Origin of the sequence: Kitasatospora sp. NBC_01560, from assembly GCF_045208415.1 — a bacterium.
Taxonomy (GTDB): domain Bacteria; phylum Actinomycetota; class Actinomycetes; order Streptomycetales; family Streptomycetaceae; genus Kitasatospora.
The window spans coordinates 6,733,701-6,960,840 of record NZ_CP109364.1 but is presented as its reverse complement, the minus strand read 5'-3'; the positions used below and the strand labels follow the sequence as shown (position 1 = coordinate 6,960,840).

Annotated in this window: 202 protein-coding genes, 1 tRNA gene, 3 rRNA genes, 2 pseudogenes and 1 riboswitch (2 of these 209 only partly in view); of the genes and pseudogenes, 85 read left to right on the top strand and 123 right to left on the bottom strand. The window is 73.6% G+C overall.

From position 1 onward, the window contains the following. The 5 genes from OH807_RS30165 to OH807_RS30145 all read right to left on the bottom strand — a co-directional run. Positions 1 to 481 carry the 5' portion of a ferric reductase-like transmembrane domain-containing protein gene (locus tag OH807_RS30165; protein WP_406205089.1) on the bottom strand. Its footprint begins 212 nt before the window's first position, so 481 of the gene's 693 nt are visible here — the first part of the coding sequence; the start codon lies at positions 479 to 481; its stop codon lies beyond the left edge, outside the window. Next, entirely contained in the window at positions 478 to 1,422 is a 945-nt protein-coding gene (locus OH807_RS30160) for an FAD:protein FMN transferase (protein ID WP_406205087.1), read from the bottom strand. Before OH807_RS30160 ends, OH807_RS30165 begins: the two co-directional genes overlap by 4 nt. Then, positions 1,419 to 1,889 carry a hypothetical protein gene (locus OH807_RS30155; RefSeq protein WP_406205084.1) on the bottom strand — a complete coding sequence of 157 codons (471 nt, stop codon included), beginning with the start codon at positions 1,887 to 1,889 and terminating at the stop codon, positions 1,419 to 1,421. The genes OH807_RS30160 and OH807_RS30155 overlap by 4 nt, the downstream gene beginning before the upstream one ends. Positions 1,890 to 1,993: 104 nt before the next feature. Continuing rightward, positions 1,994 to 3,394, bottom strand: a complete 1,401-nt coding sequence (locus OH807_RS30150) for a sensor histidine kinase (RefSeq protein ID WP_406205081.1) — start codon at positions 3,392 to 3,394, stop codon at positions 1,994 to 1,996. Then, positions 3,391 to 4,071, bottom strand: coding sequence for a response regulator transcription factor (locus OH807_RS30145; protein WP_406205078.1), 681 nt, complete (start codon positions 4,069 to 4,071; stop codon positions 3,391 to 3,393). The genes OH807_RS30150 and OH807_RS30145 overlap by 4 nt, the downstream gene beginning before the upstream one ends. A gap of 318 nt (positions 4,072 to 4,389) precedes the next feature. Here OH807_RS30145 and OH807_RS30140 point away from each other — a divergent pair, with 318 nt between their 5' ends. From OH807_RS30140 to OH807_RS30125, 4 genes are all read left to right on the top strand, one after another. After that, positions 4,390 to 5,271: a potassium channel family protein gene (locus OH807_RS30140; protein ID WP_363364736.1), complete on the top strand. Its 882-nt coding sequence runs from the start codon at positions 4,390 to 4,392 to the stop codon at positions 5,269 to 5,271. A 121-nt stretch (positions 5,272 to 5,392) separates the two neighbouring features. Beyond that, the gene (locus OH807_RS30135) at positions 5,393 to 5,533 is read left to right on the top strand and encodes a hypothetical protein (protein ID WP_360209914.1); all 141 of its coding nucleotides are present in this window, start codon (positions 5,393 to 5,395) and stop codon (positions 5,531 to 5,533) included. 60 nt (positions 5,534 to 5,593) lie between these two features. Further along, positions 5,594 to 5,785, top strand: a complete 192-nt coding sequence (locus tag OH807_RS30130) for a hypothetical protein (protein WP_360209916.1) — start codon at positions 5,594 to 5,596, stop codon at positions 5,783 to 5,785. Positions 5,786 to 6,151: 366 nt separating this feature from the next. After that, positions 6,152 to 6,847 (top strand): hypothetical protein, encoded by a 696-nt coding sequence (locus OH807_RS30125; RefSeq protein WP_406205073.1) that lies wholly within the window; start codon positions 6,152 to 6,154, stop codon positions 6,845 to 6,847. A gap of 9 nt (positions 6,848 to 6,856) precedes the next feature. Here the strand turns inward: OH807_RS30125 and OH807_RS30120 are convergent. After that, a protein-coding gene (locus OH807_RS30120; RefSeq protein ID WP_406211282.1) for an IS5 family transposase occupies positions 6,857 to 7,653 on the bottom strand; the annotation gives its coding sequence in 2 pieces (ribosomal slippage) (positions 6,857 to 7,318 and positions 7,321 to 7,653; 795 coding nt in all). A gap of 272 nt (positions 7,654 to 7,925) precedes the next feature. Here OH807_RS30120 and OH807_RS30115 point away from each other — a divergent pair. Then, positions 7,926 to 9,281, top strand: a complete 1,356-nt coding sequence (locus OH807_RS30115) for a tyrosine-type recombinase/integrase (RefSeq protein ID WP_406205070.1) — start codon at positions 7,926 to 7,928, stop codon at positions 9,279 to 9,281. Between the two features lie 64 nt (positions 9,282 to 9,345). On the opposite strand, the gene OH807_RS30110 is transcribed toward OH807_RS30115, so the two are convergent. The 7 genes from OH807_RS30110 to OH807_RS30080 all read right to left on the bottom strand — a co-directional run bounded on the left by OH807_RS30110 (position 9,346) and on the right by OH807_RS30080 (position 15,393). Next, positions 9,346 to 9,419 (bottom strand) — tRNA-Pro (locus OH807_RS30110). 133 nt (positions 9,420 to 9,552) lie between these two features. After that, positions 9,553 to 10,953, bottom strand: coding sequence for an MFS transporter (locus OH807_RS30105; RefSeq protein WP_406205067.1), 1,401 nt, complete (start codon positions 10,951 to 10,953; stop codon positions 9,553 to 9,555). Between the two features lie 86 nt (positions 10,954 to 11,039). Beyond that, the gene (locus OH807_RS30100) at positions 11,040 to 11,831 is read right to left on the bottom strand and encodes a DUF1684 domain-containing protein (protein ID WP_406205064.1); all 792 of its coding nucleotides are present in this window, start codon (positions 11,829 to 11,831) and stop codon (positions 11,040 to 11,042) included. A 253-nt stretch (positions 11,832 to 12,084) separates the two neighbouring features. Further along, entirely contained in the window at positions 12,085 to 12,945 is an 861-nt protein-coding gene (locus OH807_RS30095; RefSeq protein ID WP_406205063.1) for an acyl-CoA thioesterase, read from the bottom strand. Between the two features lie 253 nt (positions 12,946 to 13,198). Further along, positions 13,199 to 13,897, bottom strand: coding sequence for an alpha-ketoglutarate-dependent dioxygenase AlkB family protein (locus OH807_RS30090; protein ID WP_406211280.1), 699 nt, complete (start codon positions 13,895 to 13,897; stop codon positions 13,199 to 13,201). Positions 13,898 to 14,021: 124 nt separating this feature from the next. After that, a complete protein-coding gene (locus OH807_RS30085; RefSeq protein WP_406211278.1) occupies positions 14,022 to 14,264 on the bottom strand; it encodes a transglycosylase family protein in 243 nt (80 codons plus the stop codon). Between the two features lie 319 nt (positions 14,265 to 14,583). After that, positions 14,584 to 15,393, bottom strand: a complete 810-nt coding sequence (locus tag OH807_RS30080) for a transglycosylase family protein (RefSeq protein ID WP_406205060.1) — start codon at positions 15,391 to 15,393, stop codon at positions 14,584 to 14,586. A 727-nt stretch (positions 15,394 to 16,120) separates the two neighbouring features. On the opposite strand from OH807_RS30080, the gene OH807_RS30075 reads away from it, so the two are divergent. Continuing rightward, positions 16,121 to 16,957, top strand: a complete 837-nt coding sequence (locus OH807_RS30075) for a hypothetical protein (protein WP_406205057.1) — start codon at positions 16,121 to 16,123, stop codon at positions 16,955 to 16,957. 355 nt (positions 16,958 to 17,312) lie between these two features. Beyond that, the gene (locus tag OH807_RS30070; RefSeq protein WP_406205054.1) at positions 17,313 to 18,119 is read left to right on the top strand and encodes a hypothetical protein; all 807 of its coding nucleotides are present in this window, start codon (positions 17,313 to 17,315) and stop codon (positions 18,117 to 18,119) included. 164 nt (positions 18,120 to 18,283) lie between these two features. Here OH807_RS30070 and der read toward each other — a convergent pair whose 3' ends face one another. The 3 genes from der to OH807_RS30055 all read right to left on the bottom strand — a co-directional run bounded on the left by der (position 18,284) and on the right by OH807_RS30055 (position 22,077). After that, positions 18,284 to 19,741, bottom strand: coding sequence for a ribosome biogenesis GTPase Der (der, locus tag OH807_RS30065; RefSeq protein ID WP_406205051.1), 1,458 nt, complete (start codon positions 19,739 to 19,741; stop codon positions 18,284 to 18,286). A 200-nt stretch (positions 19,742 to 19,941) separates the two neighbouring features. Next, a complete protein-coding gene (gene cmk, locus OH807_RS30060; protein WP_406205048.1) occupies positions 19,942 to 20,655 on the bottom strand; it encodes a (d)CMP kinase in 714 nt (237 codons plus the stop codon). 336 nt (positions 20,656 to 20,991) lie between these two features. Then, entirely contained in the window at positions 20,992 to 22,077 is a 1,086-nt protein-coding gene (locus OH807_RS30055; protein WP_406205045.1) for a prephenate dehydrogenase, read from the bottom strand. 378 nt (positions 22,078 to 22,455) lie between these two features. Between OH807_RS30055 and OH807_RS30050 the strand changes: the two genes are divergently transcribed. The 4 genes from OH807_RS30050 to OH807_RS30035 all read left to right on the top strand — a co-directional run bounded on the left by OH807_RS30050 (position 22,456) and on the right by OH807_RS30035 (position 26,766). Further along, a complete protein-coding gene (locus tag OH807_RS30050) occupies positions 22,456 to 24,036 on the top strand; it encodes a DUF4139 domain-containing protein (protein ID WP_406205043.1) in 1,581 nt (526 codons plus the stop codon). Beyond that, on the top strand, positions 23,922 to 24,719 hold the full coding sequence (locus OH807_RS30045) for a DUF4139 domain-containing protein (protein ID WP_406211277.1): 798 nt from the start codon (positions 23,922 to 23,924) through the stop codon (positions 24,717 to 24,719). Before OH807_RS30050 ends, OH807_RS30045 begins: the two co-directional genes overlap by 115 nt. 3 nt (positions 24,720 to 24,722) lie before the next feature. After that, the gene (locus OH807_RS30040) at positions 24,723 to 26,270 is read left to right on the top strand and encodes a mucoidy inhibitor MuiA family protein (protein WP_406205040.1); all 1,548 of its coding nucleotides are present in this window, start codon (positions 24,723 to 24,725) and stop codon (positions 26,268 to 26,270) included. A gap of 133 nt (positions 26,271 to 26,403) precedes the next feature. Continuing rightward, positions 26,404 to 26,766 carry a DUF952 domain-containing protein gene (locus tag OH807_RS30035; protein ID WP_406205037.1) on the top strand — a complete coding sequence of 121 codons (363 nt, stop codon included), beginning with the start codon at positions 26,404 to 26,406 and terminating at the stop codon, positions 26,764 to 26,766. 131 nt (positions 26,767 to 26,897) lie between these two features. Here OH807_RS30035 and OH807_RS30030 read toward each other — a convergent pair whose 3' ends face one another. From OH807_RS30030 to OH807_RS29985, 10 genes and pseudogenes are all read right to left on the bottom strand, one after another. Then, positions 26,898 to 27,881 carry a helix-turn-helix domain-containing protein gene (locus tag OH807_RS30030; RefSeq protein WP_406205035.1) on the bottom strand — a complete coding sequence of 328 codons (984 nt, stop codon included), beginning with the start codon at positions 27,879 to 27,881 and terminating at the stop codon, positions 26,898 to 26,900. A gap of 420 nt (positions 27,882 to 28,301) precedes the next feature. Further along, on the bottom strand, positions 28,302 to 29,810 hold the full coding sequence (locus tag OH807_RS30025) for a pseudouridine synthase (protein ID WP_406205033.1): 1,509 nt from the start codon (positions 29,808 to 29,810) through the stop codon (positions 28,302 to 28,304). 64 nt (positions 29,811 to 29,874) lie between these two features. Then, on the bottom strand, positions 29,875 to 30,468 hold the full coding sequence (gene scpB, locus OH807_RS30020; RefSeq protein WP_406211275.1) for an SMC-Scp complex subunit ScpB: 594 nt from the start codon (positions 30,466 to 30,468) through the stop codon (positions 29,875 to 29,877). 467 nt (positions 30,469 to 30,935) lie between these two features. Next, entirely contained in the window at positions 30,936 to 31,850 is a 915-nt protein-coding gene (locus OH807_RS30015; RefSeq protein ID WP_406205030.1) for a segregation and condensation protein A, read from the bottom strand. A gap of 510 nt (positions 31,851 to 32,360) precedes the next feature. Then, positions 32,361 to 32,935, bottom strand: a pseudogene (locus OH807_RS30010) (hypothetical protein). Beyond that, a complete protein-coding gene (locus tag OH807_RS30005) occupies positions 32,932 to 33,999 on the bottom strand; it encodes a ParA family protein (protein ID WP_406205028.1) in 1,068 nt (355 codons plus the stop codon). Before OH807_RS30005 ends, OH807_RS30010 begins: the two are co-directional and overlap by 4 nt. A gap of 518 nt (positions 34,000 to 34,517) precedes the next feature. Beyond that, a complete protein-coding gene (gene ald / locus OH807_RS30000) occupies positions 34,518 to 35,633 on the bottom strand; it encodes an alanine dehydrogenase (protein WP_406205025.1) in 1,116 nt (371 codons plus the stop codon). 261 nt (positions 35,634 to 35,894) lie between these two features. Then, positions 35,895 to 38,240 (bottom strand): tetratricopeptide repeat protein, encoded by a 2,346-nt coding sequence (locus OH807_RS29995; protein ID WP_406205022.1) that lies wholly within the window; start codon positions 38,238 to 38,240, stop codon positions 35,895 to 35,897. Positions 38,241 to 38,479: 239 nt separating this feature from the next. Further along, entirely contained in the window at positions 38,480 to 39,226 is a 747-nt protein-coding gene (locus tag OH807_RS29990; RefSeq protein WP_406205019.1) for an NUDIX domain-containing protein, read from the bottom strand. A gap of 93 nt (positions 39,227 to 39,319) precedes the next feature. After that, a complete protein-coding gene (locus OH807_RS29985) occupies positions 39,320 to 40,954 on the bottom strand; it encodes a CTP synthase (protein ID WP_406205017.1) in 1,635 nt (544 codons plus the stop codon). Between the two features lie 777 nt (positions 40,955 to 41,731). Here OH807_RS29985 and OH807_RS29980 point away from each other — a divergent pair. Next, positions 41,732 to 43,729: a glycoside hydrolase family 15 protein gene (locus tag OH807_RS29980; protein WP_406205014.1), complete on the top strand. Its 1,998-nt coding sequence runs from the start codon at positions 41,732 to 41,734 to the stop codon at positions 43,727 to 43,729. Positions 43,730 to 43,769: 40 nt separating this feature from the next. Here OH807_RS29980 and OH807_RS29975 read toward each other — a convergent pair whose 3' ends face one another. From OH807_RS29975 to OH807_RS29965, 3 genes are all read right to left on the bottom strand, one after another. Further along, the gene (locus tag OH807_RS29975; protein ID WP_406205011.1) at positions 43,770 to 44,951 is read right to left on the bottom strand and encodes a glycosyltransferase family 4 protein; all 1,182 of its coding nucleotides are present in this window, start codon (positions 44,949 to 44,951) and stop codon (positions 43,770 to 43,772) included. Between the two features lie 179 nt (positions 44,952 to 45,130). Beyond that, positions 45,131 to 46,864 carry a DNA repair protein RecN gene (gene recN, locus OH807_RS29970; RefSeq protein WP_406211273.1) on the bottom strand — a complete coding sequence of 578 codons (1,734 nt, stop codon included), beginning with the start codon at positions 46,862 to 46,864 and terminating at the stop codon, positions 45,131 to 45,133. A 75-nt stretch (positions 46,865 to 46,939) separates the two neighbouring features. Then, the gene (locus OH807_RS29965; RefSeq protein ID WP_406205008.1) at positions 46,940 to 47,680 is read right to left on the bottom strand and encodes a YitT family protein; all 741 of its coding nucleotides are present in this window, start codon (positions 47,678 to 47,680) and stop codon (positions 46,940 to 46,942) included. A gap of 135 nt (positions 47,681 to 47,815) precedes the next feature. Between OH807_RS29965 and OH807_RS29960 the strand changes: the two genes are divergently transcribed. Next, entirely contained in the window at positions 47,816 to 49,330 is a 1,515-nt protein-coding gene (locus OH807_RS29960) for a PLP-dependent aminotransferase family protein (protein WP_406205006.1), read from the top strand. A gap of 148 nt (positions 49,331 to 49,478) precedes the next feature. Here OH807_RS29960 and OH807_RS29955 read toward each other — a convergent pair whose 3' ends face one another. The 4 genes from OH807_RS29955 to OH807_RS29940 all read right to left on the bottom strand — a co-directional run bounded on the left by OH807_RS29955 (position 49,479) and on the right by OH807_RS29940 (position 52,499). After that, complete coding sequence (locus OH807_RS29955; RefSeq protein ID WP_406205003.1) at positions 49,479 to 50,381, bottom strand: NAD kinase; 903 nt, start codon at positions 50,379 to 50,381, stop codon at positions 49,479 to 49,481. Positions 50,382 to 50,473: 92 nt separating this feature from the next. After that, positions 50,474 to 51,280 (bottom strand): TlyA family RNA methyltransferase, encoded by an 807-nt coding sequence (locus tag OH807_RS29950; RefSeq protein WP_406205000.1) that lies wholly within the window; start codon positions 51,278 to 51,280, stop codon positions 50,474 to 50,476. 39 nt (positions 51,281 to 51,319) lie between these two features. Then, the gene (locus tag OH807_RS29945; RefSeq protein WP_406204998.1) at positions 51,320 to 51,604 is read right to left on the bottom strand and encodes a hypothetical protein; all 285 of its coding nucleotides are present in this window, start codon (positions 51,602 to 51,604) and stop codon (positions 51,320 to 51,322) included. Beyond that, the gene (locus OH807_RS29940; RefSeq protein ID WP_406204995.1) at positions 51,597 to 52,499 is read right to left on the bottom strand and encodes a hypothetical protein; all 903 of its coding nucleotides are present in this window, start codon (positions 52,497 to 52,499) and stop codon (positions 51,597 to 51,599) included. The genes OH807_RS29945 and OH807_RS29940 overlap by 8 nt, the downstream gene beginning before the upstream one ends. A 169-nt stretch (positions 52,500 to 52,668) precedes the next feature. Between OH807_RS29940 and OH807_RS29935 the strand changes: the two genes are divergently transcribed. Then, positions 52,669 to 53,016: an SCP2 sterol-binding domain-containing protein gene (locus OH807_RS29935; protein WP_406204992.1), complete on the top strand. Its 348-nt coding sequence runs from the start codon at positions 52,669 to 52,671 to the stop codon at positions 53,014 to 53,016. A 51-nt stretch (positions 53,017 to 53,067) separates the two neighbouring features. On the opposite strand, the gene OH807_RS29930 is transcribed toward OH807_RS29935, so the two are convergent. Both OH807_RS29930 and OH807_RS29925 read right to left on the bottom strand, forming a co-directional pair. Beyond that, positions 53,068 to 54,111 carry an HAD-IIA family hydrolase gene (locus OH807_RS29930; protein WP_406204989.1) on the bottom strand — a complete coding sequence of 348 codons (1,044 nt, stop codon included), beginning with the start codon at positions 54,109 to 54,111 and terminating at the stop codon, positions 53,068 to 53,070. A gap of 12 nt (positions 54,112 to 54,123) precedes the next feature. Continuing rightward, entirely contained in the window at positions 54,124 to 54,804 is a 681-nt protein-coding gene (locus OH807_RS29925; RefSeq protein WP_406204986.1) for a tetratricopeptide repeat protein, read from the bottom strand. A 94-nt stretch (positions 54,805 to 54,898) separates the two neighbouring features. Here OH807_RS29925 and OH807_RS29920 point away from each other — a divergent pair, with 94 nt between their 5' ends. After that, positions 54,899 to 56,269, top strand: a complete 1,371-nt coding sequence (locus OH807_RS29920) for a DUF1015 family protein (protein WP_406204984.1) — start codon at positions 54,899 to 54,901, stop codon at positions 56,267 to 56,269. A gap of 156 nt (positions 56,270 to 56,425) precedes the next feature. Here the strand turns inward: OH807_RS29920 and OH807_RS29915 are convergent, their stop codons facing one another. The 5 genes from OH807_RS29915 to tyrS all read right to left on the bottom strand — a co-directional run bounded on the left by OH807_RS29915 (position 56,426) and on the right by tyrS (position 66,134). Beyond that, positions 56,426 to 57,307 (bottom strand): hypothetical protein, encoded by an 882-nt coding sequence (locus tag OH807_RS29915; RefSeq protein WP_406211271.1) that lies wholly within the window; start codon positions 57,305 to 57,307, stop codon positions 56,426 to 56,428. Positions 57,308 to 59,071: 1,764 nt separating this feature from the next. Beyond that, positions 59,072 to 59,188, bottom strand: a 5S ribosomal RNA gene (rrf, locus tag OH807_RS29910). A gap of 108 nt (positions 59,189 to 59,296) precedes the next feature. Continuing rightward, positions 59,297 to 62,418, bottom strand: a 23S ribosomal RNA gene (locus tag OH807_RS29905). A 280-nt stretch (positions 62,419 to 62,698) separates the two neighbouring features. Beyond that, a 16S ribosomal RNA gene (locus OH807_RS29900) occupies positions 62,699 to 64,222 on the bottom strand. Together the 16S, 23S and 5S rRNA genes form the textbook arrangement of a ribosomal RNA operon. 643 nt (positions 64,223 to 64,865) lie before the next feature. Next, the gene (tyrS, locus tag OH807_RS29895; RefSeq protein WP_406211269.1) at positions 64,866 to 66,134 is read right to left on the bottom strand and encodes a tyrosine--tRNA ligase; all 1,269 of its coding nucleotides are present in this window, start codon (positions 66,132 to 66,134) and stop codon (positions 64,866 to 64,868) included. A 294-nt stretch (positions 66,135 to 66,428) separates the two neighbouring features. On the opposite strand from tyrS, the gene OH807_RS29890 reads away from it, so the two are divergent. Beyond that, positions 66,429 to 66,953, top strand: a complete 525-nt coding sequence (locus OH807_RS29890; protein ID WP_406204981.1) for an HNH endonuclease — start codon at positions 66,429 to 66,431, stop codon at positions 66,951 to 66,953. Between the two features lie 98 nt (positions 66,954 to 67,051). Here the strand turns inward: OH807_RS29890 and OH807_RS29885 are convergent, their stop codons facing one another. The 7 genes from OH807_RS29885 to OH807_RS29855 all read right to left on the bottom strand — a co-directional run bounded on the left by OH807_RS29885 (position 67,052) and on the right by OH807_RS29855 (position 73,390). Continuing rightward, on the bottom strand, positions 67,052 to 69,052 hold the full coding sequence (locus OH807_RS29885; protein ID WP_406204977.1) for a PQQ-binding-like beta-propeller repeat protein: 2,001 nt from the start codon (positions 69,050 to 69,052) through the stop codon (positions 67,052 to 67,054). A 245-nt stretch (positions 69,053 to 69,297) separates the two neighbouring features. Then, on the bottom strand, positions 69,298 to 69,603 hold the full coding sequence (locus OH807_RS29880; protein WP_406204974.1) for a 4a-hydroxytetrahydrobiopterin dehydratase: 306 nt from the start codon (positions 69,601 to 69,603) through the stop codon (positions 69,298 to 69,300). A gap of 31 nt (positions 69,604 to 69,634) precedes the next feature. Then, positions 69,635 to 69,811, bottom strand: coding sequence for a DUF1272 domain-containing protein (locus OH807_RS29875; RefSeq protein ID WP_360187317.1), 177 nt, complete (start codon positions 69,809 to 69,811; stop codon positions 69,635 to 69,637). A 67-nt stretch (positions 69,812 to 69,878) separates the two neighbouring features. Beyond that, positions 69,879 to 70,637 (bottom strand): sulfite exporter TauE/SafE family protein, encoded by a 759-nt coding sequence (locus OH807_RS29870; RefSeq protein ID WP_406204972.1) that lies wholly within the window; start codon positions 70,635 to 70,637, stop codon positions 69,879 to 69,881. 308 nt (positions 70,638 to 70,945) lie between these two features. Continuing rightward, positions 70,946 to 71,992 carry an SPFH domain-containing protein gene (locus OH807_RS29865; protein ID WP_406204969.1) on the bottom strand — a complete coding sequence of 349 codons (1,047 nt, stop codon included), beginning with the start codon at positions 71,990 to 71,992 and terminating at the stop codon, positions 70,946 to 70,948. 10 nt (positions 71,993 to 72,002) lie between these two features. Continuing rightward, complete coding sequence (locus tag OH807_RS29860; RefSeq protein ID WP_406204966.1) at positions 72,003 to 72,425, bottom strand: NfeD family protein; 423 nt, start codon at positions 72,423 to 72,425, stop codon at positions 72,003 to 72,005. 173 nt (positions 72,426 to 72,598) lie between these two features. Continuing rightward, positions 72,599 to 73,390 carry an ABC transporter ATP-binding protein gene (locus OH807_RS29855; protein WP_406204962.1) on the bottom strand — a complete coding sequence of 264 codons (792 nt, stop codon included), beginning with the start codon at positions 73,388 to 73,390 and terminating at the stop codon, positions 72,599 to 72,601. Between the two features lie 149 nt (positions 73,391 to 73,539). Here OH807_RS29855 and OH807_RS29850 point away from each other — a divergent pair, with 149 nt between their 5' ends. Next, positions 73,540 to 74,343, top strand: a complete 804-nt coding sequence (locus OH807_RS29850) for a hypothetical protein (protein WP_406204960.1) — start codon at positions 73,540 to 73,542, stop codon at positions 74,341 to 74,343. A 10-nt stretch (positions 74,344 to 74,353) separates the two neighbouring features. Here the strand turns inward: OH807_RS29850 and OH807_RS29845 are convergent, their stop codons facing one another. The 4 genes from OH807_RS29845 to OH807_RS29830 all read right to left on the bottom strand — a co-directional run bounded on the left by OH807_RS29845 (position 74,354) and on the right by OH807_RS29830 (position 79,557). Further along, positions 74,354 to 74,629: a hypothetical protein gene (locus OH807_RS29845; RefSeq protein WP_406204957.1), complete on the bottom strand. Its 276-nt coding sequence runs from the start codon at positions 74,627 to 74,629 to the stop codon at positions 74,354 to 74,356. Positions 74,630 to 74,825: 196 nt separating this feature from the next. Next, on the bottom strand, positions 74,826 to 75,482 hold the full coding sequence (locus OH807_RS29840) for a response regulator (protein WP_406204954.1): 657 nt from the start codon (positions 75,480 to 75,482) through the stop codon (positions 74,826 to 74,828). After that, positions 75,475 to 76,572, bottom strand: a complete 1,098-nt coding sequence (locus tag OH807_RS29835) for a GAF domain-containing sensor histidine kinase (protein WP_406211267.1) — start codon at positions 76,570 to 76,572, stop codon at positions 75,475 to 75,477. The genes OH807_RS29840 and OH807_RS29835 overlap by 8 nt, the downstream gene beginning before the upstream one ends. 351 nt (positions 76,573 to 76,923) lie before the next feature. Continuing rightward, positions 76,924 to 79,557: an FHA domain-containing protein gene (locus OH807_RS29830; RefSeq protein WP_406204951.1), complete on the bottom strand. Its 2,634-nt coding sequence runs from the start codon at positions 79,555 to 79,557 to the stop codon at positions 76,924 to 76,926. A gap of 300 nt (positions 79,558 to 79,857) precedes the next feature. Between OH807_RS29830 and serB the strand changes: the two genes are divergently transcribed. Continuing rightward, a complete protein-coding gene (serB, locus tag OH807_RS29825) occupies positions 79,858 to 81,120 on the top strand; it encodes a phosphoserine phosphatase SerB (protein WP_406204948.1) in 1,263 nt (420 codons plus the stop codon). A gap of 64 nt (positions 81,121 to 81,184) precedes the next feature. Here serB and OH807_RS29820 read toward each other — a convergent pair whose 3' ends face one another. From OH807_RS29820 to OH807_RS29810, 3 genes are all read right to left on the bottom strand, one after another. Then, complete coding sequence (locus OH807_RS29820) at positions 81,185 to 81,712, bottom strand: SixA phosphatase family protein (RefSeq protein ID WP_406204946.1); 528 nt, start codon at positions 81,710 to 81,712, stop codon at positions 81,185 to 81,187. Positions 81,713 to 81,904: 192 nt separating this feature from the next. Then, entirely contained in the window at positions 81,905 to 82,027 is a 123-nt protein-coding gene (locus OH807_RS29815; protein ID WP_406204943.1) for an SGM_5486 family transporter-associated protein, read from the bottom strand. A 137-nt stretch (positions 82,028 to 82,164) separates the two neighbouring features. Then, positions 82,165 to 83,523: a CynX/NimT family MFS transporter gene (locus tag OH807_RS29810; RefSeq protein ID WP_406204940.1), complete on the bottom strand. Its 1,359-nt coding sequence runs from the start codon at positions 83,521 to 83,523 to the stop codon at positions 82,165 to 82,167. A gap of 152 nt (positions 83,524 to 83,675) precedes the next feature. Here OH807_RS29810 and OH807_RS29805 point away from each other — a divergent pair, with 152 nt between their 5' ends. After that, positions 83,676 to 84,350 (top strand): FadR/GntR family transcriptional regulator, encoded by a 675-nt coding sequence (locus tag OH807_RS29805; protein ID WP_406204937.1) that lies wholly within the window; start codon positions 83,676 to 83,678, stop codon positions 84,348 to 84,350. 85 nt (positions 84,351 to 84,435) lie between these two features. Here the strand turns inward: OH807_RS29805 and fabI are convergent, their stop codons facing one another. Beyond that, positions 84,436 to 85,203, bottom strand: coding sequence for an enoyl-ACP reductase FabI (gene fabI / locus OH807_RS29800; RefSeq protein ID WP_406204934.1), 768 nt, complete (start codon positions 85,201 to 85,203; stop codon positions 84,436 to 84,438). Positions 85,204 to 85,205: 2 nt separating this feature from the next. Further along, complete coding sequence (gene fabG / locus OH807_RS29795; protein WP_406204931.1) at positions 85,206 to 85,925, bottom strand: 3-oxoacyl-[acyl-carrier-protein] reductase; 720 nt, start codon at positions 85,923 to 85,925, stop codon at positions 85,206 to 85,208. Positions 85,926 to 86,377: 452 nt separating this feature from the next. Between fabG and OH807_RS29790 the strand changes: the two genes are divergently transcribed. The 6 genes from OH807_RS29790 (at position 86,378) to OH807_RS29765 (ending at position 92,202) form a co-directional block, all read left to right on the top strand. Next, positions 86,378 to 87,523, top strand: a complete 1,146-nt coding sequence (locus OH807_RS29790; RefSeq protein ID WP_406204928.1) for an MBL fold metallo-hydrolase — start codon at positions 86,378 to 86,380, stop codon at positions 87,521 to 87,523. Positions 87,524 to 87,671: 148 nt separating this feature from the next. Then, positions 87,672 to 89,225, top strand: a complete 1,554-nt coding sequence (locus OH807_RS29785) for a TldD/PmbA family protein (RefSeq protein ID WP_406204925.1) — start codon at positions 87,672 to 87,674, stop codon at positions 89,223 to 89,225. Next, on the top strand, positions 89,225 to 90,622 hold the full coding sequence (locus OH807_RS29780) for a metallopeptidase TldD-related protein (RefSeq protein ID WP_406204923.1): 1,398 nt from the start codon (positions 89,225 to 89,227) through the stop codon (positions 90,620 to 90,622). The genes OH807_RS29785 and OH807_RS29780 overlap by 1 nt, the downstream gene beginning before the upstream one ends. 31 nt (positions 90,623 to 90,653) lie before the next feature. Beyond that, positions 90,654 to 91,202: an RNA 2'-phosphotransferase gene (locus OH807_RS29775; RefSeq protein ID WP_406204920.1), complete on the top strand. Its 549-nt coding sequence runs from the start codon at positions 90,654 to 90,656 to the stop codon at positions 91,200 to 91,202. 104 nt (positions 91,203 to 91,306) lie between these two features. Then, a complete protein-coding gene (locus OH807_RS29770) occupies positions 91,307 to 91,690 on the top strand; it encodes a DUF3099 domain-containing protein (protein WP_406204917.1) in 384 nt (127 codons plus the stop codon). A 278-nt stretch (positions 91,691 to 91,968) separates the two neighbouring features. Further along, positions 91,969 to 92,202 carry a hypothetical protein gene (locus OH807_RS29765; protein ID WP_406204914.1) on the top strand — a complete coding sequence of 78 codons (234 nt, stop codon included), beginning with the start codon at positions 91,969 to 91,971 and terminating at the stop codon, positions 92,200 to 92,202. Positions 92,203 to 92,266: 64 nt separating this feature from the next. Here OH807_RS29765 and moaA read toward each other — a convergent pair whose 3' ends face one another. From moaA to OH807_RS29750, 3 genes are all read right to left on the bottom strand, one after another. Continuing rightward, on the bottom strand, positions 92,267 to 93,256 hold the full coding sequence (gene moaA, locus OH807_RS29760; protein WP_406204911.1) for a GTP 3',8-cyclase MoaA: 990 nt from the start codon (positions 93,254 to 93,256) through the stop codon (positions 92,267 to 92,269). A 98-nt stretch (positions 93,257 to 93,354) separates the two neighbouring features. Then, positions 93,355 to 94,965: a cation acetate symporter gene (locus OH807_RS29755; RefSeq protein ID WP_406204909.1), complete on the bottom strand. Its 1,611-nt coding sequence runs from the start codon at positions 94,963 to 94,965 to the stop codon at positions 93,355 to 93,357. Further along, positions 94,962 to 95,318 carry a DUF485 domain-containing protein gene (locus OH807_RS29750; RefSeq protein WP_406204906.1) on the bottom strand — a complete coding sequence of 119 codons (357 nt, stop codon included), beginning with the start codon at positions 95,316 to 95,318 and terminating at the stop codon, positions 94,962 to 94,964. Before OH807_RS29750 ends, OH807_RS29755 begins: the two co-directional genes overlap by 4 nt. A 373-nt stretch (positions 95,319 to 95,691) precedes the next feature. Here OH807_RS29750 and OH807_RS29745 point away from each other — a divergent pair, with 373 nt between their 5' ends. After that, positions 95,692 to 98,943 carry a hypothetical protein gene (locus OH807_RS29745; RefSeq protein WP_406204903.1) on the top strand — a complete coding sequence of 1,084 codons (3,252 nt, stop codon included), beginning with the start codon at positions 95,692 to 95,694 and terminating at the stop codon, positions 98,941 to 98,943. Positions 98,944 to 99,022: 79 nt separating this feature from the next. On the opposite strand, the gene OH807_RS29740 is transcribed toward OH807_RS29745, so the two are convergent. After that, entirely contained in the window at positions 99,023 to 100,066 is a 1,044-nt protein-coding gene (locus tag OH807_RS29740; RefSeq protein ID WP_406204900.1) for a zinc-dependent alcohol dehydrogenase family protein, read from the bottom strand. Between the two features lie 158 nt (positions 100,067 to 100,224). Between OH807_RS29740 and OH807_RS29735 the strand changes: the two genes are divergently transcribed. Together OH807_RS29735 and OH807_RS29730 are read left to right on the top strand one after the other, a co-directional pair. After that, positions 100,225 to 101,220, top strand: coding sequence for a DEDDh family exonuclease (locus OH807_RS29735; protein ID WP_406204897.1), 996 nt, complete (start codon positions 100,225 to 100,227; stop codon positions 101,218 to 101,220). A 31-nt stretch (positions 101,221 to 101,251) separates the two neighbouring features. After that, on the top strand, positions 101,252 to 102,049 hold the full coding sequence (locus tag OH807_RS29730; protein WP_406204894.1) for an SURF1 family protein: 798 nt from the start codon (positions 101,252 to 101,254) through the stop codon (positions 102,047 to 102,049). 81 nt (positions 102,050 to 102,130) lie between these two features. Here the strand turns inward: OH807_RS29730 and OH807_RS29725 are convergent, their stop codons facing one another. Together OH807_RS29725 and OH807_RS29720 are read right to left on the bottom strand one after the other, a co-directional pair. Beyond that, a complete protein-coding gene (locus tag OH807_RS29725; protein WP_406204891.1) occupies positions 102,131 to 102,460 on the bottom strand; it encodes a thioredoxin family protein in 330 nt (109 codons plus the stop codon). Then, on the bottom strand, positions 102,461 to 102,883 hold the full coding sequence (locus OH807_RS29720) for a MerR family transcriptional regulator (protein WP_406204888.1): 423 nt from the start codon (positions 102,881 to 102,883) through the stop codon (positions 102,461 to 102,463). Between the two features lie 173 nt (positions 102,884 to 103,056). Between OH807_RS29720 and OH807_RS29715 the strand changes: the two genes are divergently transcribed. Beyond that, on the top strand, positions 103,057 to 103,827 hold the full coding sequence (locus OH807_RS29715) for an SDR family oxidoreductase (RefSeq protein ID WP_406204885.1): 771 nt from the start codon (positions 103,057 to 103,059) through the stop codon (positions 103,825 to 103,827). Positions 103,828 to 103,849: 22 nt separating this feature from the next. On the opposite strand, the gene OH807_RS29710 is transcribed toward OH807_RS29715, so the two are convergent. From OH807_RS29710 to OH807_RS29670, 9 genes are all read right to left on the bottom strand, one after another. Beyond that, positions 103,850 to 104,491, bottom strand: coding sequence for an alkaline shock response membrane anchor protein AmaP (locus OH807_RS29710; RefSeq protein ID WP_406204882.1), 642 nt, complete (start codon positions 104,489 to 104,491; stop codon positions 103,850 to 103,852). Further along, on the bottom strand, positions 104,491 to 105,174 hold the full coding sequence (locus OH807_RS29705; protein WP_406204880.1) for a DUF6286 domain-containing protein: 684 nt from the start codon (positions 105,172 to 105,174) through the stop codon (positions 104,491 to 104,493). The genes OH807_RS29710 and OH807_RS29705 overlap by 1 nt, the downstream gene beginning before the upstream one ends. Further along, positions 105,171 to 105,530 (bottom strand): hypothetical protein, encoded by a 360-nt coding sequence (locus OH807_RS29700; protein WP_406204877.1) that lies wholly within the window; start codon positions 105,528 to 105,530, stop codon positions 105,171 to 105,173. Before OH807_RS29700 ends, OH807_RS29705 begins: the two co-directional genes overlap by 4 nt. Continuing rightward, positions 105,530 to 105,721, bottom strand: coding sequence for a hypothetical protein (locus tag OH807_RS29695; protein ID WP_392936213.1), 192 nt, complete (start codon positions 105,719 to 105,721; stop codon positions 105,530 to 105,532). The genes OH807_RS29700 and OH807_RS29695 overlap by 1 nt, the downstream gene beginning before the upstream one ends. A gap of 60 nt (positions 105,722 to 105,781) precedes the next feature. Further along, complete coding sequence (locus tag OH807_RS29690) at positions 105,782 to 106,291, bottom strand: Asp23/Gls24 family envelope stress response protein (protein WP_406204873.1); 510 nt, start codon at positions 106,289 to 106,291, stop codon at positions 105,782 to 105,784. 241 nt (positions 106,292 to 106,532) lie between these two features. After that, complete coding sequence (locus OH807_RS29685) at positions 106,533 to 107,339, bottom strand: enoyl-CoA hydratase/isomerase family protein (protein WP_406204870.1); 807 nt, start codon at positions 107,337 to 107,339, stop codon at positions 106,533 to 106,535. A gap of 231 nt (positions 107,340 to 107,570) precedes the next feature. Next, positions 107,571 to 107,804 carry a helix-turn-helix domain-containing protein gene (locus OH807_RS29680; protein ID WP_049658450.1) on the bottom strand — a complete coding sequence of 78 codons (234 nt, stop codon included), beginning with the start codon at positions 107,802 to 107,804 and terminating at the stop codon, positions 107,571 to 107,573. A gap of 336 nt (positions 107,805 to 108,140) precedes the next feature. Further along, the gene (locus tag OH807_RS29675) at positions 108,141 to 109,739 is read right to left on the bottom strand and encodes an ABC-F family ATP-binding cassette domain-containing protein (protein WP_406204867.1); all 1,599 of its coding nucleotides are present in this window, start codon (positions 109,737 to 109,739) and stop codon (positions 108,141 to 108,143) included. Positions 109,740 to 110,006: 267 nt separating this feature from the next. After that, positions 110,007 to 110,951, bottom strand: a complete 945-nt coding sequence (locus OH807_RS29670) for a hypothetical protein (protein ID WP_406204864.1) — start codon at positions 110,949 to 110,951, stop codon at positions 110,007 to 110,009. Between the two features lie 344 nt (positions 110,952 to 111,295). Between OH807_RS29670 and OH807_RS29665 the strand changes: the two genes are divergently transcribed. Next, positions 111,296 to 112,531, top strand: coding sequence for a glycoside hydrolase family 26 protein (locus tag OH807_RS29665; protein WP_406204861.1), 1,236 nt, complete (start codon positions 111,296 to 111,298; stop codon positions 112,529 to 112,531). Positions 112,532 to 112,579: 48 nt separating this feature from the next. Here the strand turns inward: OH807_RS29665 and OH807_RS29660 are convergent, their stop codons facing one another. The 12 genes from OH807_RS29660 to OH807_RS29605 form a co-directional block, all read right to left on the bottom strand. Continuing rightward, on the bottom strand, positions 112,580 to 113,743 hold the full coding sequence (locus tag OH807_RS29660; protein WP_406204858.1) for a GNAT family N-acetyltransferase: 1,164 nt from the start codon (positions 113,741 to 113,743) through the stop codon (positions 112,580 to 112,582). Next, positions 113,740 to 114,543, bottom strand: coding sequence for a hypothetical protein (locus tag OH807_RS29655; protein ID WP_406204855.1), 804 nt, complete (start codon positions 114,541 to 114,543; stop codon positions 113,740 to 113,742). Before OH807_RS29655 ends, OH807_RS29660 begins: the two co-directional genes overlap by 4 nt. 53 nt (positions 114,544 to 114,596) lie before the next feature. Next, positions 114,597 to 115,712 carry a glycosyltransferase gene (locus OH807_RS29650; protein ID WP_406204852.1) on the bottom strand — a complete coding sequence of 372 codons (1,116 nt, stop codon included), beginning with the start codon at positions 115,710 to 115,712 and terminating at the stop codon, positions 114,597 to 114,599. Beyond that, positions 115,709 to 116,623 carry a polysaccharide deacetylase family protein gene (locus OH807_RS29645; RefSeq protein ID WP_406204850.1) on the bottom strand — a complete coding sequence of 305 codons (915 nt, stop codon included), beginning with the start codon at positions 116,621 to 116,623 and terminating at the stop codon, positions 115,709 to 115,711. Before OH807_RS29645 ends, OH807_RS29650 begins: the two co-directional genes overlap by 4 nt. Continuing rightward, a complete protein-coding gene (locus tag OH807_RS29640; RefSeq protein ID WP_406204847.1) occupies positions 116,613 to 118,355 on the bottom strand; it encodes a lipid II flippase MurJ in 1,743 nt (580 codons plus the stop codon). Before OH807_RS29640 ends, OH807_RS29645 begins: the two co-directional genes overlap by 11 nt. Then, positions 118,352 to 119,686, bottom strand: coding sequence for an O-antigen ligase family protein (locus OH807_RS29635; protein ID WP_406204845.1), 1,335 nt, complete (start codon positions 119,684 to 119,686; stop codon positions 118,352 to 118,354). The genes OH807_RS29640 and OH807_RS29635 overlap by 4 nt, the downstream gene beginning before the upstream one ends. Before the next feature lie 6 nt (positions 119,687 to 119,692). Then, positions 119,693 to 121,231: an exopolysaccharide biosynthesis polyprenyl glycosylphosphotransferase gene (locus OH807_RS29630; protein WP_406204842.1), complete on the bottom strand. Its 1,539-nt coding sequence runs from the start codon at positions 121,229 to 121,231 to the stop codon at positions 119,693 to 119,695. A 354-nt stretch (positions 121,232 to 121,585) separates the two neighbouring features. After that, positions 121,586 to 122,740, bottom strand: a complete 1,155-nt coding sequence (locus tag OH807_RS29625; protein ID WP_406204839.1) for a glycosyltransferase — start codon at positions 122,738 to 122,740, stop codon at positions 121,586 to 121,588. Positions 122,741 to 123,000: 260 nt separating this feature from the next. Beyond that, positions 123,001 to 123,441, bottom strand: a complete 441-nt coding sequence (locus tag OH807_RS29620) for an SRPBCC family protein (protein ID WP_406204836.1) — start codon at positions 123,439 to 123,441, stop codon at positions 123,001 to 123,003. Between the two features lie 142 nt (positions 123,442 to 123,583). Further along, positions 123,584 to 124,549: an ABC transporter permease gene (locus tag OH807_RS29615; RefSeq protein ID WP_406204833.1), complete on the bottom strand. Its 966-nt coding sequence runs from the start codon at positions 124,547 to 124,549 to the stop codon at positions 123,584 to 123,586. Continuing rightward, entirely contained in the window at positions 124,546 to 125,532 is a 987-nt protein-coding gene (locus OH807_RS29610) for an ABC transporter ATP-binding protein (protein WP_406204831.1), read from the bottom strand. Before OH807_RS29610 ends, OH807_RS29615 begins: the two co-directional genes overlap by 4 nt. Positions 125,533 to 125,570: 38 nt before the next feature. Next, positions 125,571 to 126,398: an ABC transporter permease gene (locus tag OH807_RS29605; protein ID WP_406204828.1), complete on the bottom strand. Its 828-nt coding sequence runs from the start codon at positions 126,396 to 126,398 to the stop codon at positions 125,571 to 125,573. A gap of 93 nt (positions 126,399 to 126,491) precedes the next feature. Here OH807_RS29605 and OH807_RS29600 point away from each other — a divergent pair, with 93 nt between their 5' ends. After that, a complete protein-coding gene (locus OH807_RS29600; RefSeq protein ID WP_406204826.1) occupies positions 126,492 to 127,376 on the top strand; it encodes a winged helix-turn-helix transcriptional regulator in 885 nt (294 codons plus the stop codon). A 65-nt stretch (positions 127,377 to 127,441) separates the two neighbouring features. Next, on the top strand, positions 127,442 to 128,335 hold the full coding sequence (locus OH807_RS29595; RefSeq protein ID WP_406204824.1) for a HipA family kinase: 894 nt from the start codon (positions 127,442 to 127,444) through the stop codon (positions 128,333 to 128,335). 66 nt (positions 128,336 to 128,401) lie between these two features. On the opposite strand, the gene OH807_RS29590 is transcribed toward OH807_RS29595, so the two are convergent. The 5 genes from OH807_RS29590 to OH807_RS29570 form a co-directional block, all read right to left on the bottom strand. Next, a complete protein-coding gene (locus tag OH807_RS29590) occupies positions 128,402 to 128,767 on the bottom strand; it encodes a hypothetical protein (protein ID WP_406204821.1) in 366 nt (121 codons plus the stop codon). Between the two features lie 324 nt (positions 128,768 to 129,091). Then, a complete protein-coding gene (locus OH807_RS29585; RefSeq protein WP_406204818.1) occupies positions 129,092 to 130,597 on the bottom strand; it encodes a S8 family peptidase in 1,506 nt (501 codons plus the stop codon). 315 nt (positions 130,598 to 130,912) lie between these two features. Further along, positions 130,913 to 132,031, bottom strand: coding sequence for an amidohydrolase family protein (locus OH807_RS29580; protein ID WP_406204816.1), 1,119 nt, complete (start codon positions 132,029 to 132,031; stop codon positions 130,913 to 130,915). A 3-nt stretch (positions 132,032 to 132,034) separates the two neighbouring features. Further along, on the bottom strand, positions 132,035 to 133,522 hold the full coding sequence (locus OH807_RS29575) for a glutamine synthetase (protein ID WP_406204813.1): 1,488 nt from the start codon (positions 133,520 to 133,522) through the stop codon (positions 132,035 to 132,037). A 76-nt stretch (positions 133,523 to 133,598) separates the two neighbouring features. Further along, the gene (locus OH807_RS29570; RefSeq protein ID WP_406204810.1) at positions 133,599 to 136,292 is read right to left on the bottom strand and encodes an MXAN_6230/SCO0854 family RING domain-containing protein; all 2,694 of its coding nucleotides are present in this window, start codon (positions 136,290 to 136,292) and stop codon (positions 133,599 to 133,601) included. A 527-nt stretch (positions 136,293 to 136,819) separates the two neighbouring features. On the opposite strand from OH807_RS29570, the gene OH807_RS29565 reads away from it, so the two are divergent. From OH807_RS29565 to OH807_RS29525, 9 genes are all read left to right on the top strand, one after another. Beyond that, on the top strand, positions 136,820 to 138,595 hold the full coding sequence (locus tag OH807_RS29565) for a 3-hydroxyacyl-CoA dehydrogenase family protein (RefSeq protein ID WP_406204807.1): 1,776 nt from the start codon (positions 136,820 to 136,822) through the stop codon (positions 138,593 to 138,595). 182 nt (positions 138,596 to 138,777) lie between these two features. Further along, positions 138,778 to 139,692 (top strand): TetR family transcriptional regulator, encoded by a 915-nt coding sequence (locus tag OH807_RS29560; protein ID WP_406204804.1) that lies wholly within the window; start codon positions 138,778 to 138,780, stop codon positions 139,690 to 139,692. A gap of 387 nt (positions 139,693 to 140,079) precedes the next feature. Further along, complete coding sequence (gene ccrA, locus OH807_RS29555) at positions 140,080 to 141,417, top strand: crotonyl-CoA carboxylase/reductase (RefSeq protein ID WP_406204801.1); 1,338 nt, start codon at positions 140,080 to 140,082, stop codon at positions 141,415 to 141,417. Beyond that, positions 141,417 to 143,453, top strand: a complete 2,037-nt coding sequence (locus OH807_RS29550; protein ID WP_406204798.1) for a protein meaA — start codon at positions 141,417 to 141,419, stop codon at positions 143,451 to 143,453. The genes ccrA and OH807_RS29550 overlap by 1 nt, the downstream gene beginning before the upstream one ends. Positions 143,454 to 143,478: 25 nt before the next feature. Further along, positions 143,479 to 144,441 (top strand): HpcH/HpaI aldolase/citrate lyase family protein, encoded by a 963-nt coding sequence (locus OH807_RS29545; RefSeq protein ID WP_406204795.1) that lies wholly within the window; start codon positions 143,479 to 143,481, stop codon positions 144,439 to 144,441. A gap of 19 nt (positions 144,442 to 144,460) precedes the next feature. Then, on the top strand, positions 144,461 to 144,964 hold the full coding sequence (locus OH807_RS29540; RefSeq protein ID WP_406204792.1) for a MaoC family dehydratase: 504 nt from the start codon (positions 144,461 to 144,463) through the stop codon (positions 144,962 to 144,964). A 249-nt stretch (positions 144,965 to 145,213) separates the two neighbouring features. After that, entirely contained in the window at positions 145,214 to 146,416 is a 1,203-nt protein-coding gene (locus OH807_RS29535; RefSeq protein ID WP_406204789.1) for an acyl-CoA dehydrogenase family protein, read from the top strand. Positions 146,417 to 146,926: 510 nt separating this feature from the next. Beyond that, positions 146,927 to 147,619 (top strand): phosphatidylserine decarboxylase, encoded by a 693-nt coding sequence (locus tag OH807_RS29530; protein ID WP_406204787.1) that lies wholly within the window; start codon positions 146,927 to 146,929, stop codon positions 147,617 to 147,619. Then, the gene (locus tag OH807_RS29525) at positions 147,606 to 148,484 is read left to right on the top strand and encodes a CDP-alcohol phosphatidyltransferase family protein (RefSeq protein WP_406204785.1); all 879 of its coding nucleotides are present in this window, start codon (positions 147,606 to 147,608) and stop codon (positions 148,482 to 148,484) included. The genes OH807_RS29530 and OH807_RS29525 overlap by 14 nt, the downstream gene beginning before the upstream one ends. Positions 148,485 to 148,637: 153 nt before the next feature. Here OH807_RS29525 and OH807_RS29520 read toward each other — a convergent pair whose 3' ends face one another. The 3 genes from OH807_RS29520 to OH807_RS29510 form a co-directional block, all read right to left on the bottom strand. Continuing rightward, positions 148,638 to 149,963 carry a hypothetical protein gene (locus OH807_RS29520; protein WP_406204782.1) on the bottom strand — a complete coding sequence of 442 codons (1,326 nt, stop codon included), beginning with the start codon at positions 149,961 to 149,963 and terminating at the stop codon, positions 148,638 to 148,640. A 582-nt stretch (positions 149,964 to 150,545) separates the two neighbouring features. Beyond that, positions 150,546 to 151,661 (bottom strand): alpha/beta hydrolase family protein, encoded by a 1,116-nt coding sequence (locus OH807_RS29515; RefSeq protein WP_406204779.1) that lies wholly within the window; start codon positions 151,659 to 151,661, stop codon positions 150,546 to 150,548. Between the two features lie 282 nt (positions 151,662 to 151,943). After that, positions 151,944 to 152,657, bottom strand: coding sequence for a helix-turn-helix domain-containing protein (locus OH807_RS29510; RefSeq protein ID WP_406204777.1), 714 nt, complete (start codon positions 152,655 to 152,657; stop codon positions 151,944 to 151,946). Positions 152,658 to 152,850: 193 nt separating this feature from the next. After that, a riboswitch (cobalamin riboswitch) is annotated at positions 152,851 to 153,081 on the top strand. A gap of 96 nt (positions 153,082 to 153,177) precedes the next feature. On the opposite strand from OH807_RS29510, the gene OH807_RS29505 reads away from it, so the two are divergent. From OH807_RS29505 to dacB, 8 genes are all read left to right on the top strand, one after another. Then, positions 153,178 to 154,146, top strand: a complete 969-nt coding sequence (locus OH807_RS29505; protein WP_406204774.1) for a cobalamin biosynthesis protein — start codon at positions 153,178 to 153,180, stop codon at positions 154,144 to 154,146. After that, positions 154,143 to 155,660 carry a cobyric acid synthase gene (locus OH807_RS29500; protein ID WP_406204771.1) on the top strand — a complete coding sequence of 506 codons (1,518 nt, stop codon included), beginning with the start codon at positions 154,143 to 154,145 and terminating at the stop codon, positions 155,658 to 155,660. Before OH807_RS29505 ends, OH807_RS29500 begins: the two co-directional genes overlap by 4 nt. Next, positions 155,653 to 157,770: a putative cobaltochelatase gene (locus OH807_RS29495; protein ID WP_406204768.1), complete on the top strand. Its 2,118-nt coding sequence runs from the start codon at positions 155,653 to 155,655 to the stop codon at positions 157,768 to 157,770. Before OH807_RS29500 ends, OH807_RS29495 begins: the two co-directional genes overlap by 8 nt. 5 nt (positions 157,771 to 157,775) lie before the next feature. Next, the gene (gene cobO / locus OH807_RS29490; protein WP_406204765.1) at positions 157,776 to 158,381 is read left to right on the top strand and encodes a cob(I)yrinic acid a,c-diamide adenosyltransferase; all 606 of its coding nucleotides are present in this window, start codon (positions 157,776 to 157,778) and stop codon (positions 158,379 to 158,381) included. 4 nt (positions 158,382 to 158,385) lie between these two features. Beyond that, positions 158,386 to 159,774 carry a cobyrinate a,c-diamide synthase gene (locus OH807_RS29485; RefSeq protein WP_406204762.1) on the top strand — a complete coding sequence of 463 codons (1,389 nt, stop codon included), beginning with the start codon at positions 158,386 to 158,388 and terminating at the stop codon, positions 159,772 to 159,774. Positions 159,775 to 159,886: 112 nt separating this feature from the next. Further along, a complete protein-coding gene (gene cpt, locus OH807_RS29480) occupies positions 159,887 to 160,435 on the top strand; it encodes a chloramphenicol phosphotransferase CPT (RefSeq protein WP_406204759.1) in 549 nt (182 codons plus the stop codon). 60 nt (positions 160,436 to 160,495) lie between these two features. Next, on the top strand, positions 160,496 to 160,969 hold the full coding sequence (locus OH807_RS29475; RefSeq protein WP_406204756.1) for an OsmC family protein: 474 nt from the start codon (positions 160,496 to 160,498) through the stop codon (positions 160,967 to 160,969). Positions 160,970 to 161,188: 219 nt separating this feature from the next. Next, on the top strand, positions 161,189 to 162,757 hold the full coding sequence (gene dacB / locus OH807_RS29470; RefSeq protein WP_406204753.1) for a D-alanyl-D-alanine carboxypeptidase/D-alanyl-D-alanine-endopeptidase: 1,569 nt from the start codon (positions 161,189 to 161,191) through the stop codon (positions 162,755 to 162,757). 102 nt (positions 162,758 to 162,859) lie between these two features. Here dacB and OH807_RS29465 read toward each other — a convergent pair whose 3' ends face one another. Together OH807_RS29465 and OH807_RS29460 are read right to left on the bottom strand one after the other, a co-directional pair. Further along, positions 162,860 to 163,591, bottom strand: a complete 732-nt coding sequence (locus OH807_RS29465; RefSeq protein WP_406204751.1) for a hypothetical protein — start codon at positions 163,589 to 163,591, stop codon at positions 162,860 to 162,862. Positions 163,592 to 164,064: 473 nt separating this feature from the next. Next, the gene (locus OH807_RS29460) at positions 164,065 to 166,398 is read right to left on the bottom strand and encodes a collagenase (RefSeq protein ID WP_406204748.1); all 2,334 of its coding nucleotides are present in this window, start codon (positions 166,396 to 166,398) and stop codon (positions 164,065 to 164,067) included. Between the two features lie 338 nt (positions 166,399 to 166,736). Between OH807_RS29460 and OH807_RS29455 the strand changes: the two genes are divergently transcribed. Continuing rightward, positions 166,737 to 167,543 (top strand): serine hydrolase, encoded by an 807-nt coding sequence (locus OH807_RS29455; protein ID WP_406204745.1) that lies wholly within the window; start codon positions 166,737 to 166,739, stop codon positions 167,541 to 167,543. Positions 167,544 to 167,563: 20 nt separating this feature from the next. Then, positions 167,564 to 168,523 (top strand): hypothetical protein, encoded by a 960-nt coding sequence (locus OH807_RS29450; RefSeq protein WP_406204742.1) that lies wholly within the window; start codon positions 167,564 to 167,566, stop codon positions 168,521 to 168,523. Between the two features lie 24 nt (positions 168,524 to 168,547). On the opposite strand, the gene OH807_RS29445 is transcribed toward OH807_RS29450, so the two are convergent. Continuing rightward, positions 168,548 to 169,036 carry an NUDIX domain-containing protein gene (locus tag OH807_RS29445; protein ID WP_406204739.1) on the bottom strand — a complete coding sequence of 163 codons (489 nt, stop codon included), beginning with the start codon at positions 169,034 to 169,036 and terminating at the stop codon, positions 168,548 to 168,550. A gap of 288 nt (positions 169,037 to 169,324) precedes the next feature. Beyond that, positions 169,325 to 169,582: a hypothetical protein gene (locus OH807_RS29440; protein WP_406204736.1), complete on the bottom strand. Its 258-nt coding sequence runs from the start codon at positions 169,580 to 169,582 to the stop codon at positions 169,325 to 169,327. On the opposite strand from OH807_RS29440, the gene OH807_RS29435 reads away from it, so the two are divergent. From OH807_RS29435 to OH807_RS29420, 4 genes are all read left to right on the top strand, one after another. Continuing rightward, positions 169,581 to 170,540, top strand: a complete 960-nt coding sequence (locus OH807_RS29435; protein WP_406204734.1) for a DUF5753 domain-containing protein — start codon at positions 169,581 to 169,583, stop codon at positions 170,538 to 170,540. The two genes, OH807_RS29440 and OH807_RS29435, sit on opposite strands and share 2 nt — an antisense overlap. Further along, on the top strand, positions 170,537 to 170,743 hold the full coding sequence (locus OH807_RS29430) for a DUF397 domain-containing protein (protein ID WP_406204731.1): 207 nt from the start codon (positions 170,537 to 170,539) through the stop codon (positions 170,741 to 170,743). Before OH807_RS29435 ends, OH807_RS29430 begins: the two co-directional genes overlap by 4 nt. Positions 170,744 to 170,847: 104 nt before the next feature. After that, complete coding sequence (locus tag OH807_RS29425; protein ID WP_406204728.1) at positions 170,848 to 171,054, top strand: DUF397 domain-containing protein; 207 nt, start codon at positions 170,848 to 170,850, stop codon at positions 171,052 to 171,054. A gap of 68 nt (positions 171,055 to 171,122) precedes the next feature. After that, positions 171,123 to 171,734 (top strand): DUF3995 domain-containing protein, encoded by a 612-nt coding sequence (locus tag OH807_RS29420; RefSeq protein WP_406204725.1) that lies wholly within the window; start codon positions 171,123 to 171,125, stop codon positions 171,732 to 171,734. Positions 171,735 to 171,740: 6 nt separating this feature from the next. Here the strand turns inward: OH807_RS29420 and OH807_RS29415 are convergent, their stop codons facing one another. After that, positions 171,741 to 172,403 (bottom strand): hypothetical protein, encoded by a 663-nt coding sequence (locus OH807_RS29415; protein ID WP_406204722.1) that lies wholly within the window; start codon positions 172,401 to 172,403, stop codon positions 171,741 to 171,743. Between the two features lie 381 nt (positions 172,404 to 172,784). Here OH807_RS29415 and OH807_RS29410 point away from each other — a divergent pair, with 381 nt between their 5' ends. Continuing rightward, on the top strand, positions 172,785 to 173,306 hold the full coding sequence (locus OH807_RS29410) for a hypothetical protein (protein ID WP_406204719.1): 522 nt from the start codon (positions 172,785 to 172,787) through the stop codon (positions 173,304 to 173,306). 35 nt (positions 173,307 to 173,341) lie between these two features. Here OH807_RS29410 and OH807_RS29405 read toward each other — a convergent pair whose 3' ends face one another. Continuing rightward, positions 173,342 to 174,244, bottom strand: coding sequence for an NADP-dependent oxidoreductase (locus tag OH807_RS29405; protein WP_406204716.1), 903 nt, complete (start codon positions 174,242 to 174,244; stop codon positions 173,342 to 173,344). A gap of 70 nt (positions 174,245 to 174,314) precedes the next feature. Here OH807_RS29405 and OH807_RS29400 point away from each other — a divergent pair, with 70 nt between their 5' ends. Beyond that, positions 174,315 to 174,890 (top strand): TetR/AcrR family transcriptional regulator, encoded by a 576-nt coding sequence (locus OH807_RS29400; protein ID WP_406204714.1) that lies wholly within the window; start codon positions 174,315 to 174,317, stop codon positions 174,888 to 174,890. A gap of 128 nt (positions 174,891 to 175,018) precedes the next feature. After that, a complete protein-coding gene (locus OH807_RS29395; protein ID WP_406204711.1) occupies positions 175,019 to 175,363 on the top strand; it encodes a hypothetical protein in 345 nt (114 codons plus the stop codon). A 73-nt stretch (positions 175,364 to 175,436) separates the two neighbouring features. Here OH807_RS29395 and OH807_RS29390 read toward each other — a convergent pair whose 3' ends face one another. Beyond that, positions 175,437 to 176,153, bottom strand: coding sequence for a TetR/AcrR family transcriptional regulator C-terminal domain-containing protein (locus OH807_RS29390; RefSeq protein WP_406204708.1), 717 nt, complete (start codon positions 176,151 to 176,153; stop codon positions 175,437 to 175,439). A 119-nt stretch (positions 176,154 to 176,272) separates the two neighbouring features. On the opposite strand from OH807_RS29390, the gene OH807_RS29385 reads away from it, so the two are divergent. Next, positions 176,273 to 177,055 (top strand): DUF4386 domain-containing protein, encoded by a 783-nt coding sequence (locus OH807_RS29385; RefSeq protein ID WP_406204705.1) that lies wholly within the window; start codon positions 176,273 to 176,275, stop codon positions 177,053 to 177,055. Here OH807_RS29385 and OH807_RS29380 read toward each other — a convergent pair. From OH807_RS29380 to OH807_RS29365, 4 genes are all read right to left on the bottom strand, one after another. Next, the gene (locus OH807_RS29380; protein WP_406204702.1) at positions 177,034 to 178,029 is read right to left on the bottom strand and encodes a hypothetical protein; all 996 of its coding nucleotides are present in this window, start codon (positions 178,027 to 178,029) and stop codon (positions 177,034 to 177,036) included. The two genes, OH807_RS29385 and OH807_RS29380, sit on opposite strands and share 22 nt — an antisense overlap. A gap of 118 nt (positions 178,030 to 178,147) precedes the next feature. Further along, the gene (locus tag OH807_RS29375; protein WP_406204700.1) at positions 178,148 to 179,191 is read right to left on the bottom strand and encodes a TolB family protein; all 1,044 of its coding nucleotides are present in this window, start codon (positions 179,189 to 179,191) and stop codon (positions 178,148 to 178,150) included. Next, positions 179,188 to 180,576: an MFS transporter gene (locus tag OH807_RS29370; protein ID WP_406204698.1), complete on the bottom strand. Its 1,389-nt coding sequence runs from the start codon at positions 180,574 to 180,576 to the stop codon at positions 179,188 to 179,190. Before OH807_RS29370 ends, OH807_RS29375 begins: the two co-directional genes overlap by 4 nt. Before the next feature lie 5 nt (positions 180,577 to 180,581). Then, a complete protein-coding gene (locus OH807_RS29365) occupies positions 180,582 to 181,481 on the bottom strand; it encodes an alkaline phosphatase family protein (protein WP_406204696.1) in 900 nt (299 codons plus the stop codon). Between the two features lie 288 nt (positions 181,482 to 181,769). Between OH807_RS29365 and OH807_RS29360 the strand changes: the two genes are divergently transcribed. Together OH807_RS29360 and cobC are read left to right on the top strand one after the other, a co-directional pair. After that, complete coding sequence (locus OH807_RS29360; RefSeq protein ID WP_406204693.1) at positions 181,770 to 182,489, top strand: cobalamin biosynthesis protein; 720 nt, start codon at positions 181,770 to 181,772, stop codon at positions 182,487 to 182,489. Beyond that, positions 182,486 to 183,628 carry an Rv2231c family pyridoxal phosphate-dependent protein CobC gene (cobC, locus tag OH807_RS29355; RefSeq protein ID WP_406204690.1) on the top strand — a complete coding sequence of 381 codons (1,143 nt, stop codon included), beginning with the start codon at positions 182,486 to 182,488 and terminating at the stop codon, positions 183,626 to 183,628. The genes OH807_RS29360 and cobC overlap by 4 nt, the downstream gene beginning before the upstream one ends. A gap of 51 nt (positions 183,629 to 183,679) precedes the next feature. Here the strand turns inward: cobC and OH807_RS29350 are convergent, their stop codons facing one another. After that, positions 183,680 to 184,168, bottom strand: a complete 489-nt coding sequence (locus tag OH807_RS29350; protein ID WP_406204688.1) for a MarR family winged helix-turn-helix transcriptional regulator — start codon at positions 184,166 to 184,168, stop codon at positions 183,680 to 183,682. Between the two features lie 189 nt (positions 184,169 to 184,357). On the opposite strand from OH807_RS29350, the gene OH807_RS29345 reads away from it, so the two are divergent. Next, positions 184,358 to 184,654, top strand: a complete 297-nt coding sequence (locus OH807_RS29345; protein ID WP_406204685.1) for a DUF1330 domain-containing protein — start codon at positions 184,358 to 184,360, stop codon at positions 184,652 to 184,654. Between the two features lie 102 nt (positions 184,655 to 184,756). Here OH807_RS29345 and OH807_RS29340 read toward each other — a convergent pair whose 3' ends face one another. From OH807_RS29340 to OH807_RS29310, 7 genes are all read right to left on the bottom strand, one after another. Next, complete coding sequence (locus OH807_RS29340) at positions 184,757 to 185,548, bottom strand: MOSC domain-containing protein (RefSeq protein ID WP_406204682.1); 792 nt, start codon at positions 185,546 to 185,548, stop codon at positions 184,757 to 184,759. Further along, positions 185,545 to 186,078, bottom strand: coding sequence for a hypothetical protein (locus tag OH807_RS29335; protein WP_406204679.1), 534 nt, complete (start codon positions 186,076 to 186,078; stop codon positions 185,545 to 185,547). The genes OH807_RS29340 and OH807_RS29335 overlap by 4 nt, the downstream gene beginning before the upstream one ends. A 156-nt stretch (positions 186,079 to 186,234) precedes the next feature. Continuing rightward, positions 186,235 to 187,335 (bottom strand): LLM class flavin-dependent oxidoreductase, encoded by a 1,101-nt coding sequence (locus tag OH807_RS29330; protein ID WP_406204677.1) that lies wholly within the window; start codon positions 187,333 to 187,335, stop codon positions 186,235 to 186,237. 289 nt (positions 187,336 to 187,624) lie between these two features. Then, positions 187,625 to 188,647 (bottom strand): glutamine synthetase, encoded by a 1,023-nt coding sequence (gene glnII, locus OH807_RS29325; protein WP_406204674.1) that lies wholly within the window; start codon positions 188,645 to 188,647, stop codon positions 187,625 to 187,627. Positions 188,648 to 188,858: 211 nt separating this feature from the next. Next, complete coding sequence (locus tag OH807_RS29320; RefSeq protein WP_406204671.1) at positions 188,859 to 189,956, bottom strand: SCO1860 family LAETG-anchored protein; 1,098 nt, start codon at positions 189,954 to 189,956, stop codon at positions 188,859 to 188,861. Positions 189,957 to 190,170: 214 nt separating this feature from the next. Next, the gene (locus tag OH807_RS29315) at positions 190,171 to 190,848 is read right to left on the bottom strand and encodes a uracil-DNA glycosylase (RefSeq protein WP_406204668.1); all 678 of its coding nucleotides are present in this window, start codon (positions 190,846 to 190,848) and stop codon (positions 190,171 to 190,173) included. A gap of 118 nt (positions 190,849 to 190,966) precedes the next feature. Continuing rightward, the gene (locus tag OH807_RS29310) at positions 190,967 to 192,058 is read right to left on the bottom strand and encodes an amidohydrolase family protein (protein ID WP_406204665.1); all 1,092 of its coding nucleotides are present in this window, start codon (positions 192,056 to 192,058) and stop codon (positions 190,967 to 190,969) included. 44 nt (positions 192,059 to 192,102) lie between these two features. Between OH807_RS29310 and OH807_RS29305 the strand changes: the two genes are divergently transcribed. Next, positions 192,103 to 193,248, top strand: a complete 1,146-nt coding sequence (locus OH807_RS29305) for a pyridoxal-phosphate-dependent aminotransferase family protein (RefSeq protein WP_406204662.1) — start codon at positions 192,103 to 192,105, stop codon at positions 193,246 to 193,248. A gap of 224 nt (positions 193,249 to 193,472) precedes the next feature. Then, positions 193,473 to 195,068: a phosphonate degradation HD-domain oxygenase gene (locus OH807_RS29300; protein ID WP_406204659.1), complete on the top strand. Its 1,596-nt coding sequence runs from the start codon at positions 193,473 to 193,475 to the stop codon at positions 195,066 to 195,068. An 83-nt stretch (positions 195,069 to 195,151) separates the two neighbouring features. On the opposite strand, the gene OH807_RS29295 is transcribed toward OH807_RS29300, so the two are convergent. Then, a complete protein-coding gene (locus OH807_RS29295; RefSeq protein WP_406211266.1) occupies positions 195,152 to 195,967 on the bottom strand; it encodes a GntR family transcriptional regulator in 816 nt (271 codons plus the stop codon). Positions 195,968 to 196,365: 398 nt separating this feature from the next. Here OH807_RS29295 and OH807_RS29290 point away from each other — a divergent pair, with 398 nt between their 5' ends. The 9 genes from OH807_RS29290 (at position 196,366) to OH807_RS29250 (ending at position 205,800) form a co-directional block, all read left to right on the top strand. Then, a complete protein-coding gene (locus tag OH807_RS29290) occupies positions 196,366 to 197,535 on the top strand; it encodes an ABC transporter substrate-binding protein (protein WP_406204656.1) in 1,170 nt (389 codons plus the stop codon). 47 nt (positions 197,536 to 197,582) lie between these two features. Then, positions 197,583 to 198,545 (top strand): ABC transporter permease, encoded by a 963-nt coding sequence (locus OH807_RS29285; protein WP_406204653.1) that lies wholly within the window; start codon positions 197,583 to 197,585, stop codon positions 198,543 to 198,545. Beyond that, complete coding sequence (locus tag OH807_RS29280; protein WP_406204650.1) at positions 198,533 to 199,378, top strand: ABC transporter permease; 846 nt, start codon at positions 198,533 to 198,535, stop codon at positions 199,376 to 199,378. The genes OH807_RS29285 and OH807_RS29280 overlap by 13 nt, the downstream gene beginning before the upstream one ends. Positions 199,379 to 199,398: 20 nt before the next feature. Next, on the top strand, positions 199,399 to 200,484 hold the full coding sequence (locus OH807_RS29275; protein WP_406204647.1) for an ABC transporter ATP-binding protein: 1,086 nt from the start codon (positions 199,399 to 199,401) through the stop codon (positions 200,482 to 200,484). A gap of 35 nt (positions 200,485 to 200,519) precedes the next feature. Further along, positions 200,520 to 201,194: an HAD family hydrolase gene (locus tag OH807_RS29270; protein ID WP_406204644.1), complete on the top strand. Its 675-nt coding sequence runs from the start codon at positions 200,520 to 200,522 to the stop codon at positions 201,192 to 201,194. A gap of 6 nt (positions 201,195 to 201,200) precedes the next feature. Then, positions 201,201 to 201,521 (top strand): DMT family transporter, encoded by a 321-nt coding sequence (locus tag OH807_RS29265; protein WP_406204641.1) that lies wholly within the window; start codon positions 201,201 to 201,203, stop codon positions 201,519 to 201,521. A gap of 319 nt (positions 201,522 to 201,840) precedes the next feature. Next, on the top strand, positions 201,841 to 203,265 hold the full coding sequence (locus OH807_RS29260; RefSeq protein WP_406204639.1) for an endonuclease/exonuclease/phosphatase family protein: 1,425 nt from the start codon (positions 201,841 to 201,843) through the stop codon (positions 203,263 to 203,265). A 14-nt stretch (positions 203,266 to 203,279) separates the two neighbouring features. Continuing rightward, entirely contained in the window at positions 203,280 to 205,229 is a 1,950-nt protein-coding gene (locus OH807_RS29255; protein ID WP_406204637.1) for a phosphocholine-specific phospholipase C, read from the top strand. A gap of 181 nt (positions 205,230 to 205,410) precedes the next feature. After that, on the top strand, positions 205,411 to 205,800 hold the full coding sequence (locus tag OH807_RS29250) for a sigma factor (protein ID WP_406204634.1): 390 nt from the start codon (positions 205,411 to 205,413) through the stop codon (positions 205,798 to 205,800). Between the two features lie 31 nt (positions 205,801 to 205,831). On the opposite strand, the gene OH807_RS29245 is transcribed toward OH807_RS29250, so the two are convergent. Further along, complete coding sequence (locus OH807_RS29245; protein ID WP_406204632.1) at positions 205,832 to 206,341, bottom strand: GNAT family N-acetyltransferase; 510 nt, start codon at positions 206,339 to 206,341, stop codon at positions 205,832 to 205,834. Between the two features lie 234 nt (positions 206,342 to 206,575). On the opposite strand from OH807_RS29245, the gene OH807_RS29240 reads away from it, so the two are divergent. Continuing rightward, positions 206,576 to 207,208: an FMN-dependent NADH-azoreductase gene (locus OH807_RS29240; RefSeq protein ID WP_406204629.1), complete on the top strand. Its 633-nt coding sequence runs from the start codon at positions 206,576 to 206,578 to the stop codon at positions 207,206 to 207,208. Positions 207,209 to 207,283: 75 nt separating this feature from the next. On the opposite strand, the gene OH807_RS29235 is transcribed toward OH807_RS29240, so the two are convergent. The 3 genes from OH807_RS29235 to OH807_RS29225 all read right to left on the bottom strand — a co-directional run bounded on the left by OH807_RS29235 (position 207,284) and on the right by OH807_RS29225 (position 210,512). Further along, positions 207,284 to 207,961, bottom strand: coding sequence for a phosphonatase-like hydrolase (locus OH807_RS29235; protein ID WP_406204626.1), 678 nt, complete (start codon positions 207,959 to 207,961; stop codon positions 207,284 to 207,286). 20 nt (positions 207,962 to 207,981) lie between these two features. Further along, complete coding sequence (locus OH807_RS29230; protein WP_406204623.1) at positions 207,982 to 209,103, bottom strand: TIGR03364 family FAD-dependent oxidoreductase; 1,122 nt, start codon at positions 209,101 to 209,103, stop codon at positions 207,982 to 207,984. Positions 209,104 to 209,270: 167 nt separating this feature from the next. Then, a complete protein-coding gene (locus OH807_RS29225) occupies positions 209,271 to 210,512 on the bottom strand; it encodes an alpha/beta hydrolase (protein WP_406204620.1) in 1,242 nt (413 codons plus the stop codon). Between the two features lie 94 nt (positions 210,513 to 210,606). Here OH807_RS29225 and OH807_RS29220 point away from each other — a divergent pair, with 94 nt between their 5' ends. Together OH807_RS29220 and OH807_RS29215 are read left to right on the top strand one after the other, a co-directional pair. Next, complete coding sequence (locus OH807_RS29220; protein ID WP_406204617.1) at positions 210,607 to 211,116, top strand: MarR family winged helix-turn-helix transcriptional regulator; 510 nt, start codon at positions 210,607 to 210,609, stop codon at positions 211,114 to 211,116. 117 nt (positions 211,117 to 211,233) lie between these two features. Continuing rightward, positions 211,234 to 211,596 (top strand): hypothetical protein, encoded by a 363-nt coding sequence (locus tag OH807_RS29215; RefSeq protein WP_406204614.1) that lies wholly within the window; start codon positions 211,234 to 211,236, stop codon positions 211,594 to 211,596. A gap of 31 nt (positions 211,597 to 211,627) precedes the next feature. Here OH807_RS29215 and OH807_RS29210 read toward each other — a convergent pair whose 3' ends face one another. The 3 genes from OH807_RS29210 to OH807_RS29200 all read right to left on the bottom strand — a co-directional run bounded on the left by OH807_RS29210 (position 211,628) and on the right by OH807_RS29200 (position 213,632). Beyond that, the gene (locus tag OH807_RS29210) at positions 211,628 to 212,140 is read right to left on the bottom strand and encodes a pyridoxamine 5'-phosphate oxidase family protein (protein ID WP_406204611.1); all 513 of its coding nucleotides are present in this window, start codon (positions 212,138 to 212,140) and stop codon (positions 211,628 to 211,630) included. A gap of 152 nt (positions 212,141 to 212,292) precedes the next feature. After that, complete coding sequence (locus OH807_RS29205) at positions 212,293 to 212,961, bottom strand: phosphatase PAP2 family protein (protein WP_406204608.1); 669 nt, start codon at positions 212,959 to 212,961, stop codon at positions 212,293 to 212,295. After that, on the bottom strand, positions 212,958 to 213,632 hold the full coding sequence (locus OH807_RS29200) for a DedA family protein (RefSeq protein ID WP_406204605.1): 675 nt from the start codon (positions 213,630 to 213,632) through the stop codon (positions 212,958 to 212,960). Before OH807_RS29200 ends, OH807_RS29205 begins: the two co-directional genes overlap by 4 nt. 115 nt (positions 213,633 to 213,747) lie before the next feature. Between OH807_RS29200 and OH807_RS29195 the strand changes: the two genes are divergently transcribed. The 3 genes from OH807_RS29195 (at position 213,748) to OH807_RS29185 (ending at position 217,175) form a co-directional block, all read left to right on the top strand. Beyond that, entirely contained in the window at positions 213,748 to 214,170 is a 423-nt protein-coding gene (locus OH807_RS29195) for a BlaI/MecI/CopY family transcriptional regulator (protein ID WP_406204602.1), read from the top strand. Then, positions 214,167 to 215,411, top strand: a complete 1,245-nt coding sequence (locus tag OH807_RS29190; RefSeq protein ID WP_406204599.1) for a M48 family metalloprotease — start codon at positions 214,167 to 214,169, stop codon at positions 215,409 to 215,411. Before OH807_RS29195 ends, OH807_RS29190 begins: the two co-directional genes overlap by 4 nt. Positions 215,412 to 215,663: 252 nt before the next feature. Further along, complete coding sequence (locus OH807_RS29185) at positions 215,664 to 217,175, top strand: GAF domain-containing protein (protein WP_406204596.1); 1,512 nt, start codon at positions 215,664 to 215,666, stop codon at positions 217,173 to 217,175. Here the strand turns inward: OH807_RS29185 and OH807_RS29180 are convergent. After that, a complete protein-coding gene (locus OH807_RS29180; protein WP_406204593.1) occupies positions 217,127 to 217,627 on the bottom strand; it encodes an SsgA family sporulation/cell division regulator in 501 nt (166 codons plus the stop codon). The genes OH807_RS29185 and OH807_RS29180 overlap by 49 nt on opposite strands. 445 nt (positions 217,628 to 218,072) lie before the next feature. Between OH807_RS29180 and OH807_RS29175 the strand changes: the two genes are divergently transcribed. The 3 genes and pseudogenes from OH807_RS29175 to OH807_RS29165 all read left to right on the top strand — a co-directional run bounded on the left by OH807_RS29175 (position 218,073) and on the right by OH807_RS29165 (position 221,542). Further along, positions 218,073 to 219,512 carry a hypothetical protein gene (locus OH807_RS29175; protein ID WP_406204590.1) on the top strand — a complete coding sequence of 480 codons (1,440 nt, stop codon included), beginning with the start codon at positions 218,073 to 218,075 and terminating at the stop codon, positions 219,510 to 219,512. Between the two features lie 151 nt (positions 219,513 to 219,663). Further along, positions 219,664 to 220,964: pseudogene (locus tag OH807_RS29170) on the top strand (TerD family protein). Between the two features lie 86 nt (positions 220,965 to 221,050). Next, positions 221,051 to 221,542 carry a GNAT family N-acetyltransferase gene (locus tag OH807_RS29165; protein WP_406204587.1) on the top strand — a complete coding sequence of 164 codons (492 nt, stop codon included), beginning with the start codon at positions 221,051 to 221,053 and terminating at the stop codon, positions 221,540 to 221,542. 12 nt (positions 221,543 to 221,554) lie between these two features. Here the strand turns inward: OH807_RS29165 and OH807_RS29160 are convergent, their stop codons facing one another. Further along, positions 221,555 to 222,247, bottom strand: coding sequence for an RraA family protein (locus OH807_RS29160; RefSeq protein ID WP_406204585.1), 693 nt, complete (start codon positions 222,245 to 222,247; stop codon positions 221,555 to 221,557). A 149-nt stretch (positions 222,248 to 222,396) separates the two neighbouring features. On the opposite strand from OH807_RS29160, the gene OH807_RS29155 reads away from it, so the two are divergent. Beyond that, positions 222,397 to 222,990, top strand: a complete 594-nt coding sequence (locus OH807_RS29155) for a Uma2 family endonuclease (protein ID WP_406204582.1) — start codon at positions 222,397 to 222,399, stop codon at positions 222,988 to 222,990. 331 nt (positions 222,991 to 223,321) lie between these two features. Here OH807_RS29155 and OH807_RS29150 read toward each other — a convergent pair whose 3' ends face one another. Further along, positions 223,322 to 223,876 carry a helix-turn-helix domain-containing protein gene (locus OH807_RS29150; protein ID WP_406204579.1) on the bottom strand — a complete coding sequence of 185 codons (555 nt, stop codon included), beginning with the start codon at positions 223,874 to 223,876 and terminating at the stop codon, positions 223,322 to 223,324. A 175-nt stretch (positions 223,877 to 224,051) separates the two neighbouring features. Between OH807_RS29150 and OH807_RS29145 the strand changes: the two genes are divergently transcribed. Together OH807_RS29145 and OH807_RS29140 are read left to right on the top strand one after the other, a co-directional pair. Then, positions 224,052 to 224,240, top strand: a complete 189-nt coding sequence (locus OH807_RS29145; RefSeq protein ID WP_406204577.1) for a hypothetical protein — start codon at positions 224,052 to 224,054, stop codon at positions 224,238 to 224,240. A 19-nt stretch (positions 224,241 to 224,259) separates the two neighbouring features. After that, positions 224,260 to 224,457, top strand: coding sequence for a hypothetical protein (locus OH807_RS29140; RefSeq protein WP_406204574.1), 198 nt, complete (start codon positions 224,260 to 224,262; stop codon positions 224,455 to 224,457). A gap of 66 nt (positions 224,458 to 224,523) precedes the next feature. Here the strand turns inward: OH807_RS29140 and OH807_RS29135 are convergent, their stop codons facing one another. Beyond that, positions 224,524 to 225,453 carry a proline dehydrogenase family protein gene (locus tag OH807_RS29135; RefSeq protein ID WP_406204571.1) on the bottom strand — a complete coding sequence of 310 codons (930 nt, stop codon included), beginning with the start codon at positions 225,451 to 225,453 and terminating at the stop codon, positions 224,524 to 224,526. Positions 225,454 to 225,564: 111 nt separating this feature from the next. After that, positions 225,565 to 227,140, bottom strand: partial view of an L-glutamate gamma-semialdehyde dehydrogenase gene (gene pruA, locus OH807_RS29130; protein ID WP_406204569.1) — the 3' portion only. 53 nt of this gene lie beyond the right edge of the window; only the last 1,576 of its 1,629 coding nucleotides appear in the window; its start codon lies off the right edge, out of view; its stop codon occupies positions 225,565 to 225,567.

The window sequence follows — 227,140 nt, the reverse complement described above, 5'->3', positions numbered from 1 at the left end:
ACAGCCAGAGTTGGAGCGGCAGGCGGGTGTCGCTTCCGGTGCCGGCGGCGTGGAAGAGGGCGAGCGGCCAGGCGGCGTATGCGAGCCAGTGCACCGCCTTCCAGCGGCCGCGGCCCAGGCGCAGCCGCAGGGCGCTGGTGGCCAGGACGGCGAGCAGCAGGTCGAATGCGACGGTGCCCAGGCCCAGCCACAGCGGCCGGTAGGACGCGCCGAACGGGGCGACTGCGGCGGCCCAGTCCAGGTGGACGAAGGGGTCGAGGACGGCGGTGGCGATGTGCAGGGCCAGGAACGCCAGGGTGAGCACGGCCAGATTGCGGTGCAGCAGTCCGACCTCGAAGCGGCCGATCCGACGCGGAGCGCCCTTGCCGCCCACCGCGATGCCGAGGACGACGGTCGCGGTGAGCAGCAGCAGGGCGACGGTCCCGCCCGCACGGGTGGCGTACCAGAGCGGGTTGGCAGCGAGGGCGGTGGCGGTGTTCACCGGTGGCCTCCGCTGGTCGGGGCCTGGGGCCAGTCGCCGAGGCGGGTTTCGGTGCCGTCGATGTGGACCAGCCGGGCGGGCAGGCCGGTCCGGGTCAGCCAGTCGACGGCTTGGGGGCCGAGCACGATGGCGGCGGTGCTGGCGGTGTTGGCGTCCACGCAGGTGGCGGCGGCGACGGTGGCGGTGCGCCAGTGGGGCGCGGTGGAGCGGCCGGTGGCGGGGTCGACGATGTGGTGCACGGTGCGGCCCGCTCGCCGCCAGGTCCGCACGCCCGTGCCGGAGGTGGCCAGGGCGCCGGAGGTGACGGTGACGACCGGGCCGGGCTCGGTGGAGGCGTGGTCGTCGCAGACTCCGACGGACCAGCCTCCGTTCGGTGCGGGACCGGCGGTGGCGAGGTCGCCGCCGAGGTTGACCAGCACGCCGCCGCCGGTGGCGCGGGCCGCGCGTTCGGCGGCCCGGTCCGCGGCCAGGGCCTTGGCGGTGGCGCCCAGGTCCAGCGTCGTCCCGCGCGGGAGCAGCAGTTTTCGGGCCTGTGGGTCCCACGTGACCTCGCGCCAGCCGGTGGCCGGGCGGGCGACGGGCAGGGGCGTGGCGTCCTCGGGCCGTATGGCGGCGAACGTCCGGTCGTAGCCGATGGCGAGGACGGCCTGCCCGACGGTGGGGTCAACGGCACCGTCGGTCAGTTCGGCGGCGCGCAGGGCGACGGTGAGAGCCTGCGCGAACAGTGCGCTCACTGTGACGGGGGTGCCGGCGCGTGCGTTGACCCGGCTCAGTTCGGAGTCCGGGCGGAACCGGCTGCATGCGTCGTCGATGGCGGCCAGCTCGTAGAGCAGGATCGTTTCGGCTTCGGCCAGTGCGCGGTGTTTGGTGGTCAGCAGGGTGGCGGTGGTGCCGAGCGCCGGGAACGAGACGGCCGCCGGGGGGCTGTCGTGGTGCGTCATGAGGCGCCGGTCCGGGTCTGCGGAGCCTGCTGAGCCGGGGCGGGCGGCTGGGTGGGCGGATTGAGGCCGGGCGCGGTGGTGCCGCTGGGGCACGTGGCGGCAACCGGCTGTACTTGGGCGGTGCCCTGCTCGCTGTCGTCCGATGCGCGCTCGCCTTGACCGTCCGCCGCGCGTTCGTCCCCGTCGTCGCTCTCGCGGCGTGTGACGGGTGTGGGTGCGCCGGTCGGGGCAGGGGCCGGCTGGGTGCAGGCGGGGTCGGAGGCAGGCAGGCCTCCGGTTGCGGGGGCGGCGGCGGGCGTGGCCGAAGTCCCGGGCAGCAGCTGGGTGTAGGCAAGGCCGAGGGCGGCGGAGCCCGCGGCAGCCGCGGCGACCGTCCACCGCGTCACGGTGGAGACCCTGCGCATGCCTTGTTCGCGGCGCTGGACAGAGCCGCCTTCGGGCTCGGAATCAGTGTGCGGGTCGGCCATGGTGACCGCTCCTCGTGGTCCGGGTGCGGGTGGTGAATCCACTCACCACGATGCGCGCACGCCTTTCCAGGTCCTGCTCACGGGTTGCTCAGATCTGGTAAAGATCACGGCGAGGTGCTTGTCTCGGGCCCGGCCGTCGGCCCACCCGTCGGGGTGTTGCGCCGCTCCCGCCACCGTGGCAGGTCGAGGACGGCGGTCAGTCCGCCGCCGGGGGTGTCCTCCAGGCGGACGGTGCCGCCGTTGGCGGTGACCAGCCGGTGCACGATGGCCAGGCCCAGCCCGCTGCCGCGGGCTTGCGGGTTGCCGAACCGGTGGAAGGCGACGGCCTTGGCCTCCGGACTCATGCCGGGGCCGTCGTCGACCACCCGCACTCGTACGGTGTCCTGGGCCGGGTCGCTGTCGATCGTGACCGTGCCGCCCTCGGCGACGGCGTCGAGGGCGTTGGCCAGCAGGTTGTCCAGGATCTGCTCCAGGTGGCCGGCGCCGAGTGCGACCGGCCCGGGCGCACGGCACCGCGACCCGAGATGGATGCCGTGTTCCAGGGCCACCGGCTCCCAGGCTGCCGCCCGGTCCCGCACCACCTCGTCCACCCGCACCGCTACCGGCCGTGGCACCGCCTGCTCGGCTCGCGCGACCGCCAGCAGGCCGTCCACCAATCGGGAGAGCCGCGCGACCTCCTCCTGCGCCGAGGCCAGCAGCTCCGGCGCGGCGCCTTCAGGGGCGGCGGCGAGCAGGTCCAGCCGCAGGCGCAGGGCCGTCAGGGGTGTGCGCAACTGGTGGGAGACGTCGGCGACGACGGCCTGGTGGCCGTGGATCAGCGCTTCGGTGCGGGCGGCCATGGTGTTGAAGGTGGCGGCGAGCCTGCGTACCTCCGGCGGGCCGCCCGCGACGGCGGCCCGCTCCCTCAGCTCGCCCTCGCCGAGGCGCTGCGCGGCGGTGTCCAGCGCCGTCAGCGGGCGGCCCACCCACCGCGCCAGCCATACCGACACCAGCGCCGACGCGGCGAGGCCGCCTGCGCCGATCAGCGCGATCCATGCCCACGTGACGGCGATCCGGGTGTCGAGCGGCGCGGTGGACCTTGCCAGTACGACCGCGCCGCCCGGCTGGCGGAAGTCCCCGACCGGTTCGGCGGCCAGCAGGCGGCCCTCGCCCTCGGGCGGCTCCGGCTCGCGGCCCGAGAGCGACTCGGCGGCCAGCTCGCGGGCCTCCGGGCCCTGCGCGGCCGTGCAGGGCGTGCTGGCCACCAGTTGCCCGCCGGCGTCGTAGACGGCTGCGCAGTCGCCCGCCTGCTGAGCCGCGGCGAGGTCCGCGCGCATCGCGTCAGGGGGAAGGTGGTCCGACAGGTACTCCTCGGCGGAGGAGGCGATCACCCGGGCAGCGGCCTGCGTCTTGTCCCGGAACGCCACGTGCTCACGCTGTGTGATCGACAGGCCGAGCGGCACCGCCGCCGCCGTCAGCAGGACGAGCGTCAGGGTCAGCAGGGCCAACGCGATCCGGCGGGTCATGGCCGTGACGCCACCTCGCCGAGCCGGAACCCGCGCCCGTAGGCCGTCTCGATAAGTCCCGGGACCGCGAGCTTGCGGCGCAGCGCGGCGACGTGCACGTCGACGACCTTGGTCGGCCCGTACCAGTGGGCGTCCCAGGCGCTCTCCAGGATCTGCTGGCGGGTCACCACCCGCCCGGGATCGGAGGAGAGACAGGCCAGAATGTCGAACTCCTTCGGCGTCAGGGCGACTTCGCGGCCCTCGACGGTGACCCGTCGGGTGCGGGAGTCGATGACGAGCGGACCGTGCCGGACCGGCTCGTGATCGGCCGGGTGAGTGCGGCGCAGGACCGCACGCAGGCGGGCAAGCAGCTCGGCGAGGCCGAACGGTTTGACCAGGTAGTCGTCGGCGCCCTCGTCCAGGGCCAGCACCCGGTCGGCCTCCTCACCGCGGGCCGTGACGGCGATGATCGCCGCATCCGAGCGCTGCCTGAGCCGACGGCACACCTCGACGCCGTCCATGTCGGGCAGACCCAGATCGAGCAGGACCGCATCGGGCGGAGACTGCGCCAAGGCTGCCCGGCCGGTGCCGACACAGTCCGCCGCGTAGCCGACCTGCCGCAGCCCGCGCACGAGCGAGTCCGCGATCACCGGATCGTCCTCCACCACCAGCACCCGCAGGCCCGCCGTGTCTGGCACAACCGCCGTATTCATCACACCGCGCCCGCCTCTCTAACGGCCGATTTACGCGATCCTGCCGCTACAACCAGCATGCCTGCGCCACTGTCGCGGCAGCTTGGGCCACCCAGGCCACCTACCAGCCCTACCCGGTGCTCGCCAGGCAACCGCCGCTGTCGCGCAGCCCATGCCTACAGCTGCCCGACGCTCCCGCCGGGTGCATGACTGTGGTCGTCGCCGGGACGGAATACCTGCGCGGAGGGGTACGGGTCCGTGCGCGCGGCTCCAGCGGTCACGCCTCCCGGCGCGAGAGTCTGACACGCGGCGAAAGGAAGCGGTATGGACTGGCTGGTGACCGTGTCGGGGGCGCTCGTGGTACTCCTCGTTCTGCGGGACGTGTTCCACACACTGTGGCATCCCACCCGCCACGGCGGACTCAGCAGACTCATCATGACAGCCGCATGGCGGCTGACCTCGCACCTCAGCACGCACCGCCGAGCGGCCGGGCTGGCGGGCCCGCTCGCCATGGTCTCGGTCGTGGCCCTGTGGGCGTTCACCGCAGCGATCGGCTGGGCACTCGTCTACTGGCCGCACATGCCGGTGTCCTTCACCTACTCCACCGGCCTCGAGCCCGCCGAACACGCCGGCTTCGTGGACGCGCTGTACGTCTCCCTCGTCAACCTCACCACCCTCGGCCTCGGGGACATCGCGCCGACCGCCGGATGGCTACGCATCGTCGCCCCCATCGAGGCCCTCGTCGGGTTCGCCCTCCTGAGCGCCACCGTCTCCTGGATCCTCGGCATCTACCCGGCCCTCGCCCGCCGACGCGCCCTGGCCCTGCGCCTTTGCCACCTGCGCCGCAGCCACCCCACGACAGGACAGGGCTGGCCGACTGCCGGGGCAAATCTGCTCGACAGCCTCTCCAGGGAAGTCGCCATTGTCTCCGTCGACTTCATGCAGTACGCCGAGTCCTACTACTTCTACGACGGCGACGACCGCACCTCCCTGCCCGCCCAGATCGGCGACGTCGTCGAACAAGCCGACGAAGCTGCGGCCTCCGCACATCCGGAGGTCCGGCACTCCGGTTCGGCACTCAAAGCAGCCCTCGAAGATCTCGCCGCCATCCTCGACGAACGCTTCCTCCACACACACGGCACACCGAAGCAGACATTCGAAGCCTACGGACGCGACCACGGCCGCCAATCCGGATCCGCAGGCTGAGGTACAACCCAGTCGGGCGCCATGTGACTGGCTGTCCTCGGATGACGGTGGAGTTGACGCCTGCGGTGGAGAGGTGTCTGGGCGCCCTGCCTGCCTCTGCCATTTTCTGCGCCGACTAGACGTGGCCGGGATCGTCGACGACCTGTGCCCGATCCGCGAGGTCGCCCACCCCACCCACGGCCAGGTGATCGAGGTGATGGTCGCCAACCGGCTGTCCGCACCCGCGCCGCTGGTCCGCGTGGGCGATCGGGCCCGGGAATGACGGTGGAGGAGGTCTTCGGCATCGAGCCAAGTACGCCAGGCTCTTGGCCCGGAGCAGACCATGCTCGGCCTCTACCCCGACAACCGCGCCGTCCGCCCCACCGGCCGCGTGATCTTCTACCACCTGGCCGGCCTGACGATCCGGCCCGGCACCGCGACCAGCCCACCCGTCGTCCTCAACCGAGGAGTCCAAGCACACCTGCTCGAACTCCTCAGCATCGACGAAACCCGACCCCGCTGGCTGGAGACCTGAAACCCCACGTGCGAAGTCCGGGGCTGGTACAAGGAATCGACGAAGACCTTAGAAGACATCTCATTTGGAGAGTCTTCGGAGGCGAATGAGGGCGACGACGATGCTGGCCAAGGTGGTGAAGTGGTCGGCCGTGCGCGGCTCTCACCCTGTGCGCGATGCCGAGGCGGTTCCATCCAGCCGCCCGTGGTGCGGCCCGCCCGGCCCTGACGAGTTGCAAGACGCTCATCTCCGCATGCTGGCCAGCGGCCACCCTTGGTGATCAGTTCGTAACTTGGCGTGTCCATTCATCTTTGGGGCGGCCCAGACCTGGGTATCCGCTTGGAAGGGGGACCGTTGGTTCCGTGACGACAACAAGGGGGGTTGGTCGTGACTGTTCAGGTCGGATGGGCTTCATGCCCGAAGTGCCAGGGGCTCCACTACGCGGGGTTCGATTTCAAGGGGGTCTGCCCGGCGGGTGGGCCGCACGAGCAGGTCGGCAGCTTCTCGTACACCCTCCGCTACGACGTGGCTGGTTCGGACCAGTGCCAGCCCGGTTGGGCTGCGTGCCCGAAGTGCCAGGGGCTGTTCTACGGGCCTTTCCACGGCGTCTGCCCAGCGGGCGGGACGCACACGGCGACCGGCAGCTACGCCTACGGCGTCACCTACGGCGTCTCCGTGGCCTACGACGTCCAGCTGGGCTGGACCTCGTGCGCCAAGTGCCAGGGGTTGTTCTACGGGCCGTACGGCGGGGCCTGCCCCGCCGGCGATCTGCACAGCACCCGCGGCAGCTTCGACTACGCCCTGGGCATCGAACACCCCTTCATCGAGGGATTCGTCATCCGGGGCACAAACATCGTGGTCTCCGGAAGAGGGTTCACCCACGGAGGCAGCGTGCGGGTCCGCTACTGGTACTCCCTGGCGGGCAGGGAGTACTGGAACGACAAGGTCGTGTCCGCGGACTCCGCGGGCGCCCTCAACCAGGTGGTGGTGTTCAGCTCGCTCCCCGCCGGGGCGGTCCACAGAAAAGTCCAGGGTGTGGACTTGGCCGCCAAGATCGACTCCAACAAGTTCGACCCGTTCTAGGAAGTCATCTCATTCGGATAGTCGTCGGGTGCAAATGAGGGCTGCGGCGATGCTGGCGAAGGCGGCGAAGTGGTCGGCCTTGCGTTCGTAGCGGCGGTGGAGTCGGCGGAAGCCGCCGAGCCAGGCGACGGTGAGCTCGATCACCCAACGGTGGCGGCCGAGACGCTGGGAGGACTCGACGCCTCGGCGGGCGATGCGGGCCGGGATCCGCCGTCGACGCAGGTACGAGCGGATGAAGCGGTGGTCGTAGGCTTTGTCGGCGTGCAGCTTGCCGGGACGGCGGCGCCGCGGTCCGCGCCGTGAGCGGATCGGCGGGATGGCGTCGACGAGCGGGATCAGGGCCTGGCTGTCGTGGACGTTGGCCCCGGAGACCGCGAGCGACAGGGGTAAACCGGTACGTTCGGTGAGCAGGTGGATCTTCGACCCGTACTTGCCCCGATCGACAGGATTCGGACCTGTCAGCTCCCCTTTTTCAGGGCCCTCATGTTCACCGAGTCGACCGCGCACCTCGACCAGTCCAGCTCGCCTCGCGCGCCGAGCTCCTCCAGGACCACCCGGTGGAGCTTGGCCCACACCCTGGCCCTGCTCCACTCGGTGAAACGCCTGTGCGCGGTGGGCCCGGACGGACCGAAGCACGGCGGCAGCTGGGCCCACGTGCACCCCGAGGTCGCGACGAACACGATCGCTGCCAGGACCTCGCGATCCCCGTGGCGCCGCCGGCCCCCACCCTGCGGGCGCACCGGAGCCTCCGGCACCACCAACTGGAACAACTCCCACAGCTCGTCCGGCACCAGCCGCTCAACGATCAGCACCTTCAGAGTCTACTCAACTCATCCAAATGAGATGTCTTCTTAGCGACGACGCCGAAGACCGGAACGACGAAGAGGCCGCGCAGCACAAGAACCAAGAGCCGCGAACGTGGCCGAGCCTGGCCTACAGCTCATCTCCCCTTATCGCCAGCCAAGGGAGACCCACAGGTCAATAGCCATTTTCCGGGGATCGTGGTCGCACAGTGGTCGCCCCAGAGGAGCAGAATGGGAGGCAGAACCCGCGCGCTCGACCTTCCGAGGCGATCACCATGCGCTGCTCACCGAACCCAGGCAAAGACCGAGGGCGCGTCTACCGGCGCTGCGGCTGCCGCGACACCGACCGGCGCCAGCTCGGCGCCAACTGCCCCCGCCTTGCCGCCGACCCGCACCACGGCACCTGGGCCTTCGCCGTCGACACGCCCTCCCTCGACGGCCACCGCCGCACCATCCGCCGTGCCGGCTTCCCCGACGAGCTCGACGCCCGCATCGCGCTGCGGCGCTTCAACGAGGGCCTGGCCCTGTGCGTCGTCACCGACCCCAGGCAGCGCACCGCCGAATACCTGCGGGACTGGCTCGACGAGAAAGAGCTCCGGCTCAAGCCCACCACCATGGCCCGCTACCGCGCCTACGTCGAACAGGACCTGATCCCCGCCTTCGGCACCATCCCCCTGATCGACCTCACCCGCCAGCACCTGAGCGCCTTCGTCACCGACCAGCTGCGCCGGGGCCGCGGCAGGGTCACCGTCCACCGGATCCTGGCCGCCCTCTCCAGCGCCCTTGGCAGCGCCGTCACCGACGAGCGCCTGGCCCGCAACCCAGCCAAGCCACCGCTCCTGCCCCGCCCCGCCTCCGCCCCCAGGCACCTGTGGACCGAGGAGCAGGCCGCGCGCTTCCTGCGCTTCACCCACGTCACCGACCCGCTCTACGCCGACCTCGCCGAACTCATGATCGGCTCCGGCATCCGCAAAGGCGAAGCACTCGCCCTGCACTGGGACGACGTCCACCTGCCCGAACGCGTCTTCTTCATCCGCGCCACCCTTTCCGTCGTCGACAACAACCAGATGCTGCTGACCACGCCGAAAACCAAAGGCAGCAAGGCGTGGGTCGCCCTGTCCGACCGCGTCGTCGACGCCCTCGAAGACCGGGCCGGCACACGAGCGTTCGGCCAGATCACCCCCGCCGGCGGCTACGTCTTCCACCGCCACGGCCGTCCTCTCCACCCCAAGAACGTCCTCGACCATTTCCACCTGCTCTGCGACAAGGCCGGCGTCCCCCGCATCGCCCTCCACGACCTGCGTCACCTCACCGCCAGCTTCGCCACCGCAGCCGGCGTCCCCCTGCCCGTCATCTCCAAGACCCTGCGTCACCGCACCCTGTCCACCAGCGCGAACATCTACACGGACCTGACACTCCTCGCCGCCCGCGCGGCCGTCGACGCCGTCGCCTGGATCCTCGACAACGCCGACCGCGCCGCCCTCAGCCGGCCCGCCTGCCGCGCCCGTCGCCCCTGGCACCAGAACCCACGCCCGCACCGGCAACTGCCCGCACACCAGCAGACACGAACAGAAGAACCCTCAGCAGCCTGGCCGATGTGGCCCGGCGACCACCATGCGACCACCAGCTGACTCAACAACAGAAAGAGACGGCACCTGGATTCCCAAGTACCGTCTCTCACAACCGACTTCACAGTCGGGACGACAGGATTTGAACCTGCGACCCCTTGACCCCCAGTCAAGTGCGCTACCAAGCTGCGCCACGTCCCGTGGTCTCGGCGCCTTCGGCGGGGCCTTGCGGCTCTGCGGTGGGGCTTCTCGACCTTGTCGCCGTTGCTGGCGACGTGGAAAACAATACAGCACGTCGGGGGGTGCTCGCTGCCAGGTATCGCGGGGGGCGAGGTCAGGGGGTGGGGTCGCGGGCGTCGTAGCGGAGGAAGGCGGGGCGGCGGGCGGCGAGGAGGGTGATGGCGGCGACGCAGGCGAGCCCGCCGCTGACGACGGAGGCGGCGGGGCCGGCGAGGGAGGCGACGGCGCCGGACTCGAAGTCGCCCAGGCGGGGGCCGCCGGCGACGACCACGATGAAGATGCCCTGGAGGCGTCCGCGCATCTCGTCGGGGGCGGCGACCTGCATCATCGTGTTGCGGAAGATCATGCTGACGGTGTCGGCGCAGCCGGCGACGGCGAGCAGGAGGAGGCCGAGCCAGAGGTTGCGGACCAGGCCGAAGGCGGCGATGGCGAGGCCCCAGGCGGCGACGGAGGCGAGGACGGCGACGCCGTGGCGGTTCACGCGGCTGACCCAGCCGGAGAACAGGGCGCCGATGAGGGCGCCGACGGCGGGGGCCGAGACGAGCAGGCCGACGGTGCGGGCGTCGCCGCCGTAGAAGGTCAGGGCGATGGCCGGGAAGAGGGCGCGCGGCATGCCGAAGATCATCGCGGCGAGGTCGGCGAGGAAGCTGGTGCGCAGGTTGGGCTGCTCGCGCAGGAAGCGCAGGCCGTCGAGGACGGAGGCGCGGCCCTTGCGCTCGCCGAGCGGGAGCATCGCGGGCAGGCGCCACATCGCGTAGATGGTGGCGGCGAAGGCGACGGTGTCGACGAGGTAGGCGGACTGAACGCCGAAGGCGCCGATCAGGACGCCGCCGAGCATGGGGCCGACAGTGAGGCCGAGGTTCATGCTGACGGTGTTCAGGGCGTTGGCGGCGGGGAGCTGGTGGCTCGGGACGAGGCGCGGGATCATCGCGGATCGGGCGGGCGAGCTGAGGGCGAAGAAACCGGCCTGGACGGCGACGGCGGCGTAGAGGACGGCGACCAGGCCGAGTCCGGCGAGGGCCTGGGCGGCGAGGACGGCGGAGACGGCGGCGAGGCCGGCCGAGCCGATCAGGCCGAGGCGCCGGCGGTCGACGGTGTCGGCGATGGCGCCGCCGTAGAGGCCGAAGGCGACCAGCGGGAAGAGGGCGAAGAGCCCGACCAGGCCGGTGGCGAAGCTGGAGCCGGTCAGGTCGTAGACCTGGATGGCGACGGCGACGGCCGTCATCTGCTGGCCTATCGAGGAGACGGCCTGGCCGAACCAGACCCGCCGGTAGTCGGCGTTGTCGCGCAGCGGGCTGAGGTCGGCGAAGGCTCCGCGGGCGGCCCGGCGGTACCAGGCGGGCGCGGGCCCGGACGCGGCGGCCGAAGAAGAGGCGCCGGAGGAGGCGGACGGGGACGTCGGAGGAGCGGAGTCGGCGGGATCGGCGGGCTCACCCGTGGACGATGCGGGCCCGGTCGCCGAATTGGCAGGATGATTGGTCGACACAACCCCCATATTCGCCCCGCCCGTTGACGCGTCCACCACCGGGGCGGCGCTCGCGGCGGTCGCCGCCCCACCGCCCCGGTCGTGCACGACGTCCGTCAGCGGGTCAGCACCTGCTTCTCCCCCGCCTCGACGGCGAAGTCCAGCCGGTTGCCCGGGGGCGGGAAGGGGCAGATGAAGTGGTCCGCGAAGGCGCAGGGCGGCAGGTGGGCACGGTTGAAGTCGAGCACCGTGTGGCCGTCCGCGTCCGGGGCGGGCAGGGTGATGAAGCGGAAGCGGTAGGTGTCCGTCCCGCTGCTCGCGTCGGCGATGACGCCGCTGAGCCGGTCACCCGCACGGCTGACGGTCAGCGTGCGGTGCTCGCCGGCGACGGTGAAGGAGACCCGGCCGGTGACCGCCAGCGGGCGGTCCTTGCCGTCCGCGTTGGGGACGACGACCGCCTGCGCGTCCTCGGCCCCGAACGGGGTGAAGACCGCCGGGACGGCCCACTCCGGCGCGTAGGGGTACGCGGAGATCCCGGCGAAGGACGTCCGGCGGGGAGCCTCCGGGTCGAAGACGCGCAGGGCGAGCTGGCCCTCGCGCTCGATCGGGACGAGGCGCAGCCCACCGAGGGTGGCGGTGTCGGCCGCCGGGTCGGTGTCCGGGCGGAGCAGCACCTCGCCGTCGGCGGGGGCCGGGGCTCCGGTGACGGTGATCCCGTCCCCCGCCGCCGCGCGGACGCGGACGCCCTCCGCATCGGCCCACCAGAGCCCGGGCAGGCCGGGTATCGCGGTGGGCTCGGACTCCAGCCAGTGCGTCCCGGTCAACGCCAGCTGGCCGTGCGGTGAGCTCACCGTCGCCGCCCGGCTGTCGCTCCAGTGCTTCCAGTCCTCCGCGGCTGTCGCCGTCATCGGCATGCCCTCCCAATCCGGTCCGGGGCCCGCAGGCCGTGCGTGGTCCCCCACCACTCCAACACCGGTCGGCGGGGTGGATCATCCCTCGGACCGTTTCAGGCCTGTGAACTCGCCCATCGAGCCCTCAAGCCGTCGGGCCCACCCGCCCGGTCCATGAGCAACGGACCCAGGAGCCGCGGAACCAGAGGCACCGGCCCACGGGCCCACGGGCCCTCGGCCGAGGCCTGGGCCGGCGGGCCCACGGGCCGGCTCACCCCTTCAGGGGCCGGAAGAGGCCCTCCTGCACGACCGAGACCACCAGCCGGCCGCTGCGGTCGTAGATCTGCCCGCGGGCCAGGCCGCGGGCGCCGTGCGCGATCGGGGATTCCTGCTGGTAGAGCAGCCAGTCGTCGGTCCGGAACGGCCGGTGGAACCACATCGCGTGGTCGAGCGAGGCCATGTCGAAGTGACGCGTGCCCCAGAGCGGCTCGACGGGGGCGCGAACGGCGTCCAGCAGCGTCATGTCGCTCGCGTAGGTGAGGGCGCAGACGTGGATCAGCGGGTCGTCGGGCAGGGCACCGTTGGTGCGCAGCCAGACGCCGCTGCGCGCCTCGACACCGGCCAGCTCCTCCTTGGTCCAGCGCAGCCGGTCGACGTACCGGATGTCGAAGGGCTGTCTGCGGCTGATGAACGGGGGGAGCTCACCGAGACGGGAGCCGACCTCCTCCAGGGCGCTGGGCAGGTCCTCCGGGGCGGCGACCTCGGGCATCGGGTGCTGGTGCTCGATGGCGCCCTCCTCGGGGACGTGGAAGTCGGCGGTGAGCGCGAAGATCGACCGGCCGCCCTGGATGGCCAGGACCCGGCGGGTGGTGAAGGAGCGGCCGTCCCGGATCCGGTCCACCTGGTAGACGATCGGCACGCCGGGCACCCCGGGGCGCAGGAAGTAGGCGTGCAGCGAGTGGACGGGGCGGTCACTGTCCACCGTGCGCCCCGCGGCCACCAGTGCCTGGCCGGCCACCTGACCGCCGAACGTCCGCTGCAGCGCCTCCTCGGGGCTGCGCCCGCGGAAAATGTTCAGTTCGATCTGCTCAAGGTCCAGCAGTTCGACGAGTTCGTCGACGGGGGTACCCATGCGTGCGCTTCCTCTCCGGACCACCGGCCCGGACGGAGGTCTCCCGTCCGGCTGTCGGCGCCCGTTCTGTCGAATTCTCCCGCCCCATCGAATTCTCCGGCGACCCCGGGCATTCCCCCCACCCGGGGGCCATCGCTCCGGTTCACTCGAACGAGGACCCATCGACTCGCAAACTTGTCGAACAGGCCCCACGCGCCCGACTCGGACGCGCCCCCGGAGACACCCCGGAGACACCCCAGGACCGCCCACCGTGTCAGTCCTGGAGGCCGGACCGGCGGACGGTGATGTTGAGCCGCCCGGTCAGCCCGAGCGCCGGCTCCGCCGTGCCGGGCAGCGTCCGCACCACACCGTGGTAAGCGAACCGGGCCGCACCGCCGAAGACCAGGAGGTCGCCGCTGCGGAGTTCCAGGTCGACCCACGGACGGGTACGGGTCTCGGTGTTGCCGAGGCGGAAGACGCAGGTGTCGCCGAGCGACAGCGAGACCACCGGCGCATCGGTGCGCTCGTCACGGTCCTGGTGCAGGCCCATCCTGGCACCGTGCGGGTAGTGGTTGACGATCGCGATGTCCGACTCGTAGTCGACCGCGCCCGCGACGGCCCCGGCTGCCTCGCCGTACGCGTCCGTGACGGCCCGGCGGGCCAGCCGGCCGAGCTCCGGCGGGAACGGCTTGACGGGTGTGCCGTCGTCGGCGGTCCGCCGGTAGCCGTAGGGGTACCAGTGCCACCCGAGGCTGACCGTCCGGACGGACATCACGCCGCCGGTCGGCATCCGGACGGTGTGCATCCCCGCCGGCGGACGGGCCCACTCCCGGCAGGCGGCGACCAGGCGCAGCTGGGCTGCGGCGTCGAGCCAGCCGGGGAGGAGCACGGCGCCCGGCGCGGGCTCCGAACGTTCACGGGCCCCGCCCCCGCCCGGCCCCTCGCCGGACGGCCCGAACAACTCGCCCTGGATCACACCACCATCCTCGCGCACCCGTACGACAGCCAGCACGGTCACAGGTCAGGAGTCAGGGGTCACGGAGTAACGACCACCCGACCACCCGGCCACCCGGCCACCCGGCCTCACAGTCATCGGTTCATCCGATCATCCCGATGTCCCGCGCGCAGGCCGGCCAGGCCTCCCACCCCTGCATCCGGAGAATCTCCTCGGCGACGGCGGTCTGCTGACGCCGGCTCGCGCGGTCGGGCCGGCCGGCGAACCGCAGGCCGCCGGCCTCCTCCCAGGTCGGCGGCCAGATCTGCAGCCCGCCGAAGTAGCCGTTGCCGGTGTTGGCGCGCCAGTCGCCGCCGCTCTCGCACTCGGCGAGGTCGTCCCAGATCGCTTCCGCGACGGCCGGGGCGGCCCGGGCGAGGCTGCCGGGCAGCAGCCCGACGGTCAGCAGCAGGGCACCGAGGGCGGCGGCGAGGGCGGCAGCGCGGCGCGCCGGGCCGCCAATCGGTACGAAGGATTCACGCCTGATCCTATGAACGCTGAGAAGGCACAGCAGCCGACCCTAGGCGCGCGCCGTCCGGCTCCACTCCGACACGCCGGACACGCCGACGGCCGCTCCCCCGCACAGCGGAGAAGCGGCCGTCGGACAGTACGTCCACAGGACAGCGCCCGGGGCCGGTGGGGCCCCGGGCTCAGGAACGCCTGGATCAGACCGCGAGGGTCTGGCCCGGGAGGATCAGGTCGGGGTTGCCGCCGATGACCTTGGCGTTGTTGTTGTAGAGGGTGTGCCAGTCGATGCCCTGGGCGGAGGCGATCTTGCTCAGGGTGTCGCCGGCCTTGACGGTGTAGCTGCCACCGGTCACGGGCTGGGCGTCGTTCGAGGTCGCGGCCTTGTCGGACTTCGCGGCCTTGTCGGACTTCCACGACTTGGCGGAGTCGGCGGACTTCGGCGCGGCGGCGGCCTTCGGGGCCTCGGCGGCCTTCGGGGCGACCTTCGGGGCCTCGGCAGCCTTCGGGGCCGGCGCGGCCTTCGGCGCGGCGGTGGCGGCCGGAGCAGCCGGGGCGGCCGGCTTGGCGGCGGCGGCCGAGCCGGCGGAGGTGTCGACGGCGGCGGGGGCGCCGCCCTTGGTCAGACCGGCCTTGACGGAGCAGACGGGCCAGGCGCCCGGGCCCTGCGAGGCGAGGACCTTCTCGGCGACCGAGATCTGCTGCGCCTTGGTGGCCAGGTTGGCCTGCGAGGCGTAGGCGGTGCCGCCGAAGGCGGCCCAGGTGCTGGAGGTGAACTGCAGACCGCCGTAGAAACCGTTGCCGGTGTTGATGGCCCAGTTGCCGCCGCTCTCGCACTGGGCGACAGCGTCCCAGGTGGAGACCGAGGCGGCAGAGGCCGAGGTGGCCGTGACGAGGCCGGCCACCGGCAGGGCCGCGACAGCAGCGCCCGCCACGACAGCCATCCGAACGCGGTTGCGCTTGGTGGCGGTGGAGGTGGTGGCAGCGGCGGACTCGTTACGGAAGGTCATGAGGTTCCTCTCGACAGCCCCGGGCGGGCATGCGGAACCAAGCCCTCGGAAGGGAGTCGGTTTCCGCTCGCCGCGTCCGTCGGGCGGCCGTGCACGTGTCGGACGTGCCGCGCCGCCCCTGGCCACCCGCCACGCACCGGGGACCTGTTCGAGCAGTCGCATCGGCGGGCACGGCCGGCGCCGGGTGAACCGGCGGGCTGTGCGTCGGGGGTGAACCCGGGTGGTGCTCGTTGCACCGCCAATGAAGCTACGAGTCAGCCGCCGGGGATCCAAACAACCGACGGTCTGCCCAGGTCAGCCGGGCGTTACCCACGGTAATGACCAAGTAATCGTGCCCTGAATGTCCGATTTAGCCGTCATTTCCTAGATCAAACATCAGCGCCTCGTGACCCACCTCACGGTTTCATTCCGCCAGGCCTGTCGCCGACATCGACAGATTGCGAGCAGTGGAACACGAAGAGCGATCGATTCAGGGGCAATTCCCGTCAGCCGCGGAGCCCACCCGTGACCCCTGACACAGGGGTCCGTTGGTAAAGGCGGCCGGAAACGCCCCTTCCGTGACCGCCCGCCGTACCCGCATCACGACCCCGTCCGACCGACTCCCGTACCGAAGCCCCGCACACACCCGCACCGCACCCACCCCACACCCGCCCCCATGCACGCCCCACGCACGCCCCACGCACGCCCCACGCACGCCAGCGAAAAACCCGACACCTGAGGAGTCCCAGTGCCGCGCATGCTCGACGTCAGCGACGAGGTCCGATCCGAGATCGGCGACGACGAGGCCGACCGCCTGCTCGGCGGCGCCCACGCGCCCGACAGCTACGAGTGCACCTCCTGCCGCACGCCCGGCGACTCCCTCCAGGAGCCCACCAGCACGGTGCTGTTCGTCGGCGACGAGACGGCGGTGCTCGCCTTCGCCCACGCCCGCTGCATCCCCTCCCAGGTGGTGCCGGTGTCCGAGGAGCAGCTGGTCGGCGCCGTACGGAGCATCAGCCAGGCCGGGACCGACGCCCCCGCCGGCGCCCCCGGCCCGGTGGTACCGGGCCCGACCGCCGCTCCGGCCGAGCCCGGCCGGCCGGCCGCACCCAGCCAGGCCGCCATCCTCGGGATCACCTGCGGCCTGATCCTGCACGGGGACACCGGCCACGCCTCGCTCGTCGTCGAGCCCACCGGACCGGTCGGGCGTCCCGGGAACACCTCCGGCACCGACGAGTTCCTGGACCTGCTCCAGGACGCCGGCTTCCAGCCCGTCACCGACCTCAACAAGACGCCAGACCAACTGGCCGGCTGGTCGGTCCTGGTGGCGATGGGCAAGCTGCACGCGATCCTCCAGCCGGCTGCCGCCGGTGGCAGCACCGGTTGGTGGCAGGCCCACCAGCCGCTCCAGGTCACCGACGCCTGGCGGTTCGCCGCCAATCAGCTGACGGAGGTGACCATGTACGCCGTTCCGGCCGGAATGGTCGGCCGGCAGCCGCGCGAGGACCTGCTCCGCCAGGCGCTGGAGCGCGCGGTCTCCCTCGGCCAGGTTGTCGCGGCCTCCCTCCCGCTCGCGGGGACCTGAGCCGACACCTGACCCGGCCCCGGCGCCCGGCCCGCCCCGCCCCGCCCGGCCACGGCCGAGCCCTCCCGGCCCGGCACGGCCCGGCGCCCACTCGCCGCGCACCGAGCCCGCCGAGCCCGCCGAGCCCGCCCGTCGAGCGCACCCTCGGAGCCCCGCCCCGAACGCGGCTCCGCGCGCCGCACGCGCCCGTTCCCCGCACCCACCCCGATGCGGCCCCGCTGCGGCCCCTGGGCGCCCCACGCCGCGGCCGGCCCCGCCGATCGTCACCACGATCGGCGGGGCCCCGCATCCTCCGGGGGACGCGGCGGGGGCGACACACCCCGCATCCCCCAGGGGATTCGCTCGTTGGCCCTACGTGTACAGCTACGACGTCTCCGCCTCCCACCGCCGGTCCACCACCGCCTCCCGTGCGATCCCGGGAATGCGCCCGTCGTACGACGCGGAGCACCCGCACTCGGCGACGCCGATCTACGACGAGCTGTACTCCGAGTACCGGCGGCTGTTCCGTGCGCTGCCGGGCGACCGCTCCGGCGAGGAGGACCTGAAGTTCACCGGGTTCGCCGTCCGGGACGGCAGCTACCCGGTGCTCACCGATCCGCGCCCGTACCCGCCGCAGCACCAGGCGTTCCAGACGTACGGGGGGCAGGGCCTCGGCATTCCCCAGTTCATGCCGAGCCAGCAGGCCGGCCAGGGCCACGCCGGCCACAGCACGCACCAGCCTCACAACGGGCACAGCACTCACCACCACTCGCACGCCCCGCACGCCCCGCACGGCGGCCACAGCGGCCACAGCGGCCACACCCCGCACGGCGGCGGCGTCCCGCAGGCGGCCGCCGACCGGACCGGCCCCGCCAACGCCACGAGCGACGGCACCGGCCACGCCGTGCCGGCCGACCGGCACGGCGGGCACGACCGGCACAGCGGGCACGGCCACCCGACGGGCCCGGCCGGCGCACCGGTCCAGGACGCCCAACCCGCCCAGCCCGCAGCCCAGTTCACCAACGGTCAGGGCTGGGTGGCCGCCGGTTACCTCGGGCCGGTTCCGCACCCGATGCCCGCCGCGCCCACGCCCGCCCCGGTCATGACCTCCGGCCCGGCCACCGGTGGCCGGCACCGCAACCTGCTCTCCCTCCCCCCGGGCCGCGGTGCCGACCAGCACTGACCGCGGCACCCCACACCGCCCACGGCCACCGCTCCGCACCGCCCCGCCTCGTCCCACGCCCCACCACCAACACACCAGCACCAACGCGGAGAGGGCCCCGCCACCCCAGTGGCCGGGCCCTCTCCGCGTTGCTCGCGGGCGCTGTCGCGCCCGCCCCGCACGTCCTACTTCTTCCGGCTGCGCTTCTCCCGCACCCGCACCGAGATCGAGATCGGCGTGCCGACGAAGCCGAACTCCTCACGCAGCCGGCGCTCGACGAAGCGGCGGTAGCCGGCCTCCAGGAAGCCCGAGGCGAACAGCACGAACCGCGGCGGCCGGATGCCCGCCTGGGTGCCGAACAGGATGCGCGGCTGCTTGCCACCGCGGATCGGGTGCGGGTGGGCGGCGACCAGCTCGCCGAGGAAGGCGTTCAGCCGCGCGGTCGGGATGCGGGTCTCCCAGCCCTCCAGCGCGGTCTCGATCGCCGGGACGAGCCGCTCCATGTGCCGGCCGGTCTTGGCCGAGACGTTGACCCGGGGGGCCCACTGCACCTGGACGAGGTCGCGCTCGATCTCGCGCTCCAGGTAGAAGCGGCGCTCCTCGTCGAGCTGATCCCACTTGTTGTAGGCGACGACGACGGCACGCCCGGCCTCGACGGCCATCGAGATGATCCGGGTGTCCTGCTCGGCGAGGGTCTCGCTGGCGTCGATCAGGACGACCGCGACCTCGGCCTTCTCCAGAGCGGAGGAGGTGCGCAGCGAGGCGTAGAAGTCCGCACCGGCGGTCAGGTGGACCCGGCGGCGGATACCGGCGGTGTCCACGAACTTCCAGGTCTTGCCGCCGAGCTCGATCATCTCGTCGACCGGGTCACGGGTGGTGCCGGCCACCTCGTTGACGACCACCCGCTCCTCGCCGGCGACCTTGTTGAGCAGGCTGGACTTGCCGACGTTCGGGCGGCCGATCAGCGCGACCCGGCGCGGGCCGCCGGGGGCGGCGTCACCGAAGGTCTGCGGCGGGGCCTCGGGCAGGGCGGCCATGACGGCGTCGAGCAGGTCACCCGAGCCGCGGCCGTGCAGGGCGGAGACGGGGTAGGGCTCGCCGAGGCCGAGCGACCAGAGGTAGGCGGCCTCGGCCTCGGTGGACGGGCCGTCGACCTTGTTGGCGCAGAGCACGGTCGGCTTGCCGGCCCGGCGGATGATCTTGATCAGGGCCTCGTCGGTGTCCGTCGCACCGACCTTGGCGTCGACGACGAACAGCACCGCGTCGGCGCTCTCGATGCCGAGCTCGGCCTGGGCGGCCACCATCGCGTCGATGCCCAGGACGTCGATCTCCCAGCCGCCGGTGTCGACGACCTTGAAGCGGCGGCCGTTCCAGGAGGCCTCGTAGCTGACGCGGTCGCGGGTGACGCCCGGCTTGTCCTCGACGACGGCCTCACGGCGGCCGATGATGCGGTTCACCAGGGTCGACTTGCCGACGTTCGGGCGGCCGACGACGGCCAGCACCGGGAGCGGCGCGTGGCTGCCGTCGCCCAGGGCGTCGAAGTCCTCGGGGTCGAGGCCCTCCTCGGCGGCGAGCGCCATGAACTCGGCGTAGTCGGCGGCGTCCAGCTCACCGTGTCCGGTGGCGGCGTGCTCTGCGGTCATGTTCGTGTTTTCCGTTTCCCGGCCCGGCCCTTCCCAGGGGCGTGCCGTGCGTACCTGCCCCGGTCCCGGGGCAGCGCGAGTACTGCGAGCGGAGTGCCGGGGTGGCACTGCGCCTCATGAAATCCGCCTCGTGAAATCCGCTCGTGGGAGCGGTGCGGCGGCGGTGGTGGTGATGGTGGTGGTGCGGCGGGTCCGAGGGGTCAGACCGCCGAGAACCCGGCGCGCTGCTCCACCAGGGCGGTGATCGTGCCGATCACCTGCTCCAGGGTGAGCTCGCTGGTGTCCACCAGGACGGCGTCGGCGGCCTGGGTGAGCGGGGCGGTCTTGCGGGTGGAGTCGGCGGTGTCCCGGCGGACCAGGTCGGCGGCCATCGTGGCGATGGTCGCCTCGTCGACGCCCTTGGCGCGCAGCTCGGCCGCCCGGCGCTCGGCGCGGGCGGTCTCGGAGGCGGTCAGGAAGACCTTGAGGGTCGCCTCCGGGAACACCACGCTGCCCATGTCCCGGCCCTCGGTGACGATGCCGCGCTCGGCGACCTCGGCGCAGCCGCGCTGCAGCTCCACCAGCCGTGCCCGCACCGCCGGCACCGCGGAGACGGCGCTGACCTGCGCGGTCACCTCGGGGCCGCGGATCGGGCCGGACACGTCCTGCCCGTCGACGGTGATGGTCGGGCCGTCCGCGTCCGTGCCGGAGACGATCACCGGCTTGCCGCAGGCGACGGCGACGGCCTCGGGGTCGTCGATGTCGATGTCGTTGGCCAGCATCCACCAGGTCATCGCCCGGTACATCGCACCGGTGTCCAGGAAGCTCAGCCCCAGCCGGGCGGCGACCGCCCGGGAGACGGTCGACTTGCCGGAGCCGGAGGGTCCGTCGATGGCGACGACGACCGGGGCGTGCGCTCGGTCGGCAGTGTCCACGGGGCGAACCTCTCTCTGTGCCTGGGCCCGGCTCCGCGCAGCAGTCCGTGCCGCGTGAACCCGGGGATGTCTCCCTCAAGGTTAATGGACCGCCGCCCTCCCCCCACCCGCCCGTCGTGACGCCCCCGATCCGCCCCTGATCCGCCCAGGTCGCACCCGGTCCCGCCCGGCCGGAACGCCCTCGCCGCAACCCCCACGACCGCACCCCCGGCCCCCCGGAGCCACCGGGACCGCACCCACCGGCCCCGAGCCACCGGGACCGCACCCAGCGGGCCAGGTACCCCCGGTACGGGCGCCCGGCCGCCGGCCCAGGCTCAGTCCCGGCTCAGTCCCGGCTCAGTCCCGGACGCTCCACCCGCTGGCCCGGAGCGCCATCGTCAGCGGCTTCACCGCCGCCGGGGCGACCGACAGCTGGACGAAACCGACCTGCTGACCGGTCGAGTGCTCGATGTCCACGTCCTCGATGTTGACGCCCGCCGCGCCGACCTCGCCGAACAGGCGGCCCAGCTCCCCGGGCTGGTCACCGAGCACCACGGCCACCGTCTCGTACCGGGTGGGCGGCGAACCGTGCTTGCCGGGGATCCGGGCCTGGCCGGTGTTGCCCCGGCGCATCACGGCCTCGATCCCGGCCGCACCGGCCGCCCGCTCGCCGTCCTCGGCCGCCTGGAGGGCGCGCAGCGCGGAGACGGTGTCGCCGAGGTCGGTGGCGACCTCCTCCAGGATGTCGGCGACGGCGCCGGCGTTGGCGGAGAGGATGTCCACCCACATGCCGGGGTTGGAGGCCGCGATCCGGGTGACGTCCCGGACGCCCTGCCCGGAGAGCCTTATGGCCGTCTCGTCGGCCTTCTCCAGCCGGGCGGCGACCAGCGAGGAGACCAGCTGCGGGGCGTGCGAGACGAGCGCGACGGCCCGGTCGTGCGCGGCGGCGTCCATCACGATCGGCATCGCGCCGCAGAGGGCGACCAGCTCCAGGACGGCGTTGAGCGTCTCGGTGTCCGTGTCGACGGTCGGGGTGAGCACCCAGGGCCGGCCCTCGAACAGGTCGGCGCGGGCGGCCAGCGGGCCGGAGCGCTCCCGCCCGGCCATCGGGTGGCTGCCGATGTAGTGAACGGTGTCGCAGCCCAGGGCGGCCACCTCGTCGCGCGGCCCCGCCTTCACGCTGGCGACATCCGTGTACCAGCGGGCCAGGCCCCGCTTCTGGCAGTCGGCGAGCACCTTGCCGACGAGTGCGGGCGGTACGGCGATGATCGCCAGGTCCACCGGGCCGTCGGCCGCTTCGGTGGTGCCCGCGCCGAGCGACGCGGCGGTGCGCGCGGCATCCGGGTCGGCGTCCTCCAGATGGACGGTCAGCCCGCGTCCCGTCAGGGCGAGCGCGGCGGACGTGCCGATGAGTCCGGTACCGACGACGACGGCAGTGCGCATGGCGGGTTGGCTCTCCTCACGGGGCTGGCCTGGGCGTGCTCGCACCATCCTCTCGCATCCCCAGCACCCCCACCGCCCCCGACCGCCCCGGCCACCCCGCTCGGCCCCCGACAGGCGCCACAGCCCGCACCACCCCCGACTCCCCCACGCCCCGGCAACCGGAACCGCCCGCGCGCCGGCCCCGTCCCCTCTCACACAAGGCACGCGTCTCACGCACAGACACGCGTCTCACACACAGGCACGCGTCCGCCGCGGACACCGGCGCGGACGCACGGGCGAAATCCGAGGACGCCCGCACCGATGCGAGGCAGACTGGCCGCCTCGGGGGACGGCGGCGCGCATTCCGGCGCGAGCGGATCGAACGAAGGGGCAGGCCGGGTGAACGATCAGCACAGCGCGGACGACAGGGAGCAGCCCGACGGACCGGCGGTACCGGCCCACCCGTCGGTGCTCGACTCCGTCGTGGTCTACGCCGCCGGGGCGGTCTGCCGCCGGCGGGCCCGGGTGGCGCTGCCGCCCGGCGGACGGCTCCGGCTGACCGGGCTGCCCCGGGTGCTCGACGGCGCGTCGCTGCGGGCCCGGGTGCTCGACGGACCGCCCGGCACCGCCGTCACCGAGGCCCGGCTGGAGCCGGTCGCCGAGCTCCGTACCCCGGCCGAACTGCCCGAGCTGCGGAGCCGGTTGGCCGAGGCGCTGGAACGCGAGGCGGCGGTCCGCGAGCGGCAGCGGCTGGTCCTCGCCACGATCGCGGAGACGGCCCTGCTGCGCGCCGTTCCGCCGCCGCGGCGCCGCGACGAACCGCTGCGCCGGACGCCCGCCGACGCCTGGCTGGAGCTGGCCGACTTCGTCGACGAGCGGCTCGCCCGGCTCCAGGCCAGAGCCGGGGAGCTGGCCCGCGAGCTCGACGTCGCCGAGCACGAGAGAGCGCTGCTGACCGACCGGGTGGAGCGCTCCTCCAGCTCCGGCCCGGCCCGTCCGGTGGAGACCTCCGCGACCGTCCTGCTCACCCTCACCACAACCGCCCCGGCCCCGGCCCCGGCCGCCACCGACACCGACACCACGACCGCCGCCACCGCCACCGCCACCGCCACCGCCACCGAGCTCGAACTCGAACTCGAATACGGCGTCCCCGCGGCCCGCTGGGTGCCCGCCTACCGCCTCTCGTACCGGAGCGGCTCGGACACCGGGCAGCTGGTCCTGCGCGCCTCCGTCGCCCAGCAGACCGGCGAGGACTGGACCGGCGTCCGGCTCGCCCTCTCCACCGCCGACCTGGACCGCCGCACCGACCTGCCCCGGCTGCGATCGCTCCGGATCGGCCGCAGCCAGCCCGCTCCACCGCCCTCCGGCTGGCGGGAGCCCCCGGCCGGCCTCCCGGACCTCTTCACCGGCTACGACGCGGCCGGTCCCCGCCCCGAGCAGGAACACCCGCTCGTCGCCGCCGCGGCCGGCTCGGCCGCCGCGCCCCGCCCCGCGCCGCCCGCCGCACCGGCGGCCCGGGCCGTCCCGAGGCCGCCGGCCATTCATTTCGGCGGCGGGTCCCGTGCCGCCGACGAGGACGGCGCCCCCGGCTTCCTCGGCTACGGCGCTCCGCCGCCGCAGCCCGGCGGCGCGCTGCCGCCCCCGTGGCCGCCTCCGCGCCCGCCCCGGCCGCCCCCGCCATGGCCCGGCGCGACCGCAGGGACATGGCCGGCGCGGTCGGCGGCGGCCGGCCCGGCGGACGCCGTCCCGAGCCGGGGCCCGCCTTCGCCGAGGGCCGGGCCGACGTGGGCCCGGGGGCGGCCGGAGCGCCGCCGTTCGGTCCCCCCGTGCCCGATGCCGCGCTGCTCGACTACCCCGCGCTCGTCCTGGCCGGGCCCGAGGACCCTGCCGCCCGTCGCGGCACGCTCCGCCCCGCCGACGGCCCGGGAGGCACCCCCGGCGGGTTCACGGGGGCCGGGGCCGGCGCCGCCCGGGCGCTGAGCGCCCTGCCGCTCCCGCGGCACGCCGCACCGCCGCGCGTCTCGGCCGGCTCCTTCGACCACCGCTTCGACGCCGCCGCCCCCGCCGACATCCCGTCCGACGGCACCTGGCACACCGTCACCGTCGGCGAGATCCCGCTCTCCGTCCGCTCCGAGTACGTCACCGTCCCCTCCGTCGAGGAGAAGGTGTACGGGACTCTCGTCCTCGCCAACCGGACGGCGCAGGCCGTCCTGGCCGGACCGGTCGAGCTCACCGTCGACGGCGAGTTCCTGCTCACCGCCGCGCTGCCCACGCTCGCTCCCGGCGGCATGCGCCGGCTCGGGACGGGTGTCACCGAGAGCATCGAGGTCGCGCGCCGCACCGAGCTTCACGAGTCCACGGCGGGCATGCTGAACAACAGCACCGTCCTCGACCACCGGGTGCACGTGGAGCTGGCCAACCGGCTCGGCGGGACCGTCACCGTCGAGGTCCGCGAGCGGGTGCCCGTCACCTCGGACACCGACATCCGGATCGAGGAACGGGCCGACTGGCACCAACCGACCATCACCTCGCCGGAGTGCCCACCGAGCACCCGGCTCTGGCGGGTCGAGCTGCCGCCGGGCGGCCGGGTCGAGCTCGACGGCGGCTACCAGATCAGAATCCCGGCCGGAAAGGCCATCGTCGGTGGAAACCGGAGGAACTGAACGATGAGCAGCGACACCATCCCCCTCCCGGTCACCGCCGTCACCTGCCTGGAGGACCGCAGCCAGGTCGAGCGCACCATCACCACCGAGCTGCCCGAAGGCGTGTGGCGGCTGCGCTTCGGCCCGATCACCGCGCTCGCCGTCGACCGGACCCTGCGCGCCGAGACGGCGGGCGGCGGCGCCCGCGTCCTGGACGCCCGGATCGTCCGCAGCTGGACCCCGCGGTCCCCGCTGCCGCCCGGGCCCGGTGACTCCGCGCTGCGCCACCGCGTCCACGAGCTCGACGAGCGCGCCCGGGGCGAGGACCAGCTGCACGACCGCCTCCAGGCCCGGCTGGCCCTGCTCGCCCAGCTCTCCGCCGACCTGCTGCGCGAGGTCGGCGAGGGTGCCGGCGCAGGCGAGGTCGAACGGGCCCGCTGGGGGCGCGAGCTCGACCGGGTGGACGCCGAGCGGGAACGCCACGGCGAGGAACTGCGGGCCGTCCGCTCCCGGCTGCGCGAACTGGACGAGCAGCGCTCCGAGGCCCGCAACGCGCTCTACCGGGCCGAGGAGGAGCCGGCCGAACTGGTCGCCCACCTCGACCTCACCATCGAGGCGGCCACCTCCGGTCCGGTCCGGCTGACCGTCGGCCACCTGGTGCCGTGCGCGCTCTGGCGGCCGTCCTACCGGGCCACCCTGGCCGACGGCGCGCTGCGCCTGGAGTCCGAGGCGGTGGTCTGGCAGCGCACCGGCGAGGACTGGACGAACGCCCGGCTGACCCTCTCCACGGCCCGCTCGGCCCTGGCCACCGCCCCGCCCGCCCTCGTCGAGGACGTCCTCTCGCTGCGCGAGCGCAGTGCCGAGGAGCGCCGCACCGTCGAGGTCGAACTGCGCGAGGAGGCGATCAGCACCATCCACCCGTCCGAGGCCGTGCCGGGGGTGGACGACGGCGGCGAGGTCCGGGTGCTGCGCGCCCCCGCTCCGGCCACCGTGCCGTCGGACGGCCGGGCGCACCGGGTGCCGCTCGGGTCCTTCACGGCCCCGGCCGGCAGCGAGTACGCGTGCGCACCGGAGCTGTCGCCGCTGGTCACCCAGGTCGTGCGGTTCCGCAATGCGGCCGGCCACGCGCTGCTCGCCGGGCCGGTCGAACTGATCCGCGGCAGCGGCTTCACCGGGCGCGGCGAGCTGTCCTTCACCGCCGCGGGTGCCGAGGCCGAGCTCGCGTTCGGCAGCTCGGACGGCTACCGGGTGGTCCGCGAGACCGAGGAACGCCAGTCCACCACCGGGCTCGCCCAGCGTTCGGTGACGACCCGGACCGTCCGGCTGCACCTCTCCCGCTTCTCCGGCCCCGAGGAGCGGGACGAGCAACTGGTCACGCTCCGCGAACGGGTGCCGGTCTCCGAGGTGTCGGCGGTGGAGGTGCGGCTGCGCAAGGAGGACTGCTCACCGGCCCCGGACGCCCTGGACAGCGAGGGCATCGTCCGCTGGGACCTCCCGCTCGGCCCGGGCGCCCGCCGGACGGTGACGCTGGTGTACGAGGTCTCCGCCTCCGCGAAGGTCGCCGGCCTGTGACCCGCACCGGGGCGGGTCGGACCAGCTGGGACCCGTCGGACCGGTCGGACCGGCCGGGCCGCAGCGAGCCGAAGCCACGTCGAAGCCCACGTCCAAACCCGAGTCCGACCGGAAGCTCAGGTAGAACAAGAACATGATCCTGCACCTCGCCCCCCTGGACGACTGGCTGGCCGACCCCGGCCGGCCGTACGCCACCGCCTCGCTGCTCACCGACGGGTTCATCCACTGCTCGGCGGACGAGCGGACGGCGCTCGCGGTGGCCAACGCGTTCTTCGCCAACACACCCGATCCGCTGATGGTGCTGCTGATCGAGGAGTCACTGGTGGAGCCGATGGTCAAGTGGGAGGCCCCGAACGGCGCTCCACCGCCCGGGGCCACGCCCGACATCCTGTTCCCGCACATCTACGGCCGGCTGAACCGGACCGCCGTGGTCGGCCTGGAGAAGGTCGAACGCGGACCGGACGGCCGCTGGGCGAGCCTCAGCCCGTGGAGCTGAGCCCGGCCGGGCACTGAGCCCCACCAGGAGCCGAGCCCGGCGCCGAGCCCCCCGGCACTCAGGGCCCGACGCCCGGGGCCCGGCACTCGGGGCCCGACGTCCGGTCCCGACGTCCGGTCCCGGCACAGGCCTCAGAGCCAGCCGCGCTCCCGGGCCGCCATGCCCGCCTGGAACCGGGTGGTCGCGCCGAGCTCGCGCATCAGGCTCTGCAGCCGGCGCTGGGTGGTCCGGGCGCTCCAGCCGAGCGAGCGGGCGATCGACTCGTCGGTGAGGCCGGCCGCCAGCAGGCCCAGCAGCTTGCGGTGGTCGGTCTCCGGCTCCAGCGTCCCGTCGGCCACGCCGATCGCGGCCTGGAGCTGCACGGCGCGTTCCCACTCCGCCTCGAACAGCGTGTCCAGCGCCTGGAGCAGCGCGGACGGATGGATCACGTAGGCGGCGTCCAGCACGCTGTCGCCGACACTGATCGGGATGATCGCCATCCGGTCGTCCGACATGATCATCTTCATCGGCAGCACCGGCCGGACCCGCGCCTCCTCGCCGTCCGCCACCCCGGCCAGGATGTTCTTCTCCAGCCGGCCGGGCCAGGCCACCGCCTCCCGGTCGTAGATGGTGCGGAACCGCAGCCCTTCCTTCATCCGCTGGCGCTGCAACGGGATGCCGGCCACCGGGTCCTGGATGTACGGCGGGCAGTCGAAGCCGCGGACCTGGTACTGACTGGTCTCGGTGATGTGCTCCAGTCGCTGCGCGATGGCCTCGCCACCGGTCAGCACCTCGACCGAATGCGCCGGGTCGGTGTAGCGCGAGGCCTCCCGGAAGGCGTCCATCAGGCGGTGCATCTCGGCCCGGGCGTACCGCAGCTCGGACTCGCGGTGGCCGATCAGGGTGCCTATCGCAACGTCGGGGGCGACCGGCAGGAACCGGTGCCGGTCCACCGGCGCCCGGGTCGCCATGCCGTGCTGCGCCAATCTGTCGAGTGCGCGCATGCTCTGCTGGAGGGTCAGCCCGCAGGAGTCCGCGAGGTCCTCCGCCGTGGACTGCGGGTTGGCCACCAGCGCCGCGTAGACCTGTCCGTCCGGTACGGCCAGTCCCAGTGCGCTGAGTGGTGCATCGGACACGACGCCGCTCCCCGTCTCGCCCCACGCCCGCGCCGCGGTGGCGCAGTCCCGCCACTCGGCGGGCCGTGGTCAGGTGGCAATCCTCAGCCACGGATCATGGCGCTGACAAGGCGTTGACCAGGCGATGCGTCCCGGCTCACAACAAAGCCCGCCGAACGGCGTGAGGGCCTCCCCGCCGAACGGCGGGGAGGCCCTCACAAAAACGAACGACAGTACGGATGCGTCGAGCGAATATGTAGACCGGTCTACAGATCTATACCAACCGGTCTACTTAAACCGGCTACATCGTCGTCACTCCGAGGCCGAACTGTTTATACCGACCGGTCTACAGACTGATCACGCACGGGTCAGGCTCCTGCCGACCCCTACGAATATCTGTAGACCGGTCCACCGAACAATGCCGACACCATGTCGACCGGTCTAGAGACCGACCTCGTGCATCAGCTGGCCGACCTCGGGGTTGGTCAGCCGGCGCAGCCAGCCGGACTTCTGGTCGCCCAGCGCGATCGGGCCGAAGTGGGTGCGCACCAGCTTCTCGACCGGGAAGCCGGCCTCGGACAGCATCCGGCGGACGATGTGCTTGCGACCCTCGTGCAGGGTCACCTCGACCAGGTAGTTCTTGCCGACGTTGGAGACCACCTTGAAGCTGTCGGCACGGGCGTAGCCGTCCTCCAGCTCGATGCCCTTCGCCAGCTGCTTGCCCAGGTCCCGCGGGATCGGGCCCTGGATGGCGGCCAGGTAGGTCTTGGTCACGCCGTACCGCGGGTGGGTGAGGCGGTGGGCCAGCTCGCCGTGGTTGGTGAGCAGGATGATGCCCTCGGTCTCGGTGTCCAGGCGGCCGACGTGGAACAGCCGCGTCTCGCGGTTGGTCACGTAGTCGCCGAGGCACTGGCGCCCGTCCGGGTCCTCCATGGTGGAGACCACGCCGGCCGGCTTGTTCAGCGCGAAGAACAGGAAGGACTGGGTGGCGACGGTCAGGCCGTCCACCTTGATCTCGTCCTTCTCCGGGTCGACCCGCTTGCCCTGCTCGGTCACCCGCTTGCCGTTGACCTCGACCCGGCCCTGCTCGATCAGCTCCTCGCAGGCCCGGCGGCTGCCGATGCCGGCCCGGGCCAGGACCTTCTGCAGCCGCTCGCCCTCGGGCTCGCCGAAGGTCTTGGGCAGCTTCACGGCCGGCTTGTCGTGCCGGGCGAGGACGGCGTCCTCGATCTTGGCCTGGAGCTCGCGCGAACGCTGCGGCTGACGACGCGGGTCGCCCGGGGCACCCTGGCCCTCGCGGCGCGGACGCGGGGCCGGCCCGGGACGCCGCCCGGTGAAGCCGCCGCGGGCGGGAGTGGCGTTGGGGCCGCCGCCGAACTCGGGACGGTCGTAGCGACGCTCCTCGGGCCGCAGCGGACGGTCCGGGAACCGGCGGTCGTCACGACGGTCGTCCCGGCGGTCATCACGCCGGTCGTCACGGCGGTCGTAGGAACCGGAGCCGCCGCGCCCGCCCGCACCGCCGCGCGGGGCGCCTGCGCCACCGCGCGGGGCACCCGAGCCGCCACCGTAGGACCCGCCGCGCGACGAACCGGAGCCACCGCCGTACGAGCCACCACCGCGCGACGACGAACCGGAGCCCGAACCGCCACCGTAAGAGCCACCACCGCGCGACGAGCCCGAACCGGAGCCGCCACCGTAGGACCCGCCGCGCGACGAACCGGAGCCACCGCCGTACGAGCCACCGCCACGGGACGACGAACCGGAGCCCGACCCGCCACCGTAAGAGCCACCACCACGGGACGAGCCCGAACCGGAGCCGCCACCGTACGAGCCACCGTCGCGGGACGAGCCCGAGCCGCCCCCGTAGGAGCCGCCGCTCCGGCCCCCGCCCTGTCCGCCGCGACCCCCGCCGCCGCCGCTGCTGTTCCTGCCGTTGCCACTGCTACGCATCAAAGTGTCCGTACGTCGTTTTCCGTCTGGGCTGTGCGGTCGTTTCGGCCGACCTCACCGCCCCCTACCGATCAGGCGCAGCCCGATCGGCCTCGCCACTGCCGCCCGCGGCCTGCACAGCAGCGGCGGCGACCGCCTCCGCGATCATCGTGCCCTCCAGGGACTCCGCTTCCACGTCGTCGACCTCGGGCAGGAAGGGAGCGAGCTCCGGCAGCTCATCCAGGCCGCGGAGCCCCATCCGTTCCAGGAAGTAGTTCGTCGTCCGATACAGGATCGCACCTGTTTCGGGCTCGGATCCGGCCTCTTCCACCAGTCCTCGCTGTACCAGGGTACGCATCACGCCGTCACAGTTCACACCACGGACGGCCGAGACCCTCGATCTGGACACCGGCTGACGGTAGGCGACGACCGCCAGCGTCTCCAGTGCGGCCTGGGTCAGCCGGGCCTGCTGGCCGTCCAGGACGAACCGCTCGACGGCCGGAGCGCACTCGGCCCGGCTGTAGAACCGCCAGCCACCGGCCACCCGCCGCAGGTCGAATCCCCTGCCCTCGGCCGTGTAGCCCGCGGACAGTTCGTGCAACGCCGCTCCCACCTCCGCGCGCGGCCGCTCCAGCACCGACGCCAGGTGGGCCTCGCCGACCGGCTCGTCGACGACCATCAGGATCGCTTCGAGCTCGGCCCTCAGCCCCGGTCCCGCCTCCCCGTCCGGGGTCACCCCGAAATCCGGGACCGCTTCCAACCCCGGGGCCGCCTCGAAACCCGGGACCGCCTCGAAACCCGTACCGACCGCACCGGAAGTCGGCGGGGCCGACTTCCGGTGCACGACCGACCCCTCACTCCCGGTCCCCACCCGCGTACCCGGTACCGGCGCACCGCCCGGCACGAGACCCACCACCGCCACCTCGACGCCCACCCCAGGCCCAGGCTCCGGCTCCGGCTCCGGCTCCGGCTCCGGCTCCGGCTCCGGCTCCGGCTCCGGCTCCGGCTCCGGCTCACGGTCACGCACAGCCGGCAGCGACGGCTCCGCGATCCCCGGCACGGGCTCCAGCCACTCGTCGGCCCGCGGCTGCCCCGGCACGCCCAGCGGGCGACGCACCGGCCGCCCTCCCGTCCCTGCCCCAGACGTCATCGCTCCTCCTTCTGCGGCCCGCCCCGCAACCCATCGGACGACGAACCACACGACACACGACGCGACTCGTCGCCCGGCTCACCGACCGGCTCACCGGCAGGCCGGTCGAATTCGTCCGTCACCTCGACCGCGCCCCGGTCGGCCTCGGCGACCCAGCGCACCAGCAGCTCGCCCAGCGCCTCCGGCTGCTCGAAGGCGAGCACCCGCTCCCGGTACAGCTCCAGCAGTGCCAGGAACCGCGCGACAACCACCAGGGTGTCCGGCGCGTCCGCGACCAGCTGCTGGAACGACGCCTCACCCAGCTCCGCGAGCAGCCCGACCACCAGCCCGGCCTGCTCCCGGACGCTGACCGGCGGGCTGTGGATGTGGTCGACGTAGACCACGGGCTTCGGCTTCGGCGCCATCGTCCGCGCCGCCAGCCGGGCGAACCGCTCGGCACCGATGCTGATCACGACCTCGGGCAGCAGCTTCGCGTGCTGCGGCTCCAGACCGACCGCCCGGGGCCGCAGCAGCAGCTCGGCCGCCCAGCGCTCGCCGAACAGGGCGGCCACCCGCTTGTACGCCCGGTACTGCAGCAGCCGGGCGAAGAGCAGGTCCCGCGCCTCCAGCAGGGCGAGGTCCTCCTCGTCCTCCACCTCGGCGGCCGGGAGCAGCCTGGCGGCCTTCAGGTCGAGCAGGGTGGCGGCGACGACCAGGAACTCGGTCGCGGCGTCCAGGTCCCAGTCCGGGCCCATCGCCCGGATGTATGCCATGAACTCGTCGGTGACTGTGGCCAGCGCCACTTCGGTGACGTCCAGGCGGTGCTTGGCGATCAGGCTCAGCAACAGGTCGAAGGGGCCCTCGAAGTTGTCCAGCCGCACCCGGAAGCCACCCCGCGCCCCCTCCGCGGCCGCCGCAGTCCCCACGTCCACGCCGGCCACCCCGGCCCCTCCGGGCCCGACGGCCCGGGCACCCTCGCCGGTCCCGACCGTCCGTACGACGGCGGACCCGCCGGAGAACGGGGACGGGAACGGGGACGGGAACGGGGGCGCGAACGGGGCGGAGACGGATTCGGAGGCGGATTCGGAGCTGCTCGGCATGACGGTCCATCTTCACCCGGCCGCGCCGCCCACCCGCTGCCGGGGCCGCCGACACGCCGCACGCACCCAGTACCCGCACCGGGCCCGGGCCGCACCGGCTCGGATCCCGGACCGGCTCTCCCACCGGCACGGACCTGCCCTGCCCTGCCACCGCAACGTCCCGTCACCGCGCGCCCACAGGCCGAGGCCCCGTGAACCCCGGTTCCCCCCACGAAGCACCCGGAAGGCCGCTCAGCAGCTCCTCGGACCCCTCAGGACCTCGGGGCCTCCCGGCAGCGCCCGTGGCCCCGCAGAGCCCCCCGCGCGCCCCTCAACAGCCCCACAGAGCCGCCCAGCAGCCCCTCAGCGGCCGCGCAACCGCCGGACCAGGATGCTCGCCTCGCCACGCTGTTCCAGGTCCGCCAGCACCACCGCGATGGCCTCCCGGACGATCCGGCCGCGGTCCACGGCCAGCCCGTGCTCGCCGCGCAGCACCAGCCGGGTGTGTTCGAGGTCCATCAGTTCCTCGGCCGACACGTACACGGTGATCTTCTCGTCGTGCCGCTCCCGCCCGCCTGCTCCTCGGCGGCGCCGGCGTGCTGGCGCGGCCCCGGTGCGGCGGCCCGGGCGCCCTGCACCGTCGTCCCGGCCTGTGCGGCGCCCGCCGCACCCTGCCCGCCGTCCGGCCCGGCCGGGCCGGGCACCGATGGCCCGGCCGGCCGGCCGGTCGTGCCGGCGCCCGGGTCGGACGACGGCCGGTGCTCCTCGGTGCCCCCCGTGGCGGGGTCGGCACCGTCCGCAGCGGCGCCGCCGGCGCCGTTGACGGTCCGTGCGGTCTCCGGTCTGGGAGCCTCGGCGGCCGGACGCGGCGCGAGGGACGGCGAGAGCGCCATCCCCCCGGTGGTCCGGAACAGCTCGTCGGCCCCCGGGAGACTCACTCGGCGGGGCGGCACCGGTCGAGCACCTCCCTGGCGAGCTGGCGGTAGGCGGCCGCGCCGACCGAGTTGGTCGCGTAGGTCGTGATCGGCTCGCCGGCGACGGTCGTCTCCGGGAAGCGCACGGTCCGGCCGATGACGGTGTGGAAGACGTGCTCGCCGAACGCCTCGACGACGCGGGCCAGCACCTCGCGGCTGTGCACGGTGCGCGAGTCGTACATGGTGGCCAGGATGCCGTCCAGGCGCAGTTCGGGGTTGAGCCGCTCGCAGACCTTCTCGATGGTCTCGGTGAGCAGGGCGACACCACGCAGTGCGAAGAACTCGCACTCCAGCGGGACGATGACGCTGTGAGCGGCCGTCAGGGCATTGACCGTCAGCAGGCCCAGCGAGGGCTGGCAGTCGATGATGACGAAGTCGTAGTCGGGCAGCAGCGGCTTCAGGGCACGCGCCAGCGCGGACTCCCGGGCCACCTCGCTGACCAGCTGCACCTCGGCGGCGGAGAGGTCGATGTTGGACGGCAGCAGGTCCATGCCCGGCACGGCCGTCTTCAGCAGCACCTCATCAGCCGTCAGGCCCCGCTCCATGAGCAGGTTGTAGACGGTGACGTCGAGCTCCATCGGGTTGACCCCGAGGCCGACCGAGAGCGCGCCCTGCGGATCGAAGTCGACGAGCAGCACGCGGCGGCCGTACTCGGCGAGGGCCGCGCCCAGGTTGATGGTCGACGTGGTCTTGCCGACGCCGCCCTTCTGGTTGCACATCGCGATGATCTGCGCGGGGCCGTGCTCGGCCACCGGCGCGGGGATCGGGAAGTACGGGAGCGCGCGGCCGGTCGGGCCGACCCGCTCGCGGCGCTGACGCGCGGCGTCGGGCGCCAGCGTGGCGGCGTACTCCGGGTCCGGCTCGTACTCGGCGTCCGGGTCGTCGTAGGCACCGTAGGCGAATTCGCCGTAGGCCAGGCCGTGGGCCGGCAGATCGGTGTCGTAGTCGGTCACCGTGGTCACCTGTGCTGCGTTCTGTCGTGCTTCGAAGGTACGGAGTGCGACCGAGCCGACCTCGGCCGAGCCCACGGTGGCCTGCCGGGCCCCGGACTCCTCACTCGGCTGGCCGGCGGTGTGCGCCGCCAGTCCTGGCTGACCACCCCCGGGAGCAAATGTCGACTCATTCACAAGTCGTCTTACCTCCTTGGGCATCCAGGACTCTATGTCGATTCGTCAGCGTGGCAGCATGCCGACGGTTTGCGACTCTAGGCCGTTCAAGGCGTTCGCAGCAACACAATCCACGGTAGTGGGCAGGATGTGTCGACTATCGGGCATCCCTCTGTCAAGGGATGTGCGGCCCCTTGACCCTAACGTTTCTGCGGTCGGGTGACGCGACCCACAGAAATTGACGACAGAGCGACCCGCCCGCGCCACCGGCTGTTCACGGGCATGGCAAAGCCCCCGACCCGTGGGTGGACCCCTCCGCGCGCACGGGTGCGCACGGAGGGCGGGTCGGGGGCCTGTGGGCCGCCCTGCGGGGACGGCCGAGGTCGGAACGGGTCAGCGCCCGCGAGGGCGCGGACCCGTTCCGACCTGGGACGACGTGATCAGGCGAGCACGCTCTCCAGGGAGACGGACTCCAGGCCGAAGGCCTCGGCCACGGCACCGAAGGTGATCTGGCCCTCGTGCACGTTCAGGCCCTTGGCCAGAGCCGGGTCGCGACGCAGCGCGTCCTTCCAGCCACGGTTGGCCAGCTCCACGATGTAGGGCAGCGTGGCGTTGGTCAGCGCGTAGGTGGAGGTGTTCGGGACGGCGCCCGGCATGTTCGCCACGCAGTAGAAGACCGAGTTGTGGACCTGGAAGGTCGGCTCGGCGTGCGTGGTGGCGTGCGAGTCCTCGAAGCAGCCGCCCTGGTCGATGGCGATGTCGACGAGCACGGAGCCCGGCTTCATGCGGGAGACCAGCTCGTTGGTGACGAGCTTCGGGGCCTTGGCGCCCGGGATCAGCACCGCGCCGATCACCAGGTCGGCCTCCAGAACGGCCTTCTCCAGCTCGAACGCGTTGGAGGCGATGGCCTTGATCTTGGTGCCGAAGACCTTGTCGGCCTCGCGCAGCTTGTTGATGTCGCGGTCCAGCAGGGTCACCTCGTAGCCCATGCCGATCGCGATGGTGGCCGCGTGCCAGCCGGAGACGCCACCGCCGATGACGACGGCCTTCGCCGGGTGGGTGCCGGGCACGCCGCCGGGCAGCACGCCGCGGCCGCCGGCCGGGCGCATCAGGTGGTACGAGCCGACCTGCGGGGCCAGCCGGCCCGCGACCTCGGACATCGGGGCGAGCAGCGGCAGGGCGCCGTTGGCGAGCTGCACGGTCTCGTACGCGATCGCGGTGGTACCGGACGCGACCAGCGCGTCGGTGCCGGCGCGGTCGGCCGCGAGGTGCAGGTACGTGAAGAGGGTCTGGCCCTTGCGCAGACGGTGGTACTCCTGGGCGATGGGCTCCTTGACCTTGAGCAGCAGGTCTGCGGTGGCCCACACCTCGTCGGCGCCGGGGAGGATGGTGGCGCCGGCGGCCACGTACTCCTCGTTCGGGATCGAGGAGCCGAGACCGGCGTTGTCCTCGATGTAGACCTCGTGTCCGTTGCGGACCAGCTCATGCACGCCGGCGGGCGTGATGGCCACGCGGTACTCGTGGTTCTTGACCTCGCGGGGGATGCCGACCTTCACGGCTAAACACGTCCTCTTGCCATGGGGGTCCCTACCGGAGAAGACCGGCGGGCGACGCGCACGTGGGGAGACCTCCGGAAGGCACCGGGGCACGTTTCGCTGCGCGACTGAGTTCGAGTGTAATGAAGCCCAGGCGGCGTGTCAGCCTTCCAAAGTGAATAAATACGCCGGAGACATTGGCAGGTTCGTAGGCTTCCGTAGCGATCTTCCCGCCAAAGCTCTCCCAACCAGGCAACTCTGACAATACTCCCGAAGGGGGTCCTACCACCCGGCGTCGAGACGTTCCCGCAGCTCCGCCAGTGCGCTGCCGACGGCCTGCTGCCCGCGCTCGTCGCCCAGCCGGCGCAGCACCGACAGGGAGGCGCGGTACTCCCGCTCGGCCTCCTCGAAACGGCGCTGCCCGGTGTGCGCCTCCGCCACCCGGGCGAGCAGCCGGGCCTCGGCGGGCTGGTCGCCCATCGACTGCCGCAGTCCGAGCGCCCGGTTGTACCAGTCGGCGGCGCGCACCGCGTCGCCGAGCGCCCGGTGGCAGCCGGCCGCGCCCTCCAGCGCGCGGGCACAGAGCGGCTCGTCGTCCGCCGAACGGGCGTGCTCCAGGGCGGCCCGGTAGTGCCCGCCGGCCTGCTCCCAGCGGCCGGCGGCGGCCTGGAGGTCCCCCAGGTTGAGCAGCGCGGCGGCGGCCCGGCGCGGCTTGCCGTGCCGCTCGGCGACGGTCAGCACCAGTTCGTGCAGTTGGTAGAGGTCGGCGGGGGCGGCGGCGCCGGTCAGCGGCAGCGACCGCAGCAGGGCGGTGACCAGCCGGCCCGCCGAGCCGTCCAGATCCCCCTGGCCGATCGCGTCGGCGACGGCCCCCAGGAGCACGTCGCGCTCGCCGAGCAGCCACTGCCGGGCCTGGGCGGCCGAGCGCAGCCGCAGCGGGCCCGGCAGGGGCTCCGGAGCGGGGCCGTCGGCCGGGTCCAGCAGGGCCCGGGCCGACTCGGTGAGCCGCACCAGGCGCTCCAGCAGCCGGGCCCTGGCGAGTTCGAGCTCGGCGGGGCGGTCCTCCCGGTCGCGCAGCCGGACCAGCCGCGGGTAGAGCCGGCCGGGCACCCGGTAGCGGGGGGTGCCGTCGGCGGCGGGCGGCTCCTCGCCGAGCAGCTCCCGCTCGGCGAGCGCGGCCAGCGCAGTGGCGGCCTCCGGGGCCGGGCAGCCGACCAGCGCGGAGGCGGTCCGCAGGTCCGCCGTCTGGGCGGGGGCCAGCGTGAGCGCGCGCAGCAGCCGGGCCTGGGCGGCCGGCAGCGTGTCGTAGAGGAGGGTGAAGGCACCGACCAGCGGGTCGTTGTCCGGGACGGGGACGGGCTCGGCGGGCTCGGGCCCGGGCCGGACCCAGCCGGCCGGGTCGGTCGGCGGCTCGGCGGCGGGCTCGGTGCCCGCGGCAGTCCGGCCGGTCGCGGGCACCGGCCCGGGCCGCTCGGCACCCACGGTGGCGGGCTTCCCGTCCTTGGCCGCGGCTCGCCGCCGCCCGTTGCGCCCCGGTGCCGGGGGCTCCGGCCCCGACTGCGCCGCCGGGCGCCCGGGATCCTTCCCCCGGCCCACGGCCGCCTCACCCGGCCCGGAGCCGTCCCGGCCCGGCCGCGTGCCGGCCGGCGCCCCGCTCGGAGTCCGGTCCGGCGCCCCGTTGCGCGTCCCGTCCGGCCTCCCGCCGTTCTTCGCGTCCGGAGCGCCGCCCCGCGCCCCGGCGGGCTTCCCCTGCGAAGTCCCCCCGGAGTCCCCGCCCGGCCGCGCGCCCGCCTTCACGCCCGGCTTCGCGCCCGCCTTCCCGTCGGCCGCACCCTCCGCCTTCCCGCTCGGCACACCCTCCGGCTCCCGCGCCGCCAGTGCCTGCGCCAGCTCCCGGGCGGCGTCCGTGACGGCCAGCTTCGGGTTGCTCCGCAGCCACCCGGCCATCAGCCGCAGCGCGGCCGGCCGGGAGGCGCAGGCCTCCGCGAGGTCGGCCCCGCCCACCGGGTCGCAGCTGATCCTGGTCCCGCCGACGAGGGCGCCGAGCAGTTCGCCGGAGGCCTGCCGGTCGAGCCCGCCGAGGATGACGGGGTCGATGTCCTCGATCCCGGTGAGCGGTCCGGCGGTGGTCGCCAGCACCAGGCAGCCCGGCTCGTCCGCGAGCAGTGGCCAGACCTGCCCGGCGTCGCGGACGTCGTCCAGCACCACCAGGACCCGCCGCCCGGCCAGTGCCTCGCGCAGCGCGACGCAGGCCGGCTCGTCCCGGCCGTCCTCGACGGCGCCGGGCAGCGGAACGCCCGCGCCGTCCGCGCCGAGCTGCTCCAGCAGCCGGCGGGCGGCCCGGGCGGGCGGCACCCGCCCGCCGTCGGGAGCGGAGAGCCGGGCGAAGAGCACGCCGTCCGGGTAGTCGGCGGCGACGGTGACGGCGAACCGGGCCGCCAGCGTCGTCCGGCCGGAGCCGGGCCGGCCCGCCAGCACCAGGACCGGGCTGCGGCCCTCGGCCGGGCGCGCGGCGGCGGCCCGCAGCGCGGCCAGCTCGGCCCGCCGACCCACGAGCAGTTCGGGCCCGGCGGGCAGTCGCTCCAGCCCGGGAACGCCCTCGACGGGTGCGTCGGGGCCCGCTTCCATGGTCGCCGTCTTCCTCGCCACCCGTGCCACTCCCGACGTCACCCAGCGCTCAGCGGAGGCTGCCCGGGACGGGCGCCCTGTCTGCGAAGCGTAGTTCGACCATCAGGCTCGGCCGAGGTGACATCCGGTCGTACGAACCGGCAAATCACCCCCGCGGATCAACGGAGCCCCCGGAACGACGGCGCCCCGGGACCGCACCGGGACCGCACCGGCTCCGGAAGCGCACCGGCGCCCGCGGCTCAGGCCTCGAAGGGCCGGGCCGGCCAGGGCGAGTCGGCGGGGCGCAGCGCGTCCAGGCCGCCGGGGCCGGTGAGCGCGGCGTGCAGGGCGAGCGTGCCGGTGATCAGGGTCGGGTTGTGCAGTTCGCCCGCGTGGATCAGCCGGACCAGCTCGGCGACCGGCACCCGGGCGGTCTCGATCTCCAGCTCCTCCCCGTGCGCCTCGTAGCGCTCACCCTCGGCCTCGGCGAGGTCGGTGGCGAGGAAGAGCCGAAGGGCCTCGTCGGTGCCGCCGGGCGAGGTGTAGAAGTCGACCAGCACCCGCCAGGTACCGGCCTTGCAGTGGGCCTCCTCGTACAGCTCGCGCTGGGCGGCGTGCAGCGGGTTCTCGCCGGGGACGTCGAGCAGGCCGGCCGGCAGCTCCCAGAGCCGCTGCCGGACGGGGTGGCGGTACTGGCGCAGGATCAGCACCCGCTGCTGGTCGTCCAGCGCGAGGACGGAGACCGAGCCGGGGTGGATCTGGTAGTCGCGGCGGGCCCAGCCGCCGTCGGGCATCCGGACCTCCTCGCTGCGCACCCCGGTGACCTTGCCCTGGAACGGCGTCGTGCTCCCCCGCACCTCCCACTCCTCGGCCACGTCCGCGATCCGCCGCCCGGCACCGTCGCGGTCGGAGCCGTCGCGGCGGTCAGAGCCGTCGGAGCCGGAGCCGCCCCGGTCGAAGGCGTCCCGGTCGAAGGCGTCCCGGTCGAAGGTGTCCTGGTCGTCCATCGGTCTCCCCTTTTCGTCAGTACGACACAATCTAACGCCGAACGGCGGCCCCGCGGGAATCGCGGAGCCGCCGTGCGGTGAAGAGCCGGGCAATTACTGCGCGGCGGTCTTGATCTCGATGGCCGCCTTCACCAGGCCCGCGAACAGCGGGTGCGGGCGGGTCGGGCGGGACTTCAGCTCCGGGTGGGCCTGGGTGGCCACCAGGTAGGGGTGGACCTCGCGCGGGTACTCGACGTACTCGACCAGGTCGCCCTTCGGGGAGAGGCCGGAGAACTGCAGGCCGGTCTTCTCCAGGTCGGCGCGGTACGCGTTGTTGACCTCGTAGCGGTGGCGGTGGCGCTCCTCGACGTACTGCTCGCCGGCGTAGACCTCGCGGACGATCGAGCCCTCGGCGAGCTTGGCCGGGTAGAGGCCCAGACGCATGGTGCCGCCCAGGTCGCCCTTGCCGTCGACGATCGCCAGCTGCTCGGCCATGGTGGAGACGACCGGGTGCTTGGCCGCCGCGTCGAACTCGGTCGAGTTGGCCTCGGGCAGGCCGGCCAGGTTACGGGCGGCCTCGATGACGACGCACTGCAGGCCGAGGCAGAGGCCCAGCAGCGGGACCTTGTTCTCGCGGGCGTAGGTGATCGCGCCGACCTTGCCGTTGACGCCGCGGTCGCCGAAGCCGCCGGGGATGCAGATCGCGTCCACGTCACCGAGCTGTTCGAGGGCGCCCTCGGGGGTCTCGCAGTCGTCCGAGGTGACCCACTTGATCTCGACCCGGGCGTTGTTGGCGAAGCCGCCGGCGCGCAGCGCCTCGGTCACCGACAGGTAGGCGTCCGGCAGGTCGATGTACTTGCCGACCAGCGCGACCTTGACGATGTGCTGCGGCTCGTGGACGCGCCGCAGCAGGTCGTCCCAGGTGGTCCAGTCCACGTCGCGGAACGGCAGGTCCAGGCGGCGCACCACGTACGCGTCCAGGCCCTCGCCGTGCAGGACCTTGGGGATGTCGTAGATCGACTTGGCGTCGATGGCCGCGACCACGGCCTCCTCGTCCACGTCGCACATCAGCGAGATCTTGCGCTTGATGGCCTGCGGGACCTCGCGGTCGGCGCGCAGCACGATGGCGTCCGGCTGGATGCCGATGTTGCGCAGCGCGGCCACCGAGTGCTGGGTGGGCTTGGTCTTCAGCTCGCCCGAGGGGCCGATGTAGGGCAGCAGGGAGACGTGCACGAAGAACACGTTGTCCCGGCCGACCTCGTGGCGGACCTGGCGGACGGCCTCCAGGAACGGCAGCGACTCGATGTCGCCGACGGTGCCGCCGACCTCGGTGATCACCACGTCGACGTCCTCGGTCGCCATCCGGCGGATCCGGGCCTTGATCTCGTTGGTGATGTGCGGGATGACCTGGACGGTGTCGCCCAGGTACTCGCCGCGACGCTCCTTGGCGATGACCGTCGAGTACACCTGACCGGTGGTGACGTTCGCCGAGCCGTGCAGGTTGGTGTCGAGGAACCGCTCGTAGTGGCCGACGTCGAGGTCTGTCTCGGCCCCGTCGTCGGTGACGAAGACCTCACCGTGCTGGAACGGGTTCATGGTGCCCGGGTCCACGTTGAGGTACGGGTCGAGCTTCTGCATCGTCACACGCAGGCCGCGGGCCTTGAGCAGTGCGCCCAGGCTGGAGGCGGTGAGGCCCTTGCCGAGCGACGAGGCGACACCCCCGGTGACGAAGAGGTGCTTGGTCGTCACGGCGCGGCTGTTCGATGCCTTGCCGGAATGGGGCTGTGCCAAGAGGGGGCTCCCGTGGGTCGCGTGTCGAAGGTGACGTGGGCGGGAGGCTCGCGGCTCGCCTGCCGACGGGGGCGGGGTGCGGTGCACGTCGCCCGGAGGTCGCCGGTTCGGCTGGTCCGGGGCGTTTGATCCCACCGGTCCACGGGATACCAGGGTATCAGTGCCCCGGCCCGGACGCGTTCCCGCCCGTCCCGGGGGGCGCGGAACCACACGCCCGGCGCACTCCCCGGCGCACCACAAGCGCATCACACGGCGCACGTGTCACACCGGTCGCACCACCGGCCCGGTCGGGCCACCCGGCGGCACTCGCCCGGGCCATCACCGGCCCTCCCGGTGGACCATCCGGAGCTGATCCTTCCGAGCCATCCTGCCCGGCACCACTGCGATGCACGGCATTTCCGCCGAATTGCGGCGCCACGCAGAGCTGCGCCCGCGTGCTTCGCCCCTTTCGTCCGTCGTAAGCTGCACGGACGCATCGCCGACAGCAAGAGCACGCGGAGGGCGTGGGAGGGTCAGGACACCTCTCGGTCCCCGATGCGCGACCGGACCTCCCCGTAATCCAGCTCCTCCCACCCACTCCAGGGGCTCGACCGAGCCCCGTGCGGACACTCCAGCAAGGCCCGCCACCACCCAACGGCGGGCCGGACGTCCCGGGATGGCCCCCGGCCCCGCAGACCCGCTCGCTCCCCCCGGATCGCCGATGCGTCGTGACCACATTGCGAACTGGAGATCCACGTGGCCGGCCGTATCGAGGACTACGCACTCATCGGGGACATGCAGACCGCCGCCCTGGTCAGCAGGGACGGGGCGGTCGATTGGATGTGCCTGCCCCGGTTCGACTCGCCCGCCGTGTTCGCCGGGCTGCTCGGCACCGATGAACACGGCTTCTGGCGGATCGGCCCGGCCGAAGTGGTCGCCACCGAGCTGCCCGCCCCCGCGGCCGCCCCGGACCCGGCGGCCGCCCGGGCCGCGTTCACCGACACCGGTGACCTCCGCGTCCCGCCGCCCACCGCCGCGGCGCCCGCCGTCCCGGCCGACCGGCGCCGCTACCGGGGCGACTCGCTGATCCTGGAGCAGGAGTGGGACTGCGCGGGCGGCAGCGTCCGGGTGATCGACTTCATGCCCCCGCGGCCGCTCGCCGGCCGCGACTCCGTCCCCCAGATGATCCGCATCGTCGAGGGCCTCAGCGGCACCGTCCGGATGCGCTCGGCGGTGCGGATGCGGTTCAGCTACGGCCGGATCGTCCCCTGGGTGCACCGGGTCGAGCAGCCCGACGGCGGGCACCGCACCGTCGCCGTGGCCGGCCCCGACTCGGTCTGGCTGGACGGCGAGGCCGACACCTACGGCCGCAACCTCACCACCTACGCGGACTTCACCGTCACCGCCGGCGAACGGATCGCCTTCGCGCTCACCTGGCAGGCCTCCCACCTGGAGGCGCCGACCGCGCCGGACGCCGAGGAGATGCTCGACGCCACCGCCGACTTCTGGCACGAGTGGGCCGGCCAGTGCACCTACCAGGGCCCCTACCGGGAGGCGGTGATCCGCTCGCTGATCACCCTCAAGGGCCTCACCTACGCCCCCACCGGCGGCATCGTCGCCGCCCCCACCACCTCGCTGCCCGAGGACATCGGCGGCGAGCGCAACTGGGACTACCGCTACACCTGGCTGCGCGACGCCGCCATCACCCTCTCCTCGCTGCTGCGCACCGGCTACCGGGACGAGGCCAGGGCGTGGCGCGAGTGGCTGCTGCGCGCCGTCGCCGGGGATCCGGAGAACCTGCAGATCATGTACGGCATCGCCGGCGAGCGCGAGCTCACCGAGTCCTCGCTGGACTGGCTGCCCGGCTACGAGGGCTCCCAGCCGGTGCGGGTCGGCAACGGCGCGGCCGGCCAGCTCCAGCTGGACGTCTACGGCGAGGTCGTCGAGGCCCTGCACCTGGCCCACATGACCGGCCTGGTCCGCAACGACCACGCCCACCACCTCCAGCTGCGGCTGATCGAGTACCTGGAGGAGCACTGGCAGGAGCCGGACGAGGGCATCTGGGAGGTCCGCGGCCCGCGCCGGCACTTCGTCCACTCCAAGGTGATGGCCTGGGTCGCCGTCGACCGCACCATCAAGCTGCTGGAGCAGACCCCCGAGGACGCACCCTCCGACGGCCACCTGGAGCGCTGGCGCGAGCTGCGCGCGACCATCCACCGGGACGTCTGCGAGAAGGGTTACGACCCCGAGCGCAACACCTTCACGCAGTACTACGGCGGCCACGAGCTGGACGCCTCGCTGCTGCTGATCCCGCAGGTCGGCTTCCTCCCGCCGGACGACAAGCGGGTGATCGGCACCATCGAGGCGATCCAGCGCGAGCTCTCCACCGAGGACGGCTTCGTGCTGCGCTACCCCACCCACGACGAGAGCGGCAACAACGTCGACGGCCTCTCCGGCCACGAGGGCGCCTTCCTGGCGTGCTCGTTCTGGCTGGCCGACGACCTCGCCATGATCGGCCGGGTGCAGGAGGCGCGCGAGCTGTTCGACAAGCTGCTGGCGCTGCGCAACGACCTCGGGCTGCTCGCCGAGGAGTGGGACCCGCGGGAGAAGCGCCAGGTGGGCAACTTCCCCCAGGCCTTCAGCCACGTGCCGCTGATCGACACCGCGCTGCGGCTGACCGCCTGCGGGGGCGCCTACCTCTCCGCGCAGCCGGACGGCCTGGCCGCCGACCGGGCCGAGCAGGCCACGGTCTGATCCGGCCGGTCCCGGGTGGGGCGCGTCCGGCGGACGCGCCCTACCCGGTGCGCTGCACCAGTTCGTCGTAGGTGCTGAGCACCTGGGCGACGGTCGCGGCCTCGTCCGGCCAGGTCTCCGCCTGCTGCCGGCCCGCGGCGGCCAGCCGCTCCCGCCGCCCCGGGTCGGCCAGCAGCGCGCCGACCGCCCGGCTGAGCGCCGCCGCGTCACCGGGCGGGACGAGCACGGCGGCGTCCCCGACCAGCTCGGGCACGCCGCCGACGGCGGTGGCGACCACCGGCACGCCGGCCCGCATCGCCTCCTGGACCACCAGCGAACGGGCCTCCCAGCGGCTGGAGAGCACCACCACGTCGGCGGCGGCCAGCAGGTCCGGTACGTCGGTGCGGTAGCCGAGCAGCCGGACGGGCAGCTTCTCCGCCGCCACCCGCTCGCGCAGCGCGGCGCCCTCCGGGCCGTCCCCGGCGAGCAGCAGCAGCGGCTCCGGATCCAGCGCGGACAGCTCCCGGGCGGCGTCCAGCAGCACGCCGAAGGCCTTCTGCGGGACGAGCCGGCCCACGGAGAGGACGAGCGGGCGGTCCGGTCCGTCGCCGAGCAGCGCGGCCCGGGCCGCGGCCCGTTCCAGCCGGCCCTCCGGCATCGGCGGGGCCGCGACCGGCCCGAGCCGGGCGTCGGTGGCACCCAGCTCGCGGGCCCGGGCCACCAGGTCGGAGGAGGCGCCGAGCACCAGGTCGGCGGCGCGCGCCACCCGGCGCTCCATCAGCCGCTGGAGCCGCCGCTCCATGCCGGTGGCGAGCAGTGCGTGGTGCGAGGTGACCACCAGCGGGGTCTCCGGGCGCAGGCCCGGGAACCGGCCGGCGGTGCGCAGCGCCAGGTCGGAGAGGAGCCCGGCGCGCAGGCCGTGGGCGTGCACCACGTCGGCGCCGGTGAAGGCGCGGCGCAGCTCGCCGATCGCGGTGGCATCGCTGCGGGCACCCGCGGTGGGAGTGATGTCGACCAGGTGGAACCGGGCGCCGGTGCGGGAGAACCCGAACAGCGCGTCCGTACCGGCGGGCGCGCACACCGTCACGGCGACGCCGTGCGCGACCAGGCCCTGTGCCAGGGAGCGCACGTGCGCACCGATGCCGCCGGTACTGGCGGCCAGGACGAGCACCACGTGCAGCTGACCCGGTTCAGGGGCGGCCGCGGTGGCCCGGGCGGCGGAATGGTCCACGTCGTCTCGCATCCGACTCGATCAGGTTCGCGCGCCGCGGTGCGAGGGTTGCCCGCCAGCGACGCTCGGGGACTGGAAAGCCAGTGTCCAGCCGCCACCATGCCAGGTCGGCGGCCCTCTTGGACAGTCGGCGCCACCCGGGGCGCGTCGCCGTCCGACGCGGTGGGGGTGGCCGCGCCGAACGGTGACGGTTACCGGTGGCGCGGGGCCCGGGCGGCGGCCAGCAGCTCCTCGGCATGGGCCCGGCCCAGCTCGGAGTCCTCCAGGCCGGCCAGCATCCTGGAGAGTTCGCGCACCCGCTCCTCGTCGTTCAGCACCTTGACACCGCTGCGGGTCACGGTGCCGTCGTTGGTCTTCTCCACCACCAGGTGCCGGTCGGCGAAGGCGGCCACCTGCGGGAGGTGGGTGACGACCACGACCTGGGCGGACTCGGCCAGTTTGGCGAGCCGGCGGCCGATCTCGACGGCGGCCTTGCCGCCGACGCCGGCGTCCACCTCGTCGAACAGGTAGGTGGGCACGGGGTCGGCGCCGGCGAAGACCACCTCGACGGCGAGCATGACGCGGGAGAGCTCACCGCCGGAGGCGCCCTTGGCGATCGGCCGGGGCTGGGCGCCCGGGTGCGGGGCGAGCAGCACCTCGACCTCGTCGACGCCGTGCGCGCCGTAGGCGACGGTGCGGCCCTCGATCTCGATCCCCGCGAGGTCGTCGACCTGGCTGATCGAGAAGGTCACCCGGGCGTGCGGCATGGCGAGTTCGGCCAGCTCGGCGGAGACGGCCCCGGCGAAGCGGCCGGCCGCGTCCTGCCGGGCGGCCGACACCTCGGCGGCGAGCTCGGCCAGCTCGGCGCGCAGCTCGGTCTCGCGGGCGCCCAGCTCGTCGATCCGCTCGTCGTCGCCGTCGAGCTCGGCGAGCCGGGCCGAGCCCTCCTCCGCCCAGGCCAGCACCTCGGCCAGCGAGTTCTCCGGGCCGCCGTACTTGCGCAGCAGCTGGGCCAGGACGGAGCGGCGGTCCTCGACGGCGGCCAGCCGGACCGGGTCGGCGTCCAGGTCGTCGGCGTAGCCGGCCAGGTCGCCCGCGACGTCGGCGAGCAGGTAGCCGACCTCGTTCAGCCGGTCGGCGAGGCCGGCGAGGCGCTCGTCGTGGTGGCGGACGGCCTCCAGGGCGCGGCGGGCCTGGGCGAGCAGGGTGCCCGCGTCCAGGGCCTCCGGGTCGGTCGGGTCGCCCGCCAGGGCGGCGTGCGCGAGGGTCGCGGCCGAGGAGAGCGCGTCGGCGTGGCCGAGCCGCTCGGCCTCGGCGCCGAGATCGGTGTCCTCCCCGGAGACCGGCTCGGCGGCGGCGACCTCGTCCAGCCCGAAGCGGAGCAGGTCGGCCTCCTGGGCGCGCTCGCGGGCCCGGGTGGTCAGCTCCTCCAGGGTGGCGGAGACCTCGCGCAGCCGGCGGTAGACCTCGCGGTACCGGGCCAGCGGCTCGGCGACCGCCTCGCCCGCGTACCGGTCCAGCGCGCCGCGCTGGCGGGCCGGGCGGAGCAGGCGCTGCTGGTCGGTCTGGCCGTGGACGGCGATCAGGTCCTCGCCGAGCTCGGCGAGCAGCCCGACGGGCACGGCCCGGCCGCCGACGTGGGCGCGCGAGCGGCCCTCGGCGGAGACGGTCCGGCTGATCAGCAGCGCGCCGTCGTCCAGTTCGGCCCCGGCCTCGACGGCGCGGAGCGCCGCCGGGGAGCCGGCGGGCAGTTCGAGGCGGCCCTCGACGACCGCGCGCCCGGCGCCGTTGCGCACCAGACCGGGGTCGGCGCGGCCGCCGAGCAACAGCCCGAGGCTCGTCACCACCATGGTCTTTCCGGCGCCGGTCTCACCGGTCACGGCGGTGAAGCCGGGCGCGAGCTCGACCACCGCGTCGTCGATAACCCCAAGATCCCGTATCCGCATCTCGTCCAACACGGTGACGACCTTACGAGGTTCCAGCCCCGGCGCGCGACGAGCGACAACCTCCCGCCCGCAAGTTCATCCCTTCCGGGAGGTTTGCGCAGCGGTGGGCACGGTGCACCACGGCAGGAAGAGCTGCGCCAGCGGGCCGATGGCCAGCGCGTATGCCACGGTGCCGACGCCGGCGGTGCCGCCGAGCAGGACACCGGCGGCCAGGACGGTGAGTTCGATACCGGTTCGGATCAGCCGCAGGGACCGGCCGGTGCGCCGGTGCAGGCCGGTCATCAGGCCGTCGCGCGGGCCCGGGCCGAACCGGGCGCCGATGTACAGGCCGGTGGCCAGGCCGTTCAGCAGGACCGAGCCGACCATCAGGGCGATCCTGGCCGGCAGAGGTCCGGGCGTGCCGACGACCCGCAGGGTGACGTCCATCGCCGCGCCGATCATCAGCACGTTGGCGATCGTGCCGAGGCCGGGGCGCTGGCGCAGCGGGATCCAGAACAGCAGGACGAGGGCGCCGCAGATGGTGACCCAGGCGCCAACGGAGAGGCCGACGGTGCGCTGGAGGCCCTGGTGGAAGACGTCCCACGGGTCGAGGCCCAGCCCGGCGCGGAGCATCAGCCCCATGCTCGCGCCGTACAGGGCGAGGCCGACGGCGAGCTGCGGGAGGCGGCGGCCCAGCCGGTGGGTGTCGCCGAGCAGCCGGACGGCGATCGGGCGGCGCCCGGCGGCGGCGGCAGTGGCGTCCGGGGCAGCGGAAGCGGCCGGGGCAGCGGAAGCGGTGGCGACGGGCGGCGGTACGGGCGTGGTCGTGGTGGCCATCGGGTCTCCTGCGGGTGGTGCTGCACCCCGGGGGTGGCACCCCGGTGGTGGCGGACTCGATGGCCGCCCTGCCATGATGGACAGGCCAATGAGGCCCGCGACAGGGCCAATCCCGAGCAAGTGGACTGATCCGCCATGGCCGACTGGCACACCACCGTCACCCCCGCCGCGCTCGCCCGGCTGCTCGCCAGCGCCCGGCTGCCCGAGCCGGCCACCACCCGCCGGCCCGCCTACCGGGCCCTGGCCGGGCAGATCCGGCTGCTGGTCTCCGAGGGCCGCCTGCAGATCGGTGCCAGGCTCCCCGCCGAACGCGAGCTCGCCCTCGCCCTCGGGCTCAGCCGCACCACCGTGGCCACCGCGTACGAGGCCCTGCGCAGCGACGGCTACCTGCACAGCCGGCGCGGCTCCGGCAGCTGGACCGCCCTGCCCGAGGGGGCACCGCCGCCCGGCGACGCGCTGCACCCGGTACCGCCGGACGAGCAGGGCCGCGTCCTCGACCTCGGCGTCGCCGCGCTGCCGGCCCCGCAGCCGTTCCTCGGCGCGGCCGCCGCCCGCGCCGTCGAGCAGCTGCCCGCCTACGCCGCCGGGCACGGCCACTTCCCCTCAGGCGTCCCGGTCCTGCGCGAGGCGGTGGCGCGCCGCTACACCGAGCGCGGGCTGCCGACCGCACCCGACCAGATCCTGATCACCATCGGCGCGATGGGCGGCCTGTACCTGGCGCAGCGGGCCCTGGTCGGCCGCGGCGACCGGGTCGCCGTCGAGGCCCCCAGCTACGCGCACGCCCTGCAAGCGCTGCGGCGCGGCGACGCCAGGCTGGTCCCCGTCCCGTTCGCCCGGCCCGGCGGACCGGCCCGGCAGCCCGCCTGGGACCTCCCCGAGTGGCGCCGGGTGCTGCACGGCGCCGCGCCCCGGGTCGCCTACGTGATCCCGGACTTCCACAATCCGACCGGCGCCCTGGTCGACGAGGAGCAGCGCCGCGAGCTGCTGGCCGCGGCCCGGGCCGCCGGGACGGTGGTGCTGGTCGACGAGACCACCGCCGAGCTCGGCTGGGGCGTCCCGGACGGCACCCCGCTCCCCCGGCCGATGGCCGCGCTGGACCGCTCCGCGCAGGTCGTCACCGTCGGCTCGGCCGGCAAGCTGCTCTGGGGCGGCCTGCGGATCGGCTGGATCCGTGCCGCGCCCGCCCTGGTCCGCCGGCTGGCCTCCGAGCGGGTGTACAGCGACGTCGGCGCCCCCGTACTGGACCAGCTGATCGCCGCCGAGCTGCTGGGGGAGCCGCTGGCCGCCGTCCGCACGCACCAGCTGGACCGGCTGCGGGCCACCGCCGGCGCCTTCGCCGACGCCCTGGGCCAACGGCTGCCGGAGTGGCACTACGCCATGCCGCCCGGCGGGCTCGCGCTCTGGGTCGCCACCGGCGGCGTCTCCGGGGCGGCGCTGGCCCTGGCCGGCGAGCAGGGTGGCATCCGGATCGCCGCGGGCAACCGCTTCGGCTCGGACGGGGCCTTCGAGCACCACATCCGGATCCCGCTGACCCTGCCCGCCGCGGCCGTACCCGCCGCCGTCGACCGCCTCGCCGCCCTCGCCGCCCGGGCAGGTGCCGGCGGCCGCTGGAGCGACGCCGGCGACGACAGCCAGCCGCTGGCGGTCTGACCGGGCCACGCGTCCGCCGGGCCGGGGAATCCACCCCGGCCCGGCGGACGCCCCGGCACCGCCAGGCGTCACAGCATCAAGGCGCCACCACCTCACAGCGTCAGTGCCTCAAAACGTCAAGGCATCGCGACACCGAGGCGTTCACGCCTCAGTGCGTCTCCGCCCGGCCGCGCCAGCCCGTCACCGGCAGCGCGAACTTCGCCACCAGCCGGTCGGTGAACGGCGCCCGGTGCAGCCGGGCCAGCCGCACCGGCGTCTGCCCGCGGCGGACCTCCACCCGCGCGCCGGCGGGCAGTTCGACCGAGCGGCGGCCGTCGCACCAGAGCACCCCGTGCGGGGTCTTCGGCTGCACCTCCACCGCCAGCACCGAGTCCGGTGAAGTCACCAGCGGCCGGGCGAACAGCGCGTGCGCGCTGATCGGCACCATCAGCAGCGCCTCCACCTCCGGCCAGACCACCGGTCCGCCGCCGGAGAACGCGTACGCCGTCGAACCGGTCGGCGTCGCGCAGACCACCCCGTCGCAGCCGAAGTTGGAGACCGGGCGGCCGTCCACCTCGGTCACCACCTCCAGCATCCGCTCCCGGGAGGCCTTCTCGATCGAGGCCTCGTTGAGCGCCCAGTCGTGGTGCACCATGTCGCCGTTGGTCCGGACGATCACGTCGAGGGTCATCCGCTCCTCGACCTCGTAGTCGGCGTCGACCACCCGCTCGACCACCACGGCGAGGTCGTCCCGCTCGGCCTCGGCGAGGAACCCCACCCGGCCCAGGTTGATGCCGAGCATCGGCAGCCCGTGCTCGCGGGCCAGCTCGGCACCGCGCAGCAGCGTCCCGTCGCCGCCGGCGACCAGGATCAGCTCGCAGCCGTCCGCCGCCCCCGGCCCCCCGGCCACCCGCTCGACGCCGTCCGGCAGATCCAGGTCCACCGCCTCGGCCGCGAGCAGCCGGATTCTGATCCCCGCCTTCAGCAGGCCGTGCACCAGTCCTTCGACACTGCGCAACGCGGCCTCCCGGCCGGTGTGCGCGATCAGGAAGACCGTACGTTCATCGCTCATGCCCGCTGCCCTCTCCCTACGCCTGCCGGGTCGCCCTCGGCCCGGTGCGGCCGCGTCACTCAGCATGACGGACCGGACGTCCGCAGAGCACCCTATCGGGGGCCCTCGGCGACGGCCCGGTCCGCCTCCGCCGGGTCCAGCTCCGGGGCGTCCCGGCGCAGCCAGAGGAAGTACTCGACGTTCCCCGACGGCCCCGGCAGGGGGCTCGCGGTGACCGCCCGCACGCCCAGCCCGAGCTCCCACGCCTGCCCGGCGACCTGGCGCACCATCTCCGCCCGCAGCTGCGGGCTGCGCACCACACCGCCGCTGCCGAGCCGCTCCTTGCCGATCTCGAACTGCGGCTTGACCATCATCACCAGGTCCGCGTCCCCGGCCGCGCAACGGGCCAGCGCGGGCAGCACCAGGCCGAGCGAGATGAACGAGAGGTCCCCGACCACCAGGTCGACCGGCGTGCCGCCGATCAGCTCCGGGGTCAGTTCGCGCACGTTGGTGCGGTCCATCACCGTCACCCGCTCGTCGCTCTGCAGCGACCAGGCCAGCTGCCCGTAGCCGACGTCCACCGCCAGCACGTGCGCCGCCCCCGCGCGCAGCAGCACGTCGGTGAAGCCGCCGGTCGACGCGCCCGCGTCCAGCGCCCGGCGGCCCTCGACCACCAGGCCCTGCGGGACGAACGCGGCGAAGGCGCCGGCGAGCTTGTGGCCGCCGCGCGAGACGTAGTCGGGGTCGTTCGCGTCCTCGGCCACCACGACCGCAGCCGAGGTCTCCACCTGGGTGGCCGGCTTGGTCGCGGTGGTGCCGCCGATGGTCACCCGACCGGCCGCGATCAGCTCGGACGCGTGCTCCCGCGACCGGGCCAGCTTGCGGCGGACCAGCTCCGCGTCGAGACGGCGTCGTGCCACTGCCACTGGTGTTTCAGCTCCTACAGGTGGTTCTGCGGGTCATTCCCGGTCGAGCGCGGCCAACGTGTCGGTGAGCCGCTGGTGAACATCTTCGTACACCGCGACGTGCGCGTCGGTCGGCACCCCGTCCAGCGCCGCCAGTCGGGCCAGCCCGGCGTCGACGGCGGGGTGGCCCGTGGGGGACAGTTCGACACCCAGCGGGAGCGCTTCGGCGCCGGCCGGGCCTTCGGCGAAGGGCTCGGCGGTGGCGGGCGCAGCCGTGGCCGTGGCCGGCCCGACGGTGACGGGCCCGGCGGGCGGGACCTCCGGGGCCGGGTCAGGCATCGGGCCGTTCCGGCTTCTTCGTGCTGCTCGTCCTCCGGACGGTGGTCTTCTTCGTCGCGGTCCGCTTGGCCGGCTGCTCCTGGCGGGCCGCCTGGGCCGCCCGCCCGGTCGCGGTCCGCCTGCCCTCCGCGGTCTTCTTCGCGGTCGCGGTCTTCTTCACCGCCGTCTTCCGGGTGGCCGGCTTCGCTCCGGCCGGCTTCGTACCGGCGGGCGTCGCCTTCTCGGCCGCCACCTTCTTGGCCGCGGCCTTCTGAGCCACAGCCTTCTGAGTCGCGGTCTTATTCGCCGTGGTCTTCTTCACCGGCGGTTCCGCCACGGGGGCCTTCTCCCCCGCGGTCTGCCGGTCCGGCCGCGCGACCGACGGCACCACCGGGTCGACCTCCACCGGCTCGTCGACCTCGACGCGCTCGGCCACTATCGGCTCCCCCGCCGCCCGGCCCGCCGGCACCACCGGGTCGTTCTCCTGCTCCCAGCCCTGCCCGAACAGCGCGTCCGCCCGCGGCGCCGGCCCGGGCTCCGAGGCCGCGGCCCCCGGCTTCGCCGGCGACCCGCCGTCCTCCTCGACCTCGCGCAGCTTGCTCTCCAGGTAGGCCAGCACCACGCCGACCTTGGTCACCTGGTCCCCGACCTTCTCGAAGGCCCGCTCCACCTCACTGCGCGCCACCCCGACCGCGAGGTCCACCCCGGCCCGGCCGGCGGTGACCGCCTCCTCGGCGAGCGTCTGCAGCGACTTGGCGGACGGGGGGAACTGACCACCCAGCCGGCGCTCCACCTCGGTGACGTCGATGCCGGTCCGCTCCAGCAGCCCGGCCGCGGTCACGACCACCCGCTTGCCGACCTCCTCCACCAGTCCGGCGGCGACCTCCACCGCTCCCCGCACCGTCTTCGGCAGCATCCGGGTGCCTCCTCAGCGCCTGCGCGCATCGCTCCGTGGGCGTCAGCGCCCGGACCACCTCCGGGCACTCCACCGACGACGCTACCGCCAAAACCGCCCTGCGGTACCGTGGCCCCGCAGTAGCCGTCGCCCGCCGCAGCCGGGCAGGACCGAGGAACGGACCACCGCCATGGCCAACGCCGAGGAGTGCCGCACGGCACTGGAGCAGCTCAGCCGGAACATGGCCGAGTCCACCGGCAACGTCCGCCAGGCCGCCGCCCTGCCCCGCACGCTCAGCTGCCGGATCACCGACCTGGACCTGACCTTCGCGGGGTACATGCGCGACGGCCGGCTCGACGACATCACCGAGACGCCCGGCGCCCCCGCCGAGAAGGCCGACATCCGGCTCACCATGAGCAGCGACGACCTGGTCGCGCTGGTCGCCGGCCGGCTCGGCTTCGCCTCCGCCTGGGCCGCCGGCCGGGTCAGGCTGGAGGCCGGCTTCCGCGACCTGCTGCGCCTGCGCACCCTGCTCTGACCGCCCGCCCCGGGCCCCCGCCCAGGTCGACGGGGGCCCGGCACACCGGGCTCAGAAGCCCAGCTCGGCCAGTGCCTTCCGGCCGTCCACCGGCTCGCCGCCGGCGTCCAGCGCCGTCCACGCCGCCGCGCAGAGCGCCCGCAGCCCGTCCCAGCGGTCCTCGCCCGTCGCGGTGAGCCGCAGCTCGCCGTCCTGCGCCACTGCCGTCCAGCCGCCGCAGCCGAAGCCGCCGCCCGGCTCCGCGACCGCCTCCGGGTGCGACTCCAGCAGGCCGCGCAGATCCTCGGCGAGGTACGTCGGCCGGTGCTCCGCCGGCGCTGCCAGCAGCTGCAACGGCGTGGTCACCCCGGTGAAGACCAGCAGGCTGTCGACCCCGCCGTTGAACGCGCCCTCGATGTCGGTGTCCAGCCGGTCCCCGACCACCAGCGGCCGCCGCGCGCCCGTCCGCAGCACGGTCTCCCGGTGCATCGGCGGCAGCGGCTTGCCCGCCACCTCCGGCTCCACCCCGGTCGCCGCCCGCACGGCCGCGACCAGCGTGCCGTTGCCCGGCGCGATCCCGCGGGCCTGCGGCACGGTCAGGTCCAGGTTCGACGCCACCCACGGCAGTCCGCTCTGGATCGCGAAGGAGGCCTCCGCCAGCTGCTGCCAGCCCACCGACGGGTCGAAGCCCTGGACCACCGCGAGCGGCTCCTCGGCCAGCGTCCGGACGGCCACCAGGCCGCGCTCGGCCAGCGCCTCCTCCAGCCCCGCCCCACCGACGACCAGCACCTTGGCACCGGCCGGCACCTTCTCGGACACGACGCGCGCGGCCGCCTGCGCCGAGTTGATGACGTCCGCGGGCTCGGCGGGCACCCCCAGCTCGGTCAGGTGCTCGGCCACCACGCGGGGCGGGCGGGAGGCGTTGTTGGTCACGTACGCCAGCCGCATCCCGGCCGTCCGGGCGGACTCCAGCGACGCGACCGCGTGCTCGATCGCGTTCGGCCCGGTGTACACCACGCCGTCGAGGTCCAGCAGCGCGGTGTCGTACGCCTCGGTCAGCGGGAGCCCGCTCCCGCCGGGGGCGGTCCGTCGCGCGGTGGTGGCCGTCTCGGTCATGCCTGCTCTACCTCATTCACTGCGTCGATCCCGGTCATCCGTGTCGTCCGTCCTGCCGTCCGCGCCGCCCGTACCGACGGTGCCGACGGTGCCGACGGGGCCGCGCGGGGACTGCGCGCCGCCGTCCGCGGCCGACGGCGGTTCCAGGTACCCCGGGGCACCCGGCTGCAACGGGCCGAACGCCCCGGCGCGGGCCGCCAGGGTCGCCCGGGTCTGCCGCAGCGCCGCCCGGTAGTGGTCCGCCTCCGGCCGCATCGCCACGGCCAGTGCCAGGTGCTCGGCGGACGTCTCGAAGTCGCCCAGCCGGGCCGCCGCGACGCCCCACCCGAACTGAGCGTAGTCGTCCGACGGCTCGGCCAGGGCGACGGCCCGGAAGTTCTCCAGCGCCGCCGCGTACGAGCCCGCGTCGAACTGCGCCCGCGCCAGGGTCTCCCGGATGCTGCGGGAGTGCGGCTCGGCCGCCGCCGCCCGGGCGAGCAGCTGTTCGGCGGCCGCCGGGTTGCCCTGCGCCAGCAGCTTCCCGCCCCGGCGGAACCACTCGTACACGTCGCCGGTGGGTTCCCCGGCCCGCCCCTGCTCCGGCACGCCGCCGCCACCGGAGGCGCCGCCGCTCGGGGGGCCGTCCGCGAAGCTCCCGCCGCCCCCGCTGCCGCCGCCGTCCACCCGCTCCTGCCCGCCGTTGCGCTCGCTCACGCCCGTACCTCGCCCTCGGTCACGACACCCGCCCCACCGACCAGCACGGGTGTTCCGATCTCTGAACAACGCGTACCCGGTTACGATGCCCAGAATGAGCACCCCCAGTGCAGAAAGCGGAGCGGAGTCTCCGCAGGGCGGCCCCGGCGATCCCGGGCACGTCGCCACCGCAGGTCTGTCCCTGTTCCCCTTCCGCGGCCTCCGGTACGTCCCCGACCGGGTCGGCGCCCTGGCAGCGGTCACCTCCCCGCCGTACGACGTCGTCGACCCCGGCCACCGGCTCGACCTGGAGACCGCCGACCCGCACAACGTGGTCCGGCTGATCCTGCCGCGCCCCGAACCGGAGGACGCCGGGGACCGCCCCGACCGCGACACCCGGTACCGGCACGCCGCCCGGCTGCTGCGCGACTGGCAGCGCGAGGGCGTCCTGGCCGCCGACCCCGTCCCCGCGCTCTACGTCTACGAGCAACGCGTACCGGCCACCGGCGACTCCCCCGAGCTGCTCCAGCGCGGTCTGATCGGCGCCCTCGCCGTCAGCGGCAAGGAGGCCGGCATCGTCCTGCCGCACGAGGACGTGATGCCCCGGCCGGTCGCCGACCGGGTCGGCCTGATGCGCACCACGCGCGCCAACCTCGAACCGCTGCTGCTCACCTACCGGGGCAACGGCGGTGCGGCCGGTGTGGTCGAGCGCGCGGCGCTCGGCGAGCCGCTGCTCACCACGACCACCACCGACGGCACGCACCACCGGCTCTGGGCGGTCACCGACCCGGCCGAGATCGCCGAGGTCGGCCGGGACCTCGCCACCTGCCGGGCCCTGATCGCCGACGGCCACCACCGCTGGGAGATGTACCTGCGCCTCCAGCGCGAGCACCGGCACCTGCCGCGCAGCCCGTGGGACCGCGGGCTCGTCCTGCTGGTCGACACCGCCCGCTACCCGCTGAACGTCCGCGCGATCCACCGGGTGCTGTACCGGCTGCCCGTCGCCGAGGCCCTGGCGAAGCTGGGCGACCGCTGGCAGGTCAAGGAGGTGCCCGGCCCGCTGGAGAGCGCCCTGCAGTCGCTTGCCGAGCAGAAACGGCACGGCAGCAGCAGCTTCCTGCTCACCGGTGGCGACGGCGTGTACTGGCTGGTCGGCGAACCCGACGAGGGCCTGCTCGACGCCACCGTGCCGCAGGACCGCCCCGAGGAGTGGCGTCACCTCGACGCGACCGTCCTGCATGCCACCCTGCTCGACCACGCCTGGCGCGTCCCCGACGGCCCCGACGACATCGGCTACCTGCACACCGCGGGGGCCGCCGAGCGTGAGGCGGCCCGGAGCGGTGGCACCGCCGTCCTGCTCCACCCGGTGCGGGAGAGCGTGGTCCGCCGGCTGGCCGAACAGGGCGTCACCATGCCGCGCAAGTCCACCTCGTTCGGCCCGAAGCCGGCCACCGGGCTGGTGCTGCGCAGCCTCGGCCTGGGCTGACGCCCTCCGCCCGCTGCCTCCCCCACCGCCCAGGAACGACACGCCCAGGAACGACAAAGAGGCCCTGCCCCGCCCCCGGAACACTTCCGGGGGCGGGGCAGGGCCTCTTCGGTCACCGCTGCTCACCTCGTGCCGCTACCGGCACGACAGGGCCGGTCAGGCCTTGGTGTCGGTGGAACGCTCGGGCACCACGCCGTCGAAGTCCTCGTCGATCTCGAGGTCGTCCTCGTCGTAGAACTCCTCGACGTTCTCCTCGTCCTCGAAGATCTCCCGGTCGTCCGACACGCCGCCGCGCGACTTCGGCGCCGCCGGGGCACCGGCCTCGTCGGCGTCGTCGGACGCCTCCTCCACCAGCTCCGGGTCGAGCGCGTCGACGAACTCCAGCCCGTCGATCTCGGCCAGCCGCTCGGAGGCGTTGGTGGCGCCGTCACTGTCCGCCTCGGCCGCCTTGGCGAACCAGTCGCGGGCCTCGTCGGCACGATCCGCCGCGATCAGCGCCTCGGCGTAGGCGTACCGCAGTCGCGCGGTCCACGGCTGCACCGAGCTGGAGGCCAGCTCCGGGCTCTGCAGGGTGACGACGGCCGCGTCGAACTGCTGCATGTCGCCGCGGGCACCGGCCGCGACGAGACGCATCTCGACCTGGCCGGCCTTGTCCAGCTGCTTCACCTCGGGCTCGCCGGCCATCGCCAGCGCCCGCTCCGGACGGCCCAGACCGCGCTCGCAGTCGGCCATCACGGGCCACAGGTCCGCCCGGCCGGTCATCCGACGGGCGGCGCGGAACTCGGTCAGCGCCTCGGAGTAACGCTGCGTCATGTACGAGGCGAAGCCGGCGGCCTCACGGACGGCGGGCACGCGCGAGGCCAGCCGCAGCGAGACGCGCGAGTACTGGTACGCCTCCTCCGGCTCGCTGTCGAGCAGACGGGCGACCATCACCAGGTTGCGGGCGACATCGTCGGCGAGCGTCTTGGGCAGGCTCTTGAGCTCCTGGCGGACGTCCGCGTCCAGCTCGAAGCCGGTGACGTCCTCCGGGATCGGCAGGCGCTTGACCGGCTCGTAGTTGCCCCGACGGTCGTCGTAGTCCCGGCCGCCGCGGTCGTCGCGGTCGCGGTTGTAACCGCCGCCCTGCGGGCGGTCGCCGCGGTCACCGCGGTAGCCGCCGCCACCGGAGGGGCGGTCGTCGCGACGGAAGCCACCGCCGGAGGGGCGGTCGCCGCGGTCGCGGTTGAAGCCGCCACCGGACGGACGGTCGTCACGACGCGGGCGGTCGTCACGGTCGTCACGACGGAAGCTGCTCGGGCGGTCGTCACGACGGAAGCCGCCACCGGCGCCACGGTCGTCGCGGTCACGGTTGAAGCCGCCACCCTGCGGGCGGTCACCACGGTAGCCGCCACCCTGCGGGCGGTCACCACGGTCGCGGTTGAACCCACCGCGGTCGTCACGGTCGCGGTTGAACCCACCGCGGTCGTCACGGTCGCGGTTGAAGCCGCCACCGGACGGGCGGTCGCCACGGTCACGGTTGAACCCACCGCGGTCGTCACGGTCGCGGTTGAAGCCGCCACCGGACGGGCGGTCGCCACGGTCGCGGTTGAAGCCACCGCCCTGGGGGCGGTCACCGCGGTCGCGGTTGAAGCCGCCACGGTCGTCACGGTCGCGGTTGAACCCACCGCCGGAGGGGCGGTCGTCACGACGGAAGCCGCCACCGGCGCCACGGTCATCGCGGTCACGGTTGAAACCGCCACCCTGCGGGCGGTCACCACGGTAGCCGCCACCCTGCGGACGGTCACCACGGTCACGGTTGAACCCACCGCGGTCGTCACGGTCACGGTTGAACCCACCACCGGACGGACGGTCGCCACGGTCGCGGTTGAAGCCACCGCCCTGGGGGCGGTCACCGCGGTCGCGGTTGAAGCCGCCACGGTCGTCACGGTCGCGGTTGAACCCACCGCCGGAGGGGCGGTCGTCACGACGGAAGCCGCCACCGGCGCCACGGTCATCGCGGTCACGGTTGAAACCGCCACCCTGCGGGCGGTCACCACGGTAGCCGCCACTCTGCGGACGGTCACCACGGTCACGGTTGAACCCACCGCCCTGGGGGCGGTCACCGCGGTCGCGGTTGAAGCCGCCACGGTCGTCACGGTCGCGGTTGAAACCGCCACCGGAGGGGCGGTCGTCACGGCGGAAGCCACCGCCACCGCCGGACGGGCGGTCGTCGCGACGGAAGCCACCGCCGGCGCCACGGTCGTCGCGGTCACGGTTGAAGCCACCGCCCTGCGGGCGGTCACCACGGTAGCCGCCACCCTGCGGACGGTCACCGCGGTCACGGTTGAAGCCGCCACCCTGCGGGCGGTCGCCACGGTAGCCGCCGCCACCACCGGAGGGACGGTCGTCACGACGCGGACGGTCGTCACGGTCGCGGTTGAAACCGCCACCGGAGGGACGGTCGTCACGACGCGGGCGGTCGTCACGGTCGTCACGACGCGGCCCACGGTCGTTGGACCAGCCCCCGCGAGACCGGGGCTCGTAGCCGCGGCCGTCGTCCGATCGACGCTCGGGACGGTCCTGGGGCTGGTTCGACATTGTGGTGACTCCTTCTGCTGCTCAGCTCCACCGCGGACTGGGCGACACCACTGCCCTCACGCGGTTCGATGCCGGCCTCCTGGCCGAGCACCTACTCCATTGTCCGGCATCCGGAGACAGCCCGCGCCTGGGCGGAAGTCCCGAGTACCGGGGTTGTGCACGTTCGCAAAAACACAAAAAGGCCGCGGCCCCAGCGAATCGCTGGGGCCGCGGCCTTGAATGATTGTTCGGCGGCGTCCTACTCTCCCACAGGGTCCCCCCTGCAGTACCATCGGCGCTGTGAGGCTTAGCTTCCGGGTTCGGAATGTAACCGGGCGTTTCCCTCACGCTATGACCACCGAAACCCTATTGGGTATCAGCGAAACACACTTTTCAGTTGATAAGTGTTTCTTGTGTTCGCCGGCGATAGCTGTTCGCTACCCGGGAACCACACAGTGAACGCGAGCGTCTGAGGACAAGCCCTCGGCCTATTAGTACCGGTCAACTCCACCCCTTACAGGGCTTCCATATCCGGCCTATCAACCCAGTCGTCTACTGGGAGCCTTACCCTCTCAAGGAGGTGGGAGTGCTCATCTCGAAGCAGGCTTCCCGCTTAGATGCTTTCAGCGGTTATCCCTCCCGAACGTAGCCAACCAGCCATGCCCTTGGCAGGACAACTGGCACACCAGAGGTTCGTCCGTCCCGGTCCTCTCGTACTAGGGACAGCCCTTCTCAACACTCCTACGCGCACAGCGGATAGGGACCGAACTGTCTCACGACGTTCTAAACCCAGCTCGCGTACCGCTTTAATGGGCGAACAGCCCAACCCTTGGGACCTACTCCAGCCCCAGGATGCGACGAGCCGACATCGAGGTGCCAAACCATCCCGTCGATATGGACTCTTGGGGAAGATCAGCCTGTTATCCCCGGGGTACCTTTTATCCGTTGAGCGACGGCGCTTCCACAAGCCACCGCCGGATCACTAGTCCCGACTTTCGTCCCTGCTCGACCCGTCAGTCTCACAGTCAAGCTCCCTTGTGCACTTACACTCAACACCTGATTGCCAACCAGGCTGAGGGAACCTTTGGGCGCCTCCGTTACTCTTTAGGAGGCAACCGCCCCAGTTAAACTACCCACCAGACACTGTCCCTGATCCGGATCACGGACCCAGGTTAGACATCCAGCACGACCAGAGTGGTATTTCAACGACGACTCCACAACAACTGGCGTTGCTGCTTCAAAGTCTCCCACCTATCCTACACAAGCCGAACCGAACACCAATATCAAGCTATAGTAAAGGTCCCGGGGTCTTTCCGTCCTGCTGCGCGAAACGAGCATCTTTACTCGTAATGCAATTTCACCGGGCCTATGGTTGAGACAGTCGAGAAGTCGTTACGCCATTCGTGCAGGTCGGAACTTACCCGACAAGGAATTTCGCTACCTTAGGATGGTTATAGTTACCACCGCCGTTTACTGGCGCTTAAGTTCTCAGCTTCGCCCCGACGAATCAGAGCTAACCGGTCCCCTTAACGTTCCAGCACCGGGCAGGCGTCAGTCCGTATACATCGCCTTACGGCTTCGCACGGACCTGTGTTTTTAGTAAACAGTCGCTTCTCGCTGGTCTCTGCGGCCACCCCCAGCTCGGAGTGCAAGACTCGTCACCAGGAATGGCCCCCTTCTCCCGAAGTTACGGGGGCATTTTGCCGAGTTCCTTAACCATAGTTCACCCGAACGCCTCGGTATTCTCTACCTGACCACCTGAGTCGGTTTGGGGTACGGGCCGCCATGAAACTCGCTAGAGGCTTTTCTCGACAGCATAGGATCATCCACTTCACCACAATCGGCTCGGCATCAGGTCTCAGCCTTAATGAGTGACGGATTTGCCTATCACTCGGCCTACACCCTTACCCCGGGACAACCACCGCCCGGGCTGGACTACCTTCCTGCGTCACCCCATCGCTCACCTAATACAGACTTGGTCCGGCGGCTCCACCACGTCCCTTTGTCCGAAGACTCCGGGCCGGCTTCACGGCCTTAGCATCACCTGGTTCAGCGTTGGCGCTTCAAAGCGGGTACGGGAATATCAACCCGTTGTCCATCGACTACGCCTGTCGGCCTCGCCTTAGGTCCCGACTTACCCTGGGCAGATCAGCTTGACCCAGGAACCCTTGGTCAATCGGCGCAAGAGTTTCTCACTCTTGTATCGCTACTCATGCCTGCATTCTCACTCGTGTACCGTCCACGACTGGTTTCCACCGCCGCTTCACCCGGCACACGACGCTCCCCTACCCATCACAGCAGGCGTTGGCCCTATATGCTGCAATGACACGACTTCGGTGATGTGCTTGAGCCCCGCTACATTGTCGGCGCGGAATCACTTGACCAGTGAGCTATTACGCACTCTTTCAAGGGTGGCTGCTTCTAAGCCAACCTCCTGGTTGTCTCTGCGACTCCACATCCTTTCCCACTTAGCACACGCTTAGGGACCTTAGTCGGTGTTCTGGGCTGTTTCCCTCTCGACCATGGAGCTTATCCCCCACAGTCTCACTGCCACGCTCTCACTTACCGGCATTCGGAGTTTGGCTAAGGTCAGTAACCCGGTGAGGCCCATCGCCTATCCAGTGCTCTACCTCCGGCAAGAAACACGTGACGCTGCACCTAAATGCATTTCGGGGAGAACCAGCTATCACGGAGTTTGATTGGCCTTTCACCCCTAACCACAGGTCATCCCCCAGGTTTTCAACCCTGGTGGGTTCGGTCCTCCACGAAGTCTTACCTCCGCTTCAACCTGCCCATGGCTAGATCACTCCGCTTCGGGTCTTGGGCATGCAACTCAATCGCCCTATTCGGACTCGCTTTCGCTACGGCTACCCCACACGGGTTAACCTCGCTACACACCGCAAACTCGCAGGCTCATTCTTCAAAAGGCACGCAGTCACGAGACACACAGCAAGCTGCATGTCCGACGCTCCCACGGCTTGTAGGCACACGGTTTCAGGTACTATTTCACTCCGCTCCCGCGGTACTTTTCACCATTCCCTCACGGTACTATCCGCTATCGGTCACCAGGGAATATTTAGGCTTAGCGGGTGGTCCCGCCAGATTCACACGGGATTTCTCGGGCCCCGTGCTACTTGGGAGTTCTTCAAACGAGCCGTACAGATTTCGTCTACGGGGGTCTTACCCTCTACGCCGGACCTTTCGCATGTCCTTCGACTACCCATACGGTTTCTGACTCGTCGACCGGCCGGCAGACCGATCAAGAAAAATCCCACGACCCCACCAGCGCAACCCCTGCCGGGTCTCACACGCTGATGGTTTAGCCTCATCCGGTTTCGCTCGCCACTACTCCCGGAATCACGGTTGTTTTCTCTTCCTGCGGGTACTGAGATGTTTCACTTCCCCGCGTTCCCTCCACATACCCTATGTGTTCAGGTATGGGTGACAGCCCATGACGACTGCCGGGTTTCCCCATTCGGAAACCCCCGGATCAAAGCCTGGTTGACGGCTCCCCGGGGACTATCGTGGCCTCCCACGTCCTTCATCGGTTCCTGGTGCCAAGGCATCCACCGTGCGCCCTTAAAAACTTGGCCACAGATGCTCGCGTCCACTGTGCAGTTCTCAAACAACGACCAGTCACCCATCATCAACAACCCGAAACGGGCTACCTCAAGTGAGACCGGCATCTCTGAAGCAACGACCATACGGCCGTTCCCTCAGGACCCAACAACGTGCCCGACCCATCATGCGGTGCTCTGTTTTCCACGCCGAAGCAGTACTCACAGGCCCATACCTGATGTGCCGAATAGTCAACGTTCCACCCATGAGCGACCGTGCAGAACATTCGCCTGCAAGCGGCCATGTGCTCCTTAGAAAGGAGGTGATCCAGCCGCACCTTCCGGTACGGCTACCTTGTTACGACTTCGTCCCAATCGCTGGTCCCACCTTCGACGGCTCCTCCCCTTACGGGTTAGGCCACCGGCTTCGGGTGTTACCGACTTTCGTGACGTGACGGGCGGTGTGTACAAGGCCCGGGAACGTATTCACCGCAGCATGCTGATCTGCGATTACTAGCAACTCCAACTTCATGGGGTCGAGTTGCAGACCCCAATCCGAACTGAGGCCGGCTTTTTGGGATTCGCTCCGCCTCGCGGCATCGCAGCCCTTTGTACCGACCATTGTAGCACGTGTGCAGCCCAAGACATAAGGGGCATGATGATTTGACGTCGTCCCCACCTTCCTCCGAGTTGACCCCGGCAGTCTCCTGTGAGTCCCCATCACCCCGAAAGGCATGCTGGCAACACAGAACAAGGGTTGCGCTCGTTGCGGGACTTAACCCAACATCTCACGACACGAGCTGACGACAACCATGCACCACCTGTATACCGACCACAAGGGGGCGACCATCTCTGGCCGTTTCCGGCATATGTCAAGCCTTGGTAAGGTTCTTCGCGTTGCGTCGAATTAAGCCACATGCTCCGCTGCTTGTGCGGGCCCCCGTCAATTCCTTTGAGTTTTAGCCTTGCGGCCGTACTCCCCAGGCGGGGAACTTAATGCGTTAGCTGCGGCACCGACGACGTGGAATGTCGCCAACACCTAGTTCCCAACGTTTACGGCGTGGACTACCAGGGTATCTAATCCTGTTCGCTCCCCACGCTTTCGCTCCTCAGCGTCAGTAATGGCCCAGAGATCCGCCTTCGCCACCGGTGTTCCTCCTGATATCTGCGCATTTCACCGCTACACCAGGAATTCCGATCTCCCCTACCACACTCTAGCCTGCCCGTATCGAATGCAGACCCGGGGTTAAGCCCCGGGCTTTCACATCCGACGCGACAGGCCGCCTACGAGCTCTTTACGCCCAATAATTCCGGACAACGCTCGCACCCTACGTATTACCGCGGCTGCTGGCACGTAGTTAGCCGGTGCTTCTTCTGCAGGTACCGTCACTTGCGCTTCTTCCCTGCTGAAAGAGGTTTACAACCCGAAGGCCGTCATCCCTCACGCGGCGTCGCTGCATCAGGCTTTCGCCCATTGTGCAATATTCCCCACTGCTGCCTCCCGTAGGAGTCTGGGCCGTGTCTCAGTCCCAGTGTGGCCGGTCGCCCTCTCAGGCCGGCTACCCGTCGTCGCCTTGGTAGGCCATTACCCCACCAACAAGCTGATAGGCCGCGGGCTCATCCTGCACCGCCGGAGCTTTACACCACAGTCCATGCGGACCGTGGTCATATCCGGTATTAGACCCCGTTTCCAGGGCTTGTCCCAGAGTGCAGGGCAGATTGCCCACGTGTTACTCACCCGTTCGCCACTGATCCACCCCGAAGGGCTTCACCGTTCGACTTGCATGTGTTAAGCACGCCGCCAGCGTTCGTCCTGAGCCAGGATCAAACTCTCCGTGAATGTCTTCTCGACAGTGCTTAATGAAAAGCGGTCGAGCTGCACTCGCGTCGAGCGGCACGGCAACCACCGGAATAGGGCGGCCCCGCGCACTGCGTCCTCGCTAGTGTTTTACTTCAAAAGGAATCTCCAACCCCGATCAAGTGATCGAGGCCGGGGATGTCAACATATCTGGCGTTGACTTTTGGCACGCTGTTGAGTTCTCAAGGAACGGACACTTCCTTCAGGCGGCTTTCACACCGGCCCTCCGGGCGCTTCGTTCTTTCGTGTTTCCAGCTTACCAGATGTTTTCCGCTCCGTTTTCCGGAGTTTCATTCATCCGATCCTGGCCGGCCAGGTCCGCTTTTCTGCGGCGACCTCCACATTAGCTCATTCCGGATTGAAGTCCGAAATTCCCCACGCTCACCCGTCGACAGGAAATGCCGACCGACCCAAACGAATGGGCTGAAAGTGAAAGTAGGACTTGCCGAGTGTGATGGTCGCTTCGGCCGGTCCGGGGTGACCTCTCGGTCTCCCGTGCACCCGCCCGCTTCAGCGACTCGTCCAACATTAGGCGAGTCGGGCGACTCCGTCAAACACCTGAGGGCCGGATCTGTCCAGATCCGGCCCTCGGGTCTCAAAGCCGCAGGTCAGCGGCCTGATGTTTTCAGCCGGCCGAGACGAGCTCGGCGGCGGCCAGGTTGCGCTTGCCGCGGCGGAGGACCAGCCAGCGACCGTGCAGCAGGTCGGCCTCGGTGGGCACTGCCTCCTCGTCCGTCACCTTGACGTTGTTGAGGTAGGCCCCGCCCTCCTTGATCGTCCGGCGGGCTGCGGAGCGGCTGGGCGCCAGGCCCACCGCGACCAACAGGTCGACCACCGACTGGAGTTCGGGCACCTCGGCCTTGGGGACCTCGGCCAGTGCGGCGGCCAGGGTCGGGGCCTCCAGGTCGACGAGCTCGCCCTGGCCGAACAGCGCCTTCGACGCGGCGACGGCACGGTCGTACTGATCGGCGCCGTGCACCAGGGTGGTCAGCTCCTCGGCCAGGGCACGCTGGGCGAGTCGGGCGGCCGGACGCTCGGCGGTCTCGCGCTCCAGCTCCTCGATCTCCTCCTTCGAGCGGAAGCTGAAGATCCGCAGGAAGTTCGGGACGTCCCGGTCGTCCGCGTTCAGCCAGAACTGGTAGAAGGCGTACGGGGTGGTCAGCTCGGGGTCGAGCCAGACCGTGCCGGACTCCGTCTTGCCGAACTTGGTGCCGTCGGCCTTGACGATCAGCGGGGTGGCCAGCGCGTGCACGGACTTGCTGTCCGCCTTGCGGATGAGGTCCGTGCCGGCAGTGAGGTTGCCCCACTGGTCGCTGCCGCCCGTCTGCAGGGTGCAGCCGTAGCGGCGGTTCAGCTCCAGGAAGTCCATGCCCTGGAGGATCTGGTAGCTGAACTCGGTGTAGCTGATGCCGGCGTCGGAGTTGAGCCGTCGGGCGACGGCCTCCTTGGCGATCATGTTGTTGACGCGGAAGTACTTGCCGACGTCGCGCAGCAGGCTGATGGCCGACATCCCGGAGGTCCAGTCCAGGTTGTTGACCATGCGCGCCGCGTACGGGCCGTCGAAGTCGAGGAAGCGCGAGATCTGGCCACGCAGGCGGTCGACCCAGGCGGCCACCGTCTCCGGGTCGTTGAGGACGCGCTCGGCGGTGGGCTTCGGGTCGCCGATCAGGCCGGTGGCGCCGCCGACCAGGCCGAGCGGGAGGTTCCCCGCCTGCTGGATGCGGCGCATGGTGAGGATCTGCACCAGGTTGCCGAGGTGCAGGCTGGGGGCCGTCGGGTCGAAGCCGCAATAGAACGTGACCGGGCCGTCCGCGAATGCCTTACGCAGTGCGTCCTCGTCGGTGGACAGGGCGATCAGCCCACGCCACTGCAGCTCGTCGACGATGTCCGTCACGGTCACGCTTCTCCTTCGATCGGGCGTCCGCCCGGTGCGGGTCCGGTTCGGCCGGGCCTCGGATGCGGAACGACTCCAGCGTCGTAGAGCCTACGCGGTTCCGACCGGCGGGTTTTCGCCGAGGCGCCCCGGCCCGAGCGCGCCGACGCCCGTGCTGTCCCTCCCCGACACCGGAAATTCCGTTGTTCGTCGGCACCGGGCCCCTTCAGAGTGGTCCCACCGCCGTGCGGCGGCAGTGACGTGTGTGGAGACGGTCGTGCCGCCGTGGCACGCCCGTGGAAAGGGTGGGCCAAGGTGCGCAGCACGCTGGTTCTCAACGCAAGCTACGAGCCCCTGACGACGGTGTCGCTGCAGCGCGCCGTGGTGCTGGTGCTCCAGGACAAGGCCGTGGTGGAGCAGGCCCACCCGCTGCGGACGGTCCGCGGTACCGGCGTCACCGTCCCGGTGCCCCGGGTGATCAGACTCAGACGGTACGTTCGGGTGCCGTTCCGACAACAGGCGCCGTGGTCGCGCCGCGGCGTGCTGGTCCGGGACCAGCACCTGTGCGCCTACTGCGGGCGCCGGGCAACCACGGTGGACCACCTGCAGCCGCGGTCGCGCGGCGGTGCGGACAGCTGGCTGAACACCGTGGCCGCCTGCGCCGAGGACAACCAGCGCAAGGCCGACCGGACGCCGGAGCAGGCCGGGATGAAGCTGCTGCGCAAGCCGTTCGTGCCGACGCCGCAGGCCACCCTGATGATGGCGCTGGGTCTGCGCGGGTCGGACGTCCGGGAGCTGGCCGAATGGCTGCCGGCGGTGGCGGCGCCCTCCGCGGCGTAGCCCGGAACGGCCGAACGGCACCAGGGCGAGCGGCACCGGGGCGGCACCGGGACGGGCGAGCCCGGGGTAAAGGGGCGGGCCCTTGGCCGGGCCCGTCCTCAGCCCTTGGCCTGGTAGCCGGACGCCGTCCCGAAAGTGGCCGCGTGCTCGGGCACCGCGACGACCTGGCCGCCGCCGATCAGTACCCGGCCGGAGACCAGCAGTGAGCCGGTGCCCTGGGGGAAGTTGCCGCCGACCGACTCCTCGCCGCCCGCGAGGGAGAAGCGGCTGAGGTGGGCCGGCTGGTCGAGGCGCTCGTCGGCGGCGAGCACCAGTGCGCTGCCGTCGATGCCGACGGCCCGGACCACGCCCTTCTCGGCAGCGGCGGTCCGCCAGCGCTGCCGGCCGGTGTCGAGGTCGTAGCCGACGACGGAGACCGCGCCGCTGCCGGTGGCCGGGATGAGTGCGGTGACCAGGGTGCGGTCGCGGAAGAAGACGCCGGGAGTGGCCGAGAACGTGCCGTGGGAGACGTCCAGCCGGCCCTCCGCCCCGGCGACGGGGATCTCGGCGGCCGGGTCACCGGCCGGTCCCCAGGCGAACACCTTGTCGTCGCCCGGCTTCTCGCCGGTGGTGAGGACGACGGGCGGCTCGGCGGAGAGCACGGTGACCGTCTTCGGCTGGTTGTTCAGGCCTCGCCACCAACCGACCTTGCCGTCGGCGGTGTTGAGCGAGACGGCCTGGTCGACGGGGGTCGAGTCGGCGCAGGTGCTGGCCACCATGACGGTCTTCCCCGTGACGCCGCCGGAGAGGGTGCAGAACTTGCCCTGCCCGGTGTACTGCCAGATGTCCTTGCCGTCCGCCGACTCCCAGGCGACGGCGCGGTCGTCGCCGACGGCGATCACCTTGTCCTCGGTCACGCCGACCCGGGCGTTGTAGGCGCCCTTGGCCTCGGAGAGTGTCTTGGTCCAGGCGGTCCGGCCGGTCTTGGCGTCGACGGCGACCACCAGCGCGCACGGCGCCTTCGGGTCGGCCTGGGCCCGGAACAGGACGGCGCCCAGGCCGGCCCCGTTCACCCCGGGGGTCAGCCCGCACGGCACGGCCCCGGCGGCCGGCGGTTCGACCGACCAGGCCGGTTTGCCGTCCGCCCGGTCGTAGGCGTGGACGCCGGTCGCGTCCGCGCGGACCACCGCGTCGCCGAGCAGCCAGCTGCCGACCAGGGTGTCGTCGGCGCCGGGCCGGAGCGCGGCGACGGGCTGGGCGGCCCAGGCTTTGGTGTGGGCGACGGCGAAGCCGGGCTCGCCGCCGGCGGCGTCCGCCGCACCTCCGCCGCCCTGGGCACCCACCATCAGGCCGGCCACGACCAGGACGGCGAGTGCGGCGACGCCGGCACCGGTCCGGATCGTCAGGGCGCGGCGGCTCGGGGCGTGCTCGGCGGAGACCACGGCATCGGCGGCAGCCCGGGCCCTGGCCGCGAGCCCCGTCCGTGCGCCACCGCTGCCTTCGGTGCCGGCCCCCGGCCGGTCAGTACCGGGATCGCTGCTGCCGGCCCCCCGGCGGCCCGCCGACCGGCGGCCGGGAGCCGCAGCCGGGGCGCTGGGCCCGCCCGGCCCGGGTTCCGGCTCCGGCTCCGGCTCCGGCTGCGACTCGGCCTCGGGCACCAGGTGCAGGTAGCCGTCCGCGGAGTACTCGGCGTCCACCGGGGCGTACAGATCGCTGCCGGTCGGCTGCTGAGGGACGGTGTAGGGGGCGTACTGCTGCTGCTCGTGGTCGCCGTAGTGCTGGTACGGCTGGTACTCGTCTCCCGGCCGGGCGCCGTGGGTCTGGTCACCCGGTCCGTTGCCGGTGTGGCCGTAGGCCCCGTCGAGGTAGCCGCCCCGGCCGTACGCGGTCTCGCCGTACCCGGCGGCCCCGTACCCGGCGCTGTCGTACGCACCGGTGCCGTACCCGGTTGTCCCGTGCGGCGCCGTCCCGTGCGGGGCCGCCGGGTAGCCGTCGACGTACCCGGTCGTCCCCTCGGGCTGCCCGGCGGCCTGCCACTGGTCCGCGTACCCGGGCTGCCACTCCTGCTGCTGCGGGTACCAGGGCTGTTGCTGGGCCTCGTCGAGGGGATCCTGAGCCATCCGTTCCGTCCCTCCCGACCGCCAGCAGTGCGGCAGTCAGCATCTCACGCCGCTCGGAGGGCAGCTCGAAGGGTGTCCCCGAGGGATTTCGGAGGGCTTTCGGAGGGCTTCCGGGGGCCTGCTGGAGGGGTGGCGGAGCAGCCTCCGCCGGCTTCGACGCCCACGGCGCCCGGGCGGTTCGGGTGCCCGCACGGCCCCGACCGCCCGGGCACGCGACTGCCGACGGCGCCCGGGCGGGCGGCCGCTCAGGCGGTCTCGGCGCCCAGGGCGGTGTCGATCCGGGCGGCCATCGTGAAGTCGAGGGCGGTCAGGCCGCCCGCGCTGTGGGTGGAGAGCGCGAAGCGCAGGGTGCGCCAGCGGATGTCGATGTCGGGGTGGTGGTCCAGCGCCTCGGCCTGTTCGGCCACGGCGACGACCACCCGGACCGCCGCGGGGAAGTCCCTGGCGTCGGCGGTGCGGACGATGGTGTCCGTGCCCTCCCGCGCCCATTCCGGCAGCTCCGCGAGGGCGGCCGTGATCTCGTCCTCGGTCAGGCGTGCTCTGCTGCTCATCGAACCGCTCCGGTGGGTCGGGGGTGAGGGGTCAGACCTTCCGGCGCGGACGGGGCACCAGCTCGCCGCCGCAGTTGGGGCAGGTGGCGGCCATCGTCTCGGTGCAGTCCGGGCAGAAGGTGCACTCGTAGGAGCATAGGAAGGCGGGGCCGTCCGCGGTCAGCGACACCTCGCACCGTTCGCAGATCTCGCGCATTTCCAGGGCCATGGGTGCAGTTCCTCCGAGGGGTCCGGTGTCGCCCGGTGCCGCGCCGCCCGCCGGGGGGCGGACCGGATCAGGTGAGCAGCAGCTTGGTGACGGCCGCCAGGCCGACCACCACGATGACCGCGCGCAGCGCCTGCGGCGGCAGCTTGCGGCCGACCTTGGCCCCGAGCAGGCCGCCGAAGAGCGAGCCGACGGCGATCAGACCGGCGGCGGCCCAGTTGACGGTCGAGGTGAAGAGGAAGAAGAGCGCGGCGACGCTGTTGACGATCATCGCCAGGGCGTTCTTCACGGCGTTGATCCGCTGCAGGTCCTCCTGGAGCAGCATGCCCATCAGGGCCAGCAGCAGGACGCCCTGGGCGGCGCCGAAGTAGCCGCCGTAGATGCCGGTCAGGAAGACGCCGACGAGCAGCGTCGTGCCACCGTCCGGGTCTCCCCCGGGCCGGCGGCGGGCGGCCACCGCCTTGGCGACCCGCGGCTGGATCACCACCAGGACGAGCGCCAGCAGGATGAGCACCGGGACGATCGCGTCGAAGGCGGCGCTCGGCAGTTCGATCAGCAGGAAGGCGCCGAGCAGCCCGCCGAGCAGCGAGGCGGTGCCGAGGCGCAGCAGTCGGCGGCCCTGGTCGGCCAGCTCCCGCCGGTAGCCGATCACGCCGCTGAGCGAACCGGGCACCAGGCCGAAGGAGTTGGAGACGTTCGCGGTGACCGGTGGAATGCCGACGGCGAGCAGGACGGGGAACGTGATCAGGGTTCCGGAGCCGACGATCACATTGATCATCCCGGCTCCGACGCCCGCCACCAGGACGGCGATCGCCTCCCAGAGCGTCATGAGTCACCTCTCGTCCCGGTCCTGTCCGAGGCGATCATGCCGGACGGCGGGCCGTGGCCACCAGGGCCGACCACGATTCGGGACGTACACCACACACCCCGGCCGGGCGCTGTGCGGCGGCACGCACCTCGAAAACGGCCGAAAACAACCGGAAGCAACCGGCAGCGGCCGGGAGCAACGGCGGACGCAACGACCGGGCGCCGGAACGGCCGAGGGCCCGCCCCCGTCCGGAACGGGGAGGCGGGCCCTCGGTGGCACCGGGCCGACGGCCCGGGCTCAGTACGTCGCTCAGTGCGTCACTCGGGGCGTCACTCGGGGTCGATCTTGCGGTACTCGCGCGCCGGGTCGACCCGGGGGCGGGCGGCGCCCTTGGTGTCGGTGTCCAGCGGGCGCGGGCCGGCCGCCGGGTCGAGCGGGACCTGCGTGGCCGGCGGGGCAGCGACGGTGGGGGCCGCGACCGCGCCGCCGTTCATGCCGCCGTTGCCGGCCAGGCCGGTGAAGGCGCCGCCGAGCCCCTTGAGCGCGTCGCCGACCTCGCTCGGGATGATCCAGAGCTTGTTGGAGTCACCCTTGGCCAGCTCGGGCAGGGTCTGCAGGTACTGGTAGGCGAGCAGCTTCTGGTCGGCGTCGCCGTCGTGGATGGCCTCGAAGACCGTCCGGATCGCCGCCGCCTCACCGTCGGCGCGCAGCACCGCGGCCTGGGCCTCACCCTCGGCCTTGAGCACCTCGGCCTGCTTCTCACCCTCGGCCTTGAGGATCTGCGCCTGCCGCTGGCCCTCGGCGGTGAGGATCGCGGCACGCTTGTCACGGTCGGCGCGCATCTGCTTCTCCATCGAGTCCTGGATGGAGGTCGGCGGCTCGATGGCCTTCAGCTCGACGCGGTTGACGCGGATGCCCCACTTGCCGGTGGCCTCGTCGAGCACCCCGCGCAGGCCGGCGTTGATGACCTCACGGGAGGTCAGGGTGGATTCGAGGTCCATCGAGCCGATGATGTTGCGCAGCGTGGTGACGGTGAGCTGCTCGATCGCCTGGATGTAGCTGGCGACCTCGTAGGTGGCGGCCCGGGGGTCGGTCACCTGGTAGTAGATGACCGTGTCGATGTTGACCACCAGGTTGTCCTGGGTGATCACCGGCTGCGGCGGGAACGGCACGACCTGCTCGCGCAGGTCGATCCGGTTGCGGACCCGGTCGATGAACGGGACGACGATGTTCAGGCCGGCGTTGAGCGTCCGGGTGTAGCGGCCGAAGCGCTCCACGATCGCGGCGCTGGCCTGCGGGATGACCTGAATCGTCTTGATCAGCGCGATGAATGCCACCACGACCAGGACGACCAGGACGATAAGGACGGGTTCCACGGACTCTCCCCTAGACGACCAGGGCGGTCGCGCCCTGGATTTCGACGACGTCGACCTGCTGCCCCGGCTGGTACACACTGCCGGGGTGGAGCGCGCGGGCCGACCAGATCTCGCCGTTGAGCTTGATCCGTCCGCCCTCCCCGTCGACCTGTTCCGCGACGACCGCGGTGGCGCCCTTGAGCGCCTCGATGCCCATCTTGATCTGCGGGCCCTTCTTCAACTGCCGGTAGGCGATCGGCCTGACGACGACCAGCAGGCCGGTCGAGACGGCGACGAAGACCAGGACCTGCCACACCGCCCCGGCGCCCAGTCCGGCCACTCCGGCGGCGGCGAGGGCCCCCACCGCGAACATGGCGAACTCCGGCATCGCGGTGATCACCAGCGGTATGCCCAGGCCGACGGCGGCCAGGAGCCACCAGATCCAGCTGTCCACGTGTCCATCCTAGGGAGCGAAGGGCCTTCGAGGCGGACAGTTCCCGCAGGTGGAGGGGCGGAAACCGGTCGCACGTGCGACCGGTCCCGGTTCGGCACAGTTCAGTGGAGTTCAGTGCCGTTCGGCACCGTCCGGTGCCGGCCGGTGGCGGCCGGCCGGGCCCGGGGCCGGCTTCAGCCGAGCGGCAGGCCCTGGGCGGACCAGCGGTCGCCGTGCCGCTCCAGGGTCAGCGGCAGGCCGAAGCACTTGGAGAGGTTGCGCGCGGTCAGCTCGGTGTCGATCGGTCCTGCGGTGAGCACCTTGCCCTGACGGATCATCAGGACGTGGGTGAAGCCGGGGGCGATCTCCTCGACGTGGTGGGTGACCATGGCCATCGCCGGGGCGAACTCGTCCTGGGCGAGCGCGCCCAGGCGGCGGACGAGGTCCTCGCGGCCGCCGAGGTCGAGCCCGGCGGCCGGCTCGTCCAGCAGCAGCAGCTCGGGGTCGGTCATCAGTGCGCGGGCGATCAGGGTGCGCTTCTTCTCGCCCTCGGAGAGGGTGCCGAACTTGCGGGTGGTCAGGTTGACCATGCCGAGCCGGTCCAGCAGCACGAGCGCGCGGGCCTCGTCGGAGTCCTCGTACTGCTCCTGCCAGCTCACCGTCATGCCGTACGCGGCGGTGAGCACGGTCTGCAGCACGGTCTGCTCGGCGGGCAGCTTGTCGAACATCGCGGCGCCGGCCAGGCCGATCCGGGAGCGCAGCTCGAAGACGTCGACCTCGCCGAGCTTCTCGCCGAGGACGGACACCTTGCCGGCGGTCGGGAAGAGGTACGTGGAGGCGATCTGCAGCAGGGTGGTCTTGCCGGCGCCGTTGGGGCCGAGAATGACCCAGCGCTCGCCCTCGGAGATGGACCACGAGACCTGGTCGACCAGCGCGCGCTCCTCCCGGACCACGGATACGTCCACCAGCTCCAGCACGTCGCTCATGCCTACGCCTTCCCCAATACAGAAATCACGGCCGTCGGTGCGGGCGGGCAGCCTACCCCGGCGGCCGGGTGGCACGGGGAGGGGTGCGCCGCACACGCATGGGCAAACCTACGCCACGCGGATGACCGCCGATTCCGTAGGCTGGCCGGATGCTCGCGACTCCTGCCGACAATCCGTACGAAGAGCCCCGTTCAGGGCGGCTGGCCGCCTGGGGCAATGCTCTGCTGGCCGGTCTGGTGCCGCCCGACAACGCCGCCGCGGCCGTTCTCGGCAGTGACGAGAGCCACCGGGTGACCGGTCTGCCCGGGGACGCCCCGGGCGAGCAGCACGGGCTCACCTGGGCGCTCGGGCGGCTCCGGGTGCTCGGCGTGAAGGGCCTGCGGCTGGCCCTGCCGGGCGCCGGCCACCCGCTCGGGCTGACCGGCCCGGCGGCCTTCAACGACCGGGCGATGGCCGCGGGCGAGGCGGTGCTGGCGGTCGGGGTGCCGCTCGGGCTCGTCCCGGAGGTCGAGGTGTTCGGCCCGGCCGGGGACCGCTCGGCGACGGTGCTCTGGCGCTGCGCCGAGGTGAACGACAACCCGCCGGCCGACGTGCCCTCGCTGCACGAGGCGGAGCGCGAGCTGGCGGACGGCCTGCGCGAGGCCACCCTGCTGCTCACCCGTCTCGACGTCGCCGGCGCCGGTCCGGAGGCCCTGCGCGCGCTGGAGGCCTTCCGCCGCCGGGGCCACGCCGAGCTGCTCGCCCCCGGCTACCCGCCGCGGGCCGTCCGGGTGCTGGAGTCGGCCCGGCAGGTCGGCGCGCTGCTGGCGATCGCCTCCGACAGCCACGGCGCCGCGGTCAGCGCCTCCGAGATGGCCTCCCGCCAGGCCGTTCTGGGCCCGCTGCGCCGAACCGCCCGCCGGGCCCAGGTGGCCGCGTACAACGCGCTGGTGGACGAGCGCGACGCGCGCTGACGGGGCGCGCTCAGCCCGGGGCGCCCTCCCGCCACGGGTCGGCGGCGTACTGCGCCAGGACCTCCGCGCGGGCGTAGCGGCCGTCCTCGCCCGGGGTCAGGTGGCCGCGGGCGGCGAAGACCGTGAGGCGGCGGACGGACCAGCCCAGCTCCTCGGCGGCCTCGGCGGCCGAGAGGCCGTCCGCCGGGCGGCCCCCGGCTGCGCCCTGTTCGTCGTAGGGGCGCGGTACGGGGCCCCCGCTGGGGCGGGCGCGGCGCCGCAGTGGGCTCCACGGAGACTTCCGCACCGGCTTCCACCGCGGCTTCCACCGCGGCCTCCACCGCGGCCGCCGCCGTACGCAACCGGGCCGTGACGAGCTCCTCGACCGCGGTACCCGGCACCTCCGCCAGGGCCGCCTGACTGTAGGTGGGCCACCCCAGGTACTCCCCGCGAGGGGGCGGCCGCCCGCGCGGGCCCGCCCCTCGCGCCCTATCCCTCGCGCCCTATCCCTCGCGGGCCTGCCCGTTGCGGACGGCCCAGAGGGCGGCCTGGGTGCGGTCGGCGAGGTCCAGCTTCATCAGGATGTTGGAGACGTGCGTCTTCACCGTCTTCTCGGACAGGTGCAGGCTGCGGGCGATCTCCCGGTTGGAGCGCCCGTCGGCGATGTGGCCGAGGACTTCGCGCTCACGGTCGGTCAGGGTGCCGCCGCGGCCCTGCGGTTGGCGCGGGCCGTCATCGGCGAGCAGCGCCTCGGCCAGCTCGGGCTGGAGCAGCACGTGACCGGCGTGCACCGAGCGGATCGCGCCGGCCAGCGCCTCCGGGTCGACGTCCTTGTACACGTAGCCGGCGGCCCCGGCCCGCAGTGCGGGGACCATGGTCCGGTGCTCGGTGAAGCTGGTGACGATCAGGATCCGGGCCCGGCTGCCCTCGCCCTTGAGGATGCGCAGCGCCTCGATGCCGTCCGTCCCGGGCATCTTGAGGTCCATCAGGACGACGTCGGGATCGAGCTCGCGGGCCCGGTCGACGCCCTCGGCGCCGTCGGCGGCCTCGCCGACCACCTCGATGTCGTCCTGCACCTCCAGGAAGGTGCGCAGGCCGCGGCGGACCACCTGGTGGTCGTCGACCAGCAGGACGCGAATGGCCTGCGTGCTGTCAGGCACCGGGGACCTCCATCTCGACGAGGGTCCCCGCACCGGGGGCCGACTCCAGGGTGAGCATGCCGCCGACCGACGCGGCGCGGTCCCGCATCGAGGCCAGGCCGAGGTGCCGGCCGGCCCGGCGGACGGAGTCGGGGTCGAAGCCCCGGCCGTCGTCGCGGACCCGCAGGACGGCGCCGCGCGCGGGCGTGCCGGTCAGCGTGACGGTGACCCGCCCGGCGCCGGAGTGGCGCAGCGCGTTGTGCAGCGCCTCCTGGGCGACTCTCAGCAGGGCCGCCTCCTGGGCCGGCGGCAGGGCCCGTACGCCGTCGGCGGTGAAGGCGACGGCGGCGCTGTGGGCGCGGTCGAGGACCTGCACCTGGGAGGCGAGGGTGGCGCTGAGGCCGTCCTCCTCCAGCGCGGCGGGGCGCAGCTCGACGACGACGGCGCGCAGTTCGTCGGCGGCCTCGGCCGCGAGCCGGGCGACCTCGGCGAGTTCGGCGCGGGCCCGGGCCGGGTCGCGGTCGACCAGGGTGGCGGCGGCCTTGGCGGTGAGCCGCAGCGAGAACAGCTTCTGCGAGACGGCATCGTGCAGGTCGTGGGCGATCCGGGCCCGCTCGCCGGCCAGGGTGAGTTCGCGGCTGCGCTCGTAGAGGCGGGCGTTGGAGAGCGCGAGGGCGGCGTGTGCGGCGAGGATCCGCAGGAGCTCCTCGTCGTGGTCGGTGAAGCCGCCGCCGCCGCGCTTGTTGGCGAGGAAGATGACGCCCATGACCTGCGGCTCGTCCTCGGCCGCGTCGGTGTCGAGGACGGGCATGCCGAGGAAGGCGTCCATCTCGGGGTGGGCGTCGGGCCAGCCGCCGAACGCGGGCGCCTGCCGGACGTCGGCGAGCCTGGTCGGCCCGGTCTCGTGCAGCATCTCGGCGAGCACGCCGTGCTGGCGGGGCAGCGGGCCGATGGCCTTCCACTGTTCGTCGGTGACCCCGTCGACGACGAACTGGGCGAAGCCGCCGTGGTCGTCGGGGACGCCGAGGGCGGCGTACTCGGCGCCGAGCAGCCCGCGGGCGGAGGCGGTGATCCGGCGCAGCACCTCGCGCACCTCCAGGTGCCGGCTCATCGCGAGCAGGGCCCGGCTGACGGCATCGATGCCGCCGAGGCAGGGCTCGCAGGCGGGCAGCGGGCCGGCGGGCGGCGGGCCGACCGGGATCCGGTCGACGGGCAGCAGGCCGGGCCGGGGGTGCCGGTCACTGGACGAGGTGGGCATACCGCCAAACTACCGCCGCCGGCGCGCCCGCCGCGTCGGTCCGGGGGCGCGTGGGGCCCGGGTCCGAAGACCTAGGGCGCGCCCTGCCGAAGGCCCGGGCCGGGACCGGGACCGGGCCGGCCGGCCGGCCGGCCGGCGCGGAAACGCCGGGGGCGGCCCTCCCCGTCGCCGGGATGGGCCGCCCCTGGGTGAGCGGTGCGGGGCTCAGCCCTTCTGCATGACCTCGGGCTCGTGACGGCGCTGGAGGCGCGTGACGATGATGCCGATGACGGCGGACATCGCGATCAGCGCGCCCGCGTCGATGGCCCACTGGAGGACGGTGCTGTCCCACAGCGGGTCGTAGTCCGGGTGCTGGAAGTCCTTGTTCCAGGGCCCCATGAGGTGCGACAGGTCGAGCGTGGTGGCGACGATGCCGGTGCCCCAGCGGGCCGGCATCAGCCAGGCGGCCTGCTCCAGGCCGGGCTTGCCGAAGATCTGGAAGAGGCAGCCGGTGAAGACGACCTGGACGATCGCGAACATGACCAGCAGCGGCATGGTCTTCTCGGCGGTCTTCACCAGTGCGGAGATCATCAGGCCGAACATCATCGCGGCGAAGCTCAGCAGGATCATGCCGATGGTCATCTCGATGAGCGGCAGGTTCTCGACCAGCAGGCCGTGCTCGGGCAGCTTGCGCGGCAGGAAGCCGACGGCGGAGATGATGGCGCCCTGGATCACGCTGAAGAAGCCCAGCACGATGATCTTGGACATCATGTACGCCGAGCGGGACAGGCCGGTGGCCCGTTCCCGTTCGTAGATCGCCCGTTCCTTGATCAACTCTCGGACCGAGTTGGCCGCCCCGGAGAAGCAGGCGCCGATCGCCAGGATCAGCATGATCGTCGCGGCGCCGCTGTTGAGGTGGAGCTGCGTCTTCGGGTTCGGCGCGAGCCCCGGATCATTGGGGATCAGCACGCTGACCGCGCCGATGACCGCGGGCAGCAGCACCGACAGGGCCAGGAAGCCGCGGTCGGAGGCGAGCACCGACATGTAGCGGCGGATCAGCGTCCACAGCTGCGAGCCCCAGCTCTGCGGCTTCGGCGGGCGGACGGCCTCCTGGACGATCTGGGCGGACTGCACGGCGCCCGCGTCCACGTCGGCGGAGTACTGCTGGTAGTGCACCGAGCCGCGGTAGCGGCCGGCCCAGTCGTGCTCCGGGTAGTTCTCGAAGGCCTGGAAGACGTCGGCCCAGGTCTCGTACCCGAAGAAGTGCAGGGCCTCGTCCGGCGGGCCGAAGTACGCCACCGAACCGCCCGGCGCCATCACCAGCAGCCGGTCGCAGAGCGCGAGCTCGGCCACCGAGTGGGTGACGACCAGGATGGTGCGGCCGTCGTCGGCGAGGCCGCGCAGCATCTGCATGACCTCGCGGTCCATGCCCGGGTCGAGGCCCGAGGTGGGCTCGTCCAGGAAGATCAGCGAGGGCTTGGTGAGCAGCTCCAGGGCCACCGAGACGCGCTTCTGCTGGCCGCCGGAGAGGGCGGTGATCCGGTTGTCGGCGCGCTTGTCGAGGCGCAGCTCGTAGAGCACCTCGTCGATCCGCGCCTCGCGCTCGGCGGCCTCGGTGTCGCCGGGGAAGCGCAGCCGGGCCGCGTACTTGAGGCCGGTGCGGACGGTCAGCTCCTTGTGCAGGATCTCCGACTGCGGCACCAGGCCGATCCGCGAGCGCAGTTCGGCGAACTGCTTGTAGAGGTTGCGGCCGTCGTAGAGGACGTCGCCGCGGTCGGCCGGGCGGTAGCCGGTGAGGGCGCGCAGCAGGGTCGACTTGCCGGAGCCGGACGGGCCGATGACCGCGACCAGGGACTTCTCCGGCACGCCGAAGCTGACGTCGTTGAGCAGGACCTTCTTGCCGCCCTTGAAGTCGACCTCGACGGTCAGGTGGCGGGCGGAGAAGGAGACGGCGCCGGTGTCGACGAACTCCTGCAGCTGGTCGCCGACCAGGACGAAGCTGGAGTGGCCGACGGTCAGGCGGTCCTGCGGCCCCATCAGCTGGCGCTGCACGGGCGCGCCGTTGAGGAAGATGCCGTTGTGGCTGCCGAGGTCGACGATCTCGTACCGGCCGTCGGGCAGCTGGCGCAGCTCGGCGTGGTGGCGGGAGACCTGGAGGTCGGAGACCACGATGTCGTTGTCGAGCGCGCGGCCGATCCGGACGGTGTTCATCCCGGCCGTCAGACTGCGGATCATCGTCGGCTGCGGGCCGCCGGGCTCGTGCTGCGACGCCTGCTGCGGAGCGTGCTGGGGCGCGTGCTGGGGGGCGTGCTGCTGCGGGAAGCCGCCGTGCACGTCCTGCTCGGGGAAGCCCTGCTGCTGGGGGAAGGGCTGCTGCCCGCCGCCCCACTGCTGCTGGGGCGGCTGCTGGCCGGCCCACTGCTGCTGGACGGGGGGCTGGAACGGCTGCTGCTGGGCCCACGGCTGGGCGGGCGCCTGCTGCTGGACGGGCTGCTGCGGGGGCGACGGGACGTGGTTGCGGTTGGTGGCGGCCTCGTGCCAGGCCGGAGCCGGTGCGGCGGCCTGGGCGGGCGCGGAGAAGTTCAGCCGCGGACCGTTCTCGGCGTTGCCGAGGTTGACCACCGCACCCGGGAAGAGCTGGGCCTGCATGGTGCGGGCACCGCCGGTGTAGGTGCCGTTGGTGCTCCCGTGGTCGTCCAGCTGCCAACCCGCCCCGTTGAAGGAAATGGTGGCGTGCTGCCAGGAGACCCTGGCGTCGTCGAACGGGAAGTCCGACTGCGGGTTGCGCCCGATGCTGTAGGACCGCCCCGGCTCCAGAGTCCGCTGCTGTCCGTTGATATCAATGACGAGTTGCGGCACTGCTCGCCTGCCCCGCTCTCTCGGTCCCCCGATTGTGGCCCCCGACGGGGGTGCGATGATCCTGAATCTGACGGGGGAATCATTCCAGCCCGTCGCCCGTTGGTGAAAGTCACCCCAGGTGACTGTGACCAGGCGGAAACGATTCGCGGACGTCCCCGCCACCGCCTCCGGATGTCACCCGTTCGCAACCGCCCGGTCACCCGGGCCGTGCGCACACCGCCCACCGACCTCCCGAGGTCGCGTCCACGACGCGGACGAGTGCCGTGGCGGCGCCGGACGGCGGGTAGCGTGGGGTTCACCATGAACGCATCGCCCTTGGCCGCCGAGCCGTTCCCCGCCCCGCAGCCCCGGACCGAGGACGAGCGCACCCTGCTCGTCAAGGTGTTCGGCAAGGACCGCCCCGGCATCACCGCCGGACTCTTCGCCACCCTGGCCGGGTTCGGCGTCGACGTGATCGACATCGAGCAGGTCGTGACCCGTGGCCGGATAACGCTCTGTGCCCTGGTCACCCCGCCGGCCGGCGGCGCCCCCGGCGCCGAGGGCGAGCTGCGCTCGACCGTGCACCGCTGGGCCGAGGAGCAGAAGCTCCAGGCCGAGATCATCTCCGGCATCGGCGACAACCGGCCGCGCCGCGAGGGCCGTTCGCACGTCACCGTGCTGGGCCACCCGCTGACCGCCTCCGCGGTCTCCGCGCTCACCTCCCGGATCACCGGCTCCGGCGGCAACATCGACCGTGTCTTCCGGCTGGCCAAGTACCCGGTGACGGCGGTCGAGCTGGCCGTCTCGGGTGTCGCCACCGACGAACTGCGGGCCGCGCTGGCCCAGGAGGCGGCCACCCAGCGGGTGGACGTCGCCGTGGTGGCGGCCGGGCTGGAGCGCCGGGCCAAGCGGCTGGTCGTCATGGACGTCGACTCGACCCTGATCCAGGACGAGGTGATCGAGCTGTTCGCCGCCCACGCGGGCTGCGAGGAGGAGGTCGCCGCGGTGACGGCCGCGGCGATGCGCGGCGAGCTGGACTTCGCCGAGTCGCTGCACGCCCGGGTGGCCCTGCTGGCCGGCCTGGACGCCGCGGTGACCGAGAAGGTGCGGGCGGAGGTCCGGTTCACGCCGGGTGCGCGCACCCTGATCCGGACGCTGCAGCGGCTGGGCTTCCAGGTCGCGGTGGTCTCGGGCGGGTTCACCCAGGTCACCGACCACCTGGTGGAGCAGCTGGGGCTGGACTTCGCGGCGGCCAACACCCTGGAGGTGGTGGACGGGAAGTTCACCGGCCGGGTGGTCGGCGAGATCGTGGACCGGGCCGGCAAGGCCCGCTGGCTGGCCCGGTTCGCCGAGCAGGCCAAGGTGCCGCTGGAGCAGACGGTGGCGATCGGTGACGGCGCCAACGACCTGGACATGCTGAACGCGGCCGGGCTGGGCGTGGCCTTCAACGCCAAGCCGGTGGTCCGGGAGGCCGCCGACACCGCGGTGAACGTGCCCTTCCTCGACACCGTGCTCTACCTGCTGGGGATCACCCGCGAAGAGGTGGAGGCGGCCGACGTGCTGCACGGGACGCCCCCCGAGTGACTCCGGTACCAACGGGCGAGCGGGGCGTGCGAAGTGGTCCGCGCGCCCCGCTCGCCGTTCCGGCTCAGTCCTGCGGCGTGTAGTACGAGACCAGTTCGGCCACGCCCGGCTCGACGCCCTTCCAGGACCCGCCGAAGCTGAGCACCGCGATCGCGGCGGTCGGGAAGCCGCCGAGCCGCAGCCGCTCCAGCGCGTCGCGGTCGCCCTCGTCGCCGGCCAGTACCTGGGTCAGCCCGAGCACCCCGGGGTTGTGGCCGATCAGCACCACGTCGGAGTACTCCTCCGGGGTCTCGTGGAGGACGCTGATGATCTCGCCGGGGCTGGCCTCGTAGATGCGCTCCTCGTACACGGTCTTCCGGCTGCGCTTGGGCAGCTCGTGCGCGGCGAGCTTCCACGTCTCGCGGGTGCGCAGCGCCGGGGAGCAGAGCACGTAGTCGGGATTGATGCCGGAGTCGACCAGCCAGCGGCCGGCGTCCGGGGCCTGGTGGCGGCCCCGGTCGGCCAGCGGCCGCTCGTGGTCGTCGACGCCGTTGGGCCAGTCGGCCTTGGCATGACGGAGAACGATGATCCTGCGGGGCGTGTCGGCGCTCATACCCAGCAAGCTTGGCAGAAAAGCCGCCGGGCGGCGCGATGCTCCCCGCTGCCGCCACCCGCAGGGGTGGAGGGTGTCGTCACCCGCAGTTCGCCGGGCCTTCGCCCGGTGGACGGCGGGAGGCCGCCCCTGCCCGGCGCGGGCGGGGCGGCGTGGTAGCGGGGCGGGGCGGCGTGGTGGCGGGGCGGCCGGTCAGCCCAGCTTCTGCGCGATGGTGGCGACGACGGCCAGCAGGACGACGATGCCGACGATCGCCGCGGCGAGCTGGCCGAGCTTCTTGTGGCCGTCGGTGGGGTTCGGGTCGAGTACGGGCATGACCGGATTCTCCCACCCCGAACGGGCCCGCCGGGCACCGCCCCTCGGCCCGGCGGGTCCGCGCGGCCGTCGCCGCACCCCGGCGGGCCCGCCGGGCCCCGGGCCGACCGGGGCGGCCGGGCCGCCCCGGGGCCGCGTCAGGCCTTGGCGGGCACAGCGGGGCGCGCCGCCTCGTCCTCGATGTGCCGGGGCAGCGCCGCCCGCAGGCCGAACAGCATCTGCGGCACCAGCAGCAGCCCGAGGAAGCCCAGCGGCAGGTACCAGGCGCCGGTGGCGTCGTACAGCCGGCCGATCAGGATCGGGCCGGGGATGGAGATCAGGTAGCCGACGCCCTGCGCGAAGGCGGACAGCTGGGCCACGCCGCCGGCGGTCCGGGCGCGCAGGCCGATCATGGTGAGCACCAGCGGGAAGGCGCAGTTCGACAGGCCGACCAGGACGGCCCAGAGCCAGGCCCCGCCGGCCGGGGCCAGCAGCAGACCGGCGTACCCGGCGATGCCGCAGGAGGCCAGCACGACGACGAACAGCCGCTGGTCGCCGCGGCGGGCGGCGAGGTTGGGCAGCACGAAGGAGACCGGCACGCCGATCACCATGGTGAGCGCCAGCAGCACCCCGGAGGTGCCCTTGGAGACCCCGGCGTCCTGGAAGATCATCGGCAGGAAGCCCATCACCGCGTACGCGCCGGTGGCCTGGAGGCCGAAGAAGCAGGCCATCGCCCAGGCGGTGCGGCTTCGGGTGATCGGCAGCCGCTCGGTGGGCGTCCCGGAGGCGCGGTCCCCGCGCTCGCGCTTGACCGCCGCGACGACCAGCCAGAGCACCAGGGCGACGGCGCCGACCGCGGCCCAGACGCCGAGCCCGACCCGCCAGTCGCCGCCGAGCGCGGTGGTCATCGGGACGGTGACGGCGGCGGCCAGCGCGGTGCCGGCCGACAGGGCCATCGAGTACAGCCCGATCATCGGGCCGACCCGCTCCGGGAAGTAGCGCTTGATCACCACCGGGATCAGCACGTTGGAGACCGCCACCCCGGCCAGCGCGAGCGCGGTGAGCAGCAGGAAGACGGCCGTGCCGCCGGCGAACGAGCGGGCCAGCACGCCGGCCGTGATCGCGCCCATGCCCGCGGTGACCACCGCGACCGGGCCGAGCCGGCGGGCCATGCCGGGTGCGGTGAAGCCGAAGACGGCGAAGCAGAGCGAGGGGACGGCGGCGAGCAGGCCGACCACCGTCGGGCTCATCCCGAGGTCGGCGCTGACCTCCTTGAGCAGCGGCCCGAGGCTGGTGACCACGGGCCGGAGGTTGAAGGCGGCGGCGGCGATCGCGACGGCGAACAGCCAGCCGAGGTACTTACCCCGCCGGTCGGAGGCGGCGGAGGTGGCGGAGGAGACCGCGGAGGCGGCGGAGGTGGCGACGGTGGCGACGGTGGCGACGGTGGCGGTGGACCGCTCGGTCTGCGGTCCGGCCCCGCTGCGCGGGGAGGTGGTGGTGTCTGCTGCGGGAGGCATGTGAGCCATCATAGAATGATGGGATGAATTAGCGCATCCTCCGAGTTGGCATGATGGCCCGACCCGCTCGTCGTACGCCGTGGACCCGCCATGGCCGACCCACCCACCCGGCCGCCGCCCCCACCCGCGACCCGAAGCCGCAAGGAGTACCCGTGGCGCTGTCCTCGCCGAAGCGCACCCCGCTGTCCGACCAGGTGATCGCGCAGCTGCGCGCCCAGATCACCTCGGGCGAATGGCCGGTCGGCTCGCGCATCCCGACCGAGGCCGCCCTGGTCGAACAGCTCGGCGTCGCCCGCAACACCGTCCGCGAGGCCGTCCGCGCCCTCGCCCACAACGGCCTGCTGGACATCCGCCAGGGCTCGGGCACCTACGTCCTCGCGACCAGCGAACTGGCCGGGGTCATGCACCGGCGCTTCGCCGACGCCGACCTCGCCCAGGTCGCCGAGCTCCGCGTCGCCCTGGAGACCTCCGCCGCCGGCCTCGCCGCCGGCCGCCGCACCGACCGCGACCTCGCTCTGCTGGACGCCACGCTCGCCCGCCGCGAGGACGCCTGGGAGTCCGGCAACACCGAGGACTTCATCCAGGCCGACGCCGCCTTCCACCAGGCCGTCGTCGCCGCCGCCCACAACGACGTCCTCGCCGCGGTCTACGCCGACCTCGGCGAGGTCACCCGTGCGCACCTGCGCCACGACGTCGGCCCCGAGCTGATCGCGGACCGCTACCTCGGGCACGACACGATCGTGCAGGCGATCCGGGCCGGCGACCCGCAGCGCGCCTCCGTCGAGGCCGGCCGCGCCATCGGCGCCTGCAGCCCGTCCGACGGCTGACCCCGGCGACGCTCCGGGAAGCACGAACGCCGCTGCCCGGCACCCCCGCGGAGGGGGTGCCGGGCAGCGGCGCGGGTGCCGGGCGTCAGGCGCCGATGGCGTGCAGGCCGCCGTCCACGTGGACGATCTCGCCGGTGGTCTTCGGGAACCAGTCCGAGAGCAGGGCGACGACACCGCGGCCGGCCGGCTCCGCGTCGTTCAGGTCCCACTTCAGCGGGGAGCGGGCGTCCCAGGTGGCGGCGAGGTCGGCGAAGCCCGGGATGGACTTGGCAGCCATCGAGCCGATCGGGCCCGCCGAGACCAGGTTGACCCGGATGTTGCGCGAGCCGAGGTCACGGGCCAGGTAGCGGGAGGTGGCCTCCAGCGCGGCCTTGGCCGGGCCCATCCAGTCGTACTTCGGCCAGGCGAACTGGGCGTCGAAGGTCAGGCCGACCACGGCCCCGCCGTCCTGCATCAGCGGCAGCAGCGCCGTGGTGAGCGACTTCAGCGAGAACGCCGAGACCTGCATGGCCGTGGCCACGGACTCCCACGGCGTGTTCAGGAAGTTGCCGCCCAGGGCGTCCTGCGGGGCGAAGCCGATCGAGTGGACGATGCCGTCCAGGGTCGGCAGGTGCTCGCGGACCTGGTCGGCGATGCCGGCCAGCTGCTCCTCGCTGGAGACGTCGAGCTCCAGCACCTTGACCGGCTTCGGCAGCTTCTTGGCGATCCGCTCGGTGAGGGACGGGCGCGGGAAGGCGGTGAGGATGATCTCCGCACCCTGCTCCTGGGCGAGCTTCGCGGTCTGGAAGGCGATGGAGGACTCCATCAGCACGCCCGTGATCAGGATCCGCTTGCCTTCGAGGATTCCACTCATGTTCAGTGACCCATGCCCAATCCGCCGTCGACAGGAATGACGGCTCCGGTGATGTACGCGGCCTCGTCCGAACTGAGGAACCGCACGGTGGAGGCGATCTCGGCAGGCGCTGCGTAACGGCCCAGCGGCACGCCCGAGACGATCTCCTTGCGGCGCTCGTCACTGAGCACAGCGGTCATGTCGGTGTCGACGAAGCCGGGGGCGACCACGTTGACGGTGATGTTGCGCGGGCCCAGCTCGCGCGCCAGCGAGCGCGCGAAGCCGACCAGGCCGGCCTTGGACGCGGCGTAGTTCGCCTGGCCCGGCGAGCCGGAGAGGCCGACGACCGAGGAGATCAGCACGACCCGGCCCGTGCGGGCCCGCATCATCAGCTTGGAGGCGCGCTTGACCACCCGGAAAGCGCCGGTGAGGTTGGTGTCCACGACCGACGTGAAGTCGTCCTCGGTCATGCGCAGCATCAGGGTGTCCTTGGTGATGCCCGCGTTCGCGACCAGCACCTGCACACCGCCGTGCTTGGCCTCGATCTCGGTGAACGCCGCGTCGACCTGGGCGTTGTCGGTGATGTCGCAGCGCACGGCGAGGACGTCGTACTTCGCCAGCGCCTCGGGCACCTCGCCCGAACGGCTGGTGATGGCGACCTTGTCGCCCGCCTCGGCGAAGGCCAGCGCGATCGCGAGGCCGATGCCCCGGTTTCCTCCGGTGACGAGAACCGAGCGGCTCAACGATCCACCTCTCTCCGTAAAGGTGCGTGCGGCGGAACGCGCACGCAGTGTGACGCTATCGGTCGCTCCGGGGCGGCGGCGAATCGTTCTCCCACAGCGCCTCAGCGGCGTAACTGTCGCAATCCGACAATCCCCGGCCAACGGCTTTCCCCCGGCGCGCACCCGCCGTAACCTTGCCGCGCGACGGCCACCGCACCGGCCCTGTGACCTCCGGCTCCCCACCCGGGTGCCCGCCGGCTCCGCCGGGACCCCGCGGCGGCCGTACCGGCAGCCACGGGAACACCTGCCGCGGCGTACCCGTTGCCCCCGTGGTGCGGGACAACCGGGGCCGCCCGTGCCACTCCCCGGACGGGCCCCGAGTGAAGGCAGAGCGCGATGAGCGAGCGAAGCGAGCGACCCGTCGGAAGGTGCGTCTCCCGCGACGCGACCACCGGGCACAGCGAGGTGGCCGCATGAGCGGGGCACAGCCCGGTACCGCCCGCCGGAACGGACGCCTGCTGGCCCTGGCCGCCCTCGTGGCCGGCGCCGGAGCGGCCGCCTGGTCGCTGCGCGACCTGCCCGCGGCCTTCGGGCGGCGGCCGGACGGCGAGCGCGAGGAGCGGGTGCGCAACTCCCCGCAGTACCGCGACGGCGTCTTCCACAACGCGCCGTCCGCCCTGGCCCGGGCCGGGGCCGCGCCCGACATCGACCGCGCCACCGTGCGCCGGATGCTGTTCGACCGGGCCGGCCGGGTGCCCGCACACCCGGTGCCGACGGTCCGCCCGGCCGGCGCCCCGGGCCCGGCCGCGGAGGGCGTGGAGATCACCTGGTACGGGCACGCCTCGGCGCTGGTCGAGATCGAGGGCACCCGGGTGCTGCTCGACCCGATCTGGAGCGACCGCTGCTCCCCCGCCGCGCAGGTCGGCCCGAAGCGGCTGCACCCCGTCCCGGTGGAGCTGGAGGAGCTGCCGCAGGTCGACGCGGTGCTGATCTCGCACGACCACTACGACCACCTGGACATGGCGACGGTCAAGCGCCTGGTGCGCAGCCAGTCGGCGCCGTTCGCGGTGCCGCTGGGCATCGGCGGCCACCTGCGCCGCTGGGGCGTCCCGGAGCACCGGATCATCGAGCTGGACTGGGACGAGGCCTGCCACCTGGGCGAGCTCACCGTCACCCTCACCTCGGCGCACCACTTCTCCGGCCGCGGTCTGACCCGCAACACCACGCTCTGGGGTTCCTGGGTGATCGCCGGCCCCACCCGCAAGGTCTTCTACACCGGGGACTCCGGCTACTTCGAGGGCTACGCGCAGATCGGCGCGCAGCACGGCCCGTTCGACGCCGCCCTCGTCCAGATCGGCGCCTACGACGCGGCCTGGGCGGACATCCACATGACCCCCGAGGACGCCGTCCGCGCCCACCGCGAGCTGGGCGCCGGCCTGCTCGTCCCGGTCCACTGGTGCACCTTCAACCTGGGCCTGCACCCGTGGGCCGAGCCGATCGAACGGCTGCTCGCGGAGGCCAAGCAGCAGGCCGTCCCGCTGGTGGTGCCGCGCCCCGGCGAGCGGGTCGACGTCGACAACCCGCCGGAGCTGGACGGCTGGTGGGAGGGCGTGGCCTGACGGGCCGCCCGACGGCGACGGCCGGCGCGTGTCACGAGGTAAATGCGCTGGCCGAAACCCTGTGAACGGGAAATGATGCGATGCGGGTAGCCCTGTCCGGGGCTGCCCGCACCGCCATCCCTCCGACCAGGGAGCCCGATTGCCTCCGATGCCCCCGACCAGCAGCGCCGGCGCCCCGCGCGGGCGCGCCGTCGACCCGCAGTTCCTCGCCCTCCCGCTGCGCGCGCTGGCCGACGCCGCCCTCACCCGGGCGCGCGAACTCGGCGCCGCGCACGCCGACTTCCGGCTGGAGCGGGTCCGCAGCGCCTCCTGGCGGCTGCGCGACGCCCGCCCGGCCGGCACCTCCGACAGCGTGCAGCTCGGCTTCGCCGTCCGGGTGCTGCTGGACGGCGCCTGGGGCTTCGCCGCCGGGGTGGACCTGACGACGGCCGCGGCGGCGAAGGTCGCCGAGCAGGCCGTCGCGGTGGCCCGGCTCTCGGGCGGGATCAGCCGGGCGGCCGGGTCGAAGGAGCGGGTCGAGCTGGCCGACGAGCCGGTGTACCCGGACGCGACCTGGATCTCGGCGTACGAGGTGAACCCCTTCGAGGTGCCGGACGCGGAGAAGACGGCGCTGCTCGCCGGCTGGAGCTCGCGGCTGCTGGCCGCCGAGGGCGTCTCGCACGTCCAGGCCACCCTGCTGACGGTGCAGGAGAACAAGTTCTACGCCGACACCGCCGGGACGGTGACCACCCAGCAGCGGATCCGGCTGCACCCGACGGTGGAGGCCACCTCGGTGGACGAGCGGACCGGGGCCTTCGACTCGATGCGCACCCTGGCCCCGCCGGCCGGCCGCGGCTGGGAGTACCTGCGGGGCACCGGCTGGGACTGGGAGGCCGAGCTGGCCGAACTGCCCGTGCTGCTGGCCGAGAAGATGAAGGCGCCGAGCGTCGAGGCCGGCCACTACGACCTGGTGGTCGACCCGTCCAACCTCTGGCTGACCATCCACGAGTCGATCGGTCACGCCACCGAGCTGGACCGCGCGCTCGGCTACGAGGCCGCCTACGCCGGCACCTCCTTCGCCACCTTCGACCGGCTGGGCACGTTGCAGTACGGCTCCGGGCTGATGCACGTCACCGGTGACCGCACCGCCGAGCACGGCCTCTCCACCATCGGCTACGACGACGAGGGCGTCGCCACGCAGTCCTGGGACCTCGTCAAGGACGGCGTCCTGGTCGGCTACCAGCTGGACCGCGCGATGGCGAAGCTCAAGGGCTTCGACCGCTCCAACGGCTGCGCCTTCGCCGACTCCCCGGCCCACGTCCCGGTGCAGCGGATGGCCAACGTCTCGCTCCAGCCGGCCGCCGACGGCCCGTCCACCGAGGGCCTGTTCGCCGGCGTGGAGAACGGCCTCTACATCGTCGGCGACCGCTCCTGGTCGATCGACATGCAGCGCTACAACTTCCAGTTCACCGGCCAGCGCGCGTACGCCATCAGGAACGGCGAACTCGCCGGGCAGGTGAAGGACTTCGCCTACCAGGCCACCACCACCGACTTCTGGGGCTCGATGGCGGCCGTCGGCGGCCCGGAGACCTACGTCCTCGGCGGCGCCTTCAACTGCGGCAAGGCCCAGCCCGGCCAGGTCGCGGCGGTCAGCCACGGCTGCCCGTCCGCACTGTTCCGCAACGTCAACGTGCTCAACACCCAGCAGGAGGCGGGTCACTGATGGCCGCGACGCAGCCCCACGAACTCGTCGAGCTGGCGCTCGGCCTCTCCCGCGCCGACGGCTGCGTGGTGATCGCCGACGAGGAGTCGACGGCCAACCTCCGCTGGGCCGGCAACGCGCTCACCACCAACGGCGTCACCCGCGGCCGCCGGCTCACCGTGATCGCCACCGTCGCCGGGGCCGAGGGCACCGCGTCCGGGGTGGTCTCCCGCGAGGCCGTCACCCCGGACGAGGTGGAGAGCCTGGTCCGGGCCGCCGAGGACGCCGCCCGCGCGGCCGGCCCGGCCGAGGACGCCCAGCCCCCGGTGGCCGGGCGTCCCGCCTCGCCCGACTTCACCGAGCCGCCGGCCGAGACCTCGATCGAGGTCTTCGCCGCCTTCGCCCCCGCCCTCGGCGAGGCCTTCGCCCGGGCCGCCGCCCAGGGCGAGCTGCTCTACGGCTTCGCCCGGCACGAGCTGGTCACCAGCTACCTGGGCACCTCCACCGGCCTGCGGCTGCGCCACGACCAGCCGACCGGCATGGTCGAGCTGAACGCCAAGACGGCCGACCTCTCCGGCTCGGCCTGGGCCGGCGCCGCCACCCAGGACTTCACCGACGTCGACGTCACCGCCCTGCACGCCGAGCTGACCAAGCGGCTCGGCTGGGGCGCACGGCGGATCGACCTGCCGGCCGGCCGGTACGAGACGCTGCTGCCGCCCTCCGCCGTCGCCGACCTGATGGTCTACCTGTCGTGGTCGGCCGGCGGCCGGGACGCCGCCGAGGGCCGGACGGTGTTCTCCAAGCCCGGCGGCGGCACCCGGATCGGCGACCGGCTGGCCAAGCTGCCGCTGACGCTGCGCTCCGACCCGCACGAGCCGGGCCTGGAGGCCGCGCCGTTCGTCCTCGCGCACTCCACCGGCGGCGACGTCTCGGTCTTCGACAACGGCGAGCCGCTGGCCGGCACCGACTGGATCCGCGACGGCGAGCTGGCCGGGCTGGTCACCAGCCGGCACTCGGCCGGCCTCACCGGCCTGCCGCTGCGGCCGGCGATCGACAACCTCGTCCTGGAGACGGCCGACCAGGCGGCCGCGCCGACCCTGGACGAGATGATCGCCCGCACCGAGCGCGGCCTGCTGCTCACCTGCCTCTGGTACATCCGCGAGGTGGACCCGGCGACGCTGCTGCTCACCGGCCTCACCCGGGACGGCGTCTACCTGGTGGAGAACGGCGAGGTCGTCGGCGCGGTCAACAACTTCCGCTTCAACGAGTCGCCGGTGGACCTGCTCGACCGGATCACCGAGGCGGGCCGCACCGAGCGCTGCCTGCCGCGCGAGTGGAGCGACTGGTTCACCCGCACCGCGATGCCGCCCGTCCGGGTGGCGGACTTCAACATGAGTTCGGTCAGCCAGGCGTCCTGACGCCCGGCCGCCACGGGGGAAGGATCGAGAGATGGACGAGAAGCGCACGGTCAGGACCAGCAAGATGCTGTCCCGCGTCCTGCGGCACGAGCCCGAGCGGATCGGGATCACCCTGGACGAGGCCGGCTGGGTACGGGTCGACGTCCTGCTGGCCGCCCTCGCGGCCAAGGGCGGCCGGCTGACCAGGGCCGAGCTGGACCACGTGGTGGCGACCAACAACAAGCGCCGCTTCGGCTACTCCGAGGACGGTCTCTCGATCCGTGCCAACCAGGGGCACACGGTGGCGGTCGACCTCGGTCTGGCCGCCGCCGAGCCCCCGGCGGTGCTGTTCCACGGCACCGCCTCCCGGAGCCTGGACGCGATCTTCCGGGACGGCCTGCTGCCGATGGCCCGGCAGGACGTCCACCTCTCGGCCGACACCGACACGGCCGTGCGGGTCGGCTCCCGGCACGGCCGGCCGGTGGTGCTCTCGGTCGACGCCGCCGCGATGGCGGCGGCCGGCCACGAGTTCCGGATCAGCGCCAACGGCGTCTGGCTGACCGCCGCGGTGCCGCCGGAGTACCTCGCCCGGCCCCGGTAGCGCGTGTCCGTCCGCCCCGGTCTCGCCGCCGGTCCCGGCCGGGCGTACCGTGAGGTGGCCGCGCGGCGAGACGCGCGGGAGCGTGGACGAGGGCGGTAGGACACATGGGCAAGCGTGCCGGCGGTGGAGAGGTCCACCGGATCACGGGGGCTCGCAGCAGCCTCAGCGAGGACGTCCGCGGTCGGCAGCGCCGCTACGTCGCCTCGATGCTGCTGCGCACGGTCTGCGTGCTGCTGGCGGTGATCCTCTGGGACGTCCAGCGCTGGCTGGCGGTCGGTGCGCTGGCCGGGGCCGTCCTGCTGCCGTACTTCGCCGTGCTGATCGCCAACGCGGGCCGCGAACGCGCCCCGGGCCTGCCGAGCACCTTCGACGTCCCGCCGGACGTCCCGCTGATGCTCGGGCCCGGTGGTAGAGGTGGTGCGGGTGCGACGCACGGTAAGGGTGGGACCAAGGATGTACCCACCGATCCTTCACAGGGGTCGAACTGACCGTCCGTTTTGGCTGGATTTCTGCCGGCCACCGCTACGGAAAGCTCAAAAGAACCTCAGATTAATCATGCAAGACCTCCCCACCCGAGGGTCTCGCCGTGACATACTGCGTACGCGCTCCGCATCCCCCGTCGGAGCGACGGACCGACGCCGGGCGGCTCCCCCCGTGGCTGCCCGGCGTCGCCATGCCCGGATCCGGCAGCGGCCCGAACGCGTGACACACGGCGCGTGACAGACTGGCGGTGACGACACCCCGCCCACCGTTCGAGGACGGCCCCATGCTCTTTCCGGACTCCCCCCAGCCGCAGGCCCCGGTCTGCTCCGCCAAGGGCTGCCGGGCGGACGCCGACTGGGTGCTGGTGTGGAACAACCCCAAGCTGCACACCCCGGACCGGCGCAAGACCTGGCTGGCCTGCGGGGAGCACCGCGAGCACCTCGCGCAGTTCCTCGGCGTGCGCGGGTTCCTCAAGGAGGTCGTCGCCTTTGCCGACTGGACGCCCGAGACCGACTGACCCGACCGGGAACGGCCACGGCCCGACCGAACGCCGAACCGGCCGCCGGTAGCCGGCCGCCGGGCTAGCCGCCTATCGCCGACATCGGCCGGTCGGGCTGGTGGAACTCCGGGTTGTCGATCCCGGCGCCGGCCTTCTTGCCCCACATCGCGACCCGCCACAGCTCGCCGATCTCGGCGTCGCTGCCGCCCGAGCGCAGCGCGGACCGCAGGTCAGTCTCACCCGTCGCGAAGAGGCAGTTGCGCACCTGCCCGTCGGCGGTGAGCCTGGTCCGGTCGCAGGCCCGGCAGAAGGGCCGGGTGACGGAGGCGATCACGCCCACCCGGCCCGGGCCGCCGTCCACCAGCCAGCGTTCGGCCGGCGCCGCACCGCGCCGGGCGGAGGGCTCGGGGGTGAGCGTGAACCGGGCGGCGAGGCGGTCCAGGATCTCCTCGGCGGTGATCATCCGGGACCGGTCCCAGCCGTGCTGGGCGTCCAGCGGCATCTGCTCGATGAACCGCAGCTCGTAGCCGCGCTCCAGGCACCAGGCCAGCAGCTCGGGCGCCTCGTGGTCGTTCACCCCGCGCATCAGCACTGCGTTCAGCTTGACCGGCACCAGCCCGGCGGCCTCGGCGGCGGCCAGACCGGACAGCACGTCCTGGTGGCGGTGGCGGCGGGTGAGGGTGTGGAAGGTGTCCGGGTCGAGGGTGTCGAGCGAGACGTTGACCCGGTCCAGCCCGGCGGCCCGCAGCGCCTCCGCCGTCCGGGCGAGGCCGATCCCGTTGCTGGTGAGGGAGAGCTCGGGGCGCGGGTCGAGCCCGGCGCAGGCCGCGACGATGCCGACCAGCCCGGGCCGCAGCAGCGGCTCGCCACCGGTGAACCGGACCTCCCGGACACCGAGGTCCCGGACGGCGACCGTCACCAGCCGGACGATCTCCTCGTCGGTGAGCAGGTCCGGCTTGGCCAGCCACTGCAGGCCCTCCTCGGGCATGCAGTAGGTACAGCGCAGGTTGCACCGGTCGGTGAGGGAGACCCGCAGGTCGACGGCGCGCCGGCCGAAGGTGTCGAGGAGCACGGCGTTCCCTTCCCGAGTTCTGCGGCCGGTCCGCAGGAATGCGGCCGGCCCGGCCGCCGAGACGACCGGGCCGGGCCAGCTTAGTCATCGGCCGCCCGTCAGTGGGCGCCCAGTCCGGTCAGCGAGCGGACCTCCAGTTCAGCGTACTTCGCCGGGTCGGCCTTCTCCTTGGCCAGCAGGGTGCCGATCCACCCGGCGAGGAATCCGATCGGGATGGAGACCAGTCCGGGGTTCTCCAACGGGAACCAGTGGAAGTCGGAGTGCGGGAAGAGCGAGGTCTTGGCGCCCGAGACGACCGGCGAGAAGATCACCAGCGTCACCGAGGAGATCAGTCCGGCGTACACCGAGCTGACCGCGCCGACCGTGTTGAAGCGCTTCCAGAAGAGCGAGTAGAGCAGGGTCGGCAGGTTGGCCGAGGCGGCCACCGCGAAGGCCAGTGCGACCAGGGCGGCGGTGTTCAGCTTCCCCGCGAAGAGGCTGAGCACGATGGCGACCGCGCCGATCGCGACGGCGGCCCACTTCGCGGAGAGCACCTCCTCCTTCTCGGTGGCCCGGCCGCGCCGGATGACGTTGGCGTACAGGTCATGGGCGAAGGAGGCCGAGGAGGCCAGGGTCAGCCCGGCCACCACGGCCAGGATGGTGGCGAAGGCGACCGCGGAGATCACCGCCAGCAGGATCGCCCCGCCGGTGGTGCCCGGGCCGCCGCCGAGCTGCTCGGCGAGCTGCGGGGCGGCGGTGTTGCCGGCCGCGTTGGCCGCCTTGATCGCCTTCGGGCCGACCAGGGCCGCCGCGCCGAAGCCGAGCGCGAGCGTCATCAGGTAGAAGCCGCCGATGATGCCGATCGCCCAGAGCACGGACTTCCGGGCCGCCTTGGCCGTGGGCACGGTGTAGAAGCGGACCAGGATGTGCGGGAGCCCGGCGGTGCCGAGGACCAGCGCGATCCCGAGGCTGATGAAGTCGAGCTTGCTGGTGCCGCTGGCGCCGTACTTGAGCCCCGGCTCCAGGAAGGCCGCCCCCTTGCCGCTGGCGTCGGCGGCGGCGCCGAGCAGCGCGGAGGGGTTGAAGTGGTACTTGGCCAGCACCAGGAAGGTCATCAGCGCGGTGCCCGCGATCAGCAGGACCGCCTTGACGATCTGCACCCAGGTGGTGCCCTTCATGCCCCCTATCACCACGTAGACGACCATCAGCCCGCCGACGGCGACGATGGTCAGCTGCTTGGCGCCGTCGCCGCTGACCCCCAGCAGCAGCGCCACCAGCGTCCCGGCGCCGACCATCTGGGCGAGCAGGTAGAAGATCGACACCACGATGGTGGAGATGCCGGCCGCGGTGCGGACCGGGCGCTGCCGCATCCGGAACGCGAGCACGTCCGCCATCGTGTAGCGGCCGGAGTTGCGCAGCGGTTCGGCGACCAGCAGCAGCGCGACCAGCCAGGCGACCAGGAAGCCGATCGAGTAGAGGAAGCCGTCGTAGCCGGAGAGCGCGATGGCACCGGCGATGCCGAGGAAGGACGCGGCGGACATGTAGTCGCCGGAGATGGCCAGGCCGTTCTGGAATCCGGTGAAGCCGCGGCCGCCGGCGTAGAAGTCGGCGGCGTCCTTGGTCTGCCGGCCGGCCCAGACGGTGATGCCGAGGGTGGTCAGCACGAAGATCCCGAACAGGGTCATCGTGAGGCCGCGGTGCTCGGTGGCGGAACTGGCGAGCAGGGTCATTCGGCGGCCTCCCGGGGGGCGTGGACCACGGCGCCCTGGGCCTCGCGGATCGCGGTGGCGGGCGGGTCGAGCCGCCGGTCCGCGTAGCGCGCGTACCAGGCCGCGATGGCGAAGGTGGTGACGAACTGCGCCAGCCCGAGCACCAGGGCGACGTTGACGTGCCCGACCACCTTGGTGCCCATCAGACCGGGCGCGTAGCTGGAGAGCAGGACGTACAGCAGGTACCAGAGGACGAATCCGATGGTGACCGGGAACGCGAAGCTTTGGAACGAGCGCCGCAGTGTGCGGAACTCCTCGCTCTCCTCAATGAGTTGGACTTCCGTAGGGGCAGTGGTGATCGGCGGCGATTCCACTCTGTCTCCTCACTCCTTCGGCGTAGTGGTGGCACCAGTGGAACGATCGGACGTGAGGGGCGTCACAGTCCGGATGCGCGCCGCGCAATGCTAGGAGCGTCATGCCCGCGCCGAAAGGTCTTGACCGCGATCAGCCAGCCGTTCACCCCGTCGCGCTAGTCAATTGGCTGAAATCAGACCATTCCGACGGCCGGAGGCGCATACGACCGACCCCTCGCGGAGGCGTCGTTTCACGGTGGTACTGTCCTGCCACTCATGAGATCTTCATGAGTTCGGACCGTCATATTCACGCGCCTGCTCGTGATCCGACCTTCCATCAGTTTTCGGACGAATGAGCGATCCGAGGCGCAGTACACCGGGGGGGAACACCACCGTGCCACCGAAATCCACCTCCACGAGACGGGCCCGCCTGTTCGCGGCCCCGCTCCTGGCGTCCGCCCTCGGCCTCGCAGGCCTGGCGCCCGTCGCGACCGCGGCGCCGGCCGCACCCGCCGGGACCGCCGACACCGGCGCCGCGCTGCCCGAACTGGTCGTCCCCGGGCAGCCGTTGCCCACTCCGCACACCGATGAGCTGCTCGCCGCGGGCGACAAGGGCTTCCTGCACGCCCAGCGCGACGGCAACTTCGCCTGGACCGCCTACGACACCGGCGCCACCCAGGTCGTCGCCAGCGACTTCTACGCCGCCAACCGCACCACCGCCAAGTACGGCGCCGGTTCGGACACGGCCGTCGCCTACACCTACCCCAACTCGGCCGAGACGTCCTGGAAGCTCAAGGACATGACGACCGGTGCGGTGACGATCCTGCAGACGGCCGACCAGCGCTTCGCCGAGGGCCTGTTCGGCAGTTCGATGCTCGTCAGCACCTCGGTGCCGACCGCCCCCGGCGCCTCGACCCTCAAGCTGGGGAGCCTGGCGTTCCTGCGCCCCAGCGGCGCCGACACCACGGTGATCGTGCCGCTCGACTGGGCCATGGCCGGCGGTCTGCCCGAGCGCGTCAGGGTCCTCGGCGGCGACGCCAAGCAGGCGTTCCTCGGCTACAACGACAGCGCGGGACGCTTCCACGTCGCCCTCGCCGACACTGTCACCGGCGAGTTGAACGTCTCGCTGCCGACGGCCCCCACCGACCCGGCCGTCTCCTCGTGCGTCGGGCCCGCGGCCCTCGGCCGGGACCGCGTGGCGTGGATGGCCAACGACTGCTCGGTCCACGTGCTGTCCCGCAAGCCCCTCAAACTGGACGGCGAGATCGTCCTCCCGTTCACGGCCCAGACCCGCCCGACCTCGATCGGCCTGACCGACAACTGGCTGATCACCGCCTTCTGGCCCGGCACCACCGACTACTCCTCGGCCAAGCCCCCGCAGAAGGAGCTCCGCGCCCAGTCGCTCGTGGGCGGCCCGCCGGTCACCCTGCTCCCCTACGCCTCCCCGACCCTGGTCCAGGCTCCGGACGGCTCCGTCCTGGCCGAGGGCGGCCAGGACTCCGGTGACTGGAAGGTCCGCAAGGTCCTCCCGTCCGGCGAGGCCCTGCCGTCCGTCCTCACGACCGGCCACACCGTGGCCCCGGACCCGCACACGGTGCGGGACATCAGCCTGGCGGCCGGCGTCCTCACCACCACCGAGACCGGCAGCGGCCCGGTGGACGGCTACTACCAGCAGAACGTGACGCTCGGCCGGCAGCCGGCCACCACCCCGCGGCTCTCGCTGGGCGCCGAGGCCGGGTTCACCGAAGCCGCGTACAACTGCCGCTACGACGTCCCCTGCGCCCGGCAGATGGGCACCGGGGACGGCCGTGTCGTCCACCTGGACACCTACATCGACCCGGTGGCCCGGTACGCCGAGAAGGCCCTGTTCATCCGCACCGGCAAGGACGTCCGGGTGGTCCGGCCCGCGGGCGGCATGAGCAACCTGGGTGGCCTCATCGAGGCCGCCGGCCGCTACGTGCTGATCAGGAACGGTGCCGAGGGCACCTCACGCGGTGTCATCGACATCGACTCCGCCAACCCGGGCGCCGTGATCGCCGGCACCATCGGCATCCAGGCCGCCACCATCGACGCCGGTGCCCTCTACGCGGCGACGGCCAAGCAGGGCGAGATCGCGGTGACCGACCTGGCCACCCGTCAGCAGACCCGCACCGTGCAGACCGGCGCCACCTCGGACCTCACCACCGTCATGGCCGCCCACGGCTGGCTCTACTGGTCCAGTGCCTCGGGCGCCGCGGGCGTCATCAACCTCACCACCGGCGCCACCGTCCCGGTCCGGGCGGGTGCGCTGTCCATGGGCGCCGGGTACCTGTTCTACGAGTACTCGCCGACCGCCAACCGCAGCACCCTGGTCACCTTCGAGACCGGCACCGCCGTCACCCGCGAGCTGCCGCTGCGGCTCGTCGACTACCCCTCCCAGGTGAACTGGAGCGCCGACCGCTTCGGCGGCGGCTTCGTCTACCGCGACAGCGCGCAGAACCTGCACGTGGTCTCGGTCACCGCGGCGGACCACGGCTCCACCTTCAACAGCGTCAGCCCGGTCCGCCTGCTCGACACCCGGGAGGGCATCGGCCGTCCCGGCAGCACCAAGGTCGCCGGGCGGGACACCGTCCCGCTCCAGATCGCCGGCCGCGCCGGCGTGCCGCTGGGCGCCAAGGCCGTCGCGCTGAACATCACCGCCACCGAGACCGACGGCAACGGCATGATCACCGCCTGGGCCAGCGGGGCACCGCGGCCCAACGCCTCCAACCTCAACTGGACGCCCGGGCAGACGATCCCCAACCTGGTGGTCGTCCCGGTCGGCGTCGACGGCAAGGTCAACCTGTTCAACGGCTCCGGCGCACCCGCCCACCTGATCGCCGACGTCTTCGGCTACTACACCGACAACGTCTCCGGCTCCACCTACAACACGGTCAGCCCCGAGCGCGTCCTCGACACCCGCGAGGCCATCGGCCGTCCCGGTACGGGCAAGGTGGGCGGCCGCGAGGCCTTCGCCCTCCAGATCACCGGTCGCGCCGGCGTGCCCGCCGGGGCCAAGGCCGTCGTCCTCAACATCACCGCCACCGAGACCGACGGCAGCGGCATGGTCACCGCCTGGGCCGGCGGCGCTCCCCAGCCCGCGACCTCCAACCTCAACTGGACGCCCGGGCAGACGATCCCCAACCTGGTGGTCGTCCCGGTCGGTGCCGACGGCAAGGTCAACCTGTTCAACGGCTCCGGCGCACCCGCCCACCTGATCGCCGACGTCTTCGGCTACTACACCGACAACGCCTCCGGCGCCACCTACAGCCCCGTCAGCCCGGACCGCCTGCTCGACACCCGTGAGGGCGTCGGCCGTCCCGGCACCGGCAAGGTCGCCGGGCGGGACACCGTCCCGCTCCAGATCGCCGGCCGGGCCGGCGTGCCCGCCGGGGCCAAGGCCGTCGTCCTCAACATCACCGTCACCGAGACCGACGGCAGCGGCATGCTGATCGCCTGGGCCGGCGGCGCCGCACTGCCGACCTCGTCCAACCTCAACTGGACACCCAACCTGACCATCGCCAACCTCGTCGTCGTCCCGGTCGGCGCCGACGGCAAGGTCAACCTGCTCAACGGCTCCGGCGCACCGGCCCACCTGATCGCCGACGTCTTCGGCTACTACAGCTGACGGCCCGGCACCCGGAGAACCGGCCGGCCGGCACCGCCCCACCACGGGGAGGTGCCGGCCGGTCGGCGTCGCGGCAGGGTCAGAACGCGATGCGGACCTTCAGCGCGGAGCGGTCGTCCATGGCCCGGTAACCGTCCGGGACGCCCTCCAGGCCGACCGTGCGGTCGAAGACCAGACCGGGCTCGATGGCGCCGGAGAGCACGTCCGGCAGCAGCTCGGGGATGTAGGCACGGGCCGGGGCGACCCCGCCGCCCAGCGCGACGTTGCGGCCGAACATCTGGCCGATGTCCACACCGGCGCTGCCGCCGTGCGGCACGCCGACGTAACCGACCGCGCCGCCGTCGCGGGTGATCGAGACGGCCGTCCGCATCGACTCCTCGGTGCCGACCGCCTCCAGCACGGCGTGCGCGCCCAGGCCGCCGGTCAGCTCCTTGACCGCCTCGATCGCGGCCTCGCCGCGCTCGGCGACCACGTCGGTCGCCCCGAACCGGCGGGCCAGGTCCGTCCGGGCGGTGTGCCGGCCGAGCGCGATGATCCGGCCCGCGCCGAGCCGGTGCGCCGCCAGTACGCCGCACAGGCCCACCGCGCCGTCACCGACGACCGCCACGGTGGCGCCCGGCCGCACCCGCGCCGAGACGGCGGCGTGGTGCCCGGTGGCCATCACGTCGGAGAGTGCCAGCAGGCCGGGCAGCAGCTTCTCGTCGCCCGCCGCGTCCTTCGGCAGTGCCACCAGCGTGCCGTCGGCGAACGGGACGCGCACCGCCTCGCCCTGGCCGCCGTCGGAGCCGACCTGGCCCCAGAACCCGCCGTGCGGGCAGGAGGTCTGCAGGCCTTCGAGACAGAAGTCACAGCTGCCGTCCGACCAGACGAACGGCGCCACCACGAAGTCGCCCCGCTTGAAGCCGCGCACCTCGGAGCCGGTCTCCTCGATCACACCGAGGAACTCGTGCCCGATCCGCTGGCCGGCCACCCGGGCCGCCACTCCCCGGTACGCCCACAGGTCGCTGCCGCAGATGCAGGCGTTGACCACCCGGACCACCGCGTCGGTCGGCTGCTGGATCACCGGGTCCGGTACGTCCTCGATCCGGATGTCGTTGGGGCCGTGGATCACGGTGGCGCGCATGGGGGTTCGTCCTTCGGGGAAACGGCTGCTTGGGGGTGTCCGGCAGCCAGGAGATATTCGACTGGGTGTACGACGAATACGCTCACCACTCTATTCCGGCCCGCGCTCGACAACATTCCGACCGAACCCGGTGGCCGTGGCGCTTATTCTGTTTGACCATGCATGCGATCCAGCCCGAGACGTCCGGCGCGCCACGGGCCGTCCCCGTCCCCGCCCAGCGCTCCGCCGCCCCCGCCGGAGGCTTCGCGGTGGTGGACGTCGAGACCACCGGCCTCGGCCGTTCGGACCGGGTCATCTCGGCGGGCGTCTACCAGCTGGACGCCGAGGGCGAGGTCACCGACCACTGGTACACCCTCGTCAACCCCGAGCGTGACCCAGGGCCGGTCTGGATCCACGGCCTCACCGCCCAGGCCCTGGCGGGCGCGCCGACCTTCCCCGAGGTCGCCGGCGAGTTCGCCGAGCGGCTGCGCGGCCGGGTCCTGGTCGCCCACAACGCGCTGTTCGACTGGAACATGATCTCCCGCGAGTTCTCCCGGGCCGGGCTGCACGCCCCGGTCGACCGGCGGATCTGCACCATGGTGCTCTCCCGCGACCTGCGGCTGCCGCTGCCCAACGGCAAGCTGTCCTCGCTCGCCGCGTACTTCGGCGTCCAGCAGCGCCAGGCGCACAACGCCCTGGACGACGCCCGGGTGCTCGCCGAGGCGTTCCGTCCCAGCCTGCACCTGGCCCGGGTGGGGGGCGTCCCGCTGCCGTTCCAGAACTGCGTCGCCGTCACCGACCTCGGCCAGGACGAGCCCGTCTCCGCCGCCCGCGCGTCGTGGACCGGCGCCTCGTACCGGCAGGCGAAGAAGCGCCCGCCGTGCCCGTACCCGAACCCCGGGCGCTGGGAGGACGGCAAGCCGCTGGTGCAGGGCATGCGGGTGGCGTTCACCGGCGACACCGCGACCGACCGCGAGCTGCTGGAGGACCGCGCGGTCGAGGCCGGCCTCCACATCGCCACCTCGGTGAGCCGCCTCACCAGCCTGCTGGTGACCAACGAGCCCGGCAGCTGGAGCGGCAAGGCCCGCCGGGCCCGGGACCTCGGCACGCCGGTGGTGGGCGAGGACGCCTTCCTCCAGTTGCTGCGCGAGGTCGCCCCGCACCCCGGTGCGTGATCCGGTTGTGAGGTGGGCGTACCGTGCCCGTGTGTACCGTTTTCTCCTCACCCGGCGCTGGCTGATCACCGTCCTGATCGCCCTGCTGCTGATCCCCGCCACGATCAAGCTGGGGTTCTGGCAACTGCACCGCCACGAGGCGCGGGTGGCCCGCAACGAGCTGATCGCACAGGCGCTCACCGTGCAGCCGGTGCCGTACGACACCCTGTCGACGGCCCCCGGATTCACCGTTCCCAAGGACCTGACCTGGCGCACGGTGACGGCCACCGGGCAGTACGACCCCGAGCACGAGTTCGTCGTTCGGAAGCGGACCGACTCCAGCGGGGCGATCGGCTACTTCGTGATCACCCCGCTGAAGCTGTCCGACGGGCGGGGCAGCGTCCTGGTCAACCGCGGCTGGGTGGACTCCGGCGGCTCCGCCACCACGTACCCGGCGGTGCCCGCCGTACCGGCCGGCGAGGTCGTCCTCACCGGCCGGATGCGGGCCGACGAGACCTCGGCCGGCAGCGGCATCCCCGACCGGGCCGGCCTGCCGGACCGCCAGTTCAACCTGATCAACACCGGCCAGCAGGCCAAGGAGACCGGCGCCACCCTGCTCGGCGGCTACCTGGAGCTCACCGCCACCACCCCGGCCCCCGCCGAGCAGCCCGCGCTGGTGCCCGAGCCGAACCACTCCGACATCGGGCCCCACATGGCCTACGCGATCCAGTGGTGGCTGTTCACCGCGATGATCCCGGTCGGGATCTGGGTGATGATCCGCCGCGAGGCCAAGGACCGCCGCAAGGAGGCCGCCGAGGCCGAGGTGGCACCCGTGGCGGTTCCCGCCTGACCCGGCCCGCCCCGGCCTGACCTGACCTGCCCCGGCCCGGCCTGACCCGAGCGGCCCCGCCTCCCGTGGGACGCCCGGTGCCTACAGGACGTCGTCCAGCTCGCGCAGCAGCCTGGCCTTGGCCCGCGCGCCGACCACCGCCTTCACCGGCTCGCCGCCGCGGAACACCATCAGCGTCGGCATCGACAGCACGGCATAGGCGGCCTGCGTCACGGGATTGCGGTCCACGTCCAGGCTGACCACCCGCAGCCGGTGCGCCTCCTCCCGCGCGATGTCCGCCAGCACCGGCACCATCTGGCGGCACGGCGGGCACCAGTCCGCCGTGAAGTCCACCAGGACCGGGCCCTCCGCCGCCAGTACCTCGGCGGCGAACGTCTCGTCCGTCACCGCCGGTACGCCCGCGATTTCCATCTACCGCTCCTCCCACTCGGTCGCCAACTCGCACTGGGGTGCCTGACCGGCCTCCGCCGCCAGGGCGTCACGGGCCCGCTCGGCCCGGGCAAACTGCCCGGACACCTGGGCGCGGACCTCCTGCAACCGGCCGATGCACTCGTCCAGCTCGGCCAGCTTGCGCCGGTAGACCTCCAGCGAGGCCGGGCAGGAGTCGCCCTCCGGATGGCCCGCCTGCAGGCACTCCACGAACGGGCGGGTCTCCTCCAGCCCGAACCCGAAGTCCTGGAGCGTCCGGATCTGGCGGAGCAGCCGGAGGTCCTCCTCGCCGTACGCGCGGTAGCCGTTGCCGGCCCGCCGGGCCGGCAACAGCCCGAGCTGCTCGTAGTACCGCAGGGCGCGCGTGGTCGTGCCCGCCTGCTGCGCCAGCTCGCCGATCCGCATGGCACCCCGTCCTTCCGTCCGGCGGAGCTCCGAGCACCGCCGGGTACGACGGTAGACCTTGACGCCGACGTCAAGGCCAGCGTGTGGCGCCCGCGGGCACGCACACCGGCTCCCGCCCGCGCCGACCGCGCCGCGGCTACCCCGCGCACCCGGCGACCCGGCAGGATGGGGCCATGGATCTCGGACTGAAGGACAAGGTGTACGTGGTCACCGGCGCGACCCGGGGCCTCGGCTTCGCGGCCGCCCGCGAGCTGGCCGCCGACGGCGCCCGGGTGCTGGTCAGCGGCCGGGGCGAGGAGTCGGTGGCCGCCGCCGTCGCCGCGCTCGACACCCTCGGCGGCCCCGGCACCGCGCACGGCCTGGTGGCCGACAACGCCGACCCGGAGACGGCCGGGCGCCTGCCCGCCACGGCCGTCGCGCGCTTCGGCCGGCTGGACGGCGTGCTGATCAGCGTCGGTGGCCCGCAGGCCGGCCCGGTGGCCACCACGCCCGAGGAGGCCTGGCGGGACGCCTTCGAGTCGGTCTTCCTGGGGGCGCTGCGGATCGCCCGTGCCGCGGCCGACGTGCTCGGCGAGGGCGGGGTGATCGGCTTCGTGCTCTCCAGCTCGGTCCGCCAGCCGATCCCCGGGCTCGGCATCTCGAACGGTCTGCGGCCCGGGCTGGCGATGGCCGCCAAGTCGCTCGCCGACGAGCTGGGCCCGCGCGGGATCCGGGTGGTCGGCCTGCTGCCGGCCCGGATCGACACCGACCGGGTCCGCGAGCTGGACGCCCTCGGCGGCGACGCCGACGCGGCCCGGAAGCGGAACAGCGCCGCCATCCCGCTCGGCCGGTACGGCACCCCGGAGGAGTTCGGCAGGGCCGCGGCCTTCCTGCTCTCCCCCGCCGCGTCCTACCTGACCGGGGTGATGCTGCCGGTCGACGGCGGCGCGCTGCGCACCCTCTGACGCCCGCTCCGCGGGCCCGCCGCTACCGGACCCGCGGGGCCCGGCGCCGGCCGCCGCCCCGGGGTTCGGCGGCCGGCTTCGCCGCCACCACCCGGATCCGCAGCTCGGCGGGCAGCTCGGCCAGGCCGAGGCTGGCCCGGGCGTCGCGGCGCGGGCCGGTCTCGAAGTGCTCGACCAGGGCCGCGGGATCACCCCCGGGGGTCAGCCGGACGGCGGCCCGCAGCCGCGGGTGCCGCGGCCCGCGGACCAGCCGGACGCCGGCCCGCTCGACCTCCGGGAGCGCGGCCGTGCCGATCTCCAGCGCCTCCTCCAGTGCCCGGCTGCTCAGCCGCAGCCGCAGCCCGCCCGCGCCGGGGGTGGGGACGGCGACGGTCGCCGACGTGCTGCGCCGGAGCTGCGTCCAGAGCCACCACCCCGCGCCGGCCACCACGGCCACCAGGGCGGCGATCACGACCGGCCACCACCAGGGCCGGCCCGCCCAGCGGGTCCGGGCCCGGGCACCGAGGACCGGCCGGTCGGGCGAGGCGAGCGGCCACCGGCGCGGCGGCTCCAGGCCCACCCGCCGGTACAGGTCGAGGCCGCCGGCCAGCACCAGCACCCCGACCACCAGGAGCACCAGGCCGGCCACGCCGAGCAGCACCCGGTTGACGGTGGACCGCGTCATCACGCCTCCCCTCCCCCGGCCGCCGGGGCGGCCGCACCCCCGGAGCCGCGCGACCGCCCGCGCCCCGTCCTCACGTCGAGCCGCAGCGGCCGCGCCAGGGTGACCCGCGCGAGCTCGTCCCGCAGCTGCCGCTGGACCGAGGCCGGATCGGCCGGGCCGGTCAGGACGACCTTCACCCGGCGGCTGTTGATCCGCACCGTGAGGTGCTCGACACCCGGCAGCCCGGCCGCCCGGTCGACCAGGAGGGTGCCCACGCCGGTCCGGTCGACGGCGGCGGAGGTGCCACCGTGCGGGAGCAGCGACAGCCAGCGCCGCAGCCCCGGGGCGAAGGCGAGCCAGAGCAGCCAGCCCCCGAGCAGGACGGCCGCGCCGGCGCCGAGCAGGACCCAGGGGTCGTCCAGGTGGCGGGTGGCCAGTTCGTCGGCGGTGGTGGCACGCCAGCGGCCGGCGGGGAGCCCGGTGCGGACGGCGATCACGTCGTAGAGCAGCGCTCCGGCGAGCAGCAGGGCGCCGGTGGCGACCAGGACGGCGGCCGTGGTGCGCGGGGCCCGCAGCCGCGGCACCCTGACCGGCGGCGGGGCGGGCGACGCCCCGGCCGGCGGGCCGGACCTCTCCGGCGGTTCGGGCAGGCCCGGCGGCTCCGGCGGGCCGGGCGGGAGCGCCCCCGGCGTCGGCCCGCTCATGCCCCGCCCCTGGGCACCAGCTTCTCGACGACCACCACCACCTCGCCGACCCGCGTCCCGGTGAGCCCCAGGACCTGGGTGGCGATCCGGTCGCGCACGGCCCGGGCCAGTGCGGCCAGGTCGGCGGGGAAGGGCAGCTCCACGGCGACCCGGACGGTGACGGTGGAGCCCGGGACGGAGACCGAGACGACCGGCGGGCTCCCCTGCTCGGCGCGCCCCTGCCAGACCTCGGCGAGCGCCTCGCGGGCGGCCCGGGCGGCGATCCGGGCGTACACCCGGTCGGCGATCCGGAGCCGCCCGCGGGCGGCGGGTTCGCGCCGGGAGGAGCCGGGGGCGGGGGTGGTGAGGGCCGCCATCAACGGCGCCGGTCGCGGCCGCGCAGCAGGTCGCCGAGGTCACCGAGCTCGATGTCGCCCTCCAGCAGCCGCCCGACCACGAAGCCGACCACGCCAAGCGCGGCCACCAGCAGGAACGCCGCGAACCCGCCGAAATACCCGGCGAAGCCGAGGGCCATGCCCACCACCAGGCCGACGATGGCCAGGTTCATCCGTTCCTCCTCGTCCGCTGTCTCCCCGCCGCGCGGGCGGGCCCCGCCACCCCGGGCGGGCTACCTCAACTTGGGCCGCTGCCCGGAGGAGACCGTCTCCTCTTCCTCCTCCTCGACATCCGGCTCGTCGGGCAGGTGGACGTCGTTGACCGCGATGTTGACCTCGACGACCTCCAGGCCGGTCATCCGCTCCACCGCGTCGATGATGTTCTCCCGCACCTGGCGGGCCAGTTCGGGGATGACCACGCCGTACTCGACGACCAGGGCGATGTCGATGGCGGTCTGCTTCTCGCCGACCTCGGCCTTGATGCCGCGGCCGATGCTGGACTTGCCGCCGGGGACCCTGTCACGCATCGCGCCGAAGGTCCGGGACAGGCCCGAGCCGAGCGCGTGGATGCCGGACACCTCCCGGGCGGCCATGCCGGCGATCTTCTCGACCACGCCGACGGCCAGCGCGGTGCGACCGCGTTCGTCGGACGTCCTGGTGCTGTCGCTGCTGGACGGCGTCCCGGCCGCGGCTGCGGCCGAGGGGTTCTTGTGCATGGTGGCGGGCGTCGGAGTGTCAGGCATGGGCGCTTCTCCCGTCGTACGGCTCCAGCTATATCGCAAATCGCTCCAACTCTGGCATTTCGCCACGTTTTCCGCCCCCGGAGGTCCTCCTCACGACAGGCCGGGCGTCCGTCCGGGCGTCCGTCCGCCTGCCCGGACAGGCATTCGGACGGGCGCGCGGCCCGCACCCGGCGCCGGGAACGCCGGAGGCCCGGCGCGCGGGTCTCACCCGCGCGCCGGGCCTCCAGCAGGAGCCGGCGGGTCAGTCGCCGATGCCGGCCAGGTCGCGCAGCCGGCGGGCCTGCGCCGCCCGCTCGGCCGCACACTGCTCCTCGTACGAGCGGCCGCCCGCACCCCGGAGCAGCGCCTTGGTCTCGATGACGGCGCTGCGCGGCGCGGCCAGCAGGGCGGCGACGAGGTCACGGGCGGCGCCGTCGAGCTCCGCGCCGGGGACGGCCAGGTTGGCCAGGCCGGTCGCGACGGCCTCCTCGGCACCGACCCAGCGGCCGGTGGCGCAGATCTCCAGCGCCCGCGCGTAGCCGACCAGGTCGGTGAGCGGCTTGGTGCCGGCCAGGTCGGGGACGAGGCCGAGCGAGGTCTCCTTCATGGAGAACTGCACGTCGTCGGCGACGACCCGCAGGTCGCAGCCGAGGGCGAGCTGGAAGCCGGCGCCGACGGCGTGGCCCTGGACGGCCGCGACGGTGATCAGGTCGGGGCAGCGCCACCAGCTGAAGGCCTCCTGGTAGGAGGCGATGGTGTCGTCGAGGTCCTTGTCGTCCGCGGCGGCCAGCTGGAGGAAGTTGCGCTCGCCGGGGATGCCCTCGGCGGTGAACATCGCACGGTCGAGGCCGGCCGAGAAGGAGACGCCCTCGGCGCGCAGCAGCACGACCCGGACGCTGCCCGGCAGCTCACGGCCGAAGGCCGCCAGCGCGCGCCACATCGCGGGCGACTGGGCGTTGCGCCGCTTGGGCTGACAGAGGGTGACGACGGCGAGTTCGCCGTCGATCTCCAGGCGGACGCCGTCCTGCTCCCGGCTCGGGGCCTGCGGGTCGGTGGCGGGGGCAGTCATGCGGGGACCTCCGGTGGCGAGGGACTTGGCTACCGGAGAGTAACAAACCTGGGCGCGCAGCGGCAGAGTGTCGGCGCACGCCGCGGCGAAGGATCGGGACAGGGCCGGCCGGCAGTGGCGGCGGGCATGACGATCGGCGGCCGGTTCGACAGGCCGGAGGCGGACGACCAGCTGTCGTCGCCCCGGCCGGCGCCCTGCCGCCGAGTCATCCGTCAATTCACTGACGGACCGTCAGGAGCTGGCTCCAGCAGTAGCTTTGTTCTTGCCCCGCGTGGCACCGCCGCGGCCCCGGAGAATCACTCCGGACTCGCTCAGCATCCGGTGCACAAAGCCGTACGAGCGGCCGGTCTCCTCCGCGAGAGCGCGAATGCTCGCCCCGGAGTCGTACTTCTTCTTGAGATCGGCCGCGAGCTTCTCACGCGCGGCACCGGTCACCCGGCTGCCCTTTTTCAGAGTCTCGGCCACCCGTGCCTCCTCATAGCGTTGCTCGGTCAGATTCCCATGATCACCCATCCACAGCGTCCTGGCCACCCATTCGACAAGGTCGATGTCGGGAATGCGTGGTCCACCGGTGGTGATCCGAGCGCACAAGGGCGCTCACGCAGAGTGCACGCCCCCGGGCAGGCTGCGCCGTCCGGCACGAAAGGGCTGATCAGCAGCGTCGGCCCGACCACGATCGAGTGGCGGGCCGACGGAAGCTCCTCAAACGGAACCGGGGACCTCTTCATTCCCGGACACGCCGTAAGGACTAGTTTTTCTGGTCCAATGAGGGGACTGTGCGTCTACTGCGTCCACCCGCCGTCAGGCGAGCGAGACCAGGTCGGCGTAGGCCGGGCTCCAGAGGTCCTCCACGCCGTCCGGCAGCAGGATGATCCGCTCCGGCTGGAGCGCGTCGACCGCGCCCTCGTCGTGGGTGACCAGCACGACCGCGCCGGAGAACTCGCGCAGCGCCCCGAGGATCTCCTCGCGGCTGGCCGGGTCGAGGTTGTTGGTGGGCTCGTCGAGCAGCAGCACGTTGGCGCTGGAGACCACCAGCGCGGCCAGCGCCAGACGGGTCTTCTCACCACCGGAGAGCACCCCCGCCGGCTTGTCGACGTCGTCGCCGGAGAACAGGAACGAACCGAGGATCTTCCGGATCTGCACCAGGTCGGTGTCCGGGGCCGAGGAGCGCATGTTCTCCAGCACCGTGCGCTCCGGGTCCAGCGTCTCGTGCTCCTGGGCGTAGTAACCGATCTTCAGGCCGTGGCCCGGGATCACCTCGCCGGTGTCCGGCTTCTCCACCCCGGCCAGCATCCGCAGCAGGGTGGTCTTTCCGGCGCCGTTGAAGCCCAGCACGACGACCCGGGAACCCCGGTCGATCGCCAGGTCGACGTCGGTGAAGATCTCCAGCGAGCCGTAGGACTTGGACAGGCCGCTGGCGGTCAGCGGGGTCTTGCCGCAGGGGGCCGGGTCGGGGAAGCGCAGCTTCGCGACCTTGTCGTTCATCCGGACCTGCTCCAGGCCGGAGAGCAGCTTGTCGGCACGGCGGGCCATGTTCTGCGCGGCCACCGTCTTGGTCGCCTTGGCGCGCATCTTGTCGGCCTGCGCGTTCAGGGTGGCGGCCTTCTTCTCGGCGTTCGCCCGCTCGCGCTTGCGGCGCTTCTCGTCGTCCTCGCGCTGCTGCTGGTACTGCTTCCAGCCCATGTTGTACACGTCGATCGCGGAGCGGTTGGCGTCCAGGTAGAAGACCTTGTTGACGACCGTCTCGACCAGCTCGACATCGTGCGAGATGACGATGAAGCCGCCCTTGTACGTCTTCAGGAAGTCCCGCAGCCAGACGATCGAGTCGGCGTCGAGGTGGTTGGTGGGCTCGTCGAGCAGCAGCACGTCGGAGTCCGAGAAGAGGATCCGGGCGAGCTCGACGCGGCGGCGCTGGCCACCGGAGAGGGTGTGCAGCGGCTGGGCGAGGATGCGGTCCGGCAGGCCCAGTGCGGCGGCGATGGTGGCCGCCTCGGCCTCGGCGGCGTACCCGCCCTTGGTGAGGAACTCGGTCTCCAGGCGCGCGTACTTCTTCATCGCGTTCTCCTGGGTGGCGCCCTTGCCGTTCGCCATCCGGTCCTCGTTCTCGCGCATCTTCTTCAGCACGGTGTCGAGGCCGCGGGCGGAGAGGATGCGGTCCTTGGCGAGGACGTCGAGGTCGCCGGTGCGCGGGTCCTGCGGGAGGTAGCCGACCTCGCCGGAGCGGGTCACGGTACCGCCGGCGGGCAGGCCCTCGCCGGCCAGCACCTTGGTGAGCGTGGTCTTGCCGGCGCCGTTGCGCCCGACCAGGCCGATCCGGTCGCCGGGGGCGACCTTGAAGCTCGCGGACTCGATCAGGACCCGGGCACCGGCACGCAGTTCGAGGGCGTTGGCGGAAATCATGGCTGGGACTACTCCTGGGACGTGGGCGGGCGCCCGGGCAGGGCCAGTGCGCCGGGGCAGCGGAAGGGGGCGTCGTCGGTGGACCGGCAGACCGCTCGGGGCGGCGCCGCTCGCCCGCTAGTGCCCGGAGAGAACAGCCATGGCGGCAAGTCTACCGGGCCCCGCGAGGAGGCCCGGAGGGACGACCGCCGACGGGCACCGGCCGGGACCGCTCACGGCCGGCCGCGAGCGGGCGGACCTCGCGCGGCCGGGTGCCCCGGCCCGGCGCTACGGCTGGGCGGCGCCGTCCGGAGCCGTGCCGTCGGAGGCCGCGCAGGTGCCCTGCGGGCGCACGGCGGCGAAGGTCTCGGCCGGAGTGCCGCAGGCCGACTCGGGGGCGGCCGCCTTGGTGTCGAAGACCTTCGGGCCGACGATCGGCCCGTCCGAGATCAGCACCCGTCGGCCGTCCAGCACCTTCAGCCCGACCGCCGGGCCCGCGTTCAGCGCCCAGCCGGTGCTGTCCAGCCGGTAGCCGGTGATGCCGCCGGAGACCGCCTGGCCGGTGCTGTTGGTGCAGGTGCGCGGGACGAGCACCGCGTACTCGGTGCCGACCGTGCGCATCGGGTCGTACGTGCAGTTGCCGGCGGGCTTGGAGTTGTAGCGCAGATCACCGTCGGCGTCGCGGAAGCCCATGGTCAGCTCGGGGGTGACCACCGCCACCCACGGCGCGCTCTGCTGGACGGTGTGCAGGGCCGCGGCGGCGCGCTCCGTCGCCAGCTGCTTGCGCTGCTCGTCGGTGCGCTTGTCGGCGCCCGGCTCGCCGTCGGCCTGCAACCAGTCGGCCAGGCCGGGCACGGCGCGGTGCCAGCGCACCTCGTGGTCGCCCGGGCGGACGGAGGTGACCAGGCCGTCGTCCCACACCACCACGGCGCTCTCGCCGGCCATCGACAGGTAGAGCGCGGTGGCGCCCTCGCGGCGGTAGGACCACGCGTGCTCACCGGTCGCGCGGTTGTACGCCTCCAGGCCGGGGCCCACCTTGAGCTCCAGCTCGGCGGCGCTCAGCGACTGCGCGTTGACCGGGCTGGCGCCCGCTCCGCCCGGCGCGGCCACCCGGTCCCCGAACGGCACCGGCTTGTTGGCGTGCGCGGCCGCGCCCGCCACAAGGACCAGCAGCACCGCCAGGGCAGGGAGGATCGATCGGGGGGTGAGTACACGCAGCGGCTTCCAGGACACGGGCGGAGCGTACCTTTCAGCACCCACCGGAGTCAGCCGGACCCGGCCGTGCGTCCGAAGGACGGAACGGAGGACGGCCGAATCGTGCCGCCCGCCCCGACCCGCCCGCCGACCTGCGCCGTCGGGCCCGGCGGCCGTCCGGGCACCCCCGCGGAGTACGGCTCCCGAGGCCGTTCGGACTGTTACAGAGGTGATACACGGCACGTTGCGGCAGACGGCGTTCGAATATTGCCCACTTTAGGGTGACATTCGGCTTTTCCGACGCCCGCGGGGCCTACTGTCTGCGAACGGGGCACCACGGTCCGTCCGCCCGGCCCCGTTCCGCGAAGCCCGGAGGAGAGACCATGCGAATCGGCCGCCTGACGCTGGCCGCCGCCGCCCTGCTGCTGCTGGCCACCGCCGGCGCCCCCACCGGGACGCCGCTCAGCCGGACCGAACGGCACGCCCTCTCCTCCGACGGCATCCAGCCGCGCGGAGCCGCTCCCCGGCCGACCGTCCAGCGGCCGAAGCACGAGCCGCCGTTCGGCGCCTTCGTCGGCTCCTGGGACAACTACATCCCCCAGCTCGGCCGGTACGCGCAGTGGCTGAACAACGCCAACCTGCAGGTCGGCCACACCTATCTGGCCGGAAACGGCTGGGCCGACATCGAGGGCGACCCGGTGGTCCTCGGCCTGTGGTCGCAGTGGCGGCTCGCCGACCCGTCCCGGATGCTCATCCTCGGCGTGCCGATGCTGGTGCCCAACGAGGCCGCCGTGCCGGACGCCGAGGTGGCCCGGCTGCTCGGCCAGGGCGCGCGCGGGGACTTCGACGGGCACTTCCTCAAGCTCGCCCGCCGGCTGGTCGCACTGGGCGGGGCGGACACCGTGCTCACCCTCGGCTGGGAGATGAACGGCGTCACCTACACGCACCGCTGCAAGCCCGATCCGACGGCCTGGAAGGCGTACTGGCGGCGGATCGTCTCGGTGATGCGGTCGGTGCCCGGGCAGCGGTTCCGCTTCGACTTCACGCCCAACCGGGGGGTGGACGCCATCCCGTGGACCAAGTGCTACCCGGGTGACGACGTGGTCGACATCATCGGCATGGACAGCTACGACCAGCCGGCCGGCGCCACCTTCGACGACTACGTGCGCGAGCCGTACGGGCTGCAGGACCAGGTGGAGTTCGCGGCCAAGCGCGGAAAGCCGGTGTCGTACCCGGAGTGGGGGCTGTTCCGGAACGGGGACAACCCGGAGTTCGTCCAGCGGATGGTGGAGTGGATGCGCACCCACGACACCAGCTACCAGACCGTGACCGACTACTGCCCGCACGGCTTCTGGCAGTGCGGGCAGAACCCGCGCTCCAGTGCCCGGTTCAAGCAGCTGATGGCCGGGTCCGGGGGAGCCCCGGCCACGGCGGTGCCGGCGGCGCCGGCACCCGCCCCCGCGATCACCCCGCCGGCCACGACCCCGCCGGCCACGACCCCGGGCACCCCGGCCGCCTCCCCTTCCGTCCCGCCGACCGCCGCCGCGTCCGCCTCGGCCACCGGCTCGGCGGGCCCGTCACCGAGCCCGTCGGCGGGCGGTGCTCCGGCCCGGCGCTGAACCGGGTGCGGGCGGGCCGGGCGCCCGCCCCGGCACACCGGTGGGGGTTCAGCTGCGGCGGCGGGCCGCCAGCGCCTCCTTGAGCCTGGGCAGGCGGGTGTTCAGCACGTGCACCGCGGCCCTGCGGGCCCGTACCGTCGCGGCCCGGGCGGCAGCGGCCGGGGCCGGTCCGCGCGGGCCCAGCAGCAGCCGCTGGTTCGGCAGCACGTCCGGCCGCCAGCGCTGCTTGTACGGCTCCTGGCCGCGCAGCAGGCTGAGCACCGGAATGCCCGCGCCGACCGTCTCGTCCAGCGCCGCCCCGAACAGCAGCCCCGCGATGTCGAGCCGCTCGCGCAGCTCCGGGTGGGCGCCGTACAGGTAGAGGCCGCCGAAGGAGGGGCAGAGCAGCAGCAGGTTCACCGCGACCAGCTCGCCGTTCAGCCAGTACTGGTGGACGGCGGCCCGGCCGGTCGCGACCAGGCCGGTGGTGGACTCGGCCAGGTGCCGGGCGAACCGCTCGGTACGGTGCTCCGGGGTGACGCCGCGCTCCTGCCACTGCAGGAAGTGCAGCCGCAGCAGGCCGTCCAGGGCCTCGGGCACCTCCTCCGGCGGGGTCGGGCGGACCTCGACCCCGACCTCCGCGATCTTGCGCAGCTTCACCCGGCTGCGCTGCGCCGTCCTCCCGGGCACCCGCTTGAGCAGCTGCTCCATCGGGACGGCCGGCAGGTACTGGCAGAGCGAGTCGGCGAACCGGCTGCGGCGGCCGCGCCACTGCGCGTACACCCGCTGCACGGCCGCCTCGGGATGCACCTCGCGCAGCTCCAGGCTGTGCCAGGGGCGGGTCAGCGGGAGCGCGGCGGCGAACTCGGCGGCGGCCCGGTCGGCGCAGGAGTCGTCGAGCAGGATGTCGGTGAAGTCGATCAGTCCGTCACCGAGGCCGGTCAGGCCGCCGAACGGGCCGCCGCGGCGCCGGAACGCCCCCGCGCCGACCAGCCGGCCGTCCCGGCGGACCAGCACCACCAGGAGCTCGCCCGGACGCCCGTACTGGCGCCACCAGGAGCACTGCCAGACCGCGGCCTGGAAGAAGGTGGCCGTCCGGCAGCGGGTGACCAGGTCGTCCCACTCGTCGGCGACGGCGTCCAGGGCGTCGTCCTCCCGGTGCAGCTCCGCCGTCCAGCGCGGCGCGCCGGCCTGGGCGGGGAAGCCGGTGGCCCGGGCGGCCTCGGTGCTCATCGACCGCTCCCGGCGGCACTCTTCTCCTGGCCGGCGCCCCGACCGGCCTTCCCCGCGGGTGCCGCCTGCGCCGCGCGGCCGGCCGGGGCCTTCTCGTCCCCGGCCCTCACCGCCGGGGCCGCCGCCTCCGTGACCGGGCTCTCCTCCCGGACGGGGCTCTCCTCGCGGACCGCGGCGTCCTCGGTGCGCGGGCGCGGGGTGACGGGCGCGGGCCCGGCGGCAGCGGCCGGCGCCGGGCCGGCCCCGCCCCGGCGGCGGGTCATCATCACCAGCGCGCCGATCAGCACACCGGCCGCGCCGCCGACCGCGACGTCCAGCTGGGCGGACGGGGTGGTCGGCTTCTCCGGCTCGGCGGCGGGGGCCAGCGGCACCAGCCGGACGCCGGTCTCCTTGCTGCTGGCGTTGGCGAAGGCCACCAGCGAACGGGCCACCGCGTCGGCGGCCCGGACGGCGTCCTGCGGCCGGCCGCCGGTGCCGGTGATCTCGATCATCGGGGCGTCCGGGGAGGTGGTGCCGTGCACCAGGGCCTCCAGCCGGGTACGGCTCTCGCCGGTTTCGGCGGCGGCCGCCGCGAGCACCTGCGGCTGGCCGGCCAGCCGGCCGTAGGCCTGCGCGAAGTTGATCGCGACGGCGCTCTCGCCCGGGTTCTGCGGCACCACGATCACGTAGGAGTTGGCGGCGTACGACGGGTGGGCCACCGCGGCGTACCCGGCGCCGCCGGCGGCGCCCAGCGGCACCGCGAGCACCACCGGCCACCAGCGGCGGGCCAGGCTGCGGGCGCTTCGGCGCGGTTCGGTCATGGGGTACTCCTTGGCTGAGCGGGCCCGGCTGGGAGGGCCGCCGGGACGGCGGCTCAAGCGGGGGCCAGACGGTCGTAGAGGGCGCCGAGGTCGGCGGCCACCCGAGCGATGTCGTAGTGGCCGACGGCCGGGGGCCGGGGCAGCGGGTCGGTGCTGTGGTCGTTGAGGTGGCGCAGCTCGCGCAGCGCGGCGGTGTAGGCGGCGGCGTCGGAGGGGATCCGGCGGGCCTGCGGGGCCGCGGTGGGCGGCAGTTCGTCCAGCGCCGGGCAGGCGCTGTGCCGGACGGGCAGGCCGGCGGCGAGGCCCTCCAGCACGCCGAGGCCGAAGGTCTCCGCGGTCGAGGGGGCGGCCAGCACGTCCAGGACGGTGAGGAGTTCGGGCACGTCGTCGCGTTCGCCGGTGAGCACCAGCCGGTCGCCGAGGCCCAGTGCGGCGGCCCGGTGCTCCAGGGCGGCGCGTTCGGGGCCCTCGCCGACCAGCACCAGCCGGGCGGCGCGGTCCAGCCCGGCCACCGCCTCCAGCAGGACGTCGAACCGCTTGCCGGGGACGAGCCGCCCGACCCCGCCGACCACCCAGGCGTCCGCCGGCAGGCCGAGCTCGGCGCGCAGCCGGGCCCGGGTGGCGGCCCGGTCGGCGTCCGGCAGGTGGTAGCGGACGGTGTCGATGCCGTTGGGGATCAGCTCGACCCGGGCCGGCGGCACGCCCCAGGCGTGCAGGGTCTGGGCGACCTGCCGGGAGACCGCGACGGTGGTCGTGCCGAGGCGTTCGGCGGCCAGGTAGAGGCCCTTGACGCCGCGGGTGACGGGGCGGCCCTCGATCACCCCGGCGTGCAGCGAGTGCTCGGTGGCCACCACGGCCCGGACCCCGGCGAGCCGCGCGGCCAGCCGCCCGTAGAGGCCGGCCCGGTAGAGGTGGGTGTGCACCACGTCGTACCGGCCGGCCCGGATCAGCCGGACCAGCCGGGGCAGCGCACCGACGTCCCGGTTGCCGCGCATGGCGAGGTGGTGGACGGTGACGCCCTCGGCGCGCAGGGCGTCGGCCACCGTGCCGGGGTTGGTCAGCGCGACCACCTCGCACCGCTGGTGCGCGGGCAGGTGCCGCAGCAGCAGCTGGAGCTGGCGCTCGGCGCCGCCGGAGGCCAGGCCGGTGACGATGTGCAGGACCCTCACCGGCCGTTCTCCCGGCGGGCGGCGAGGCGGCTGCGGCGCAGCCCGGTGACGGTGTCGCGGAGCCGGTGCCGGCCGCGCTTGGCGCGCAGCCGCCAGGCGCCGTCGCGGTCGCCGACGTAGCAGCGCGGCAGCGCGTAGCGGCCGGTCAGCGGGGAGTGCGCGATGGCGCAGGCGTAGTCGTAGCCGGCGTCCCGGACGGCGAGGGTGGCGGGCAGGTCGACGGCGCCGTACGGGTAGCAGAAGCCGGTGACCGGGCCGCCGACGACGTCCTCCAGGGCCCGGCGGCTCTCCCGGGTCTGGACGGCGAGGACGTCGGCGGGCAGGCCGGGGAGGGACTGGTGGCCGAGGCCGTGCGAGCCGATCTCCCAGCCGGCGGCGGCGAGTTCGGTGACCTCCTGGACGGTGAGCAGCTTCTTGCGCGGCCCCTCCGCGTCCCATTCGTTGGCCCGGCCGAGCAGGTCGGCGACGACGTAGGCGGTGGCGGTGAAGCCGTACGCCTGGAGGATCGGCACGGCGTACCGGGCGAAGTCGGCGTAGCCGTCGTCGAAGCTGAGGCCGACCAGCCGGTCGTCCTTGCCGGCGGCCCGGGCCCGCATCAGCTCGCGGACCGAGACTCCGCGCCGGCCGCGCCGGTGCAGCCAGGCAATCTGCTCGGCGAACCGCTCGGGGCTGACCGTCAGCTGGTACGGGTCTTCCTTCTCGACGGCCACCGAGTGGTACATCAGGATCCACGGCGAGGAGGTCTGCTGGTCGGGCGGGACGGCGGTGGGGCGGCGGCTCCCGGGCAGGCGTGCCGGGGGGCGGCCGGCACCGGCGTGCGGCGTCCCGGCGCGCGGGCCGGCTGCCGTCGGCGCGACGGAGCGGCGTACGCCCGAAAGGACCGAACGGACGGAACCCCGTTCAACGTCCATGGGGAGGCTTCCCTTCATCGGCAACAGGTGGCGGGTACAGGGCCCGGACGGCGGCGAGGACAGGGCCGCGCACCTCGCGGGCACCGAGACCGGTGCCGAGGGCGGCGAAGGCCAGCGCCACGGTGACGCCCCCGAGCAGCGTCGAGAGCAGGGGGTCGGCGGGAAGTCCGGCCGCGGGGGTGCCGAGCACGGCCGCGCCGGCGGCCGCGGCCAGCAGCCGGGCGTGGCCGCCGAGGACCAGGCGCAGGCGCAGCGCGATGCCGCGCAGGACGAGGCCGCGCAGCAGCAGCACGGCGGTGGTGGTGATGCCGGCCGCGTTGCCGGCGGCCAGTCCGAGGGCGCCGAAGCGGGGGGTGGCGAGCAGGCCGACGGTGACGGTGACGACGAGGCCGAGCACCATGGCGGCGGCCGGGTACCAGTCGAGCAGCCGGCGGCCGCCGTCGTCGGTGCGCGGGTCGCCGGCGCGGCGGACCACCGGGCGGAGCGAGAAGTACGGGCGGATCATCACGCCGATCAGGGCCTGGGCGGGCAGGCCGAAGCTGTAGACCCGGATGACGGCGGCGGTGGCGGCGGCGTCCTGCGGGCCGAAGGCGCCGCGCTGGAAGAGCAGGGCGACGACCGGGGGCGCGCAGGCGAGCAGGAAGGCGGTGCCGAGCAGGACGACGGCGGCGGCCTGGCCAAGGTCCTTCTCGACCCGGTCGCGGGCGGCGGTGAGATCCCCCGCGGCGAGCGCCCGGGCGACCAGCGGGAAGGTCACCGTGCAGATCAGGATGGCCGCCGTCATGGCCAGTTGGGAGACCTTGGCGGCGTAGTTGAGGTGCGAGATGGTGCCGGGCGGCAGGGCGGAGCCGAGGAAGCGCTCGATGAAGACCTGCGCCTGCCGGGTCAGTGTGAACGCGGCGACCGGGAGCAGGGCGAGCGGGATCAGCACCAGGGCCTGGCCGTTCGCCCCGGGCCCGGCGGCGGCCGGGCGGCGCGGGGCCGGGCGGCCGGTGCGCAGCCGGCGCAGGAACGGGCCGATCAGCAGACCGGCCATCAGCAGGCTGCCCAGCGCGACGCCGAGCGCGGCGGAACGGACGCCCCAGACGGCGTGGCAGCCGAGCAGGACGGCGAGGATGCCGAGGTTGTAGGCGACGTAGATGCCGGCCGGGGCGGTGAAGCCGTGGTGGGCCCGGAGGGCGGCGGCGAGGTAGCCGGCCACGCCGAAGGGCAGCACGGTGAAGGCCGTGATCCGGGTGCAGGTGACGGCGAGGCCGGGGTCGGCGAGGCCGGGGGCGAGCAGGTCGACGAGCCGGTCGGCGCCGAGCGCCGCGCCCAGCGAGAGCGCGGTGAGGACGAGCAGCAGCCAGGGCAGGGTGGCGCGGACCAGCTGGCGGACGGGGTCGGGGCCGTCCGGGCGCTCCTCGCGCAGCACCAGGGCCAGGGCGAAGGCTGGCACCATGAGGAAGGACATGGCGTCCTCGATCAGCAGCGGTGCGGCGGTCTCCGGGACGGTCCAGGCGACGAGGAAGGCGTCGGTGCCCTGGTTGGCGCCGAAGTAGCGGGCCAGCAGCAGGTCGCGGAGCAGGCCGAGGGCCGAGCCTGCGGCGCTGAGCACGGCGGTGACGCCGAAGGCCTTGACGAGGAAGCCGCGCCGGGGGCCGGCCGGCGGCTCGGCGGCGGGGGCGGAGCGGGGGGCGGGCAGCGGCGCGGGCCGGGCGGGGGTGAGCGCGGCCGGCGGTTCGGTGGTCATCGGGCGGCCTCCGGGTCGGTGCCGCGCACGGCGCGGGCGGCCAGCCCGAGCACGACGGAGGTCAGCACGGTGGTGGTGCCGCCGATGTCCGCGTAGAGGAAGTCGACCAGGACCCAGACCAGCAGGGCCAGGGCGGCCAGGGCGGGGCCGTCGCCGCGCCCGGTGGCGCGGCGGAGGCAGCCGAGCAGCAGGCCCAGGAAGAGGGCGGCGTAGGCGACGATGCCGATCAGGCCCTGCTCGCTGAGCACCAGGAAGTACATGTTGTGCGGGGAGAGCAGCGGCTCGCGCTGGAAGCCGATGGTGGAGTCGGCGGCGTCGCTGCCCGAGGAGAGCCGCAACGGGGCGCGGCTGTCGCGCAGTTGCTGGAAGGCCTTGGGGCCGGCGCCGCTGACCGGGTGGTCCTGCCAGATCCGCTCGGCGGTGGCCCAGAGGTCGTAGCGGTCCGAGACGGACTGGTCGGGCGCGGCGGAGACCGAGCCGATGGAGCTGATCCGCGCGGTGACGCCGGAGGCGCCGAGGCCGAGGCCGCCGATCAGGACGACGGCGGCGGCCAGGGCCAGGACGGCGCTGCGGACGGCGAGCCGGGCGTCGGCGCGCAGCAGCAGGACGACGGCGGCGGCGCCGGTGGCGATCCAGCTGCCCCGGCTGAAGGAGACGGCGAGCGGGAAGGCGAGGAAGGCGGCGGCCGCGTACATCGCGCGGCGCAGCCGCGGGTCGCCGGCCCCGCGCTCGCCGAGTGCGAGGGCCAGGGCGGCGAGCAGGCCGTAGCTGACCACGGTGGACATCGCCATGATGTCCAGCGCGCCGAAGGTGCCGACGGCCCGGATCGGCCGGCCGGTGTAGGAGGCGCCCGTCCCGGTGAGGTACTGGTGGGCGCCGACCACGCCCTGGACGAGGGCGGCGGCGACGAAGGAGCCGAGGACCAGCCGCTGGTCGGTGCGGTCGCGCAGCGAGCAGAGGACGGCGGCGGGCACCAGGACGAAGACCTGGGTGAGCCGGACGAATCCGGTGAGGCTGGTGGCCGGGTCGATCGAGCCGATGGTGGCGACGGCGGCGGCGACCACGATCGCGCCGAACCGGACGGCGGCCGTCCGGCCGATCGCCGGGGTCCGGCCGCGCAGCAGGTGGACGGTGGTGAGCGCGACGAGGGCGAGCGAGGCGAGGTCGGCCGCGGTCACGTGGACGGCGGCGGTGACGTCCTTCTCGCCGGTGGGGACGCAGACCAGCAGGACGGTGGCCGCGGCGAGCAGGCTGGGCCGCTCCAGCAGGGCCGTCCACGCCCGGCCTAAGGCCCGGGCGGGTTGCGGGACGGCGGTGAGGGTGAGGGCCACGCCGGGTCAGCTCCCGTCCGGGTGGAGCATCAGGGCCGCTGTCCGGCACAGGATCTTGACGTCCTGCCAGAAGCTCCAGCTCTCGATGTAGCGGTTGTCGAAGCGGGCCCGGTCCTCGATGGAGGTGTCCCCGCGCAGGCCGTTGACCTGGGCGAGGCCGGTGAGGCCGACGGGGACGCGGTGGCGGTCCGCGTACTCGGGGTAGGCCTGGCCGAACCGCATGACGAAGTAGGGGCGCTCGGGGCGCGGGCCGACCAGGCTCATGTCGCCGCGCAGGACGTTCCACAGCTGCGGCAGCTCGTCGAGCGAGCTGCGGCGCATCAGTTTGCCGACGGCGCCCATTCGGTGGTCCTGGGAGATGTTCCAGCGGGTCGCCGACTCGTGCTCGTTGCTGGGGCGCAGGGTGCGGAACTTGAGGACGGTGAAGACCCGGCCGTCGAGCCCGGTGCGCTGCTGGCGGAAGAGCACGCCGGGGCCGGTGTCGAAGCGGACGGCGAGCGCGCAGAGGGCGAGGACGGGGGCGAGCGCGAGCAGCCCGAGGCCGGCCGCGGTGACGTCCAGGGTGCGCTTGGCGGCCCAGCCGGAGCGGCGGACGGCCGGACGGCCGACCCGCAGGCAGGGGAAGCCCCAGAGGTGGTCGCCACCGGTGAAGCGGCCCGTCTCCAGCGAGCCGTACTCGCGCAGCGCGGGCACCAGCCAGACCTGGCAGCCGAGCCGGGCGGCGTCGCGCAGGGCGGCGGCGGTCTCGGCCTCGTCGGCGGCGCCGGCGGTGGCGACCACGTGGTGGATCCGGTGGCGGCGGATCTCGCGTTCGAGCACCTCGCGGCCGCCGAGCACCGGCAGGTCGGTGTCGCCGGCCAGCAGCGGCGGGTCGGCGTCGAGGAAGCCGACCGGGCGCATCCCGTACTCGCCGCGCTCGGCGAGGGCGGCGGCGACCTTGCGGCCGAGCCGGCCCGCGCCGAGCACCAGGACGGGGCTCGGGCGGCTGCGGCGGATCCGCCGGACCAGCTGGTAGAGCAGGGCCCGGCCGCAGACGGCGAGCAGCAGCTGGGCGCCGAGCAGCGCGGTCAGGCGGGCCGGGGTGGCGGGGCCGCAGTCGGGCCAGCGGCCGTCGAGGCAGCCGGCCAGGGTGACGGCGAAGGCGGTGGCGACGACGGCGCGGACGGCCAGCGCGGGGAGTTCGTCGAGGACGGAGAGAGTGAGCCGGGTGCGGTAGAGGCCGGCGGCCAGGTTGAGCACGAGCAGCAGCGGCAGCAGGGCGGCCACGCCGAGCAGCGGTTCGACCCGGACCGCGGGGTCGAGGGCGCGGTTGGCGATCCCGGTGGCGGTGCACAGCGCGAGGGCGTCGACGGCGGCCAGGCCGGCCGGCAGGGCGAGCCGGGACCGGACGGGCCGGCGGTGGCGGCGGGCGGGCAGGGCGCTGCGGGTCTGCGCGGCGCGGGCCGGGCGGTCGAGCAGCCCGGTGGCGGGCCGGCGCGGGCCGGACAGGGGCCGTCCGGTGGCGGGCCGGCGCGGGCCGGACAGGGGCCGTCCGGGTCGTGGCACACTTTCGTGGTCAATGGTCATCAGCGCACGAACTCCCCTGCTGTGTGCCCGGGTTGACGGCGCCCCGGCAGCGGCTGGCCCGGAGCGGCCGTCCCGGCCCGGTGGGCTCGGTCCTGACAGCACCTGCCGCCGCCAACAGCACTCGGTTCTCTCGCGAATTCCCGGCGTGAAATCGAAACGGCGCAGGCAAAATCAGACATTACCGAACGCGGGCTGGAATGCCGGAAGCTGACTTGCCATTTCATTCCAGCCGCCCATTAATAGGTATTTCTGATTTCAAACCTCATCCGCAACCGGCTGAGGGTGCGAATACGACAGCGCCAGAGCGACCGGCATTCACGGCATGTGAAACGATCAGATTCGCTGTGGGACACGGGCGCGGCGGCGCCCGGCGGCCGGACCGGCACCCAGAAGGTCCCGGTAGAGCGCGTCCACCTGTTCGACCACCGATCGCACGTCATGGCGGGCCGCGGCGTGCTCGCGCAGGCGCAGGCCGCGTCGCTCGCACTCGATCGGATCGGACAGCGCTTCGGCCATTCGGGTGGCGAGCGCGGCGGGATCCTCGGGCGGCACCACGGCGTGCTTCCGCTCGGCCGGCGGCAGGCACTCACGGGCCCCGGGCACATCGGTCAGCAGCACCGGACGGCCCGCCGCCATCGCCTCCAGCGGGGCCAGCGCCATGCCCTCCCAGCGCGAGGGCAGCACCACCAGATCGGCCGCGGCCAGCCACGACCGGGGATCCGGCACGTCCCCCGCCAGCCGGACCCGGGACGGCTCGGCGGACTCCCGGACGGCATCGGCCAGCCGGGTCTCGTCCGGACCGCCGCCGACCAGCGCCAGCCGGGCCTGCGGCACCCGGCGCAGCACCTCGGGCCAGGCGGCGAGCAGTACGTCCTGGCCCTTCTGCCGGCAGAGCCGGCCCACACAGACCGCCAACGGCGCGTCCAGATCCAGCCCCAGCGCGATCCGGGCCGCCCGCCGCTCGGCCGGCGCGTAGTGCCGGACGTCGACGCCGTTGGGCACCACCGCCCAGTCGGCGTGCAGGCCGGCCGCCACCCCGTCGGCCCGCTCCTGGACGCTCACGCAGAGCAGCCGGTGCGCCCAGCGGGTCGCGTACCGCTCCCAGTGCAGGGTGGCCGCGGCGAGGGTGCCGTCGACGGCGGCGAACGACCAGGCGTGCGGCTGGAAGACGGTCGGCACGGCGCCCCGGATGGCCAGTCGGCCCGCCAACCCGGCCTTGGCGCTGTGCAGATGGACCATGTCGGGCGCGGCGGCCCGGACGATCCGGCGCAGTCTCCAGGCCTCGGCCGCGGTGGCCGGGCCGGGCGAACGCCGGGCGGGCCAGTCCTGGACGAGCGCGCCGACCGCGGCGGCCTCGTCGGCCAGCCGGCCGCCGCGCGGACAGGCGACCAGCACCCGGTGGCCGGCCTCGCGCTGGCCGCGGACCAGGTCGACGACGACGCGGGCGACTCCGCCGTCGACGGGTTGCGAAATGTGAAGGATCGTCATATGCACGGCGGCGAGCCTAGGGTGGCTCCGCCGTGCCCGGGGCCTGCCGTCACCCTCAGGTGGCGGCCGTCCACCCGTACGGCTTGGTGGTCGTACAGGTGGACGGGCCGATCGAATCCGTGCCCGACCCGGGCGGCGGCCGCAGCGGTGGCGGCCGGCGCCGGGGGCTCCGGCCGGCCCCGGCCGAGACCGGCCGGAGACCGGCCGGAGACCGGCCGGAGACCGGTGAAGCCGGTGAAGCCGGTGGACGTCGGCCGACGTCAGCGGACCTCGGCCGCCAGGTTGGCCAGCACCTGGTCGTGGATCCGGTTCAGGCCCTTCGGGGCGAAGGTCCGCTCGAAGAAGCCGCCGATGCCGCCCGCACCCTGCCAGGTGGCCGAGACGGTCACCTTCGACCGGCCCTCGCCGACCGCCGAGACCGTCCAGGTGATCACCATGCTGGAGTTGGCGTCCTTCTCCACCAGCTGGTCCGGCGTCGGCGCCGAGACGGTGAACAGGCAGTCCCGGATCCGCTTCTCGGTGGCCTGGAGCTTCCAGTGCACCTGGGTGCCGGCACCGGTGCCGCCGACCCGGACCTCGTACTCGCTGTACTGCGCGGGCAGCAGCTTGGGGCGGGTCACCTGGTAGTCGGCCAGCGTCTCGTACACCCGCTCGGGGGCGGCGTCGTAGACCCGCTCGGTGGTGGCCTGCACCTGTCCCATGGTCCTGCTCTCCTTCATCCTCGGACTGCGGTTTCACCGGCAAGCCAACCACAGCGGCCCGGCCCGGGCCCGGTCGGCCGCCCCTGCCGGGCGGTGCGGCCCGGCGGCGCGCCCTGCCCGCCCTGCCCGCGCCGCCCCCGCCCTAGGCCAGCCGGAGCGATCCGGTGCGCCGGGCCCGTTCCTCGCCGAGCCGCAGCGCCAGTGCCGCACCCCCGAGCAGCAGCACGCAGAGCACCGCCAGCCAGGCCAGCGCGGGCGCCAGCCCGGCCAGGTCGCGGCCCTCCAGCAGGGCGCCGCGCACCACCGCCAGGCTCCCGGTCAGCGGCAGCGCCGCGCCGAGCACCCGCAGCACGCCGGGCAGCGCGAAGGCCGGCAGCCGGACCCCGGCGACGAACCACATCGGGTCGTCCAGCACGGTGTAGACGAAGGCGGAGTCCCGGGAGAACACCATCAGGCTGTTGAGCAGCGCGCCCCAGGCCACCGCGGGCAGCAGCAGGGCCAGCAGCACCACGGGGTACATCCACGGCCCGGCCACGTCCAGGGCGCCGAAGCCGAACGCGGCGGCCCCGAGGAAGCAGGTGAGCAGCCAGGCGTTCTGCCGCAGCGCGCCGGCGCCGTTGGCCAGCATCAGGACGAGCCGGCCGGCGGGCGAGAGGAAGAGCAGCTCCAGGGTGCCGGTGGTGCGCTCGTAGGCGAAGTTCCACGCGGACTGGACCAGCGAGAAGAAGAACGCCCAGGCCAGCGCGCCGGTGGCGAGGAAGCCCAGCAGCCGGGCGGGGTCGGCGGCGAGCGGCCAGCGGGCGGCGGCCGCCGAACCGGCCGCGATCGGGTGCAGGGTGTAGTAGGTGGCGGCCAGTTGGAGCAGCGGCCAGACCAGCATCGAGGCGACCACGAGCGGCTGGCCGAACAGCGTCCGGTGCTGCTTCAGCGCCTCGGCCGCGAACACCTTGCCGGCATGGCGCAGCGCGCGGCCCCGGGGGCCCGGCCGGGTGCGGCGGGAAGGGCGCGGACGGAGCGGCGGGAGGGTGCGGCCGCCGCCGGGCAGCGGGCGGACGACGCGGTCGGCCGCGCCGAGCAGCAGCACGTCGGTGGGCGGCAGGGCGCTCATGCGGCCACCGCCACCGGGGCGTCGGTGAGGGCGAGGACGGCGTCCTCCAGGCTGGCGGCGGTGACCTCCAGGCCGCCGATCGAGCCGCCGGCGGCGACGATCGCCCCGGCCAGCGGGCCCGCCACGTCCTCCGGGTGGCGGACGGTGACCAGCAGCGCCCCCTCCGGCGTGGTCTCCAGCCCGGCGCGGACGCCGAGCCGCCGGGCGAAGCCGGCCACGGCGGCCTCCAGCTCCGGCGAGGGGTTGGTGACGGTGACCCGGACGCTGCCGTGGCTGCCGGCCGCCGTCTTGAGTTCCGCGGGGCTGCCGGCCGCGAGGTGGCGGCCGCCGGAGATCACGTAGACGTGCTCGCACAGCTCCTCGACCTCGGTCAGGTAGTGCGAGGTGAGCAGCACGCCCCGGCCCTCGGCGGCCAGCGAGGCGACCACCCGGCGCAGGTCGCGGGCGATCGGCGCGTCCAGGCCGAGGGTGGGCTCGTCGAGCAGCAGGTACGCCGGGTCGTTGATCAGGCCGCGGGCGATCGAGAGCCGCTGCGTCATGCCGCGCGAGTAGCGCTCCACCGGGGTGTCGGCGGCCGCGGTGAGGCCGACCAGCTCCAGCAGTTCGCCGATCCGGGGGCGGAGCACCGGATCGGGGACGTCGTAGAGGTGGCCGAAGTAGCGCAGGTTCTCGGCGCCGGTGAGCTTGCCGTAGACCATCCGCTCGCCGCCGGCGATCAGGTTGATCCGGCGCCGGGCCTCGCGGGCGTGCTCGACCAGGTCGAGGCCGTCCAGGGTCACGGTGCCGGAGGTGGGGCGCAGCAGGGTGGCGAGGATCTTGATGGTGGAGGTCTTGCCGGCGCCGTTGAGGCCGAGCAGTCCGGTGACCCGGCCGGGCGGGATCTCCAGGTCGAGGCCGTCCACGGCGGTCCGGACGGTGCGCGGGCCGAACAGGCCCTTCTCCCGGGTGCGGAAGGTCTTGCGCAGGGCGTGGGTGCGGATCATGTCAGCGGCTCCGGGTCGGGGTGGTGCGGCGCATGGGGTCAGAAGCTCCGTTCGACGGCGCGGCGCTCGGCGGCGGGCAGCAGCCGCAGCCCGAGCAGCAGGTAGCCGGCGCTGAGCGCGAGGCAGGTGACCAGCCGCGGGGCGAGCTCGGCGAGCGGCCGCCCCTGGCCGAGGGCGTCCCGCAGCACGTCCATCGCGGAGGTGACGGGCAGCAGCTCGGCCAGCCAGCGGGCGGGCGCCGGGAGGTAGCTGTTCGGGAAGGTGATGCCGCAGAGCAGCGAGACGGCGAGGAAGACGGTGTTCTGCGAGATGTGCGCCTCCCCCGCGACGATCATCAGCGCGCCGAGCACGACGGCGACGGCGAACACGGCGGCGGTCAGCGCCAGCACCCCGGCCAGGGCGGCGAGCGGGTGCCAGGCCGGCAGGGTGACGCCGAGGACGGCGGCGAACCCGCCGAGCAGGCCGACCTCGACGGCGGTGTTGAGCAGCGCGAAGCCGGTGAAGCCGAGCAGGTACGGCAGCCGGCCGGCCGGGGCGATCAGCAGGGCGGCCAGGGTGCCCTGGCGCTGCTCGGTGATCAGCGCCTTGCTGCTCCAGAGCAGCATCCGGACGGTGAACATGTATCCGGCGGCGCCGATCGCGATGTAGCCGAGGTAGTCGGCCCCGCCGGTGCGGGCGGTGAAGTCCTCGGCCACCGAACCGCCGCCGATGGCGTGCAGGCCCAGGTAGGACAGGCCGAGGGTGAAGACGCCGATCAGCAGGCAGCCGACGGCGTAGGACCACGGGTAGGCCCGGCCGGTCATGGTCCAGGTGCGGCGCAGCGTCGCCCAGGCGACGGACATCTGCTCCCCCTCTCGCTCGGGCATGGGTGAGTTCCGATGAGGAACTTACAAGTTCCCTTTCGAAACCCGCAAGGGGGTGCAAGGATGGACCGCCCCGGAGAGGTGAGAGGAGCGACGGTGCTCAGAGACGTGCCGGAGCGCGACGCGAGCTGCGCGATCGCGCAGGCGGCGGCGGTCGTCGGCGACTGGTGGAGCATCCTGATCGTCCGCGAGTCGGCCCGCGGCCGGCTGCGCTTCGACGAGCTGCAGCACGAGCTGGGGATCTCCCGGAAGGTGCTCACCGAACGCCTCGGCCACCTCGCCGAGGCCGGCGTGCTGGAGCGGGTGCCCTACCAGAGCGGCCCGGTCCGGTACGAGTACCGGCTCACCGAGGCCGGGCGGGCACTGCTGCCGGTGCTGGTGGCCATGCAGGACTGGGCCGACCGCTGGCTGCTCGGCGACGGCGCGCTCTCCGGCTCGGCCGCACCCGACAGCGCCGAGGCCGCCCGGCTGGCCGCACTGCCCGGCACCCGGCTGCCGGAGCTCACCCTGCCCGTGCACACCGGCGGCGACCTCGACCCGGTCGACCCGGGGGCCGGCGCCACCGTGCTGTTCTGCTACCCCGCCACCGGGCGGCCCGCACCGCTGCCGGCCGGCTGGGGGGACATCCCCGGCGCGGTCGGCTGCACGCTGGAGAACCGGCTGTTCCGCGAGGCGTACCCCCGGTTCCGCGAGGCCGGCCTGGCGCTGCGCGGCGTCTCCACCCAGCGGCCGGACGAACAGCGGGAGTTCGCCGAGGCCGAGGAGATCCCGTTCCCGCTCCTCTCGGACCTGGACGTCCGGCTGGCGGCCGCCCTGCGACTGCCCACCTTCCACGTCGGCCAGGGCCTGCGGCTGAAGCGGGCGGTGCTGGTGCTGGACCGGACGCGGGTGGTGCGCCGGGTGCTCTTCCCGGTCACCGACATCCCGGGCGCCGTCCGGCAGGCGCTCGCGGACGCGCGCGAGGTGGCCGCCGGGCGCTGACCGGCCGCGGGAAGGACCGGTGGGAGCGGTCGGTGCCGCCGGGCGACCGCGCTAGGGTGGCCGGTGTGCTCGATCAGGTGACAGCAGTGCGCTACGTCGACCCGCTGCGGGCCGGCGGTTCCGTCCCCGGCGTCGTGGAGACCGACGACCTGGGCACCTACGTGGTCAAGTTCACCGGTGCCGCGCAGGGCCGCAAGGCGCTGGTGGCCGAGGTGATCGTCGGCGAACTGGCCCGGCGGCTCGGCCTGCCGGTGCCCGAGCTCCGGCTGGTCGACTTCGACCCGGCCGTCGCCGACGGCGAACCCGACCCCGAGATCCAGGACATCCTCCGGGCCAGCGCCGGGCTCAACCTCGGCATGGACCTGCTGCCGGGCGCCCGCGACTTCAAGCCCGGCATGATCCCGGTCGACCCCGTCCGGGCCGGCCGGGTGGTCTGGCTGGACGCGCTCACCGGGAACGTCGACCGGACGGTGCACAACCCCAATCTGATGGTCTGGCACGACCGGCTCTGGCTGATCGACAACGGCGCCGCGCTGATCTTCCACCACCGCTGGTCGAGCGCCGACGCCACCGTGGGCAAGAAGTACGACCTCAGCGCCCACGCGCTCGGCGGGTACGCACCCGACGTCGCCCGGGCCGACCAGGACCTCGGTCCGCTGGTCACCACCGGGCTGCTGGCGGAGGTGCTGGCGCTCGTCCCCGACGCCTGGCTGGCCGGCGAACCCGGCTTCGACTCGGTGGACGCGCTGCGGCAGGCGTACGTCACCCACCTGGCGGCCCGGGCGACGCTCTCCGCCGCCTGGCTGCCGGACGCGTTCGCCACGCCCGAGCAGCTCCGTGAGGCCGAGCGCCGGCAGACCGCCCGGAGCCGGGCCGGCCGGCCCGCCTGGCTCCAGGAGGTACCGGACCTGCACGGCAAGCCCTCGGTCGAGACCGGGTGGGACCAGCACGTCGAGTGAGCCGGGCCGGCCCACCCCGGACAGCCGGCCCGGGGCGGCTCGTCGCCGGTCAGCCGATCACCCCGGTCAGCCCATCGCCGGGCGGACCCAGGCGAAGTACTCGACCGCCGTACCGACCAGCAGGCCGAAGCAGAGCAGCGCGAACAGGGCCCCCGGGTTGGTCCGGCGCACCGACGGCACCAGCAGCGACAGGGCCGGCAGCATCAGGCCGAGCAGCGGGCCGAGGGCCATCAGCACCATCAGGAGCAGGGCGTCGGCCGCCGTCGAACCCGCGGCGAGCCCCATGACGCCGGCCACCATGCCGCCGCCGAGCATCAGCGTCAGCATCGGCACGGCGAGGGCCACCTGAGCGACTCCCAGCAGCAGCCAGGGCCAGACCCGCCCGCCGGCCGGCCGGGCCTGGATCTGCGGTCCGGTGAAGGTCTGTGCCATGGCGTTCCGCTCCTCGGGCCCGGTCCTGTCGTGCGTGCAGGGTCCATCCTGCCGACCGCGGCCGGAGCGCCGCCTGAGTACCGGTACTCAGAACCGGGTGCGCGAAGTACGGGTCCTTGCCGTGCGGGTTGCCGGCCGGGCGGGATGCCGGCCGCGCGGGTTGCCGGCCGCGCGGGTTGCCGGCCGCGCCGTTGCGCGAAGGACGCGGCGCCCGCGGGGCGGGGCCGGGTGCGGCACCCGGGAACGCCGGTGGGGAGCGGGACGCGGAGTCCCGCTCCCCACCGGAGCGTGTGCGTGCGTTCAGCCGGTCAGCCGGTCAGCGCGTCAGCGCCACCACTGGACCGCCTTCTCGGCGTTGATGATGCCCGCGCCGTAGAAGCCGTTGTCGTTCACGCCGCCCTCGCAGGTGGCGGCGAACTCGCCGGTGCCGCCCGGGTTGTACGGGCCCGACGGGCAGGCGTGCGACTCGGCCTGGTTGGTGAGCATCTCGGTCAGCTCGTCCGGGCTGGCCCACGGGAAGGTGCTGGCCAGCAGGGCGAGCACGCCGGCGGCGTGCGGGGAGGCCATCGAGGTGCCCTGCATGTAGCCGTACTTGCCACCGGGGATGGTGGAGAGCACACGGCCGTTCTGGTCCGGGGTGTTCGGGATCTGGTAGCGGCGGTCGCCACCGGGGGCGGCCACGGTGACCTTGTTCTTGCCGTAGCTGGAGTAGTACGACTTGTCGCCGTTGACGCCCACCGAGGAGACCGCGACGACGCCGTCCAGCTCGGTCGGGAGGTTCAGGCAGTCCTGGGTGATCGGGCGCTCGCCGGGGGTGGTGTCGTCCGGGCTGGCGACGTCCTTGGTCTTGTGCGCGAGGTCGATGTTCTCGTTGCCCGCGGCGGCGACGTTGAGGACGCCCTTGCGCTGCGAGAACTCGACGGCGCGGCGGACGGCGGTGGTGATCGCCGCCTGGTCCGCGTCGTTCTGGCAGTTGAACATCCACGGGTCGACGAAGTAGCTGTTGTTCGTCACCTTGAAGTGGTGCTCACCGGCCCAGATGAAGCCGCAGACGGCGTACTCCGGGTAGATGAACCCGCCGTCGTCGACGACCTTGACGGCGGCCAGCTTCACGTTCGGGGCTATGCCCTCGATGCCCTTGCCGTTCTTGGCGGCGGCGATGGTGCCGGCCACGTGGGTGCCGTGGTCGCCGTCGACGCCCGGCTGCCAGGCGTCGAACGCCGTGTTCGGCTTGCCGCCGTCGATGCAGGAGACCGACTGCGAGGCGTCGACGTTGGCCTTGAGGTCCTCGTGGTTGGCGTCGATGCCGGAGTCCAGGACGCCGACGGTGACCTTGTTGCTGCCGAGCGACAGCTTGTGCGCCTTGTCCACGCCGATCTGGCGCATGTCCCACTGGTTGGCCCAGTTGGGCTCCTCGCCGGCCGCGGCGGCCGCGGCGACCTGGGCGGCGGACGGGTCGGCGGCGACCTCGGCCTTGCGGCTCTCGGCGGCGGTGATGCCCTTGGTGCGGCTGGCGCCGACCGACTGGACACCCTTGGCCTGCCGCAGCTTGGCGGCGAACTGGGTGTCGGTCGAGCGGGCGATCACCACGCCGATCTGCTCGTAGGAGTAGACGACGCTGCCACCGAGGGTGGTGACGGCCTTCTCGACCTTCTGCACCTGGCCGTGGTTGGCCTGGGTGTTGACGATGTAGCTGAGCAGCGGTCCGGTCGTCGGCTCGGCCCCGGTGGCCGCGACGGCGGTGCCGGCCGGCAGGGCCAGCGCGCCGGCCGTGGCGAGCACGACGCCCACCGCGGCGAACCGGGTCCGGCTGATCCGAGGAACACTCATAGGGGTTGGCCCTCCCGAGTCGTCATGCAACTGCGGTTGGCAGGTGCACTGGAATGATCGGGACGCTAGTGAACATGCGTTGCAATCCGCAAGAGGTAGTCATCTAATCGACACCGTTCGATCACTTCCGACTGAGCGGGCCCCAAGCTGCCGACCAGGTGTCAATCCATTAAGTGAATATCCGGTTCTGCGGTGTTTTCCCTCACCGGGCGTGGACGATCCACAATTTCCGCGCCCTCCGGGGCACTCCGCGACCCTCCTGCCGGGTACCCTGGCCGGAACGTGCCAGCGCGCCCCGGAGCACTCCGCAGCGGGTCAGAGCCGGTACAGGCGGCGGGCGTTGCCGGCGGCCACCTGGCGGGCCAGGCGCTGCGCGTCGGCCGCCGAGCAGGCGCCGTCGGCCAGCCAGCCGTCCAGCAGTGTCCCCAGACCGTGCCGGAACTGGGCCGCGCCGACCAGGTACAGCTCGGGGAGCCCGTAGGCGTCGGTGGAGAAGAGCAGTTTGCCGAACGGCGCCAGTTCCAGCATCTCGCCGAGCACGGCCGCCACCCGGGGGCCGGCGTAGGAGGCGGTCAGCCCGAGGTCGGTGTAGACCTGCGGGAAGGCCTGGGCCAGCCAGGCGGCCTGCCGGTGGTACGGGTAACCGTGCAACAGGACCAGCGGGACGCCGCTCGGTTCGGCGGCCCGGACGAAGTCGGTGAGCAGCGACGGGTCCGCCCGGTGCAGGGTGAGGTCCGGATCGCCGAAACCGGTGTGCAGCTGGAGCGGCAGGCCGAGCCCGGCGCAGACGTCGACGGCCGTCCAGAGCAGGTGGTGCAGCAGCACCGGGTCGGTCAGCCGGCCGCGGCCGGCGCGCTGCCACTCCCCCGCGGCAGCCGTCACCGCCCGGGCGGCCGGCCGTTCGGGGGGCACCGCCAGGCCGTGCCGGTAGGCCAGGACGGACTTGACCGCCACCGCGCCGGTGGCCGCGGCGGCCAGCGCCCCGGCGACGGCGGCCGGCCAGGCGCCGGCGCCGGTCTGCACCGACTCGGCGACGTACTCCAGCCGGATCACCTCGCGCACCCGGGCGCCGGCCACCTCGGCGAACTCGCTGATCGGCAGCAGCGGACGGCCCGCCGCCGTGGTCAGCCCGGTGTCCAGCAGGCAGGTGTCCAGCGCGGCCGCGGCCAGCAGCCGGCGGGTGGCCTCGGCGGCGCCCAGCTCGCGCCGGCGGGCCAGGTAGTCGGCGGCGGGGGCGTGGGCCGGCAGGCCGAGCGCCGGCGGGCACCAGCGGCGGACGGCCAGCCCGAGCGCGCTGTCGAACGTCGAGGTGCCGGGCGCCGGCGGCCGGTCGGACTCGGTGAGCAGGGCCGCCAGCGCGTTGTCGGCGAGCCCGGCCACCACGACGCTGTGGCAGTGGTGGTCGACCAGCGCCGGGACGTCCAGCGAGGGCACCGCTCAGTACCGCCAGCGGGTGGCCGCGACCAGCTGCTCCGCGGTGGCCGCGGCGCACCGCTCGCTCTCCGCGGTGCGGACGGCGAGCACCACCTCGTACAGCGGCTCGCCGAGTGCCTCGCGGAGCACCGCCGACTTCCGGTAGGCCGCGAGCGCGTCGGCCGGGCTCGCGGGCAGCCGGGGGACGGTGCCGGGTGCGGCCTCGGCCGGATCACCGCTGAACTCCGGTGGCAGCACGAGCCGTTGGTCCAGCCCGGCGAGGCCGACGGCGAGCACCGCGCCGATCGCGAGGTACGGGTTGGCGGTGGCGTCGAAGCACTTGATCTCGGCGTTGGCGGCGGTGGCGCGCTCCCCGGTGGAGCCGGTGACCAGCCGGAGCGCGGCCTCCCGGTTCTCCAGGCCCCAGCACTGGTAGGCGCCGGCCCAGTGCTGCGGCACCAGCCGCAGGTACCCGGCCGGGCTGGAGGAGCCGAGCACCAGCAGTTCGGGCAGCGCGCCGAGCACCCCGGCGAGGAAGCCCTCGGCCTCGGCCGTCAGCCCGTGCGGGCCGGAGCCGCCGCGGGCGAGGTTGTGCCCCGCGCGCCAGAGGCTGAGGTGGAGGTGACCGCCGTTGCCGACCGAGCCGGCCTCGACCACCGGGGCGAACGAGGCCCGCAGGCCGTGCCGGGCCGAGACGGCGCGGATCGTCTGACGGACCAGCACGGTGGTGTCGGCGGCCTCGACCGGCCCTTCGGGGGCCACCGAGACCTCGAACTGCCCGGGCGCGTACTCGGGGTGGATCTGCAGCACCGTCAGGCCCTGCTCGGCGAGGGCCCGCAGCAGCTCGCGCAGGTAGTCGGAGAGGTCGGTCAGCCGGTGCATGCCGTAGGCCGGGCCGGCGGTCGGGTAGCGGGGATCCTCCTGCGGTTCCCCGGCGAGTGCCACCACCCACTCGACCTCGATGCCCGCCCTGAGGCCGATGCCGCGCGCGGCGGCGGCCGCCGTCATCCGGCGGGCGAAGAGCCGCTGGCAGCCCGGGTGCGGTGCGCCCTCCTGGGTGTACCGCTCCCCCGGGGACCAGGCCCAGCCGGGCTGGGCGGCCAGCGGCACCAGCCGGTCGAGGTCCGGGTAGAGCCGGAGGTCGCCGGTCGGGCCGCCGATCAGCCGGCTGGTGACGAGGCTGTCGTCGGCCAGGAAGACGTCGAAGCAGGGCGCCGCGCCGACGCCCCACTCGGCGGCGTGCACCAGGCCGGTCAGCGGGACGGCCTTCACCCGGGCGATGCCGGCGTTGTCGATCCAGGTGACGGCGACGGCGTCGACCCCGGCCGGGCGCAGCCGCTCGACGGCCTCCTGCGCCCGCGCGGCGCGCTCGGCGCGCGGCGGCCGGGCGACGGCGGCGGGCCCGCCGCCGGCCGGGGCGGCTCCCGCGGCGGCGGGCCCGGGGGCGGCGGACGGGCCGGACGGGTCGGACGGGTCGGCGAGGCCGGCGGACGCGACGGTTCCGGAGCTCATGCCTCCATGCTGCCGCGGGGGGCGGGGGCGCGGAACTCCCCTATCGGGTGGTCCGGACGGACGCTCGTCCGCCCGTTCACTCGTTCGGCTGGAACAGCGCGACCAGGTCACCCGCGGTGAGCCGCTCCAGGGTGTCCGGCGCCGCGTCCAGCGGGCCCGGGTAGAGCCGGTAGAGCGCCCCGCGGGCGCCCGCCGGGGCCGGTACGTCGGCCTCCACCAGGGCGGCGAACGCCCGTGCTCCGGCGAGCCGTCCGGCCAGCGCGTGGGCGGTGTCGGCGGCCGCGGCGGACCGGGTGTCGTCGGGGTCGAGCCCCGTGCGCAGCCGCTCGGCGAAGGCCGCCACCGGCTCGTCCGCGGCCCGGCGGTAGTGGTCGAGCGCGCCGCCGCCGCGGGCGCGGACCAGCACCTCGTCGGTCCGGGCGGCCGCGGTGGCGCAGGCGAGGTCCCAGAGGGTGGCGCGGGAGCCCTCGGCGAAGTGCGCGACCACGTCGCCGGCGAGGGTGCCGATCCGGTCCCGGTACCGCCAGACGTTGTGGAAGCCGCCGGAGGCGCTGGTGTTGAGGTCGGTCCAGGTGTAGGTGCGGCACGCCAGGTCGACGATCATCGGCACGCTGACCTTGGCGTCGCCGGCCAGGTCGAGGCGCTGCCGGACGGCCGCCGGGTGGAAGTGCGCCTTGCGGTGGCCGGCCGCCGTGGCCGTGTCGAGCTCCATGAACCCGGCGAAGGCGTCGTCCAGCTCCTCGAACGGGATGTCGTTGTAGGCGAAGACGACGACCACCGCGTACCGGGCGCCCCCGGCGGCCAGCGCGGCGAGGTCGAGGTCGACGAACTCGGTGGCGCCGTCCGGCGGCGGGGCCGAGGTGAAGTCGCCGGAGTGCACGGCCGCGCGCGGGCCGTGCACCAGGTGGGTGTAGTCGCAGAGGCCGGTGAAGCGCCAGCGCTCGTCGTAGAGCGCGACCGAGAGGTCGAGGTCGACCCGCTGGTGGCGCTGCTGCACCCAGTGCAGGAAGAGCCGGACGCGGCCGCCGTCCGGCAGCCGCTGGACGCTGCCGCGCGGCACGGCGACCAGGGACTTGGCGGCGGCCCGCTCGGCGAACGGGACCACCAGGTCGGCCAGGCCCGCGTCCAGGACGGCGAGGTCGAAGCGCTCGTGCTGCCCTGCGCGGCGCAGCAGTTCGGCCTCGATCAGCGCGCAGACGGGTGCGCTGAGCGCGGCCGGCACCTCGGTGCCCCAGTCGTCGCGGGCGTGCGCCAGGGAGACCCGCCCGCGCGGGAAGTAGAGCCGACGCTCACCGATCTCGCGCGGCGCGCGCAGCCGCCCGTACGCGCCGAGCAGCGGGCCGGGCGCGACCTTGCGCAGGGCCGCGGGGAGCGCCTGCACCAGTGCGGCGGGCAGCGGCCCGCCGGGGTGCCAGGACGTGTGCACCCGGAGCAGGTGGTGCAGCCGGCGGACGAGCTCGCCCGGGCGGCGGGCCAGCAGCCGGGTGGCGGCGGGCACGTCGCCGGTCGCCAGGGCCAGTTCGACCTCGGCGGCGAAGGTGGTGACGGCCAGCCGGGTGTGGCCGGCCGGCGTCGTGTTGACCCGCAGCGGCGCGGGCGCCTCGCGCAGCCGCGGGCCGAGGCCGTGCAGGTCGAGGTCGCTCTGCCGCAGCACGGCGAACGCGGCCGCGGCGTAGGGGAAGCGCTCGCGGTGCTCGTAGGGGTGGAGCAGCTCGCCGGCGCGCAGCCAGGCCTGGCGGTGCCGGCCGAGGTCCTCGGCGAGGGTGCCGACCGGGAACGCGTCGAGGACGGCCAGCAGCTCGCGGCGGAGCGGGCGGGGCAGGTTGCGCAGCCGCAGGCCCTTGGCGGTGGCGGGCAGCAGGTCGGGCTCGGCGCCGGACCACGCCCAGAGCAGCCGCAGCACGTCGGTGGCGGTGGTGAGGTGGGCGGCGAGCAGCGGGCCGACGGCCTCCCGGTCGCGGCGGAGCAGGGCCGCCAGCACGGTGGCGCGGCTCTCCCGGACGGGGATGTCGGCGGGCAGCCAGCCGGCCGGGTCGGCGGGGGCGTGCCGGAGCAGCACGGCGAGGTCCTCGCGGTCCTGCGGGTTCAGCGGGGTGCGGCGGGCCAGCAGCTGGCCGAGCTCGGCGGCGGCGACCGCGGCCGGGCCGGTGCCGTCGGCGAGGCGCAGCGGGCGCAGCACGGCGTCGGGGCCGTGCTCGCGGGCGGCGTTGCGGACGGCCTTGGCGTCCAGCGGGAGGTGTCGTTCGTCGTCGAGCGGGGTGTCGCAGAACGGGCAGTGCCGCAGGGTCGCGCCGCCCAGCTCGTCGTAGCAGTCGCCGCAGAGCAGGTGGGCGCAGGGGGCGAGGGCGCCGACGCCGGCGTCGGCGGCGGCCCGCTCGCACCAGCCGCACGGCTGGTGCCGGCTCAGCAGGAACGCCCGGATGTGCGCGGAGTAGAGGCTGTGCGCGTGCCGCGGCACGCCGTCGGGGAAGGTGCGGAAGAGCGGCCGGTGCTTGCGGTCCGCGCCGGTCAGCCGGTCGAGCCGGCGCAGCAGCGCCTGCCCGGTGGTGGCGAGCAGCGCCGGGCCGAGCCGCCCGAGGGCGGCCCGCAGCGGCCCGGTCAGCAGGTACCCGCGGACGACGAGGTCGGCCTCCAGGACGGGCAGCCCCTCGGCGCTGCGCGGATCCGGCTCCCCGTGGCCGGCGCCCCCGGGGACGAGGACGGAGCCGTGCCGCCGCAGCAGCAGGTCGTCGAGGCCGGTGTCGGGCGTGGTGGTGTGCGGCTTCTTCACTGGTGGTCCCCCGGAGATACGACGAAGCGGGGGCGGAGAGTGGGCGCACTCGGTTCATTTGCAGTGAAGGGAGAAGGAAGCACGCCGCGGAGCCGCCCCCGCGCCGCTCACCCTAGCGTCCGGAGCGCAGCCGGTCCGAACGAATTTCCGCCGGCCGCACCCGACCCCTTCCTACTCGCGAGTAGCTTCGCTACAGTGGCCGCACGCATCACCGCCGGGCTTCGGGAGCCGCACCGGCGGGGTCGTCCGCCGGCGCGCGTATCGCGCGCAGCGGCCGGCGTTCGGCGATGCGTCTTCACCGGCCGGTGCCGCGGATCGCGGCGGGCCGGACTCTCTCCTCGTATCAGAGTCGCTTCCTTCACCTCTAGCGCCTGAGTACCACGGCACACCCGCAGCACGGCCGGAGCGGACCGGCGGCTGCGTGGTGGCCGCAACCGTCATCTCCCCAGCCCCCGCGCGCGGACCCTCCTCCGCCGGCGCGTCCGTCGGAGCGCGCGCGGGCCCTTCATGACAAGGAGTCAGGACAGATGGAGCGTCCCTTCCCCACAGTCGCCGTCGTCGGCCTCGGCACGATGGGTGCCGGCGTCGCCGTGGCCGTCGCCAGGAGCGGCCGCCGGGTGATCGGCATCGAGGCCAACGAGGACTCCGCCGCCCGGGCCCTGGCCCGGATCGAGGAGGCGACCGCGCACGCGGTGGCCCGGGAGCGGCTCACCGCCGGGGAGCGCACCGCGCTGCTCGCGCAGATCACGGTCGGCCACGCCCTGGAGGCCGCCGCCGGCGCCGACCTGGTCATCGAGGAGGTGCCCGAGCAGCTGGAGCTGAAGCGGGAGATCTTCGCCGAGCTGGACCGGATCTGCCCGGCCGCGACGGTGCTGGCCACCGGCACCACCGCACTGTCGGTCACCAGGATCGCCGCCGCCACCGCCCGCCCGGAGCGGGTGCTCGGCCTGCACTTCTTCAACCCGGTGCACACCATGAAGCTGGTCGAGGTGGTCCGCACCGTGCTGACCACCCCGCAGGTGGCCGAGGAGGCCGCGGCGTTCGCCCGGGACCTCGGCAAGGAGCCGGTGGCGGCCGGCGACCGGGCCGGCTTCGTGGTGAACGGGCTGCTCTTCGCGTACCTGAACCAGGCCGCCGCGATGTACGAGTCCCGCTACGCCACCCGGGAGGACATCGACGCCGCGATGCGGCTCGGCTGCGGTCTGCCGATGGGCCCGCTGGCACTGCTCGACCTGATCGGCATCGACACCGCCCGGACCGTCCTGGAGGCCATGTACGAGCAGTCCCGGGACCGCCTGCACGCGCCCGCGCCGATCCTCGGCCAGCTGGTGTCGGCCGGGCTGCTCGGCCGCAAGTCCGGCCGCGGCTTCTACACCTACGAGGCGCCCGGCTCGTCCCGGGCCGTCGACGCCGCCACCGGCCCGGCGCGGCCGGGCACGGCGGGCCGCGAGGTGCGCAGCATCGGCGTCTGCGGCTCGGGCACGATGGCCACCGGCATCGTCGAGGTGTTCGCCAAGGCCGGGTACCAGGTGCTGCTGGCCGCCCGCAGCCTGGAGAAGGCCGAGAAGGCCAAGGCCCAGCTGGCGAAGTCCCTGGACCGCTCGGTGAGCCGGGGCCGGCTGGCCGCGGAGCAGCGGGACGCCGCGCTGGCACTGGTCACGCCGGTCGGGCAGTACGCCGAGCTGGCCGGGGTCGACCTGGTGGTCGAGGCGGTCGCCGAGGACCTGGAGGTCAAGCGCGAGCTGTTCGCCACCCTGGACAAGATCGTCAAGCCGGGCGCGGTGCTCGCGACCACCACCTCCTCGCTGCCGGTGATCAGCTGCGCCTCGGCCACCTCGCGGCCGCAGGACGTGATCGGCATGCACTTCTTCAACCCGGCGCCGGCCATGAAGCTGGTCGAGGTGGTCTCCACGGTGCTCACCGCGCCGGACGTCACCGCGACCGTGCTGGAGCTGTGCGCCAAGGTGCGCAAGCACCCGGTGGAGTGCGGCGACCGGGCCGGGTTCATCGTGAACGCGCTGCTCTTCCCGTACCTGAACGACGCGGTGCGGATGCTGCAGGAGCACTACGCGACGGTGGACGACATCGACACCGCGATGAAGCTGGGCTGCGGGTACCCGATGGGCCCGTTCGAGCTGCTGGACGTGGTCGGCCTGGACGTCTCGCTGACCATCGAGAAGGTGCTGCACCAGGAGTTCCGCGAGCCGGGCCTGGCGGCGGCGCCGCTGCTGGAGCACCTGGTGGCGGCGGGCTGCCTGGGCCGCAAGACCGGCCGCGGGTTCCGCGACCACGCGCGCCGGTGACCGCGCCCTCGGCGGGCGGCCCGCCCCCCGGCGGCGCCCTGCCGTTCGGGGCCGCGCGGACGGCCTGGAGCCCCGGTGCGGTGTCGGCCCGCTGGCCCAGACCCGCGGTGACCGGCCCGGTCGCGCCGGTGCGCCGGGGAAGGCCGGCGGCCCCGGCCCCCGGGACGTGTAGCGTTCCGGGCATGGATCGGGTTCAGTCAGCCTCCCCGCAGCACGCCGTCGCCACGCGCGGCGCCGACCGGCCGGCTCCGTCCGGCGCCGCCGCCGACCCCGGCCCCGGCAGCCGCCGGGCGGCCGCGCAGCGCCAGCAGATGCGCCAGGACCTGGCCACCGCGGCGATGGAGCTGTTCGCCTCGCAGGGCTACGAGGAGACCACGGTCGACCAGATCGCCGCGGCCGCCGGCGTGGCCCGGCGGACCTTCTTCCGGTACTTCCGGTCGAAGGAGGAGGCGATCTTCCCGGACCACGACGACACCCTCGTCCGGGTGGCCGACCTGCTGGCCAGCGCCGAGCCCGAGGAGCACCCGCTGGACGTGGTCTGCCGGGGCATCAAGGAGGTGCTGCGGATGTACGCCTCCACCCCGGCCGTCTCGGTCGCGCGGTACCAGCTGATCCGTCAGGTACCGGCGCTGCGCGAGCGGGAGATCGCCGTGGTGGCCCGGTACGAGCGGCTGTTCACCCGGTACCTGCTGGGGCGGTTCGACACCGCCGACGAGATCCCGTCCGGCTGGCAGCGCGGCGGCGAGGACGACTCGATGCTCGCCGAGGTGTCGGCGGCGGCGGTCGTCGCGGCCCACAACCACGTCCTGCGGCGCTGGCTGCGGGCCGGCGGCCGGGGGGACGTCGAGGCGCAGCTGGACCACTCCTTCGAGGTCATCCGGCGGACCTTCTGGGCCTCCTCCGAGCCCGGCGCCCGGCGGCGTGGGTCCCTGGTGGCACCCGGTGCCAGTGTGACGGGCCCGGAGGAGGCGGCCGCCAGCGCACTGAGTGCCAGCCCCGGGGGTGAGGTACTCATCACAGTGGCCCGGACCGACGCGCCGCTGGACGTGGTGGTGGACAGCATCCGGGCCGCACTGGCCGGCGCCCGGGAGGCCTGACCGGGAGCGTTTCCGCAGGTCACAGCAGTTTCGCAGGAATCTGGGGGCCCGTACCGGAGTGCCGGTGCGGGCCCTTTCCGCGCCCGCGCGCAGCCGCCCGGGCGCGACGCCGGTTCCCCCGAATTGATGACACCCGGTGTCTTTACGAGTGGCACAGGGTGCCATTACCTTGTTACTCACCAGTCGCGGCGCCGCGGCTCCCCACCTCGGCGCGCCGTCGGCCGGCGTTCCCACACCCCGGGAGCTGTGCCCCGCACACCACGGGCCGCCAGCCAGGCCCACCCGCTCCACCACCACCCAAAACCAACCCAGCGAAGCCGGTGTCCGCTCCCGGCTCCCCCAGACGCCCTGTGCCCCCTCAACACAGGTACGCCTTCGGAGGCAGCCATGCAGGAAATCCTCGACGCGATCCTCAGCAACGACGCCACGTCGGAGGACTACGCCGCCGTCAAGCTCCCCGAGTCCTACCGGGCGGTCACGCTCCACAAGGACGAGGAGCAGATGTTCGCGGGCCTCGACAGCCGCGACAAGGACCCGCGAAAGTCCCTTCACCTCGACGAGGTGGCCCTGCCCGAGCTGGGCCCCGGGGAGGCCCTGGTCGCCGTCATGGCGAGCTCCGTCAACTACAACACCGTGTGGAGCTCGATCTTCGAGCCGGTCTCCACCTTCGGCTTCCTGGAGCGCTACGGCCGGCTCTCGCCGCTGACCAAGCGCCACGACCTGCCGTACCACATCCTCGGCTCCGACCTCGCGGGCGTGGTGCTGCGCACCGGCGCCGGGGTCAACGCCTGGAAGCCGGGCGACGAGGTCGTCGCGCACTGCCTCTCGGTCGAGCTGGAGTCCCCGGACGGCCACAACGACACGATGATGGACCCGGAGCAGCGGATCTGGGGCTTCGAGACCAACTTCGGCGGCCTGGCCCAGCTCGCGCTGGTGAAGACCAACCAGCTGCTGCCCAAGCCGAAGCACCTCACCTGGGAGGAGGCCGCCTCCCCGGGCCTGGTCAACTCCACCGCCTACCGCCAGCTGGTCTCGCAGAACGGCGCGGGCATGAAGCAGGGCGACAACGTGCTGATCTGGGGCGCCAGCGGCGGCCTCGGCTCGTACGCCACCCAGTACGCGCTGGCCGGCGGCGCCACCCCGATCTGCGTGGTCTCCAACGACGCCAAGGCCGAGATCTGCCGCGCCATGGGCGCCGAGGCGATCATCGACCGCTCCGCCGAGGGCTACCGGTTCTGGAAGGACGAGCACAACCAGGACCCGCGCGAGTGGAAGCGCCTGGGCGCGAAGATCCGCGAGTTCACCGGCGGCGAGGACGTGGACATCGTCTTCGAGCACCCGGGCCGCGAGACCTTCGGTGCCTCGGTGTACGTCACCCGCAAGGGCGGCACCATCGTCACCTGCGCCTCCACCTCCGGCTTCATGCACCAGTACGACAACCGCTACCTGTGGATGTCGCTCAAGCGCATCGTCGGCTCGCACTTCGCCAACTACCGCGAGGCGTTCGAGGCCAACCGCCTGGTCGCCAAGGGCAGGATCCACCCGACCCTGTCGAAGGTCTACTCCCTGGAGGAGACCGGCCAGGCCGCCCTCGACGTGCACCACAACAAGCACCAGGGCAAGGTCGGCGTGCTCTGCCTGGCCCCGTCCGAGGGCCTGGGCGTGCGCAACCCGGAGCTCCGCGCCGACCACATCGACGCCATCAACCGCTTCCGGAACATCTGATGGCGGATCGTGAGGGTGTCCAGCGCGACCGCCCCTGGCTGATGCGGACCTACGCGGGCCACTCGACCGCGAGCGACTCCAACGCGCTCTACCGGAAGAACCTCGCCAAGGGCCAGACCGGCCTCTCCGTCGCCTTCGACCTGCCCACCCAGACCGGTTACGACTCCGACCACGTCCTCGCCCGCGGCGAGGTCGGCCGGGTCGGCGTGCCGGTGGGCCACGTCGGCGACATGCGCACCCTGTTCGACGGCATCCCGCTCGAACAGACCAACACCTCGATGACGATCAACGCCACCGCGATGTGGCTGCTGGCGCTCTACCAGGTGGTCGCCGAGGAGCAGGGCGCGGACGTCGCGAAGCTCACCGGCACCACCCAGAACGACATCGTCAAGGAGTACCTGTCGCGCGGGACGCACGTCTTCCCGCCCGGGCCGTCGGTGCGCCTGATCACCGACATGATCGCCTACACGGTCGGCAACATCCCCAAGTGGAACCCGATCAACATCTGCAGCTACCACCTCCAGGAGGCCGGGGCCACCCCGGTCCAGGAGATCGCCTACGCGATGTGCACCGCCATCTCGGTGCTCGACGCCGTCCGCGACTCCGGCCAGGTGCCGGCCGAGCGGATGGGCGAGGTGGTCGCCCGGATCTCCTTCTTCGTCAACGCCGGCGTGCGCTTCGTCGAGGAGATGTGCAAGATGCGCGCCTTCGCCCAGCTCTGGGAGAAGGTCACGCTGGAGCGCTACGGCATCCAGGACCCCAAGCAGCGCCGGTTCCGCTACGGCGTCCAGGTCAACTCGCTGGGCCTGACCGAGGCGCAGCCGGAGAACAACGTCCAGCGGATCGTGCTGGAGATGCTCGCCGTCACGCTGTCCAAGGACGCCCGCGCCCGGGCCGTCCAGCTGCCGGCCTGGAACGAGGCGCTCGGCCTGCCCCGCCCGTGGGACCAGCAGTGGTCGCTGCGGATCCAGCAGGTGCTCGCCTACGAGTCCGACCTGCTGGAGTACGGGGACATCTTCAACGGCTCCGAGGTCATCGAGGCGAAGACCGCCGCGCTGCTGGCCGGTGCCGAGGCCGAGATCGCCAAGGTGCTGGAGATGGGCGGGGTGATCCCCGCCGTCGAGTCCGGCTACCTGAAGTCCAACCTGGTCTCCTCGCACGCCGCGCGCCGGGCCCGGATCGAGTCCGGCGAGGACAAGATCGTCGGGGTCAACTGCTTCGACACCACCGAGGAGAGCCCGCTCACGGCCGACCTCGACACCGCGATCATGGTGGTCGACCCGGCCTCCGAGCAGTCGGTGCTCGCCGAGCTGGAGAAGTGGCGCGGCCGCCGCGACGAGGCCGCCGCGCAGCAGGCCCTCGCCGAGCTCAAGACCGTCGCGCTCACCGAGGCCAACCTGATGCCCGCCACGCTGGCCTGCGCCCGTGCCGGGGTCACCACCGGCGAGTGGTCCTTCGCGCTGCGCGAGGTCTTCGGCGAGTACCGTGCGCCCACCGGCGTCGGCGGCGCCCCGGTCGCGGTGGCGGCCGAGCCCGGCGGCGAGCTGGCCGCCGTCCGCGAGGCGGTCACCGCGACCGCCGCCGAGCTGGGCACCGGCAAGCTGCGCCTGCTGGTCGGCAAGCCCGGCCTGGACGGGCACTCCAACGGCGCCGAGCAGATCGCCGTCCGGGCCCGGGACGCCGGGTTCGAGGTGGTCTACCAGGGCATCCGGCTGACGCCCGAGCAGATCGTCTCCGCCGCCGTCGCGGAGGACGTGCACTGCGTGGGTCTGTCGATCCTCTCCGGGGCCCACCCCGAGCTGGTCCCCGACGTCCTGCACCGGCTGCGCCGGGCCGGGGTGGAGGATGTGCCAGTGATCGTGGGTGGCATCATCCCGGCAGCGGACGGCGAGGCTCTCAAGGCCGCCGGCGTGGCTGCCGTGTTCACCCCGAAGGACTTCGGCATCACGACCATCATCGGCCGGATCGTGGACGAGATCCGGCTGGCCAACAGGCTCCAGCCCTGGACGCCCGCCCCCGCCGCGTCCAGCAGCTGACCCCGGAAGGAACCGACCACCCCTCATGAGCAACGTCAACCGCCTGCGCCCCCGCCGCTCCTGCCTCGCCGTGCCGGGCTCCAACCCGCGCTTCCTGGAGAAGGCCCAGGGCCTGCCCGCCGACCAGGTCTTCCTCGACCTGGAGGACGCCTGCGCGCCCCTGGTGAAGGAGAGCGCCCGGCACAACATCGTGGACGCGCTGAACAACGGCGACTGGGGCAAGAAGACCAAGGTCGTCCGGGTCAACGACTGGACGACCCACTGGACCTACCGCGACGTGATCACCGTCGTCGAGGGCGCCGGCCCGAACCTCGACTGCATCATGCTGCCGAAGGTCCAGGACGCCGGGCAGGTGAAGGCGCTCGACCTGCTGCTCACCCAGATCGAGAAGACCATGGGCTTCGAGGTCGGCAAGATCGGCATCGAGGCGCAGATCGAGAACGCCAAGGGCCTGATCAACGTCGACGCGATCGCCGAGGCCTCGCCGCGCCTGGAGACCATCATCTTCGGCCCGGCCGACTTCATGGCCTCGATCAACATGAAGTCCCTGGTGGTCGGCGAGCAGCCGGCCGGCTACCCGGCCGACGCGTACCACTACATCCTGATGCGCATCCTGATGGCCGCCCGCGCCAACGACCTGCAGGCGATCGACGGCCCCTACCTGCAGATCCGCAACCAGGAGGGCTACCGCGAGGTGGCCGGCCGCGCCGCCGCGCTCGGCTTCGACGGCAAGTGGGTGCTCCACCCGGACCAGGTCTCCGCCGCGAACGAGATCTTCTCGCCCTCGCAGGAGGACTACGACCACGCCGAGCTGATCCTCGACGCCTACGACTGGTGCACCTCCGAGGCGGGCGGCGCCAAGGGCTCCGCCATGCTCGGCGACGAGATGATCGACGAGGCCAGCCGCAAGATGGCCCTGGTCATCGCCGGCAAGGGCCGCGCCGCCGGCTTCCCGCGCACCTCCAAGTTCGAGCCCCCGCAGGCCTGAGACCCCAAGGACCACTGAGATGCAGTTCGGACGCACCTACGAGGAGTTCGAGGTCGGCGCGGTCTACAAGCACTGGCCCGGCAAGACGGTCACCGAGTACGACGACCACCTCTTCTGTCTGCTCACCATGAACCACCACCCGCTCCACATGGACACCAACTACGCGGAGAAGACGACCGACTTCGGCCGGAACGTCGTGGTGGGCAACTACATCTACTCGCTGCTGCTCGGCATGTCCGTCCCGGACGTCTCCGGCAAGGCGATCGCCAACCTGGAGATCGAGTCGCTGCGGCACATCGCGCCGACCTTCCACGGCGACACGATCTACGGCGAGACCGTCGTCCTCGACAAGTGGCCGTCCAAGTCCAAGGACGACCGCGGCATCGTGTACGTGGAGACCAAGGGCTACAAGCAGGACGGCACGGTCGTCTGCATCTTCCGCCGCAAGGTGATGGTGCCGACCGAGACGTACATCAAGGAGCGCGGCGGCGAGCAGCCCGGCCGCCCCACCCCCCTCTCCTGAGCCCGGGAGAACCCGCAGCGCCACGCTGCACCCGCAGTACCCGCACCACCCACCGACCAGGGAGCGCCCGGTAGCCCGGAGCTCCTGGACCCCGGACGGGGAGGCCGCCGTCATCGGCCGACCCCCACCCGGAACGGGGGCCCTGCTGCCGCAGCCACGCCGGCAGGGCCTCCGTAAATCCCCCCCCCCCCGCGCGTTTTGTTCTCCCCCACCCTCTCTCTTCCTTCTCTTCGCCACAGGAGCCGCACGATGGGACGCCTCGCACAGACCGACGGCCTGACCGAGATCCAGCGGGACATCCTCGCCACCGTGCGGGATTTCGTCGACAAGGAGATCATTCCGGTCGCGACCGAGCTGGAGCACAAGGACGAGTACCCGACCGCCATCGTCGAGGGCATGAAGCAGCTCGGGCTCTTCGGGCTGACCATCCCCGAGGAGTACGGCGGCCTCGGCGAGTCGCTGCTCACCTACGCCCTGGTGGTCGAGGAGATCGCCCGCGGCTGGATGTCCGTCTCCGGCATCGTCAACACCCACTTCATCGTGGCGCACATGATCAACGCGCACGGCACCCAGGAGCAGAAGGACTACTTCCTGCCGAAGATGGCGGCCGGCGAGATCCGCGGCGCCTTCTCGATGTCCGAGCCCGGCCTCGGCTCCGACGTTTCGGCCATCTCCACCAAGGGCGTCCGGGACGGCGACTCCTACGTCCTCAACGGCCAGAAGATGTGGCTCACCAACGGCGGCACGTCCACCCTGGTCGCGGTGCTCTGCAAGACCGACGAGGGCGGCAACACCCCGTACAAGAACATGACCACCTTCCTGATCGAGAAGACGGCCGGCTTCGGGCCGAACCCGACCGTCCCGGGCCTCACCGTCCCCGGCAAGATCGAGAAGATGGGCTACAAGGGCGTCGACACCACCGAGCTGGTGCTCCAGGACGTCCGAATCCCGGCCGACCGGGTCCTCGGCGGCGCCCCCGGCAAGGGCTTCTACCAGATGATGGACGGCGTCGAGGTCGGCCGGGTCAACGTGGCCGCGCGCGGCTGCGGCGTCGCCCGCCGCGCGTTCGAGCTGGGCATCTCCTACGCCCAGCAGCGTTCGACCTTCGGCAAGAAGATCGCCGAGCACCAGGCGATCCAGTTCAAGCTCGCCGAGATGGCCACCAAGGTCGAGGCCGCCCACCAGATGATGGTGATGGCCGCCCGCAAGAAGGACAGCGGCGAGCGCAACGACCTGGAAGCCGGCATGGCCAAGTACCTCGCCTCGGAGTACTGCAAGGAGGTCGTCGAGGACGCCTTCCGGATCCACGGCGGCTACGGCTTCTCCAAGGAGTACGAGATCGAGCGCCTCTACCGGGAGGCCCCGATGCTGCTGATCGGTGAAGGTACTGCGGAGATCCAGAAGATGATCGTCGGACGCCGGCTGCTGGAGGAGTACCGCATCGCGGAGTGACCGGCGCGGCCCGGCCCCCGCGCGGCGACGCGCCACGGGCCGGGCGAACGGCCCGCTGACGGCCGGACGACGGGCGTGCGGGCCCGTCCCGGCATCCCCGCCGTGCCACCACGACCCCGGCCTGGTCCGCCTGGGGTCCGGCACGGCCCACGGAGCGGCCGCAGGGCGTACAGCTGCTGCTACGCGCCTTGCGGCCGCTCCGTCGCACCCTCGAACGCCCGCCCCGGCCGGCGGACGGCGCCACGCCGTGCCCGGTTCCACCGGCATGCCTGTTGAGACAAGTCTCACCAGCTCCGCCGAGACCCTTGGGAACCGGAACGAGTCGAGCTACGGTCGTATACCAAGGAGGCGCATCGGCGCCCCGCGCAGGACACATGAACGTGCAGGCGGGTTGCCCACCCACCGTGTGCTCCCGATAGCATCCACCGGGACAGCAGCCGTCCCTTTATTACTCGATCCCCGCGGTGGCCCCCGTCCAGCGGCCATGATCCCCCGCGACAAAGGTCTTCGATGCCCATCAGCCCGTCCCCTCACACCTCCGTCACGGACCGCGATGCCCTCGCACCCACGACGGCCGGTCGGCGACCCCGCGTGACCATCGCGCGCGGAGCCACCCCCTGGTTCGTCCCCACCCTCGCCACGGCCGCCGTGACTACCGCCCTCACCCGGCGCAGCGGCAAGTGGGCCCTGGCGGCGGTACCCGCCTGTGCGCTCAGCGCGGGCATGCTGTGGTTCTTCCGCGACCCCGAGCGTGAGATCGGCACGGGCAGAGTGATCTCCCCCGCCGACGGCGTGGTGCAGAGCATCGACGCCTGGCCGGACGGCCGCACCCGGGTGGCGATCTTCATGAGCCCGCTCAACGTCCACGTCAACCGCGCGCCGCTGCCCGGCACCGTGACGTCCGTCGAGCACGTCGCGGGCGGTTTCGTGCCCGCGTTCAACAAGGACAGCGACCAGAACGAGCGGGTCGTCTGGCACTTCGACACCGAACTCGGTGACATCGAGATGGTGCAGATCGCGGGGGCCGTGGCCCGCCGGATCGTGCCGTACGTGGACGCCGGTACCAAGGTCGAGCAGGGCGACCGGATCGGTCTGATCCGGTTCGGGTCCCGGGTCGACACCTACCTGCCGGCCGGCGTCGAGGTCGGCGTCGAGGTCGGCCAGAAGACCACAGCCGGGGTGACACGCCTTGACCGTGACTGATCCTGAGACGATCGTCGGCCTGGACGACGAGGAGACGGCCCTGCGCCGCCGCCGCTGGGCGCGCGACCGCGAGCTCCGCGCTCCGCGTTCGCCGCAGCACCTCTCCACCGCCGACTTCCTGACCCTGGGGAACGCCGTCTGCGGCTTCCTGGCGATCTACTCGATCACCACCGGGGTCCTGGTCCCGCACATCACCAACCCGGGCGCCGCCCCGGACAAGCACAGCGCCGCCACCGCGGTGACGCTGCTGCTGATCGGCTCGATGTGCGACCTGTTCGACGGGCTGGTGGCGCGCAAGCTGCGCTCCTCCGCCCTCGGCGCCGAACTCGACAACCTGGCCGACCTGATCAGCTTCGGCATCGCACCGGCCTACTTCGTCGCGGTCTGGGGCATGGTCTCGCCGGGCTCCAACAGCCGGCTCTCGGCGCTGATCGCGCTGACCGTGCTGCTCGCGGTGGTCCTGCGGCTGGCCCGCTTCTCCACCGTGAAGATGCGGCCCGGGGTGTTCCAGGGCATGCCCTGCCCGATGGGCGCGATGACGGTGATCGCCATCGTGCTGCTCGACCCGCCGTTCCTGCCCGGTCTGCTCGCCATCTTCGGCGTGGCGTACCTGATGGTCAGCCGGATCGAGTACCCCAAGCCGCAGGGGCTGCTGGCCACCGCCACGCTCTGCTGGATCGTGGTCTCGATCGGCTGCCTGGCGGCCTGGGCGACCGGTCTGCCGCGCGGTGACGAGCTGCTGCACATCGGCGCCTTCGCCCAGATCGCGCTGGCCGCGATGGCCCCGCTGCTGGTCATCCGGCGCAAGGTCGGCCAGAAGGTCGGCGATGTACGGGCCCGCCGCGCCGAGTCGCGGATCGGCTGACCCGGCACCGCACACCGGCACCGCACAGCACGACGAAGGGCCCGGATCCGCTCCACGGATCCGGGCCCTTTCGCCTGCCCTCACAGGCCGTCCTGCCTGCCCTCGCGGGCAGTGTGCCGCCTGCTCCCGCGCCCGCCGGGGCGGGCAGCGCGGCTACGCGCCGCCGCGGTGCACGCTGAAGGCCGAGCGGCGGGCCGCCCGGGCCACGCCGGGATCCGGGTGGACCCCGGAGACGGCGGTCAGCACCGAGGCCGCCCGCGGGTGCCCGGACTGCCGGGCCCGGGCGAAGAGCCGGACGGGGTCGCCGGCCGAGGCGCCCTCGACGTGGCCCACCAGCAGCTCGGTCTCGCCGTGGTCGAGCACCGCGGCGGCGGTGTCCACCCAGAGCCAGGCGGCGTCCTCCGCGCCCAGCACGTCGGCCGGGGAGACCCCCTCGTCCGACTGCTCGGCCAGCCAGAGCAGCGCGTACGGGCGCAGCGCCGGCACGTCGACGGCGCCCCGGACGGCCTGCTCGGCGGTCGGGCCGGCCACCCGCAGTGCCTCGAAGGCCAGGCCGCGCACCAGCGCGTCGTCGCCCTGCGCGGCGTCCAGCAGCTCGGCCACCGCACGGTCGGCCGGGCGGGCGGCCACCCAGGCCCGGAACTCGGCGCGGGCCGGGCCCGGCGAGTAGTCGGCGCAGGCGTTGAGCAGCTCGAAGGCGCTCTGCTCGATGTGCCCGGCGGCGGTCTGCGCGACGGTGCAGATCTCCTCCAGCTTGGCCCGCACCGCCCAGTGCCCCAGCGGGGAGAGCTCGGCGGCGTCGTCCTTGCGGACCACCGCGCCGACGGCGGCCAGGCCGTCCAGCATCCAGTCCAGGACGGCGGCGACGTCGGCGGGCGCGGCCGGGGTGTCGATCTGCGGCTCGCGGCAGGTGCCGCGGACCGCGGAGACGGCCGAGGCGGCGTGCGGCACGGGCGACAGGCTGAGCGCGCCGTCGCCACCACCGACCCGGCGCTCGTCCAGGCCGCGGCGGAGCAGCTCCAGCAGCTCGCTGTCGGCGACCGGTCCGGCCACCAGATGGAGGAAGGAGAGCAGCTGCGGGGCCTGGTCGACGGCCTGCCCGGCGAGCACCGCGAAGACGCCGCGCAGGGCGGCGGGCGGCACCGGGGCGAGCAGCGTCCAGGCGTCGAACAGTGCCGACCAGCCGCGGACCACGGCCTCGTCGTCGTGCTCCCAGGCGTGCAGGCGCCAACCGGGGGCGGCGCCGCCGTCCCGGGCCTCGACCAGGCCGACCAGCAGCGCCTGGCCCCAGGCGTTGGCGGCGGAGCCCACCGTCATGGCCAGGGCACGGCCGGCGGCGCGGGCGTCGTCGGGGAGCAGCTCGCCGCGCTTGTCGACCTCGGCGAGCTCACCGGCCCAACGGGCGATCCGGACGGCGTCGACCAGCATCCGGCGGGCCAGCGGGGCGAGCTCGGCAGGAGCGGGGAAGCCCTCGGGCACCGGGACCCGGCCACGGCCGGGAGCGGGTGCGGGGCCTCGTCGGCGGGGTACGCCGGGGCTGCCGGCCCTCGCACCGGCGGGGCGGAGGGCAGTTCCGGGGAGACGGGTCACCGTCGCACCGGAGCCGATCGTCGGCGGGAGCTGGGCATCACGGTCGCGCGGGTTCCGAGACGTCACGTCGAGCAGTCTTCCCCTTGTACGGGCCTTCTGTCACATCCGGTTCGCCGCGGGCCTCGGAGGAGGGCCCAGGGGGGGCCACAAGATCGGGCAACAGAGGCAAACTGCCTGGCCGGATCTGTTTGGCGAGGGCACGTCATGACGGTGACGGGGTGCGGCCGGGAGAGCGGAGCGGGGCCGGTGGGGCGGGCGGGGCGGCCGGCCCGCGAAGGCCCGGCGGGGCGCAGCGGGCCCGCCGGACGGTGGGAGAGGGGCGGGCGCGGCGGGCGGCGGCCGCCCGGGGAGGAGCGGGGAGGACCGGGGAAGGGCGGGCACACGGGCCGGGGGAACGGGGCCGCGGAAAGGACCGGGGAAAGGCCCGGGAAAAGGCCGCGGAAAAGGGCGGCGGAACGCTCAGGGGAACGGTCAGAGGAACGGGGTGAGCCAGCGCCGGAGCAGTTCCTCGTACGCGGCCGGATCGGCGTTCCACAGGGCCGCGTGGTCGCCGCCGGGGACGCCCTGGAGGCTGACCACGTCGGGCCGCCGGCCGGCCAGCCGGGCGGCGGCCCGCCAGGGCGCCACCGGGTCGTCCGGGCCGTGCAGGACGAGGGTGGGCACCCGCAGGTCGGTGCCGTCGGCGATCCGGGCGAAGTCGGCCAGGTCCACGCCGGTGCGGCCCTCGACCGCGAGCGCGCCGAGCTCGGCCGCGGCGCCGGGGTAGCCGGCCCGGGCGGCGCCCCGGCGGGCGGTGGCGGGCAGGTCGAGGACGGGAGAGTCCAGGACGATGCTGCTGACCGAGGAGGCCCACGTGGAGCGGGCGGCGGTCTGCAGGGCGACCGTCCCGCCGACGCCCCAGCCGTAGAGGACGACCCGGCCGGCGCCGTGCTCCAGGGCCAGCCGGACGGCCGCCTCGACGTCCCGCCACTCGGTCTCGCCGAAGTGCCCGAGGCCGTCCGGGGAGGGGGGTGCGTCGGCGTCCCCGCGGTAGGTGACGGCGAGGCTGGGCAGGCCGAGCCGCTCCAGCAGCGCGATCACCGGCAGGGCCTGCTGCCGGTCGGCGCCGGTGCCGTGCACCAGGACGACCCAGGTGCCGCGCCGGCCGTCGACGTACCAGGCGGGGAGGGCGCCGAGCTCGCCCTCGGCGGCGGTCTCGGTGAACGGCAGGCCGAGGGCGCTGAGAGGGTCCCCCAGGTACACCCGGGGGGTGAAGCGTACGACCGTGCCGGGCACCAGGGTGCCGCGGTCGGCACGGACCAGCCGCCTGGTCACGCCCTGCGCGTCGGCGTGCAGGATCTCCTCGACGACGGCGTGCCCGTTCTCCCCCCACTCGACGGCCCAGCGGCCCGGGCGGGCGCTCTCCGGGCTGCGGGTGAAGGTGACGCGCCCGGCACCGAGGCTCTGGACCACGACGGGGCCGCCGGTCCGCTTCCGCGCCGCCACGGGGCTGACCATCCGCTCGGACGCCCTCCTCCCGATGACCAGTACGGCGGCCCCGGCACCGACGGCGGCGGCCGCCACGGTGGCTGCGATTCCCCAACGCATGTCGCTCCCCGCTCTGTTCGTCCCGGCCGCCCGGTTCGACCCGGCCGCTGCGCCCGCGTCCCGGCACGCGTTCCGGAGCTCGTCCCGGACCGGGCAGTGTGCCCACCAGTCCACTCGCGGAGCCGGCGGACGGCCACCCGGCACGGCCGTCCGGGTGCATCCGGACGGGGCTCGCCGGGCCGGGGGCACCCGGAGACGCGCAGGGGACGGACGCAGGGGACGGACGGAAGGGACCGACGGAAGGGACGGACGGAGGGGAGCAGCGGGACGGGGCGCCCCGGGTCAGGCCGGGATGTCGGTCGCCTGCCGGGCCAGCAGCCCCCAGAACCGCTCGCCCAACGGCTGCTCCGGCTGCGCCGGCTCGCGCGCCGCCGGCGCCGGGGAGCCCCAGGTGCCGGCGCCCCAGTGGGAGGACACCTGGTACTCGTTCTGCAGCGCCGCCAGCACGGTGGCGAGGCCCTGCTCGGGCACCGGCACGATCCGGCCGATCGCCCGGACGTGCGCCTGCCAGCGGCCGTCCACGCACTGCCGCAGCAGCCGGTCCAGCTCGTCCCGGCGGCCCGTCACCGCGACCAGCTCGCGCAGCCGCAGGCCGAGCACCTGGGCGAGCGCGTACGACTCCTCCTGGCCGCCGTCCCAGCGGCCGGTGGCCTCGGCCTGCTGGTACTGCCGCAGCGGGATGCCGATCCGGCGGGCGGCGTTCTCCTGGTTCAGCTCGCGGGCGACCCGGAAGTCCCGCAGCCGGGCCGGCCGGGCGCCCATCAGCTGCGCGGGCGGGCACCAGAGGGCGCGGGCCAGCGCGATGAACTCCTCCTCGGTGGGGCGCAGCTCGCCGCTCTCCCAGCCGAGCACATGGGCGGGCAGCAGCCGGACCCCGTGCGCGGCCATGCCCTCGGCCACCTGCTCGGGGGTCAGGCCGAGACCGGCGCGGTGCGCGCGGGCGGCCGCGGGCGAGAAGGGCACCGGGGGCACGGCGGGGGGCTGTCTGCGTCGCATGGCACCCGACGGTAGGCCTTGGTGCTTCGGCTCCCCAGCCGCCGAACACACGAAGCCCGCCTGTAGGGGTCTACAAGGGGATGGACGATCCCACAGCCTGTCATGCCCCTGCACGGGGTGGTGATCAGAGGTAGCGACGGGGCGCCGGCCCCCGGCCACGTGTGACCAACCCCTCCGTGACCTTGGTTGACGCGTACTCCGGCCGCGTGATGGGATCCTTCAGCCAATACGGAGGCATGCAGAGGAAGCCGGTGCGAGTCCGGCGCGGTCCCGCCACTGTCACCGGGGAGCACGTCCGAACTCCTTCCCCCGCCCGCGGGGAGCGGGAGCGCAGGCCGGTACGGCGGACCGTCAGGTGCCGCCGGAGGCCCGGATGTGCGTCGGACCCGGAAGCCAGGAGACTCTCGCCCCCGGTACGTCGATCCAGGGCGCGGACCCTGAGTGAGGACACGCACGCCATGCAGGCCGCCCCACCCCCCGTCGTACTCCGCTGCCCGCAGCGGGAGCCGCTCGCGTTCACGTGCGCCCGCTGACCCGCGCCGCCGCCTTCGCGGCGGGCGCCGTGACCGGCTACCTCGCCGACGCCCGGTTCGGCGACCCGCGCCGTGGTCACCCGGTGGCGGTCTTCGGCAGCGCGGCCGGCCGGCTGGAGCGGCGGATCTGGCGCGACGACCGGGCCGCCGGCACCGCCTACACCGCACTCTGCGTCGGCACCGTCGCGGCCGGTGCGGTCGCCGCCGACCGCCTGCTCGGCCGCCGGCCGCTCGGGCGGGCCGCGCTGGCCGCCGCCGCCACCTGGACGGTGCTCGGCGGCACCTCGCTGACCCGGGAGGCCCGGACCATCGGCCGCTCGCTGGCCGCGGGCGACCTCGCCGCCGCCCGGGAGCGCCTGCCGCACCTGTGCGGCCGCGACCCGAGCGCCCTGGACGAGCAGCAGCTCGCCCGCGCGGTGGTCGAGTCGGTCGCCGAGAACACCGCCGACGCCGTGGTCAACGCCCTGGTCTGGGGCGGGCTCGCGGGCACCCCCGGGCTGCTGGCGTTCCGCGCGGTCAACACGCTGGACGCGATGGTCGGCCACCGCTCCCCCCGCTACGCCCGGTTCGGCTGGGCCTCGGCGCGGCTGGACGACGTGGCGGGCTGGCCGGGCGCGCGGCTGACCGCACTGCTCACCGTCGCCTCCGCGCCCGAGCCGCGCACCGCCTGGCAGGTCTGGCGGCGGGACGGCTCCGCGCACCCCAGCCCGAACGCGGGCCAGGCCGAGTCGGCCTTCGCGGGCGCGGTCGGCGTCCGCCTCGGCGGCACCCTGCAGTACGGGGAGCGGGTCGAGCACCGGCCCGTCCTGGGCGAGGGGCTGCGGCCGGTCGGGGTGGACGACATCGAGCGGGCCTGTGTGCTCTCCCGAAGGGTGGGCGCGCTGGCGCTGGGTACGACGGTCGCCGGGCACCTGCTGGTGCGGGCGGCGTTCAGGAAGAGGAGGGGACGCGGATGAGCAACGCACTGCTGGTCGCCGGGACGACCTCGGACGCGGGCAAGAGCGTGGTCACCGCCGGCATCTGCCGCTGGCTGGCCCGCCAGGGCGTCCGCGTCGCGCCGTTCAAGGCGCAGAACATGTCGCTGAACTCCTTCGTCACCGCGGACGGGGCCGAGATCGGCCGCGCCCAGGCGATGCAGGCGCAGGCGGCCCTGGTGGAGCCCGAGGCGGCGATGAACCCGGTGCTGCTCAAGCCCGGCGCGGACGGCCGCAGCCAGGTGGTGCTGCTCGGCCGGGCGGTGGCCGAGGTGGGCGCGCTGGACTACCGCGAGCGCAAGCCCGTGCTGCTGGAACGCGCCCTGGAGTGCCTGGCCGACCTGCGCGGCCGCTACGACGTGGTGATCTGCGAGGGGGCCGGCTCGCCCGCCGAGATCAACCTGCGGGACCGCGACATCGCCAACATGGGCCTGGCCACCGCCGCCGGGCTGCCGGTCGTGGTGGTCGGCGACATCGACCGCGGCGGGGTGTTCGCCGCGATGTACGGCACGCTGGCGCTGCTCTCCGCGGAGGACCAGCGGCACGTGGCCGGCTGGTTCGTCAACAAGTTCCGCGGCGACGCCCGGTTGCTCGCCCCCGGCCTGGAGATGCTGCACGAGCTGACCGGCCGTCCGGTGCTGGGCACGCTGCCGATGCTGCCGGACCTCTGGCTGGACGCCGAGGACTCGCTCGACCTGTCCACCGTGGTCGACCGGACCGCCGGGCGCGGGCCGCTCGGCGCGGACGTCCTGCGGGTGGCCGTGCTGCGCCTCCCCCGGCTCTCCAACTTCACCGACCTCGACGCGCTGGCCCAGGAGCCGGGCGTGCTGGTCCGCTGGGCCACCCGGCCGGAGGAGCTGGCCGACGCCGACCTGGTCGTCCTGCCCGGCACCCGGGCGACCGTCGCCGACCTGGCCTGGCTGCGCGAGCGCGGCCTGGAGCCGGCGCTGCGGGCGCGGGCGGCGGCCGGGCTGCCGGTGCTCGGCGTCTGCGGCGGCTACCAGATGCTGGCGCACGACATCGTCGACGAGGTCGAGTCGAAGGCCGGCGCGGTGCCGGGCCTGGGCCTGCTGCCGACGCACGTCCGGTTCGGCGCCGAGAAGGTGCTCGGCCGGCCGGTGGGCGAGGCGTTCGGGCAGCGGGTCGAGGGCTACGAGATCCACCACGGGATCGTCACGGTGGAGGGCGGCGAGCCGTTCCTCGACGGCTGCCGGGTGGGGTCGGTGTTCGGCACGACCTGGCACGGCGCACTGGAGAACGACGGCTTCCGGCGCGAACTGCTGCGCGAGGTGGCCGCGTTGTCGGGCCGGGCGTTCGTGCCCGCACCCGACGTCTCGTTCGCCGAGGCGCGCGAGGCCCGGCTGGACCGGCTGGGCGACCTGATCGAGGAGCACGCGGACACCGACGCGCTGTGGAAGCTGATCGAGGGCGGGGTGCCGGCCGCGGGTTCGCTGCCGTTCCTGCCGCCCGGGGCCCCCTTGGAGAATCATGAGTGACGTCCGCTACCCCTTCACCGCGATCGTCGGCATGGCCGACCTGCGGCTCGGGCTGCTGCTCAACGCCGTCTCCCCGGCCGTCGGCGGGGTGCTGGTGCGCGGGGAGAAGGGCACCGCCAAGTCGACCATGGTGCGCGCGCTGGCCGGCCTGCTGCCGTCCATCGACACCGTCGACGGCTGCCGGTTCGCCTGCGACCCGGCCGCCCCCGACGCGCAGTGCCCGGACGGCACGCACGAGGGCGCGGGCACCGCCGGACGCCCGGCCCGGCTGGTCGAGCTGCCCGTCGGCGTCACCGAGGACCGCATCGTCGGCTCGCTCGACCTGGAGCGGGCACTCGCCGAGGGCGTCAAGGCGTACGAGCCGGGCCTGCTGGCCCGCGCGCACCGCGGCGTGCTCTACATCGACGAGGTCAACCTGCTCCAGGACCACGTGGTGGACCTGCTGCTCGACGCCGCCGCGATGGGCCGCTCGTACGTCGAGCGCGAGGGCGTCTCGGTGCGGCACGCCGCGCGGTTCCTGCTGGTCGGCACGATGAACCCGGAGGAGGGCGAGCTGCGGCCGCAGCTGCTCGACCGGTTCGGCCTGACCGTCGAGATCGCCGCCACCCGGGAGCCCGCCGAGCGCGCCGAGGTGGTCCGCCGCCGGCTCGCCTACGACGCCGACCCGGCCGGCTTCGCCGCGCGGTTCGCCGCGGACGAGGAGGCGCTCGCCGGCCGGATCGAGGCCGCCCGGAAGCTGCTGCCCGAGGTCGAACTGACCGACACCGCCCTGCGCCAGCTCACCGCCGTCTGCGCGGCCTTCGAGGTGGACGGCCTGCGCGCCGACATCGTGATGGCGCGCACCGCCGTCGCCCTGGCCGCCTGGGCCGGGCGCACCGAGGTGCTGGAGGAGGACGTCCGCAAGGCCGCCCAGCTGGCCCTGCCGCACCGGCGCCGGCGCAACCCCTTCGACGCGCCCGGGCTGGACGAGGAGCAGCTCGACCGGACGCTGGAGGAGCACGCCGCGCCGGAGGAGCCCGAGCAGCCTGCGGAGCCGGCGGAGCCCGAGGAGCCCGAGGGCGGCCCCGAGGGCGACGGCCCGGGCGACGGCGGCTCGCAGGACGGCGGGCCCGACGACGGCGGCCCGGACAACGGCGGCGGCGGCGCGCCCGCCCCGGCGGACACCCAGGGCGCCCCGGACGGCTCCGCCGCGGCGGAGCCGGAGGCCCCGGCCGGCGGCGAGCCCGCGGTGCCCCCGCAGGCCCCCGGCGGCGCCCGGGAGACCGCCCCGGTCGCGGCCGGCGACCCGTACCGGACGCGGCTGTTCAAGGTCGACGGCACCGGGAAGGGCGCCCAGGGCCGGCGCTCCCCCGCCGAGACCGACGGCGGCCACACCATCCGCGCCCGCCGCCCGCAGGGCCGGCTGGCCCGGCTGCACCTGAGCGCCACCCTTCAGGCCGCCGCACCGCACCAGGCGGCGCGCGGCCGGTCCGCGCGGGCCCTGGTGCTGCACAAGGACGACTTCCGCGAGCAGGTCCGCCAGGGCCGGGAGTCCAACCTCGTGCTGTTCGTCGTGGACGCCTCCGGCTCGATGGCCGCCCGGCAGCGGATGACCGCCGTCAAGGGCGCCGTGCTCTCGCTGCTGATGGACGCCTACCAGCGCCGCGACAAGATCGGCATGATCACCTTCCGCGGCGCCACCGCCGAACTGGCCCTGCCGCCCACCTCCTCCGTCGAGGTCGGCGCGGCCCGGCTGGAGACGCTGCCGACCGGCGGCCGGACGCCGCTGGCGGCCGGGCTGCTCCGGGCGCACGAGGTGCTGCGGGTGGAGCGGATGCGCGACCCGCACCGCCGCCCGCTGCTGGTCGTGGTGACCGACGGCCGGGCCACCGGCAGCCGGGACGCCGTCGCGCAGTCGCACCGGGCGGCCGGCCTGCTGGCCGCCCAGGGCGTCGCGAGCGTCGTCCTGGACTGCGAGGCCGGCCCCGTCCGGCTCGGCCTGGCCCGCACCCTGGCGGGGCAGCTCGGCGCCTCCGCCGTGACCCTGGACGAGCTGCGCGCCGAGGGCGTCGCCTCACTCGTCCGCGACAACCGCCCCACCAGTTCCCCGATCGCGCGAAAGGCGGCCTGATCCCGATGCCCAAGGGTGTTCCCGAGAGCGTTCCCGAGGACGGCCTGACGACCCGTCAGCGCCGCACGCTGCCGATCACGGCCGTGCACACCGGCCCCGGCAAGGGCAAGTCCACCGCCGCCTTCGGCATGGCGCTGCGCGCCTGGAACCAGGGCTGGCCGGTCGGGGTGTTCCAGTTCGTGAAGTCCGCCAAGTGGAAGGTCGGCGAGGAGAACGCGCTGCGCGTGCTCGGCGCCTCCGGCGAGGGCGGCACCGTCGACTGGCACAAGATGGGCTCCGGCTGGTCCTGGATCCAGCGCTCCACCGAGATGGAGATGGACAGCGAGGCCGCGGCCAAGGAGGGCTGGGAGCAGGTCAAGCGCGACCTCGCGGCCGAGACCTACCGCTTCTACGTGCTCGACGAGTTCACCTACCCGATGCACTGGGGGTGGGTCGACCCGGAGGAGGTGGTCGCCGTCCTCAAGGACCGCCCGGGCAGCCAGCACGTCGTCATCACCGGCCGGTACGCCCCCGAGGCGCTGACCGGATTCGCCGACCTCGTCACCGAGATGACCAAGGTCAAGCACCCCATGGACGCCGGCCGCAAGGGCCAGCGCGGTATCGAGTGGTAGAGCGTTGAACAGCCTGTCGAACAGCATCCCCCGACTCGTCGTCGCCGCGCCGTCCTCCGGCTCCGGCAAGACCACCGTCGCCACCGGCCTGATCGCCGCGCTCGCCGCCCGCGGGCTCGCGGTCTCGCCGCACAAGGTCGGCCCGGACTACATCGACCCGGGCTACCACGCCCTGGCCGCCGGCCGGCCGGGCCGCAACCTGGACGCCTTCATGTGCGGGCCGGAGCGGATCGCGCCGCTCTTCCTGCACGGCGCGGCCGGGGCGGACGTGGCGGTGGTCGAAGGCGTGATGGGGCTGTTCGACGGCGCCTCCGGGCGCGGCGAGCTGGCCTCCACCGCGCACGTCGCCAAACTGCTGCGGGCCCCCGTGGTGCTGGTGGTGGACGCCTCCTCGCAGTCCCGCTCGGTGGCCGCGCTCGTGCACGGCTTCGCCTCCTGGGACCCCGAGGTCCGGCTCGCCGGGGTGATCCTCAACCGGGTCGCCTCCGACCGGCACGAGCACCTGCTCCGCGAGGCCCTGGAGGAGGGCTCCGGCGTGCCCGTGCTCGGCGCGGTGCGGCGCTCCGCGGCCGTCGCCACGCCGTCGCGCCACCTCGGCCTGATCCCGGCCGTCGAACGCTCGGCCGAGGCCCTGAGGGCCGTCGCCGACATGGGCGAGCTCATCGCCGCCTCCGTCGACCTCGACGCGGTGCTGGCGCTCGCCCGGACGGCGCCCCCGCTCGACGCCGCCCCCTGGGACGCCGCCGCCGAAGTCACCCCGGTGGCCGGCGCGCCGCGGATCGCGGTGGCCGGCGGCGCCGCGTTCTCCTTCTCGTACGCCGAGAACGCCGAACTGCTCACCGCGGCCGGCGCCGAGGTCGTGCCGTTCGACCCGCTGCACGCCGGCGGACTCCCCGACGGCGCCTCCGGGCTGGTGATCGGCGGCGGGTTCCCCGAGCTGTACGTCAAGGAGCTCAGCGCCAACACCGCGCTGCGCACGGCGATCTCCGCGTTCGCCGCCTCCGGCGGGCCGATCGCCGCCGAGTGCGCCGGGCTGCTCTACCTCGGCCAGGAGCTGGACGGCCTGCCGATGTGCGGCGTGCTGGCGACCGCCGCCCGGATGACCGAGCGGCTCACCCTCGGCTACCGGGAGGCCGTCGCCCTCAACGACTCGCCGCTCGCCCCGACCGGCACCCGGGTCCGCGGCCACGAGTTCCACCGCACGGTCTGCGAGCCCGCGGCGGGCGACCGGCCCGCCTGGGGCTGGCGGCAGCCCACCGGCCCGCACACCGAGGGCTTCGCGGGCGGCGCGGCGGACAACGTCCACGCCTCCTACCTGCACCTGCACTGGGCCGGGGCACCGCAGCTCGCGGCCACCTTCACGGCGGCCGCGGCGGCGTACCGGGCGGGCTGAGCCGGCAGGCTCCGCGGGCGCCGCGGGCCGGGGCGCGGGTCGGGGCGCGGTCCGGGGTGCGGGGGGCGGAAATGCCGGGGCGGGGCGGCTGCTCGCGACCTAGGGTGGCGGGATGAGTACTGCACAGGTGATCGTCCTCAACGGGGGCTCCAGCTCGGGCAAGTCGAGCATCGCCCGCTGCCTCCAGGAGCTGCTGCCGGACCCGTGGCTCACCCTCGGCGCCGACACCCTCGTCGACGCCCTGCCCCCCGCCCTGCGCGAGGGCGGCGACGGCATCGGCGGCGTCACCGAGGACGGCGACGGCACGGTGACGGTCGGGCCGGTGTTCGCCGCCCTCGACCACGCCTGGAGCGCCGGAGTGGCGGCCATGGCCCGGGCCGGCGCCCGGATCGTCGTCGACGAGGTCTTCCTCGGCACCACCGCCTCGCAGGAGCGCTGGCGCACCGCCCTGGACGGCCTGGAGGTGCTCTGGGTCGGCGTCCGCTGCGCGCCCGAGGTCGCCGCCGCCCGCGAACGCGCCCGGGGCGACCGGGCCGTCGGCATGGCCGCCGCCCAGGCCGAGGCGGTGCACCTGGGCGTCCACTACGACCTGGAGGTGGACAGCGGCGGCACCGACGCGGCCACCTGCGCCCGGATCGTCGCGGACCGGCTCACCGCCTGAACCGGGCGTGACCGCCATGGGGTTGACTGTGCACCGGACACCCCCGCGGAGAGGCACCCGATGGCCAAGCTGCACACGTACACCGCCGAGATCACCTGGACCGGCAACCAGGGCACCGGCACCAGCAACTACCGCGCCTACCGGCGCGACCACGACGTGGCGGCGGAGGGCCTGCCGACCATCCCCGGCTCCTCCGACCCCGCGTTCCGCGGCGACCCGGCCCGCTGGAACCCCGAGCAGCTGCTGCTCGCCTCCGTCTCCCAGTGCCACCTGCTCTCGTACCTGCACCTGTGCGCGGTGAACGGCGTCGTCGTCACCTCGTACGTCGACCGCCCGGTCGGCACCATGGAGGAGACGCCGGGCGGCGGCCACTTCACCGAGGCGGTGCTGCATCCGCGGATCGAGGTCGCCTCGCCGGAGATGGTGGAGAAGGCGCTCGCCCTGCACACCGACGCCCACAAGGCCTGCTTCATCGCCGCCTCGGTCAACTTCCCCGTCCGCCACGAGCCCGTGGTGACGGCGACCCCCGCGTAGGGCGTCCCCGGTGGATCCACCCGGTGGGGCTCCGGGCGGCCGTACTGTCCGCCGCCTGCGCCGTTCGCGGTGGCATGCGGGTGAACGGTGCGGCGGGGGGTTCGGGGGGCGGGGGCGGTGCGGTATCCCTCTCGGGCCGAGTAGCCGTCAGGGTGGCCGTGTGCGCCCGGAAGAGGTGGGTTCGTGAGATCGAGAACGATTGCGCGAGGTTGGCGGGCCGTGGCCGCCGTCGTCACCGCGACGGCGGCCACCGTCATGACCGCGGGCGGCACAGCGGCCGCCGATCCCGCGCACGGCGGGGACGGGCTCAGCCCGGACATCCTCGCGATCATGCACAAGCCCGGCTACGAACACGCACAGTGGGGCCTGCTGGAGATCGACGACACCACGGGCGAGGTGATCCACTCCCAGTACCCGAACCAGTTCTTCATCCCCGGCTCGACGGCCAAGCTGGTCAGCGTCTCCGGCACCTGGCACACGCTCGGCGGCGACCACCGGTTCACCACGCCCGTACAGGCCGTGGGCACCCGCAGCGGGACCGTCCTGGACGGCTCCCTCGTCCTCGTCGCGCAGGGCGACCTCACCATGGGCGGGCGGACCGAGCCGGACGGCAGCGTCGCCTTCACCCCGATCGACCACACCTACGCCGACGACGTCCCCGGCGCGACGCTCACCCCCGAGGACCCGCTCGCCGGGCTCGACGAGATCGCCCGCCAGGTCCGCGCCTCCGGGCTCACCGAGGTGCGGGGCGACCTCGCGATCGACGCCCGGCTCTTCGCCCCGGACGCCGGGCTGGACCCCACCCCGACCCCGCTGATCATCAACGACAACCTGATCGACCTGCTGTCCACCGCCACCACCCCCGGGCAGCCGGCCCAGCTGAGCTGGCGGCCGCAGGTCGCGCCGTACCAGGTCGAGTCGACCGTCCGGACGGTCGAGGCCGGCGGCACCACCGACATCGCCGTCTCCGCCTCGCCGGACGGCACCCGCATCACCCTGTCGGGCACCATCGCGGCCGACGCACCGCCGACCCTGCGGGTCTCCCACGTGCAGGACCCGAACGCCTTCGGCCGCACCGCCCTGATCGAGGCGCTCGCCCGCGCGGGCGTCACCGTCACCGCCCCGCCGACCGGGCCCAACCCGGCCCACCTGGTGCCCGACAGCTACGACGGCACGCAGCGCGTCGCCGCGTACGTCTCCCCCGTCTACGAGCAGTACGCGCGGCTGATCCTCAAGGTCAGCCACAACCTCGGCGCCAACCTCGGCATCTGCCTGATGGCCGTGACCACCGGCAGCCACCAGTGCGCGGACGGCTTCCCCGTCCTGCGGGACTTCCTGACCGGGGCCGGGATCGATCCGAAGAAGGTCCAGCTGCTCGACGGGCGCGGCGGCAACCCGGTGGACCGCGTCACGCCCGACGTGGAGAACGAGATCCTGCACTACTGGCAGGGCACCCCCGAGGCCGACCGGTTCCGCGAGGCGCTGCCGATCCTCGGCGTGGACGGCTCGCTCGCCTTCGCCTGCGACGGCTGCCCGACCTGCCCGGGCAAGGGCAAGGTGTGGGCCAAGCCGGGCTCCGTCATCGGCTACGACGCCGTCAACGACCGCCTCGCCGTCGGCGGCGAGACCCTCGGCGGCTACCTCGCGGCGGGCCACGGCCGGCTGCACACCTTCTACCTGGCGGTGAACGGCGCCTCCACGCCGAACATCAACACCTTCTTCGACGTGATCAACGACCTGAACCGGATCGCCGGCCTCCTCCAGGAGCAGGCCGAGGCCCGTCCCTGACGCCTCCCCCGGCACACCCCGAGGGCCCCGACCGCCGACCGGTCGGGGCCCTTGCCGTGTTGGCGGGCGGCTGTGGCCGGGGCCGGGCACTCAGGCCGACGGTCAGGCCCAGGTGGTCAGGTCGTACACCGCCTCGCAGTACGGGTCCGGGCGGTCCGTGGCCCGACGGGCCTCCAGGGTGGGCGCGTCCATCGGGTTGAGGATGGCGACGAGTTTGGCCGCCGCCCACCACCCGGGGATCCTCGGCGTGCCGTCGGCGCCGGAGGTGGCCAGGTCCACGCCGATGGTGCGGCCGTCGTGGCCCAGGTAGACCCGGACCGCTCCCGGGGCCGGCCGGACGAAACCGGTCACGGTGTAGAGCTCGGGCGCCACGGTGGCGCGGGCCTCGGACCACAGGGGGTCGCCGACCAGGTCCGCGATCACGTAGTCGAGGGCGTCGTCGCCGTCCGCGCCGGCCTCGTCCGGGAGCAGCCCGGCCGCCAGCAGCGGCCCGGCGTCGAGCGCGCGCCCGCAGAACGGGTCGGCGGGCGCGCCGGGCGGCGACGCACCGCCGGAACCACCCAGCAGCAGGGCGAGTTCGCGCAGCAGGCCGACGTACCACCACGGCGGCCGGGGCGTTCCTCCGGGGAGCCGCGTCGGCAGGTCCACCGCGGTCGCGGCCGGGCCTGCGGCGTCCGCGCGTTCGGACAGGTAGAGCCGCACCCGCCCACGCCCGGAGTGGACGAATCCGCAGAGCCGCAGCGCCGTTCCCGGCAGCGGCGCCGCGACGTAGCGGCGCAGCGCCAGCAGCGTACGGGCGACATCGACATCGGCTCCGGGCGGTTCGGCGGTCACGATGCGTCGATCCGGTCCGGGCCGGCCGTCCGGCCGGCGCGGTACACCGACAGCGACAGCCCCGTCGCCTGAACGCCCGGCACCGCAACGGCAGTACACACCGAGGACATTCGTCCGAAGACCCTCATCGCACCCTCTCCCACAGCTCCGACCCGCCGGCCACCCCGGCACTGACACCGTGGCGCTCACACCGTGGCCGGTCCCCCGCCGACCGGCGGGCCCGACACGACGCAATGTCACGCGACCGGGTGAGTCGGCGGGGGCGGCGGGAGCAGAACCGGCCCCGAACCGCCTTCGGCGCACCGGCATCGGCACACCGGCTTCGGCACACCGTGTGAGAGCCCGGTGGCCCGGAACCGCTGCCCCGACGGTGGACGGCGGCGGCCCCTGCCGTCCACGATCGGACGGCAGGGGCCGTGGCCTGTCCGGCCGGGTCCGCGTTCACCGGGAGCCGGGACTCCCGGCGGGGTGGCTCAGTTGTACTGGGCGGTGACGCTCACGCCGCTGAAGTCCTGAGCGGCGGCGAGGCTGAAGTAGACCCAGCCGGCCGGCGGGTCGGCGATGGTGAGGGTCTCGCCGTTGCCGGCGTTGGTGGACTTGGCCTGGTAGTTGGCGGTGGTGGCCCAGTTGCTGCCGCCGTAGTAGAGGTCGGCGTTGCCGGTGCCGCCGCTGCTGGTGACGGTCAGCTGCTTGACGCCGGCCGGCAGGTACAGGAAGTGGTAGCTGTAGTTGCCGGTGGTGGCCGCGAGGTTGTCCCGGCGGCAGTTCTTGTCGAACTGGCGCGGGTCGGCGATGGTGCAGAGCGGGATGGCCGGGGTGACCGGCGCCTCCGGCAGGGGGCCGCAGTCGTTGGTGGCGCAGGTGGTCGTCAGCCAGGTGTCGAAGCCCGCGTCGTAGCCCGTGCCGATGGTCTGCTTGAGGAAGGCGCGGGCGCCGTTCCAGTCGCCGGTGCGGTACTTGGCGAGCAGGGTCTGCATGTCGGCGGGGTGCGCCTGGAGCATGTAGCGGACGGCCAGCCAGCCCCAGCGGTAGACCCGGTTCGAGTTGACGTCGGGGTCGCCGGTCTGGTCGTAGACGGTGTCGAAGAGCTCGCTGAGCTTGTACGTCTTCTTGGCGGCCTCGGCGATCGCGTCGGCGTTGCGCACGTTGCGGTAGCCGTAGGAGATGTTCTCGGCGATGCCCTCGACCCACCAGATGGTCGGGGTGACGATGCCGGCCTCGAAGTCGCCGTACATGTTGTAGCGGCCGTCGAGGTAGTGGGTGTACTCGTGGTTGAGGTTCCAGATCTGGAAGCTCGGGCGCAGCCAGCTCGCCTCGTGGGCGATGAAGCGGGCCTGGTTGCCGGGCAGGGCGGGGTTGCCCTCCTCGTACATGCCGCCGTTGTCCACGTCGATGTCGTAGAAGGACCAGGCGTACAGCGAGTAGTTGTAGTAGTCGTCGAAGGCGACGACCTCCAGGTTGGTGTTCACGTCACCGGGGATCGCGCCCTTGTCGCCGATCACCTTGTGGAAGTAGGCGTCCTGGTTGACCAGGCTGGTGCAGGTGGTCGTCAGCTGCGCGGGGGACATGTCCTGGGCGCGGATCTTCAGCCCCGGGTTGCAGGTGTACTGGATCGGCAGGATCACCGGCATCAGGCGGGTGTTCATGTCGCAGATGCCGTAGGCCGCGCAGTTGCCCTTGTCGAACTTGCGGGTCGCCCAGGCCAGGTTCATGGTGATCGGGGCGGTCGGGCCGACGTTCGGATACCGGTTGATCAGGTCCTTGAGCAGCGGCCGGAGCTGGGCCTTGAGCTCGGGCACCACCAGGGCGTAGCCGAGGTAGCGGCCCATGTTGCTGACCATGTCGTCGCGGTTCAGCAGGTCTTCGTTGCGGGTGATGAAGTCGGCCCAGGTGGTGAGGAGGCTGCCGTCGGCCTTGAGGGCCGCCTTCAGGCCCTGGCTGTCGGCCTTGGGGTCGAAGGCCTCCTCGATGATCCAGTCGAAGTGTTGCAGGGACAGGTTCATCCGCTGGGGCCAGGTGCCGTTGTAGCCGGCGAGCATCCACTGGAGCACGCCGTCGTACCGGCCGAGCGACTTGGTCTGGCCGATCACCGTGACGACCTCGTTGAGGAGGTCGCCGTTGGCGTCGGTGATGTCCTTGCTGTGCGGGGCGGCGAAGAAGGCGTCCAGCGCGCCGTGGGCGGCGGTCTCCAGCGCCGGACCGTAGGTGCCGATGACGCCCGGGTTGACCTCGTGCAGGTAGTAGCCGGCGCGCAGGAACATCACCAGCTGCCCGACGGACGTGCTGTTGTCGCCGGGGTAGGTGGCCGAGGTGTCGCGCAGCGCGTTGGCGACGGTCACCATCTTGGCTTCGCCGAAGGCGTTCGCGGCGTCGGTGCCGGTGAGGTTGAACAGCGGGTAGGCGCAGGGGACGTTCGGCAGCGCCTTGAGCTGCTGGACCAGCGCGCTGCCGGTGGAGTTGATCAGCCCGGACATGTCCGGACAGGGATCCCCGGCCGCGGCCGAGAACTGCTTGGCCGCCTTGACGGGCGCGGTGACCGGCGCGGCCGGCGCGGTGGACTCCTTGCCGTAGTCCTGCGAGGAGAGCTTGAACGTGCTGCTGTTCCTGGCCTCGGGCGACTTGGGGACCGGGATGGACCGCGGCACCGGGGCCGTGGCTCCGGCGGCGGCCGCACCGGCCGGGGCCGCCGGGGCGCCGGCGGGGGCGGCCTGGCTCTGCGGTGCGAACAGGCCGAGCGCGATGAAGAAGGCCGCACCGAGCGCAGGGATTCTGCGCGCGTTGGCCTTCGATATCAGGGAGGGGCGCATCTGTGGGGGCCTCCGGGGCCGTGGTGGCCGTGTGCTGGGGACACGGCCGTTCGGTGTGTGACATGTAAAATTGCACATGTCGCATCACACTCGGAAGACCTGCGGCCGGTTTGCCACCCCACCGAAACTGAACCGTTGTCATACCGCCGACCCCGGACGGCTGCCAGCCGGTCGCCCGAGCGTCACTCCGCGCGCGTGCCACGGAGGAGGAAGGGGAGGTGGGGGCCGCGATCCCGTGTCGCGACGAGACCCAATCCGGCCCCCGCGCTCCGCGTGAGAGCCCGGCAGCCGGGTAGACGACTGACCAACACCCGTCGCCGTAGGAATGGATGGCCCCGATGGTCGATTCCGGTGCAGTGCGCGCCGCCGTGGAAGCTCAGGTCGAGGAGTTCGCGGGCGGCGGCGACGGCGCGGGAGTCCGTAGCGTCCTCGTGAAGACCCTCGGCGGACCACAGCTCACCGTCGCCCGCGGCGCCGACCAGGTGCTGCCCGCCGCGAGCCTGGCCAAGATGATCCTGGGCGTCGCACTGTTCGAGGCCGGACGGCGGGGTGACGTCGACACGGAGGCCCGCGTCCGGGTCGGCGACCTCCCGGGCACCATGTATCCGAGCGTCCTGCAGGCCCTCGATCCGGCGTCGACCCTCACCGTCCGGGAGTTGTGCGGGTTCTCGTTGGTGACCAGCGACAACCCGGCGGCCGAGTACGTCCGCGCCGTCCTGGGACAGGACCGGATCGACGCAACGATCAAGGATCTGCGACTGCACTCGACGGCCTTCCCGGCCGGCTTCTCCGAACGGGAGCTCGGGCCGCTGGGCCGGGCGAACACCACGACCGCGGAGGACACCCTGCGGCTCATCGAGCACATCGAGCACACCCCGCACCTGGAGCCGCTGCGGCGGTACTTGGTCAACTACCTGCGCAACGACCGGATTCCGTCCCGCCTGGACGACGACCTCCCGGTGCGGCACAAGACCGGCAGCCTCCGGGGCGTGGTGAACGACGCCGGGATCGTGCTCCATCCGACGGCGCCCGTCGCCCTGGTCTTTCTGACGGACGGTCAGTCCGATAACGTTCGCACAGCACAGGAGATCGGGGAGGTCTCCGAGCGGATCGTCCGGATCATCGCAGAAGCGTCGGCGCACTGACGCCGCCCGCGGGGGTGCGCGTGGCTGCGTCACGGGAACAACAACTGCGCAAGATTCTGGTGCTGGTCAACGCCCTCGCCCTGTCCATGGGCCTGGCATGCGTCGTGACCGCGTCCCTACTCACCCACCAGCAGGTGGTGGCGACGGTACTGAGTCTCGTCGGCGGCGCCTTCGTGTCGGCCGCGGTGGTGACCCTGGCCATCGGGTCGCTGACCGTGCGCGAGACCACCGAGCAGGTCGACAGCGCGGTGCTCCGTGGCATGCAGGACGTGCTCGGCCCGGTACGCGATCCGCTGTTCGCCGGCGCACTGTCGGCCTACCGCTACGACTGTCTGCTCGCACCACCGCCGCCCGGTGACGCCCACCCCGACTACCTGTACCAGAGCTTCCGGATCTCCTACCGGATCGAGACGCTCCCCAGAACGGTGAGCATCGCGTGCCTCTCCTCCAACGACGACGGCTGCCTGGACCGCTTCACCGGCCCGGAGATCCTGCTGCGCTGGATGATCGACGACAACCTCGACCCGGACGACCCCGCGATCTTCTCGATCGGAGCCGTCCGGGTGGACACCAGGGACTTGGAACGCAAGCCGCCGACCCACGAGGCCGTCACCGGGGGAACGGCCCGGATCGACCACTTCTCGGTGCCGCACGAGGCCCAGGTCACCTCCGGCCACCTGGTCGAACTGAGCGTCACGGCACGGAAGTACGTCGGCAACGACCGCCGCGTGCGCATCCAGGCCCAGATCTTCCGCCACGTCACCGATGCCGAGTACCGGCTCACCATCGATCCCGCGATCAGGCCCACCCGCCTGGGCGTCAACGCATCGGAGATCAGCTCGCTCGGCGCCGCCCACGGCGCCAGCGTCCGGGCCACCTTCCCGGCCCCGTTCAACAACCTGGCCGGCCTCGTCCAACTGCCCTTCCCCCTCCAGCCCGGAAGCGTCATGGCCTTCACCATCGACCGCGAGGTGCCCTGAGAGCGGCGCGACCCGGCACCGCCCTCACTCCGCCGGGCTGCCGCGGAGGAGGAAGGGCAGGTGGGTGCCGCGGGAGAGGGCGGCGCGGGCCTGGGCGAGACGGCGGTGGTCGTCGGGGGGCATGACGTCCGACAGGCGGGCGGCGTGGATCCAGTGGACGCCGAGGACGTGCTGCGGCGGTCTGTGTCGGGCGACGACGGTCTCCTGTGCCGAGCTCAGCCGACCGCCCCAGTGGACGAAGTGCACCGTCTCCGGGAGGAGCCGGCCGTCGACGTGGTCGGCCGCGAGGAGGGTGCGCAGCGGGAGGACGAGCCCGGTCAGCGTCTCGGCGTGCCGACGGGCCGCGAGGTGCGGCAGTTCGTGCCGCTCGGCGTTGCCGCCCGGCAGGACGAGCCCACCGCTGCCGGTGGTCTCGACGAGGAGGACGGCGCCGTCCCGGTTGAGGACGAGGGCGTGGTGGGCGTGCCGGCGCCGCGGCGGGTCGGTGAGCGCCTCGGGCAGCGGGTAGAGCATGACGGCGTCCTTTCGGGGAGGTCCAGGAGGGGGAGTCGGGGTGACCGGCCCGGTCCGCACGGGAGTCGCGGACCGGCGCACGGGAACGTCAGCGGGTCGGGCCCGGACGGCAACAGTGACGGAACACCGCCGGGAGGCCGGCCACGATGCCGGCGGTCAGGATCAGCCCGGAGATGAGCAGGCGCGGGGCGAGCGGCCCGTCCCGGATCGGCCAGCAGACGAGCGCCGCAGCACCGGCACTCAGGGCCGGGACGGCGACAACCGCTCTCAGCAGCCGGGCCGTCGGGCTCACGCCGAGGCGCTGTTCGCGCGCGGCCGGCTCGGGTGCTGGACGGTGAGGTGGCGGGGCTCGGCGAGCCGCTGGACGCACTCCGGGCCGGTCGTCCACTCACAACCGCCGGGCTCCGGACGGAGGTAGACCGATCCGTTGAGGGTGTCCATGTAGACCCCCTCGACCGGGTGCCCGTCGGCCCCCTTGCGGGCGAGGTCGCGGACCACCTCGCCAACGCGCGGCTGGTAGACGGGAATACGGGGACGGCTGGGCATGGTTGGGCTCCGATGGTTGCGCTGCGTCCCGGATCTTTCACGGGGTGTAGCCATAGTGGCCCGGCCGGATCTACGATGGCCAGGGTCTAACCTTGACCGTTCCGTCTGGTTATTGGTGGCAAGAGCTATGCAGCACAACGAAACTGACGCAACCTCATCGCCGCTGGTTCGCTTCGGGCTTGAGCTTCGCAGGTCAAGGCGATCGATGAGGTGGTCCCAGACCGAGCTGGGGCGCCGGATGGGTTACTCGAATGCCATGGTGTCGTACGTCGAAAGAGCGAAGAAGGCCATAACCTCTAACTTTGCAGTTAGGGCCGATGAGGTGTTCGAAACCGGCGGAACGTTCTACGAGTTGTGGTGCCGATACTCGAAGTCCAGCCTGCTGGAAGGATTCCCGGAGTTCGCCGACGCGGAGGCCCGATGCCGCCGTCTGCGCGAGTTTGCGCTGACGATCGTCACAGGGCTGTTCCAGGTACGCGAGTACGCCGAGGCACTCGGGCACGCGGCCGTGCAGCGAGGGGCGATCACGCAGTCGGCATCGGAACAACGAGTGGACTTCCTGGCCTCCCGTCAGCAGATTCTGAGCAAAGCCAAGCCACCGCTGATCCATGCAGTACTCGATGAGAGCTGTCTGACGCGGCCGATCGGGGGAGAGGCTGTGATGATCAAGCAGCTGGATCACATAGCGGAGCTCGCCGCCAGGCCGAACATCACCATCCAGGTCGCCCCGCACCACCTGGGGGAGAACCTGCCGTTCACCATGCCGGTGACCTTGCTGGACCTACCGGACGGATCGGTCGTCGGATACGCCGAATCACATGCACGAGGGCACCTCGAACGCGCCCGGGAAACGGTCACGGCATGGGAGAGAGACTACGATCAGCTGGTGGTGGAGGCTCTGTCAAAAACTTCCTCCCTGAAGCTGATCCACAAGGCTCGAAAGGAGCTAGCCTCATGAATCCCGACCTGTCCGGCGCAGCATGGGTGAAGTCGTCGTACTCCAACAACGGCGGTCAGTGCGTGGAAGCCTCCCCGAGCTTCCCCGGGCTGATCCCCGTCCGGGACTCCAAGGACCCCGAGGGCCCCGCGCTCGTCTTCCCCGCCGATGCCTGGCGGGCGTTCGTCGCCGGCGTCCGGGACGGCGAATTCGGCTCCGCCTGAACCCCGTTGACGCCGGAGGGCCCCGACCGCAGGACTGGTTGGGGCCCTCTTCGCGTAGATACCGTGGGGATGTGCCCCGTCCGCACCGCTCGGAAGGATTCGCCATGCAGCAGCTCGACCTGTCCGACGCACGCTGGTTCAAGTCGTCGTACTCCAACAACGGTGGCAACTGCGTCGAAGCCTCGCCCGACTTCCCCGGTGTCGTCCCCGTCCGGGACTCCAAGGACCCGGACGGCCCCGCGCTCGTCTTCCCCGCCGACGCCTGGCGCGCGTTCGTCGGTGCTGTCCGGCGTGGGGAGTTGGGCGGGTAGCTCCGCAGGGGGAGGGCCTCCTCCCCCGGAACGAGGCTTCGCCGGTGCGGGCCCGACACGGTGGAGCCATGCAGATCGATCGTGCCGTGCGCGGCACCGCCCGACCGCCGGCCCTCCCCTCCTGGCAGGCCCGTTGGCCGGGCTGGGCCGTGGTGGTGTGGGGAGTGCTGTTCGCGGTGCCCAGTTTCGTCTGGGCGTTGGGGAGTACGGCGGGTGCGCGGTCGACGGTCGCACCGGACCTCGTCCGCCTCGCCGTGGACCGGGTGCCGTGGTTCCTGGCCGTCCTCTGGATCACCGGCGCCCTGAAGCTCGTCGGCGCGCTGATCGGACTCGGCCTGTCCCGGCCGCGCGGTGTCCGGGCCGGCCGTCTCCTGGCGTTCTGCGGGGGCGGCGCGGCGGTGCTGACCGGCTGGCACGGTGGTCTCTTCATCGTCCACGGCGTGCTGGTCGAGGCGGGGTCCGTCGCCGTCGCACCCGATCTGCTCGGGCTGACCCGCTGGTACCTGTACCTCTGGGGCCCGTGGTTCGTCGCCGGTGCGCTGGCCTTCGCCGGTGCCACCGTGGGGTACGTGCAGGGCTGCGGGCCCGCCGATCAGCGGGGCCTGCGGCGGTCCGGCGCGGTGGGGGCGCTCGGGGCGCTGGTCCTGTCGCTGGCGTCGACGGTCACCGGGATCGGCTGACGGCCGTCACCGGCCCGGGGCGTACTCGACGTGCAGTTGCCCCGGCACGCCCTTCGGCGGGCGGCCGGTCCGGGTGCCGGTCTCGTGGGTCAGGGTGACGCAGTAGTGCGAGCGGCTGGGCCACCGGGCCAGCTCCGTCTCGGCCTCGGTGTTCAGGGAGCTGATCCGGGTGCCGCTCCAGCGGAACGCGTCCGCGGTGCCGGTCAGGAACAGCGTGCGCGCGGCTCCCGCAAAGTGCAGCCCGTCGCGCCAGCCGGCGAAGCGGTGGCTCGCGAAGTCGATCGCGTCCTCGGCCGGGAAGTCGCTCTCCGGGACGTCCGCGGTGTGCGGTACGCCGCCCCGGCCGAGGCGGGAGCGGACCTCCTTCCACCGGGACGGCGGGAAGGCCAGGCTGTGCTGGAGCAGGACGAGGTCCAGCCGGACGGCGTCCTCGTCCGCGCCCGCGGGGGCGGTGCCGGCGCGCAGCGGCAGGTGGATGAGCGAGCGCGGGGAGCGTGCCGCGAGGGCCCAGGCGGCGGCGAGGTCGCGGGCGCCGGCCCGGTCCGCGAGGAGGTGCAGCCACCATTCGCCGTCGAGCAGCACGGCGCGGCCCTTGCCGGGGTCGACGGTGATCACCCGGTACTCGCCACCGCCGGCCCGCACCCGGTGGACCGTCGTCCTCAGCTTCACGTCCCGCCCCACCTCCGCTCGTCGCAAGTCGGCCTGTCCAACGTCCTGTTCCGCCCCGCGGCATCGCGACGGAGAGCGACGTCGGGCGGGTTCCGGTCACTGTAAGCGGCGGATCCGGCCCGCAGAAAACGGGTTTCCGGAACGGGCTGGTCACCGGCCCGGCGCGGTGCTTGCATGGAGGTGTACGCCACGACGCCGGACGCCTCAGGCTGCGCCGCTGGCGACGTGGCGCGGACAACGGCGTGTCAGGCGCGATCGGTGCCACCTCCGGCCGGCCCCCGGCCGCCGCCCCCATCCCTCATCCCCTCCCCCGCATTCCCGCTCCGTCGGAACCCGCCCGGGTCGCCACCCGCGGCCCGGGTGCCCGAAGGGAGTTCCGTCATGGTCAGCTACGTCAAGACAGACCCCACCTGCACGTCCGAGATCCTCTTCATCGGCCCCACCGGCCTGCGGCCCTACAGGGGCGACAACCCCCAGAACATCCCGCTGGAGCTGTACATCGACGTTCTGGCGCCGGATGAGGGCTTCAGCACCGTGGACTTCGAGGACATCAAGCTCATGCTCACCGTCACCGATCCGGCCGGGGTGCAGTTCGTCGCCCACGAGGCGAGCGGCGGCGCCGTCTGGGGCGTTCCCAACGGCGCCGACTGGCTGGAGTCGCTGCCTCCCGTGCCCACCTCCCGCGTCCGGTTGCGGCACAAGACCGGCCGGCTGGCCTCTCCCAAGCGCCCGCTGGACGGCCTGTCGCACTACGTCGGTATCCAGGGGCTCCCGGACGGAGCCGGCCTGACCTTCACCGCCTCGGCCACCGCGACCCGGGTGGTCGCCGCGGCGGTCGGGTGCGAGCTGCGGATCCAGGACCTGCACTCGGGCGAACAGCTCACCGGGTACCTCGGCGGCTAGGCGCCGCCCGGGCGATCGTGCGGGACGCCGGCCGATCACGCGGTTCGGACGACCAGGACCCGGCGCCCCCGGGTGTGACCGGCACGGCTGTCGGCGTGCGCCGCCGCTGCCTCGGCGAGCGCGTACGACTTCTCGACCGGGATGTGGAGCCTGCCCCGGGAGATGAGGCGGACGGCCTCGGCGAGCGCGTCCGGCACGCTGCCGGCCACGCCGGAGAACCGGACGCCCAGCTGCGGCGCGTCGAGGTCGGCGATGGAGACGACCCGCTGCGGGTCCCCGGTCAGCTCGACGAGTTCGCGGATCACGCCCGAGCCGGCCAGGTCGAGGGCCGCGTCGACCGGGCCCAGGTGCCGCACCCGTTCGAGCCAGCCGTCGTGGTAGGTCGTGGCGAGGGCGCCCAGGCCGCGCAGGTAGTCCTGGTTCGCCGCCCCGGCCGTGCCGATCACCGTGATGCCGTGCGCGCGGGCGATCTGCAGCACCGCCGACCCGACGCCGCCGGAGGCGCCGCTGACCAGGAGCGTCTGCCCGGGCCGGACGCCGACCTCGCGGAGGATGCGCAGCGCCGTCTCCACCACCGACGGGTACCCGGCCGCCTCCTCGAAGGCCAGCCCCGCGGGCATCCGGGCCCAGGCCGACAGCACGGCGAACTCGGCGTACGTGTCGGTGCCCTCGCCGAACACGTGGTCGCCGACCTCGACACCCTCGACGCCCTCGCCGACCTCGTCCACCACCCCGGCGGCGTCCAGGCCGACCCCGGCGGGCAGCTCGACCGGATGGGCGCCGAGGACCTGGCCCTCCCGGATCCTCCAGTCGACGGGGTTGACGCCCGCCGCCCGCACCGCGATGCGTATCCGGCCGGGGCCCGCGTGGGGCTCCTCGGCCTCCACCAGGCGCAGGACCTCGGGACCGCCGAACTCGGCGAAGCTGATTTTCCTCATGCGGCCGACGATAACCCTAACCGTTAGGATTTCACAACGGTGAGGGTTTCCTACCTGGTAGTGTCATGGCATGACCGAGCCGCCCGGACGCCGCGAACGCAAGAAGGCCGCGACCCGTCAGAAGATCGCCGACACCGCGCTGCGGCTCTTCCTGGAACGCGGCTACGACGCCGTGGGAATCCGTGACGTGGCGGCGGAGGCCGACGTGGCCGTCACCACCGTCTTCGCCCACTTCGCCTCGAAGGAAGCCCTGGTCTTCGAGCGCGACCAGGACTTCGAGCAGCGCCTCACCCGGGCGGTCACCGACCGGCTTCCGCACGAGCCGGTCGTCCCGGCGCTGCACCGCGAGGTCCAGGCCCTGGTGCGGCACTGCACGGCGGAGGGCAGCGCCCCCGTGCAACGCATGATCGAGGAATCGCCTGCCCTGCGGGAGTACGAGGAGTCGATGAGCCTGCGTCACGCGCAGGCGCTGGCAGTGGCGCTGACCGCCGATCCCCACCTGTCCCGGAGTGCGACGGCCTGCCGGGCGACCGCGCGGTTCACCATCGACGCCTACGCGCTGGCCTGCCGGGCGGACGATCCCGGGGCCACGGTGGACGAGGTCTTCCGGATGATCGAGGCGGCCTGGGAGGCCACCGCACCCTGAGCCGGGGACGGGGCTGCGGCTGCGGCTGCGGCCCGATCATGTGACCCCGTCGGCCGGGACGACGACCCGGGTATCGGCCCGGGCAGCGGGTGACGCCCGGCGGTTCGGGGCGTCGTAGGCTCCTGGGCATGCACAGCACCCTGACGGAGCACGCCCGGTGCCTCTGGGGCGACGAGTTCCGGCCCACGCCGGACTGCGACGGGCCCCACCACGAGCACCGCTTCGTCGAGGAACTGACCTTCGCCGACGCGGACTCGATCATGGCGATGATGCACGAGCTGTGCCCGCCCCCGGTCAACGGCTACCTGCCGGTCTGGGTGCGCAACCTGGCGTACCGGCTGGTGCTCCTGCAGCGGCCGGACGAACCGGCGCTGATGCGGGAGGCGGCCCTGAGCCTCGGACTTTTCGGGCCGGAGTGGGACGACCTCGCGGCAGGCCTGATGCGCCGGGCGGACGCGCTGGAAGCGGGCTGAGCCGAAGCGGGCCGAGCCGGGCAACCCGGCGGACGCCACGGCGGCGACGGCCCGGGCGGTGCTCGTCGCCCCGTCAGGTGGCCCGGCCGGCCGGGCGGTCGGCGGACGTCCAGCCGCGGTGGTGCAGCTGCTCGAAGCCGTCCAGGAGGAGATCCAGGGCGAACTCGAACTCGAACCGGTCGTCGCACCCCGCGCCGACGACCGAACCGTCGTCGTGGGCGGCCGCACCGGCGATCTCTGCGAGGTGGGGGTAGGCGTCGGCCAGCGCGCGGAGTGCGGCGGGGTCGGGGGCCGGATCCGCGCCGGGGCCCGGTGAGGCGTCGAAGAGCTCCTGACTGAAGCCGAGGAGCCGGCTGCCCATCGCGTGCATGACGTGGTGGGTCAGGTCCGCGGAGAGGCCGCCGGCCCGGAACAGGGCGACCATCGAGTCCAGGTACCCGAGGACGGCGGGCGTCGGGCCGGGCCGCGATTCGATGACGCGCGGCGCCCAGGGGTGGCGGAGCAGCGCCTCGCGGGCCGAGAGGACGCGGCGGCGGACGGCGTCGCGCCACCCGGCGCCGGCGACCGGGGGGTCGATCTCGCCGACCACTGCGTCCACCATGCCGTCGAGCAGCTCGTCCTTGTTGGCCACGTGCTTGTAGAGCGCCATCGGCACGACGCCCAGCTCCTGGGCGAGCCGGCGCATGCTGAGCGCGTCGATGCCGGTGGCGTCGGCGAGTGCCACGGCGGTGCGCAGCACGCGCTCCCTGTTCAACGGCGCCCGGCGTACGGCCGCCCCTTGCTCCGGCATCCCGAACCCTCTCCGCTCTCCGCGTCGCGGGACCGATCCCACTTGACGAGTGTACGGCGTACGCCTACCGTAACCACCAGGTGTACGCCGTACACCTCAGGATGGGAAAGGGGGCCCTGGTGACGTCGACCAGGAAGGCGGCCGTGGTCGCAGGAGTGTTCTTCCTCGTGACCGAGGTGGCCGCGATCGCGGGACTGTTGCTCTACGGGCCGGCGCTGCACGGCGCGCAGTACGTGGCCGGCGGCGGCGCCGACCGGCGGGTGGCGCTGGGCGCGGTGTGCGAGGTGGTGCTCGTGGTGGCCGTGATCGGCAGCGCCATCGCGCTGTACCCGGCACTCCGGCGGCGGAACGAGGCGCTGGCGCTCGGCTACGTCTGCGGCCGGCTGCTGGAGGCCGCCGTCATCGCCGTCGGCATCATCGCCGTCCTGTCCGTCCTCACCCTGCGGCAGAACGAGGCGGGAACGCCCGGCGCCGCGGCGGCCGCGGCGGCCCTGGTGGCCGTCCACGACCGGGCGTTCCTGCTCGGGCCCGACATCGTGCTGGGGCTGAACTCGCTGCTGCTGGCCTTCCTGCTGCACCGTTCGAAGCTGGTGCCGCGCGGCATCACCGTGCTCGGGCTGGTCGGCGGCCCGCTGATCTGCGCCTCCGCGGTCGCCGTGCTGTTCGGTGCCTACCCGCAGGTCTCCACCCCCGGCTCGCTCGCCGCACTGCCGGTGTTCGCCTGGGAGCTGGCGCTCGCCTTCCGGCTGCTCACCAAGGGGCTCGCGGAGCACCCCTCGGGCGGCGCGGCGGAGGGTACGGCGGACGGGGCGGCAGACGGGGCGGCGAACGGCCGGGCCGACCGGCTCGCCGGGGCCGCGGGGGTGGCCGGCCCGGTGCGTCAGCCGGTGGCGCGGACGTAGATGTCCGCCGCGCCCGACAGGCCGTTGGAGACCGTCACCACGTAGATCCGGCGGGCGGCGGCCGGCCGGCCGGCCGTCGGGGTGGGGGTAACGGTCGCGGTCGGTGCGGGCGCCGGGGTGACGGTCGGCGTGGGGCTCTCGGAGGGGCTCTCGGAGGGGCTGAGGATCGTGGTGGGGCTGAGGGCGGGGTCGGGTGTGGCCGTCGGCGCGGGCGGGTCGTCCGCGGAGCGGAGGCCGGCACGGTGCCGACTCCCGGTGTCGCCGCTGCCCTCGCTGTCGCCGCTGCCCTCGGCATCTTCGTCGTCCTCGGCGGGTGAGCCGGTCGGGCGGGCTCCGGGGGCGTCCGACGCCTCGTCGGAGGCGCAGGGCGACGGGCTCGCCGGCGACGGGGTGACGACGGGCTCGGCCGGGGTCGGTGCGGGCTCGGTCCCCGACGGCGGGGCGGTCGACGTGGTGGGATCGCCGGTCGACGAGGCAGTCGGCGAGGCGGTGAGCGAGACGGTGAGCGGGACGGTCGGCGACGTGGTGCCCGAGGGCGTCGGCATCGGTGCCAGCTCGTGGGCCTCCGACGGCTCGTCGCCGCCCAGGGCCGCCGTCAGGTCGGACGGCAGCGCGGTCAGCGGGCCCGGGGCGGGGAGGTCGTACGTCCGCAGGAAGTCGTCGACGCCGACGTCCGGGCCGCCGGCCAGCCGGTAGTGCAGGTAGGCCACCGGCACGCCGTCGGCGAGGCGGGTGTACACCGCGCCCACCGGCACGTAGTAGCGGCCCGCGCCCGGGTGCTGGGAGGGGTGGAGGCCGGCCAGCAGTTCGGCGCGGTCCCGGTCGGTCTCGATGGCGCCGCGCCCGAGGGTCAGCGCGTTGACGCCCCGGACGGCGAGGGCCGCCAGCAGCGCGATGGCGAGCACCAGGCCGACCGCGATCGTGCGCCGCAGCACCGGCCGGCCGTGCAGGGCGGGCCAGGAGTCACTGACCATCCGCTCAGGCGCAGCCCGCCCCTGTTCCTTCAACGCTCCCGCTCCCCCGCCTCGCGCCGCTCGCACTGCTCGACGTGGACCCTACGCTCCGAGTTACGAGTCGTACCAACCGGACCCATCAGCCCAGGTAGGCCGGAGCGACCGCCGCTTCGAGCAGGCGTACGGCCGCCCCGCTGCCGTCCGCCGGGACGGTCCACAGGTCGGCGCCGAAGTCGCCGGGGAGTGCGTAGAGCAGGGTCGAACCGTCGGACCAGACCGCCTGGTCGTCGATGCTGCGCTGCTCGGCGGTGGCGGTCTCGGTCATGGTGGCGAGGTCGAGCACGTAGAGCCGCCAGGGCGCGTCCACGGGGGCGTCGGGCACCCGCTTCTTGTAGGCGATCCGGGTGCCGTCCGGGGAGAGCGAGGGGCATTCGACGTTCTGGTGGAGGGTGGTGAGGGTGCGGGCGGCGAGGTCGCCGCGGACGAGGTAGGTCTGACCGCCGGTGGCCACCGTGGCGTAGAAGGCGTTGTCGTCGGCGAAGGTCACGCCCCAGATGTTGATGTCCGGCGCCCGGTACGGCTTGCCGTCCTTGACGACGTCGAAGTCCTCCAGGTTGTCCCGGAGGTTCCAGTCGCGGACGTCGACGATCGAGGTGCGGGTGGAGAAGTCGGTGCCGGCGTAGGAGTCCCCGCTGACGAAGACCGTCCAGGCGGCCAGGTGGCCGGAGGGCGAGACCCGCGAGCGGGTCGGGATGCCCGCCACGGGGAAGGAGCGCAGCTCCTTGAGGTGGTCGTCGAGCACCACCGCCCGGTAGGTGTCCTGGAGTGCGCCGCGCTCGGCCTGGAGGCAGATGCCGGTGCCGCCGCCCGTGTAGAAGCGCAGGCACTGGACGCCGGAGGCGGTGCGCGGGCCGTCCGGGTGGTCGGCCGGAACGGTGGCCAGCTCGTCGCGGTGCGGGCCCCAGGCCATGTTGCGGAAGACCATCGTGCGCGCCGCGCCGTGCTCACCGGGCCGCAGCGAGACCGGCCCGCGGGTGACCACCGGGCCGCCTGGCTGCGCCCGGTCGCGGTCGGCGGAGCGGTCGGCCGCGTACAGCACGGCGCCGGTGCCGACCCCGCCGAGCAGCAGGACGGCGACCAGCAGGATCAGCACCCGGGTGCGGTTCTGGAGGGACGTGGTCACGAGGGCACCTCGGAGTCGGACGGCGGGGAGGACGACGGCGCGGACGAAGGCGCGGACGGTGACGCGGACGAAGGGGAGGTCGGCAGCGCATCCGCAGGAGCGGCGGGTTCACGCAGGACGAAGGCGGCCCCGGCCACGCAGCCGGCGAGCGCCGCCGCCGACCAGGCCAGCGCGGCCGTCCCGCCGGCCGCGCTCCACAGCGCGCCGAACGCCAGCGAGCAGGCGAACCGGGCCAGCGCCTGCCCGGTGCCGACCAGCGCGAGCCCCGCGCCGCGCTGCGCCTCCGGCACGGCATCGGCCGCGGCCGCCGCCAGCACGCCGTCCGTCGCCGCGTAGAACGCGCCGTGCAGCAGCAGCACGCCGACCACCACTGGCAGCCCGCTCAGCGGCGACAGCAGCAGCCCGTACGCCAGCAGCAGCACGCCGTGGCCGGCCAGGAAGAGCCGCCGGCGGCCGATCCGGTCGGCGAGCGCGCCGAGCGGGACGGCGAGCAGCAGGAAGGCCGCGGCGGTACCGAGCGGCAGCAGCGGGAACAGGTCGGTCGCGAGGCCCAGCCGGCGCTGCACGAGCAGGTACAGGAACGAGTCGCTGACGGTGGTCAGGCCCAGCAGCACCGCGCACACCGCCAGCCGGCGCAGGCCGGGCAGCCGCAGCAGGGCCAGCCCGTCCCGGAGGCGGGGCGCGGCCGACGCCGGCACGACACCCGCGATACGGCTCGGCACGAAGAGCAGCAGCACCAGGACGCCGAGCACCGCCACGCACGCACTGACCGTGAACACCGCGTCGTAGCCGTGCCGTTCGCCGCCGTCGGCGAGCAACGGGCCGCCGGCCAGGCGGAGCACCAGGAAGGCGGCGAGCGGGCCGAGCAGCGCCCCGGCGGTGTCCATCGCCCGGTGCACGCCGAACGCCCGCCCGCGGTGCTCCGGCTCGGTGGCCAGCGAGATCATCGCGTCCCGGGGAGCGGTGCGCAGCCCCTTGCCGGTGCGGTCGACGGCCAGCACCGCACCGATCAGCGGGACGGTGTGGACGAGCAGCAGCAGCGGCTTGCAGAGCGCCGACAGCCCGTACCCGACCGCGGCGACCGCCTTGTGCCGGGGGGCGCCGTCCGCCCCGCGCCGGTCGGCGAGGTGGCCGCCGGCCAGCCGGACGAGCGCGCTGAAGCCGTTCTGGATGCCGTCCAGCAGGCCGAAGCCGAGCGGGGAGAGGCCGAGCCCGGTGAGCAGGTAGAGCGGCAGGACGGCGCTGACCATCTCCGAGGAGACGTCCGTCACCAGGCTGACGGTGCCCAGCACCAGCACGGTGCCCGGCACGGCGGCCGCCCGCCGCCCCGGCCGGGGGGCCGGGGCGACGGGGGCCTTGGAGCTGCGGGATTCCGCGACGTACACGGGCGTCAGTTCCAGATGCCGGTGATGGTGGCGGCGGTCGAGGCGTTGCCCGCGTGGGCGGTCAGCCCGGCGAGGTCCTCCAGGGTGCGCAGCACGTTGTAGTGGTTGTAGGTGGTGGCGGTGGTGGAGCCCGGCGTGACGTGGGCGCCGTAGAAGACGGTGGGGATGCGGTTCCCGGACAGCTTGTTGTCCTCGTCGAAGGTCACCACGAGGATGCTGTTGTGGGTCTGGGCCCAGGTCGCGTAGGCGCCGAGCTTGTTCTTGACCCAGGTGTCGCCGGTGCCGACCGAGCAGTCGTGCATGTCGTTGCAGAGGTCCGGCACCACGAAGGAGACCTTCGGCAGCGTGGTGTAGTCGGTCGGGAACTGCGTGAAGGTGTAGGCCGTGTTGGTCGGCACGTTGCTGAAGCCGAACCACGGGTTGTGCTTCTGGGCGTACTTGCCGCTGGAGCAGGTGGTCGAACCCTGGCTCGGCAGACCCTCGTTGTAGCTGCCCCAGCTCTTGCCGGCGGCGATCAGCTCGGACGCCAGGTTGGCGGCGCCGATCGAGCCGACCGGCACGCAGCTGTCGTCCGTGCGGCCCTGGTTGGAGCCGGAGAACAGCTGGTAGTAGTTGGGCTCACTGGGGTGGGTGATCCCGTACGACTGGGTGAGCGTGGCGCCGCCGGCCTTGAGCGTGTTGTTGATGTACGGCGCGCTGGAGCTGCCGATGACCTGCGAGTACGCGTGGTTCTCCAGCACGACGACCACGACGTGGTCGGGCGCGGGCAGCGCGGCGGCCTGCGCGGCGCTGCCGGTGGCCACCCAGAGGCCGAGCGAGCCGGCGACCAGGCCGAGGCCCGCGCCGAGGGCCGTCAGGGTGCGGCGGGGGCGGGTGCTGTTCGAGCGGAGTCGTGCGAAGGGCATGGTGTCCTCCGTGCATCGAAAAGGGCCGGGGCCCGGGGACGGGGCCCCGGTGGAGTGCCGGGATTGGAGCGCCGCAAACAGTAGGAGCGCGGCGGTGGCGGGTGCCGCAGCAGGAACATGAAGAACTGGCGAACAGCCGTCGCGCGGAGGCGGCGGGGGCGGCGGAGGTCACAGGTGCCCCGATTGACCCGTCCGTTGCCGACATGGTGGGATTTCACGGGCCGTCGAACGGCCGTCGAACGGCTGCCCGCGGGCCACCGGGCGACCGCCGGGTGAAGGGAACGCGAAGTGATCGGGCTGCTGGCCCCGGGCGAGGTGGCAGGCCCGCCCGCCGGGGAGGTGCGCGCGCTGCGGCCGGACGGCAGCCCGGCGTACCGGGCGGCGGCGGTGCCCGTCGCCTCCTACGGCCTGCCCGGCCTGCCAGACGTGCCCGGCCTGCCCGACCTGCCCGGCCTGCCCGACCTGCCCCGGTGGGACGAGGACGCCCTCCCCTGCCCGCCGCCGACCCCTCCGCCCGGGCTGCGCCCCGGGGCCCTGGTGGTCGGAATCGGCCTGCGCGAGGGCACCGCGCTGCCCGAGGTGACCCGGCTGATCCGCCAGGTGCTGGCCGAGGCCGGTCTGACCAGCAGCTCCGTCGCCCGGCTCGCCACCCTGACCGGCAAGGGCGACCACCCCGCCGTCCGCCGCGCCGCCACCCTGCTCGGCGTACCGGTGGACGAGCACCCGGCCGAGGCGCTCGCGGCCGTCGCCGTGCCGAACCCGTCGGCCGCGGTGGTCACGGCGGTCGGCACGACCAGCGTCGCGGAGGCCGCCGCGCTGGCCAGTGCACCCGGCGGCGAACTCGTCGTCCCCAAGCAGAAGACGGCGACGGTGACGGTGGCCGTCGCCCGGGCCGCCGTGCCCGGCCTGCCGCTCGCCCCGGCGGCCACCACTGCCCCGGCGCTTGCCCCGCCCGTTGTGCTGCCCGCTGCCCCGCCCGCCCGTCCCGCCGAGGGAGACCGCACGTGACCGCCGCCGACCATGACGCCGACCATGACGCCGACCATGACCTCCGCCACCACGGTGACGCGGAGGTGCGCGCCGACGGGCTCGGCCTGGTCGACCTCGCCGTCAACGTCCGCACCGGCATGCCGCCGCAGTGGCTGCGCGACCACCTCGCGGCGACCATCGGCGACCTCGCCGCCTACCCCGACCAGGGCACCGCCCGCGCCGCCGTCGCGGCCCGGCACGGCCGGCCGGTCGAGGAGGTGCTGCTCACCTCGGGGGCGGCCGAGGCCTTCGTGCTGCTCGCCCGCGTGCTGACGGCACGTCACATCATCGTGGTTCACCCACAGTTCACCGAGCCCGAGGCCGCACTGCGGGACGCCGGCCACCAGGTCGAGCGAGTCCTGCTCCGGCCGTCGGACGACTTCCGGCTGGGCCCCGTCCCGGACGGTGCCGACCTCGTCGTCCTCGGCAATCCGACCAACCCGACGTCCGTCCTGCACCCCGCCGCCGCCGTCGCCGCCCTCGCCCGGCCCGGCCGCACCCTCGTGATCGACGAGGCGTTCATGGACACCGTGCCCGGCGAGACGGAGTCCCTCGCCGGGATCCGGGACCTGCCCGGCCAGGTGGTCGTGCTGCGCAGCCTGACCAAGACCTGGGGGCTGGCCGGCCTGCGGATCGGCTACGCCCTCGGCCCGGCCCCGCTGATCGCCGCACTCGGCGCCGCCCAGCCGCTCTGGCCCGTCTCGACCCCCGCCCTCGCCGCCGCCGAGGCCTGCAGCACGCCCGCCGCCCTGGCGGAGGCCGAGGAGGCGGCCCGGGAGCTCACCGAGCACCGCGACCACCTGCGGAAGGGCCTCGCCGCGTTCCCGACCGTCCGGGTGCACGGCGAGCCGGCCGCCTCGTTCCTGCTGATCGAGCTCCCGGACGCCGCAGCCGTCCGGGAGCGGCTGCGCGAGCGCGGCTTCGCCGTCCGCCGGGGCGACACCTTCCCCGGACTGGGGCCCGACTGGCTGCGGATCGCCGTCCGGGACGAGGTCACCACCGACCGCTTCCTCGCCGCACTCGACGCCGCACTCGGCGACACGACCGGTACCGCGCCCGGCGGAGCGACCGGCGACACGACCGGCAGCGCGGCCGGGACGCCGCCCGGGGTGCGCTGAGGCAGTACGGCCGGGCGCGGCGCGCCGAGCTGCGGCCGCCCGCAGGCCGGGTCAGCCCTCCAGGGAGAGCAGGAGCTTGCGCAGCAGGCCCTCCAACTGGGCGCGCTCGTCCGGGGACAGGGCCCCGACGAGGTCCAGCTCGTTGGCGAGGTGGCCCTCGATCAGACTGTGGGCGACCCGGCTGCCCTCCTCCGTGAGCGCGGTGCGCACCATCCGGCGGTTCTCCGGGTCGGTGGCGCGGGTCACCAGCCCCTTGGCCACCAGCCGGTCGATGCGGTTGGTCAGCGCACCGGGGCTGATCATCGCGGCCCCGGCGAGGTCGCTCATCCGCAGCGCCACGCCGTCACCGGCCCGGAGCAGCGTGGTGAGCATGTCGTACTCCCAGGGCTCCAGGCCGTTGGCCTCGAAGTAGTCCTTGATGCCGAGTTCGAGCAGCCGTGAGGCACGGAAGATCCGCAGCACCACGCCGATCGGGGCGGTGTCGAGTTCCGGGCGGAGCGCCCGCCAGCGTGCGATGACGGTGTCCACTGCGTCGTCCATGCCGGCCAGTCTAACAAAAGCTTCCACATCAAAATGTTTGACATCGACCCGATGTCGCCCTAGCGTTTCACCCGCAGTCATTTTGACGTCGAATCATTGGACGTCGAATCTTCAGTGCGCGGGCCACCCCGCCGCCCCGGCCACCGCCGGAGCAGCCACGGCCCCGCCGGCGACCCGAAGGAGACGGACATGCACTACGTGGTCATCGTCAGGACCGACGACACCCCCGACAGCGCGCTCGGCCACTACCTGGCCAACGTCGGCGCCACCCTGGACGCCCACCAGGGCCGCCTGCTGGCATTCGACGCGCCCGCGAAGCTGGAGGGCACCGTGCCGTACACCCGCACGGCCGTCCTGGAGTTCCCCACCGAGGCGGCGGCCCGCGGGTGGTACGACTCGCCGGCCTACCAGGAGCTGGCCGCCTGGCGCATCGCGACCATGGGCCGGCCGGTCGACATCAACCTGGTGGCCGGCCTCGCCGCATAGGCGCACCGCGGGACAGGGCCGGGGCGGAGCAGGGCCGGGGGGCGGGGGCAGGGACGGGGACGGGACGGGGGCGGGGGGCGGGGGGCGGGGGCCGGCGCCCGGTCAGCAGAGGACGACGGCGTCCCCCACCCGCAGCCGCCCCGGCTCCAGCACCTGCGCGTACACCCCCGCACACGGCAGCTCCGGCATGCCCTCCAGCGGCACCAGCCGGTTCCGCTCGGCGAGCACCCGCAGCGCCGCCGTACTGCGCGGCAGAGCCCCGTGCACGAGGGTCGGGACGGCGCAGCGCGGTGTCGGCACCAGGATCCGCAGCCGCAGCGCCGGCCCGATCCGCACCTCCCGGCCCACCCAGGCGTTCTCGGTGAAGCCCGGCTCCTCCGTGCGGACCACCACGTTCGGGCGGTAGCGCTCGGCCGCGGCGCCCACCGCGGCCAGCGTGGACGTGGTCAGCAGGTGCAGCGGGGCGAAGTCGAAGAACGTCCCGTCCGGCGCGGCCCGGCCGAGCTCGCTCACCGTCACGGCCACCTCCGCCGCCACCCCGCGCGCCAACACCTCCTCCGGCACGGCCCGTTCGAGCGTCGCACCGGCCGGGCGCTCGTCGACGAACCGGACCTTGCGGCCCAGCGCGTCGGACAGCCCTGCCTCGTCCACCGGCCGGCCGTCCGGGCCGGTGACCTCGACCCCGCCGGCCGAACGGACCGCCGTGAACGCGAGCATCCCGGCCCAGAGCCGCGGATTCTTGGCGCTCACCACGCGCCCGGTCTCCTCGTCCACCAACGCGCGCACCCGGTCCCCGTCGAGGCCGCGCCCGGACACCGCGACGGCGTCCAGCTCCTCCCCGAGCATCGACTTCACCGGGTAGCGGCGCAGCCGCTCCACCGCACCGAGCCTCATCCGAGGCCCTCCGCCCAGGCGCGCAGCTGCGCGAAGTCCCCGTCCAGCAGCCCGATCCGCGGATCGATCCGCAGGGTGAGCGCCGGCCCGGCGTGCCGGTCGGCGATCCACTCCGTGTCCTGCGGGCCCAACTCGTCGTCCACCCAGGCGAACGGGCGGCCGGCCGCCCACGCCACCAGGTGGCGGGTCTTCCAGTGCAGGCCGTCCGGATCCTCCCGGTGCAGCTCGGGCCAGTCGATGTACGGGAGCCGGGGCAGCCCGACCAGCGGGCCGATCCAGGTGTTGGCCTCGTCCATCCAGGTGGTGGCCCACACCAGTTCGTAGCGGAGGGCGAGGAGTTCGGGCCCGTGCGCCGGGTTGATCCAGAGTCGCAGCGGCCGGACGCGCTCGGCGGGCCGGCGGGGGAAGCGGGCCACCCAGGAGTCGGGCTTCACCCGATGGGTGCCGTAACCGGGCGGCCGGCGGTGCGGCCGGGCGGCGTACGGGTTGAGCGGACCGTCGACGTCGAGCAGGAGCAGGGGCGGCGTCATGACACCCATCCTCGCCAAACCCCGGCCCACCCACCAGCGGTTTGCCGGCCCCGGGTCGCGGGCGGCCGACGTACCGCAGGCCCCACGTGCCCCACGTACCCCGGGCCCCGACCGCCGTGCGCGGCGGTCGGGGCCCGGGGACGGACGGCGGCGGGGTTACTCGGGCCTGGTCCACAGGTTGCGGGCGGCGAGCAGGGGCAGGACGCCCTCGCCGAACCAGTACGCCTCCTCCAGGTGCGGCATCCCGGAGAGCACGAACTCGTCGATGCCCAGCTCGTGGTACTCGGTGATGAGGTCCGCCACCTCGCGGTGGCTGCCGACCAGTGCCGTGCCCGCTCCGCCGCGCAGCAGTCCGATGCCGGCCCAGAGCCCCGGGTGGATCTCCAGCCGCTCGGCGGAGCCGCCGTGCAGGGCGAGCATCCGGCGCTGGCCCTCCGACTCGCTCTCCGCGAGCGCGCGCTGGGTCTCCCGGATGCGGACCGGGTCCATCGAGCCGAGCAGCCGCTCCGTCTCCGCCCAGGCCTGCGCGGAGGTGTCCCGGGTGATCACGTGCAGCCGGATGCCGAACCGGACCACCCGCCCCTGGGCGGCGGCCAGTTCGCGGATCCAGGCGAGCTTCTCGCGGACCTGCGCGGGCGGTTCGCCCCAGGTCAGGTAGACGTCCGCGTACCGGGCGGCGACGTCACCGGCCGCCGGCGAGGAGCCGCCGAAGTAGACCGGCGGCGCCGGCTCCGGCAGGCGGTTCAGCACCGCCCGCTCGACCCGCAGATGGACGCCGTCGTGGTCGACCGTCTCCCCCGCCCAGAGGCGCCGGGTGATCGAGAGGAACTCGCCGGTCCGGGCGTACCGCGCGTCCTTGTCCAGGAAGTCGCCGTACGCGCGCTGCTCGGCCGACTCGCCGCCGGTCACCACGTTGAGCAGCAGCCGGCCGCCGGACTGCCGTTGGTAGGTCGCCGCCATCTGCGCGGCCAGCGTCGGGCTGAGCTGCCCGGGCCGGAACGCCACCAGGTACTTCAGCCGCTCGGTCACCTGGGTCAGCATCGCCGTGGTGACCCAGGCGTCCTCGCACCAGGCGCCGGTCGGCGTCAGCACCCCTTCGAAGCCCAACTGCTCGGCGCTGCGCGCGATCTGGCCCAGGTAGGCGACGCTCGGCGGCCGGTCCGAGCCGGCCGTGCCGGGCGTCGAGCCGTGCCCGCCGCCGACGATGTGACGGCTGTCGCCGTTGGTGGGGAGGAACCAGTGAAAGGTGAGGGACATCGGGACGGACACGCTCCTGGCGGTGGTGGCTGCTGGTGAACAGGGTTCGCGTCAGCAGCGACAGCCCGCCGCACAGACCCGGACCAGGTCGATGTGCAGCCGCCGTACGGGGAGGAAACGGCCCGGAGCAGTCATGGGGGCGATTCTCCGCGACTTCCCGCCCGTCATCAAGAGACCGGGGGCCGCCGGGAACACGGAGCCGGCCGGCCGAGCAGCACCGCGAACGGCCGCCGGGCCTCCCCTCGTGTGGAGGGGAGGCCCGGCGGGCGGTGCAGCAGAGGAGCGCGGCTCAGACGAGGCCGGCCTTCTCCAGGGCGGAGCAGCAGGTGTTGACCAGGAGGCGGGTCACCACGTACGGGTCCACGTTGGCGTTCGGGCGACGGTCCTCGATGTAGCCCTTCTGGTCGACCTCGACCTGCCACGGGATACGGACCGAGGCGCCGCGGTTGGAGACGCCGTAGCTGTAGACGTTCCACGGAGCGGTCTCGTGCTTGCCGGTCAGGCGCGACTCGATGTCGGCGCCGTACTGGGTGACGTGCTCCAGGACGATCTCCTGCGAGGCGCCGAGCGACTCGCAGGCGGTGATGATCGCGTCGTAGTTCTCGCGCATCGCCTTGGTGGAGAAGTTGGTGTGCGCACCGGCACCGTTCCAGTCGCCGCGGGCGGGCTTGGCGTCGAGGGTGGCGTCGATGCCGAACTCCTCGGCGGTGCGGTAGAGCAGGTAGCGGGCGACCCACATGTGGTCGGAGGCGGTCAGCGCGTCGACCGGGCCGATCTGGAACTCCCACTGGCCGGGCATGACCTCGGCGTTGATGCCGCAGAGCGAGAGGCCGGCGTCGAGGCAGCGGTCCATGTGCAGCTCGACGATCTCGCGACCGAAGACCTCCTCGGCACCGACGCCGCAGTAGTAGCCGCCCTGCGGGGCCGGGAAGCCACCCTCGGGGAAGCCGAGCGGGCGCGAGCCCTTGAAGAAGGTGTACTCCTGCTCGATGCCGAAGATCGACTCCTGATCGGCGAACTGCTCGGCGATCGGGCGGAGCAGCGCACGGGTGTTGCTCTCGTGCGGGGTGCCGTCGATCTCGTTGACCTCGCACAGGACGAGGATGTTGTCGCCGCCGCGGATCGGGTCCGGGAAGGTGGCAACCGGCGCGAGGACGCGGTCCGAGGCGTGACCCTCGGCCTGGTTCGTGGAGGAACCGTCGAAGCCCCAGGTGGGGATCTTGTCCGCGTTGGCCAGGATCCGAGTCTTGGAGCGGAGCTTGGCGGTCGGCTTCGTGCCGTCGATCCAGATGTACTCGGCCTTGATTGCCACGGCGGTGAACCTCGCAAACTGGGTGGTGGGTGCCCGCGTAGCGTCGCAAGCCGCCGTTTCCCGGTTGTTCCTCTCATGTAACGCCCAGGTGAACCAACCGTCCGCGTTGGCACGGTTACGGTGCGGGAGTGCCGCATGCGGCACTCCCGCACCGCTCGCGCGCCGACCGACCCGGTGCTCCCGGGCCTGTCCTTACTACTACGGCCGGCGGTCAGCCCCGGCGGGCGTGCGCCGCCCGGCGGCGGGTGGCCCGGAGCGCGACGCCGCCGAGCACGACCAGGGCGGCGGCCCCGGCGGCCAGCGGCCCGGTGGCGCTGCTGCCGCCGGTGGCGGCGAGGTGACCGTCGGCGGTGGCACTCGCCGTCGCCGCGCGCGGGGCGACGGGGCGGGCGGCCGGGGCGGCGGGGGCCGCCGTGGTGGCGTCCACGGCGGGCTGGACGGCCGGGGTGCCGGTCGGCGCGGGGGCGGAGGGCGCGGGTGTGCCCGGCCCGGCGGGCTTCTCGCAGCTCACCGAGGCGACGGTGATCCGCCCGGTGACCTTGGCGACGTTGAGGTTGAGCGGGTTCACCTCGATCTGCACCTCCAGGGCGGAGGCCGCGGCGGTGCTGGAGGTGGTGGTCTGCTTGGAGAACTCCACCGAGACGCTGCCGATCAGCGGTACGTCGACCTTGGTCGGCCCGTACAGGCTGAGGGTGACGGGCTTGCCGAGGACGTTCAGCCTGGCGGGCGCGGTCACGTTGGCGGTCGGCTGCCCGTCGACCGGGCAGGTGACCTCGGAGCTGAGCGCCTCCAGGCCGAGCAGGGTGGTGGCCGGCAGGCCGGGGGCGTGCACGTCGGCGTTGACCAGCTTGACGGAGGCGGCGGTGCCGTTGGCGTCGGCCTTCGTGACGGAGGTGCCGACGTCCGCCTTGACGAGGGTGACGGGGCCCTGCTGGTCGACGCCGGCGACGGTGGCGGTGAGCACCGATCCGTCGCGCTGCGCCGGTGTCTCGACCTTGTTGAGCGCGATGTTCACCGGGACGTCGACCGCCTTGTTCAACAGGCTGACGTCCAGGTCGAGTTCGGCGGTGACGGCGCGCGCCTTACCCGCCCCGGCAGGTGCGGCGGACGCAGCGGGTGCGGCGGACCCACCGGACGCGCCGGGCGCGGCGGATGCGGCGGATGCGGCGGACGCAGCGGGTGCGACGGACCCGCCGGATGCGGCGGGCACGGGCGACGGCCCGGTGGCGTGCGCGGCGGGCACGGCTATCAGGGCCGACACCGCGGCGGTGGCGGCCGCGACGGCGGCGACGGAACGGGACGAGGACATGGCGGTACCCCCAGGGGTGGTGGTCTCGGTGGAGCGCGCCTCCGACTTCACCCGCACTGCGGGGCAAGGGGCCGGCACTCCGGACGACGAGCCGCCAGTCTTCTCGAACAATCCGTCACATGAGTCACACGGAGCGTCATTTCACTCGTTCGAGTGAGGTTGACGCCGGACGGCGACAGGGCCCGCCGGCCGTGCGGCAGGGCCCCCGCGGCCGCTACGGCAGACGCCAGTCCACCGGCTGCGCACCCTGCTGGACCAGCAGCTCGTTGGCCCGGCTGAACGGCCGTGAACCGAAGAAGCCGCCGTTCGCCGAGTACGGGCTCGGGTGCGCGGACTCGATCGCGGGCACGTCCCCCAGCAGCGGACGCAGGTTGCGGGCGTCCCGCCCCCAGAGGATCGCCACCAGCGGACCGCCGCGCGCCACCAGCGACCGGATGGCCTGCTCGGTGACCTCCTCCCAGCCCTTGCCGCGATGGGCCGCGGGCTTGCGCGGCGCGGTCGTCAGCGCCCGGTTCAGCAGCAGGACGCCCTGCTGCGTCCACGGGGTGAGGTCCCCGTTGGACGGCTGCGGGAGGCCGAGGTCGTTCCCGTACTCCTGGTAGATGTTGATCAGGCTGGCCGGGATCGGCCGCACCTCCGGGCCGACCGAGAAGCTGAGCCCCACCGCGTGGCCGGGCGTCGGGTACGGATCCTGCCCGACGATCAGCACCCGCACGTCGGCCAGCGGCTGCTGGAAGGCGCGCAGCACGTTCGGCCCGGAGGGCAGGTAGGTGCGGCCGGCGGCCAGCTCGGCGCGGAGGAAGTCGCCCATGGCGGCGACCCGCCCGGCGACCGGCTCCAGTGCGGTGGCCCAACCGGGCTCGACGATCTCATTCAGTGGACGCGGTGCCATGGTCGCCACCCTATCGGCCTACACCGACAGCCCGTTCACCCGGATGATCTTCGAACGGGCGGTCCGGCCGGCGGCCCGGACGGGTACGGACCGTCCCCCCGCACCACGGCACGCCCGGTCACCCCACCGGACGCCCGCGCAGCACCACCAGCCGCGGATCGGCGAGCACCCGGACGTCGGCCCGCGGGTCCTCGTCGTAGACCACGAAGTCCGCCGGCGCCCCCTCCTCCAGGCCCGGCCGGCCCAGCCAGCGGCGCGCGCCCCAACTGGCCGCCGACAACGCCTCGGCCGGCGTCAGCCCGGCCTTCACCAGCTCGGCCACCTCGTCCGCGACCAGGCCGTGCGCCAGCGAGCCGCCCGCGTCGGTGCCGACGTAGACCGGGATGCCCGCGTCGTGCGCGGCGCCCACCGTGTCGTAGCGCCGCTCGTGCAGCCGGCGCATGTGCGCGGACCAGGCCGGGAACTTGGCCTCGCCGCCGGCCGCCAGCGCCGGGAAGGTGGCGATGTTGACCAGCGTCGGCACGATCGCGACGCCGCGCTCGGCGAAGGCCGGGATCAGCTCCTCGGTGAGCCCCGTGGCGTGCTCGACGCAGTCGATGCCGGCCGCCAGCAGGTCCGGGAGGGACTCGGCCGCGAAGCAGTGCGCCGTCACCCGCGCGCCCTCCTCGTGCGCCGCCGCGATCGCCTCGGCGAGCGCGTCGCCGGGCCAGCAGGCGGCGAGGTCGCCGCGCTCGCGGTCGATCCAGTCGCCGACCAGCTTCACCCAGCCGTCGCCGCGGCGGGCCTCGGCCCGGACGTAGGCGGCGAGGTCGCCGGGCTCGATCTCGTGCGCGTAGTTGCGGATGTAGCGGCGGGTGCGGGCGATGTGCCGGCCGGCCCGGACGATCCGCGGCAGGTCCTCGCGCTCGTCGATCCAGCGGGTGTCGGCGGCCGAGCCGGCGTCGCGGATGAGCAGCGTGCCGGCGTCGCGGTCGGTGACCGCCTGCTTCTCGCTGGTGGCCGCGTCGACGGCGCCGTGCGCGTCCAGTCCGACGTGGCAGTGCGCGTCCACCAGGCCGGGCAGCACCCACCCGGAGACCGTCCGCACGTCGCCCGCGCCGGCCGGGCGGGCGAACGCCACCTTGCCGTCCACCACCCAGAGTTCGTCCCGGACGTCCTCCGGACCGACCAGCACCCGGCCCCTGACGTGCAGCACCGCAGCATCGCTCATGGCCCGCACTCTACCGACGGGGGTGCTCCGTGGGAGCCGCAGGAATGCGGCAGACTCGTTCCCGCCCGCACGATCCCCCCGGTGAAAGGCCCGTCGTGAGCCCCTTCCTCGACCTCCCCCCGCTGACCGCCGCCGACTTCGCCGCGATCGAGGACAAGGTGGCCGCGCTGCTGCACACCACCGCCGACGTGATCGTCACCCAGGGCGAGGCGCTGCTGCCGCTGGAGGCCGCGATCCGCGGCGCCGCCCACCCCGGCTCCACCGCGCTCAACATCGTCACCGGCCCGTACGGACAGACCTTCGGCAACTGGCTGCGCTCCTGCGGGGCCGAGGTGGTCGACCTCGCCGTACCGTTCGACAGCGCCGTCACCGCCGGCCAGGTCGAGGCCGCGCTGCGCGAGCACCCGGCGGTCGACTTCGTCTCGCTCGTGCACGCCGAGGCCGCCACCGGCAACACCAACCCGGTCGCCGAGATCGCCGCCGTCGTCCGCGCGCACGGCGCCCTGCTGATGGTGGACGCCGTCGCCTCGGTGGCCGCCGAACCGCTGCTGACCGACGCCTGGGGCATCGACCTGTGCGTGATCGGCGGGCAGAAGGCGATGGGCGGCCCGGCCGGGGTCTCCGCCGTCTCCGTCTCGGCCCGCGCCTGGGAGCGGATCGCCGCCAACCCGGCCGCGCCGCGCCGCTCCTACCTCTCCCTGCTGGACTGGAAGGAGCGCTGGACGGACGCCGGGCGCACCGTACTCCCGCACGCCCCGGCCCAGTTGGAGATGCTGGGGCTCGGCGCCTGCCTGGACCGGATCGCCGCCGACGGCCTGCCCGCCGTGATCGCCCGCCACCGCGCCGCCTCCGCCGCCACCCGGGCCGGCGTCCGCGCCCTCGGCACGCTCACCCCGTTCGTCCCCGAGGACGCCCACGCCGCCCCGGTCGCCACCACCCTGCGCACCCCGGCCGGCCTCGACGCCACCGCCCTCGCCGCCGAACTCCTGCGCCTCGACCCCGCGCTCCCCGTCCAGCCCGGCGGCGGCGCCCTGGCCGCCGGCATGCTGCGGGTCAACCACTACGGCCAGGCCGCCGCCCCCGCCACCGTCCGGGCCTTCCTCACCGCCCTGGCCACCGCCACCGGCGCGGACGGCGCCGCCGCCCTGGAGGCCGCCGACAAGGCCTGGACGGCCGCGGCCGACAGCTGACGCCCGCCCCCGAGGCGCCCGCCGACCCGCTCCTCCGGTCGGCGGGCGCCTTTCCGCTGTCCCGGGAGTGCTGCGGTCGCGCCGGCCGTCCCGGGGCGGCCCGGCGGGACAGTTCGCGCAGCGTTCATCTGCGGGGCACGCGGATCTCACCGGGGGGCGGCAGGCTCCATGGCGGCGAAGTTGGCTATACAACTTCGCGAAGAAGCTGCCGAGGAGGAGACCTCATGTCCGAGCTCGCCCTGTCCGGGCTGCCGCCGTACTGGCTGCGCGACAACTGCCCCTGCGCCGAGTGCCGGGACGGGCGCAACGGGCAGAAGCTGTTCCAGATCACCGACCTGCCGGACGGCCTGGCCGTCGCCGCCCAGGCCGAGCTGAACGGGCACCTGGAGGTGCTCTGGTCGGACGGGCACCGCTCGCGGTACCCGCTGGAGTGGCTCGGCCGGGCCGCCGACGGGGACGGGCGGACGGAGGCGGCGAAGCGGCTCTGGGTGGCGGCCGACTTCGCCGGGGGGATCCCGGAGGCCGAGTGGGCCGCCTACCTCGCCGACCCGGCCGAGCAGGCGGCGGTGCTGGGCGCCGTCCGGCGCAGCGGCTTCGCGGTGCTGCGCGGGGTGCCGGCCGTCGAGCGGCAGGTGCTCACGGTGGCCGGGACCTTCGGGTACGTCCGCGTCACCAACTACGGCGAGCTGTTCGACGTCCGGGTCGAGCCCGACCCGAACAACCTGGCCTTCACCAGCGGCGCCATCGCCCCGCACACCGACAACCCGTACCGGGACCCCGTCCCGACCCTCCAGCTGCTGCACTGCCTGGAGAACTCCGCGACCGGCGGCGACTCCGGCCTGGTGGACGGCTTCAAGGCGGCGGCGCTGCTGCGCGAGGAGTCCCCCGCGGACTTCGCCGTCCTCACCCGCACCCCGGTGCCGTTCGTCTTCCGCGACCGCGGCACCGAACTGCGCGCCGACCGGCCGCTGATCGAGGTGGACGCCCGGGGCCGGATCCGCGAGGTGCGGTTCAACAACCGCTCGATCGGCACGCTGCGCGGCGACGCCGCCGAACTGGCCGCGTTCTACGCCGCGTACCGGCGCTTCGCCGCGATCACGCTGCGACCGGAGCTCCAGCTGGACTTCCGCCTCGACCGGGGCGACTGCCTGATCTTCGACAACGTCCGTCTGATGCACGCCCGGACGGCCTTCGAGCAGGACGGCGCGCGCCACCTCCAGGGCTGCTACGCCGACCTGGACTCGCTGGCGTCCACCCTCGCCGTGCTGCACCGGCGGGCCGCCGCACTGGACGCGATGGCCGAGCTGTTCGCCGGCGAGGGGGCCGGCGAGTACCTGGGCGAGGCGGTCACCATGGCCGAGCACATGCTGCAGGCCGGCGCCCTCGCGCAGGCCGCCGGGGCGCCGCCGCACCTGGTGGCGGCCGCGCTGCTGCACGACGTGGGGCACTTCCAGGGGGCGCTGCACGGGCGCGACCTGATGCAGGGGCAGGACAACCGGCACAGCGACACGGGGGCCGGCTGGCTGGCGCAGTGGTTCGGCCCGGAGGTCACCGAGCCGGTCCGGCTGCACGTGGCTGCCAAGCGCTACCTGTGCGCGGTCGAGCCGGGCTACCGGGAGCGGCTCTCCGAGGCCTCCGAGTACACCCTGCGGGTGCAGGGCGGCCCGATGGACGAGGCACAGGCCGCCGCGTTCGCCGCCCTGCCGGGCGCCGCGGACGCCGTGGCGGTGCGCCGCTGGGACGAGCAGGCCAAGGAGGCGGACGCCGCGACGCCGGGCTTCGAGCACTTCCGGCCGCTGCTGGCGGCCCTGATGGCGTGAACGCGGGGAGTGGGGAGCCGGCCGGGCCCGCTCCCCACTCCCGGCTCCCGGGCCGCAGCCCGCCGGCACCTCCCCGCAGCGGCTCAGTCGCTCTCCCGGGCGTGCCGCGAGAGCGCGGACGTGGCCAGGGAGTTGTGGATGCTGAAGGCCACCGTGCCGGGCAGGTAGCGGTCCTGGGACCACTCCACCGGCGTGCCCGTCGGGTCGGTCGTTCGGCGCCGCTCGCGCAGCAGCGGGCCGCCCCGGCGGCAGCCGAGCAGCCGGGCGTCCTCCGCGTTGGCGGCGACGATGTCGATGGTGTGGTCCGCGTCGGTGAACAGGATGCCGTGCTCGCGCAGGACTTCGGTGTGCGAGACGACGTCGGCCGGCAGCTGCGCGACGATCTCGCCGACCCGGGGCGGGTAGACCGTCCGCTCGACCATCACCGGCGTGCCGGACAGGGTGCGCAGGCGGACCGTCACGTACACGTCGGCGCCCGGCTCCAGGCGGAGCTGGTCCCGCTCGGCGGCGTCGGCCGGCCGGCGGACCAGCGAGTCCAGTATCCCGCCGGGCTCCTCGCCCATCGAGTAGGCCCAGTGCGTGAAGCTGAGCAGTTCGGAGAAGCTCTGCACCCGGGCGGTGCCGAGCACCACCCGCCGGGTGCCGCGCCGGGAGGTGACCAGCCCGTCCGAGCGCAGCACGGCCAGGGCCTGGCGGACGGTGCCGCGGGAGACGCCGTACTGCTCGGCGAGCGCGCCCTCGGCGGGCAGCCGGCCGGCCTCGCCGTACGCACCGGTGGTGATCGCCTCGCGCAGGTCGGCGGCCACCTTGCGGTAGAGCGCACCGGCGGCGCGGTCCTCGGCCGCCGGGCGGGCCCCGGGGGCCGAGGGGGCCTGGGGGCGTTCGGGCTCCACTGCCACGTCAGTCAATGTCCCTCCTGGGGCGGTGTCCTGCGCAGCCGTACCGGCACGGACAGCCCGACCTTATCCCGCTGCGCTTTCGAAGCATCGCACCCGGGAGATCACCCGCCGGTGGCCTGATTCGACCGTTACGACAGCCGACTCCGGTTCTGGGCCATCCGTTCACCTTCCCGTCACCGGACTCGGGCGTACTTACCCCCGTCGGGCGAAGTTGGCTAGTCAACTCGGACGGTTCCGAACTTCCACACGGACGGTTCCGGGTCTGTGGCCGCTCGGCCCGGCCTCTCCCAACGACGCACTCGCACCCGGACGGCCCGCGAAACGCCACACCTCGCGGACCACCCGGCCCCCCGCGAAACGCACCCCTCGCAGTACGCCCCCGATCAGGAGACTGACCCGTGACCGTGCACCGTGCCCGCGCCGCCGCCTTCGCGGCCGTACTGACCGCCGCCGCGCTCTCCCTCACCGCCTGCGGCTCCGCCGGTTCGACCGCGAAGGCCGGCGACGCCGCCAAGGCCGGCGCCAAGGACGCCAAGGAGGCCACCTCGGCCGCCGACCTCGGCGGCATCGACGCCCTCGTCGCCGCGGCCAAGAAGGAGGGCAAGCTGCACGTCATCACGCTGCCCAAGGACTGGGCCAACTACGGCAAGATCATGGACTCGTTCAAGGCCAAGTACGGCATCGAGATCGAGGACGAGAACCCCGACGGCTCCAGCCAGGACGAGATCAACGCGATCACCTCCCGCAAGGGCCAGGACCGCGCCCCCGACGTGGTCGACCTGGGCAGCGCCTTCGCGCTCCAGGCGGTCAAGGACGGCCTGCTCGCCCCCTACAAGGTGGCCACCTTCGACAAGGTGCCGGACACCATGAAGGACGCGAACGGCGCGGTCGTCAACGACTACGGCGGCTACATCTCGATCGGCTGCGACGCCAAGAAGATCGCCAACTGCCCGAAGACCTTCGCCGACCTGCTCAAGCCTGAGTACAAGGGCCAGGTCGCGCTGAACGGCAACCCGACCAAGTCCGGCTCGGCCTTCGGCGGCGTCTACGCGGCCGCGCTGGCCAACGGCGGCTCGCTGGACAACATCCAGCCCGGCATCGACTACTTCGGCAAGCTGAAGGCCTCCGGCAACTTCAACCCCGTCGAGTCCACCCCGGCCACCATCGAGAAGGGCGAGACCCCGATCTCGATCGACTGGTCCTACCTGAACGCCGGTTACACCGACGAGTTCAAGGAGAAGGGCGTCGACTGGAAGGTCTCCGTCCCGAGCGACGGCAGCTACGCCCAGTTCTACAACCAGGGCATCAACAAGTGGGCCCCGCACCCGGCGGCCGCCCGCCTGTGGCAGGAGTACCTGTTCAGCGCCGAGGGCCAGAACCTCTTCCTCGGCGGCTACGCCACCCCCGCCACCTTCGACGCCCTGAAGAAGGACGGCACCCTGGACGCCGCGGCTGCCGCCAAGCTGCCCGCCGTCGAGAAGCCGTTCACCACCTTCCCGACCCAGGACCAGATCACGGCCGCGAAGAAGGTCGTGACCGAGAACTGGACCAAGGCCATCGCGGGCTGACGGACCTCACCCGACCGTCACCCAGTCTGGAACGGGCAATCCCACTTATGACCACGGCTCCCACCCCGGTGCCGACCACCCCCGCCGCCACCGACCTCGGTGGCGGCGCGGGGGCGTCCGCCACCGCACCGACCACCCCCACCCCCCGCCGGCGCAGCCGCCGGCGCCCCGGCGGCGCCTCCTGGCTCGCCACCCTGCCGCTCTTCCTCTTCTTCGTGATCGGCTTCGGCCTCCCCGCCGTCGCCATCGTGATCGGTGCCTTCACCACCTCCAGCGACGCGGAGGGCGGTGCCGGCCAGTTCACCTTCGACAACATCACCGCCTCCGTCCAGGGCGCGTACTGGACGTCGATGGTCAGCAGCCTCAAGCTGTCCGCGCTCACCGCCCTGCTGGCCACCCTGATCGGCCTGCCGATCGCCCAGGCCGTGGTGACCTCGCGGCGCGGCTGGCTGCGCCAGGCCGTGCTGACCGCCTCCGGCGTGCTCGCCAACTTCGGCGGCCTGCCGCTCGCCTTCGCGTTCGTCGCGACCCTCGGCAACGCCGGCGAGGTGACCAAGCTGCTGCACCTGACCGACCACGGCTGGTCGCTCTACTCCTTCACCGGCCTGACCATCGTCTACCTGTACTTCCTCATCCCGCTGATGGTGCTCACCATCACCCCGGCCCTGGACGGCCTGCGGGTGCAGTGGCGCGAGGCCGCCCACAACAACCGGGCCACCACCGTGCAGTACTGGCGCCACGTCGCCCTGCCGATCCTGCTGCCCTCGCTGCTCGGCGGCTTCGTGCTGCTCTTCGGCAGCGCCTTCGCCGCGTACGCGACCGCCGCCGCCATGGTCGGCGCGACCGTCCCGCTGGTCAGCCGGTCGATCGCCGACGCCCTCTCCGGCAACGTGCTGGTCGGCCAGGGCAACCTCGCGCTCGCCCTCAGCCTCAACATGATCGTGGTGGCCGTCCTGGTGATGGCCGTGTACCTCCCCCTCCAGCGCCGGAGTGCCCGATGGCTCAGCTGACGACCACCCGAACCCCGCGGCGCCCGAAGGTGCGCTGGTGGCGCGGCGCCGTCCTGCTGCTCGCCGGGCTGTACTTCATCGTGCCGCTGGCCGCCGCCGGCTACTTCTCGATCGACGACCCGAAGGGCTTCTCCTTCGAGGCCTACACGGGCCTGCTGAGCGCCGAGGGCTTCCTCGACAGCCTCTGGCTCACCCTCGGGCTGGCCGTGGTCACCGTCCTGGTGCTGCTGCTCCTCCTGGTGCCGGCGCTGATCGCCGTCCGGCTCGGCGCACCGAAGCTGCGCCCGGTGATCGACGTGCTCTGCACCCTGCCGCTGGTCGTCCCGCCGGTCGCGCTGACCGCCGGCATGATCGGCGTGCTCCGCTGGGGCCCGGACTACCTGATGGACACGCCGTTCTTCCAGACCTTCGTGTTCATCCAGGACCCGGACTTCCCGCTCGTGCTGGTCATCGCCTACGTGCTGATGGCGCTCCCGCTCGCCTACCGGGCGATCGACGCCGGCCTGCGCGCGGTGGACGTGCGCACCCTGGTCGAGGCCGCCCGCAACTGCGGTGCGAGCTGGCCGCGCGCGGTGTTCACCGTCGTGCTGCCCAACCTGCGCGGCGCGCTGCTCAACGCCTCCTTCCTCACCCTGGCCCTGGTGCTCGGCGAGTTCACCGCCGCCTCGATCCTCGGCTACCAGCCCTTCCCGGTGTGGATCTACTCGGTCGGCAACAGCCAGGCCCACATGTCGGTCGCGGTCTCCATCCTGAGCCTGCTGATCACCTGGCTGCTGCTGCTCCTGCTGGCCACCATCGGCCGCGAGCGCGGCCGGAAGACCACCACCTCCTGAACCCCCCGGAGTCACCCACCATGAGCACGGTTACCGCCCCCGCCGCCGGCGTCCACCTCGCACCCGGCGGCGCGACCGTCGAATTCCGCTCGCTGCGCCGCACGTTCGGCGCCACCACCGCGCTGGACGGCCTCGACCTCACCGTCCACCCGGGCGAGCTGCTCGCCCTGCTCGGCCCCTCCGGCTGCGGGAAGACCACCGCGCTGCGCATCCTGGCCGGCTTCGAGCAGCACGACTCCGGCCAGGTACTGGTGGACGGCGAGGACATCACCCGGATCCCCGCCCACCGGCGCGACGCGGGCATGGTGTTCCAGTCGTACAGCCTCTTCCCGCACCTGACCGCCGCCGACAACGTCGCCTTCGGCCTGCGGATGCGCGGCACCGGCAAGGCCGAGCGCCGCAAGCGCGCCCTGGATCTGCTGGAGCTGGTCGGCCTGCCGCAGCACGCCGACCGCTACCCGCACCAGATGTCCGGCGGCCAGCAGCAGCGCATCGCGCTCGCCCGGGCGCTCGCCCTGCAGCCGCGCGTGCTGCTGCTCGACGAGCCGCTGTCCGCGCTGGACGCCAAGGTCCGGCTGTCGCTGCGCGAGGAGATCCGCCGCCTCCAGCAGGAGCTGGGGATCACCACCCTGTTCGTCACCCACGACCAGGAGGAGGCGCTCTCGATGGCCGACCGGGTCGCGGTGCTGCGCGCCGGCCGGCTGGAGCAGTGCGCCACCCCGTCCGAGCTGTACGCCCGCCCGGCCACCGCCTTCGTCGCCGAGTTCGTCGGCACCATGAGCCGCATCCCGTGCGTGCGGTCCGGCGAGGGCGTCGAGGTGCTCGGGCGCCGGCACGCCGTGGACGGCGCGCTGCCCGCCGACGGATCGCTGGACGTCCTCGTCCGCCCCGAGAACGTCGCGCTGACCCCCGCCGCGAACGGCCCGGCCCTCGTGGTGTCCGCGTCCTTCCTCGGCGCCGTCACCCGGCTCACCGTCCGGCTCGACGACGGCACCGAGGTCAAGGCCGACCTGCCCACCGAGGCCACGGCCGCCCTCCCGGTCGGCTCGCGCGCCGCACTGACCCTCCCGGAGCGCCCGGTCCTGGTCGACCGCCGTACCGTCTGAAGCGCCATCTCCTAGGAACCACCGAAGGTACCGCCATGCCTGCATCCCCCCTGCCCGCCGCCGTCCTGTTCGACATGGACGGCACCCTGGTCGACACCGAGCACCTCTGGTGGCAGGCCGCCGCCGAACTCGCCGCCGAACTGCACCACCCGCTGACGGACACCGACGTCCCCGAGGTGCTCGGCCAGGCCGTCGAGCACACCGCCGCCCACCTGCACCGGGTCAGCGGCACGGCGCTGAGCGAGGCCGAACTCGCCGACCGGCTCGGCGAGTCCTTCGCCGGCAAGGTCGCCGCCGAGACGATCCCGCGCCCCGGCGCCCTCGCCCTGCTCGCCGAGCTCCGGGACGCCCGGGTGCCCACCGCGCTGGTCTCCGCCTCCCCGCGCCGGGTGGTCGACCTCGTCCTCTCCACCATCGGCCGCGACTGGTTCGCCGTCACCCTGGCCGCCGAGGACACCGCCCGCACCAAGCCCGCGCCCGACCCGTACCTCGCCGCCGCCGAGCGGCTCGGCCTGGACCCGGCCGCCTGCGTCGCCGTCGAGGACACCCCGACCGGCGTCGCCTCCGCCACCGCCGCGGGCTGCGCGGTGCTGGCCGTCCCCTCCAGCGACGTGGCGATCCCCGACGGCACCCGGATCACCCTGCTCGACAGCCTCGTCCACGCCGACCTCGCGCTGCTCGGGAAGCTCGGCGCTGCGCCGGCGGTCTGACCGGCCATGCCCTATCTCCTGCTCGCCCTCGCCATCATCAGTGAGGTCTGCGCCACCAGCGCCCTCAAGCTCACCGAGGGCTTCACCCGCCTGCTGCCGAGCATCGGCGTCGGCGTCGGCTACGTGCTCTCCTTCGCCCTGCTCGGCCGGGCGCTGAAGCACATCCCGGTCTCGGTCGCGTACGCGGTCTGGTCGGGCGCGGGCACGGCGGCCGTGGCCGGCATAGGCGTGGTCGCCTTCGGCGAGTCCCTGGGCCGGCTCCAGTGGCTGGGCCTGGCCCTGATCATCGTCGGCGTGGTGGTGCTCAACCTGAAGGGCGGCCACTGAGTCGGGGACGCCCCTCGGAGCAAGAAGGCCCGGCGCAAGAAGGCCCGGAGCAAGAAGGCCCGGATACGAGAAGCCCCGAAGCAAGAAGCCCTGGAGCAGGAAGTCGGCCCGGCCGGCTTCCTGCTCCTTCGCGTTGCCCACCGGTCGACCGGGCCCGACCGCGGACGGCCCCTCCGTTCGTCAACGACCAAGACTCAACGGTGAGTTGTCCATCCTTCTTGCGTACGGTCATGCCTCGTTCACACGGAGTATGTCGCTCTTCGGGTCAATGGGCGTCCAGTTGTTCAGCCAACTCGACGCCCCCGACCGAAGGACCTCCGTGGCCACAGGCAGCACCCTCACCCTCGCCTCGCCCACCTCCCCCACCGAAGGCGACAAGCTCACCTTCCACTGGACGACCAACGCCGCCGACGCCAAGAACTGGGTCGGCATCTACGACGGCACCCGCCAGCCCGGCACCGGCTCCTCGCTGCTCTGGAAGTACACCCCGGGCGCCTCCGGCGACGTCCAGCTCGACACCTCCGCCCTCACCGGCGGCCCGTACACCGCCTACCTGCTGGCCAAGGACGGCTACGGCATCCTGGCCCAGACCGCGCCCTTCACCTTCAAGCCCAAGCCGGCGCCCGTCCGCCCGCACCTCGCCGTGGACGCGCTCACCGCCACCGCCGTCGCGCCCGGCGCCGCCGTCTCCGTCAAGCTCGGCGGCCTCTGGTGCCGCCCGGCCGGGACGCCCGCCTTCCGCAAGGTCGCCGGCCCGGCCTGGCTCTCCGTCGCGGCCGACGGCACCGTCACCGGCACCGCCCCCGCGAGCACCGGCGAGACGCAGCTCCTCGTCGGCGTCAAGGACACCGGCGGCGTCACCGACGCGCTCACCCTCACCGTCCCGGTGGTCGACCCGGCCGCCACCGCGCCGCGGCTCAAGGCCGCCAGCTGGAACCTCGCCAACGCGGGCGCCGCCTTCACCGACGCCACCGAGAAGCAGCTGCGCACCGTCCTCACCCAGGGCCTGGACGTCCTCGCGCTCCAGGAGACCGCCGGCACCGCCGCGCAGGCGCTCGCGACCGCCCTCGGCTGGTACGCCTACCAGAGCGCCGGCAGCGTCGGCATCCTGAGCCGCTACCCGCTGACCGCCGTCACGGCCGTCACCGCCTCGCTGCCCGCCGCCGGCGCCACCCTCCAGCTGCCGGGCGGTCGCACCGCGCGCTTCTGGGCCGCCCACCTCGACGAGACCGGGTACGGCCCGTACGCCGCCCAGGACGGCCAGAGCGCCGCCCAGGTGCTGGCCACCGAGAACGGCTCCGTCCGGCTCCAGCAGGCCCGGGCACTGGCCACCGCCGTCCAGGCCGACGTGGCCGCGGGCCGCGCCGTCGCCCTCGGCGCCGACCTCGCCTCGCCGTCCCACCTCGACTGGACGGCCGCCACCGCACCCGCGCACAGCGGTGTCGGCCCGCTCGCCTGGCCGGTCACCGGCGCCCTCCAGGCCGCCGGACTGACCGACAGCTTCCGCGCCGCCCACCCCGACCCGGCCGCCTCCCCCGGCGCCACCTGGTCGCCGAGCCGCAAGCAGCGCGCCGCCGGCAAGGCCGAGCCGCAGGACCGGATCGCCGCCGTGCACTTCGCCGGGCCGCTCACCCTGGTCGAGGCCCACACGCTCGCCACCGGCTGGCCCCAGCCCGAGCCGACCGCCGCCGGCAACGGCTGGCCCTCGGACTGCGCCGCCGCCGTCGCCACCTTCCAGCTCTGAGAGGCCACGCCACCATGCCCGAGCTCTCCCGCCGCACCTTCGTCGGCGCCACCGCGGCCGCCGGCGCCACCGCCCTCGCCGGCCTGCCCTCCCCGGCGGCCGCCGCCGCCTCCCCCGCCGGCAGCATCGCCGACGTCAAGCACGTCGTCGTGCTGATGCAGGAGAACCGCAGCTTCGACCACTACTTCGGCACCCTGAACGGCGTCCGCGGCTTCGGCGACAAGCAGGCGCTGCAGTTCCCCGACGGCACCGACGTGTTCCGCCAGCCGGACGCCGGCCGCAGCGACGGCGGCGCGATGCTGCCGTACCGGATGGACACCACCAAGTACAACGCGCAGAACGCCGGCGGCCTCGCCCACGACTGGGCCACCGGCCACCAGGCGATCAACAACGGCGCGATGAACAAGTGGATCGCCGCCAAGGGCGAGCGCACGATGGGCTACTTCACCCGCGCCGACATCCCCTACCAGTACGCGCTGGCCGACGCCTTCACCCTCTGCGACGCCTACTTCTGCTCGCTGGCCGGCCCGACCGACCCCAACCGGCTCTACCTCTGGACGGGCACCTCCGGCCCCGGCCGGGACGGCACCACCGGCCCGTGGATCGACAACACCCCCGTCACCGACAACCCCGTCGCCGACTGGACGACCTACGCCGAGCGCCTCCAGTCCGCCGGCGTCTCCTGGCGGGTCTACCACAATCCGAGCAAGGACGACCGGACGGGCGACTACGACGACAACGCCCTCTCCTACTTCAAGCAGTTCCACAACTTCCCCGCGACGGACCCCCGTTACGTCAACGCGATGACCAAGTTCGACCTCACCGCGTTCGACCAGCACTGCAAGGACGGCAGCCTGCCGACGATCTCCTGGCTGGTCGCGCCGTACCTGTTCTCCGAACACCCCAGCGCCAGCCCGGACTACGGCGCCCACTGGGTCAACACCGCACTCCAGTCGCTGATGTCCAACCCGGCGGTCTGGCAGCACACCGTCTTCCTCGTCATGTACGACGAGAACGACGGCTACTTCGACCACATGGTGCCGCCCACCCCCGAGCCGGGCACCCCCGAGGAGTACACCCAGGGCCGCGCCATCGGCCTCGGCAACCGCGTCCCGCTCTGGGTCGCCTCGCCCTGGTCCCGCGGCGGCTACGTCAACTCCCAGGTCTTCGACCACACGTCGGTGCTGCGTTTCATGGAGCAGGTCACCGGCGTCGCCGAACCCAACATCTCCGCCTGGCGGCGCGCCGTCTGCGGCGACCTCACCAGCTGCTTCGACTTCACCGCGCCGGACTGGTCCGTCCCGTCGCTGCCCGACACCGTCGCCCTGATGGCCAAGGCCGACGCGGGCGCCAAGCTCCCCGGCGTCGCCCTGCCCGCCACCGGCACCCAGTCCATGCCCGTCCAGGAGTCCGGGCCGCGCCCGCACCGCCGGCTGCCCTACCGGCCGTGGGCGGACGTCACCGTCGACCGCGGCACCGGCCTGGTCACCTGCACCATGAACAACGACGGCACGGTCGCGTTCCCGTTCACCGTCTACCCGAACATCGTCTACGCCTTCGCCGGCACCTCGTACACCGTCGCCCCCGGCGCCACCCGCACCCACACCTGGGACGCCGCCGCCACCGACGGCCGCTACGACTTCACCGTGCACGGCCCGGACGGCTTCGTCCGCCGCTTCGCCGGCACCGTCGTCCGCGCCGACCAGGACGACGTGGCCGTCCCGGTGGTCACCGCCGCCGCCGGCAGCACCGCCCTCACCTTCACCCTCAGCAACACCGGACGGACGGCGATCACCTTCACCCTCACCCCGAACGACTTCGCCGGCACCGTGCAGACCGTCCGCGTCCAGCCGAACTCCACGGCCACCGCCGGCTACCCGCTCGACCAGTCCCGCTACGACGTGACGGTCACCGCCCCCACCGGCACCCGCTTCACCCAGCGCTACGCGGGCACCCTGCACTGAGCCCTGCGCCGGCCCGGTGCCTGCGCGCGGAGGCGCGCGCAGGCACCGGGCACCCGGGCAGCGGGGGTGGACGATGACCCGGTACGGCCGGCTGCCACCGCGCATCCCGCGGGGCCCTGTAACGCGGGCCCGGCCCCGACGCGTGTCTGTGGGTGACATCCGTTCGAGAGGGGGCCATTCGGTGGGGGACACACCCGCGGACTTCCTGGAGTTCGCCCATGCCCGCAGCGACCAGCTGTTCCGCACCGCCTGCCTGCTCACCGGCGACCGGCACCTCGCGGAGGACCTCGTCCAGGAGACCCTCGCCAAGATGTACCGGTCCTGGCGGCGGATCGACCGCAGCCAGGCCCCGGTCGCGTACGCGCACACCGTGCTGGTCCGCACCTTCACCTCGTACCGGCGCCTGCACGACGCGCTGCGGCACACCTCCGACGCCTTCGCCGCTCACCGTCGACCAGTTGCAGCGCATCGCACTCAGCCCGCACTGGGACCGCTGAACAGGAGGAGCAGGAGTGGATTCCCCGCGGAGCGTCGCCCCGGCCGACCGGCTGCCGCGGCGGGGCTTTCATGACCGGCCCCGGGGCCGGGGCCGGTCACGGCGGCTAGACCGGGCCGTCGACCGGCCGGGTGAGCTCCTTGCGCATCAGGATGCCGATCGTCTCGTGGCGGCGCACCGAGCCGTCCGGCGCCCGCTCGTCCCAGCCGTCGGGCCGCCGGTCGTAGGCGACGTAGCCCAGACGCTCGTACAGGGCCAGGGCCCGCGGGTTGCTCTCCTCCACCGCGATCTCGGCGTGGCGCAGACCGTGGGCCGCGATCCGCTCCTCGGCGGCCGCGAGGAGCAGCGTGCCGATCCCGCAGGACTGCAGCGCGGGGTGGACGGCCAGCTGCCAGATCGTGCCGGCCCCCTCCTTGGCCCGGTAGTCGATCCCCGTCTTCGCCACCGGGACGTCGGCCGGCGTGCAGACGGCGAGGTAGTCGACCTCGCCGCGCCTGGCGCGCACCAACTGCTGCACCACGTTCGCCAGATGAATGTCCGACCCGGACCACCCGCACGACTCCAGGTCGGCGTGCACCAGATCACGCACCGACAGCTTCAGGACCACCTCGGTCATCCCCACCACCTCCGACCTGCCAGCTTCCCCGGCGGGCCGCCCGAGCGCAACGGCATAAGGCCGGCGGAGCCCGCGGAGCAACGAACGGCCTGCCCCTCCAAGGGACTTGCTTTGACGCCGACGTCAATGTCTACGGTCGTGAGCGCGCACCGCCGCCCTCCGGGCGCGGCCCGGTGCCCGGCTCCGGCGACGGGGCCCCGGATCCGCATCGACACCACACTTCGAGGTCACCGCATGCCTTCCCTGCTGCACATCGACGCCAGCATCCGCCGGACCGGCTCCGTCACCCGGGAGTTGACCGACTTCCACGCCGCCGAGTGGCAGCGGAACCACCCCGGGGGCGGCTACGCCTACCGGGACTTGGCGGCCGATCCCGTCCCGCACCTCACGCACGCCGTCCGCGAGGCCCTGCTCGACCCGAGCGGCGAGCACGGCGAGCCGCCGCAGGAGCGGGCGCTGAACGAGGCGCTGACCGCGGAGGTGCGGGGGGCGACGACGCTGGTCCTCGGCATCCCCATGTACAACTACGCGATCCCGTCGACGGTCAAGGCGTGGCTGGACCGCCTGGTGACCCCGGCCCACATGGTGGCGCCCGGGGCCGGGGCCGGGCTGCTCGGCGGGAAGTCCGTCGTGGTGGTCACGGCGCGCGGCGGCTCGTACGCGCCCGGCACGCCGCGCGAGGGCTGGGACCATCAGGAGCCCTACCTGCGGGCCGTCCTGGCCTCGATCGGCCTCGCCGACGATCTGACGTTCGTGCACGCGGAGTTGACGCTGGCGACGGTCGTGCCGCAGATGGCCGGGCTGAAGCCGCAGGCGGAGAAGTCCCTCGCCGCGGCGTACGAGGCGCTGCGACTGCCGGCGGCCTGACGCCGCACCCGGGGGTGCGCCGGCGGGGGGGCGGGGAGGCGGTTCTCCTGCCTCCCCGCCCCCCGCCGCCGTCGATCAGCCCGCCAGCAGGGCCGGCAGCTCGGCGACCGACCCGAGCACGTGCGTGGCGCCGTCCGCCCGGAGGCGGTCCGCGTCGTGGGCACCGGTCAGGACGCCCGCGACCACCGCGGCGCCGGCCCGGGAGCCGGTCAGCATGTCGTAGCCGGTGTCCCCGGCGACGGCGATCTGGCGGACGGAGTCGGTCTCCGTGCGCAGCAGCGCGGTGAGCGCCAGGTCGGGGTAGGGGCGGCCGCGGCCGGCCTCGGCGGGGCAGAGGGTGAGGTCGGCGATCGACTCCCAGCCGAGCGCGCGCAGGATCCGGTCCTGGGTGGCCCGGGAGAAGCCGGTGGTGAGGACGACCTTCCGGCCCTGGCCGCGCAGTTCGGCGATGGCCTCGGCCGCACCGGGCAGCGCGGCGCAGTGCCCGGCGTCGACGAGGTCGTGGTAGGCGGCCTCGAACGCGGCGTTGGCGGCCTGCGCCTTGTCCTCCGCACCGAACAGGTGCCGGAAGACGGAGATCTTGGACTCGCCCATGGTGACCCGGACGTGCTCCAGCATGCGGGCGTGCTCGGGGCTGTCGGCCTCGACGCCGAGGGTGCCGGCGGCGGCCCGGAAGGCCTGCTCGACCAGGCCGTCGTCGGCCACGGTGGTGCCGGCCATGTCGAGGACGACCAGACGGATATCAGTGGACATGTTCAACTACCCCTAAGAAATTACAGGTTGGCGAGTTCGGCGGTGGTCTCGGCGATGGCCGGGGAGCAGGTCATACCGCGGCCGCCGGGGCCGGTGACCAGCCAGACGGCGTCGCGGACGCGCTCCCGGTGGACGACCCGGGTGGTGTCGACGCACTGCGCGTACACCCCGGCCCAGCGGCGGCGGACGCGCGGCAGCGGCCGGCCGAGCAGCTCCTCGGCCACGCCGACCAGGTGGTCGTACGGGTCCTCGACCACGTCGAAGCCGAACGGCTGGTCGTACTCGTGGGTGTCGCCGATGGTGAGACCGCCGTCGCGCCGCTGGACCATCAGCAGCTGCATCTTGTGCTCGGCGGCGACCGGCGGCTGCGGCTGCGCGGCCTTGAGCCGCTCCAGCGCGTCCCCGGCGAAGGCGGGGTAGTAGCGGAAGCTGTCGCCGTCGGCGACCGAGCTGGTCAGCGTCTCGCCCAGCGGGTCGGTCTGCATCATCTGCAACCGGACGCGGCGGACGGGCAGTTCGGGGGCCAGCTCGCGGACCAGGCCGCCCAGCCAGGCACCGGTGCAGAGCACGACGAGGTCGCCGGTGTGGACGTCGCCGTGGTCGTCACGGACGGCGTTCTCGCCGATCACCTCGCGGACCTCGCGCCCGGGGAGGAAGGTGTAGCGACCGCTCGCCTCCAGGGCGGCGCGCAGCGCGGGCTGGGCGGTGCGGGGCTCGACGGCGGCGTCCCGCTCGCACCACAGGGCGCCGAGCAGCTTGCCGCGCAGGGCGGGGTTGGCGGCCCGGGTCTCGTCCGCGTCGAGCAGCCGGTAGCCGCGGGCGGCGGCGTCGGGCCGGGTCAGCGCCTGTTCGGCGACGGCGAGTTCGGCCTCGGTGCGGATCGCGGTGAGCGAGCCGTTGGCCCGGAAGCCGAGGTCGGGCACCCGGGCGCCGATCCGCTCCCAGAGCTCCCGGGCGCGCAGCGCGGTGTCCAGCTCCTCGCCCCCGGCCCGGCCGCTGACCCAGACCAGTCCGAAGTTGCGCACGGAGGCGCCGCGCGCCTCGGTCTCGCGCTCCAGGTGGACGACCTCGTGGCCGCGCTCGACGGCCTGCCAGGCGTGCATGGTGCCGAGCACGCCTGCTCCTACGACGATGACTCTCATGCGGCCAGGCTGATGCCGCGAGGTGGCCGCCAGGAGTCCGATTCCGGTCCCACAGGTGAACCGGTCGAAAAGTTGTACAGACAACACGAGGAGGCGGGCGCGGGACGGCAGCACGCGGGGGTGCGACGGCAGCACCGCCGCCCGCCCCCTGGCCCCCGGTCACCCGGTCAGGCGGCCCGGACCGGGTCCGCACCGAGCCACCAGGCCGGAGCGGCCGTCCCGTCCGTGGTCCGGCCGTCGGCGTGCACGTAGTGCCGCACGTCGCGCCCGGGCTCGCGCAGTTCGCCGTCCAGGGCCCGCTCCAGCCACTCGGCGCCGAAGCGGAACACCTCGGCGGCGGTCCCGCCCAGCGGGTGGAACTCGTCCTCGTACACCCGCAGCTCCTTCGGGGCGCGGATCCGCTCGTACGTCGCCATCGCCTGCTCCAACCCGGTGAGTTCGTCGAACTCGCCGATGCCGAGCAGGACGGGGCAGGTGATGCCGGTGACGAGTTCGCCGAGCGGCATCCGGGCGGCGAGCTCCCGGTCGAAGGCCGCCTCGTCGGTGTAGCCGGCCATGAACATGTAGTTGTGCTTGAAGGTGGGCTGGGCCCGCTCGAAGATCGTGTCGAAGTCGCCGCTGACCCCCTCGAAGCTCGCGAGCGCGGCGAGCCGCGGATCGGTGGCGGCGGCCCGCATGCCCCAGTAGCCGCTCATGCTGATGCCGAACATCCCGATCCGGGCCGGGTCCACCTCGGGCAGCTCCGTCAGGTAGTCGAGGTAGCGGCCGATCGCACGCTCGTAGTTGGTGAGGTCGACGGTGAGCCCGCGGGCCCGGGACTCGCCCTGGCCGGGCCCCTCGATCGAGAGCGCGACCACACCGCGCGAGGTGTAGTAGCGCTCGGCGGCGTAGATGTAGTCCTCCTTGACCATGTCCATCCCCGGGCCCAGCAGGACCGCCGGGGCCCCCTCGACCACCCCGGCCGGCAGGTGGAGCAGGGCGTGGATCCGCCCGCCCTCGAAGTCCAGGACGACCCGGCGCACCCGGCGGCCGCGCAGCTCGCCGAGCCGGGCCACGCAGTGGTTGGTCCGCTCACGGAAGGCCCGCTTGCGGGGGTCGGACGCGTCGAAGACCGAGTACTGGGCCCGGCCCCACATCACGGCGGCGCGCAGGTAGAGGTCGGCGGCGGTGCGGGGGAAGCCGCCGCGCTCGTGGTGCGCGGCCCGCTCCTCGGCCTGGCCGGCCACGGTGGCCCACGCCTTGGGGAGCATGGCGCCGCTGCGGACCAGCGCGAAGACCTTGTCGAAGTCGGTGTGGTCGTGGCCGAGCTGCTCCATGGTGCCCTTGGCCTGCGGGTGCAGGGCATCGAAACCGCCCTGGGCGAGGGCGAGATCCAGGGCCCAGCTCTGTCCGGTCGATCGCATGGTCATGGCGGTACGCTCCGTTCGGTGCAATAGATAAGTACTTAATCATTAAGTCCTTATGCTTATCCTGTTGTCAACCCGCGCCGACGAAGGAGAGACCGTGCCGGAAGAGCCCGCCCCCAAGGCCCCCAAAGCCCCCGAGACCGCCGGGGCCCCCGAGGCCCCCGACGACAGCGCCCGCGACACCGCGCTGGACGGCCTGGCCCGCGCCGCCTACAGCCTCAGCGCGGCCGACGCCCGGCTGCGCGGCCGGGCCACCCGCTCACGCGGCGCCCTCTCCCTCACCCACGCGCGGGCCCTGCGCGTGCTCGCCGACGAGGGTCCGCTGCCCGTCAGCCGGCTCGCGGCCGGCACCGAGACGACCCCGGCCGCCACCACTCAGCTGGTCAACGGCCTGGAGGAGGCCGGCTACGTCACCCGCGAACGCCCCGAGCACGACCGCCGCTCCACCCTGGTCGCCCTCACCCCGGCCGGCCGCGAACGGCACCGGCTGCGCAACGCGGCACTGCTGGAGTCACTGGAACGGCTGACCTCGGGCCTCGACACCGCGGAGGTGGAGACCGTCACGACCGTCCTGCGCGGCCTGGTCGAGCTCTACGACGAGCTCTGAGCCCGGGAGCGCCGGGCCCGACGGGCTCCGGTCCGACCGGCCATGCCCCGCCCCCTGCCGCCCCGCCACCACCCGGCCCACCCGGCATCCGCCCCACCCACCCCCGGAGCGCACCTCATGACCGGCACCACTCCCGACCCGTCCCGCCGCCGCGGCCCGCTCCGCACCGCCGGAGCCGTCCTCGCCGCGCTGGCCCTCGCCGCACTGGCCTGGGCGGTCCTGCGGGGGAGCGGCCTCGCACCCGACGGCTACGGCCTGGCCCGGCTCGCCGGCCTGGCGGGCGTCAAAGCCGTCATGGTGGGCGGCGCGTGCGCCGCCGGCCTCGGGTACTACGTCCACACCCGCCGCGGCGGCGGCACGGACGGCACCGGGCCGACGGCGACCCGGGAAGCCGGAGAGGCCGGGGAGGCCACGGCGGCCCGGGAGGCCGAGGACCCCCAGGAGGCCGGGGAGGCCCGCGAGACACCCCGCCGGGCCTGACGCCACCACACCGCTGCCGCTACGGCTACGGCTACCGCGCCACGGACGCCCGCAGGTAGTTGCGCCGCCCGAAGTGCGGTTCGTCCACCGCCGTCAGCTCCTCCACCTGGAACCGGTACAGCGCGGCGGCACCGGCGCCGGTCAGGAACTGCCGCCGCACCTCCTCGTCCTGCCCGAAGGCCGGGTACCGCCCCTGGTAGGCGGCGAACGCGGCCTCCGCCTGGTGCCCCCAGGCCTCCCCCGCACTGCCGGTCAGCTGGACCCCGCGCAGCTGCTCGCCGAAGACCGGCGGCGGCAGGAAGACGGTGGCCGCCGCCCGGGCCTCCTCGGCCAGGTGGTGGCTGTGCCGGGTCGCGCGCTCGCTGACGAAGTACAGGACGAGGTCGTCGTCGTAGGCGAAGAAGGCCAGGTTGGCGTGCGGGCCGTGCTCGTGGCCGGCGGTGGCGAGCGTGAGCACCATGGCCTCCGCGAGCAGCCCCTCCACCCCCTTGCGGAGCTCGTCCGCGGGCCAGTCCCCCTGGACGACGTCGAGTCGGTACGGCATGGACAGCACTCCCCTCCACGGGCACGCCGGGGCGCCTCGGCACCCCGGCACGACTGAGCCGGGCGGGCGCCCCGATCAAGGGGCCCCACGCCCGGCTCACATGCTGCCCCGGCCGCCCCGGCCGGACAAGGCCCGGGGCGGCGGTAGCGGAATCAGCGCCGCTGCGCCTCCAGCGGCGGACGGCCGCCCGCCGTCACGACGGCGCCCGCGCCGAGCAGCGGCCGCAGCGCACCGCCGCGGGCCCGGCCGACCAGCGGGGCGGCCCGGCCGGCGGCCAGCGCCGGCGGGACGGCCACCAGGACGCCGACCACCGCGCCGACCAGCACGTCGTGCGGGTAGTGGACGCCGACCCAGACGCGGGAGGCGCCCATCAGCACGGCGGCGACCACCGCGATCCGGCCGAGCCGCCGGTCGGCGAACCACAGGGCCGTCGCCGCGGCGAAGGCGATCACCGTGTGGTTGCTGGGGAAGGACCAGTCGCCGGTGCCCGGGCAGGCCTCCAGGGTGCTGCGCACGCCCAGCTGGGCGCAGGGCCGGACCTCCTCCACCAGGCTCTTGAAGGCGGAGTTCACGGCGTACGCGGCGATCACGATCAGCGGTGAGGCCAGGACCCGGGCCATCACGGCCGGACCGGCGCCGCGGGCCCGCCACCAGGCCAGGACCATGAGGACGGCGAACAGGCCGAGCCCGATCGCGGACCAGACCTTCACCAGCTGGTCGAGCCAGTACGGGGCGGCGTCCGCCCACCCGACGACCCGGCGGTACAGGCCGCCGTCGATACCGCTGCCGTCGTAGACGGCCAGGGCGCGCGAGGGCGTCATCGGGCGTCACCGCCGTGGCGCCGGGCCTTCCGGGCGCGGAACAATTCGAGAACAATCGGGATCACAGAGACAACTACTACCAGACCGACGATGGGAAGCAGGTACTGGTCGATCCCGGGCACCGACGAGCCGAGCGCGTAGCCGGCCAGCACCACGCCGACCGTCCAGAGCGTGCCGCCGGCGATCTGCCAGAAGGTGAACGAGCGGACCGGCACCCCGAGCACGCCGCACATCGGGTTCAGCACCGTCCGGACGACCGGCACGAACCGCGCGAGCACGATCGCCTTGCCGTGCCCGTACTTGGCGAGCATCTCGTCCGCCCGGCCGATGCCCCGCTGGAGGCTCTTGCGCTCCGTCCGGGCCAGCAGTGCGCGCCCGCCCCGCTTGCCGATCAGGTAGCCGGTCTGGGCGCCGAGCAGCGCCCCGGCCAGGGCCGCCGGGAGCACCAGGTAGAGCTCCAGCTGCGGGCCCTTGGTGGCACCGGGGACGCAGAGCAGGCCGGCCGTGAACAGCAGCGAGTCGCCGGGCAGGAAGAACCCGACGAGCAGGCCGGTCTCGGCGAAGAGCACGACGGCGATGCCCAGCGCACCGAACGATGCGAGGAGCGAGGAGGCGTCCAGCAGGTTCACCGCGAGCGGGTGAAGGGCCGGACCGGCGGACGACTGGAGCAAGGCTGGCGGACCTCCCGTACGTTGGAGGGCGGCACCAGCGGAGCACGCCCTCGACCGTCTACAGTGACGTAGACGGTCGACACGACTGTAGACGACTCCTGGAGGAACCGCCGCCATGCCCGACGTACCGCCCGCCCGCCGGCCCGCCGGGGAGCTGGAGAACGAGGTACTGGCCACGCTCTGGTCCGCCCACCGGCCACTGACGCCGCAGGACGTCCAGACCGCCCTCGGCGACGGCCTGGCCCGGACCACCGTCGCCACGATCCTCGCCCGGCTGCACGAGAAGGGCACGGTGGAGCGGACCCGGGCGGGTCGCGCCTACGCGTACACCCCGACCGTGCGGGACCAGGCCGGCCTCGCCGCCCGCCGGATGCACACCGAACTGGGGCGCGAGGCGGACCGCTCCACCGTGCTGGCCCGGTTCGTCTCCGACCTCTCCCCCGAGGACGAGCGCCTGCTGCGCGACCTCCTCGGCGACGGCGCCGGGCCGGCGGACGGCACCCGGGCCCCGGACGGCAGCGGACCGGCGGCGTCGTGATCCTCGCCGTCTGGGCACCTCTGCTGCTCCCCCTCCTCGCCGCCCCGCTGGCCCGCCGCCTCGCCGAGCGGCTGACCCCGCGGGCCGCCGCCTGGACGCTGGCCGGCACCTCGGTCGTGCTGGCCGGCGGCACGCTCTGCTCGCTCGGCCTGCTGGCCGCCGCCGGCCTGCTCCGGCTGCCGCCGGTCGCCGCGCTCGGCCACCTCTCGGCACCCTGGCCGGCCACCGCGTCGCAGGCCGCGCTGCCCGCCGCCCTGGCCGCCGGCGCCGCCCTCGCGGTGCTGGCCGTCCTCGCCCTCCGGACCGTCCGGCTCCGGCGCCGCGAACTGCACGCGGCCCGCACCGCCCTCGGACCGGTCGCCGTGGCGGGACCGGTCACCATGGCAAGCCCGGACGCCGTTGCGGGCCCGGTCGCCGTGGCAGGCCCAGCCCCCGCGACGGACCCGGCCCCCGCCCTCGGACCGGCCCTCGCCACCGCCCCGCCACCCGCCCTCGGACCGGCCGGAGGGGCCCGCCCGCCCGCGGACCCCACCGCCGCCCAGCATCCGGACGTGCGCCCCCGGCACGCCTCCGTGCGCCAGGCGCGCACCCGGGATGCCCGGCGCAGGGGGCACCTCCGCACGCTCCTGCGGCCCGTCGGCCCCGCCCCGCTCGCGGTGCTGGACGACGACCGCGCCGACGCCTTCGCCCTCCCCGGCCGCCTCCCGCGCCCCGGCCGCCCCGCCGAACCGGGGCGGATCGTGGTCACCTCCGGCATGCTGCGCGCCCTCACCGCCCCCGAGCGGGCCGCCCTGCTCGCCCACGAACGCGCCCACCTGGCCGCCCGCCACCACCTCTTCCTCGCCCTCGCCGACCACGCCGCCGCCGTCCACCCGGCACTGCGCCCGCTGCGCGCGCCGCTCGGCTACCACCTGGAGCGGTGGGCCGACGAGTCCGCCGCCGAGCAGGTCGGCGACCGCACCGTGACCGCCCGCGCGGTCGGCCGGGCCGCCCTGGCGGCGAGCCGCTCCCCCCGGCCGGACCGGCCCCGGCTGGCCCCCGCCGCCCACTCCGGACCGGTCCCGCGCCGGGTCGCGGCGCTGCTGCAGCCGCGCCCCACCGCGGCCGGCACCGGCTGCCGGGCCGCCGCCCTCGCCCTGGCCGCCTGTCTGGCGCTGACCGCCGCCACCACCCTGGACGCCACCGCCGACCTGCACCGCACGGTCGAGGCCGCCCAGCAGGGCGCCGCCCCGCACCCCTGACGGCCCGCCGCCACGCCCCCGGAAGGCCACCGCCCCGCTCCGCCGGAACCCGCCTGCGACGGGCGCCGGCGGCCGGAGAACCGGCCCCGGCAACAGGCGCCGACCCATCCATAGCGACTTGGCATGTGCATTGTCATAGTGCGCGCTGTGCCGACTTGGTGGACCCCGTCCCCAGGGCCCGGTCGCCCCCGTACTCTTTCGTCAACGCGTCGGCCCCGACGCGCCCTCGATCGGCGGCGAGGAGCAAGGCGAGTGCGGCAGACCGGACGGCAGACCCGACGGCCCGAACGCCGGACCGCACAGACCGCACAGACCGCGGCGGAGCTGGCCAAGGTCCACGACCGCACCCTCGCCGAAGCCGCCGCCCGCGACCTCACCCGGGAGCCCGTGCCGGCCGACGACGCCCCGCCGAGCCTCCAGCCGCGCCCCGAGATCGGCGACTCCTGGGCCCGGCTGCGCCGCCTCGGCCTCGACCCGGACGCCGGCGCCGTCGCCGTCCACCTCGGCCCCGCCGAGGTGGAGCACCGCCGCCGGGCCAGCGGCCTGGACGCGGTGCTGCCCGTCCTGCGCGACACCCTGCTCGAACCGGTCGGCCAGGCCCCGCTGATCCTCGCCATCGCCGACGCCGAGGGCCACATCCTCTGGCAGGAGGGCGAACGCGGCCTGCGCCGCAGCGCCGACCGGATCGGCTTCCTCACCGGCGCCCGGTGGATCGAGGAGACCGTCGGCACCAACGGCATCGCCGCCGCGCTGCGCGCCCAGCGCCCGATGCACGTCCACTCCGCCGAGCACTACCTGCGCAGCCACCACTCCTGGACGTGCGTCGCCGCCCCGGTGCACGACCCGGGCACCGGCCGGCTGGCGGGCGTCATCAACCTCAGCGGGCCGGCCCACACCGTCCGGCCGTACCTGCTGCAGCTCACCGCCACCGCCGCCCGGCTCGCCGAGACCGAGATGCGCGCCCGCCGCCTGGAGTCGCTGCACCAGCTGCGCACCCTGGCCGCCCCGCTGCTGGCCCGGGTGAACGGCCCGGCCCTGGTCGTCGACGCCGCCGGCTGGACGGCCGCCGCGGCCGGCCTCCCGCCACCCGCCCGGCTCCGACTCCCCACCGGGGACTGGGACTCCGCCGCCGTGCACTGGCTGGCCGGGCTCGGCGAGTGCGCGATCGAACCGCTCGCCGACGGCTGGCTGATCCGGCCGGTCCGGACGCAGCGCGACGACGGCACGGCCGACGGCGCCACCTTCACCGCCGAGCAGGCGGAGGGTGCCCGGCTGCGGCTCGACCTGCGCCGCCCGGACCGGCCCGAACTGTCGGCGCACGGCACCGCCGGCAGCTGGTCGCACGCGCTCAGCCCGCGCCACGCCGAACTGCTGCTCCTGCTGGCGGTCGAGCGCGACGGGCACAGCGCGGCCGGCCTCGCCGACGCGCTCTTCGGCGACCCGGCCCGGACGGTCACCGTGCGCGCCGAACTCTCCCGGCTGCGGCGCTACCTCGGCGGCCTGCTGGCCCACCGGCCCTACCGGTTCGCGGAATCCGTCCTGGTCACCGTGCTCGCCCCGGACGACCCCTACGACCTGCTGCCGGTCTCCACCGCGCCGGCCGTCCGGCGGCTGCGGGCCGGCCTGGCCGCGGGCACCGTCCGGCTGCCCGGCGCACCACCGCTGCCGGGGCCGCGTGTCCCGGGGGACGCCGCCGGCCCTCCGCCGACGCGGCGTCAGCCGCCGGCGAGCAGCTCGGACAGCTGGGCGTCGGTCGGGCCGTAGGCCAGCTCGGCCGCCTCCGAGACGAGTGCGTACGTCCGGTCCAGCCAGGCCTGGACCCTGGGCTTGGAGACCTCCAACAGCGCACTTCCGTGGGGTGATTCGAGCGCCAGGTGCAACGTCGAACCGTGGCACGGGCAGTACGCCGGCCACAGTTTGACGTCGCCCTGGCCGCTCAACGAGCGCAGGCCGTCGCGCAGCAGATCGCGCGAGAACACCCAGTCGGCCTCGTCCGGCCGGCCGAGATGGAACGTCAGCAACACCTCGTACGGGCGCTCGGCGTCGAACCGGAACCTGGTCCGGACTTCGCCGACGACCTCCTCGCCCAGCGAGATCCGCAGCGGGAGCACCTCCTCCACCGCCGCCGGAGCGGCGGTGGAGCCTGCCTCTTCGCCGCCCGTGGGGGTGGCGGCGAGAGGGGCACTGGAGGGTGCGGGCAGCGGGTCGGGCGGCATGACGATCTCTCCGGGACGGCGTGGGATGCTCCCAGCCTGCGGCACCCCGGCCGGACCGGCAAGGGTTGCAAGGAGGTTGCAATAATCCCCGCCCTCGACCACCGACCCTTACCCCGCCGTTGTCAGACGGATCGTCAACTTCCGTTCGCAGAAAGGCTGTCCACGGAACGGATTGGCCCCCTCCAAGGACTGGCCGACCGGCCGGAGGCCGCTGGTACGCTCGTCCCCCTGCCGGCGCGGGCCCGCGCGCGCGAACACCGGCGGCTCCGCCGTGAGCCGCCGCTGGACGGCCCGGGCGCCCCGGAGGACCGGGCTGCCCGGACCGGACCGCACCGGACGGGGCCCCGGGCGGCAACGGCCCGCCCGCGGCGGCGGTTCGGGCCCGCCGACGACGCGTGGAAGAATGCTGCGATCGCAACGGCGACTTCGGGGAGGGAGGGGTCCGGTGGGTCTGCGCGAGGACACCGAGCAAGGCGTGCAGCTCGAACGAGAACGGCAGGGCGAACTGCGTGAGCGGCACGGCCGGCACGGCCGGCCGAAGCCCTTCGGCGGCCGGCTCCGGCTGCCCACCCTGCGGTTCTCCGGCGCCGCGATGGCGATGTCCACCGTGGTCGGCATCAGCATCGCCACCACCTGCCTGCTCAACGAGCAGCAGGGCGTGGGCCGCCGGGCCGGGGTGGCCCGGGTCGGCAGCACGCCGCCCACCGACCCCACCGCGACCGGGCGGGCCGACGCCGCCGACGCCAGCACGCCGGCCCCGGTCGCCGGCCCGCCCGCCGACCGCCCCGACAACCGCCCGACCGGGGCGGCCTCGCCCGCCGCCACCGCCGCCGCACACCCGCCCGCCGGCACGGTGCCCGCCCCGCGCTCCTCCTCCCCGGCGGCATCCGTACCGCTCGCCGAGGGCCGCGCCGGCGCCGGCCGGGCCCCCGCCACCACGGACGGACCGTCCGCCGAGGCGCTCGGCCCGGTGCCGGGCGGTCACCCGGCGGCCACCGCAGGCCCCGCCACCCCGCAGCCGACCGGCCCCGGGCGGCCCGTCGGCACCGAGTACCCCACCGGTACGGAGTACCCGACCGGTACCGAGTACCCGACCGGTACCGAGTACCCGACCGGCACCGACCAGCCGGCGGCCCAGCGGCCCCTCGCCCCGAACACCCCCGGCCCGTCCGGCCCGTCCGGGGCCCCCGGCACGCCGGACCCCGGGACCCTCCTGCCCGGCCAGGGCCAGGGCCCCGGCGCGCAGCCGGGTCCGCCCGGCCGGCCGACCGACCCCGTCCCGGGGCACCCCACCGGCGACCCGGCCGACCCCACCGAGGGCGAGGACGCCGACCGCACGCTCACCGGCACCGCCGTGGTCCAGTCGCTCGGCCCCGACGGCACCCGCCACCTGCTCACCCTCACCGTCGGCGAGCCGGTCACCGCGTTCCAGGCCGAGTTCCGGCTGGCCCCCGGCGAGTCGGCCCCCGGCGAGTCGGCCGCCGACCCCGGCACCGCCTGGACCGACCTCACCGGCGCGGTGATCACCTCGTTCCGGGAACGCGGCACCCTGGTCTACCGGTTCAGCACCCCGGCCGGCACCGACCTCCGGCCCGGCCGGTACACCTTCGGCGTCCGCGACACCCACCCGGCACCCGTGCCCGGCCCCAGCGGCACCCCCGTGCCCGGCAGCCCCTTCCGTCCGACGGCCCCTGCCGGACCCACCGGACAAGCCGGACCGCTCGGCCCGACCGGGCCCGCCACCGCGCCGCCGAAGGCCGCCGCGGCCGAGAGCTGGAACGCCGCCGCCTTCGGCATCCAGCACCCGCGGGCCGTCGCCGCACTCGGCAGCTTCGGCGCCGAGACCCCCACGACCACCCCCGCCCCCGCCCCCGCGCGGCGCTGACCGGCGATCCGACAACCCGACAGGTCACCGGCCTGCTCGGGCTCTTCTCCGCAGCCCCGTTCGTTACTGTGGGTACCACTCGGCACGGCGCCCCCGACCCGGGCCCCGCCGCCGTGCCACCGCATCCGAGGAGGAGTTCGTGTCCACGGTCCTGACCCAAGGCGGCAACGCCCCGCTGACCGCCGCGCGGGTGACCGTCGAGGTGACCGCGCCCAAGGCGCTGGACGTATCCGGCCTGCTGCTGACCGACGCCGGAAAGGTCCGCTCGGACGCCGACTTCGTGTTCTTCAACGCCCCGAACGGCCCCGGGGTCACGCACCGCCCGGCCTCCGGCGGCACCCCGGACGCGATCAGCATCGACACCGCCGCCGTCCCGGACGGCATCACCAAGATCGTGGTGACCGCCAGCCCCGACGAGGCGGGCGCCACCTTCGCCGGCATCGAACCGACCGCCACCGTCCGGGACACCGCCACCGGCGAGGTGCTGGTCACCTTCACCCCGCCGCAGCTGGGGCGGGAGACCGCGCTCATCGTGGTCGAGGTCTACCTCCGCAACGGGGCCTGGAAGGTCCGCGCCGTCGGCCAGGGCTACGCCGACGGCCTGGCCGGCATCGCCACCGACTTCGGTGTCCAGGTCGAGGACGCGCCCGCCCCGGCGGCGGCCGCCCCCGTCACCGCGCCCGCCCCGGCCACCGCGCCCGCCCCCGTCACCGCACCGCCCGCGCCGCCGGCCCCGCCCGCCGCTCCCCGGCCCCGCCGGCCGCACCCCCCGCGGCCCCGCCGGCCGCCACCGGCCCGATCGACCCGCGGGTGGCCCTCGCCGCCAACCCCCCGCTGCCGCAGGCCGCACCCGCCGCCGCGGCGCCCTCGCTCACCAAGGTGACCCTGGACAAGGGCCGGGTGAGCCTCACCAAGGGCGGCTCGGTCTCGCTGGAGAAGAACGGCAAGCCCTTCCTCTCCTCGATCCGGATGGGCCTCGGCTGGGAGCCGGCCGGCAACGGCCGCAGCATCGACCTGGACGCCTCCTGCATCGCCTTCGACGGCAAGCGCGAGAAGCTGGACACCGCCTGGTTCATGAAGCTGGGCATCTTCAACGGCGCCGTCGCCCACTCGGGCGACAACCTCACCGGCCAGGGCGGCGGCGACGACGAGTCGATCACCGTCCACCTGGACGGCCTGCCGGCGGAGGTCTGCGGCCTGGTGTTCGTGGTGAACTCCTTCTCCGGGCAGAAGTTCACCGACGTCAAGAACGCGTACTGCCGCCTGGTCGACGCCGGTTCGGGCCAGGAGCTGGTCCGCTTCGACCTCACCCAGTCCGAGGCGCGAACCGGTGTGGTGATGTGCAAGCTGGTCCGCCAGTACTCCGGCGAGTGGGTGATGACCGCGATCGGCGAGTACGTCGACGCCAAGACCGCGCGCGCCATGGTCAAGCCTGCCGCCTCGATGCTCTGACCGTCCGTCCGACGCGGCGCCCGGGGCCGGGCGGCAGACGCGAAAGCCGTTTGGTTCTCGCGCCGCCCGGCCCCCATGCTGTCCGCATGCTGATCAGGGAAGCCACCACCGAGGACTGGCCGGCCATCTGGCCGTTCTTCCACACCATCGCCGCCGCCGGCGAGACCTTCACCTACCCGCTCGACCTCTCCTTCGAGGACAGCCGGGCGTGGTGGCTGCTGCCCGAACCGAACCGCACCGTGGTCGCCGTCGACGAGACCACGGGCACCGTGCTCGGCACCGCCAAGATGAACCGCAACCACCTGGGCAACAGCGCGCACATCGCCAGCGCCAGCTACATGGTGGACCCTGCGCACGGCGGCCGCGGCGTCGGCCGGGCACTCGCCGAGTACACCGTCGACTGGGCCCGCCGGTCGGGCTACCTGGCCATGCAGTTCAACGCCGTCGTGGCGTCCAACGAGCACGCGGTGAAGCTGTACGAGCGGCTCGGCTTCACCGTGATCGGGACGGTCCCGGACGGCTTCCGCCACCCCGTCCACGGCTACGTCGGGCTGCACATCATGCACCGCACCCTCTGAACTGCCCGGCCGCTACTCCTCGATCGCCCCGCCCACCCGGCGCAGATGCTGCCGGAAGCTGTACGCCGGGTCGGCGGCGCGCCGCTCCAGGTAGTCGTCGAAGGCGGTCTGCCGGCGCAGCGTGTCGCCCGAGCGGATCCGCTCCGCCTGCGCGCGCTCCGTCCGCGCGATCCCGGCGGCCGTCTCCAGCACCTCGTCCACCCGGGCCGCCGGGACGAACAGCACGCCGTCGGCGTCCCCGAACACCGCGTCCGCGGCGCTCACCAGGTGCGGCCCGAAGGTGGCCGTGACCAGCGCCTCCGGCTCCTGCGGGTCGAGCCGCAGCGGCCCGAGCGGCAGGCTGCCGTAGCTGAACACCGGCACCCCGATCTCCACCAGCTCCGGGGTGTCCCGGTGCAGCCCCCAGACCACCAGCCCGGCCACCCCGGCGGCCTGTGCCTCCAGCACCGCGAGGTCCCCGACGCAGGCCTCGTCCGCCCGGCCACCGTTGTCGATCACCAGCACGTCCCCGGGCTCCGCCGCGCCGTACGCCTCCAGGAACACGTCGACGCTCCCGTAGTGCCGCACCGGCAGCACCCGCCCGGCGATCCGGCTCCCGGCAACCACCGGCCGCACCCCGGCCGGCGCCGCCCGCAGCTCCACCCCCAACCGCACGCACGCGTCCGCCACCAACGGCGTCGACAGCTCAGCAAACCTCTTCAGCACGCCAACTCCTCTTCTAGGTAGCCCAGTTCATCACCACCGCGATCCTAGGCCGCCACTCGCACTCACACCATCGAGTGAAAAAACACCGTGTACTGCATAAGTCCACAAAACACCGGATTAGCGTGACTCCCACCAGGAGGAGGGGCATCATGAGTGCTGTGGCGCATGAGCAACCGATCGCGGACTCACCATCGCAGGAGGACATCCTGCTGGAGAGCTTCCTGAGCCTGCACTCCCCCGAAGGCTTCCGGGCCGAGCTCATCGAGGGAGAGATCATCGTGGCACCACCGCCGGACGGCGATCACGAGGACTACATCAGCCACCTGGTCAAGCAGGTGATCCGGAGCTCGGCGATCGACATGAGCATCTCGGGCGGGAAGGGCCTGCGACTGGTCAGCGGCGGGCTCTGCCCGAAGAACCACGTCATCCCCGACGCCACCTTCGCGCCCGAGGAACTCCGCCTCTTCCGCGGCGCCCCGTCCTGGATGGACCCCGACGGGGTGGCCATGGTCGCCGAGGTGACGTCCGGCAAGCCCGACCAGGACCGGATCGCCAAGCGGCACTGCTACGCCCGCGCCGCGATCCCGCTGTACCTCCTCGTCGACCGGGAGAAGTCGCAGGTCAGCCTCTTCGCCAAGCCGCTCCGCGACGAGTACACCGAGGTCCACCTCGCCGCCTTCGGCGAACCGCTCGCCCTGCCCGAGCCCTTCGGCTTCACGCTGGACACCAAGCCCTTCCTGTAGTCCGGGTGGCACGACGAACGGCCCGCACCCCCCTTCCACAAGGGGTGCGGGCCGTTCGCGGTACTGGGGCCTCAGCCGCGCGTCGCCATGGCGCGCAGGAAGAAGGTCAGGTTCGCCGGGCGCTCGGCGAGGCGGCGCATGAAGCAGCCGTACCACTCCGGACGGCATTCGTCCTGAGCTCGGACGGCGTGGACAGGTGTACCAATAGGGGCCTTGACCTGCAATGACGTAGTCGAGGGAGCAGGGCCGGTGCCTTCGCTACGGTCTGTATGGGCAGAGCGTCCCAGCCGAAGGGCCGCCGCCGCAGCGGCTTGGCCGAACGTACGACTACCTACGAGATGCCCGTGCGCGTGGCAAGCTCCCGCACCCCAGGCACCGTCACCGACGCGTACAGCAGGTCGGCCGTCAACGCCCGCAGAGCCGGCCGACGCACCTCCTCCGGCGCCACCTGCTCTGTGAACCGCAGCGCACCGAACGTCCGACGCTGGTCACCGAGCTGGTGCCACATGCGGGCGCAGTCCGTGCCGAACCGGGCCCGGCGCTCAGCCGTCGGCAACTGCCCCGGCGCAATCCGCGCCGCGTACGGCACACCCTCGTCCGGGGTACCCAGCGCAGTGTGGACGCCGATCCAGTACAGCTCCACCTGCGCCAGAGTAGCCCGCCGGCCCACACCGAGGGTGTCAACCGGCAGGTCCAACGCCCGGGCCATCAACACCAGCGGCTCCGGTGCCGGCCGCAGCAGACCCGCCTCGACCCGGCTGATCGCAGCCGCCGAGTACCCACATGCCCGGCCCAGCTGGGCCTGGGTCATTCGCTGTGCACACCGGGCGGCCCGGATGACCGTCCCCAGCTGGCGCTGATGCACGGTGCCGCCCTTCGACTGCACGGGTTCGCCACCGTACCGACAGGACGGCCCTCGCCGGCAGGGCGTGCACGGGGTGTGCGGGGCCCGCACGTGGCGTGCGGGAGCGCGCCGACGGCATCCGCGCCTGAGCCACAACCCGGTTCTCTGGTGGTGCCCGGCCGGCGCACCTCTGCCACTCCGTTCCTGGGAGACAGTCATGAGCGCGATCCTGCTCGACCAGCCCATCACCGAGTTCCAGCCCGTCGCCGACCCGACGCCCAGTACCCTGCTGGAGCGGGCCGACGAGCCGGCCGCCCGCGCCTGCCCGGTCTGCGGATCGGGGGCCACCTACCAGACGATGGAAGGCCGATGGGGCTGCACCTCCTGCGGCGCCACCTGGGCCTGACACCCCCGCGGAGGAACCGATGGTGAACTGCACTCAGTGCTCTGCCCCCGCGGTGATCGAGGACCTCGACGTGCAGCCGCCACGGTCCTGGTGCCTTGGATGCGCCACCGCCCTCGTGCGGGCCGGTGACCCGGTGGTCAACTACCGCCCACTGGCCTACGACGAGTACGCCCAAGTGCTCACCGGTGGCAGCACCGAGGCGCTGCCCTTCCGCTGACAGGTACGACGACCGGCCCGCACCCCCCTTCCACAAGGGGTGCGGGCCGTTCGCGGTACTGGGGCCTCAGCCCCGCGTCGCCATGGCGCGCAGGAAGAAGGTCAGGTTCGCCGGGCGCTCGGCGAGGCGGCGCATGAAGTAGCCGTACCACTCCTGGCCGTAGGGCAGGTACACGCGCATGGTGTTGCCCTCGCCGGCGAGGCGGAGCTGCTCCTCGGGGCGGATGCCGTACAGCATCTGGTACTCGAAGGAGTCGCGCTTGCGGCCGTTCCACTGGGCGAGCTGGCCGGCGATCTTGATCATGTTGGGGTCGTGCGAGGCGATCATCGGGTAGCCCTCGCCCGCCATCAGCACCTTCAGGGCGCGGACGTACGCGAGGTCGACCTCGTGCTTGCCCTGGAACGCCACCGACTCGGGCTCCTTGTAGGCACCCTTGCACAGGCGCACCCGGGAGCCGGCGCCGGAGAACTCGCGGCAGTCGGCCTCGGTGCGGCGCAGGTAGGCCTGGAGGACGACGCCCAGCCAGGGGAAGTCGGCCCGCAGCTCGCGCGCGATGGCGAGGGTGGAGTCGGTGGTGGTGTGGTCCTCCATGTCGAGGGTCACCGTGGTGCCGGCGTCGGCGGCGGCCTCGCAGATCCGGCGGGCGTTCTCCAGCGCGATCTTCTCGCCGTCGACCGGCAGGAACTGACCGACGGCGGACAGCTTCACCGAGACCTCGGCGCCGGCCGCGAGGCCGGTGTCCTTGAGGGCGGCGAGCAGGTGCTCGTACGCCTCGGCGGTGCCGGCGGCCTGGGCGGCGTCCTTGGTGTCCTCACCGAGGTGGTCCAGGGTGACCGTGCGGCCGGTGGCGACGAGGTCGTCGCAGGCGGTGACGGCGTCGTCGAGGGCCTCGCCGGCGACGAAGCGCTCGACTATGGCGTGGGTCGGCGGGAACTTCTCGACCACGGTGCGGACCTGCGGGGAGCGGGAGGCCGCGAGAAGGGCGGAACGGAGCATCGTGACTCCTGGAGCTGGTGCTTCTAAGGGTGGCAGAAAGCGGGCGGCGGACCGGGGGTGGGGTCCGCCGCCCGGATGCTCCCGGCTGCGGGACCGGGCGCGGTGGGGCACTCAGCCCATGTGCGGGTAGCGGTAGTCCGTCGGCGGGACGAAGGTCTCCTTGACCGAACGGGTCGACGTCCAGCGCGCCAGGTTCTGCTTGGCGCCGGCCTTGTCGTTGGTGCCGGAGGCCCGGCCGCCGCCGAACGGCTGCTGGCCGACGACCGCGCCGGTCGGCTTGTCGTTGATGTAGAAGTTGCCGGCCGCGAAGCGCAGCTTGTGCATGGCGTCCTGGGCGGCGGCGCGGTCCTGGGCGATGATCGCGCCGGTCAGGCCGTAGGGCGACACCGACTCCATCTGCGCCAGCATCTCGTCGTACTTCTCGTCCTCGTAGACGTACACGGCGAGGATCGGGCCGAAGTACTCGTCCTTGAAGTACTCGCTCGCCGGGTCCTGGCAGACCAGCACGGTCGGACGGACGAAGTAGCCGACCGAGTCGTCGTACGTGCCGCCGGCCAGCACCTCGACCTGCGGGTCCGCCTGGGCCCGGTCGAGGGCGGCCTTGTTCTTGGCGAAGGAGCGCTCGTCGATGACGGCCGACATGAAGTTCGACAGGTCGGAGACGTCGCCCATGGTGAGGCCGTCGACCTCGTCGCGGAAGCCGTCCTTGAGGCCGGCCCAGATCGAGGCCGGCACGTAGGCGCGGGACAGCGCCGAACACTTCTGGCCCTGGAACTCGAAGGCGCCGCGGGTCATCGCGGTCTTCAGCACGGCCGGGTCGGCGGACGGGTGGGCGACCAGGAAGTCCTTGCCGCCGGTCTCGCCGACGATCCGCGGGTAGGTGCGGTAGCCGGCGATGTTGGTGCCGACCTCGCGCCACAGGTGCTGGAAGGTCGCGGTGGAGCCGGTGAAGTGGATGCCGGCCAGCGCCGGGTGCTTCAGCGCGACGGCGGAGACGTCCAGGCCGTCACCGGTGACCATGTTGATGACGCCCTTGGGGAGCCCGGCCTCCTCCAGCAGCTGCATCAGCAGGTGCGCGGAGAACTGCTGGGTCGGGGAGGGCTTCCAGAGCACCACGTTGCCCATCAGCGCCGGCGCGGTCGGCAGGTTGCCGGCGATGGCGGTGAAGTTGAACGGGGTGATCGCGTAGACGAAGCCCTCCAGCGGGCGGTGGTCGCTGCGGTTCCACACGCCGTCCGAGGAGATCGGCTGCTCGGCCATGATCTGCCGGGCGAAGTGCACGTTGAACCGCAGGAAGTCGACCAGCTCGCACGGGGTGTCGATCTCGGCCTGCTGGGCGGTCTTGGACTGGCCGAGCATGGTGGCGGCGGCCAGGGTCTCGCGCCAGGGGCCGGCCAGCAGGTCGGCGGCCTTGAGGAAGATCGCGGCCCGCGAGTCGAAGGAGAGCGCCTGCCAGGCCGGAGCAGCGGCCAGGGCAGTGTCGATGGCGTCCTGCGCGTCGGCCTGGGTGGCGTTGCGCAGGGTGCCGAGCCTCGCCGCGTGGTTGTGCGGCTGGACGACGTGGATCTCGGTGCCGGCGCCCATCCGGCGCTCACCGTTGATCGTCATGGTCAGCTGGACCGGCTCCTGGCCGCCCAGCTCCTTCAGCTTCGCCTCCAGGCGGGCCCGTTCCGGGCTGCCGGGGGCG

Coding starts and splice junctions, on each gene's coding strand:
- OH807_RS30160 (WP_406205087.1), bottom strand. CDS start 1,422: ATGACGCACCACGACAGCCCCCCGGCGGCCGTCTCGTTCCCGGCGCTC.
- OH807_RS30155 (WP_406205084.1), bottom strand. CDS start 1,889: ATGGCCGACCCGCACACTGATTCCGAGCCCGAAGGCGGCTCTGTCCAG.
- OH807_RS30150 (WP_406205081.1), bottom strand. CDS start 3,394: ATGACCCGCCGGATCGCGTTGGCCCTGCTGACCCTGACGCTCGTCCTG.
- OH807_RS30140 (WP_363364736.1), top strand. CDS start 4,390: ATGGACTGGCTGGTGACCGTGTCGGGGGCGCTCGTGGTACTCCTCGTT.
- OH807_RS30130 (WP_360209916.1), top strand. CDS start 5,594: ATGCTCGGCCTCTACCCCGACAACCGCGCCGTCCGCCCCACCGGCCGC.
- OH807_RS30115 (WP_406205070.1), top strand. CDS start 7,926: ATGCGCTGCTCACCGAACCCAGGCAAAGACCGAGGGCGCGTCTACCGG.
- OH807_RS30105 (WP_406205067.1), bottom strand. CDS start 10,953: ATGGGGGTTGTGTCGACCAATCATCCTGCCAATTCGGCGACCGGGCCC.
- OH807_RS30100 (WP_406205064.1), bottom strand. CDS start 11,831: ATGACGGCGACAGCCGCGGAGGACTGGAAGCACTGGAGCGACAGCCGG.
- OH807_RS30095 (WP_406205063.1), bottom strand. CDS start 12,945: ATGGGTACCCCCGTCGACGAACTCGTCGAACTGCTGGACCTTGAGCAG.
- OH807_RS30080 (WP_406205060.1), bottom strand. CDS start 15,393: ATGACCTTCCGTAACGAGTCCGCCGCTGCCACCACCTCCACCGCCACC.
- der (WP_406205051.1), bottom strand. CDS start 19,741: ATGACCGCAGAGCACGCCGCCACCGGACACGGTGAGCTGGACGCCGCC.
- OH807_RS30055 (WP_406205045.1), bottom strand. CDS start 22,077: ATGCGCACTGCCGTCGTCGTCGGTACCGGACTCATCGGCACGTCCGCC.
- OH807_RS30040 (WP_406205040.1), top strand. CDS start 24,723: ATGAGCAGCGACACCATCCCCCTCCCGGTCACCGCCGTCACCTGCCTG.
- OH807_RS30035 (WP_406205037.1), top strand. CDS start 26,404: ATGATCCTGCACCTCGCCCCCCTGGACGACTGGCTGGCCGACCCCGGC.
- OH807_RS30025 (WP_406205033.1), bottom strand. CDS start 29,810: ATGCGTAGCAGTGGCAACGGCAGGAACAGCAGCGGCGGCGGCGGGGGT.
- scpB (WP_406211275.1), bottom strand. CDS start 30,468: ATGGTCGTCGACGAGCCGGTCGGCGAGGCCCACCTGGCGTCGGTGCTG.
- OH807_RS29995 (WP_406205022.1), bottom strand. CDS start 38,240: ATGGAAGCGGGCCCCGACGCACCCGTCGAGGGCGTTCCCGGGCTGGAG.
- OH807_RS29990 (WP_406205019.1), bottom strand. CDS start 39,226: ATGGACGACCAGGACACCTTCGACCGGGACGCCTTCGACCGGGACGCC.
- OH807_RS29975 (WP_406205011.1), bottom strand. CDS start 44,951: ATGCGAGACGACGTGGACCATTCCGCCGCCCGGGCCACCGCGGCCGCC.
- recN (WP_406211273.1), bottom strand. CDS start 46,864: ATGCGGATACGGGATCTTGGGGTTATCGACGACGCGGTGGTCGAGCTC.
- OH807_RS29965 (WP_406205008.1), bottom strand. CDS start 47,680: ATGGCCACCACGACCACGCCCGTACCGCCGCCCGTCGCCACCGCTTCC.
- OH807_RS29960 (WP_406205006.1), top strand. CDS start 47,816: ATGGCCGACTGGCACACCACCGTCACCCCCGCCGCGCTCGCCCGGCTG.
- OH807_RS29955 (WP_406205003.1), bottom strand. CDS start 50,381: ATGAGCGATGAACGTACGGTCTTCCTGATCGCGCACACCGGCCGGGAG.
- OH807_RS29945 (WP_406204998.1), bottom strand. CDS start 51,604: ATGCCTGACCCGGCCCCGGAGGTCCCGCCCGCCGGGCCCGTCACCGTC.
- OH807_RS29940 (WP_406204995.1), bottom strand. CDS start 52,499: ATGCTGCCGAAGACGGTGCGGGGAGCGGTGGAGGTCGCCGCCGGACTG.
- OH807_RS29935 (WP_406204992.1), top strand. CDS start 52,669: ATGGCCAACGCCGAGGAGTGCCGCACGGCACTGGAGCAGCTCAGCCGG.
- OH807_RS29930 (WP_406204989.1), bottom strand. CDS start 54,111: ATGACCGAGACGGCCACCACCGCGCGACGGACCGCCCCCGGCGGGAGC.
- OH807_RS29920 (WP_406204984.1), top strand. CDS start 54,899: ATGAGCACCCCCAGTGCAGAAAGCGGAGCGGAGTCTCCGCAGGGCGGC.
- OH807_RS29885 (WP_406204977.1), bottom strand. CDS start 69,052: ATGGCTCAGGATCCCCTCGACGAGGCCCAGCAACAGCCCTGGTACCCG.
- OH807_RS29880 (WP_406204974.1), bottom strand. CDS start 69,603: ATGAGCAGCAGAGCACGCCTGACCGAGGACGAGATCACGGCCGCCCTC.
- OH807_RS29875 (WP_360187317.1), bottom strand. CDS start 69,811: ATGGCCCTGGAAATGCGCGAGATCTGCGAACGGTGCGAGGTGTCGCTG.
- OH807_RS29870 (WP_406204972.1), bottom strand. CDS start 70,637: ATGACGCTCTGGGAGGCGATCGCCGTCCTGGTGGCGGGCGTCGGAGCC.
- OH807_RS29855 (WP_406204962.1), bottom strand. CDS start 73,390: ATGAGCGACGTGCTGGAGCTGGTGGACGTATCCGTGGTCCGGGAGGAG.
- OH807_RS29850 (WP_406204960.1), top strand. CDS start 73,540: ATGCTCGCGACTCCTGCCGACAATCCGTACGAAGAGCCCCGTTCAGGG.
- OH807_RS29835 (WP_406211267.1), bottom strand. CDS start 76,572: ATGAGCCGGCACCTGGAGGTGCGCGAGGTGCTGCGCCGGATCACCGCC.
- serB (WP_406204948.1), top strand. CDS start 79,858: ATGAACGCATCGCCCTTGGCCGCCGAGCCGTTCCCCGCCCCGCAGCCC.
- OH807_RS29820 (WP_406204946.1), bottom strand. CDS start 81,712: ATGAGCGCCGACACGCCCCGCAGGATCATCGTTCTCCGTCATGCCAAG.
- OH807_RS29815 (WP_406204943.1), bottom strand. CDS start 82,027: ATGCCCGTACTCGACCCGAACCCCACCGACGGCCACAAGAAGCTCGGC.
- OH807_RS29810 (WP_406204940.1), bottom strand. CDS start 83,523: ATGCCTCCCGCAGCAGACACCACCACCTCCCCGCGCAGCGGGGCCGGA.
- fabI (WP_406204934.1), bottom strand. CDS start 85,203: ATGAGTGGAATCCTCGAAGGCAAGCGGATCCTGATCACGGGCGTGCTG.
- OH807_RS29790 (WP_406204928.1), top strand. CDS start 86,378: ATGAGCGGGGCACAGCCCGGTACCGCCCGCCGGAACGGACGCCTGCTG.
- OH807_RS29785 (WP_406204925.1), top strand. CDS start 87,672: ATGCCCCCGACCAGCAGCGCCGGCGCCCCGCGCGGGCGCGCCGTCGAC.
- OH807_RS29780 (WP_406204923.1), top strand. CDS start 89,225: ATGGCCGCGACGCAGCCCCACGAACTCGTCGAGCTGGCGCTCGGCCTC.
- OH807_RS29775 (WP_406204920.1), top strand. CDS start 90,654: ATGGACGAGAAGCGCACGGTCAGGACCAGCAAGATGCTGTCCCGCGTC.
- OH807_RS29770 (WP_406204917.1), top strand. CDS start 91,307: ATGGGCAAGCGTGCCGGCGGTGGAGAGGTCCACCGGATCACGGGGGCT.
- OH807_RS29765 (WP_406204914.1), top strand. CDS start 91,969: ATGCTCTTTCCGGACTCCCCCCAGCCGCAGGCCCCGGTCTGCTCCGCC.
- OH807_RS29755 (WP_406204909.1), bottom strand. CDS start 94,965: ATGACCCTGCTCGCCAGTTCCGCCACCGAGCACCGCGGCCTCACGATG.
- OH807_RS29740 (WP_406204900.1), bottom strand. CDS start 100,066: ATGCGCGCCACCGTGATCCACGGCCCCAACGACATCCGGATCGAGGAC.
- OH807_RS29735 (WP_406204897.1), top strand. CDS start 100,225: ATGCATGCGATCCAGCCCGAGACGTCCGGCGCGCCACGGGCCGTCCCC.
- OH807_RS29725 (WP_406204891.1), bottom strand. CDS start 102,460: ATGGAAATCGCGGGCGTACCGGCGGTGACGGACGAGACGTTCGCCGCC.
- OH807_RS29720 (WP_406204888.1), bottom strand. CDS start 102,883: ATGCGGATCGGCGAGCTGGCGCAGCAGGCGGGCACGACCACGCGCGCC.
- OH807_RS29715 (WP_406204885.1), top strand. CDS start 103,057: ATGGATCTCGGACTGAAGGACAAGGTGTACGTGGTCACCGGCGCGACC.
- OH807_RS29710 (WP_406204882.1), bottom strand. CDS start 104,491: ATGACGCGGTCCACCGTCAACCGGGTGCTGCTCGGCGTGGCCGGCCTG.
- OH807_RS29705 (WP_406204880.1), bottom strand. CDS start 105,174: ATGAGCGGGCCGACGCCGGGGGCGCTCCCGCCCGGCCCGCCGGAGCCG.
- OH807_RS29700 (WP_406204877.1), bottom strand. CDS start 105,530: ATGGCGGCCCTCACCACCCCCGCCCCCGGCTCCTCCCGGCGCGAACCC.
- OH807_RS29695 (WP_392936213.1), bottom strand. CDS start 105,721: ATGAACCTGGCCATCGTCGGCCTGGTGGTGGGCATGGCCCTCGGCTTC.
- OH807_RS29690 (WP_406204873.1), bottom strand. CDS start 106,291: ATGCCTGACACTCCGACGCCCGCCACCATGCACAAGAACCCCTCGGCC.
- OH807_RS29685 (WP_406204870.1), bottom strand. CDS start 107,339: ATGACTGCCCCCGCCACCGACCCGCAGGCCCCGAGCCGGGAGCAGGAC.
- OH807_RS29675 (WP_406204867.1), bottom strand. CDS start 109,739: ATGATTTCCGCCAACGCCCTCGAACTGCGTGCCGGTGCCCGGGTCCTG.
- OH807_RS29665 (WP_406204861.1), top strand. CDS start 111,296: ATGCGAATCGGCCGCCTGACGCTGGCCGCCGCCGCCCTGCTGCTGCTG.
- OH807_RS29660 (WP_406204858.1), bottom strand. CDS start 113,743: ATGAGCACCGAGGCCGCCCGGGCCACCGGCTTCCCCGCCCAGGCCGGC.
- OH807_RS29655 (WP_406204855.1), bottom strand. CDS start 114,543: ATGACCGAACCGCGCCGAAGCGCCCGCAGCCTGGCCCGCCGCTGGTGG.
- OH807_RS29645 (WP_406204850.1), bottom strand. CDS start 116,623: ATGGACGTTGAACGGGGTTCCGTCCGTTCGGTCCTTTCGGGCGTACGC.
- OH807_RS29640 (WP_406204847.1), bottom strand. CDS start 118,355: ATGACCACCGAACCGCCGGCCGCGCTCACCCCCGCCCGGCCCGCGCCG.
- OH807_RS29625 (WP_406204839.1), bottom strand. CDS start 122,740: ATGACGATCCTTCACATTTCGCAACCCGTCGACGGCGGAGTCGCCCGC.
- OH807_RS29620 (WP_406204836.1), bottom strand. CDS start 123,441: ATGGGACAGGTGCAGGCCACCACCGAGCGGGTCTACGACGCCGCCCCC.
- OH807_RS29615 (WP_406204833.1), bottom strand. CDS start 124,549: ATGAGCGCCCTGCCGCCCACCGACGTGCTGCTGCTCGGCGCGGCCGAC.
- OH807_RS29610 (WP_406204831.1), bottom strand. CDS start 125,532: ATGATCCGCACCCACGCCCTGCGCAAGACCTTCCGCACCCGGGAGAAG.
- OH807_RS29605 (WP_406204828.1), bottom strand. CDS start 126,398: ATGCCCGAGCGAGAGGGGGAGCAGATGTCCGTCGCCTGGGCGACGCTG.
- OH807_RS29590 (WP_406204821.1), bottom strand. CDS start 128,767: ATGGCACAGACCTTCACCGGACCGCAGATCCAGGCCCGGCCGGCCGGC.
- OH807_RS29585 (WP_406204818.1), bottom strand. CDS start 130,597: ATGAGTGTTCCTCGGATCAGCCGGACCCGGTTCGCCGCGGTGGGCGTC.
- OH807_RS29575 (WP_406204813.1), bottom strand. CDS start 133,522: ATGAGCTCCGGAACCGTCGCGTCCGCCGGCCTCGCCGACCCGTCCGAC.
- OH807_RS29565 (WP_406204807.1), top strand. CDS start 136,820: ATGGAGCGTCCCTTCCCCACAGTCGCCGTCGTCGGCCTCGGCACGATG.
- OH807_RS29560 (WP_406204804.1), top strand. CDS start 138,778: ATGGATCGGGTTCAGTCAGCCTCCCCGCAGCACGCCGTCGCCACGCGC.
- ccrA (WP_406204801.1), top strand. CDS start 140,080: ATGCAGGAAATCCTCGACGCGATCCTCAGCAACGACGCCACGTCGGAG.
- OH807_RS29550 (WP_406204798.1), top strand. CDS start 141,417: ATGGCGGATCGTGAGGGTGTCCAGCGCGACCGCCCCTGGCTGATGCGG.
- OH807_RS29545 (WP_406204795.1), top strand. CDS start 143,479: ATGAGCAACGTCAACCGCCTGCGCCCCCGCCGCTCCTGCCTCGCCGTG.
- OH807_RS29540 (WP_406204792.1), top strand. CDS start 144,461: ATGCAGTTCGGACGCACCTACGAGGAGTTCGAGGTCGGCGCGGTCTAC.
- OH807_RS29535 (WP_406204789.1), top strand. CDS start 145,214: ATGGGACGCCTCGCACAGACCGACGGCCTGACCGAGATCCAGCGGGAC.
- OH807_RS29530 (WP_406204787.1), top strand. CDS start 146,927: ATGCCCATCAGCCCGTCCCCTCACACCTCCGTCACGGACCGCGATGCC.
- OH807_RS29515 (WP_406204779.1), bottom strand. CDS start 151,661: ATGCGTTGGGGAATCGCAGCCACCGTGGCGGCCGCCGCCGTCGGTGCC.
- OH807_RS29510 (WP_406204777.1), bottom strand. CDS start 152,657: ATGCGACGCAGACAGCCCCCCGCCGTGCCCCCGGTGCCCTTCTCGCCC.
- OH807_RS29500 (WP_406204771.1), top strand. CDS start 154,143: ATGAGCAACGCACTGCTGGTCGCCGGGACGACCTCGGACGCGGGCAAG.
- OH807_RS29495 (WP_406204768.1), top strand. CDS start 155,653: ATGAGTGACGTCCGCTACCCCTTCACCGCGATCGTCGGCATGGCCGAC.
- cobO (WP_406204765.1), top strand. CDS start 157,776: ATGCCCAAGGGTGTTCCCGAGAGCGTTCCCGAGGACGGCCTGACGACC.
- cpt (WP_406204759.1), top strand. CDS start 159,887: ATGAGTACTGCACAGGTGATCGTCCTCAACGGGGGCTCCAGCTCGGGC.
- OH807_RS29475 (WP_406204756.1), top strand. CDS start 160,496: ATGGCCAAGCTGCACACGTACACCGCCGAGATCACCTGGACCGGCAAC.
- OH807_RS29460 (WP_406204748.1), bottom strand. CDS start 166,398: ATGCGCCCCTCCCTGATATCGAAGGCCAACGCGCGCAGAATCCCTGCG.
- OH807_RS29455 (WP_406204745.1), top strand. CDS start 166,737: ATGGTCGATTCCGGTGCAGTGCGCGCCGCCGTGGAAGCTCAGGTCGAG.
- OH807_RS29445 (WP_406204739.1), bottom strand. CDS start 169,036: ATGCTCTACCCGCTGCCCGAGGCGCTCACCGACCCGCCGCGGCGCCGG.
- OH807_RS29435 (WP_406204734.1), top strand. CDS start 169,581: ATGGTTGGGCTCCGATGGTTGCGCTGCGTCCCGGATCTTTCACGGGGT.
- OH807_RS29440 (WP_406204736.1), bottom strand. CDS start 169,582: ATGCCCAGCCGTCCCCGTATTCCCGTCTACCAGCCGCGCGTTGGCGAG.
- OH807_RS29430 (WP_406204731.1), top strand. CDS start 170,537: ATGAATCCCGACCTGTCCGGCGCAGCATGGGTGAAGTCGTCGTACTCC.
- OH807_RS29425 (WP_406204728.1), top strand. CDS start 170,848: ATGCAGCAGCTCGACCTGTCCGACGCACGCTGGTTCAAGTCGTCGTAC.
- OH807_RS29420 (WP_406204725.1), top strand. CDS start 171,123: ATGCAGATCGATCGTGCCGTGCGCGGCACCGCCCGACCGCCGGCCCTC.
- OH807_RS29410 (WP_406204719.1), top strand. CDS start 172,785: ATGGTCAGCTACGTCAAGACAGACCCCACCTGCACGTCCGAGATCCTC.
- OH807_RS29405 (WP_406204716.1), bottom strand. CDS start 174,244: ATGAGGAAAATCAGCTTCGCCGAGTTCGGCGGTCCCGAGGTCCTGCGC.
- OH807_RS29400 (WP_406204714.1), top strand. CDS start 174,315: ATGACCGAGCCGCCCGGACGCCGCGAACGCAAGAAGGCCGCGACCCGT.
- OH807_RS29395 (WP_406204711.1), top strand. CDS start 175,019: ATGCACAGCACCCTGACGGAGCACGCCCGGTGCCTCTGGGGCGACGAG.
- OH807_RS29390 (WP_406204708.1), bottom strand. CDS start 176,153: ATGCCGGAGCAAGGGGCGGCCGTACGCCGGGCGCCGTTGAACAGGGAG.
- OH807_RS29380 (WP_406204702.1), bottom strand. CDS start 178,029: ATGGTCAGTGACTCCTGGCCCGCCCTGCACGGCCGGCCGGTGCTGCGG.
- OH807_RS29365 (WP_406204696.1), bottom strand. CDS start 181,481: ATGCCCTTCGCACGACTCCGCTCGAACAGCACCCGCCCCCGCCGCACC.
- OH807_RS29350 (WP_406204688.1), bottom strand. CDS start 184,168: ATGGACGACGCAGTGGACACCGTCATCGCACGCTGGCGGGCGCTCCGC.
- OH807_RS29345 (WP_406204685.1), top strand. CDS start 184,358: ATGCACTACGTGGTCATCGTCAGGACCGACGACACCCCCGACAGCGCG.
- OH807_RS29340 (WP_406204682.1), bottom strand. CDS start 185,548: ATGAGGCTCGGTGCGGTGGAGCGGCTGCGCCGCTACCCGGTGAAGTCG.
- OH807_RS29335 (WP_406204679.1), bottom strand. CDS start 186,078: ATGACGCCGCCCCTGCTCCTGCTCGACGTCGACGGTCCGCTCAACCCG.
- OH807_RS29330 (WP_406204677.1), bottom strand. CDS start 187,335: ATGTCCCTCACCTTTCACTGGTTCCTCCCCACCAACGGCGACAGCCGT.
- OH807_RS29320 (WP_406204671.1), bottom strand. CDS start 189,956: ATGTCCTCGTCCCGTTCCGTCGCCGCCGTCGCGGCCGCCACCGCCGCG.
- OH807_RS29315 (WP_406204668.1), bottom strand. CDS start 190,848: ATGGCACCGCGTCCACTGAATGAGATCGTCGAGCCCGGTTGGGCCACC.
- OH807_RS29310 (WP_406204665.1), bottom strand. CDS start 192,058: ATGAGCGATGCTGCGGTGCTGCACGTCAGGGGCCGGGTGCTGGTCGGT.
- OH807_RS29305 (WP_406204662.1), top strand. CDS start 192,103: ATGCGGCAGACTCGTTCCCGCCCGCACGATCCCCCCGGTGAAAGGCCC.
- OH807_RS29300 (WP_406204659.1), top strand. CDS start 193,473: ATGTCCGAGCTCGCCCTGTCCGGGCTGCCGCCGTACTGGCTGCGCGAC.
- OH807_RS29285 (WP_406204653.1), top strand. CDS start 197,583: ATGACCACGGCTCCCACCCCGGTGCCGACCACCCCCGCCGCCACCGAC.
- OH807_RS29280 (WP_406204650.1), top strand. CDS start 198,533: ATGGCTCAGCTGACGACCACCCGAACCCCGCGGCGCCCGAAGGTGCGC.
- OH807_RS29275 (WP_406204647.1), top strand. CDS start 199,399: ATGAGCACGGTTACCGCCCCCGCCGCCGGCGTCCACCTCGCACCCGGC.
- OH807_RS29270 (WP_406204644.1), top strand. CDS start 200,520: ATGCCTGCATCCCCCCTGCCCGCCGCCGTCCTGTTCGACATGGACGGC.
- OH807_RS29265 (WP_406204641.1), top strand. CDS start 201,201: ATGCCCTATCTCCTGCTCGCCCTCGCCATCATCAGTGAGGTCTGCGCC.
- OH807_RS29255 (WP_406204637.1), top strand. CDS start 203,280: ATGCCCGAGCTCTCCCGCCGCACCTTCGTCGGCGCCACCGCGGCCGCC.
- OH807_RS29245 (WP_406204632.1), bottom strand. CDS start 206,341: ATGACCGAGGTGGTCCTGAAGCTGTCGGTGCGTGATCTGGTGCACGCC.
- OH807_RS29240 (WP_406204629.1), top strand. CDS start 206,576: ATGCCTTCCCTGCTGCACATCGACGCCAGCATCCGCCGGACCGGCTCC.
- OH807_RS29235 (WP_406204626.1), bottom strand. CDS start 207,961: ATGTCCACTGATATCCGTCTGGTCGTCCTCGACATGGCCGGCACCACC.
- OH807_RS29230 (WP_406204623.1), bottom strand. CDS start 209,103: ATGAGAGTCATCGTCGTAGGAGCAGGCGTGCTCGGCACCATGCACGCC.
- OH807_RS29225 (WP_406204620.1), bottom strand. CDS start 210,512: ATGACCATGCGATCGACCGGACAGAGCTGGGCCCTGGATCTCGCCCTC.
- OH807_RS29215 (WP_406204614.1), top strand. CDS start 211,234: ATGACCGGCACCACTCCCGACCCGTCCCGCCGCCGCGGCCCGCTCCGC.
- OH807_RS29210 (WP_406204611.1), bottom strand. CDS start 212,140: ATGCCGTACCGACTCGACGTCGTCCAGGGGGACTGGCCCGCGGACGAG.
- OH807_RS29205 (WP_406204608.1), bottom strand. CDS start 212,961: ATGACGCCCTCGCGCGCCCTGGCCGTCTACGACGGCAGCGGTATCGAC.
- OH807_RS29195 (WP_406204602.1), top strand. CDS start 213,748: ATGCCCGACGTACCGCCCGCCCGCCGGCCCGCCGGGGAGCTGGAGAAC.
- OH807_RS29180 (WP_406204593.1), bottom strand. CDS start 217,627: ATGCCGCCCGACCCGCTGCCCGCACCCTCCAGTGCCCCTCTCGCCGCC.
- OH807_RS29165 (WP_406204587.1), top strand. CDS start 221,051: ATGCTGATCAGGGAAGCCACCACCGAGGACTGGCCGGCCATCTGGCCG.
- OH807_RS29155 (WP_406204582.1), top strand. CDS start 222,397: ATGAGTGCTGTGGCGCATGAGCAACCGATCGCGGACTCACCATCGCAG.
- OH807_RS29145 (WP_406204577.1), top strand. CDS start 224,052: ATGAGCGCGATCCTGCTCGACCAGCCCATCACCGAGTTCCAGCCCGTC.
- OH807_RS29140 (WP_406204574.1), top strand. CDS start 224,260: ATGGTGAACTGCACTCAGTGCTCTGCCCCCGCGGTGATCGAGGACCTC.
- OH807_RS29135 (WP_406204571.1), bottom strand. CDS start 225,453: ATGCTCCGTTCCGCCCTTCTCGCGGCCTCCCGCTCCCCGCAGGTCCGC.